This window comes from Ruegeria sp. CDSB022 (genome assembly GCF_059611145.1).
On sequence record NZ_JBXWOZ010000003.1, the window covers coordinates 1 to 224181 of the forward strand.

At 58.0% G+C, this 224181-nt stretch carries 230 protein-coding genes and 1 tRNA gene (1 of these 231 only partly in view); 103 read left to right on the plus strand and 128 right to left on the minus strand.

Annotated elements, in window-relative coordinates:
- Positions 1–147 precede the first annotated feature (147 nt).
- The 5 genes from AC2FIZ_RS07630 to AC2FIZ_RS07650 are packed head-to-tail and all read right to left on the minus strand — an operon-like array spanning position 148 to position 7093.
- On the minus strand, positions 148–2778 hold the full coding sequence (locus tag AC2FIZ_RS07630; RefSeq protein WP_496790847.1) for a phosphoenolpyruvate carboxylase: 2631 nt from the start codon (positions 2776–2778) through the stop codon (positions 148–150).
- Positions 2778–3749, minus strand: a complete 972-nt coding sequence (locus AC2FIZ_RS07635) for a 2-hydroxyacid dehydrogenase (protein WP_281972635.1) — start codon at positions 3747–3749, stop codon at positions 2778–2780. The genes AC2FIZ_RS07630 and AC2FIZ_RS07635 overlap by 1 nt, the downstream gene beginning before the upstream one ends.
- Positions 3749–4639, minus strand: a complete 891-nt coding sequence (gene sucD / locus AC2FIZ_RS07640; protein ID WP_281972634.1) for a succinate--CoA ligase subunit alpha — start codon at positions 4637–4639, stop codon at positions 3749–3751. The genes AC2FIZ_RS07635 and sucD (AC2FIZ_RS07640) overlap by 1 nt, the downstream gene beginning before the upstream one ends.
- The gene (locus tag AC2FIZ_RS07645) at positions 4639–5835 is read right to left on the minus strand and encodes a malate--CoA ligase subunit beta (RefSeq protein ID WP_281972633.1); all 1197 of its coding nucleotides are present in this window, start codon (positions 5833–5835) and stop codon (positions 4639–4641) included. Before AC2FIZ_RS07645 ends, sucD (AC2FIZ_RS07640) begins: the two co-directional genes overlap by 1 nt.
- 16 nt (positions 5836–5851) lie before the next feature.
- On the minus strand, positions 5852–7093 hold the full coding sequence (locus AC2FIZ_RS07650) for a pyridoxal-phosphate-dependent aminotransferase family protein (protein ID WP_281972632.1): 1242 nt from the start codon (positions 7091–7093) through the stop codon (positions 5852–5854).
- 219 nt (positions 7094–7312) lie between these two features.
- On the opposite strand from AC2FIZ_RS07650, the gene AC2FIZ_RS07655 reads away from it, so the two are divergent.
- A complete protein-coding gene (locus AC2FIZ_RS07655; RefSeq protein ID WP_246097171.1) occupies positions 7313–7942 on the plus strand; it encodes a response regulator transcription factor in 630 nt (209 codons plus the stop codon).
- A gap of 61 nt (positions 7943–8003) precedes the next feature.
- Here the strand turns inward: AC2FIZ_RS07655 and AC2FIZ_RS07660 are convergent, their stop codons facing one another.
- The 3 genes from AC2FIZ_RS07660 to AC2FIZ_RS07670 form a co-directional block, all read right to left on the minus strand.
- Complete coding sequence (locus tag AC2FIZ_RS07660; RefSeq protein WP_425595902.1) at positions 8004–8303, minus strand: glycosyltransferase; 300 nt, start codon at positions 8301–8303, stop codon at positions 8004–8006.
- Positions 8304–8764: 461 nt separating this feature from the next.
- Positions 8765–10885 (minus strand): CHASE2 domain-containing protein, encoded by a 2121-nt coding sequence (locus AC2FIZ_RS07665; RefSeq protein ID WP_142635208.1) that lies wholly within the window; start codon positions 10883–10885, stop codon positions 8765–8767.
- Between the two features lie 181 nt (positions 10886–11066).
- Positions 11067–11858 carry a FecR family protein gene (locus AC2FIZ_RS07670; protein ID WP_282027220.1) on the minus strand — a complete coding sequence of 264 codons (792 nt, stop codon included), beginning with the start codon at positions 11856–11858 and terminating at the stop codon, positions 11067–11069.
- Between the two features lie 495 nt (positions 11859–12353).
- Here AC2FIZ_RS07670 and AC2FIZ_RS07675 point away from each other — a divergent pair.
- Positions 12354–12443: transfer RNA gene (locus AC2FIZ_RS07675), tRNA-Ser, on the plus strand.
- A 389-nt stretch (positions 12444–12832) separates the two neighbouring features.
- Here the strand turns inward: AC2FIZ_RS07675 and AC2FIZ_RS07680 are convergent.
- From AC2FIZ_RS07680 to AC2FIZ_RS07770, 19 genes are all read right to left on the minus strand, one after another.
- Positions 12833–13735 carry an FAD:protein FMN transferase gene (locus tag AC2FIZ_RS07680; protein ID WP_281972629.1) on the minus strand — a complete coding sequence of 301 codons (903 nt, stop codon included), beginning with the start codon at positions 13733–13735 and terminating at the stop codon, positions 12833–12835.
- Positions 13732–14247, minus strand: coding sequence for a nitrous oxide reductase accessory protein NosL (locus AC2FIZ_RS07685; protein ID WP_142635212.1), 516 nt, complete (start codon positions 14245–14247; stop codon positions 13732–13734). The genes AC2FIZ_RS07680 and AC2FIZ_RS07685 overlap by 4 nt, the downstream gene beginning before the upstream one ends.
- Positions 14244–15065 (minus strand): ABC transporter permease, encoded by an 822-nt coding sequence (locus AC2FIZ_RS07690; protein ID WP_271948643.1) that lies wholly within the window; start codon positions 15063–15065, stop codon positions 14244–14246. Before AC2FIZ_RS07690 ends, AC2FIZ_RS07685 begins: the two co-directional genes overlap by 4 nt.
- Positions 15062–15955 carry an ABC transporter ATP-binding protein gene (locus AC2FIZ_RS07695; RefSeq protein WP_281972627.1) on the minus strand — a complete coding sequence of 298 codons (894 nt, stop codon included), beginning with the start codon at positions 15953–15955 and terminating at the stop codon, positions 15062–15064. Before AC2FIZ_RS07695 ends, AC2FIZ_RS07690 begins: the two co-directional genes overlap by 4 nt.
- A complete protein-coding gene (locus AC2FIZ_RS07700) occupies positions 15945–17201 on the minus strand; it encodes a nitrous oxide reductase family maturation protein NosD (protein ID WP_496790849.1) in 1257 nt (418 codons plus the stop codon). Before AC2FIZ_RS07700 ends, AC2FIZ_RS07695 begins: the two co-directional genes overlap by 11 nt.
- A 3-nt stretch (positions 17202–17204) precedes the next feature.
- Positions 17205–19112: a TAT-dependent nitrous-oxide reductase gene (gene nosZ, locus AC2FIZ_RS07705; RefSeq protein WP_281972625.1), complete on the minus strand. Its 1908-nt coding sequence runs from the start codon at positions 19110–19112 to the stop codon at positions 17205–17207.
- Positions 19113–19126: 14 nt separating this feature from the next.
- Positions 19127–21250: a NosR/NirI family protein gene (locus tag AC2FIZ_RS07710; RefSeq protein ID WP_281995293.1), complete on the minus strand. Its 2124-nt coding sequence runs from the start codon at positions 21248–21250 to the stop codon at positions 19127–19129.
- A 598-nt stretch (positions 21251–21848) separates the two neighbouring features.
- The gene (locus AC2FIZ_RS07715) at positions 21849–22112 is read right to left on the minus strand and encodes a hypothetical protein (protein WP_281972624.1); all 264 of its coding nucleotides are present in this window, start codon (positions 22110–22112) and stop codon (positions 21849–21851) included.
- Positions 22069–23622, minus strand: a complete 1554-nt coding sequence (locus AC2FIZ_RS07720) for a nitrite reductase (RefSeq protein ID WP_281995283.1) — start codon at positions 23620–23622, stop codon at positions 22069–22071. The genes AC2FIZ_RS07715 and AC2FIZ_RS07720 overlap by 44 nt, the downstream gene beginning before the upstream one ends.
- Positions 23597–24811 carry a heme d1 biosynthesis radical SAM protein NirJ gene (gene nirJ / locus AC2FIZ_RS07725; RefSeq protein WP_496790852.1) on the minus strand — a complete coding sequence of 405 codons (1215 nt, stop codon included), beginning with the start codon at positions 24809–24811 and terminating at the stop codon, positions 23597–23599. Before nirJ ends, AC2FIZ_RS07720 begins: the two co-directional genes overlap by 26 nt.
- Complete coding sequence (gene ahbB / locus AC2FIZ_RS07730) at positions 24799–25299, minus strand: siroheme decarboxylase subunit beta (protein ID WP_281995281.1); 501 nt, start codon at positions 25297–25299, stop codon at positions 24799–24801. Before ahbB (AC2FIZ_RS07730) ends, nirJ begins: the two co-directional genes overlap by 13 nt.
- The gene (locus AC2FIZ_RS07735; RefSeq protein ID WP_142635234.1) at positions 25296–25745 is read right to left on the minus strand and encodes an Lrp/AsnC family transcriptional regulator; all 450 of its coding nucleotides are present in this window, start codon (positions 25743–25745) and stop codon (positions 25296–25298) included. Before AC2FIZ_RS07735 ends, ahbB (AC2FIZ_RS07730) begins: the two co-directional genes overlap by 4 nt.
- Complete coding sequence (gene ahbB, locus AC2FIZ_RS07740; RefSeq protein ID WP_496790853.1) at positions 25742–26731, minus strand: siroheme decarboxylase subunit beta; 990 nt, start codon at positions 26729–26731, stop codon at positions 25742–25744. The genes AC2FIZ_RS07735 and ahbB (AC2FIZ_RS07740) overlap by 4 nt, the downstream gene beginning before the upstream one ends.
- Positions 26732–26734: 3 nt before the next feature.
- Positions 26735–27880: a cytochrome D1 domain-containing protein gene (locus tag AC2FIZ_RS07745; protein WP_142635237.1), complete on the minus strand. Its 1146-nt coding sequence runs from the start codon at positions 27878–27880 to the stop codon at positions 26735–26737.
- On the minus strand, positions 27877–28227 hold the full coding sequence (locus tag AC2FIZ_RS07750) for a c-type cytochrome (RefSeq protein ID WP_246097173.1): 351 nt from the start codon (positions 28225–28227) through the stop codon (positions 27877–27879). The genes AC2FIZ_RS07745 and AC2FIZ_RS07750 overlap by 4 nt, the downstream gene beginning before the upstream one ends.
- On the minus strand, positions 28220–28981 hold the full coding sequence (gene cobA, locus AC2FIZ_RS07755) for a uroporphyrinogen-III C-methyltransferase (RefSeq protein ID WP_281972619.1): 762 nt from the start codon (positions 28979–28981) through the stop codon (positions 28220–28222). The genes AC2FIZ_RS07750 and cobA overlap by 8 nt, the downstream gene beginning before the upstream one ends.
- A gap of 189 nt (positions 28982–29170) precedes the next feature.
- Positions 29171–29578, minus strand: a complete 408-nt coding sequence (locus AC2FIZ_RS07760) for a cupredoxin domain-containing protein (protein WP_281972618.1) — start codon at positions 29576–29578, stop codon at positions 29171–29173.
- A gap of 53 nt (positions 29579–29631) precedes the next feature.
- Entirely contained in the window at positions 29632–31416 is a 1785-nt protein-coding gene (locus AC2FIZ_RS07765; RefSeq protein WP_271948616.1) for a NapC/NirT family cytochrome c, read from the minus strand.
- A gap of 123 nt (positions 31417–31539) precedes the next feature.
- Positions 31540–33216 carry a cytochrome D1 domain-containing protein gene (locus tag AC2FIZ_RS07770; protein ID WP_271948614.1) on the minus strand — a complete coding sequence of 559 codons (1677 nt, stop codon included), beginning with the start codon at positions 33214–33216 and terminating at the stop codon, positions 31540–31542.
- 230 nt (positions 33217–33446) lie between these two features.
- Between AC2FIZ_RS07770 and AC2FIZ_RS07775 the strand changes: the two genes are divergently transcribed.
- The 7 genes from AC2FIZ_RS07775 (at position 33447) to AC2FIZ_RS07805 (ending at position 40144) form a co-directional block, all read left to right on the plus strand.
- The gene (locus AC2FIZ_RS07775; RefSeq protein ID WP_281972616.1) at positions 33447–34628 is read left to right on the plus strand and encodes an NnrS family protein; all 1182 of its coding nucleotides are present in this window, start codon (positions 33447–33449) and stop codon (positions 34626–34628) included.
- Between the two features lie 98 nt (positions 34629–34726).
- The gene (locus AC2FIZ_RS07780; RefSeq protein ID WP_142635251.1) at positions 34727–35176 is read left to right on the plus strand and encodes a c-type cytochrome; all 450 of its coding nucleotides are present in this window, start codon (positions 34727–34729) and stop codon (positions 35174–35176) included.
- A 15-nt stretch (positions 35177–35191) separates the two neighbouring features.
- A complete protein-coding gene (locus AC2FIZ_RS07785) occupies positions 35192–36559 on the plus strand; it encodes a cbb3-type cytochrome c oxidase subunit I (RefSeq protein ID WP_142635253.1) in 1368 nt (455 codons plus the stop codon).
- Positions 36559–37374 carry a CbbQ/NirQ/NorQ/GpvN family protein gene (locus tag AC2FIZ_RS07790; protein WP_142635255.1) on the plus strand — a complete coding sequence of 272 codons (816 nt, stop codon included), beginning with the start codon at positions 36559–36561 and terminating at the stop codon, positions 37372–37374. The genes AC2FIZ_RS07785 and AC2FIZ_RS07790 overlap by 1 nt, the downstream gene beginning before the upstream one ends.
- Positions 37375–37383: 9 nt before the next feature.
- Positions 37384–39306 carry a nitric oxide reductase activation protein NorD gene (locus tag AC2FIZ_RS07795; RefSeq protein ID WP_281995279.1) on the plus strand — a complete coding sequence of 641 codons (1923 nt, stop codon included), beginning with the start codon at positions 37384–37386 and terminating at the stop codon, positions 39304–39306.
- Positions 39303–39851, plus strand: coding sequence for a cytochrome c oxidase subunit 3 (locus tag AC2FIZ_RS07800; RefSeq protein ID WP_496790855.1), 549 nt, complete (start codon positions 39303–39305; stop codon positions 39849–39851). The genes AC2FIZ_RS07795 and AC2FIZ_RS07800 overlap by 4 nt, the downstream gene beginning before the upstream one ends.
- A 5-nt stretch (positions 39852–39856) precedes the next feature.
- On the plus strand, positions 39857–40144 hold the full coding sequence (locus tag AC2FIZ_RS07805; protein ID WP_281972613.1) for a cytochrome C oxidase subunit IV family protein: 288 nt from the start codon (positions 39857–39859) through the stop codon (positions 40142–40144).
- Between the two features lie 56 nt (positions 40145–40200).
- Here AC2FIZ_RS07805 and hemA read toward each other — a convergent pair whose 3' ends face one another.
- The gene (gene hemA / locus AC2FIZ_RS07810; RefSeq protein ID WP_281972612.1) at positions 40201–41424 is read right to left on the minus strand and encodes a 5-aminolevulinate synthase; all 1224 of its coding nucleotides are present in this window, start codon (positions 41422–41424) and stop codon (positions 40201–40203) included.
- 179 nt (positions 41425–41603) lie between these two features.
- Here hemA and AC2FIZ_RS07815 point away from each other — a divergent pair, with 179 nt between their 5' ends.
- The gene (locus AC2FIZ_RS07815; RefSeq protein WP_142635263.1) at positions 41604–42296 is read left to right on the plus strand and encodes a Crp/Fnr family transcriptional regulator; all 693 of its coding nucleotides are present in this window, start codon (positions 41604–41606) and stop codon (positions 42294–42296) included.
- A 591-nt stretch (positions 42297–42887) separates the two neighbouring features.
- Here AC2FIZ_RS07815 and AC2FIZ_RS07820 read toward each other — a convergent pair.
- Genes AC2FIZ_RS07820 through pgsA form a run of 3 tightly spaced genes read right to left on the minus strand, consistent with a single transcriptional unit; the run spans position 42888 to position 44253 of the window.
- A complete protein-coding gene (locus tag AC2FIZ_RS07820; RefSeq protein WP_142635265.1) occupies positions 42888–43331 on the minus strand; it encodes a molybdenum cofactor biosynthesis protein MoaE in 444 nt (147 codons plus the stop codon).
- 4 nt (positions 43332–43335) lie between these two features.
- Entirely contained in the window at positions 43336–43581 is a 246-nt protein-coding gene (gene moaD / locus AC2FIZ_RS07825) for a molybdopterin converting factor subunit 1 (protein WP_142635267.1), read from the minus strand.
- Between the two features lie 3 nt (positions 43582–43584).
- Positions 43585–44253: a CDP-diacylglycerol--glycerol-3-phosphate 3-phosphatidyltransferase gene (pgsA, locus tag AC2FIZ_RS07830; protein ID WP_142635269.1), complete on the minus strand. Its 669-nt coding sequence runs from the start codon at positions 44251–44253 to the stop codon at positions 43585–43587.
- 175 nt (positions 44254–44428) lie between these two features.
- Between pgsA and AC2FIZ_RS07835 the strand changes: the two genes are divergently transcribed.
- Positions 44429–45313: a DMT family transporter gene (locus tag AC2FIZ_RS07835; RefSeq protein ID WP_496790856.1), complete on the plus strand. Its 885-nt coding sequence runs from the start codon at positions 44429–44431 to the stop codon at positions 45311–45313.
- Here AC2FIZ_RS07835 and uvrC read toward each other — a convergent pair.
- From uvrC to AC2FIZ_RS07865, 6 genes are all read right to left on the minus strand, one after another.
- Positions 45310–47193 (minus strand): excinuclease ABC subunit UvrC, encoded by a 1884-nt coding sequence (uvrC, locus tag AC2FIZ_RS07840; protein WP_496790858.1) that lies wholly within the window; start codon positions 47191–47193, stop codon positions 45310–45312. The genes AC2FIZ_RS07835 and uvrC overlap by 4 nt on opposite strands.
- A gap of 290 nt (positions 47194–47483) precedes the next feature.
- Positions 47484–48263: an SDR family oxidoreductase gene (locus AC2FIZ_RS07845; RefSeq protein ID WP_496701012.1), complete on the minus strand. Its 780-nt coding sequence runs from the start codon at positions 48261–48263 to the stop codon at positions 47484–47486.
- 16 nt (positions 48264–48279) lie between these two features.
- Entirely contained in the window at positions 48280–49242 is a 963-nt protein-coding gene (locus AC2FIZ_RS07850) for a calcium/sodium antiporter (RefSeq protein ID WP_142635277.1), read from the minus strand.
- A gap of 168 nt (positions 49243–49410) precedes the next feature.
- Positions 49411–50208: a S49 family peptidase gene (locus tag AC2FIZ_RS07855; RefSeq protein WP_142635281.1), complete on the minus strand. Its 798-nt coding sequence runs from the start codon at positions 50206–50208 to the stop codon at positions 49411–49413.
- A 113-nt stretch (positions 50209–50321) separates the two neighbouring features.
- Entirely contained in the window at positions 50322–51083 is a 762-nt protein-coding gene (locus AC2FIZ_RS07860; protein ID WP_271948588.1) for an ABC transporter permease, read from the minus strand.
- Positions 51080–52009 carry an ABC transporter ATP-binding protein gene (locus tag AC2FIZ_RS07865; protein ID WP_496689100.1) on the minus strand — a complete coding sequence of 310 codons (930 nt, stop codon included), beginning with the start codon at positions 52007–52009 and terminating at the stop codon, positions 51080–51082. Before AC2FIZ_RS07865 ends, AC2FIZ_RS07860 begins: the two co-directional genes overlap by 4 nt.
- Positions 52010–52163: 154 nt before the next feature.
- Here AC2FIZ_RS07865 and AC2FIZ_RS07870 point away from each other — a divergent pair, with 154 nt between their 5' ends.
- Positions 52164–53258, plus strand: coding sequence for a CaiB/BaiF CoA transferase family protein (locus tag AC2FIZ_RS07870; RefSeq protein ID WP_496790860.1), 1095 nt, complete (start codon positions 52164–52166; stop codon positions 53256–53258).
- Here AC2FIZ_RS07870 and hemE read toward each other — a convergent pair.
- On the minus strand, positions 53255–54289 hold the full coding sequence (hemE, locus tag AC2FIZ_RS07875) for a uroporphyrinogen decarboxylase (protein WP_271948582.1): 1035 nt from the start codon (positions 54287–54289) through the stop codon (positions 53255–53257). The genes AC2FIZ_RS07870 and hemE overlap by 4 nt on opposite strands.
- A gap of 107 nt (positions 54290–54396) precedes the next feature.
- On the opposite strand from hemE, the gene hemC reads away from it, so the two are divergent.
- Both hemC and AC2FIZ_RS07885 read left to right on the plus strand, forming a co-directional pair.
- Positions 54397–55356 (plus strand): hydroxymethylbilane synthase, encoded by a 960-nt coding sequence (hemC, locus tag AC2FIZ_RS07880; RefSeq protein ID WP_271948580.1) that lies wholly within the window; start codon positions 54397–54399, stop codon positions 55354–55356.
- A 469-nt stretch (positions 55357–55825) separates the two neighbouring features.
- Positions 55826–56227 carry a carboxymuconolactone decarboxylase family protein gene (locus AC2FIZ_RS07885; RefSeq protein ID WP_142635290.1) on the plus strand — a complete coding sequence of 134 codons (402 nt, stop codon included), beginning with the start codon at positions 55826–55828 and terminating at the stop codon, positions 56225–56227.
- A gap of 130 nt (positions 56228–56357) precedes the next feature.
- On the opposite strand, the gene AC2FIZ_RS07890 is transcribed toward AC2FIZ_RS07885, so the two are convergent.
- From AC2FIZ_RS07890 to ubiA, 3 genes are all read right to left on the minus strand, one after another.
- Positions 56358–56678, minus strand: coding sequence for a hypothetical protein (locus AC2FIZ_RS07890; RefSeq protein WP_142635291.1), 321 nt, complete (start codon positions 56676–56678; stop codon positions 56358–56360).
- The gene (locus AC2FIZ_RS07895; RefSeq protein WP_142635292.1) at positions 56679–58577 is read right to left on the minus strand and encodes an OmpA family protein; all 1899 of its coding nucleotides are present in this window, start codon (positions 58575–58577) and stop codon (positions 56679–56681) included.
- 65 nt (positions 58578–58642) lie between these two features.
- Positions 58643–59605, minus strand: a complete 963-nt coding sequence (gene ubiA / locus AC2FIZ_RS07900; protein WP_142635293.1) for a 4-hydroxybenzoate octaprenyltransferase — start codon at positions 59603–59605, stop codon at positions 58643–58645.
- A 12-nt stretch (positions 59606–59617) separates the two neighbouring features.
- On the opposite strand from ubiA, the gene AC2FIZ_RS07905 reads away from it, so the two are divergent.
- The 11 genes from AC2FIZ_RS07905 to AC2FIZ_RS07955 all read left to right on the plus strand — a co-directional run bounded on the left by AC2FIZ_RS07905 (position 59618) and on the right by AC2FIZ_RS07955 (position 70352).
- Positions 59618–60343 carry a 16S rRNA (uracil(1498)-N(3))-methyltransferase gene (locus tag AC2FIZ_RS07905; protein ID WP_496790861.1) on the plus strand — a complete coding sequence of 242 codons (726 nt, stop codon included), beginning with the start codon at positions 59618–59620 and terminating at the stop codon, positions 60341–60343.
- Complete coding sequence (locus AC2FIZ_RS07910) at positions 60340–61188, plus strand: GNAT family N-acetyltransferase (RefSeq protein WP_281972604.1); 849 nt, start codon at positions 60340–60342, stop codon at positions 61186–61188. Before AC2FIZ_RS07905 ends, AC2FIZ_RS07910 begins: the two co-directional genes overlap by 4 nt.
- Complete coding sequence (locus AC2FIZ_RS07915) at positions 61185–61712, plus strand: hypothetical protein (protein WP_281972603.1); 528 nt, start codon at positions 61185–61187, stop codon at positions 61710–61712. The genes AC2FIZ_RS07910 and AC2FIZ_RS07915 overlap by 4 nt, the downstream gene beginning before the upstream one ends.
- Positions 61713–61777: 65 nt before the next feature.
- Positions 61778–63148: a glutamate--cysteine ligase gene (locus tag AC2FIZ_RS07920; RefSeq protein ID WP_281995270.1), complete on the plus strand. Its 1371-nt coding sequence runs from the start codon at positions 61778–61780 to the stop codon at positions 63146–63148.
- Positions 63149–63218: 70 nt separating this feature from the next.
- Complete coding sequence (gene pheS / locus AC2FIZ_RS07925) at positions 63219–64292, plus strand: phenylalanine--tRNA ligase subunit alpha (protein ID WP_281995269.1); 1074 nt, start codon at positions 63219–63221, stop codon at positions 64290–64292.
- 78 nt (positions 64293–64370) lie between these two features.
- Positions 64371–64613, plus strand: coding sequence for a hypothetical protein (locus AC2FIZ_RS07930; protein ID WP_271948563.1), 243 nt, complete (start codon positions 64371–64373; stop codon positions 64611–64613).
- A gap of 255 nt (positions 64614–64868) precedes the next feature.
- Entirely contained in the window at positions 64869–65660 is a 792-nt protein-coding gene (locus AC2FIZ_RS07935; protein WP_496790863.1) for a CE1 family esterase, read from the plus strand.
- A gap of 66 nt (positions 65661–65726) precedes the next feature.
- Entirely contained in the window at positions 65727–66134 is a 408-nt protein-coding gene (locus AC2FIZ_RS07940; protein ID WP_281995266.1) for a cupin domain-containing protein, read from the plus strand.
- An 85-nt stretch (positions 66135–66219) separates the two neighbouring features.
- Complete coding sequence (pheT, locus tag AC2FIZ_RS07945; protein ID WP_281995265.1) at positions 66220–68616, plus strand: phenylalanine--tRNA ligase subunit beta; 2397 nt, start codon at positions 66220–66222, stop codon at positions 68614–68616.
- 263 nt (positions 68617–68879) lie between these two features.
- Positions 68880–69839 carry a hypothetical protein gene (locus tag AC2FIZ_RS07950; protein WP_496790864.1) on the plus strand — a complete coding sequence of 320 codons (960 nt, stop codon included), beginning with the start codon at positions 68880–68882 and terminating at the stop codon, positions 69837–69839.
- A 63-nt stretch (positions 69840–69902) separates the two neighbouring features.
- A complete protein-coding gene (locus tag AC2FIZ_RS07955; RefSeq protein ID WP_271948554.1) occupies positions 69903–70352 on the plus strand; it encodes a YtoQ family protein in 450 nt (149 codons plus the stop codon).
- 36 nt (positions 70353–70388) lie between these two features.
- On the opposite strand, the gene AC2FIZ_RS07960 is transcribed toward AC2FIZ_RS07955, so the two are convergent.
- A complete protein-coding gene (locus AC2FIZ_RS07960; protein WP_281972595.1) occupies positions 70389–71087 on the minus strand; it encodes a glutathione S-transferase family protein in 699 nt (232 codons plus the stop codon).
- Positions 71088–71221: 134 nt separating this feature from the next.
- Here AC2FIZ_RS07960 and mscL point away from each other — a divergent pair, with 134 nt between their 5' ends.
- Positions 71222–71650: a large conductance mechanosensitive channel protein MscL gene (mscL, locus tag AC2FIZ_RS07965; protein WP_142635318.1), complete on the plus strand. Its 429-nt coding sequence runs from the start codon at positions 71222–71224 to the stop codon at positions 71648–71650.
- Positions 71651–71748: 98 nt separating this feature from the next.
- Positions 71749–72558, plus strand: coding sequence for a mechanosensitive ion channel family protein (locus tag AC2FIZ_RS07970; RefSeq protein WP_281995264.1), 810 nt, complete (start codon positions 71749–71751; stop codon positions 72556–72558).
- 194 nt (positions 72559–72752) lie between these two features.
- Here AC2FIZ_RS07970 and ald read toward each other — a convergent pair whose 3' ends face one another.
- Entirely contained in the window at positions 72753–73871 is a 1119-nt protein-coding gene (gene ald / locus AC2FIZ_RS07975) for an alanine dehydrogenase (RefSeq protein WP_271948547.1), read from the minus strand.
- 136 nt (positions 73872–74007) lie between these two features.
- Here ald and AC2FIZ_RS07980 point away from each other — a divergent pair, with 136 nt between their 5' ends.
- The gene (locus tag AC2FIZ_RS07980) at positions 74008–74466 is read left to right on the plus strand and encodes an Lrp/AsnC family transcriptional regulator (protein WP_142635322.1); all 459 of its coding nucleotides are present in this window, start codon (positions 74008–74010) and stop codon (positions 74464–74466) included.
- 1 nt (position 74467) lies between these two features.
- On the opposite strand, the gene AC2FIZ_RS07985 is transcribed toward AC2FIZ_RS07980, so the two are convergent.
- On the minus strand, positions 74468–75307 hold the full coding sequence (locus AC2FIZ_RS07985; RefSeq protein WP_496693538.1) for a CPBP family intramembrane glutamic endopeptidase: 840 nt from the start codon (positions 75305–75307) through the stop codon (positions 74468–74470).
- 276 nt (positions 75308–75583) lie between these two features.
- Here AC2FIZ_RS07985 and ppk2 point away from each other — a divergent pair, with 276 nt between their 5' ends.
- Positions 75584–76501, plus strand: coding sequence for a polyphosphate kinase 2 (ppk2, locus tag AC2FIZ_RS07990; RefSeq protein ID WP_496689073.1), 918 nt, complete (start codon positions 75584–75586; stop codon positions 76499–76501).
- A gap of 58 nt (positions 76502–76559) precedes the next feature.
- Here the strand turns inward: ppk2 and AC2FIZ_RS07995 are convergent, their stop codons facing one another.
- Both AC2FIZ_RS07995 and rpsU read right to left on the minus strand, forming a co-directional pair.
- Positions 76560–77687, minus strand: coding sequence for a CAP domain-containing protein (locus AC2FIZ_RS07995; protein ID WP_496790865.1), 1128 nt, complete (start codon positions 77685–77687; stop codon positions 76560–76562).
- A 267-nt stretch (positions 77688–77954) separates the two neighbouring features.
- Positions 77955–78161, minus strand: a complete 207-nt coding sequence (rpsU, locus tag AC2FIZ_RS08000; RefSeq protein ID WP_005614280.1) for a 30S ribosomal protein S21 — start codon at positions 78159–78161, stop codon at positions 77955–77957.
- 111 nt (positions 78162–78272) lie between these two features.
- Between rpsU and AC2FIZ_RS08005 the strand changes: the two genes are divergently transcribed.
- Together AC2FIZ_RS08005 and AC2FIZ_RS08010 are read left to right on the plus strand one after the other, a co-directional pair.
- Positions 78273–78965 carry a COQ9 family protein gene (locus AC2FIZ_RS08005; protein WP_271948538.1) on the plus strand — a complete coding sequence of 231 codons (693 nt, stop codon included), beginning with the start codon at positions 78273–78275 and terminating at the stop codon, positions 78963–78965.
- A gap of 62 nt (positions 78966–79027) precedes the next feature.
- Positions 79028–80014 (plus strand): NAD(P)H-quinone oxidoreductase, encoded by a 987-nt coding sequence (locus tag AC2FIZ_RS08010; protein ID WP_271948536.1) that lies wholly within the window; start codon positions 79028–79030, stop codon positions 80012–80014.
- 9 nt (positions 80015–80023) lie between these two features.
- Here the strand turns inward: AC2FIZ_RS08010 and AC2FIZ_RS08015 are convergent, their stop codons facing one another.
- A complete protein-coding gene (locus tag AC2FIZ_RS08015; protein ID WP_142635334.1) occupies positions 80024–80881 on the minus strand; it encodes a DUF2189 domain-containing protein in 858 nt (285 codons plus the stop codon).
- Positions 80882–81076: 195 nt separating this feature from the next.
- On the opposite strand from AC2FIZ_RS08015, the gene AC2FIZ_RS08020 reads away from it, so the two are divergent.
- On the plus strand, positions 81077–82060 hold the full coding sequence (locus tag AC2FIZ_RS08020; RefSeq protein ID WP_281972591.1) for a quinone oxidoreductase family protein: 984 nt from the start codon (positions 81077–81079) through the stop codon (positions 82058–82060).
- 44 nt (positions 82061–82104) lie between these two features.
- Here the strand turns inward: AC2FIZ_RS08020 and AC2FIZ_RS08025 are convergent, their stop codons facing one another.
- From AC2FIZ_RS08025 to AC2FIZ_RS08070, 10 genes are all read right to left on the minus strand, one after another.
- The gene (locus tag AC2FIZ_RS08025; RefSeq protein ID WP_271948532.1) at positions 82105–82638 is read right to left on the minus strand and encodes an outer membrane protein; all 534 of its coding nucleotides are present in this window, start codon (positions 82636–82638) and stop codon (positions 82105–82107) included.
- Positions 82639–82899: 261 nt separating this feature from the next.
- On the minus strand, positions 82900–83376 hold the full coding sequence (locus tag AC2FIZ_RS08030) for a YHS domain-containing (seleno)protein (protein WP_271948672.1): 477 nt from the start codon (positions 83374–83376) through the stop codon (positions 82900–82902).
- Positions 83377–83592: 216 nt separating this feature from the next.
- Positions 83593–84429, minus strand: coding sequence for a fatty acid desaturase (locus AC2FIZ_RS08035; RefSeq protein WP_496689064.1), 837 nt, complete (start codon positions 84427–84429; stop codon positions 83593–83595).
- Between the two features lie 65 nt (positions 84430–84494).
- Positions 84495–85037 carry a GbsR/MarR family transcriptional regulator gene (locus tag AC2FIZ_RS08040; RefSeq protein WP_281972589.1) on the minus strand — a complete coding sequence of 181 codons (543 nt, stop codon included), beginning with the start codon at positions 85035–85037 and terminating at the stop codon, positions 84495–84497.
- 81 nt (positions 85038–85118) lie between these two features.
- Positions 85119–85727, minus strand: a complete 609-nt coding sequence (plsY, locus tag AC2FIZ_RS08045; RefSeq protein ID WP_142635346.1) for a glycerol-3-phosphate 1-O-acyltransferase PlsY — start codon at positions 85725–85727, stop codon at positions 85119–85121.
- Positions 85727–87007, minus strand: a complete 1281-nt coding sequence (pyrC, locus tag AC2FIZ_RS08050) for a dihydroorotase (RefSeq protein ID WP_496790866.1) — start codon at positions 87005–87007, stop codon at positions 85727–85729. The genes plsY and pyrC overlap by 1 nt, the downstream gene beginning before the upstream one ends.
- Positions 87004–87390 carry a hypothetical protein gene (locus tag AC2FIZ_RS08055; protein WP_496790867.1) on the minus strand — a complete coding sequence of 129 codons (387 nt, stop codon included), beginning with the start codon at positions 87388–87390 and terminating at the stop codon, positions 87004–87006. Before AC2FIZ_RS08055 ends, pyrC begins: the two co-directional genes overlap by 4 nt.
- Positions 87375–87893, minus strand: a complete 519-nt coding sequence (locus tag AC2FIZ_RS08060; RefSeq protein WP_496790869.1) for a hypothetical protein — start codon at positions 87891–87893, stop codon at positions 87375–87377. The genes AC2FIZ_RS08055 and AC2FIZ_RS08060 overlap by 16 nt, the downstream gene beginning before the upstream one ends.
- On the minus strand, positions 87890–88825 hold the full coding sequence (locus tag AC2FIZ_RS08065; protein ID WP_281995255.1) for an aspartate carbamoyltransferase catalytic subunit: 936 nt from the start codon (positions 88823–88825) through the stop codon (positions 87890–87892). The genes AC2FIZ_RS08060 and AC2FIZ_RS08065 overlap by 4 nt, the downstream gene beginning before the upstream one ends.
- Before the next feature lie 74 nt (positions 88826–88899).
- Positions 88900–89559 carry a scavenger receptor class F, member 2 gene (locus AC2FIZ_RS08070; RefSeq protein WP_281995254.1) on the minus strand — a complete coding sequence of 220 codons (660 nt, stop codon included), beginning with the start codon at positions 89557–89559 and terminating at the stop codon, positions 88900–88902.
- A 40-nt stretch (positions 89560–89599) separates the two neighbouring features.
- Between AC2FIZ_RS08070 and AC2FIZ_RS08075 the strand changes: the two genes are divergently transcribed.
- The 6 genes from AC2FIZ_RS08075 (at position 89600) to AC2FIZ_RS08100 (ending at position 97092) form a co-directional block, all read left to right on the plus strand.
- Positions 89600–90364 carry a uracil-DNA glycosylase gene (locus AC2FIZ_RS08075; protein WP_496790948.1) on the plus strand — a complete coding sequence of 255 codons (765 nt, stop codon included), beginning with the start codon at positions 89600–89602 and terminating at the stop codon, positions 90362–90364.
- The gene (locus AC2FIZ_RS08080) at positions 90364–90960 is read left to right on the plus strand and encodes a metallophosphoesterase family protein (RefSeq protein ID WP_271948518.1); all 597 of its coding nucleotides are present in this window, start codon (positions 90364–90366) and stop codon (positions 90958–90960) included. The genes AC2FIZ_RS08075 and AC2FIZ_RS08080 overlap by 1 nt, the downstream gene beginning before the upstream one ends.
- Positions 90960–91580, plus strand: a complete 621-nt coding sequence (locus tag AC2FIZ_RS08085; RefSeq protein WP_281995253.1) for a LysE family translocator — start codon at positions 90960–90962, stop codon at positions 91578–91580. Before AC2FIZ_RS08080 ends, AC2FIZ_RS08085 begins: the two co-directional genes overlap by 1 nt.
- Positions 91581–91586: 6 nt before the next feature.
- Positions 91587–92129: a molybdenum cofactor biosynthesis protein B gene (moaB, locus tag AC2FIZ_RS08090; RefSeq protein ID WP_281995252.1), complete on the plus strand. Its 543-nt coding sequence runs from the start codon at positions 91587–91589 to the stop codon at positions 92127–92129.
- 104 nt (positions 92130–92233) lie between these two features.
- Positions 92234–93688, plus strand: coding sequence for an efflux RND transporter periplasmic adaptor subunit (locus AC2FIZ_RS08095; RefSeq protein WP_496709226.1), 1455 nt, complete (start codon positions 92234–92236; stop codon positions 93686–93688).
- Positions 93689–93693: 5 nt separating this feature from the next.
- Positions 93694–97092, plus strand: a complete 3399-nt coding sequence (locus AC2FIZ_RS08100) for an efflux RND transporter permease subunit (RefSeq protein ID WP_496790872.1) — start codon at positions 93694–93696, stop codon at positions 97090–97092.
- Here AC2FIZ_RS08100 and AC2FIZ_RS08105 read toward each other — a convergent pair.
- Both AC2FIZ_RS08105 and AC2FIZ_RS08110 read right to left on the minus strand, forming a co-directional pair.
- The gene (locus AC2FIZ_RS08105; protein WP_345742196.1) at positions 97089–97505 is read right to left on the minus strand and encodes an NUDIX hydrolase; all 417 of its coding nucleotides are present in this window, start codon (positions 97503–97505) and stop codon (positions 97089–97091) included. The two genes, AC2FIZ_RS08100 and AC2FIZ_RS08105, sit on opposite strands and share 4 nt — an antisense overlap.
- Positions 97506–97512: 7 nt before the next feature.
- Entirely contained in the window at positions 97513–98325 is an 813-nt protein-coding gene (locus AC2FIZ_RS08110; RefSeq protein WP_281972581.1) for a protein-disulfide reductase DsbD domain-containing protein, read from the minus strand.
- A gap of 145 nt (positions 98326–98470) precedes the next feature.
- Between AC2FIZ_RS08110 and AC2FIZ_RS08115 the strand changes: the two genes are divergently transcribed.
- A complete protein-coding gene (locus AC2FIZ_RS08115; RefSeq protein WP_142635367.1) occupies positions 98471–99025 on the plus strand; it encodes a YqgE/AlgH family protein in 555 nt (184 codons plus the stop codon).
- Here the strand turns inward: AC2FIZ_RS08115 and AC2FIZ_RS08120 are convergent, their stop codons facing one another.
- Positions 99026–99976 carry an L-threonylcarbamoyladenylate synthase gene (locus AC2FIZ_RS08120; RefSeq protein WP_142635369.1) on the minus strand — a complete coding sequence of 317 codons (951 nt, stop codon included), beginning with the start codon at positions 99974–99976 and terminating at the stop codon, positions 99026–99028. It abuts the gene before it with no gap.
- A 138-nt stretch (positions 99977–100114) separates the two neighbouring features.
- On the opposite strand from AC2FIZ_RS08120, the gene AC2FIZ_RS08125 reads away from it, so the two are divergent.
- The 7 genes from AC2FIZ_RS08125 to AC2FIZ_RS08155 all read left to right on the plus strand — a co-directional run bounded on the left by AC2FIZ_RS08125 (position 100115) and on the right by AC2FIZ_RS08155 (position 106628).
- Positions 100115–101821: an acyl-CoA dehydrogenase gene (locus AC2FIZ_RS08125; protein ID WP_282027238.1), complete on the plus strand. Its 1707-nt coding sequence runs from the start codon at positions 100115–100117 to the stop codon at positions 101819–101821.
- Positions 101821–102867 (plus strand): MBL fold metallo-hydrolase, encoded by a 1047-nt coding sequence (locus AC2FIZ_RS08130; protein ID WP_282027239.1) that lies wholly within the window; start codon positions 101821–101823, stop codon positions 102865–102867. Before AC2FIZ_RS08125 ends, AC2FIZ_RS08130 begins: the two co-directional genes overlap by 1 nt.
- Before the next feature lie 5 nt (positions 102868–102872).
- On the plus strand, positions 102873–103322 hold the full coding sequence (locus AC2FIZ_RS08135) for a DUF6173 family protein (protein WP_142635374.1): 450 nt from the start codon (positions 102873–102875) through the stop codon (positions 103320–103322).
- Positions 103323–103358: 36 nt separating this feature from the next.
- On the plus strand, positions 103359–105224 hold the full coding sequence (locus AC2FIZ_RS08140) for a glycerophosphodiester phosphodiesterase family protein (RefSeq protein ID WP_496790873.1): 1866 nt from the start codon (positions 103359–103361) through the stop codon (positions 105222–105224).
- Positions 105211–105771: a hypothetical protein gene (locus AC2FIZ_RS08145; RefSeq protein ID WP_281995245.1), complete on the plus strand. Its 561-nt coding sequence runs from the start codon at positions 105211–105213 to the stop codon at positions 105769–105771. Before AC2FIZ_RS08140 ends, AC2FIZ_RS08145 begins: the two co-directional genes overlap by 14 nt.
- Before the next feature lie 68 nt (positions 105772–105839).
- Positions 105840–105974: an aa3-type cytochrome c oxidase subunit IV gene (locus tag AC2FIZ_RS08150; RefSeq protein WP_142635378.1), complete on the plus strand. Its 135-nt coding sequence runs from the start codon at positions 105840–105842 to the stop codon at positions 105972–105974.
- Between the two features lie 21 nt (positions 105975–105995).
- On the plus strand, positions 105996–106628 hold the full coding sequence (locus AC2FIZ_RS08155) for a hypothetical protein (protein ID WP_271948503.1): 633 nt from the start codon (positions 105996–105998) through the stop codon (positions 106626–106628).
- Here AC2FIZ_RS08155 and AC2FIZ_RS08160 read toward each other — a convergent pair.
- Together AC2FIZ_RS08160 and AC2FIZ_RS08165 are read right to left on the minus strand one after the other, a co-directional pair.
- Positions 106617–106949, minus strand: a complete 333-nt coding sequence (locus AC2FIZ_RS08160; protein WP_496700955.1) for an AzlD domain-containing protein — start codon at positions 106947–106949, stop codon at positions 106617–106619. The two genes, AC2FIZ_RS08155 and AC2FIZ_RS08160, sit on opposite strands and share 12 nt — an antisense overlap.
- Complete coding sequence (locus AC2FIZ_RS08165; RefSeq protein WP_496790874.1) at positions 106946–107656, minus strand: AzlC family ABC transporter permease; 711 nt, start codon at positions 107654–107656, stop codon at positions 106946–106948. Before AC2FIZ_RS08165 ends, AC2FIZ_RS08160 begins: the two co-directional genes overlap by 4 nt.
- Before the next feature lie 49 nt (positions 107657–107705).
- Here AC2FIZ_RS08165 and AC2FIZ_RS08170 point away from each other — a divergent pair, with 49 nt between their 5' ends.
- From AC2FIZ_RS08170 to AC2FIZ_RS08190, 5 genes are read left to right on the plus strand one after another with little or no spacing between them, the layout of a single operon-like run.
- Entirely contained in the window at positions 107706–108593 is an 888-nt protein-coding gene (locus tag AC2FIZ_RS08170; protein ID WP_281995291.1) for a formate dehydrogenase accessory sulfurtransferase FdhD, read from the plus strand.
- A complete protein-coding gene (locus AC2FIZ_RS08175) occupies positions 108590–109126 on the plus strand; it encodes a hypothetical protein (protein WP_281995244.1) in 537 nt (178 codons plus the stop codon). Before AC2FIZ_RS08170 ends, AC2FIZ_RS08175 begins: the two co-directional genes overlap by 4 nt.
- Entirely contained in the window at positions 109123–109767 is a 645-nt protein-coding gene (gene mobA / locus AC2FIZ_RS08180; RefSeq protein WP_281972573.1) for a molybdenum cofactor guanylyltransferase MobA, read from the plus strand. Before AC2FIZ_RS08175 ends, mobA begins: the two co-directional genes overlap by 4 nt.
- Positions 109764–110255 carry a molybdopterin-guanine dinucleotide biosynthesis protein B gene (mobB, locus tag AC2FIZ_RS08185; RefSeq protein ID WP_271948498.1) on the plus strand — a complete coding sequence of 164 codons (492 nt, stop codon included), beginning with the start codon at positions 109764–109766 and terminating at the stop codon, positions 110253–110255. Before mobA ends, mobB begins: the two co-directional genes overlap by 4 nt.
- On the plus strand, positions 110252–111517 hold the full coding sequence (locus tag AC2FIZ_RS08190) for a molybdenum cofactor synthesis domain-containing protein (RefSeq protein ID WP_281972572.1): 1266 nt from the start codon (positions 110252–110254) through the stop codon (positions 111515–111517). The genes mobB and AC2FIZ_RS08190 overlap by 4 nt, the downstream gene beginning before the upstream one ends.
- On the opposite strand, the gene AC2FIZ_RS08195 is transcribed toward AC2FIZ_RS08190, so the two are convergent.
- The 3 genes from AC2FIZ_RS08195 to AC2FIZ_RS08205 all read right to left on the minus strand — a co-directional run bounded on the left by AC2FIZ_RS08195 (position 111514) and on the right by AC2FIZ_RS08205 (position 113613).
- Positions 111514–112506 carry a hypothetical protein gene (locus AC2FIZ_RS08195; protein WP_142635394.1) on the minus strand — a complete coding sequence of 331 codons (993 nt, stop codon included), beginning with the start codon at positions 112504–112506 and terminating at the stop codon, positions 111514–111516. The two genes, AC2FIZ_RS08190 and AC2FIZ_RS08195, sit on opposite strands and share 4 nt — an antisense overlap.
- Before the next feature lie 17 nt (positions 112507–112523).
- On the minus strand, positions 112524–112994 hold the full coding sequence (gene greA / locus AC2FIZ_RS08200) for a transcription elongation factor GreA (protein ID WP_142635396.1): 471 nt from the start codon (positions 112992–112994) through the stop codon (positions 112524–112526).
- A gap of 238 nt (positions 112995–113232) precedes the next feature.
- The gene (locus AC2FIZ_RS08205; RefSeq protein WP_271948494.1) at positions 113233–113613 is read right to left on the minus strand and encodes a VOC family protein; all 381 of its coding nucleotides are present in this window, start codon (positions 113611–113613) and stop codon (positions 113233–113235) included.
- An 86-nt stretch (positions 113614–113699) separates the two neighbouring features.
- Between AC2FIZ_RS08205 and soxR the strand changes: the two genes are divergently transcribed.
- From soxR to AC2FIZ_RS08225, 4 genes are all read left to right on the plus strand, one after another.
- Positions 113700–114155 carry a redox-sensitive transcriptional activator SoxR gene (gene soxR, locus AC2FIZ_RS08210; RefSeq protein ID WP_142635400.1) on the plus strand — a complete coding sequence of 152 codons (456 nt, stop codon included), beginning with the start codon at positions 113700–113702 and terminating at the stop codon, positions 114153–114155.
- Between the two features lie 136 nt (positions 114156–114291).
- Positions 114292–115938: an electron transfer flavoprotein-ubiquinone oxidoreductase gene (locus AC2FIZ_RS08215; protein WP_496790875.1), complete on the plus strand. Its 1647-nt coding sequence runs from the start codon at positions 114292–114294 to the stop codon at positions 115936–115938.
- 7 nt (positions 115939–115945) lie between these two features.
- Positions 115946–117754: a tetratricopeptide repeat protein gene (locus AC2FIZ_RS08220; protein WP_496790877.1), complete on the plus strand. Its 1809-nt coding sequence runs from the start codon at positions 115946–115948 to the stop codon at positions 117752–117754.
- Positions 117744–118565: a 4-(cytidine 5'-diphospho)-2-C-methyl-D-erythritol kinase gene (locus AC2FIZ_RS08225; RefSeq protein WP_496790878.1), complete on the plus strand. Its 822-nt coding sequence runs from the start codon at positions 117744–117746 to the stop codon at positions 118563–118565. The genes AC2FIZ_RS08220 and AC2FIZ_RS08225 overlap by 11 nt, the downstream gene beginning before the upstream one ends.
- On the opposite strand, the gene AC2FIZ_RS08230 is transcribed toward AC2FIZ_RS08225, so the two are convergent.
- A complete protein-coding gene (locus tag AC2FIZ_RS08230; protein WP_496790880.1) occupies positions 118558–119556 on the minus strand; it encodes a polyprenyl synthetase family protein in 999 nt (332 codons plus the stop codon). The two genes, AC2FIZ_RS08225 and AC2FIZ_RS08230, sit on opposite strands and share 8 nt — an antisense overlap.
- Before the next feature lie 56 nt (positions 119557–119612).
- Here AC2FIZ_RS08230 and AC2FIZ_RS08235 point away from each other — a divergent pair, with 56 nt between their 5' ends.
- The 3 genes from AC2FIZ_RS08235 to AC2FIZ_RS08245 all read left to right on the plus strand — a co-directional run bounded on the left by AC2FIZ_RS08235 (position 119613) and on the right by AC2FIZ_RS08245 (position 120884).
- A complete protein-coding gene (locus AC2FIZ_RS08235; protein WP_142635410.1) occupies positions 119613–119828 on the plus strand; it encodes a putative signal transducing protein in 216 nt (71 codons plus the stop codon).
- Positions 119825–120598: a tRNA1(Val) (adenine(37)-N6)-methyltransferase gene (locus tag AC2FIZ_RS08240; RefSeq protein ID WP_281995240.1), complete on the plus strand. Its 774-nt coding sequence runs from the start codon at positions 119825–119827 to the stop codon at positions 120596–120598. The genes AC2FIZ_RS08235 and AC2FIZ_RS08240 overlap by 4 nt, the downstream gene beginning before the upstream one ends.
- 121 nt (positions 120599–120719) lie before the next feature.
- Complete coding sequence (locus AC2FIZ_RS08245) at positions 120720–120884, plus strand: YdcH family protein (protein ID WP_142635414.1); 165 nt, start codon at positions 120720–120722, stop codon at positions 120882–120884.
- Here AC2FIZ_RS08245 and yddG read toward each other — a convergent pair.
- The 11 genes from yddG to AC2FIZ_RS08300 form a co-directional block, all read right to left on the minus strand.
- A complete protein-coding gene (yddG, locus tag AC2FIZ_RS08250; RefSeq protein ID WP_496790882.1) occupies positions 120881–121747 on the minus strand; it encodes an aromatic amino acid exporter YddG in 867 nt (288 codons plus the stop codon). The two genes, AC2FIZ_RS08245 and yddG, sit on opposite strands and share 4 nt — an antisense overlap.
- Positions 121744–122691, minus strand: a complete 948-nt coding sequence (locus tag AC2FIZ_RS08255) for a transcriptional regulator GcvA (protein WP_142635418.1) — start codon at positions 122689–122691, stop codon at positions 121744–121746. Before AC2FIZ_RS08255 ends, yddG begins: the two co-directional genes overlap by 4 nt.
- Before the next feature lie 301 nt (positions 122692–122992).
- Entirely contained in the window at positions 122993–123715 is a 723-nt protein-coding gene (gene phbB, locus AC2FIZ_RS08260) for an acetoacetyl-CoA reductase (protein WP_271948478.1), read from the minus strand.
- A 113-nt stretch (positions 123716–123828) separates the two neighbouring features.
- The gene (locus tag AC2FIZ_RS08265; protein ID WP_281972563.1) at positions 123829–124215 is read right to left on the minus strand and encodes a hypothetical protein; all 387 of its coding nucleotides are present in this window, start codon (positions 124213–124215) and stop codon (positions 123829–123831) included.
- Positions 124216–124222: 7 nt separating this feature from the next.
- On the minus strand, positions 124223–125398 hold the full coding sequence (locus AC2FIZ_RS08270) for an acetyl-CoA C-acetyltransferase (protein WP_142635424.1): 1176 nt from the start codon (positions 125396–125398) through the stop codon (positions 124223–124225).
- Between the two features lie 179 nt (positions 125399–125577).
- Positions 125578–126411, minus strand: coding sequence for an EAL domain-containing protein (locus tag AC2FIZ_RS08275; RefSeq protein ID WP_142635426.1), 834 nt, complete (start codon positions 126409–126411; stop codon positions 125578–125580).
- Between the two features lie 85 nt (positions 126412–126496).
- Positions 126497–126685, minus strand: a complete 189-nt coding sequence (locus tag AC2FIZ_RS08280; protein ID WP_142635428.1) for a hypothetical protein — start codon at positions 126683–126685, stop codon at positions 126497–126499.
- Positions 126686–126773: 88 nt separating this feature from the next.
- A complete protein-coding gene (locus AC2FIZ_RS08285) occupies positions 126774–127745 on the minus strand; it encodes a sterol desaturase family protein (RefSeq protein WP_142635430.1) in 972 nt (323 codons plus the stop codon).
- Positions 127742–128128: a hypothetical protein gene (locus tag AC2FIZ_RS08290; protein ID WP_281995234.1), complete on the minus strand. Its 387-nt coding sequence runs from the start codon at positions 128126–128128 to the stop codon at positions 127742–127744. The genes AC2FIZ_RS08285 and AC2FIZ_RS08290 overlap by 4 nt, the downstream gene beginning before the upstream one ends.
- Positions 128129–128245: 117 nt before the next feature.
- The gene (locus AC2FIZ_RS08295) at positions 128246–128611 is read right to left on the minus strand and encodes a hypothetical protein (RefSeq protein ID WP_281995233.1); all 366 of its coding nucleotides are present in this window, start codon (positions 128609–128611) and stop codon (positions 128246–128248) included.
- Between the two features lie 66 nt (positions 128612–128677).
- Positions 128678–129244, minus strand: a complete 567-nt coding sequence (locus AC2FIZ_RS08300) for a TlpA disulfide reductase family protein (protein ID WP_271948463.1) — start codon at positions 129242–129244, stop codon at positions 128678–128680.
- Between the two features lie 21 nt (positions 129245–129265).
- Between AC2FIZ_RS08300 and argH the strand changes: the two genes are divergently transcribed.
- The 5 genes from argH to AC2FIZ_RS08325 all read left to right on the plus strand — a co-directional run bounded on the left by argH (position 129266) and on the right by AC2FIZ_RS08325 (position 134980).
- Positions 129266–130654: an argininosuccinate lyase gene (gene argH / locus AC2FIZ_RS08305; protein WP_281995232.1), complete on the plus strand. Its 1389-nt coding sequence runs from the start codon at positions 129266–129268 to the stop codon at positions 130652–130654.
- A complete protein-coding gene (locus AC2FIZ_RS08310) occupies positions 130654–130836 on the plus strand; it encodes an argininosuccinate lyase (RefSeq protein WP_281995231.1) in 183 nt (60 codons plus the stop codon). The genes argH and AC2FIZ_RS08310 overlap by 1 nt, the downstream gene beginning before the upstream one ends.
- A gap of 82 nt (positions 130837–130918) precedes the next feature.
- The gene (locus AC2FIZ_RS08315; protein ID WP_185956656.1) at positions 130919–131074 is read left to right on the plus strand and encodes a hypothetical protein; all 156 of its coding nucleotides are present in this window, start codon (positions 130919–130921) and stop codon (positions 131072–131074) included.
- 65 nt (positions 131075–131139) lie between these two features.
- Complete coding sequence (lysA, locus tag AC2FIZ_RS08320) at positions 131140–132405, plus strand: diaminopimelate decarboxylase (RefSeq protein WP_496790884.1); 1266 nt, start codon at positions 131140–131142, stop codon at positions 132403–132405.
- 37 nt (positions 132406–132442) lie between these two features.
- Positions 132443–134980: a TIGR02302 family protein gene (locus AC2FIZ_RS08325; RefSeq protein ID WP_496790886.1), complete on the plus strand. Its 2538-nt coding sequence runs from the start codon at positions 132443–132445 to the stop codon at positions 134978–134980.
- Here the strand turns inward: AC2FIZ_RS08325 and AC2FIZ_RS08330 are convergent, their stop codons facing one another.
- Complete coding sequence (locus AC2FIZ_RS08330) at positions 134981–135715, minus strand: zinc-ribbon domain-containing protein (protein WP_496790888.1); 735 nt, start codon at positions 135713–135715, stop codon at positions 134981–134983.
- Positions 135716–135897: 182 nt separating this feature from the next.
- Here AC2FIZ_RS08330 and AC2FIZ_RS08335 point away from each other — a divergent pair, with 182 nt between their 5' ends.
- The 5 genes from AC2FIZ_RS08335 to AC2FIZ_RS08355 all read left to right on the plus strand — a co-directional run bounded on the left by AC2FIZ_RS08335 (position 135898) and on the right by AC2FIZ_RS08355 (position 139950).
- Positions 135898–136575, plus strand: coding sequence for a cell division ATP-binding protein FtsE (locus AC2FIZ_RS08335; RefSeq protein ID WP_496790889.1), 678 nt, complete (start codon positions 135898–135900; stop codon positions 136573–136575).
- A complete protein-coding gene (locus tag AC2FIZ_RS08340; RefSeq protein ID WP_281995228.1) occupies positions 136572–137474 on the plus strand; it encodes a cell division protein FtsX in 903 nt (300 codons plus the stop codon). The genes AC2FIZ_RS08335 and AC2FIZ_RS08340 overlap by 4 nt, the downstream gene beginning before the upstream one ends.
- The gene (locus AC2FIZ_RS08345; RefSeq protein ID WP_496790891.1) at positions 137474–138214 is read left to right on the plus strand and encodes a lysophospholipid acyltransferase family protein; all 741 of its coding nucleotides are present in this window, start codon (positions 137474–137476) and stop codon (positions 138212–138214) included. Before AC2FIZ_RS08340 ends, AC2FIZ_RS08345 begins: the two co-directional genes overlap by 1 nt.
- Positions 138201–138806 carry a pyridoxamine 5'-phosphate oxidase family protein gene (locus AC2FIZ_RS08350; protein WP_496700916.1) on the plus strand — a complete coding sequence of 202 codons (606 nt, stop codon included), beginning with the start codon at positions 138201–138203 and terminating at the stop codon, positions 138804–138806. Before AC2FIZ_RS08345 ends, AC2FIZ_RS08350 begins: the two co-directional genes overlap by 14 nt.
- A 91-nt stretch (positions 138807–138897) precedes the next feature.
- A complete protein-coding gene (locus AC2FIZ_RS08355) occupies positions 138898–139950 on the plus strand; it encodes a sterol desaturase family protein (RefSeq protein WP_496790892.1) in 1053 nt (350 codons plus the stop codon).
- 102 nt (positions 139951–140052) lie between these two features.
- Here AC2FIZ_RS08355 and AC2FIZ_RS08360 read toward each other — a convergent pair whose 3' ends face one another.
- Positions 140053–140646: an NAD(P)H-dependent oxidoreductase gene (locus tag AC2FIZ_RS08360; RefSeq protein ID WP_281995224.1), complete on the minus strand. Its 594-nt coding sequence runs from the start codon at positions 140644–140646 to the stop codon at positions 140053–140055.
- A gap of 99 nt (positions 140647–140745) precedes the next feature.
- On the opposite strand from AC2FIZ_RS08360, the gene AC2FIZ_RS08365 reads away from it, so the two are divergent.
- A complete protein-coding gene (locus AC2FIZ_RS08365; protein ID WP_142635458.1) occupies positions 140746–141324 on the plus strand; it encodes a TetR/AcrR family transcriptional regulator in 579 nt (192 codons plus the stop codon).
- Between the two features lie 17 nt (positions 141325–141341).
- Here the strand turns inward: AC2FIZ_RS08365 and lpdA are convergent, their stop codons facing one another.
- From lpdA to mdh, 13 genes are all read right to left on the minus strand, one after another.
- Positions 141342–142730: a dihydrolipoyl dehydrogenase gene (gene lpdA / locus AC2FIZ_RS08370; RefSeq protein ID WP_142635460.1), complete on the minus strand. Its 1389-nt coding sequence runs from the start codon at positions 142728–142730 to the stop codon at positions 141342–141344.
- An 84-nt stretch (positions 142731–142814) separates the two neighbouring features.
- Positions 142815–143204, minus strand: coding sequence for an MAPEG family protein (locus AC2FIZ_RS08375; RefSeq protein WP_142635462.1), 390 nt, complete (start codon positions 143202–143204; stop codon positions 142815–142817).
- Positions 143205–143247: 43 nt separating this feature from the next.
- Positions 143248–143517: a hypothetical protein gene (locus AC2FIZ_RS08380; protein ID WP_142635953.1), complete on the minus strand. Its 270-nt coding sequence runs from the start codon at positions 143515–143517 to the stop codon at positions 143248–143250.
- A 2-nt stretch (positions 143518–143519) separates the two neighbouring features.
- Positions 143520–145016 carry a 2-oxoglutarate dehydrogenase complex dihydrolipoyllysine-residue succinyltransferase gene (gene odhB / locus AC2FIZ_RS08385; RefSeq protein WP_281995223.1) on the minus strand — a complete coding sequence of 499 codons (1497 nt, stop codon included), beginning with the start codon at positions 145014–145016 and terminating at the stop codon, positions 143520–143522.
- Between the two features lie 2 nt (positions 145017–145018).
- Positions 145019–147976 carry a 2-oxoglutarate dehydrogenase E1 component gene (locus tag AC2FIZ_RS08390; protein ID WP_282027250.1) on the minus strand — a complete coding sequence of 986 codons (2958 nt, stop codon included), beginning with the start codon at positions 147974–147976 and terminating at the stop codon, positions 145019–145021.
- A gap of 37 nt (positions 147977–148013) precedes the next feature.
- Positions 148014–148712 (minus strand): sulfotransferase family 2 domain-containing protein, encoded by a 699-nt coding sequence (locus AC2FIZ_RS08395; protein WP_496790895.1) that lies wholly within the window; start codon positions 148710–148712, stop codon positions 148014–148016.
- A 57-nt stretch (positions 148713–148769) separates the two neighbouring features.
- Positions 148770–149312 carry a DUF805 domain-containing protein gene (locus tag AC2FIZ_RS08400; protein WP_425595585.1) on the minus strand — a complete coding sequence of 181 codons (543 nt, stop codon included), beginning with the start codon at positions 149310–149312 and terminating at the stop codon, positions 148770–148772.
- A 27-nt stretch (positions 149313–149339) separates the two neighbouring features.
- Entirely contained in the window at positions 149340–149588 is a 249-nt protein-coding gene (locus tag AC2FIZ_RS08405; RefSeq protein ID WP_281972550.1) for a hypothetical protein, read from the minus strand.
- Positions 149589–149792: 204 nt separating this feature from the next.
- Entirely contained in the window at positions 149793–150674 is an 882-nt protein-coding gene (gene sucD / locus AC2FIZ_RS08410) for a succinate--CoA ligase subunit alpha (protein WP_282027252.1), read from the minus strand.
- A gap of 2 nt (positions 150675–150676) precedes the next feature.
- Positions 150677–151177 carry an STM3941 family protein gene (locus tag AC2FIZ_RS08415; protein WP_281995219.1) on the minus strand — a complete coding sequence of 167 codons (501 nt, stop codon included), beginning with the start codon at positions 151175–151177 and terminating at the stop codon, positions 150677–150679.
- 36 nt (positions 151178–151213) lie between these two features.
- Positions 151214–152407 carry an ADP-forming succinate--CoA ligase subunit beta gene (gene sucC, locus AC2FIZ_RS08420; RefSeq protein ID WP_496790896.1) on the minus strand — a complete coding sequence of 398 codons (1194 nt, stop codon included), beginning with the start codon at positions 152405–152407 and terminating at the stop codon, positions 151214–151216.
- A 216-nt stretch (positions 152408–152623) separates the two neighbouring features.
- Positions 152624–153472, minus strand: a complete 849-nt coding sequence (locus AC2FIZ_RS08425; protein ID WP_496712148.1) for a putative nucleotide-diphospho-sugar transferase — start codon at positions 153470–153472, stop codon at positions 152624–152626.
- Positions 153473–153541: 69 nt separating this feature from the next.
- Positions 153542–154504 carry a malate dehydrogenase gene (gene mdh / locus AC2FIZ_RS08430; protein WP_142635480.1) on the minus strand — a complete coding sequence of 321 codons (963 nt, stop codon included), beginning with the start codon at positions 154502–154504 and terminating at the stop codon, positions 153542–153544.
- Between the two features lie 161 nt (positions 154505–154665).
- Here mdh and AC2FIZ_RS08435 point away from each other — a divergent pair, with 161 nt between their 5' ends.
- Entirely contained in the window at positions 154666–155421 is a 756-nt protein-coding gene (locus AC2FIZ_RS08435) for a sulfite exporter TauE/SafE family protein (protein ID WP_271948427.1), read from the plus strand.
- On the opposite strand, the gene AC2FIZ_RS08440 is transcribed toward AC2FIZ_RS08435, so the two are convergent.
- Positions 155418–155717 carry a hypothetical protein gene (locus AC2FIZ_RS08440; RefSeq protein WP_271948426.1) on the minus strand — a complete coding sequence of 100 codons (300 nt, stop codon included), beginning with the start codon at positions 155715–155717 and terminating at the stop codon, positions 155418–155420. The genes AC2FIZ_RS08435 and AC2FIZ_RS08440 overlap by 4 nt on opposite strands.
- Positions 155718–155888: 171 nt before the next feature.
- Here AC2FIZ_RS08440 and AC2FIZ_RS08445 point away from each other — a divergent pair, with 171 nt between their 5' ends.
- The 8 genes from AC2FIZ_RS08445 (at position 155889) to sdhA (ending at position 162067) form a co-directional block, all read left to right on the plus strand.
- The gene (locus tag AC2FIZ_RS08445; RefSeq protein ID WP_281972544.1) at positions 155889–156746 is read left to right on the plus strand and encodes an HpcH/HpaI aldolase/citrate lyase family protein; all 858 of its coding nucleotides are present in this window, start codon (positions 155889–155891) and stop codon (positions 156744–156746) included.
- Between the two features lie 6 nt (positions 156747–156752).
- Complete coding sequence (locus tag AC2FIZ_RS08450; RefSeq protein ID WP_142635488.1) at positions 156753–157307, plus strand: NnrU family protein; 555 nt, start codon at positions 156753–156755, stop codon at positions 157305–157307.
- A 12-nt stretch (positions 157308–157319) separates the two neighbouring features.
- Positions 157320–157526 (plus strand): DUF1737 domain-containing protein, encoded by a 207-nt coding sequence (locus AC2FIZ_RS08455; protein WP_281972543.1) that lies wholly within the window; start codon positions 157320–157322, stop codon positions 157524–157526.
- Positions 157526–158554 (plus strand): MaoC family dehydratase, encoded by a 1029-nt coding sequence (locus AC2FIZ_RS08460; RefSeq protein ID WP_142635492.1) that lies wholly within the window; start codon positions 157526–157528, stop codon positions 158552–158554. Before AC2FIZ_RS08455 ends, AC2FIZ_RS08460 begins: the two co-directional genes overlap by 1 nt.
- A gap of 50 nt (positions 158555–158604) precedes the next feature.
- A complete protein-coding gene (locus AC2FIZ_RS08465) occupies positions 158605–159267 on the plus strand; it encodes a DUF1194 domain-containing protein (RefSeq protein ID WP_142635494.1) in 663 nt (220 codons plus the stop codon).
- A 199-nt stretch (positions 159268–159466) separates the two neighbouring features.
- A complete protein-coding gene (gene sdhC, locus AC2FIZ_RS08470; protein ID WP_142635496.1) occupies positions 159467–159850 on the plus strand; it encodes a succinate dehydrogenase, cytochrome b556 subunit in 384 nt (127 codons plus the stop codon).
- A gap of 11 nt (positions 159851–159861) precedes the next feature.
- Positions 159862–160233 (plus strand): succinate dehydrogenase, hydrophobic membrane anchor protein, encoded by a 372-nt coding sequence (locus AC2FIZ_RS08475; RefSeq protein WP_142635498.1) that lies wholly within the window; start codon positions 159862–159864, stop codon positions 160231–160233.
- Between the two features lie 25 nt (positions 160234–160258).
- Positions 160259–162067: a succinate dehydrogenase flavoprotein subunit gene (gene sdhA / locus AC2FIZ_RS08480; RefSeq protein WP_281972542.1), complete on the plus strand. Its 1809-nt coding sequence runs from the start codon at positions 160259–160261 to the stop codon at positions 162065–162067.
- A gap of 78 nt (positions 162068–162145) precedes the next feature.
- Here sdhA and AC2FIZ_RS08485 read toward each other — a convergent pair whose 3' ends face one another.
- A complete protein-coding gene (locus tag AC2FIZ_RS08485; protein ID WP_281995216.1) occupies positions 162146–163012 on the minus strand; it encodes an FkbM family methyltransferase in 867 nt (288 codons plus the stop codon).
- Positions 163005–163976, minus strand: a complete 972-nt coding sequence (locus AC2FIZ_RS08490) for a glycosyltransferase family 4 protein (RefSeq protein WP_496790897.1) — start codon at positions 163974–163976, stop codon at positions 163005–163007. The genes AC2FIZ_RS08485 and AC2FIZ_RS08490 overlap by 8 nt, the downstream gene beginning before the upstream one ends.
- A 254-nt stretch (positions 163977–164230) precedes the next feature.
- On the opposite strand from AC2FIZ_RS08490, the gene AC2FIZ_RS08495 reads away from it, so the two are divergent.
- The 3 genes from AC2FIZ_RS08495 (at position 164231) to AC2FIZ_RS08505 (ending at position 165535) form a co-directional block, all read left to right on the plus strand.
- Positions 164231–165010 carry a succinate dehydrogenase iron-sulfur subunit gene (locus tag AC2FIZ_RS08495; RefSeq protein ID WP_281995214.1) on the plus strand — a complete coding sequence of 260 codons (780 nt, stop codon included), beginning with the start codon at positions 164231–164233 and terminating at the stop codon, positions 165008–165010.
- 136 nt (positions 165011–165146) lie between these two features.
- The gene (locus AC2FIZ_RS08500; protein ID WP_185956642.1) at positions 165147–165287 is read left to right on the plus strand and encodes a hypothetical protein; all 141 of its coding nucleotides are present in this window, start codon (positions 165147–165149) and stop codon (positions 165285–165287) included.
- 50 nt (positions 165288–165337) lie between these two features.
- A complete protein-coding gene (locus tag AC2FIZ_RS08505; RefSeq protein WP_142635508.1) occupies positions 165338–165535 on the plus strand; it encodes a hypothetical protein in 198 nt (65 codons plus the stop codon).
- A gap of 39 nt (positions 165536–165574) precedes the next feature.
- Here AC2FIZ_RS08505 and deoD read toward each other — a convergent pair whose 3' ends face one another.
- From deoD to AC2FIZ_RS08520, 3 genes are all read right to left on the minus strand, one after another.
- The gene (gene deoD / locus AC2FIZ_RS08510) at positions 165575–166285 is read right to left on the minus strand and encodes a purine-nucleoside phosphorylase (protein ID WP_281972538.1); all 711 of its coding nucleotides are present in this window, start codon (positions 166283–166285) and stop codon (positions 165575–165577) included.
- 17 nt (positions 166286–166302) lie between these two features.
- Entirely contained in the window at positions 166303–166620 is a 318-nt protein-coding gene (locus tag AC2FIZ_RS08515; RefSeq protein WP_281995213.1) for an H-NS histone family protein, read from the minus strand.
- Positions 166621–166745: 125 nt separating this feature from the next.
- Positions 166746–168728, minus strand: a complete 1983-nt coding sequence (locus AC2FIZ_RS08520) for a protein meaA (protein WP_496790950.1) — start codon at positions 168726–168728, stop codon at positions 166746–166748.
- A gap of 129 nt (positions 168729–168857) precedes the next feature.
- On the opposite strand from AC2FIZ_RS08520, the gene AC2FIZ_RS08525 reads away from it, so the two are divergent.
- The 6 genes from AC2FIZ_RS08525 to AC2FIZ_RS08550 all read left to right on the plus strand — a co-directional run bounded on the left by AC2FIZ_RS08525 (position 168858) and on the right by AC2FIZ_RS08550 (position 175772).
- Complete coding sequence (locus AC2FIZ_RS08525) at positions 168858–170243, plus strand: 1-acyl-sn-glycerol-3-phosphate acyltransferase (RefSeq protein WP_281995212.1); 1386 nt, start codon at positions 168858–168860, stop codon at positions 170241–170243.
- Between the two features lie 115 nt (positions 170244–170358).
- Positions 170359–171645, plus strand: a complete 1287-nt coding sequence (ccrA, locus tag AC2FIZ_RS08530) for a crotonyl-CoA carboxylase/reductase (protein ID WP_142635517.1) — start codon at positions 170359–170361, stop codon at positions 171643–171645.
- Positions 171646–172012: 367 nt separating this feature from the next.
- Positions 172013–172732 carry a helix-turn-helix transcriptional regulator gene (locus tag AC2FIZ_RS08535; protein ID WP_142635521.1) on the plus strand — a complete coding sequence of 240 codons (720 nt, stop codon included), beginning with the start codon at positions 172013–172015 and terminating at the stop codon, positions 172730–172732.
- Between the two features lie 82 nt (positions 172733–172814).
- Complete coding sequence (locus tag AC2FIZ_RS08540; protein ID WP_496688967.1) at positions 172815–173453, plus strand: acyl-homoserine-lactone synthase; 639 nt, start codon at positions 172815–172817, stop codon at positions 173451–173453.
- Positions 173454–173514: 61 nt separating this feature from the next.
- A complete protein-coding gene (locus AC2FIZ_RS08545; RefSeq protein ID WP_496688966.1) occupies positions 173515–175047 on the plus strand; it encodes an ATP-dependent DNA helicase in 1533 nt (510 codons plus the stop codon).
- On the plus strand, positions 175044–175772 hold the full coding sequence (locus AC2FIZ_RS08550; RefSeq protein WP_281995211.1) for an SDR family oxidoreductase: 729 nt from the start codon (positions 175044–175046) through the stop codon (positions 175770–175772). The genes AC2FIZ_RS08545 and AC2FIZ_RS08550 overlap by 4 nt, the downstream gene beginning before the upstream one ends.
- Before the next feature lie 4 nt (positions 175773–175776).
- Here the strand turns inward: AC2FIZ_RS08550 and AC2FIZ_RS08555 are convergent, their stop codons facing one another.
- From AC2FIZ_RS08555 to trpS, 13 genes are all read right to left on the minus strand, one after another.
- Positions 175777–176544, minus strand: a complete 768-nt coding sequence (locus AC2FIZ_RS08555; RefSeq protein ID WP_142635529.1) for a TIGR02186 family protein — start codon at positions 176542–176544, stop codon at positions 175777–175779.
- Positions 176545–176546: 2 nt separating this feature from the next.
- Entirely contained in the window at positions 176547–177467 is a 921-nt protein-coding gene (locus AC2FIZ_RS08560; protein ID WP_142635531.1) for a sulfite exporter TauE/SafE family protein, read from the minus strand.
- A gap of 356 nt (positions 177468–177823) precedes the next feature.
- The gene (locus AC2FIZ_RS08565) at positions 177824–178792 is read right to left on the minus strand and encodes an ABC transporter permease (RefSeq protein ID WP_281972533.1); all 969 of its coding nucleotides are present in this window, start codon (positions 178790–178792) and stop codon (positions 177824–177826) included.
- A gap of 3 nt (positions 178793–178795) precedes the next feature.
- A complete protein-coding gene (locus tag AC2FIZ_RS08570) occupies positions 178796–179887 on the minus strand; it encodes an ABC transporter permease (RefSeq protein ID WP_142635535.1) in 1092 nt (363 codons plus the stop codon).
- 1 nt (position 179888) lies between these two features.
- Positions 179889–181418 carry an ABC transporter ATP-binding protein gene (locus AC2FIZ_RS08575; RefSeq protein ID WP_496790899.1) on the minus strand — a complete coding sequence of 510 codons (1530 nt, stop codon included), beginning with the start codon at positions 181416–181418 and terminating at the stop codon, positions 179889–179891.
- 92 nt (positions 181419–181510) lie between these two features.
- Entirely contained in the window at positions 181511–182509 is a 999-nt protein-coding gene (locus AC2FIZ_RS08580; RefSeq protein ID WP_142635539.1) for a BMP family lipoprotein, read from the minus strand.
- A 159-nt stretch (positions 182510–182668) separates the two neighbouring features.
- Entirely contained in the window at positions 182669–183082 is a 414-nt protein-coding gene (locus AC2FIZ_RS08585; RefSeq protein WP_142635541.1) for a GNAT family N-acetyltransferase, read from the minus strand.
- Positions 183079–183666, minus strand: coding sequence for a tRNA (adenosine(37)-N6)-threonylcarbamoyltransferase complex dimerization subunit type 1 TsaB (tsaB, locus tag AC2FIZ_RS08590; RefSeq protein WP_142635543.1), 588 nt, complete (start codon positions 183664–183666; stop codon positions 183079–183081). Before tsaB ends, AC2FIZ_RS08585 begins: the two co-directional genes overlap by 4 nt.
- Positions 183656–184219 carry a NifU family protein gene (locus AC2FIZ_RS08595; protein ID WP_142635545.1) on the minus strand — a complete coding sequence of 188 codons (564 nt, stop codon included), beginning with the start codon at positions 184217–184219 and terminating at the stop codon, positions 183656–183658. Before AC2FIZ_RS08595 ends, tsaB begins: the two co-directional genes overlap by 11 nt.
- Before the next feature lie 69 nt (positions 184220–184288).
- Complete coding sequence (locus tag AC2FIZ_RS08600) at positions 184289–184882, minus strand: 2-hydroxychromene-2-carboxylate isomerase (protein WP_142635546.1); 594 nt, start codon at positions 184880–184882, stop codon at positions 184289–184291.
- Positions 184883–184892: 10 nt separating this feature from the next.
- Positions 184893–185348 carry a universal stress protein gene (locus AC2FIZ_RS08605; RefSeq protein WP_142635548.1) on the minus strand — a complete coding sequence of 152 codons (456 nt, stop codon included), beginning with the start codon at positions 185346–185348 and terminating at the stop codon, positions 184893–184895.
- Between the two features lie 60 nt (positions 185349–185408).
- Positions 185409–186272: a branched-chain amino acid aminotransferase gene (locus tag AC2FIZ_RS08610; RefSeq protein ID WP_281995208.1), complete on the minus strand. Its 864-nt coding sequence runs from the start codon at positions 186270–186272 to the stop codon at positions 185409–185411.
- A gap of 60 nt (positions 186273–186332) precedes the next feature.
- Positions 186333–187361, minus strand: coding sequence for a tryptophan--tRNA ligase (gene trpS / locus AC2FIZ_RS08615; protein ID WP_281995207.1), 1029 nt, complete (start codon positions 187359–187361; stop codon positions 186333–186335).
- A gap of 86 nt (positions 187362–187447) precedes the next feature.
- Between trpS and AC2FIZ_RS08620 the strand changes: the two genes are divergently transcribed.
- Positions 187448–188134, plus strand: a complete 687-nt coding sequence (locus tag AC2FIZ_RS08620) for a rhomboid family intramembrane serine protease (RefSeq protein WP_142635554.1) — start codon at positions 187448–187450, stop codon at positions 188132–188134.
- Here AC2FIZ_RS08620 and murJ read toward each other — a convergent pair whose 3' ends face one another.
- Genes murJ through AC2FIZ_RS08635 form a run of 3 tightly spaced genes read right to left on the minus strand, consistent with a single transcriptional unit; the run spans position 188135 to position 193624 of the window.
- The gene (murJ, locus tag AC2FIZ_RS08625) at positions 188135–189676 is read right to left on the minus strand and encodes a murein biosynthesis integral membrane protein MurJ (RefSeq protein WP_271948384.1); all 1542 of its coding nucleotides are present in this window, start codon (positions 189674–189676) and stop codon (positions 188135–188137) included.
- Entirely contained in the window at positions 189673–192492 is a 2820-nt protein-coding gene (locus AC2FIZ_RS08630; protein WP_496707887.1) for a [protein-PII] uridylyltransferase, read from the minus strand. Before AC2FIZ_RS08630 ends, murJ begins: the two co-directional genes overlap by 4 nt.
- On the minus strand, positions 192452–193624 hold the full coding sequence (locus AC2FIZ_RS08635) for a penicillin-binding protein activator (protein WP_142635560.1): 1173 nt from the start codon (positions 193622–193624) through the stop codon (positions 192452–192454). The genes AC2FIZ_RS08630 and AC2FIZ_RS08635 overlap by 41 nt, the downstream gene beginning before the upstream one ends.
- Before the next feature lie 87 nt (positions 193625–193711).
- On the opposite strand from AC2FIZ_RS08635, the gene rsmI reads away from it, so the two are divergent.
- From rsmI to gshB, 3 genes are read left to right on the plus strand one after another with little or no spacing between them, the layout of a single operon-like run.
- Positions 193712–194569, plus strand: a complete 858-nt coding sequence (rsmI, locus tag AC2FIZ_RS08640; protein ID WP_496790900.1) for a 16S rRNA (cytidine(1402)-2'-O)-methyltransferase — start codon at positions 193712–193714, stop codon at positions 194567–194569.
- Position 194570: 1 nt separating this feature from the next.
- On the plus strand, positions 194571–194945 hold the full coding sequence (locus AC2FIZ_RS08645; RefSeq protein ID WP_142635564.1) for a YraN family protein: 375 nt from the start codon (positions 194571–194573) through the stop codon (positions 194943–194945).
- Positions 194946–195005: 60 nt separating this feature from the next.
- Complete coding sequence (gene gshB / locus AC2FIZ_RS08650; RefSeq protein ID WP_496696384.1) at positions 195006–195938, plus strand: glutathione synthase; 933 nt, start codon at positions 195006–195008, stop codon at positions 195936–195938.
- Here gshB and AC2FIZ_RS08655 read toward each other — a convergent pair.
- From AC2FIZ_RS08655 to cobU, 4 genes are read right to left on the minus strand one after another with little or no spacing between them, the layout of a single operon-like run.
- On the minus strand, positions 195935–197446 hold the full coding sequence (locus AC2FIZ_RS08655; RefSeq protein WP_496790901.1) for a YifB family Mg chelatase-like AAA ATPase: 1512 nt from the start codon (positions 197444–197446) through the stop codon (positions 195935–195937). The genes gshB and AC2FIZ_RS08655 overlap by 4 nt on opposite strands.
- A 45-nt stretch (positions 197447–197491) precedes the next feature.
- Positions 197492–198376, minus strand: a complete 885-nt coding sequence (locus AC2FIZ_RS08660; RefSeq protein WP_496790902.1) for a glutathione S-transferase N-terminal domain-containing protein — start codon at positions 198374–198376, stop codon at positions 197492–197494.
- Between the two features lie 58 nt (positions 198377–198434).
- Positions 198435–199013 carry a histidine phosphatase family protein gene (locus AC2FIZ_RS08665; RefSeq protein ID WP_281995199.1) on the minus strand — a complete coding sequence of 193 codons (579 nt, stop codon included), beginning with the start codon at positions 199011–199013 and terminating at the stop codon, positions 198435–198437.
- Positions 199010–199531, minus strand: a complete 522-nt coding sequence (cobU, locus tag AC2FIZ_RS08670; protein ID WP_281995198.1) for a bifunctional adenosylcobinamide kinase/adenosylcobinamide-phosphate guanylyltransferase — start codon at positions 199529–199531, stop codon at positions 199010–199012. The genes AC2FIZ_RS08665 and cobU overlap by 4 nt, the downstream gene beginning before the upstream one ends.
- A 100-nt stretch (positions 199532–199631) precedes the next feature.
- Here cobU and AC2FIZ_RS08675 point away from each other — a divergent pair, with 100 nt between their 5' ends.
- From AC2FIZ_RS08675 to AC2FIZ_RS08700, 6 genes are all read left to right on the plus strand, one after another.
- Positions 199632–200510: an RNA polymerase factor sigma-32 gene (locus AC2FIZ_RS08675; RefSeq protein ID WP_271948369.1), complete on the plus strand. Its 879-nt coding sequence runs from the start codon at positions 199632–199634 to the stop codon at positions 200508–200510.
- Positions 200507–201322 carry a ChaN family lipoprotein gene (locus tag AC2FIZ_RS08680; protein WP_281995197.1) on the plus strand — a complete coding sequence of 272 codons (816 nt, stop codon included), beginning with the start codon at positions 200507–200509 and terminating at the stop codon, positions 201320–201322. The genes AC2FIZ_RS08675 and AC2FIZ_RS08680 overlap by 4 nt, the downstream gene beginning before the upstream one ends.
- 63 nt (positions 201323–201385) lie before the next feature.
- Positions 201386–202582, plus strand: a complete 1197-nt coding sequence (coaBC, locus tag AC2FIZ_RS08685) for a bifunctional phosphopantothenoylcysteine decarboxylase/phosphopantothenate--cysteine ligase CoaBC (protein ID WP_281995196.1) — start codon at positions 201386–201388, stop codon at positions 202580–202582.
- A 15-nt stretch (positions 202583–202597) separates the two neighbouring features.
- Positions 202598–203053, plus strand: a complete 456-nt coding sequence (gene dut / locus AC2FIZ_RS08690; RefSeq protein ID WP_271948363.1) for a dUTP diphosphatase — start codon at positions 202598–202600, stop codon at positions 203051–203053.
- Positions 203053–204096 (plus strand): HesA/MoeB/ThiF family protein, encoded by a 1044-nt coding sequence (locus AC2FIZ_RS08695; RefSeq protein WP_281972520.1) that lies wholly within the window; start codon positions 203053–203055, stop codon positions 204094–204096. The genes dut and AC2FIZ_RS08695 overlap by 1 nt, the downstream gene beginning before the upstream one ends.
- A gap of 59 nt (positions 204097–204155) precedes the next feature.
- The gene (locus tag AC2FIZ_RS08700) at positions 204156–206171 is read left to right on the plus strand and encodes a M3 family metallopeptidase (RefSeq protein ID WP_496790904.1); all 2016 of its coding nucleotides are present in this window, start codon (positions 204156–204158) and stop codon (positions 206169–206171) included.
- Here the strand turns inward: AC2FIZ_RS08700 and AC2FIZ_RS08705 are convergent.
- From AC2FIZ_RS08705 to AC2FIZ_RS08730, 6 genes are read right to left on the minus strand one after another with little or no spacing between them, the layout of a single operon-like run.
- Positions 206168–207100, minus strand: a complete 933-nt coding sequence (locus AC2FIZ_RS08705) for a 2-hydroxyacid dehydrogenase (RefSeq protein ID WP_496790906.1) — start codon at positions 207098–207100, stop codon at positions 206168–206170. The genes AC2FIZ_RS08700 and AC2FIZ_RS08705 overlap by 4 nt on opposite strands.
- 15 nt (positions 207101–207115) lie before the next feature.
- Positions 207116–208255: a rod shape-determining protein RodA gene (gene rodA / locus AC2FIZ_RS08710; RefSeq protein ID WP_142635590.1), complete on the minus strand. Its 1140-nt coding sequence runs from the start codon at positions 208253–208255 to the stop codon at positions 207116–207118.
- Complete coding sequence (gene mrdA / locus AC2FIZ_RS08715; RefSeq protein ID WP_271948353.1) at positions 208252–210201, minus strand: penicillin-binding protein 2; 1950 nt, start codon at positions 210199–210201, stop codon at positions 208252–208254. Before mrdA ends, rodA begins: the two co-directional genes overlap by 4 nt.
- Entirely contained in the window at positions 210201–210734 is a 534-nt protein-coding gene (locus tag AC2FIZ_RS08720) for a rod shape-determining protein MreD (RefSeq protein WP_281995377.1), read from the minus strand. The genes mrdA and AC2FIZ_RS08720 overlap by 1 nt, the downstream gene beginning before the upstream one ends.
- Positions 210727–211629 (minus strand): rod shape-determining protein MreC, encoded by a 903-nt coding sequence (gene mreC / locus AC2FIZ_RS08725; protein WP_281972515.1) that lies wholly within the window; start codon positions 211627–211629, stop codon positions 210727–210729. Before mreC ends, AC2FIZ_RS08720 begins: the two co-directional genes overlap by 8 nt.
- 55 nt (positions 211630–211684) lie before the next feature.
- Complete coding sequence (locus tag AC2FIZ_RS08730) at positions 211685–212731, minus strand: rod shape-determining protein (protein ID WP_142635599.1); 1047 nt, start codon at positions 212729–212731, stop codon at positions 211685–211687.
- Between the two features lie 154 nt (positions 212732–212885).
- On the opposite strand from AC2FIZ_RS08730, the gene rlmJ reads away from it, so the two are divergent.
- Complete coding sequence (gene rlmJ / locus AC2FIZ_RS08735) at positions 212886–213671, plus strand: 23S rRNA (adenine(2030)-N(6))-methyltransferase RlmJ (RefSeq protein ID WP_281972514.1); 786 nt, start codon at positions 212886–212888, stop codon at positions 213669–213671.
- A 182-nt stretch (positions 213672–213853) separates the two neighbouring features.
- Here the strand turns inward: rlmJ and AC2FIZ_RS08740 are convergent, their stop codons facing one another.
- Complete coding sequence (locus AC2FIZ_RS08740) at positions 213854–215425, minus strand: 2-isopropylmalate synthase (RefSeq protein ID WP_281972513.1); 1572 nt, start codon at positions 215423–215425, stop codon at positions 213854–213856.
- Positions 215426–215708: 283 nt separating this feature from the next.
- Here AC2FIZ_RS08740 and AC2FIZ_RS08745 point away from each other — a divergent pair, with 283 nt between their 5' ends.
- A complete protein-coding gene (locus tag AC2FIZ_RS08745; protein WP_496790907.1) occupies positions 215709–216374 on the plus strand; it encodes an SDR family NAD(P)-dependent oxidoreductase in 666 nt (221 codons plus the stop codon).
- Between the two features lie 6 nt (positions 216375–216380).
- Here AC2FIZ_RS08745 and AC2FIZ_RS08750 read toward each other — a convergent pair whose 3' ends face one another.
- Positions 216381–217850, minus strand: a complete 1470-nt coding sequence (locus AC2FIZ_RS08750) for an MORN repeat-containing protein (protein ID WP_496676499.1) — start codon at positions 217848–217850, stop codon at positions 216381–216383.
- Positions 217851–217996: 146 nt separating this feature from the next.
- Here AC2FIZ_RS08750 and AC2FIZ_RS08755 point away from each other — a divergent pair, with 146 nt between their 5' ends.
- The 3 genes from AC2FIZ_RS08755 to AC2FIZ_RS08765 all read left to right on the plus strand — a co-directional run bounded on the left by AC2FIZ_RS08755 (position 217997) and on the right by AC2FIZ_RS08765 (position 221678).
- Positions 217997–219655: an NAD+ synthase gene (locus AC2FIZ_RS08755; protein ID WP_496790908.1), complete on the plus strand. Its 1659-nt coding sequence runs from the start codon at positions 217997–217999 to the stop codon at positions 219653–219655.
- Positions 219656–219943: 288 nt separating this feature from the next.
- Positions 219944–220195: a hypothetical protein gene (locus tag AC2FIZ_RS08760; RefSeq protein WP_281972510.1), complete on the plus strand. Its 252-nt coding sequence runs from the start codon at positions 219944–219946 to the stop codon at positions 220193–220195.
- Between the two features lie 154 nt (positions 220196–220349).
- Entirely contained in the window at positions 220350–221678 is a 1329-nt protein-coding gene (locus AC2FIZ_RS08765; RefSeq protein WP_281972509.1) for an NAD(P)/FAD-dependent oxidoreductase, read from the plus strand.
- 3 nt (positions 221679–221681) lie between these two features.
- Here the strand turns inward: AC2FIZ_RS08765 and AC2FIZ_RS08770 are convergent, their stop codons facing one another.
- Positions 221682–222614, minus strand: a complete 933-nt coding sequence (locus AC2FIZ_RS08770) for an MBL fold metallo-hydrolase (protein ID WP_496790909.1) — start codon at positions 222612–222614, stop codon at positions 221682–221684.
- 140 nt (positions 222615–222754) lie between these two features.
- On the opposite strand from AC2FIZ_RS08770, the gene gltX reads away from it, so the two are divergent.
- Entirely contained in the window at positions 222755–224080 is a 1326-nt protein-coding gene (gene gltX, locus AC2FIZ_RS08775) for a glutamate--tRNA ligase (protein WP_496790911.1), read from the plus strand.
- Between the two features lie 51 nt (positions 224081–224131).
- Here gltX and AC2FIZ_RS08780 read toward each other — a convergent pair whose 3' ends face one another.
- A protein-coding gene (locus AC2FIZ_RS08780) for a gamma-glutamylcyclotransferase family protein (protein ID WP_281995369.1) crosses the window boundary here: on the minus strand, positions 224132–224181 show its 3' portion. It continues 520 nt past the right edge of the window; only the last 50 of its 570 coding nucleotides appear in the window; its start codon lies beyond the right edge, outside the window — the gene reads right to left on this strand; it ends in the stop codon at positions 224132–224134.

A 224181-nucleotide genomic window follows, 5' to 3' on the forward strand; every position in this document is an offset into this window, starting at 1 on the left:
CGGACGCGATCAATTCGATCTCGTCGCGCTGACGGCCCAGCTCGGACGTGATCGAGCCGAACAGCTCTGGGTCGCGCTCTGAGAGAGACTGGGTGAAAAAACCTTGAGTGCGTTGCGGGGCGTTCACTTTGAAACCTCCTAAAAGGGTTAGCCGGTCCAGCCAAGGCCAGCGGAAATAGCGTTCATCGATTGCAGCAGGGGAACAGGAACCGATCCTGCCTGAGGCTCGGTTCGAGCTTGTCGCAGCAATTCGACCTGCAGCGCGTGAATGCGGGCCAGTTCAGCCCGTTTGCGATCAAACCGCTCGCACAGGCGAGGGAAACGGTGTCCGATAGTTTGTCCTCCCGTCAGAAATTGCACTGCACTGCAGGCGCTATCGTATTCCGCTTTGATTGACTGAAAGACGATTTGTCGGGTGTTCTCATCGTGCACTAGTTCGCCGTATTGTGCGGCGATGCCCATATCCGCTTGATAGAGCGATTTCTCCATCTCATCGACGGCAAGGCGGAACAGCCGGGAGTGCTGAAACATATCCTGCAGCACTTCATCACCGCGCGCGCCACGAAATTTGCGGAAGCTGGCCATTGCGGCCCCGAAACCATACCAGCCCGTGATCAGGTGGCGGTTCTGCGACCAGGCAAAAACCCATGGAATGGCGCGCAGATCATCCAGACTGGCCGCGCCAAAGCGACGTGCCGGACGAGATCCTATTTTCAGGCGGGCTAATTCCTCGACCGGGCTGGCCTGCTGGAAATAGTCCAGAAAGCCTGGCATCTTCAAAAGCGAGACATAGGTTGTCTGTGACAGTTCCGACAGAGCATCCAGCGCGTCGTCGAACTCGGGCCGTGCCAGGGTTTCGCCGGGATTGGCGGTATGACGCAACGTGCTTGAGAGGAGCAGTTCCAGATGGGCCGCGGCTGTTCCGCGGTTGGCGTATCTGGTCGAAACAACTTCGCCCTGTTCAGTTACGCGCAAGTGCCCGGAAATTGTTCCGCTGGGCTGCGCAGCAATCGCCCGCCCAGTGGGAGCGCCGCCCCGACTGACTGAGCCCCCGCGTCCATGGAAAAAAGTGACCTTGAAACCTTGCGAAGCCAGTGCCGTCACGATGCGACGTTGGGCGCGCTCCAGCTCCCATGTTGAGCAGAAATACCCGCCATCCTTGCCGCTGTCCGAATACCCCAGCATCACTTCGATTTCATTTCCATCGGTTTTGAGGCTGCGGCGGGCAAGCGGTACTGCCAAAACGTCCAGCAGGATCGCAGGGGCATTGCGAAGATCTGCAATCGTTTCGAATAATGGCACCACCGAGATATCCAGTGTCTCGGACCCGAAACCGGAATAGCGGGCCAGCAGGTACACACCGAGAATATCATCGGCAGACCGGGTCATGGACAGGATAAATGGCCCAATTGCCTTGGGGTCCGGCCCCGAGCGAACACTATGAACAAGCGCTAAGAGCGCCAGCATTTCCTGCGCCTGATCGCTCAGCGCCTCGCGGTTTTGATAGGGCAGGTTTTGATCTGCCAGCTCTGATCGCAGACGGGTAGACCAGTCGGGCGTGCCATATTCCGGTGCATGTCCGGATTGCGACCAAATTTCCGTCAGAACGTCATTCGTGACGGTTGAATTCTGACGAATATCCAGGGTTGTGGTTCGGAACCCGAAAACCGCAGCGGCGCGGCACAGCGGACGGATATGCCTCTGTGCCAGGACGTCGGCGTTGACCGCGCACAAAGCCGCATCAAGTGCCCCAAGATCGCTTACGAATTGTGAGATGTGATCATAGCCGCCTTCGGTCAGCCGATAGCGAATGGCATTGAGAGCTTGCCGGAACGGTTCGTTTCGATTGCGATCGTCGTCCGGAGTCCGGTCGATAATTTCTTGTACACGTGCACGGTTTGACTCAGGAAGCGGCAATATGAGCGCGCTGATGCTCAACCGGCTTGCAGCTTGATCGATGGCCTGACGATAAAGATCCTGAACCGTTTCACGGCCGCGTTGCAGGGCCAGTGCGGTCATCTCGGTTGTGACATTCGGATTGCCATCCCGGTCGCCGCCAATCCAGCTGTGAAAGCGAATGTTGGGTGTTTTGGCTAGAGTCTGACCCAACACATGCAGGCAGGCCTGATCGAACCGATCCATGACCTGCGGGACGGCGTCAAAGATTGCATCCCGGAAGAATTGCAACCCCCACTCGATCTCATCGCGCAGACTTGGGCGCGACAGGCGAAGTTCGCCTGTCAGCCACAAAAGATCAATCTCGCCTTCCAGGCCATTCAGCAATTCGGTGCGTTCGGTCGGGGTCCATCGTTGCACTTCAAGACTGACAAGATTGCGGTAGATCCGCCGGTGAATTTCCAAAACGGTGACCCGTTTGGCCTCGGTCGGGTGCGCGGTTAGGGTGGGACCGGCGCATAGGTCAGCCGTCAGTTTTTTTGTCTGGCTGTCCGTTAATTGCAGTTCAGACAACACCTCGGCAAACCCGCCTTCGACCGCTTCCGCGCCGCTTAGGGTCTCGGTCAGGCGCCGGTCCCGAACATGGGCGTTTTCATCAATGATGCGTAACAGTTGGAACCAGATCGATAGGGCTTGCAGATACGGCGTTGCCTCGAGCCCTGTAGGGATGGGTTGCAACGGCATGGCCTCGGCCCATGTCGCCACATGCGGCGCCCGCTTCGACAGAATATTCCGCCACAACGCCCGCAGTTCCGAGCGCAATTCCTCGGCATAGCCCGAAGGGTCCGGGGTGGACGGAATATTGCGGGCCAGCGCTTGCATCAGATCACCTGGTCCCGCGGGGTGCGACCTGCGAAAAAGTCGGCCAGATTGTCGAGTACGCGAAAGCCCATGGCCTCGCGCGATTCTTTTGTGGCGCTACCCAGATGGGGTAGCATCACCAGGTTGTCGCATTGCAACAGATCCGGGCTAATGCGAGGTTCGCCATCGAACACGTCCAAAGCAGCCCCACCGATCGTGTCGAACATCAGCGACTGCACAAGCGCGTGCTCATCCACGACCTCACCGCGCGCAGTGTTGATGAGGAAGGCGTTGGGCTTCATCAGATCCATTCTGCGCCCGTTGATCAGGTGCCGGTTTGCGGCCCCACCCGGGCAGTGCAGTGAGACGAAGTCGCAGTGCGGCAGCAGATCGTCCACGGTATCGACCTGAGTTGCGTTGAACTGTTTCAATACCTCGGACGAGACAGTGCTCCGGTTCTGGACAAGAATATTCATGCCGAACCCATGGTGCGCGCGACGGGCCATTTCCTGACCGATGCGGCCAAAACCGATGATGCCCAGAGTCTTGCCGCTGACCTTGGTGCCGACCAGATGGGTCGGGCGCCAGCCGGTCCAGCCGCCCGCGCGCAGCTCACGTTCGCCTTGGCCGGCGCGGCGGGCTACCATCAGCAGCAATGTCATGGCCAGATCAGCCGTGCATTCGGACAGGACATCCGGCGTATTGGTTACGGTCATACCAAGGCTGCGCGCAGCGGGTTCACAGATATGGCTGTAACCAACTCCATAATTGGCGAGGATTTTGGTTTGCGCCGCAGATACGTCCAGCGCCTCGGCGCTGAGCGTGTCGGTGACCGTAGGCAGAACCGCGTCATAACGTTTCAACGCGTCGCGGATCTCGGCCGGGGACAATGGTTTGTCCCCGATGTTGAGTACGGTGTTGTAGTTTTCGGCCAGTTGCGCCTCGACGGCGGCGGGCCAGCGACGGGTGACAAGGACCGAAGGTTTGACCATCACGCAGCCTCTCCCATGACGCGGGCGATGGTCTCGCCAATTACCGCAGGGTTTTCAGCAACAGTCACACCCGCCGCCGATAGGATTTCGACCTTTTCCGAGGCGCTTTCGCCAAATGCCGAGATGATCGCCCCGGCATGACCCATGGTCCTGCCTTTGGGTGCGGTCAGACCGGCGACATAGGCCACGACGGGTTTGGTGACGTGGTCTCGGATATACTCGGCCGCCTCGGCTTCCTGAGGGCCGCCGATTTCGCCGATCATGGCGATGACCTCGGTGTCCTCATCCTGTTCGAACCGCTCAAGGATATCGCGGAATGACGAGCCGTTGATCGGGTCGCCACCGATACCGACGCTGGTTGAGACGCCAATACCACGCTCCTTCAGCTGCGCTGCGGCTTCATAGCCCAGCGTGCCCGAACGACCGATGATGCCGACATTGCCCGGCAGGTAGATATGGCCCGGCATAATCCCCAGCAGCGCCTTGCCAGGGCTGATAGTTCCAGCACAGTTCGGGCCGGTCAGCACCATGCGATTGTCCTTGGGATAGCGATACATATAGCGTTTGACGCGGATCATGTCCTGCGCCGGGATGCCGTCGGTTATGCAAACGCAATAACGGATACCGGCATCTGCGGCCTCCATGATCGAATCCGCCGCAAACGGGGGCGGCACGAAGACAAGGCTGGCCTCTGCGCCGGTGGCCGTGACCGCTTGTTTGACAGTGTCGAAGACAGGCACGCCTTCTACGATTTCGCCGCCCTTGCCAGGGACGACACCGCCAACAACATTGGTGCCGTATTCCAACATATCCTTGGTGTGAAAGCGCGCCATACGTCCAGTGATGCCCTGAACAATAACGCGGGTGTCGCGGTCCAGAAGAATGCTCATTACACAGCCCTCATCTTGGTGTTTTGGGTCAAATCGTTTTGCCATGCACCAACGGCGCGTTCGGCAGCTTCCATCAATGTTGTTGCACGAATAATCGGCAGGCCGGACTTGGCGAGTATTTTCTGACCTTCTTCAACATTCGTCCCGGCAAGGCGCACGATGACTGGGATGTCGATATCCAGTTCCTTCAGAGCCTGCACGACGCCTTCGGCTACCCAGTCGCAGCGGTTGATGCCGGCGAATATGTTGACCAGAACCGCTTGGACGTTCTTGTCGGACAGTACCAATCGGAAAGCTTTGGCAACACGTTCTGGTGACGCGCCGCCTCCGATATCGAGGAAGTTTGCAGGCTCTCCCCCGGCCAGCTTGATCGTGTCCATCGTCGCCATGGCCAGACCGGCACCATTCACGATGCAGCCGATATTGCCGTCCAGCCCGACATAAGACAGGCCACGATCCGCCGCGCGGCTTTCACGGGGGTCTTCCTGGCTTTTGTCGCGAAGCTCCGCGACCTGCGGGTGGCGGAACAAGGCGTTGTCATCAAAGCTCATCTTGGCGTCCAGCGCCAACACGCGATCGTCACCGGTGATGACGAGCGGATTGATTTCAACCATGGTCGCGTCCAGCTTGTTGAAAGCGGCGTAACACCCTTGGAGGGTGCGGACCATGTTTTGGATCAGACGGGGCTCCAGTCCCAGATTGAAGGCAATCTCGCGCGCCTGAAACTCCTGCAGACCTACCGCAGGTTCGACGATGGAGCGGACAATGCTTTCAGGGCGTTCTGCGGAAATATCCTCGATCTCCATTCCGCCCTCGGACGAGGCGACGATCATCACGCGTTGGCTTGAGCGGTCGAGCACAAAACCCAGATAGATTTCCCGATCGATCGGAACGGCAGATTCGACGTAGACGCGATAGATGCCTTTGCCATCGGGTCCGGTCTGATGCGTCACCAGCTTGCGGCCAAACATCTCCTCACAGGCTGCGTATATTTCGCTTTCCGAATTGCACAGCTTTACGCCCCCAGCTTTGCCGCGGCCACCTGCGTGAACCTGAGCCTTTACAATCCACTTGTCGCCGCCCAGCTCACGTGCACGATAGGCAGCTTGCTCGGGGCTGTAGGCCAAGGCCCCCGAAGGGACTTCGACGCCGAAATTCGAAAGAAGTTCTTTCGCCTGATATTCGTGGATATCCATCTGCATTTCCTCCCGTTTATGCAGCGATAGATGTGCCGTAGCGGCTTTCCAGAAGCGCTTCGATCGCTTCGAGATTCACCGAACCACCCATCTCGCGGATTGCTTCGGCAAACAAATGCACGATGCGGCCGATCGACTGATGATTCAGTTGGTTCAGGATGCCGATGCGGACCTGAACAGGTGCGCTGAGGGTTGGCCAGATGCCAAAGCCCCGGGCCCGGCAATTCTGCACCAGCTCCATTTCGCGGCCTGCAAGTTCAGCGGGCAGGTTCAGCACCACAAGGCTGGACATGTCCGAGGTGACCTCGCAGCCCATCGCAATGACGGCATCGCGCAGCACGGCCTCGTGCGTTTTGTAGGCATGCGCGCGCTTCGCTAGCCCCTCCTGCAGGGTCAGGCGTAACGATTCATGAAAGGCCGCGACGGCATAGCCCGAATGTGTTCGGTGATATGTGCCTTTTTCAACATCCTGGCCATCGACGATGCCCCAGTGGCGGGCCTCGAAAATGGGATTGTGAACATAGCTGTAGGCACCCGTTGCTTTCAGGCTGTCGATATATGCGTCGGTAAAACTGACGGGAGCATAGGTAAGCGGCAAGCAGCACAGGCCCTTTTGCGGACAAGAGGCCCAGCCCGCGATGCCCGGATAATCATCAACCCGGAAATCTTCGACACCCAAAGACGAAACGGCGTCGATCAGACCCATTGCACCATGGTGCTCGCAGGCATCCGAGAAACCGCGCAAATCATTGATGCGTCCTGATCCCGTTTCCCAATGTGCCATAAACGCCCATTTGGGCTTGTGTTCAGCCAGTGCGGCTTCGACCATGTCACCGGTCACCGACTGACCATGCGGCACGTCGATGATCGTGACACTGGCGGCCTGCGGATCCAAGGGGTTGGCAGCATGTTCGTCCGGTGTCGCTGCCTTGATCCGAAGGGTCAGTGTATCGATGCCCGAAAAGGTCCCGTTGTTGAACGCAACAACCTTGTCACCGGGCATGACAGCCGAGAACATGGTGTCCAAAGCGCTCCAACCAGTGCCTGCGACCGCAAAGGTGTATATGTTCGTGGTGCCCCAGATTTCGCGCAGCATGTGCTTGCATTCGATCATGCCGCGCAAAACGTCGCCCTGCATGTGATCCGCAACTCCGGCGCTGGAAAAGGCTTGTAGAACGCGCGCGTCTGTATTGCCCGGCCCGGGGCCTGCGGCCAGCGTCTCGGGGATTTCGAGCGTTGGATAAATCTGGAAAGTCATTGCGATCCTCCTTGATCGTTGGGGTGGTCAACCACGCCCAGACATCTCGTTGTGGATCAGGAAAGCCTTGCTTGCGTCATCGCGCAACGTAACTTACTACTGCTTTAGGACTTCTAATGGGATGGGGAAAAACCTACCCGTATTGGCAAGAATACCGAAGTATACCAAGTTTTGCCCTATACGAATGGGTAGTTTCTTGAGGATTTGGATGTAAAATCAATGACAGAGCCTTCACAACAACCGATTGACGTCATGCTTGCCGACAACAATCCGCTGGTCTTATCGGCCATGTCGGAGATTTTTGAACGTGATCCGCGATTCTCTTTGGTTGCCACATCGGCGACAGCTGAAGGGTTCCTGGGCGCGGTCATGAGAGTTCCGGTCCAGGTGTGTGTGATTTCCTGGAGCTTGCCTGTTCTTGGCGCGGCCAAATTGATCGAGGTTTTGCGAGAACAGGAAGGCGCGCCCCGTTTTGTCATTTACGGCGATGATGTCGGAGATGTTCCGCGCCTTGCAATGCAGGCAGGAGCTGCGGGGTTCTCATCCCGGTCTGGTGAAGTTGAAGCGTTGCTGGAAACCTGCGCGGACGTGGCTGCTGGCAAGATGGTGTTTCCGTTCATCGATGTCCGCCAGATGCAACAGAATCCGATCCACAGCCTGTCGCGGAAAGAGCGCGCGATTCTGGAAGCTCTAGCCAAGGGCATGTCCAACCGCGAGTTGTCCAAAGAGCTTCAGATATCGACCAATACCGTGAAATTTCACCTGTCAAACATTTACGAAAAACTATCGGTTAAGAATAGGACGCAGGCCATCGCGTATTACTATTCGTCTAATGCGGCCTCACATTAGATAGATTTGCCCAAATGCTCCAATGGTGTGGTCATTCTGTTGGTCGCGTGATCGGCCTTTCTTAGGAACCCGTGGGGAATTGGGTGGCGGTTTCGTGAAAGCTCTGATCGACGGCGACGGTCGCAATGCAAACCTGAACCTGTTCTTCGATAGCTCTGCGCGCGAAAGAGGTCACGGCTGTGTCCGACGCGAAGGCATCGTAGATTACAGTTGGTTGAGCTTCGAAACTATATCGAGTTGGAAACAGAAACACGTCAATCTCATCATATAATTGCTGCTTTTTTTCGCCATATAGCGGGCCGTCCCATCTGATCTCGTCTTTGGCGACGGCGGCTTTGATCGAGGTCAGGTCTTGCTCCAGTGGGCCGGTCCGGCCAGGATCATTTCGACTTCAACCCCGAGAGAGTGCAGAGATCCGGCTGTTTCAAGAAAATCGTACAGCCCTTTCTCGCGGGACAGGTTGCTTAGAAGCCCGACCCCGCAAATGCCCAGGAGACCGCAGGCTGGTCTGTGTTTGGGGGCGAAAAACGCGTTTTCGGCGACGTGCCATTTTTGATTGCTTCGGTAAGCGTTCGGGCGCCAAACAAGGTCAGAATAGTCGGAACATAGGCCATAATGGCGTCTGTTTCACGATGAGCACCCAACATGGTCAGCTCGGTGCAGTAAGGTGCTGATCCAGTTTCTTCAGGCCAGAAGTAAGGAGCCAAGTTCAGGATGGATGATTTGGCTTTAGCAATATGGTTCCCCAACTTCCGTGCCTGCTTCTGGGCGGTTCTATGGGGTTCACATGCTCGCTTGAAAGTTGCAATGGCTCTGGGTCCGCTAGGCCAGATTTTGTCCTTCACGGGCGTGATGACTGAACAACAGCTTGTTTGATTGGACATCGGACAGAAAATCCGCAGTGCGCCCAGACAGCGCGCGATAAAAGGTTAGAAGACCGGGTTCGATTTCTTTGGCAATGTCGATGCAGTTTTGGCGCAGCTCATCGGTGCGCTCCAGCGGTTCGCGCGCACGTATGGCCGACAAAAGTTGAGCATGCGCATCGCGTAAGTTCTGGAATGCCTCGCTGTCGAGCATGTCCTGATCGCCAATCAATATGTAAACGGGCTCCAGGTTCTTTTTTCCTTTCAGGTCCACAAACCCAGCTTCCAACATCGCCAACTCTTGTTTGCCTAGAATGTAAACTGAATTCGAAACCAAGATGTCATAGTCGACATGTCGGCAGCTTTGTTCGATCCTGGCGGCGACGTTCACCACATCTCCGATCACAGTATAATTGAAACGCCGCCGCGACCCGATATTGCCCACACAGGCCTGTCCTGTCGCGCAGCCAGTGGCCAGCGCAATGGGTGGCCGTTCGCGCATGATTTCGGACCTATTGAACTGTGCCAATGCACCGCGCATCATCAAGGCTGCCCGTGCAGCGCGACAGGGATGATTTTCGACCGGAAGCGGAGCGTTCCAGAACGCCATGACTGCGTCGCCGATGAATTTGTCGATTGTGCCTCGCTCGTGCAAAATCTGATCTCCGACCTGTGAAAACAGCTCATTCAGAATGGCGACGAGCTCCGTGGCCGAAACCGACTCGGATAACGGGGTAAATCCACGGATGTCGGCGAACATGACGGTGATCTCTTGTGTTTCTCCACCAAGGACCAACTGATGGTCCGAGCCTTCCATTTCATCCAAAATTTCAGGAGCGACATAGTGAGAAAAAATCTTTCGGATCGCTCTTTTCTCTCGCTCGGTCGAAATGAATAGATATCCGGCCAACAGCCCGAAATTCGCCATCCCACCAGCAAGTGGGAAGGTTGCGTCAAATAATACGAGTTGATTTTGAAAGGCCATCCAGCTGATCAGCACAACAACGGCTGCAGATACGCCACCCGCAATGAAGGATGCGACCGCACCAAAGCTGGACATGACGGCGACGACCACTAACCCCAGTAAGACGAATGAGACCAACTCAAGCGCAGCGGTCACATCGGATCGGCTGAGCATTTCGCCCGTTAGGACTTGTTCAAGTAACTGCGCGTGGATCGAGACGCCGGGCACGGATTCTCCGAGCGAGGTCTGGTGCATATCAAACAGACCCGCCGCAGAGGTGCCAACAAGAATAATCTGGTTTTCGATCCGGGACCGCAGCGCAGGATCATCCGGATTCGTCATAACGTCATTGGCAGAAACATACAGTTCAGGCCGGTCTCGCCTGTACCGGATCCAGACTTCGCCGTTCTGAGTTGTTGGCAATCGAAAATCGCCCAGTTCAAGCGCCAGCATGACACCGGATTCATCGGACGCGCCCTCGGCGAAAAGGACTGTTTCCCCCAAGGCCACCCTAAGGGCCTCAATTCCCAGGCTTGGCAGGGCGCCATCCGGCCCCCCCCAAAGTACCGGGACCCGGCGGACCACACCGGTCCCACCAAGTGGTGAGACATTCACGCCCCCAATGCCTGTTGCATCTGAATAAAGTGGCGGAGCAGGAGGAGTCCAATGCGGAACCTGGACGAGCCCTGAGGTCGGAGACTCACCGATCTCGATGATCCCCGCCTTGGATATGACGGGCTGACCATCATCGGCCACACGGGCCGCTACACCCAGAACAACCGGCCATTTGGCGATTTCGGCTCCGAAAAAAACATCGTTGTCCAGGTTTTGGGCGTCTTCATCGACCGAGAGCACCTCGGCCAACGCAGGGTCTTCCAATAATCGAGCAGGCGAATAGCGGTCGGGTTCGACAAACAGCATGTCAAAAGCGATGACCGCAGCTCCATTTTGGCCGAGGTTTTCAACCATCTGAGCCATAAGATTGCGCGGCCACGGCCATTGCCCCCAGTTGGCTAGTGACTGTTCGTCTATGTCGACAACACGGATTGGCAGGTCGGGGGTGTAATCGCGTGGGGCCATGCGCTGAAGGATGTCGAAATATATCAGCCGAGTCATGCGCACGGGAAACGGATCTATGACCCTGACAAAGCATCCAAACAGGATCAGGCACAAACCCACAAGGCGAAAACCCCTGCGGCGAGTGCTCCGTTCTTTCGACTTAACCGTCACGGTTGCCTCCGAAGACAGTGGTCGCTTTCACTGCCCGACATTACCGATTACCCATATCAGCCGATGCTCAGTTAACAGGTCTATTCGATTTCGTATCCGGCGCTGCACCGCCTTCTATACTGGGCGCCTCGACGGGTGCAGATGCTACCGAAGCCTTCACCGCTTGCCGCTGCGGGGGCGCTGGGCGGGGCTCGGGAGCGTCGGATTTTTCGATGGGCTGCACTGGTGCAGATTCTCCGGCGCAGCCTTCGATATTCACGCGCAGCGGACTCAGAAGCCGTTCCTGAGACTGAATGAACGGAAATCCATTTTTCACTGCTTCGTCGTACTGTGCCTGATCGGCCGGGCGGCCCACCTTGCCTTTTTGACTGGTGGCAAACAGGCTGCATTGACGTCCAGTTGATCTGCAGCCGCCTTTCAGGCCGCACATCTGCACGGTGCCTTCCAGCACCAGCATCGAGCTTTGGGTGCCAGGCACAACCCACATGTCGAATATGGTCCCACGCACAGCCATTGTCGCTGTGGGGGTCTGGATGGAATAGGCACGTTTTCTGCTGTTGCCCGAGATGAAACGAAAGCTTCCACCCAAGGCCTGAACGGCAAAATTCTTGGCCTTCTTCTTGTTTCGCAACATGGTCACATCCAGCGCCATCTTTGCATTAGGCCCTATCGCGATCTTCGTTTCGTCAACAAAGATCAGCTGAACTACCCCTCTGCTGTCTGTGGATATGGAATCACCCGAGGCAACTTCCATGCCTTCAAGCAGTGGCCGGGAATTCCCGGCTCGGGTAATTTCTGCGCCTTGTTTGACGCTTACGACAGTACCAATGTTGGCCAGGATCTGCGACGGCAGTATCAAAACACAACAGGAAACACACAACACTCTTAACCAGACCAAACTAATTATCCCTTCCCCAAGGTTATTCCAGAGCGCAATGCGCCCGCTGCCCGGTCTGTGCCTCGTGGAATTTATTTCTTTGTATTATTTGTAAAAAATCTAAGCAAATATGCCTTAATGCCTATGTGTTTGGCAAGTTTTCTATGAAGCTGGAGAAAATTCCCACCTAATTGGGCTGACCCAGAGCTTCGGAAACTCTCTGTTTGTACATTGCCGGTGTCTCGGACAGGGCCCTTTTCAAATCAGTGTTTTGTTGGGCCGTCGCTCGCTTTCCCAGCCGATGTCTCTTGGGTCTGATCGCCTTATGGAAGGCCCGGCAGACACGCATTGCGGGTGACGTTTCGCGGCTGCCTTTGATCAAGCCCGAAAGCCATAGACATCATGGATTTGACTTTTTGAAGATTTTTTCACGAGGTCCCTTGTATTTCTTGGCGCTTATCGAATACACCGGCCAGCGGAGACGTGGCCGAGTGGTCGAAGGCGCTCCCCTGCTAAGGGAGTAGGCCCGGAAGGGTCTCGAGGGTTCGAATCCCTTCGTCTCCGCCACCAAATCTTCATATGATGTTTTTTTGTGATGGCTTACACGTTTTGAAGGCTTTACCCGCCACATCCACCAAGAAATATCGTGATCGGAAGGTCGGGTGTTCCGTTTCCAGCACCCAATGACCCGGCCCTTCGAAATCCTCGCGGGACGCGGTGGGTGCGAAGCTTGCTCTCGTGATCGACCATTGGTGCCTGGATTGTCGGCAAATCCGCTTATACCACCGAAACCGGTACCGTTGGTGTTGCAAGAGCCGGCACTACCGGGGTTGCTTCTGAATTCGGATGACTGTTCGGTATGAGGCTGCTGGCGCTCGAAAGGGTGACCGCCGGTAAAGTTGATTCAGCGGACAGGTCCTATTTGCCGATTTGACTGCCTTGGAACAGACTGCGGATTATCCGCTCAACTCCAAACTGGCCAATGGAAAACTCTGCAGAATTCTACCGGTCCATTCCTTTGGGACGGCGCAAAGAGCTGTGGACAGACCGTCAGCTAAGGCTGCATTGGGTGCGGAAATGGAAACAGTGTGGTTGCTTGGGCTTGGGCCGAATGGGTTCAGAATATGGCCGTGGTCGCCAGGCAAGAGCGTGCCTGCAACCGATGATGTGGCTACTGAGCGTTCTCGTAAAGTGATCTTCTTGTGGACTGTATTATTGTGACCCGCAAGGCCGACCCGCCAGTCTTGCCCGTCACCTCGCTGACCCATTGCCGCGATTTCTCCCATGTTAACCAGAACATCGCGTAAGCCAAAGGACCGTAACAGCGCCGCAATGCGATCGGTGATTGCGCCTTGTGCGATACCGTTCAATGTCAAGGCTGAGACACCGGGCACCGGCAGCTGGATCGCATCAGCGTCATATCGGACGCGGTGCCAGCCGACAGTTTCTTGGGCGGCAGTCAATTCAGATGCGCTGGCGCGCGCGGCCATCGCCCTCCAGACGGGTTGTATTGTGGGGTCAAAAGCCCCGTCTGATGCACTGTGAAGGGTCGAACACAGGCTCAGTACATTCAACAGCTCGGGGGCCGGTTGCTGCAGCAACCCGCTTCGGTTCAGCTCTGAAATCTGTGATCGCGATCGGTACAGACTAAAGATATCTTCCAGCCGGTTCAGCTCAGCTTCGATTGATGACAGCAGGGGCGCCGCCTCTGCCTCAGAAAGGCCAACAAGGTCAAGGCTGGCTCTGGCCCCCAGCGCGATGCCACGCCAATGCGCAACTGGTGCGCCAGAAGCGGCCGCCGGTAGCGCGGCGCATGCCGCAGACATGATCAGAAAACGACGTCGGGACAAACGGCTCATGCTGGTGTCTCCAGTTTCAGGTCCAGATCGACGGGGCCAAGCACTTCGGCGTCGGGTATGTCAGTCAGGGGCAAAGCGGACCCTCCGTACAGGATGATGAAGCTGTCCGCATCGGTCGGGTCTGCAAAGGGCACGACCTCGCGCGCGCCCATGCCGCCGGCGACATTGGCCCCGACGACGAAAGTCGCACCTTCGGCATTGATCCAGTTGGATTGACCTGGTTGATGCCAGCTTGGGGCGGTTCCCATATCGCTGACATAGATTGCAACAATGGCTGCCTCGCGTTCGGGGCTTTTGAGATAGGCAACCATGTCGCGAACCTGCGCAAAAAACAGTGGTGTGGGATAGCCGTCGAGGTGAATCTGTCCTTTGGGACCACCATGTTCAGCAATATTCATCTGGCAAAAAAAGCTGAGTGCGTCTGGCGTCAGATCGACCGGGTCAGGCGCGGCAATCTGTTCTTCCTTACAGGCAGTCAGGGCGAGTAGAGCAATCAGGAAAAGACGCTTCATGGCTCGACCCTTCGGAACGCGAGCCGGGCAAGTGCAAGGCCTAGCAGGGGCCAGATCAGCAAAGACAACGGGGCGGCCCAGACGGGCAGAGCCTGCGCTGCGCCGGTCATGCCGGATGCCATCGCGACGCCCTCGGTTGCGGCGATATTCCACAGACGGAAAGCGTCGGCCGGGTTGGCCACCATCACCCATGGAAAGACGGATTGAGTGAAGGTGCCGCCCTTGTCCATGACGACGGCCCCCAACAGGCCCAGATCATAGAGGACGACAAAAACCAGCCAGAGCCCGGCCGACAGACCTGCCGCCGCCGTGGCCCCCTTTGCCAGGGCGGACAGCAAGTATCCCAATGCCAGAAACACGGCGCCCAGCACGATCGAAGTGAGGATAAGACGGACCAGAGCCAACAGGCTTTCTGGGCCGGCGCCACCGAACCATGCTGCCACCGCGCCAGCCGTGCCAAAACCGATGGTCATCGCAAAGGCAAGCGCCGACAAATGGGCGGTGAATTTTCCCAACAGGATTTCTCCGCGCCCGGCGGGATAGGACAAGAGCAGCGATAAGCTGCCCCGGTCCACATCGCCTGCGATGGCGTCAAAGGCAATCATCAGTGCGAGTAGGGGGGCAAGATAGACCGACAGCGTCGTCATCGAGGCAACCGAGACAGTCAGCATATCTACGCCAAGCGTGCCTGTGGGTGCACTGCCTGCAAAGGTAAGTGCCAGCGCGAATAACACCATGATCAGTGTCGCCATCAACAGCCAGCGGTTGCGGCGCAGGATCAACATTTCAGTGCGGGTGATGGCGAGGAAGCGGGTCATGGCCTCTTCTCCTGTGCATAGTAGCGATAGAGATCTTCCAGCTTGGGCGGTGTCATTTCCACATCTGCCACCGCATCGCCCAATCCGGCAATCCGGCGCAGGGCCTCCATCTTGTCGTCGACGGTGCAGAGCAACTCAACGGACGCGCCGTTGATCCGGCTGCCGCCCAGTTTGGCGGCCAAGGCGTCAGGGTTAGAGCTGGCGCGCACCTTCAGGCGGATTGGCAGACCCGCCAGCGCCGAAAGGTTGTTTAATGTGTCATCGGCCACCATCCGGCCCCCGCGCATGATTGCGATCCGGTCTGTGCGGGCCTCGACCTCAGTCAGGGCATGCGATGCGATCAGGACGGCGGTGCCTTTTGCGGCCAGTTCGTCGATGATGGCGTACAGATCCTGCCGAGAAATCGGGTCCAGTCCGCTCGTCGGCTCGTCCAGCAATGCCACTTTCGGCTGGCCCAGCAGCACTTGCGCCAATCCCAGACGTTGCCGCATCCCCTTGGAGTAGGTCCCGATCCGTCGGTCCAGTGCGTCGCTGAGGCCGACGCGATCCAGCAAACCGGGCACATCGGCCTTGGACCCCGAGAGCTGCGCGAAAAGAGTCAGCTGTTCCCGGCCCGTAAGCGCCGGGTGGAAGGACACCGCCTCGGGCAAGTACGCCGTATCCCGCCGCGCCTGCGCGCTGCCGGGTGTGGCGTCTCCGATCCGAATGGCTCCGCCCTCAATCGGGATCAGGCCAAGGATGGATTTGATCAGGGTCGATTTGCCAGCGCCGTTATGGCCCAGTAGCGCCACGCGCTGACCAGGGGCAAGAGACAGGGTGATGTCGTCAAGAACGCGGGTTTTGCCTCGGTCCTTACAGACGTTGTTTATCGTCAGGGCCTTATCCGTCATGAGGCACCTTTTTCATAGCTGAGGGTTCAGGGGCTCGCATCAATGGATTGCTGTCCATCACACCCCCCGGCAATAGTGCCGGGAAGGCTGATTGCGACCAGCGCACCAGCTGCACGGCAGGGGAGCCGAGCAGCAGCTTGGCTGCGGGTTGGGTCCACAGCACATGGTCCATCGAGTCATTGGGGCGATAAGGGGCATCAGCGACGCCGTTGCCATCCACATCATAGGCGGCGAAATCGGACCAGTAATTGCCGCGCCCGTCTTCAGACCACTCGACCCACTTGGTCGAAACGTATTTCACCTGAGTCCGGTTTCCGACAAAGGCGTTGCCGACGATACGGTTACGTTCTGACCCAGCAGTGAATTGAATGCCGATGCCGCAACCCTCGAACCAGTTGTCGGTGAATTCGTTCTTGTTCGAGTTATACAGGAAGGTGCATTTCTCCTTTGCACCCTTAACGACGTTCCCGGAAATCACGCTCTTGTTGGCGTAGTTCAGCATCACACCATGTTCGCGATCATCAATCGACACATTGCCGGTGACTTTGACATTGGTCGTGAACATCACCGCATAGCCCAGATCATTGCCGATCGAGACGTTATCGCTGACCACCGAGTCGTCGGCATACATGTAGTGCACCGCGAACCGCAGGTCGCGGAACAGGTTTCCAGTAAAGGTGTTCTTCTTGGACGAGTTCACAAAGATCCCATCGCGCCCGTACCGGATATCATTGCCTTCGACCCGCGCACCCGGTGCGTTCCAGACATAGACGCCGTTGCCGCGGTCATTCATCCGCTTGTCCTGACGCCCTTCGATCCGGTTGCCGCGCACGACGCTGTCCTTGGCGCCGTGGATGTCGATGCCATAGAGATTGCCCAGCAACACATTGCCTTCGATCACCGGCGCATGGGCCGTTTTGACCAGCTGAATGCCACTGTCGATCCCATCATGGCTCGAGCCCGAACCAATCACTGTCAGACCGCGTACGGTCACGCCCGGTCCGGTCACGGTGATGACGCTGCCGACGCCTTGTCCGTCAATGGTGGCCTGCCCCTGCCCGTCAATAATGACGGGCCGGTCCAGAACCAATGTCTCAGAGTAGACACCGGGGCTCAGGCGAAGGGTGTCTCCATCCGCCGCCTGCGCCAGTGTTTCATTGATGGCCCCCGCCCGGTTGGGCACATCCCAATCCGCCGCCCAAAGGGGCGAGCCGAGCAGGAGCGGTATGAGCAGGGGCCAACGCATGGGTTATGCTCCCTGCGGCTCGACCAGCATCCGGCCGCGCATTTCCATGTGCAGCGCGTGGCAGAACCACTGGCAATAGAACCAGTGCACGCCCGGACGGTCGGCGGTGAAGGTGACCGAAGCGGTCGCCATCGGTGCCACTTCCATCGCGATGCCGTAGTTGCCCAGGCAGAAGCCGTGGGTCACATCGTCCACGTCATCCAGGTTGGTGATGTAAACCGTAACCTCATCACCCTGTTTGACGGTGAACTTCTCAAGGCTGAAGGTCGGGGCCTGCGAAGTCATGTAGACCCGCACCTTGTTGCCGTCCCGGATTGGTTCTTCGGCGCCGTCTTCCAGATCGATGCCATCGGCCTCAGCCTGTTTGCGGGCGTCCTCCCAGGTGATGTCGTTACGGTCCCAGACGTTGACCGGGTTGACGATGTCAGCGCGCACCATGATCGAGTCATGCGGCTCGGCAAAGGTCGGCCCGTCGTGAACCACCTTCATCTCGTTGGTTGAGATATCGATCAGCTGCTCGTTCTCAGGCTTAAGTGGACCCGTGTTCAAGAACCTGTCTTTCGAGAACTTGTTCATCGAAATCAGCCACTTGCCATCAGCCTCCTTGGTTTCACCCATGGTGGTCGAGTTATGGCCCGGCTGATAATGCACATCGACTTTCGAGATGATCGGGTCAACATCGGCGCCGCCGTAAGCCTCGATTGCCTTGTCGAGGTTCCACTTCACGATCTGACTGTCCAGGAATAGCGTGGTGAACGCGTTGCCCTGGCCGTCATAAGCAGTGTGAAGCGGGCCAAGACCCAGCTGCGGCTCACCCACGATGCACGACCGCGGATCGGCATCGCTTTCGAACAGGGCGTCCAGTTTGGTGACGTCCATGATCGATACGGTCGGAGACAGCTTACCGTTGATGCAGACATGCTTGCCGTCAGGCGCAGTGTTGATGCCGTGTGGTGAGTTCGGGATCGGGATGTAACGGGTGTATTTCTTGTTCTGACCCTTACGGCCGTCCAGAACTTTGACGCCTTTCAGTTCCTGATAGTCGCCCGCCTCAATACCCGCTTCGATTTCCGCGAGGTTGAAGACAACAACATGGTCCATCTCGTTCTCGGTCATCTCGGCCAGGTTCATACCCATTTCCGAGTTGTACGAGGTCGAATAGGCGTACTTACCCTGATAGTCGCAGTCGGTGTTGTCGAGGTTACCCGACACGATCACCTGCCATGCCACTTCCATGGTGTCGCCGTCCAGCGCGGTGAAGATGTTCACGTATTGCGACGGATCGTCCAGCACAGTGCCGTCATTGACCAATGGAGTTTCATCTTCGCCATTGGCAAAGACATAACCAGTGCGCGGGAATTTCTGCGGACGCAGACCGTGGATCGCCTTGGCGTTCGGGATTTCGGTGATCTTGTCGCATTTCATCACGTCGCAACGTACGCGGGCGACGCGGGTGTTGGCCTTGTCGTTCATGAACAGGTAACGGCCATCATATGTGCCGTCGGTGAACGACATATGCGGGTGGTGCAGGTCACCGTTATCGTAGGTTTTCATGCCGCGCTTGGCGAGGAATTCCTTGGTTTCCGGCAGCAGGCCATCGGTCATGATCTTCAGCGATTCATTGGTCTGACCCCAACCGGTGGCCGAACAGCGGTTGAACACCGGCACCCGCATCAGCTCGCGCATGGACGGGAAGCCCAGAATGCGCAGCTCACCGGTCTGACCCGAGGACCAGAAACCGTAGTATTCGTCCAACTCACCAGGTTCGAGATTGGCGTTGGCCGCGGCGCTGGCCTGTTTTGCGGTCATCAGGGTTGATCCCAGACCGGTTCCGGCTAGCACGGCGCCAGTGGCGGTCGCCCCCAGCATACCGCGGCGTGTGACGGTTAGTTTGTTGTCATGTTCCGACATGATCGTTCCTCCTTTTAGGAAACGGTTTTCGGTTTGGCGTTTGGATGGTTCGCCGGTGGTTGTCCGAGTGGGGTCTTGAGATCGACCGACCCTGTCTTGGCCCGCCGTTTCAGTTGGCGGATAACGACGGGACATTTGTCCTCGGACTGGTAGAGCACCTGACAATGCAAGCAGGTGACACACTCGTTCGGATTGATCTCACCGGTGGGGTGGATTGCCTGAACGGGGCATTCGTTGGCGCAGGTCTGACAGGGGGTGCCGCATTCCTTGTAGCGGCGTAGCCAGTCGAACATGCGCATTCGGGCCGGGATCGCCAGCGCCCCACCCAGCGGGCAGAGATAGCGGCAATAGAACCGTTCGATGAACAGCCCGATCCCCAGCAGCAGCAGCGCAAAGACCACGAAAGGCCAGTCGCGCATGAATTTCAGAATGATCGCGGTCTTGAACGGCTCGATCTCGGCATATTTCTCGGCCAGCGGGATCGACACAAAGCTAAGACCGAAGAGCCCAAGGAAGATCATGTATTTCGCAGGCCACAGCCGTTCATTCAGACCCCAGGGCAGGGTCCATTGCGGCACTTTCAGTGCCCGTGCGATCTTGTTGGTCAGTTCCTGCAGGGCACCAAACGGGCACAACCAACCGCAATAGGCGCCGCGCCCCCAGAACAGCAAGGCGGCAGCTACGGCGAACCATTGGATGAAGACCAGCGGGTCCAGAAGGAAAGCATCCCAGCTGAAACCGGTGCGCACACTGCCCGCTAGTGCCATCAGGTTCACCACACTCAGCTGCGCATTGGCGTACCAACCGATGAAGAACAGTGTCAGCGTCAGGTACCCGATGCGGAACCAGTAAAAGACCCGGGCGTTCATCGTGGCGTGGAACTGGAAGAAGAACGTCGCGGTCAGTATCAGCAGCATGACGCCCAGACCGGCAATCTCGACTGTGCGATCCTTCCAGATACGTTTCCAAAGAGCGGCTTTGGCGGCGGCTTCACCTGTGGCGTCATCCACAACGGTGGGGGCTACGACTGGCAACAGGTACTGCTCAGGCAGTTTGTAGCCCAAATCGAAGGTCAGGAACGTCTTTTCAACCGCACCGACGGCGCGTTGCACCAACAGTTGCAGGCGGAACGGTTCGGCCGGATCAAACTCTGCCTCAGCGGGGATTTTGAAGATATCCAGCTCGGTGAAACTGGGCGCATCGGCGGCCGCAACTCTGCCCAGACGCTCTTGCTGTTTATCAAAGAAGCGTACCGAATTATCACCTTGAATCAGCTGAATACGGTCGAAAATCCCGCCACGTACATAGCCTGACCCCTTGAAGCTATAGGCGCCACGACCCAGCACCAGGATGGCTTGCTCGCCCTCGCCCAGCCACTCGGTCAGGTTTTGATACTCGGCCTCGCCCAGCAGTGACTTGCCGATCGACGGGACCGAAACCAACGCCAGATGCATGTCGATGAAGGTGTCGTCGGGCGCGCCCCGTTCACGGCGCCTGATGGCGCGCTGGTCGCCGGTGGCCTCGAACGCAGCGTTGACCTGACCGACATCCAGTGTCAGGCGTCGGACCGAGCCGTCACCCGAAAGCGTTGTCCAGTCATAAGTGGCGTCTTGTGCCATATCGACTTCGCGCTTTGGCCCGTCGGCCTGCAGCGGTGACAAGCCACCCAACCCCAACGCCCGCGCTACCTTGATGCCGCCACGCACGAGACTGTCGTCGATCACCATGATTGTGACAGTCGCGCCCGAGATAATGTCGAGGTCATGGCCCTCACCGCCTGTTTCAGCCTCAACCCTAAGGTCCAGGCCGGCGTAGCCTTCGGTCAGTTCGACCATGCGTGCGTTCGGAATCCCGATCAGTACGATGGGTTCCGAATGCTTGACCAGCTTAACGCCAGTAAGCACCGCATCATTGTCGATCGCTGCAACGACGTGAATGGGTTTGCCGGAATAGCCTGTGGTGCCCACGAAATCCGAGGTCAGAAAGGCCCAGGCAATCGTTTTGCCCCCTTTCAGGATAGGCGCAACCGGAATGTCTTTTCTGATCGGGCCAAATGCCTCGGCGCCGGGGATCAGGTCCGCGGGCTCAAGTTCTGGCAGAAAACTGGCTAGGCTGTCGGCATGTGCGCTAATCGCCATCAGGCAGGACAGAAAAAAGGCCAGCAGGAAATGGATTGCGCGACTTACGACCACGGCGCACCTCCGATGATTGGGGTGGACGCCATGGACGTGCGCGGGGCGCGTTCGGTTTTAAATTCTGGTGCAGGGGGGGGACCCCGGGTTTCTGGCCACAGCCGGTCAGAGCCAATTAGCTCGAAGGACCTGTTGTTTTGGCAAGATAAGAATTGAACCCTTCCTAGTTGCGTCACTTCCAGCGGCATGGGCAGAGGTGCGGCACCGGTCACGGCGCACAGCGCGCAATCGGCGCATTTGGGGCAAGGTGCGGTCGGGTCTGCATTGCCTTTTTCAAGATCAACCTCGACCCAGACCGCGCCGCCCTCCGAGCAGATCTCAACCCACATGCTTTGCCCGGGACTCGCCAGCGCCGGGCTAAGCAGCTGCAAAAGCAGAAGGATTATACCTGCCACCGCACAAGCTGCGCGGGACGCGCAAACAGCTGAAATGTGCAAAGGATTTTGGGCGGGCATGGAGAATCCAACTCGGTGATCTTTCCCAAGTCCTAAGAGATTCCCGAAAGCAGATACTTGACTTCGGTTAGGCCTTTGGAGAATCCGACCTAGCCGTCTGCTTCGTCCATCAAACTGCGTACCCAGCGCCCTGCAAACCAGCAGGCAGGTACACCCAATGGGATTGACCACAGGATGGCTGTGACAGGCTCAATCACTCCGAATCCGGCTCTGTTGGCGATCAGGCCAGCCAGAAAAAGGTTTATGGCCACGGTCAGCGCAGACGCTGGATACAGCAATATGGCCAGTTTCCACACCGGCCATTTGCCCTCAGTGGCTGGTTCCTTCCGAGAATGTGATTTTGTTCCAGACATTGTACTTTCCCGAAGGTTTGCGCATCGGCAGACGGCGGACCTCTTCCAGTGTTTTTGCATCATAGATGATCACCGCGCCGTCATCTTCCCAGATCGAAACCAACGCATGGCTTCCGTCCTTGGTGAATTCCACATGGGCCACGGTTTTGCCCGGCGCTGGGCGCAGGGTCCGTACGATCTCAAGGGTTTGCTTGTCGATCACATGCATCACATCCTTGTTGGACCCAAAGAAAACATCGGCCCAGACATATGGCGAGTTTTCATGGCTGCGCATGAAAAACCCCGGCCCTTCGGTCTTGATCCGCTTGACCGTTTCCCATGTCTCCATGTCGATCACCGAGACGGTGCCATCAGTCAGGTGCGGCGTTGCCATCACAGTTGTATCGCCGCGCCGCCAGGTAATCCCGGAACCCAGATGCGGCATGCCGGGCAGATCCAGGTCAGCCACTTTTTGGCCAATGACCAGATCAATCACCTGACCGCCGTTCCCGTCGCGAGATGCGCCCATGACGTATTCATAAGTCTGGTCGAAAAAGAAATCGTCCAGATAGTCGGGCGTAGTGATCTTGCGTACTGGGAAAGGGTTCGGGTTCTTGAACTGCCCTTCGATACGAAAATCGTGTCCCAGCCCGGATTGGGGTGGATTGGCGCCATAGAAGACCTCCCAAATCTCTGGCACATCCTTCAAGGCCAGCACAAAGCTTTCCCGTGGCGGAGCTTGATAAACGGCCGAAACGCGGCTGGGATTACCTTTCCTGCTTTTAATCTCGATCACTTTTGCCACCGAAAGATCCCGGGTGGACAAAAGGGTCAGGCTGTTGGGTAGGTAATTCGCCACCGCCAGCCATTTGCCATCGCCTGACATGGCAATGTTGCGGCTGTTTAGTCCCGCCCGTACGCGACCCACCTGTTGCAACGCCCAGATGTCATATTTCTGGACCCAACCATCGCGGGACATGATGAACACATAACGTCCATCGGGGCTGAACTTTGGGCCGCCATGAACGGCAAAAGGAGTTTCAAATCTGTCCAAAACCTCAAATGTGTCACCGTCCAGAACGCTGACATTGTGGTCTCCGGTTTCCACCACCAACGTGATGTTCATCGGATCACTGGACCAGACGGGCGCATCGATCTCGACATAGTCTGCGTCCAGCGTACGGCTGGCCATAATGTCCGCCTCGGCCCAGTCCGGGGCGGTCTCGAGCGGGGATTTCAGCCAACCTGCCAACTCCTCGATCTGCAGGGCGTTCAGATTATGCGCAAAGGCTGGCATCTGGGTGGCGGTGCGCCCTTCGGCGATCACGGCGGCAACTCGCGGCCCGCGCATGCGTTTTAGCGTTTCGGGTATCAAGGCCGGACCAACTCCGCCCAGCCGGGTGTCACCATGGCAGGACGCACAATGTTCGGCATAGTCGGACTGGGCGTCGGCCCATGCGGCGCTGGTCAGCAGAAGCGCGCACAGTGTTCCAAGCGTGCGAGCCCTAAAAGAACTGATGCGCCGGATCATGGCTTTTCCCCCGGAAAGGTGTGACCTGCAGGCGTTTGCCCGCTTTATCCACGCCAATTTCATCGTTTGACAGGTAACAGGCCGGGTCCTCGGCCCAGGGATCGCCCGTCAGTTGCAGGGCCCGGATGCGCGTGTTGCCACCGCAAACATCCCTGAGCTGACAAACTCCACAGCGCCCTTTCAGCGGACGCGGGCGAGTGCGCAGCATGGCCAGCATCTTGTCGTCCCCGGTCCACAACTCGGAAAACGGCGTCGTTTTCACATTCCCGACCGTGTAATCTGACCAGTAGGTGTCGGGATGGACCCGACCAAGATTGTCGATATTGGCCACCCCCAACCCGCTGGAGTTCCCGCCCCAGGCCGCCAAATGCGCACGTATATGCGAGGTCTTTTCGGCATCAAAATGCGTCCTGACCCAGTTCAGAAAATATCCGGCGTCGGCATCGTTATTGCCGGTGACGATATCCAGCGGGCGCCCGCCCGAGGCAGCCTCCCACGCACGGTCCAATAACAGATCCAGACCTTTGCGCGTGCGCAGATGCTCGGCATCCTCGCCCCTGTTCTTATCGCCGCGACCGGCGTAAACCAGATGAGACAGGTAGAATTTGTCGACCCCCTCATCATCACACAACTGCAGAAGATCGGGCAGATGGTGCTGTGTGCCCTCGGTCAAACAGAATCGCAAACCGACCTTGATGCCGCGTTTCTTGCACTCGCGCACGCCGCGCAGGGCATCTGAAAAGGCGCCTTCGACACCTCGGAACCAGTCGTTTGTGGCCCCGATCCCGTCAAGTGATATGCCGACATAGTTAAAGCCGACATCAGCGATCATATCGGCGGTTTCATCGTAAATCCGCGTGCCATTCGTCGACAGCGCCAGCATCGGCACCAACTTGCGCGCCCGGTTGGCGATATCAAAGAAATCGAACCGATCCAGCGGTTCCCCCCCCGAGAGGATCAGGGCCGGGACGCGAAATTGGCCGAGATCCTCAAGGGTTACCATGGCTTGCTCGTGGTTGAGCTCACCCGGGAACGCGACATCCGCCGAAACAGTATAGCAATGGCGGCATTTCAGGTTGCAGCGCCGTGTCAGATTCCAGATGACCACCGGCTTAACCGGGCCGGGGCGGCGCTTGCGCACGGGGGTCGGGGTGACCAGTTGCTGTATGTATTCAGTCAGGCGGAACATGGCGTTTGGCCTTTCGGTTTCAGGCGCAGCCCGGTCTTTTTCAGGATGCGCGTTGAATACAGGATGTCCTTGGCCCGGCAGGCACTGCCCAGAATACCGGCAATCTCGGCCCGTTTTTCTTCGACTTCACCCCTGTCTTTGCCATGGACCATGGCGAACAGGTTGTAAGGCCAGTCGGGCAGGGCACGTGGACGTTCATAGCAATGGGTGACAAAAGGCAGACCGCCAATATGTGCCCCCAAATCAGCGATTTGACTGTCATCGACGTCCCAGACTGTCATGCCGTTCGAAGTCATGCCCAGTTTGTAGTGGTTCGGGGCTGCGGCGATACGACGTATAACGCCGCGCGCCTTAAGTTCTGCGAGGCGACACAGCAGCGCTTGTTCGTCCATCCCAAGGCTTTCAGCAACCCGAGCGTAGGGCGAAGGCACCAGGGGCAATCCGCCCTGCAGAACCTCGATAATCAGTCTGTCTTTTGCGTCGATCATGCCGCCACCCGGAAGCCAATGAAGAATTCCTGCAACTTGGGAAATCTGAGAACTTCGATCCCCGTCTCTTGTTCGATCGCATCGGCGCAGGCCTCAATCCCTTGGGGCGTTTCGGTGGCCAACACGAACCACATGTTCAGCCGGTGCGTACGTTCATAATTATGGGCAACTTCGGGATGCGCATTGACTTTGGTCAGGACGGATTCAAATGCCTCTGTCGGTATGGCCATGGCACATAGGCAAAAAGCCCCGCCCATCGCGGCTGCGTCAAAGAACGGGCCAAAGCGCGTGATGACCCGATCATCCTTCATCCGTGATAGGCGAACCAACAGATCCTGTTCCGAAATCCCCAGTTCTTGGGCCACCATCGCATAGGGTTGTGAGGTCAGAGGTAAGTCGTCCTGCATTCGGTTCAGGATTGCCCGATCAGTTTCGTCCAGGGTCATGCCGCCGTCTCCTTGGGTTGGATCAGCGCGCCGGTCTGTTTGAAACAGCGCGTCGAAAACAACACCTTGTGCTGCGCGCCAAACAGCTCAGGCAATGCCGCAGCCCCGGCCAGGACGTTTCGCGCTTCGCTGCGCGAGCGGGCGTGGATCATGGAATACAGGCGGTAGGGCCAGATGTTTTCAACGGGTCGACGCTCATAACACAGTGTCACGCCAGGGTATTTTGCCAGCGCAGGCCCGGCACGATCGACCTGATCAGTTGGCATATCCCAGACCACCATCGCATTGGCCGACCAGCCCAGTGCCCGGTGTCTTACGATCACGCCAAGACGCGAGACAATTCCAGCCTCGTGTAAGATCCGGATCCGCGTCTTGGCGTCCTCTGGTTTACGGTCCAAAGAGGCGGCCAGTGCTGCGTAAGGTTCGCAAACCAGCGGTAAGCCGGAACTAAGCGCCTGCATCAATGAGCGATCACCCTTATGCAGAACGGAACAGTCCACCTTGCGCGGTGCCGGTACGTTGCGTTGCTTGCCTGTCATTCGAAAGCCCAAATCAACATTGAACGGCCGAACCAGACGCAAGTCCAAAACCTGCAAACCGGTTTGCAGGCCAATCCGGGCCAGAGTGGCGTCCACATGCGCGCGATCAGGGCCGGTCGCTACAAACCAGAGGTTCCATTTGTCCTCACGTTGATAATTGTGGTTCACACCGGGCTCTGCGTCGATCAGGGCGGCAATGTCCTCCAGATGCTCCTCGGGTGCGGCCACCGCGGCCAGAGTGCTGGCCGTCACCGCGCCCGGAGTGATCGTGGCCCCGACCCGGGTGATCCGGCCGGTCGAACGCATTCGCGCCAGACGGTTCAGCACTTCAGCTTCGTTCAGCCCCAGCGCCTTGGCCACTGGCTGAAACGGGCGGTCGATAATCGGAAATTCGCGCTGAAAATCGTCCAGCAGGCGACGGTCGATCGGGTCAGTGATATGTTGCATGGGTTACAACCCTGTTCTGTGCGCGCGGGCGGTGAAAAAGATACCCGAGGGGCTGTCCGCCGCGATCTCGCGCAGCTTTTCAAAGCTATGCGTGTCGTAGACCACGACCTTGTTGGCGTCGCGGACACTGATCCAGACCTCATGCCCGCGTGCCGTGAACTCCATATGCAGGACGGCAGGGCCCGGAGAGAATTCGTGGATGACCTGTTTGCTGACGCTGTCGATGACCTGAATTGTATCGTTCAATGGATGGGCAAAATTCACCCAGACCTGTCGCCCATCCGGGCGCGCCATGGCAAAGACCGGCTGACCATGGGTTTGGGTGCGGCCTGTTTCTGTCAAGGTTTCGGCGTCAATCCAAAGAACCTCATGGTGGCCGACCGCAGGCAGGACAAATTCGCGATCCGTCAGTGCCCAGCCCTCAAGATGAGGCATCTTGTATACCGGCATCTCTTCCTGTCCGCGCCCATAGCCCGGAAGCACGCGGATCGGTTTTGGATTGTCTGCCCATAGGTCCAGCGCGGTCAGCCCGTCCTCACCAAACAGACCGGTGATATAAGTGCGACCATTGGCGGTGATCAGCGCGTCATAGGGGTTCTTACCCATATCGGTGATCTTGGTGATCTCGGGCGCGCCATTTGCGAAATCAGCAATCCAGGTCTCGCCCGTGTCCCACATGGAAAACACGAACCGACGGCCCGGCGCATCGACAAGACCTATGGTTTTGCTGTCGGTGGGAATGTCGGCAACCAGTTCCAGCGTATCCGCGTCGAACACGCGTACGCCACCCGGCTCATAGTTCGACACCGCAACCAGTTGGCCGTCATCCGAAATCGCGCCGCCAATGGCATTGCCAGCCTGCACGACCCGATTTGCAATCTGACGGGTCACTATATCAACCTTGGTCAGCCCGCCATCGCGGCCAAAAACATAGGCAAAGCGTTCGTCGGGTGAATAGACCAGGGAGGCGTGGGACAGATCGCCCAACCCTTCGATCCGTGCCAATGCGGCCCGGTCCGACTGGTCCACCAATAAGACCGACCCTTTTGCCCGTTCGATCACAAGGCCCAGATCTCCGGTGGCGGTGGGGTCTGCATTGGCAGGTGTCATCATCATTAGGGCAACGATGCCAAGGGCAAGTTGTTTCATTTTGCCTCCTGTTCCAGCAGGTATCGGGCGATCCATTCGGCCTCTTCTTCGCTGATCAGGGGGCGCCAGGGGGGCATAGCCGTGTCGGGGATGCCGTCCAGTATGACCCCCGTCAGGACGTCCGCCTCGTAATGTTCCAGAGTTCCCGGTCGCAGATCAGGACCAAGCCCGCCTTTCAGGGACAATCCGTGGCACGAGCCGCAATCCTGGTGGACCAACCGTTTCAGGGCGGTTGGGTCGATGGCGTCAGCGGCCAGAGCGGAAGTGGCAACCAGAACGACGGCAGTCAGAACAGTATGCGCGGCCCAGCCCGGCTGCTTGCGGTCCATATGCGCCAGGCTACCCATGCGCCCGCTCCAAAATCTCGGTCAGGGCCTGATTGGCATAAAGCGAAACGACCTTTCCGATAATGAATAAGGTAGGGGCCTTCAGATCCGCCTTGCGCACATCCGCGGCAATCTGGTCCAGTCGGGATACAAGGCGGCGTTCAGAGGCACTGGTGGCCTGCCCAACAGCCAGGACCGGGGTGGATCCGGGTAGGTTCTCGGTCATCAAGCCGATGGCGATCTGGCCGATATTGGCCACGCCCATATAGACGACCAGCGTCGTATCCGGGTCCGCCAGTCGTTTCCAATCCAGATCAAGAACTTTGTCGGACTGCCTGTGCCCGGTGACATATTGAACCGAGGTCGCCAGTCCGCGATGGGTCAGGGGCACGCCGGTCGAACAGGATGCGCCTTGTGCCGCCGTGATGCCCGGTGCGTATTCGACCGTAACACCGTGTGCCATCAGAAAAGCGGCCTCTTCCGAGCCGCGACCAAAGATCATCGGATCCCCGCCTTTCAGCCGGGCCACAACGTGACCTGCGCGTGCGTGTTCTAGCAGGATTTCGTTGATGCGATCCTGAGGAACAGTATGGCACTTGGGGGCCTTGCCGACGGCGATCAGCCGCGCGCCTTCGGTGTGCATGGCCAGAATTTCATCCGAAACAAGGCGGTCATAGACCACCACGTCCGCCTCCTGCAGCATACGCAGGGCGCGCATGGTGATCAGTTCGGGATCACCAGGGCCGGCACCAATCAGAAAAACCTTACCGCTCATGTGCAAACTCGCTTGTTCTGAATGTCTTCGGAACCCGGTGTTTTGGTCGTTTCCATGCGCGAATATGGGACGTTGCTGGGGGAACCGGGCGTGTCATGGAAACAAGTTGGCGCACAGGTAAACCGACCTCCTTGACTTAAGTTAAGGAGCACGGGAATTGCGCCCGCGCATCTTTCAGCCTGCCGCTTATCAGGGCTCTACGGTGACCATTCCGAACATGTTCTGTGTCTCCCAATGTGGTCCGCACAGGTAATCCTGGGCGCCGGGAACAAGAAATGTCAGATCAACAAATTCCTCGGGGAACAGGCGGTCACTCTCGGCTTTGCTGCCATCTTTCAGCAGGACGCTATGGCTGGTGCGTTTGTCTACGTTCACCCAACGCACTGTGGTCCCCGCTTTGACCGTCAGTTGGGCTGGGCAGAAATTGTATTTGTACATCAGCACAACCTCTGCATCTTCCACATCTGAAGACGGCTGACCGAACAGGTCCACGTAGCGGGTTTCTGCCTCGGCGCAGATCTCAGCTGTGTCTTCGTCAGCGGCCACTGCAGGTGACGCCAAAGCCAGAAATGCAGGAAGAAGTAGGCGGATCTTCATCGTCCAAATCTCCATACCTAATACTTTGGGGCCGGTTTACCCGGCCCCATCAGTCATTGCCCGACCACGTTGATATTGGCACTGTCGTCGTCCAGCGCGAAGCTTGTGTTCAGCGTTACGTGGTGGAATCGTGCCGCAGAAAAGTCATCGTGGATCGCAAAGCCGACCGTATAGGTCTTGCCCGGTTCCAATGGCACATCACCCGGTGCGCCCGAGTTTAAGGGCCGCGAGAACGTGACGGTCCAAATACCACCCGACAAGTTGGCCGAAGCGGCGATTTCGCCATCATTGACTATGCGCTGTTCCAGAAGATAGCCGTTGCTGGCGCTGCCATCGGCATAGACGCGCATCAGATCCAGATAGGTGCCGTCATCCAGATATTGCGCGATCTGCGCTTCGGCCTGCAATTTGTCCCAGCCACCCAGAGCTTTCCCGCGCCGGCCTTTGACTTCGACCTCGGTGCGGCTTTCGCTGATATATTTGGTCACAGTGTCCTGAGCGGCCAGGCGGCCTGCAACATCGCCATTGGCGACAATCGCATCTGCACCCGGATCAAACGGCATATAGGTGTTGTCCGCGTGGCACGAGGCCCAGCAGCCCACCTGTTCCCCCATTTCGATCCCGGTTCCGGTGATCATCATGGCGACCTTGATCTGGTTGTCCGGATCCATCTTCCCGCCATCCACAAATGGTGCAGGATTGTGACCTGCATCCGGCCATTGCAGGCGGATATAGAGGTTTTCGGCATCATGGGCCGCCTGAACAGTTGCGTCGATCACACCACGTTTTCCAGGGATCGGGGTTGGTTCCAGCTCGCCGCCTGCGACGATCTTGTTTCCAATCATGTCCAATTCCTTGGCATGACAAGTCGAACATTGGTCGCCACCTTTTGTCAGTGGCCGGGCGCCGCCGTGGAACTTGCCATTCTGAACCCATTCAAACGAAGCCTGACCGGGATAAAACAGCTTCAGATCCGCGCTTGCGATGCTGGTCCAGTCGATATCGCCTCCGATATCGCTGCCACCGCCTGCCGGGGCTGTAGATTCTTCACCACTTGATTTGGCGCGTTCTTCGGCGACTGCAGCGTCCACAGCGGCTGCGATCTGGGCTTGCACCGCCTCTTGTTGTGCTGTCTTGGCCGATTTTTCGGCTTCGGCCTCAGCCGCCTCCTTGGCTTCTACACGGTCGAGACTGGCCAGGTATTCTGGCGGAATTGCACGGATGAAATCAGGATTCGGGGCTTCAATCTGTTCCAGATATTCATCTGTGGCCCTGTCGCGGATGTTCGAATGCGCAATCCCTTTGTGGCAGTCGATACAGGTCTGGCCTGTCTCCATTGCGTTCAAATGTTGCTGGCGCGCGCGGGGGCGCTGGAACTCGGGCATCATCGATTCAAAGTCGTGGCAGTTGCGGCACTCGCGCGAATCTGTGGCCTTCATCCTTTCCCATTCATTCATCGCCAGATGGATACGCTTAGCTTCGAACTTCTCGGGTGTACTGATCGAGCCAACCACCTTGCCATACAGTTCTTTGGACGCCTTGATCTTGCGGATCATCTTGTGGGTCCAGTCCTTGGGTACGTGACAGTCGGAACAGACCGCCCCGACCCCCGATCGGTTCACATCGTGGATGGTCCCGGTGTATTCTTCATAGACGAAATCGCGCATCTCATGGCACGAGATACAGAACTCTTTGGTGTTGGTTGCTTCCATGGCGGTGTTGAACCCACCCCAAAAGACGATCCCAGCGGCAAAGGCAGCGGCAATACCGGCCACAGGCATTCCCCACAGGAAATACCGACGCCAGATCGGTGGTTTCTTATCTGGATCGGAGGTCATGTCCGGGCTCCGTTTTGGCTGTGTTGACTGGCGCGGCGTGTCAGGCCTGCGCATTCGGCTGATGGATGAAACAAGGACAGGGCGGGCGAGGGGCCCGCCCTGCTCCGAGTTGATCGAAACCCGTCAGGTGACGTGGTTCGACCGGTTGTAGACGTTGAACTTGCCGGTCGGGGCGTACAGTCCTTCGATGCGACCGATCTCTTCCAAAGTCTTGGCGTCAAAGATCACGATCTGACCGTTGGGTTCTTTTGAATCCGACAGATTCCACTTGGACACCCAGACCTCGGTTCCATCCGCGTTGAATTCAAAGTGAACAGCGGCGCTGCCTTCGTCTTCGGTGATCTGGATGGTTTTCACGATCTCGCCGGTCTCTTTCGAGATGACCTGCACAGATTGCTGCACTTCCGGTTCCGGGTGTTTGGTCTGGTCAGCCCAGATATAGTCCGATTCCGGATGCGTACGGACGAACAGGCCCGGGCCGTCTGTTTCCACTTCGTAGCAGATCTTCCAGGCATCATCGGGGCGGTTCTCGGGGTCGTTGCCCCAGACCGTCACTGTGCCAACCCCGAGGTGGGTTGTGCCAGCTACCGGTCCGCAATTCGGGTCAATCCAGTTAGCGCCCGGACCGGGATGCGGCAACGCGGCCGTGTCGATCATCGCCTCAAGCTTGTGGGTCTCGGTATCTACAACCACCATCTTGTTCGATGCGTTTGCAGCGATCTGGAAATACCGGCCCGTCGGATCGAAGAACCCGTCATGCAGGAACTTGGCGCTGTCGATTTTGTCGATCCGCAGATTGTCTAGATCAGTATAATCTACTTGCCACAGTTGCCCCAGCTCTTTGACGGCAACGATCCAGGTCGGCTCATTCGGAGTTGTGTAGATAGCGGCCACGCGAGCCTCTTCCACATAGTCCCCGTCCACGTTCACGCCGCGGGTCGATACAACCTTGACCGGCTCCATCGTCTGGGCGTCAACGATTGCAAAGTGCGGCGGCCAGTAGCCCCCGCCGATGACATATTTACCGTCACCGGAAACGGCTACGTCGCGCGCGTCATACGCGATCTTGACTTCGGAAACCAACATCTTGTCCGGCGTCTGCCAGAGGTCGATCTTGGTCATCTTGCCGTCGCGGCCCATGGTGTACCAGAAGCGACCGGGCTGTTCCGGCTCTTCCAGCGAATGGTGTTCGGATGCTTTCAGAACGTGCACCGCATAGCCGGTCGGAATATGTGTCAGCACCTCTTTGGTGTCGCCATCGATAACAGCGACTTTGCCGACGTCGCGCTCGATAACAACAAAGAAGTTTTCCCAGTTGCGACCATGCATCGGCTCGGTTGGGTAGTCCTCTTCTTCAACATATACCTTGCGGGTCGCCATCATCTGGTCCAGCGACATTTCAGGTGGTTTGGGCGGCTCCATCATGATGTAAGTCGCCATGTCTTTGATTTCCTGCTCGGACATGATGTCCGAGAAGTTGTTCATCCCGCCTTCGGTGCCCCAGGCGATGATCTTCTCAAGCCGCTCTTGCCCAAGCGCAAGTGTGCCGCCTTCGGTCACGGCGCCGTCAGCTGCGGTTTTCTTCCAATGCGGTTCAAGATTCTTGCCAGTGGCGCCTTTACGCAAGACACCGTGGCACCCCGCGCATTGTTCAAAGTAAAGTTGTTTGGACGCTTCAAACGCTTCTTCGTTCAAAGTTGGCTCTTCGGCGAAAGCTGGTGCAGCGACACTGCCCAGCAACATCGCCAAACCGACCCCGAAGACGCGGCCCGTTTTGGTATAGCTGATTCCAAGTGACATGATCACTCTCCATTTGCTGGTGAGGCGGTCCAAGCGTGGGGCATCGCGCAAGGGTGCTCCTTGACGAAAGTCAACACCAGCCACGCAATTCAGGTGGCGGGCAGGGAAAAACGTCAATTCCGGCTGGGAAAATCTGTATCTTTGGCACACTTTTTCGGCCGGTTTGATTTTTGTTAAGTCGCGCAGCCGGGCGGCTTGCTAGGGCTTGGAAAACACCAAGGAGAGCAGCCATGCCCGCAATCATCACCCGCGTGTTTGGTGAAGGGTTTCGTGTATTCTTTCTGTCCGCCGGCCTCTATGGCCTCTTTGTCGGAGTGGTTTGGGGGCTGTGGCTGACGGTGCCATATGCAGTGCCGGATTATGGCATGGCCCCGCCCATGTGGCACGCGCATGAGATGATCTTCGGCTATGCAACAGCCGCGCTGGGCGGGTTCTTTCTGACCGCAGTGCCAAATTGGACCGGCGCACCAGATGCGCGTGCGCAGTTCATAACGTTGGCCGCCGGATTGTGGTTGGCTGGTCGGATGGCGATGTGGTTTTCGGGGATGCTGCCTGCGGCGCTTGTGGCGGTGGTCGACCTGGCCTTTGTACCGATTCTGGCGGCCAAGATTGCAACCCAGCTCATCCGGAGGCCGAAACCTCAGAACATGCTCTTTCTGCTGTTGCTCAGCTTTATCTGGATTGCTGATCTGTTCACGCATCTTGAATGGACGGGGATAACAGATGACACACTGCATACCGGGCTGCGCGCGGGGTTGCTGGCGCTCTGCGCGATGATTGCCATTCTTGGCGGACGGATCACCCCGGCCTTTACCCGAAACGCCATGAGACGCGCGGGCGTTCCCGAGGCGAACTGGCCAAAATCTGTGCCAATTCTGGATAAATCAGCGATGGCGGTTGCCCTGACCCTGCCGCCAATCGTTCTGGTGCTGGGGTCAGATGCTGTGGCTGGATCGATGGCGCTGGTTCTAGGGGTGGCGCAGGTTTCGCGCATGGCCCGCTGGCGCGCGGGCTGGGCTGCGCGGGAGCCGATCCTATTGGCACTGTATCTTGGGCTTGCAATGCTGGCGCTGGGACTGATCCTCTGGGGGCTGTCAGTGCTGGGTTTCGGAAACGAGATCGCTGCCCTTCACATCCTGGGCATCGGATGCGTCGGGGGCATGACCCTGGCGGTCATGAGCCGCGCCGCGCTTGGCCACAGTGGTCGCGCGCTGGTGGCACCCGGCCCAATGGCGGTGGCCTATGGTCTGATGGCGGTGGCGGCCCTGTCGCGGTGGATTGGTGCAGATCTGAATGCAGGTTACATGGTTGCGATGCTGCTGTCGGACGGGTTGTGGGTCAGCGCCTTTGCGCTTTTCCTGATCGCGATGTGGCCGGCGCTGACGGGTCCGAAGGTGCAACGGTCAGCGTGATTTCATTTCCTTTTGCAAGTCTTGACTTTCGTTAAGGATATACCGTGCCCATCCCGTCATTTTAGCCAGACTAGCTAATCTGCGCAAAGGAGAGCGCAATGCGAGAAGTCATGACCAAGAGCATGGCACGCAATATATTCTATGGCGGGTCACTGTTCTTTATCCTCATCTTTCTGGCTCTGTCGGCCCATTCTCACTGGTATATCGTGAACTCTGAGAACGCAGCGAAGCTCGATGAAAGTGTGATCAGGGGCAAGCACGTCTGGGAAAAACACGCCTGCATCAACTGTCATACCATCCTTGGCGAAGGTGCATACTTTGCACCCGAGGTTGGCAATGTGATGACACGTTGGGGCGTGCTGGACGACCCGGAATCGGCCTTTGAAGCCCTCAAAGGCTGGATGGAGGCGCAGCCGACAGACATTCCCGGTCGTCGTCAGATGCCCAATTTCAACCTCAGCGACGAAGACATCCGTGATCTGACCAACTTTTTGATCTGGACGGACAATATCGACGCTCAGGACTGGCCGCCCAACGAGGCGGGCTGAGAAGGGAACGGAGCAATGAAATACGAATCCCAAAAAATCGCCTATGCCTACTTTGCGGTGGCAATGGCCCTATTCGCGATACAGGTTCTGGGCGGCCTTCTGGCCGGCTTTATCTATGTATCACCCAATTTCCTGAGCGAGCTTTTGCCGTTCAACATCGTGCGGATGCTGCACACCAACTCTCTGATCGTGTGGCTGATCCTCGGGTTCTTTGGTGCGGCCTATTTTCTGATCCCGGAAGAGGCCGAGCGTGAGATCCATTCGCCCATGCTGGCCTATCTGCAGCTGATCATTCTGGTGGTCGGTACACTGGGCGTGGTCTTGACCTATACGTTCAACCTGTTTGAAGGCAACTGGCTGCTGGGCAAAGAAGGGCGCGAGTTCCTTGAGCAACCCAAATGGGTCAAGGCCGGCATCGTCGTGGCCGCACTGATCTTCCTGTACAACGTGTCGATGACCGTTCTGAAGGGCAAGAAGACCGCGATCACCAACATCTTGTTGCTGGGTCTTTGGGGTCTGGCGCTGCTGTTCCTGTTTGCCTTCTACAACCCGGGCAACCTGTCCTTGGACAAGCAATACTGGTGGTATGTTGTCCACCTGTGGGTCGAAGGTGTCTGGGAACTGATCATGGCCTCGATCCTGGCCTATCTGATGCTGAAGCTGACTGGGGTAGACCGTGAGGTTGTCGAGAAATGGCTCTATGTCATTGTCGCCGCCGCGTTGTTTTCGGGTATCCTTGGTACAGGTCACCATTACTATTGGATAGGCACACCAGGGTACTGGCAGTGGATCGGCTCGATCTTCTCAAGCCTCGAAGTGATCCCCTTCTTTGCGATGATGGCCTTTGCCTTTGTGATGGTCTGGAAGGGCCGTCGGGACCACCCGAACAAAGCGGCGCTGCTGTGGTCGCTGGGCTGTGCCACATTGGCCTTCTTCGGTGCCGGTGTCTGGGGCTTCCTGCACACGCTGCACGGGGTGAACTACTATACCCACGGTACGCAGATCACTGCGGCTCACGGTCACTTGGCGTTCTATGGTGCGTATGTCTGCCTCAACCTGGCAATCTTCAGCTATGCAATGCCGATCCTGAAGAACCGCGATCCTTATAATCAGGTTCTGAACATGGGCAGCTTCTGGCTGATGTCCAGCGGTATGGTTTTCATGACCTTTGTGCTGACCTTTGCTGGAACAGTGCAGACGCACATGCAGCGGGTGGTCGGAGACTACTTCATGGATGTGCAGGATCAGGTCGCGATCTTCTATTGGATGCGCCTTGGTTCTGGCATCGTCGTGGTCTTGGGTGCGCTGCTGTTCATCTACTCGATCTGGGTTCCCCGGAAAGAGATCATTGAATCCGGCGCGGCCGAAACCCCAGCGGAGTGATGGATATGGATGGCTCCATGAAACTGAGAACGGGGGCGGCTGACGCCCCCTTCTACCTGCCACAGGGTGATGAATGTGACGTGTTCGCTGCTGCCTATACCAACAACCTGCCGGTCCTGCTGAAAGGCCCGACAGGTTGCGGCAAGACCCGGTTTGTGGCGCATATGGCCGCCAGCCTTGGCCGCCCGCTTTACACAGTGGCCTGTCACGATGACCTTGCCGCTGCGGACCTGATCGGGCGCTACCTGCTGAAAGGCGGGGAAACGATCTGGGTCGATGGGCCACTGACTCGCGCGGTGCGCGAAGGCGCGATCTGCTATCTGGATGAAGTGGTCGAGGCGCGCAAGGACGTGACCGTCGTGCTGCACCCGCTGACTGACGACAGGCGCATCCTGCCGATCGACCGCACCGGTGAGGAGCTTGTGGCCGCGTCTGGTTTCATGCTGGTCGCCTCATATAACCCGGGATATCAGAATATCCTGAAAACCCTGAAACCCTCAACCCGGCAGCGGTTCATCTCACTGGAGTTCGACTTTCCGTCGCCCGAGATGGAGGCAAAGGTCGTCGCTAAGGAAAGCGGGCTGGCGCTGGAACGCTGCAAGCCGCTGATCCGCTTGGCAGGTAAACTGCGCGGGCTCAGGGGGCAGGATCTTGAAGAGGGCGTTTCCACCCGTCTGGTCGTCTATGCCGCCACGCTGATTGCGCAGGGCATGTCCACCGACCGCGCGATCCTTGCCGCCATGATCGAACCTCTGACAGATGACGAGGACATCAAACGCGGGCTCCTCGATCTTGTCACGGCTGTCTTTGGGTGAGGCCGGCCGATGGTCAGGATCGATTTTGAGCCATGGGAACCCGAAGAAACGATCGGGAAACTGTGGCACTCCCTTGCCAGCCGTCTCGATGCACCCCAGGTGCATGTTGGAGCCGCGGTCGACCTTTCTGAGGTCGCGGGGCGGCTGGCAGTCCTTTTTCGCGGGCTTGGGGGCAGCCCGGGCGTTGAATTGCGCCCGGTCTCGCCCGAGGTTTCACACCATCGCCTAAGCTGGCGCCGTCGGTTGGGTACCGAAGTTGAACTGATGCCGCGCGCTTCGTTCGATGGCGAAGTGCTGCGCCTCCCGGACCGTCTGGCGGTGTTTCCCGCGCGCGAGGCGAACGGAGCGCTGTATGTTTGGCTGGCCGCCGCAGCGGCCCATGCGGGAACCCGGATCGTCGAAGGTGATCCGTTGCGCGCCGATCTGCACGCGCTGAGCGCTGCACAAACGATGGTTAATGCAACCTTGGACAACGCCCCCGGCTTGCGACCGCTTTACACTGAGCTTTGCAAAGGTGTTCTGCATGACCGCAACAAATTCGGCCTCCCGCCTGTGGAAACAGCGGTTGAAGAACTGATCCGCCATCGGCTGGGCGACCCCGCGCCTTTATCCCCGAAGGCCAGGCAATTCATGTCATTTGACGATGACCTGACTGCCCCACGCGGATATCAACATTTCCGCCCTGTCCCTCTGTGGCCGGAATTACGCGCTGTTGGTTTTTCAGAGCATAACGATGTCGAAAACCCCGATACCGAAGGCCCGCCCGAGGAATCGGGTGAGAAAACCCACCGTGCCCGGCGGCGCAAATCCGACCAGGCTGAACGCAGTGACAGTTTTATCCTTCATAAATTCGAGGCGATCCTCAGCTGGGCCGAGTTTCTGAACATCAACCGTCGCATTGATGACGATGATCCCGACAATGCCAAAAAGGCCGCCGATGATCAGGATGAGATCGGTTTGGGCCAGATTTCCAAGGCGCCACCGACCAAGCTGAAATTGCATCTGGACCTGGCACCCGAGGATGTGAATCGCGAACGTCTGTCGGGCCGTATTCTCTATCCGGAATGGGACGTGCGCACCGGGCAATATCTGCCTGATCACGTCAACGTTCTAACCTCGGACGCCGATATTCGTGAGGATGCCGCCGAGTTTGGAAAAGACCCCGCCACCGCCCGCCGTATCCGCGCCGTCAAACGCCAGTTCGAAGCGCTGCGCCCGGGCCGCGTGATGACCCGAGGCCATCTGGACGGCGATCAGCTGGATATCGAGGCCGCCGTTCGGGCGCAGGTTGACCGCTGTGCAAACGGTGAAGGTACCGAACGCATCTGGCAACAATCCCGCCCCGAGGCACGCGATCTGGCGGTATCTATCCTGCTGGATGTCAGCCGCTCGACCGAAAGTGCCGTGACTGGCCGCGCCGTGATCGACATCGAACGCGAGGCGCTGGCAGCGCTGGCCTGGGGACTGAACGCCTGTGGTGACGATTTCGCCATTCACGCCTTCAGTTCACTGAAACGACAGCGGGTCTATGTGCAACGCTGCAAACGGTTTGATGAGGTGATGGGCAGCCAGGTTGAACAGCGCATCGCATCGTTACGCCCGGGGCACTATACAAGGCTGGGTGCCGCGATCCGCCATTGCTCGGCCGATCTGGCCACCCAAACGCGTAAGCGCCGATTGTTACTGGTGATCACCGATGGCAAACCCAATGATCTTGACCACTACGAAGGCCGCCACGGAATCGAAGACACCCACATGGCCGTGCGCGAGGCGCGCCGAGCCGGGCAATCGGTCTTTGGCGTCACCATCGACAAGACAGGTAAAAGCTGGTTCCCGCGGATGTTCGGGCAGGGCGGCTTTGCCGTCATCCCGGACCCGCATCGCCTGACCATGGCGCTGCCGCAAATCTACCGCCAACTGGTCGGCGCATGAGCGACGCGTCCCTTATCGACGAGTTGCCCGGCGAATTACTGATGTGGGTTCTGATCATTTCGGAACTGCTGGTCTTTGCTGCGGGCCTGATCGCTTTCATGGGCGTGCGCCTGACCGATCCGGCGGGCTTTGCCGAGGCGCAATCGCATCTGCACCGCACCGGAGCCGCGCTGAACACTGCGGTTCTGGTCACCTCCGGCTATCTGGCCGCGCAAGCCTTGCATTGGCGGCAGATTGCGCGTCGGACTGCTGCCCGCCTGGCGTTAATCGCAGCTGCCGCGCTGGGCGTTGTATTCCTGATTATCAAAGGCGTGGAATACGCGGACAAGGCTGCACAAGGAATTACCTACGAGACCCATCCGTTCTTCCTGTTCTACTATCTGCTCACCGGCTTCCACGCGGCACATGTGTTGGCTGGGGTTGTTATCCTGCTGTTGGTCGCCTGGCGGGACAATCCCCGCAACATCGAGGCCGGCGCCCAGTTTTGGCACATGGTCGATCTCGTCTGGATCATGCTGTTCCCCGTGATCTACCTGTTGGGATGACGGACATGACCCAAACCTCATCGGATCCAAAAAGCTCCCGCTGGATGCTCCCAAACCCACTCACCCGCGCATGGCTCAGCCTGTTGGTTCTGAGCACCGCTTCGGCCCTGCTGACGATACTCCCCCTGTCCTCACCGGTGTTGAGCGCAGGCATTTTGATACTGGCCTTGTCCAAAGCCCGCATTATCCTTGCACGATATCTGGACCTGACGCACAGCCCGGCCTGGCTGAGCGGTTTCACCAATGTACTGACCGGATTTGCGATGGTGATCTTCGGCCTCTCACTGTTTTGACATGAAAAAAGCCGCCCCCGTGGGGCGGCAGTTCTCCAAGTGCGGGGACGCCTCAGTTATTGTGCGGCCATCGGCATTCGCGCGATCTGACACCGTTGCCACAGGGCCGATAAGGCACCGACCAGATGGTCGATATCTTCGTTCGTATGAACCGGAGAGGGGGTAATTCTCAGGCGTTCGGTGCCTTTGGGAACGGTCGGATAGTTGATCGGCTGAATATAGATCCCGAATTCTTCCAGCAGCGTATCCGAGATGAATTTGCATTTCACCGGGTCACCTACCATCACCGGGATGATGTGGCTGGGATTGGGCAAATGCGGGATGCCTTCGGCGTCCAGTTTGGCGCGCACCTGCGCAACGCGGGTTTTCTGCAGATCGCGCTCGGTATTGGATTGCTTGAGGTGGCGGATCGAGGCGGCAGCGCCAGCTGCTATTGCGGGTGGGAGGGCGGTGGTAAATATGAACCCGCTGGCAAAGCTGCGGACAAAGTCACACAAGGCAGCGGATGCCGCGATGTAACCACCAACCACGCCGAAGGCCTTGCCCAGCGTCCCTTCTATGACGGTCAGGCGATCCATCAACCCTTCGCGTTCGGCGATGCCACCACCGCGCGAGCCATAAAGGCCAACGGCGTGGACCTCGTCCAGATAGGTCATCGCACCATATCTATCCGCCAGGTCGCAAATCTCTTTGATCGGAGCGATATCCCCATCCATCGAATAGACAGATTCGAAGGCGATCATCTTGGGCGCATCTGAATCGGCTGCGGCCAGCTTTGCCTCGAGGTCCGCCAGATCATTGTGCTTCCAGATCACTTTTTGTGCCCGCGAATGGCGGATGCCTTCAATCATGGAGGCATGGTTCAAAGCGTCCGAGAATACGATCAGACCTGGGATCTTCGCAGCCAGCGTCCCAAGTGCCGCCCAGTTCGACACATAGCCAGAGGTGAACAGAAGGGCGGCTTCTTTCCCGTGGAGGTCGGCCAGTTCCTGTTCCAGCAAAACGTGGTCATGTGTCGTGCCCGAGATATTGCGTGTGCCCCCTGCGCCCGCGCCGCAACGGTCGAGTGCATCGTGCATTGCCCCGACTACGTCAGGATGCTGGCCCATTCCCAGATAGTCGTTGGAACACCAAATTCGTACGTCGCGCTGTAAAGCGCCGTCCGTCTGGCGTGCATTCGGGAACGCGCCACAGCGGCGCTGTAGATCAATGAAGATGCGGTAGTTGCCTTCGTCGCGCAGATGCTCAAGGCTTTCGCCAAAAAAACGCTCGTAGTCCATCTCGAACACTCCTGGGAATACTGGCTTTCCAGCAAGACTATGTGCCGGACCCGCTACGCAACATGACAAATGTCAAGCCGCAGAAAGGAAAGGCTGGCTTGGAAGCCGAAGGTTTGGCATAGCCTTGAGAGGACGGACGTACTGATCGGGTACGCAACTAGAAAAGAGGGGAAAGCTTCGTGGCGCATGAGGCACTAAAAGCGATCGCCAAGCAGTCACTATTGCTCAAAAGCTTTCCCGAGCATCATATCGACACGCTGTTAAGCCACGCGATTTGGCGGAAATATGATCGCGGAGAGACGATTTTTCTACAGGAAGAAAAAGCCCAGGCCATTCATGTGGTTCTGTCGGGCTGGGTAAAGCTGTTTCGCATGTCCCCTACCGGTGCCGAAGCAGTTGTCAGCGTTTTCACCCGCGGCGAAAGCTTTGGCGAGGCGGTCGCCTTGCGTAACGTTCCCTATCCGGTTTCGGCCGAGGCAGTTTCGGCCTGTGAGATCATGCACATTCCAAGTCCGGTCCTTTTGTCCCTTATGCGAGAGGACCCGGAAATTGGGGTGTCAATTCTGGCAGCTACCTTTACCCATCTGCATTCTCTGGTCGCCCAGCTTGAGCAGCTTAAGGCCCAGACCGGCGCACAGCGGGTGGCAGAATTTCTTCTGACTCTCTGCGAAGCCGAGATGGGGGACTGTGTTGTCGAGCTGCCCTATGACAAGATGTTGATTGCCGGGCGCCTGGGCATGAAGCCCGAAAGCCTGAGCCGCGCCTTTTCCCGGCTAAAGCCGTTTGGCGTTAAAATTGACCGGACACATGCCCTGCTCTCGGACATTCAAGTACTGCGAGACTATGCAGAAAGTGACCCCTCCGAAAAGTGACCGAATTTATTGGCCGGTGTTTGCCGGGTGCGCCAAAGAGCCCCGAGAACGTGCTTCTTTATTCAGGCTAGGACATGCGCATCGATCCCGTGAACACGATTCCCTGTTTCCGGATAAGGGCCTTGTGCAACGTCAGGTAATCCAGAACTTCAAAACAAGCTGGTTTTGGTGCTTGCTGGGTCCATGCGGCTGAGGTGATATGCCGTCAAGTTCCAGTCGGCATCTTCCGTCTGTTCTTAGGGTCGAAATCGAATGGGAAACTCTAACCTTTAGGGGCTTCTACGATGTCAAAAATCCGTTCAACGACTATCTAATTGGAACCGGCATTCTGACAGAGTTGATTACCGCTTTCCTGTCGATAGTCATTTTTTTTTGCGGCTTCGGCGGAGGAAGATTGTCTCAACATCTTTGCCCACATGCGGGATGTTTTGCTTACGGTTCTAGAGTTGACCGAAGCTGAGCGGCTGCCTGAAACCAACACCTTTATCCAGCATAGTTTTGGCGGATCCAAATTTGCAGCACGCGATGATAAGCATGTGAGCACCGGATACGAACAGCATGTTGCAAAGGCTTATATGCAGGGACCCGTGTTTACCACCGGGTCAGTGCATCTTCGTCTTCGTCCTTGGCCGAAACCCACTCCGCACCAGCGGTGGTGATTTCTTTCTTCCAGAAGGGGGCGCGGGATTTTAGGTAGTCCATCAGATATTCGGCCGCCTCGAACGCATCCTTGCGATGCGGTGCGGCAGTGGCCACCATCATGATCCGATCCCCCGGAGCGAGCCTGCCATGCCGATGGATCACCAGCACATTGCCCAGCGACCAGCGGTCTATTGCTTCTTGCGCAATCTGGGTCAAGGCCCGTTCAGTCATGCCCGGATAATGCTCAATCTCCATCACGTCCAAATCGCCCGTGGCCAGATCACGCACAACACCGGTAAAGGTCACGATTGCGCCATTTGCAGCATCGCCCGCCGCAAAGTCATTTGCCTCGGTACCTAGGTCAAACGGGTCTTCCTGCACCACGATGCGCATGACCTCAGCCACCTGTCATTGGTGGGAAAAAGGCAACCTCACGAACGCCCGCCAACGGGGCGTCAAAATCCGACAATTCCTGATCCAGCGCAACACGTAAGGCCGACAGATCCGCAAAGGCCGCTGCATAGCGATCCTCGCGCGCGCTAAGTTCTGCGACCAGATCGGATACGGTGGCCGCCTCGGTTTCAACCCGTTCTTTCGGCAGTCCGATCCGTTCGCGGACCCATGCGAAATACAGCACATCCATCCCTTAGTTCTCCTTCAGGTGTGGCATGGCTTTACGTAGGTAGTCATAGCCGGTGATCAATGTCAGCGCTGCTGCGATCCACAGCAGCCACAGGCCGATCCGACTGGACCAGAACATCCCTTCAAGATGCCAGCGCAGGCCGTTCAGGTCGTCTTCCTGCCCGGTCAGAATCTGGTCGATCAGCGTTGGGTCCATGCCGAAGCTGGCCATCACAAAGTAATGCTCGAAGATGCCCTGTGAAAACAAGACGGCTATCGCCACCATCTGGGCCGTGGTTTTCCATTTGGCAAGTTTGGTAACTTTCAGCGTTCCAGCCGTATCACCCAGATATTCGCGCAGGCCTGACACAAAGACCTCTCGAAACAGGATCACAGTGGCAGGCAGGACCAGCCACGGCGTCCAGTGTTCGGCCGAATACCCGACCAAGATCATCAGCGCGATCACCACCATCGCCTTATCGGCAATCGGGTCCAGCATGGCGCCAATTTTTGTTTCCTGCTTCCACGCTCGTGCCAGATAGCCATCGAACCAGTCGGTTAAGGCGGCTGTCAGAAACAGGATCAACGCGAACCAGTCGGCATAGGGCCGGGTGAAATACAAAAACATCACGGCCAGCCCCGGGGCTGCCAGCAGACGCAGGACGGTCAGAATATTGGGCAGGTTCCACTTCATGCAGCGGACCCTACATCGCTAAAATCCAACAGAAAAGATAGACAGTCAAAAAACCGTACTTGTCCCCTGAACTTGGTCAAAGCGCCGCAGGCAGCGCGTGGTGCGTCCATGCCCCTTGGAGTTTGTTCTATTTGCAGTCAGTTTCACCGCACGTATCCGGGACAGAAGGCACATCATGACAGCTCATATACAAACTGATGCCCGGTCAAATCTGACCGGCAGCCTGTGGATGATCGCCGCAATGGCGGGGTTTGCGCTGGAAGACGCGCTGTTGAAAGCGGCTTCGGGTGCCGTACCGATCTGGCAGGTGATGGTTATGTTCGGGGTGGGTGGGGCGCTGGTCTTTGCGGCGGTTGCACTGGCGCGCGGCACGCAACTGTTTCAGCCGGATGTCCTGTCGCGCCCGATGAAAGTGCGCGTGCTCTTCGAGGTATTCGGACGGTTATTCTATGTCTTGGCCATTGTGTTGACGCCTTTGTCCTCAGCTACCGTGATTTTGCAGGCCACTCCGTTGGTCGTGGTCGCTGGCGCTGCGCTGATCTTTGGCGAAACAGTTGGCTGGCGACGGTGGAGCGCGATTCTGATCGGTCTGATTGGCGTTGTAGTCATCCTGCAACCGACCGGAGACAGCTTTTCGGCGCTGTCCATTCTGGCGGTGCTGGGCATGTTGGGCTTTGCCGGTCGCGATCTGGCCAGCCGCGCAGCCCCGGCGACACTGGGGACCGAGGTTTTGGGCTTTTACGGCTTCCTCAGCATCATCGTTGCCGGTTTGGCCTATCGCCTGTGGGAGGACGTGCCAATCGTCCCGCTCGATCTGTACAACGGTCTGTTTCTGACCGGTGCGGTGCTTATGGGTGTGATGGCCTATGCCTCGCTTATGAAGGCGATGCGGATCGGAGAGGTCTCGGCCGTGACGCCGTTCCGCTATACGCGTCTGCTGTTCGGAATCGGTCTGGGCGTGTTCCTGTTCGGCGAGCAACTAGACCAGACCATGTGGATCGGCAGCGCGCTGATTGTGGCCTCGGGGCTGTACATCCTGTGGCGCGGGCGGCGGGCCTAGCCCTTGTCGTGGAAGAAATCATAGACCTTTTGCGCCAAGCCGGCCGAAATCCCCTCGACCGCTTTCAGATCGGCCAGGTTGGCCCGGCCAACTGCTTTGGCGCTGCCGAAATGAGCCAACAGGGCACGTTTGCGCGCGGCCCCCACGCCGGGGATTTCATCCAGCGGTGTGGCTCCCACGGCCTTGGCACGCTTGGCTCGATGGGTGCCGATGGCAAACCGGTGGGCCTCGTCTCTTAGGCGCTGAATGAAATAGAGCACCGGGTCGTTGCGTTTCAGCGCAAAGGGCCTTTGGCCAGTGCGGTGAAATTCTTCCTTACCATGGTCGCGGTCAACGCCTTTGGCGACACCGATCATGGGGATCTCCTCGACCCCGTGCTGCGCCATAATCTCATGGACGGCGCTCACTTGCCCGGCGCCACCGTCAATAAGCAGCAGATCAGGCCACATTCCCTTGTCACGGTCGGGATCTTCTTTTTGCAGGCGGGTAAAGCGGCGGGTCAGCACCTCTTTCATCATGCCAAAGTCGTCACCGGGGGTCAGGTCATCTCCACGAATGTTGAACTTGCGATAGGCATTTTTCATGAAACCGTCGGGGCCGGCCACGATCATGCCGCCCACGGCATTGGTGCCTTGAATATGGGAGTTGTCGTAGACTTCGATCCGGTTTGGCGGGGCATCCAGATCAAATGCCTCGGCGATCCCGCGCAATAGTTTGGCCTGGGTGGCACTTTCCGACATCCGCCGGGCCAGGGATTCACGCGCGTTGCGTATGGCCCCTGCGACAAGTTCTTGTTTCTCACCACGCTGGGGCACAAGGATTTCCACCTTGCGACCGGCTTTTTCTGTCAGCGCCTCTTGCATCAGGTCGGCGTTTTCAACGGCATCTGACAGGATCAACTGACGGGGTGGTTCCTTGTTGTCGTAGAACTGACCCAGAAACGCCTCCATCACCTCGGCGGCTGACACATCTGCCCCGACGCGGGGATAGAAGTCCTTGTTGCCCCAGTTCTGGTTGGCGCGGATGAAGAACACCTGAACGCAAGCCTGCCCACTGTCCATATACAGGCCGATCACATCCGCCTCGGCCACACCGCGCGGGTTAATGCCTTGCGAGGTCTGCACCTGCGTCAGCGCCCGGATGCGATCGCGCAGGCCAGCGGCGCGTTCAAACTCCATCGCCTCAGACGCGGCCATCATCTGTTCGGCCAGTTCCTCTTGCACTTTGGTCGACCGGCCTGACAGGAATCGTTCCGCATCCTTGACGCTTTCACGGTAGTCCTGATCCGAGATCAACCCGACACAAGGCCCAGAACACCGCTTGATCTGATAGAGCAGGCAGGGACGGGTGCGGCTTTCGAACATCGAGTCAGAACAGTTGCGCAGCAGGAAGGCCTTTTGCAGCTGGTTCAGGGTTCGGTTCACGGCACCCGCGCTGGCGAAGGGGCCGAAATACGCGCCCTTTTCCTTTTTTGCTCCCCGATGCTTTTTGATCTGTGGAAAGACATGGTCCTTTGCCACCAGAATATTGGGAAAGCTTTTGTCGTCGCGCAGCAGCACGTTGTATTTCGGTTTGAGCTGCTTGATCAGGTTCTGTTCAAGCAGCAGCGCCTCGGTCTCGGTCCGGGTCGTCAGGAACATCATCGAGGCCGTGGCCGCAATCATCCGCTCGATCCGGCCAGAGTGTCCCGGTCTTGTATAGTTCGACACCCGTGCCTTCAGATTGCGCGCCTTGCCGACGTAAAGAACTCGGCTGTCCGCATCCAGCATCCTGTACACGCCAGGTGAACTGTCGAGCGTTTTCGCATATCGCTGGATGCAGGCGTATCCTGTCGACTGGGCGTCATTCTGAGAGCTGTTGGTGTCGTCTTGAGAGGTCATGGCCAAAATATGTGATTCTTTGACCATGGCTGCAATCTTGAGCGCTTCAGATCAAGGGAAAACAAATCCACGTATTCTGTGGATAACTGTGCAGATAACTTTTGTGGGGCTTGAATTTTCCCTTGTTTCATTAAGGATTCCTTGATTTGCTTAAAAAATAGGCACATATGTAATCTATTGAATTTAAACAGTAAAAATTTCTACACATGGCAAGTGTATGAAAAAAAAGACATTTTTGTAACGGATTGATAACAGAAATGAGAGCGGTGCAAAACTTCCAGCACCAAACGTTATTCCACGCCCAGAACATCCGGTGTCTGCCACCCCAAATGCTGTCCGCCATCCACGCAGAGAATCTGGCCGGTGACCGCATGAGCATCCAGGAAATACCCAAGTGCAGCGGTGATGTCAGAGGGGTTTGACCCACGTTCCAGAATGGTGTTGGCGCGCTGTGCTTTGAAGTGATCTTCGGATTGCCTGTGACCCTGCATCGTCGGTCCCGGTCCGATGGCATTGACGCGGATCGCCGGGGTTAGCGCCTGAGCTGCGGTACGGGTCAACGCCCATAGCCCCATTTTGGCGACGGTGTAGGACATGAATTCGGGCGTCAGTTTGCGGACCCGCATGTCGACCATATTTACAATCAGGCCCGTTGCCAGCGGCTCGCCCGTATCATCGGTTTCAGGTTCCAGACCCTGTTCAGCCATCGCCTGAGTCAAAACGAATGGCGCCCGCAGGTTGCTGTTCATGTGGCGGTCCCAGCTTTGCCGGGTGGCCGTGTGGATGTTGTCGTATTCAAATATCGAAGCGTTGTTGACCAGGCAGGTAATGGGTCCGCCCAGCGCCTCGGATGCGCGTGGCAGCAGGGCAGCCACGCTTGCTTCTTCTAACAGGTCGGCCTGCAGAGCTACAGCATTGCGGCCTAGGGCCCTGATTTCAGCGACAACCTTAGATGCCTCTTGTTCAGAGGAGGCGTAATGGACCGCCACGTCGTACCCACGCCCGGCCAGATAAAGGGCCATTGCCCTACCAAGGCGAATTCCGGCACCGGTAACTAGGGCTCGGGTCATGCGGCCTCTCTTTGTGTCACACCAACAAGGAAATAACGTAAACCGCGTAAAGGCTTGTCAACAGAATTCCCCATCCGCGGGTGATATCCCGTTTGAAAAATACAAAGGGGACCAAAAGGAGTGATGCGCCCAGCATGACCCAAAGATCAAATCGCAGGAATTCTGGATCAACAGGAATGCGCCCAAACAGGGTTGCAATGCCGACGATGGCCAACAGATTGAACATGTTGGACCCGATAACATTGCCCAATGCGACATCGGCTTGTCGGCGCAGTGCTGCCATAACTGTGGTCGCCAGTTCCGGCAGAGAAGTTCCCACCGCTATAAGTGTCAGTCCGATTACAGTCTCGCTGACGCCGTAAGTGCGGGCAATGATTGTAGCGTTGTCGACCAGAAGATGTGCGCCCATCGGCAGGCCTATCAGTCCGAGCACCAGGTAGACTGAAATCTTCCAATAGGGCATGTCTGGATCGGCTTCTTCCAAGCCATCAAAATCGTCATCCTCGGCGCAGGCTTTGCCACAGGCCTTGCGATGGGCATGGGCTTCTCGGAAGGCGGTCCATAGAACAAAGCTGAGAGCAGCCAGCAAAATCGCGCCGCTGAACAGGTTGAACACGCCGCAGAAGGCAAGGCCGATGAACAGAACGGTTGCCAGCAACATGAACACATAGTTCTTGCGGCTGTCACATTCGCTGGTGTGCAGCGTGGCAAGCAGCGCAGGCAGGCCCAGCACCAGCAGGATATTGGCCGTGTTCGACCCCACAACGTTACCCAGGGCGATGCCCGGTGCGTTTTCCTTAATTGCGCTGATTGCAATCAGAAGTTCTGGCGCCGAGGTGCCGAATGCCACGATCGTCAAACTAACGATCAACGCCGGTACTCCAATCCGCAGGCTGAGGTTCACGGCACCGCGTACCAGCGCATCACCCGCCAGCAACAGGATCAACAAACCGAGACCGGATAACAGCCATGCCGTCATGCGCGGCCTCCTTTTTCGCAGGCACAGGGACCTTTACCGATCCTGAACCGATGACAGCGCGGGCATCTTGCGGATTGCAGTTTTTTCTGCCCCGGGAACCGCAGTTTGCCGAACATTGCCAGGACGCCCATGGCAATCAAAAAGAGGGTCACGATCTTGATAATCACGCTACAAACCGAAACGTGCGTATGCGGCACGCTCCTCAAGTCCGGCAACCGCGTCCTGTGCCAAGGAGGCGCCGAACCGTGACCAGAATGGCTTGCGCAGCCCGTAACGGCGGAATTTAACTTTATCGCCAAACCGGTCCTGCATTTTGGGTTTGAGATGAGCGATGCCGTCGATCAGGCCAAGTTCATGCGCGCGGCGTGCCAGCCAGACTTCGCCAGTGAACAGATCAGCACCCGTTTCAAGCTTTGCCCCGCGTCGTGCTTTGACATGAGCAGTGAAGTTCTCGTGGATATCGCGTAGCAGGCCTTCAAGCCTTGCGACATCTTCAGGTTTTTCCGGGGCAAAGGGATCCAACATGGATTTCGAATGGCCCGCCGTGTGCACTCGCCGTTCGAAACCCTGCCTCTCAAGGAAGAGATGTGCGCCGAACCCCGAAGAGATCACGCCAATCGAACCCAGTACCGAACTGTCATCGGCGTAAATCTCATCAGCTGCCGCTGCCAACCAATAGCCACCCGAAGCTGCCACATCCTCGACAAATGCGAAGACGGGAACATCCAGTTCTTTCGACAGACGCTGAATGCGCGCACCGATCAATGAACTTTGGACCGGGGATCCGCCGGGCGAGTTGACCTCAAGCGCGACGGCGGCAGGTTTGCCTTTGCGAAATGCTTTTTCGAGAACCGGCGCCAGAGTTGTGTCAGACATCGACCCGCGCCCGGACATGCCGATTGCACCCGATAAGCGCACGACCGAAACGGTTGGCTGTTTTTTGAGAAACGGCAGGCTGACCTTCATGGGTGCCGATGTAGAGTGCGCCCACGCGGTAAACAAGGGAGCGGCTGACCGTTATCGGTCGCGTGGACGTATTTACTGAAGGTGATGGGCAAAAATGCAACGCCGTCCATGGCCTAACTCCGGATGCGCCAGCCAGTTTTGAAGATCCATCCGATGATGCCCAGACACACGCCGGTAAACGCCAGTATGGCCAAAAGGCTGAACATGATCGGCACATCGGCCAGGCCGTAAAACGACCAGCGAAAGCCCGAGATCAGATAGACGACCGGGTTGAACAGGGTGATGGTCTGCCACAGCGGGGGCAGCATCGAAATCGAATAAAAGGTACCGCCCAGAAAGATCAGCGGTGTCACCACGAGTTGCGGAACCAAAGACATCTGCTCGAAATTGCTGGCCCAGATGCCGATGATGAAGCCCAGCAAGGAAAAGCTGAGGCAGGTCAGGACTAGAAATGTCACCATGGCAAGCGGGTGTTCAATACGCAAATCCACAAAGAATGCAGAGGTCACAAGGATCACGACACCCACAAACAGCGATTTTGTCGCCGCCGCTCCGACGTAGCCGATGACGATCTCGATGAAATTCACCGGCGCCGAAAGAAGCTCATATATCGTTCCCAGAAACTTTGGGAAATAGATCCCGAAAGAGGCGTTCGAGATCGACAGCGTCACAACAGATAACATGACCAGCCCCGGAACGATGAATGCGCCATAGGAGACGCCTTCGACCTCTTGGATGCGGCTGCCGATCGCCGTGCCAAAGACAACGAAATACAGCGATGTCGACAGGACCGGAGATATGAAGCTTTGCGCAAGGGTGCGGAAGAACCGGGCCATTTCGAACCGGTAGATGGCAGTAATGGCGGACCAGTTCATGTGGCTTCTCCCGACACCATATTGACAAAGATCTCTTCAAGGCTGGACTGACGCGTTTGTACATCGCGTAAAATCAGTCCGGCCTCGGCCACATCGTTCAACAGGGTGGTGATGCCAGTGCGGTCGGCATTTGTGTCGTAGGTATAAACCAACGTGTCACCCTTGCCGTTGAGTTTGAGGTTATGCGCTGACAGGCTGTCGGGGACGGTTTCAATGGGCTCGGTCAGCATGACTTCGATCTGCTTCTTCCCCATCTGAGACATCAACGTGTCTTTGTCCTGGACCAGCAGCAGCTCACCCTTGTCGATGACGCCGACACGGTCGGCAATGGCCTCGGCCTCTTCGATATAGTGGGTGGTTAGAATGATGGTGACACCGGCCTGCTTCAACTCGGCCACGATTTCCCACATGTCTTTGCGCAGTTCGACATCAACACCTGCGGTCGGCTCGTCCAGAAACAGAACACGCGGCTCGTGTGCCAGCGCTTTTGCGATCAGAACCCGACGTTTCATACCGCCCGATAGTTCTTTGATCGCGTTTTTGCGTTTTTCCCACAAAGACAATTTGCGCAGAATTTCTTCGATACGTGCGTTGTTCTGCCCAAGCCCGAACAGCCCGCGCGACAATCGCACAGTGTTCCAGACCTTTTCAAAGGGTTCGAGCGCGATCTCCTGCGGAACCAAACCGATCATCCGGCGGGCTGCGCGAAAATCAGTCTGGATATCGTGGCCGCCGACGGTCACGCTTCCTGAGGTTGGCGTCGTTATTCCACACACCGTCGAAATCAGCGTGGTCTTGCCTGCACCGTTGGGACCAAGAAGAGCCAGGATTTCTCCCTGCTCGATGTCCAGAGACACGCCCTTTAGCGCCTCAAAACCTCCGGCATAGGACTTTCGCAAATCCCTGATGGACAGAATTGTTGTCATGCGCCTCCCCCGTTCTGGCGGCGACACTACCCTGCGAGTCAGCCACAGAACAGGCCCAATTCACACATTTTGCTCAGCTTTCCAATTGGCCTTTCCAGTCCGGGCTTGCATTTCCTGGCTGGCCCCGAAACCCTGCGCGGGCAGGAGGACTGGTATGTTAAGTGGAATTCGGATCATCGAAATCGAGGGCCTGGGCCCCGGTCCCTTTGCCGCCATGCTGTTGGCCGATCTCGGTGCAGATGTGATCACCATCCACCGCAAGGGGCAGGCCGCGACTCCGGGCATGCCCGAACAGTCAGTTCTGGATCGGGGTAAGCGCTCGATCAGCCTGAACCTCAAAGACCCGGCCGATCTGGATGTGGCCCGGCGCCTGATCGCCACGGCTGATGCACTGATCGAAGGGTTTCGACCCGGTGTGATGGAAAAGCTGGGCCTTGGCCCTGATATCTGTCGCGATCTGAACCCAAAGCTGATTTATGGCCGTATGACGGGTTGGGGACAGGACGGCCCCTTGTCCAAGAATGCCGGGCACGATCTGAACTATATCGCACTGTCCGGGGCGCTTTGGTATGCGTCGCAACCGGACCAACCGCCGCAAACCCCGGCCACTTTGGTGGGTGATATCGGTGGCGGTGCCATGTATCTGGTCGCGGGCATTCTGGCCGGATTGCTGAATGCGGCACGCACAGGAAAGGGCACGGTCGTGGACGCCGCTATTTATGACGGCTCGGCCCATATGATGAACCTGCTGATGAGCCTGCGCCAAACCGGAAACCTGTCAGATACTCGCGGACACAGCCTTCTGGACGGTCCCCATTGGAGCCGAACCTATGCCTGCTCTGATGGTGGATTTGTGGCGGTGCAGTGCCTGGAGCCGAAATTCTATGCCGAGTTCCTGCAGATATTGGACCTGTCTGGCGATCCCGAATTTCGGCAGCAATATGATGCTTCCACCTGGCCCGCGCTGACCCGGCGGCTGGCTGAAATCTTTGCTGGCAAACCACGTGATCATTGGGCGGCGCTGTTTGCAGCAAGTGACGCCTGTGTTGCACCGGTGCTCAACCCGTCCGAAGCGCAGAACCATGCCATGAACACAGCACGCCAGATCTGGCGTGCCCCCGACGGTATGCTACAGGCCGCCGCCGCGCCGCGGTTTTCCGAGCGGGAGTGGAAGCCCAGACCCAGCCCGCGCCGCGGAGATCATACACAAGACATACTGGCCGAGCTGGACGCCCGACCCAAAGCCTAGCGGTTGCGCACTGCGTCGATCATACGCTGAACGTTGTCGGGATCGGCATCGGGCGTGATGCCATGACCCAGATTGAAGATATGCGGCCCTTTGGAGAATGCATCGACAATCCGCCGGGTCTCGTCCACCAGCGCTTGACCGCCGGTCACCATATGCGACGACGCCAGATTGCCCTGTACGCAACCATCCACCTGGACATGCTCAGCGCCCCATTCCGGCGAGACCGAATTGTCCAGCGCGACGCAATCAACCCCCGTGGTTTTGGCGAACCCGATATAGCCATCTCCGGCCTCTCGCGGGAATCCGATCACCGGGATGCCGGGGTGACGTTCCTTGATGGCCTGGGTGATTACGCGGCACGGCTCGACCGCATATTTGCGGAACGCCTCACCCTTCAGCGATCCGGCCCAGCTGTCGAATATCTTGACTACCTCGGCGCCTGCCTCGATCTGGGCTGAAAGATATTCGATCGTGGCCAGCGTGATCCGGTCCAGCAGCGCTTCGAACAGCGCAGTATTCCCCTCGCGCAGCGCATGGGCGGGGCCTTGATCCGGGGTGCCGCGTCCGGCGATCATGTAGGTCGCCACTGTCCACGGCGCGCCAGCAAAACCGATCAAGGTTGTCTCGGACGGCAACTCCTGTGACAGGATGCGCACTGTCTCATAGACTGGCGAGAGTGTTTCGTGGATATCCTCGACCGATTTCAGCGCATCAAACTCGGATTGCTGCGTGATGGTCGACAAACGCGGGCCTTCACCGGTGACAAACCAAAGATCCGCACCCAGCGCCTGTGGTACCAGCAGGATATCCGCAAACAGGATAGCTGCATCGAACCCATAGCGACGGATCGGCTGCAATGTGACTTCGGCCGCAAGCTCGGGATTGTAGCACAGCGACAGGAAATCCCCGGCCTGCGCGCGCGTTGCACGATATTCTGGCAGATACCGCCCGGCCTGGCGCATCATCCAGATCGGAGGCACATCCTGCACCTGTCCTGCCAATGCCCGCAGCAGTTTCTTTGTTTCGGCCATCTCTGCCCCCAATCGTCTGGTTTGTGGCAACGGGTCTTCCTTCGGCGGCAATTTGTCAAGCTCTGCCCCCATTGTCAGGGCAATGTGACGCGACTAAAGCTGTGTCCATGACATTGACCCTGCCTTCACCCGCCTCACCGCTGAAAATCGGCACCCGTGGTTCGCCCCTGGCGCTGGCGCAAGCCTATGAAACCCGGCAGCGGTTAGGCACAGCCTTTGATCTGCCCGAAGATGCATTCGAAATCGTGGTGATCAAGACCACCGGCGACAATCGCGCGATGATCGACGCGGACCGCCCGCTGAAAGAGATCGGCAACAAAGGCCTGTTCACCAAGGAAATCGAAGAAGCGATGCTGCGAGGTGATATCGACATCGCTGTGCATTCGACCAAGGACATGCCGGTCGAACAGCCCGCGGGTCTTGTGTTGGACACGTTCCTGCCGCGCGAAGATGTGCGCGACGCTTTTATTTCGCCCAGCCTGAACTCTATTCATGACCTGCCCAATGGCGCGGTGGTTGGCACCTCGTCTTTGCGCCGCCGGGCTCAGCTGTTGAACCGGCGCCCTGACCTGAATGTGGTTGAGTTCCGTGGCAACGTGCAAACGCGCCTGAAGAAACTGACCGATGGTGTAGCGGATTGCACGTTTCTGGCGATGGCAGGTATCCGGCGCCTGAATATGGACGACGTTCCCGCAACTGCTATCTCGCCCGAGGATATGCTGCCCGCTATTGCACAAGGTACAATCGGTATCGAACGCCGCAGTGACGATCCCCGTGCTGCAGGGATGTTGGAGGCAATTCATCATAGCGAAACCGGGTATCGACTTTTGGCCGAGCGCGCCTTGCTGGCCGCGCTTGACGGGTCCTGCGAGACTCCGATTGCCGGGCTTGCTGATATCAGCGGTGGCATTCTGCGCCTGCGCGGAGAAGTCCTGCGCCCGGACGGGTCTGATTCTATCGCCGAAGACGCCACTGGCGTGATTGGTGATGGTGCAGAAATGGCGCGCGCAATGGCCGAAAAACTACTGACAAAGGCCGGCCCCGGGTTCTTTGATTGGAAGAATTGAAGATAAATTTATTTAATGTGAACTAGTTCACTGTCGCGCTCTCAAAGATCAGGCATTAAGGATGCACACCGATTGAGAAATCGGGTTGGTCTCGAAGAAGTCGAAAGTTTTTGTTAGTCTGTCCATTTTTAAGTGGTATTCGAGGGGGCGAGACCAAACCCCGACATTCAGTCAGTAAGGGCCGCTGTCTCATTAAGACGGCGGCCCGTTTACTTTTGGGTGTCTCAAATAGCCGCGACGTCTTGAACCGCTTGCACAATCGCAGCCCGCTGGTGAAGCGATGTCAGTACATATAATTGCCTGTCTTCAAGACTGGATGCGCGGGGCAGTGGAATGATCCTCGTGCCAAGGGGCTAGAAAATCCGTCGCATTTTCTTATCCGGTGTAAAGTGCAAGCGTTGATAGTACCTGTAAGAGGCGTAGAGTGCTTCAGCACACCGCTTCATTGTGACGATTACCGGAGACCAAGATGGCCGAGACTTTCGACGAAGATCTGTTCCTCAGAGGGCTGGAGCAACGCAAAAGCACCCTGGGCGCGGAATATGTTGAGAAAAACCTGGCCGCCGCCGACGATTTTACCCGGCCGTTTCAAGAGGCAATGACCGCTTGGTGCTGGGGTTTCGGCTGGGGCGACGATGTGATCGACGCCAAGACCCGGTCAATGATGAACCTGTCCATGATCGGCGCCCTGGGCAAGATGCACGAATGGGAACTCCACTGTCGCGGCGCCATCAGCAACGGCGTCAGCAAAGAAGAAATCCGGGCCATTATTCACGTGATCGGCATCTATTGTGGCGTGCCGCAGGCGCTGGAATGCTTTCGTGTCGCGCGCAAGGTTCTGGACGAGGCAGAGACAACCTCTGAGACATGATCATGAATTGAGCTGTGCCCAAGCTTCATCAAGCTGAGTGGATTTTCGGGCTCGGTTTGGCAGGTGGCTGAAACACACAACGGCGCCCTATATTTGCGGGTGTCGCAAGTTGCCGATTCCTCTGGTTCTCTTAGTCCGCGTTGTTTATCCGGCCGCGTAATTCTTCGGCCTCCTGCCGCGCGGCGCGCAACCCGTCCATGGCAGCGCCCAGTTCCGCCTCGGTCTGGGTGAGCTGATTGGTTAGCTCGGCCTCGCGCTGTTGCAGATAGGTGATGGCCTGATCGCGGGTTTCTTCGGCCTCATGCAATTCCTGGCTCATGCGATCCAGATCGGCGACGTCGCTTTGGCGAACACGAGACAGACGATGGGCCAGCCAGTTGGCGAACCACCCCATGCAGAAGGCTGCGAACAGGATGATGGCGGTGGCAATGATGAATTCGATTCTGTTCACTTACTGATCCCCTGCGCCGGTATCTGCGGCGTCTTCTGACGTCTCTGTCTCGGCCTCCAGCGCCTCAAGCCCAGTCTCGGAATTGGCAATGGGTTCAGGCCGGATCAGGCGAAATTCAATGCGACGGTTTTCTTCTCGGCCTGCCTCGGTATCGTTGTCTGCGATCGGTTGCGTTTCACCATATCCCACGGCCGAGTAGCTTGACGTTGGGATGCGGCGTCCGCGCAACTCATTCAGGATCGACTGAGCCCGCGCCTGGCTGAGTTGCTGGTTCATCTCTTCGCGGCCCTGACTATCTGTATGGCCCTGAATTTCAATCCGGATGGGGCCGCATTCGCGCAGAATCTCGGCGATCTGATTGACGGTATCGCGTGAATCCGCGGCAACCGTGGCCGATCCCGGTTCGAATGCGATTTTGCTGCTGGCCTGAACTTCGGCAAGCTGGTCTTCGCACAGCTCTGGGTCGGGCAGGCTGTCTGCGGGTTTCGGCGGCTCTTGATAGGTGATCGAAAGGGTGAAACCTTTTGCATCCCCAAGCTTTTCCGACAGCAATCCGGCGATACGGGCTTTGGCGTCCGGGTCGTAGCTGACCCCGCTGAGAGAAACGTCGTCAGGGGTAACAGTCAGAGCGCCGTTATGCAGCAGAGACAACGCTTCCAGCCCCGCCAGAACACGAACCGGCCAGTCTGCGGGTAAGTCGGAGGCGATGCGGGTGGCGGTATAAACCTGTTCCGATCCAAATGCCGCGCGGGCAAAACTGTCGGCCATGTCGCGCGATGTCTCATTGCTCAGACGACCGCGCATTTGGACCAGCCCTTCGGGGCTGCGCGTGGTCGAGAACTCGGGGGGGCCGGTGGATTCGGCGGTTTCGGGTTCGGGCAGGACGGCGTGCAGGGCGAAAACCTCGGGCAGCGCATTTTCCAGCTCGCCCACCACACGGTCAAAGACCCCAGCCTCTGTTCCTTGCGCCGCCACCAGCGTGATATCCGCATCCGAAATCGTGACCGAACCCTGACCAATCTTGGACAGGGCGCGAATGCTGAGCGTTGCCGCTTCGGGCCAACGGGGTGAGGGCACGCCCAAACCGATTGTACAGTTAAACGGACCAGCAAGGCCTGCTTCTTTGGCAGCAGCGACGATGGCATCCCGCGCTTTTTCATTCTGGGCCGAGCAGGCATCGAACTGGCCGCCGTTGGCATCAATCAGGTAGCGCAGTGTAAAGGGGGTGATTACGGGGCGCGGAGCCGAGATCGACAACCCGATTCGCAAACTGGGAGGTGCTGCGCGGGTCAGGCTCTGTTCCAGTCGTTCTTTTTCCCGCAGGCTGTCTGCAATGGCGGTGATTTTCACCAAACCGGGGCTGGCCGATATTTTGGCACGCGGCAGGCGGGTCAACGCTTCGAGCGCATAGTTCAACGCGTCGTCCCAGCCTTCGGGTATAGGGTAATCCGCCGTTTCCATCAGGTCCGAAACGGTGTCGCCGTCCATCCGGCGCAACCTTTCGATCAGCTCGCTGCGGTCTTGGCTTGCGGGTATCAGACCAATAATCGAAATACCGCTGTCGTTTCGCAAAATTTCAGCGGAAAAGCGCGGTGCTGCCAGTTGCCGGGTGGGGGCGACCTGCATGTCGTCAATAACGCGTGAGGTATCAACCTCGGTCCCGGCTGCGGTCAGCGCATTGAACCGCGTTGCTTCGTCAATGGCTATGCCGGTCAGGACAACGCGCAGGCCATCGGATTCGACTTCGGCCCAGTCATGCCCTTTTAGGTCAAGCGCACGCCGCACGGCGAGTTCCGACGCTTCTTCAACTTTGGTTACCGCATATCCTGCGGCCACAAGCGATAGGCTGGCCGAAACGAGGAATATCAGGGAGGCAGCTAGGAAATAGGGCAGGCGCATGTGCGGGCAGACGACTCCTGAAGTTATTGAGCAGGACTCTTACAGAGGCCCGCGCCGAGGTGCAATCAGAGCAACCCAGCAATGCAAAGGAAGATCAGCGGAATAAGGCCGGTATCCCGGTTGGCCCGGAAAAGCTGCAGCAATTTGGCGTTGTCTTCAGTGTCCAGCCCACGCAGTTGCCACGTCATATGCCATCCCATCGCCCAAGGTCCGGCAAGTGCAACGAACATGGCTGTAATTGGGGCCTGCCGCGTCATGGCGTCTATAATGGCCAGCGCCATTAGGGATACAGTGGCGACCAGGAAATACTTTAACCAATGCGCAGTATTTGTCCCGAACAGGCGGGCGGTGGATTTGATACCGATCAACTCGTCATCCTCGGCGTCCTGATGCGCATAGATCGTGTCGTAGAACAGCGTCCAGGCGATGCCGGCCAGGTACAGAGTGATAGCCGGGCCGCCCACCGTTCCGGTATGCGCGGCCCAGGTCAGCAGGATGCCCCAGTTGAAAGCCAGTCCCAGAAATACCTGTGGCCACCAGGTGAACCTTTTGGCGAAGGGGTAGACAGCGACGGGCAACAGGGACAGCACGCCCATGGCGATGGCGGCTTGGTTGAAGCTCAGCAGAACTAACAATGCCAGCAGGCATTGCAGCACCATCCAGATCGCGGCCTGCCGAACACTGACCTGCCCAGAAGGGATCGGGCGCGACCGGGTCCGTTCCACTTTTGCATCAAAGTCGCGGTCCGAAATGTCATTCCAAGTGCAGCCCGCGCCGCGCATCAAAAAGGCACCGATGGCACAACCGATGGCGATCCAGAGGTCCTCCCACCGCGGGGTGCCGTCGCTGAGGATGGCCAGCGTCAGTCCCCACCAGCAGGGGATCAGCAGCAGCCATGTGCCGATAGGCCGATCAGCCCGGCTCAGCCGCAGGTAAGGGCGCGAGAATTCCGGCGCATAGGTGTCGACCCAGTTGCCGCTGACCGCATCAGCGACCTGACCGTCTGGTGTTGGCGCATTGCCTTGCATATGTAAGGTCTCATGAGTGCAAAGATCAGACTGTATGTAGAGCACCCTTTGGGTCCGGGGCAATCGGTAGAATTGACGCGCGAGCAGGCACATTACCTGTTCGGTGTCATGCGCCTGGCTGTGGGGGGGCAGGTTGCCTTGTTTAACGGACAGGACGGAGAATGGCAGGCCGAAGTGGCCGAAGCGGGAAAGCGTTGCGGTGTACTGACCTGTGTCGAACAGACCAAACCGCTGCAACGGCCACCTGACCTGTGGTTCCTGTTCGCCCCGATCAAAAAGGCACGCACCGATTTCATCGTTGAAAAGGCGGCGGAAATGGGTGCGGCGCGGATCATGCCGGTGCAGACAGAATTCACCAATTCCGAACGTATCCGCCAGGACCGCTTGCAAGCCCATGCGGTCGAGGCCGCCGAGCAATGCGGCGGTACATTCGTGCCCGAGGTCGCCGATCTGCAGCGGCTGGACCGAGTTCTGGATGGCTGGCCCGAGGGGCGTCAACTGATGTTTTGTAACGAGGCCGAGGTCGGCTCGGCCCTGCGCCTGGCGGCGCATGAAAAGGGGTTGCCATGGGCGATCCTTATCGGACCCGAGGGCGGCTTTTCCCAACGTGAACGTGCCCGGCTGACCGCCTTACCCTATGCCCATGTCGTCAGTCTTGGCCCGCGTATCCTGCGCGCGGATACTGCAGCCGTTGCGGCTCTGACCATGTGGCAGCAGGCGTTGGGGGACTGGTCATGATTTGGCGTCTCGCGCAGGAGGCGGATGTACCGAAGATCGACCAGTTTCTAATGCGCCACATTCAGACGTCGATGTTCCCCTTGGCCAATCTGCGTGATTTTGGATTGCGGGGCACGGACCGACGTGCCGTTAATATCTGGGTGTTGGGCGACGATCCCCGTGCGGCGTTCTCCATCACGAATGAGGGCATGGTTTTACCGCAATGTCCCGATTGCACAGATGAAGAACTGGCCGCTGCGATTGATCTGATCCGGGGGCGTGCCTTGTTTGGAATGGCGGCTGAGGCAACACAGGCCCGCCGGATCATGCGTCTTGCGGGGTGGGAGGATCGGCCGGCAACGCTGAACAGCGATGAACCGGGTTTCACGCTGGATTTGGAACAGCTTACTATTCCGGATGCTACAAGCGCAGAATTGGTGCCTTTGGGTGCGTTTGATCGTGAAATCGTCGAAAGGTGGCGGTCTGACTACCTGATCGAAGCAATGGAATTCAATTCGTCACGAGCGCAAAAACAGGCTGGCTTGGATTGCGACGCCTATACCGCACGTGATTCTCATCGTGTGTTGCTGGTCGACGATCAGCCTGTCGCCATGACTGGTTTTAACGCGCGCTTGCAAGAAGTCGTGCAGATTGGTGGGGTCTTTACACCTCGTGAAATGCGCGGCCGTGGATATGCGCGTCTGGCCGTCGCGCTGCATCTGGAGGAGGCGCGCCGTACAGGTGCGAAACGCGCGGTTTTGTTTGCGGCTTCCGATTCCGCTGCGCGTGCTTATATCGGTATCGGTTTTCAATCCGCGGGGCAGTACTCGCTCATCCTGTTCATAAACCCAGAGGATACCGCATGAGTTTCATCCGACCCGAAGCGAAACTGGCCCTGTGGCGCTGGCGCGAAGTGCTGGTTGCCGGTGTCATTCTGTTGGTTGGCCTCAGCTGGATCAGCGGCCCGGGTGGGTTGCTGGGCTGGTTGGGCTGGGTTTTGGTGGCGGTGTCGCTTGCACTGGCCGTGATCGGGGTTCAGCGCGCCAGGTTTCGCACCGGCGTCGGTGGCCCCGGAGTTGTGACCATCGACGAAGGCCAGATATCCTATTTTGGCCCGCTGGACGGTGGCATGGTAGCGACGCGGGAAATCGAACGGTTGGCGTTGGATCCATCCTCGAATCCGGCGCATTGGGTGTTGGAACAGCCTGGCCAGCCGACGCTTCACATTCCTGTGAATGCCGAAGGGGCCGAAGCGCTGTTTGACGTGTTCTCGGCGCTGCCGGGGTTGAAAACAGAACATATGTTGTCGGAATTGAACGGTGGGGCCGTACATCCCGTAGTAATTTGGGAGCGTCAGTCGATGCGCCCTGCGCATATGCGGTTGCATTGACACCGCCCTCGTTTGCGACCACGACTGACCAACAAGACAGACACATCAGGATCGGAGCACGGTTCATGTCCATCCCCCAGTCCGGCGGCGGACCGATCGAACGCCACGAGCAACTTGCCGAATATCTGGAAGCGGGCTGCAAGCCCAAAGCCGATTGGCGTATCGGAACCGAACATGAAAAGTTCGGCTATTGTAAAGACTCACTGAAACCGCTGCCATTCGAAGGCACGCGGTCGATTGTGGCGGTGCTTGAAGGGCTGCGCGACCGGCACGGCTGGGCCGAGGTGCGCGAAGCGGGCCACCTGATCGGTCTGGAAAAAGACGGCGCCAATGTCAGCCTTGAACCGGGCGGTGCACTAGAGCTGTCTGGTGCGCCGTTGGAGACGATCCACGAGACCTGCGACGAGGTGAACACCCACCTGCGCGAGGTTAAGGATATCGCTGATGAAATCGGCGTGGGCTTTATCGGTCTGGGCGCGGCCCCGATCTGGACCCATGAGCAGATGCCTCTGATGCCCAAAGGCCGTTATCGGCTGATGAACGATTACATGGAAAAAGTAGGCTCCATGGGCCGCGCCATGATGCGGCGCACTTGCACGGTTCAGGTCAATATCGACTTTGGGTCCGAGGCAGACATGGTGCAGAAACTGCGCGTGGCGCTGGCTTTGCAGCCTGTGGCGACTGCGCTGTTTGCCAACTCGCCATTTTTTGAGGGTAAGCCCAACGGCCAGAAAAGCTGGCGCAGCCATATCTGGCGGCATCTGGACGATGCACGCACCGGTATGTTGCCCTTTGTGTTCGAAGAAGGCTTTGGGTTCGAGCGCTACGTGCAATACGCGTTGGATGTGCCGATGTACTTTGTCTATCGCGATGGCCAGTATATCAACGCGCTGGGCATGTCCTTCCGCGATTTCCTGCAGGGCAAACTGCCCGCGCTGCCTGGTGAAACACCTACCCTGTCTGATTGGGCCGATCACCTGACCACCGCCTTCCCCGAGGCGCGGATCAAGAAATTCATGGAGATGCGCGGCGCGGATGGTGGCCCTTGGCGGCGTCTGTGTGCGCTGCCTGCCTTCTGGGTTGGCCTGACCTATGATCAGGGCGCGCTGGATGCGGCCTGGGATCTGGTCAAGGGCTGGGATGCCGAAACGCGCGAGGAACTGCGCGTTCAGGCGGCCGTCAATGGCCTGCAGGCGCAGGTTGGCGACATCAACATGCATGATCTTGCCCGCGAAGTGGTTGCGATCTCGGAAAGTGGTCTCAAGGCCCGGGCCTATCCCGGCGCAGGTGGTCTGGTTCCCGATGAGACGCATTTCCTGAATGCGCTGAAGGAAAGTCTCGATACCGGCAAGGTTCCAGCGGATGAGTTGCTGGAACACTACAATGGCGACTGGAACGGCGATCTGACTCGAATTTATCCCGAATACAGCTATTGACCCACCGCGTCCCGCTTGCATTCGCGGGGCGGGGCCGATAGCAGGTTGGCGACCAAATTCAGAGGGCGTCATGGACGATCTTAAGGCAAAATATCTGGGGCAGATCGCCGAGGCGGGCGATGAGAACGCGCTTGAGGCGATCCGCGTCGCCGCCGTGGGCAAAAAGGGCGAGGTCGCGCTGAAGATGCGCGAGCTGGGCAAGATGACCCCCGAGGAACGTCAGGTCGCAGGCCCCGCGCTGAACGCCCTGAAGGATGAGATCAACTCGGCGCTGGCCGCCAAGAAAGCCGGTCTTGCCGATGCCGCGCTGGATGAACGTCTGCGCACCGAATGGCTGGACGTTACCCTGCCGACGCGCGCGCGCCGCCAAGGCTCGATCCACCCGGTCAGCCAGGCGACCGAGGAGCTGACCGCGATCTTTGCCGAACTGGGATTCTCGGTGGCCGAAGGGCCGCGGATTGAGACCGATTGGCACAATTTCGACGCGCTAAACATCCCCGGCCACCACCCCGCGCGGGCCGAGATGGACACGTTCTATATGCACCGTGCCGAGGGCGACGAGCGCCCGCCGCATGTGCTGCGCACCCATACTTCGCCGGTCCAGATCCGCTCGATGGAGCTGCAGGGCGCGCCGATCCGCATCATTTGTCCGGGCGGCGTTTATCGCGCTGATTATGATCAGACCCACACGCCGATGTTCCATCAGGTCGAAGGGCTGGCCATCGACAAAGACATCTCGATGGCGAACCTGAAATGGGTTCTGGAAGAGTTCGTGAAAGCGTTCTTCGAAGTCGACGATGTCGAACTTCGTTTCCGCGCCTCGCACTTCCCCTTTACCGAACCGTCGGCAGAGGTCGATATCCGCTGTTCCTGGGATAACGGCCAGCTGAAGATCGGCGAGGGCGACGACTGGATGGAGATTCTGGGCTCGGGCATGGTTCACCCCAAGGTGATCGCCGCCGGTGGGATTGATCCGGACGTCTATCAGGGCTTTGCCTTTGGTATCGGCATCGACCGTCTGGCGATGCTGAAATACGGCATTCCGGATTTGCGGGCGTTCTTTGATAGCGATCTTCGGTGGCTGCGCCACTACGGCTTTGCGGCGCTGGATATGCCGAACCTGCATGGTGGTTTGAGCCGGTAGGTGTATCCACTAGGCGTATATCTGGCTCGATACATCGAATGGTGGCGCCGCCGTGTAGCCAATGCTCCCTTTTTGTGGATGGTTGGAATAATTGTTGCGGGAAACTTTCTTCAATATTTGGCTATCCGTTTCTTCGGATCGGTTTTTGCGTGGGCATTACCAATTGTAGGGCTTGTTCTACTGCCCGGCCTTTGGGCGTCTTTTTCGATTTTTTCAAATAAAATGAACCAAATGAAAGAGGCGCAAAGGCAAAAAGATATGAGTAAAAAACTCATTGATGAATACGCAAAACAAAAAATCGAAGTAGTCTCCTCTGTCTAGTTCAGGCTTTGAATTGCAAAAAACTGGTGCGGAGCAAAGGCCGATAGGCCGCCGCGCCATCGCCAGACCGCCCGCACGGGCTGGCGATTTGTCTCAGCTAGCGCAACGCTCGAACAGCGCACGGATTTGGCTAAGATAAACTGCCCTCCACAGCCCAAGGATCGCCACCCCACGGTCTGGCGATAGCGCGGCTTGTTTCAGCCTCCCACGGGGTTGTGACGTGACTTCGTGCGCTGGCCGGGTAGGCTCCGAGTTATGTTCCGGATTCTGACCTGCCTGTTTTTCCTTCTCCCGCTCAAAGTTGCAGCAAATGGCTGCCATGGTGACACGGCCTGCCCACTGGGCGACCGCTCATACCATGTGCTGGAGCCTGACGGCTGGGACGGCAAAAGCCCTCTGCCGGTATTGCTGCACTTCCACGGATGGGCGCGGCAGGGGGATGTGGTGGTCAACCACGAAAGGATCGCAGGGGCCACCAAACTGCGCGGCGTGCTGCTGGTGGCCCCGAACGGGCGCGGCAAAAGCTGGGATTTCTGGACGTCTGACACTGATGACGTCCCCTTTGCCGATCGCGTGCTAGAGGATGTGGCGGCGCGCTATCCCATCGACCCGGATCGCATCTATGTCTCGGGCTATTCCTATGGCGGCGCGATGGCGTGGCGCTATGTCTGCCAATCCGGCAATGACATTGCGGCCCTGCTGGCTGTGGCTGGCAGCATTCGCCAGACCGAAGATTGCCCGCAGGCCCCGCGTCAGGTGCGCCATGTGCATGGGCTGGACGACACGGTGATGGATTTCCCCGTGGGTCCGGGCGGGGACACGACCTATCCGGTGGCGCTGTGGCGGCTGAAACTCGACTGCAATGGCGCGACGCCGCTTGGTGATTGGAGCGTGAAACCCTTCCTGACCCTGAGCCGCGTGGAGTGGACCGATTGCGCGCAGGGGCAGGTTACGTTGGACACGCATCCGGGCGGGCATTTCATCCCGCATGGCTGGATCGGCTGGCAGTTGGATGAGCTGGCCGGACGAACACCAGTCTATCCCTGACCGGTTTGACAGCCCTTTGCATCCGAGGTCATTTGCGCAGGCCATCTGACCAAGGAGCCTTGCCCGATGAAACCCCTGCTGGTGACCGCCGCGATCCTGACCGCAACCTCTGCCCTGGCGCGCGACGCCTATCCGCCTGTTGATGTGTTGGTGCAAACGGACAAGTCCGTGATCGGAGAGCCACTGGAATACCCGGACGGCATGCCGCAGATCACCATGGCCATCATCACCATGCAGCCGGGTCAGGTGACCGGTAGTCACCGGCATAATGCTCCGCTGATGGCCTATGTGCTGGAAGGGGAAATCACTGTCGATTACGGCGCGGCGGGGACAAAGACCTACAAAACCGGTGATGCCTTTGTCGAAGCGTTCCGATCCCCGCATGTGGGGGCGAATACGGGCGAAAGCATCGCGCGGATTTTGGCGGTGTTTGCCGGATCGGATAGCGTCGCCAACACAGTTGCCGAACAGTAGGTGATCATGTGGCACACGGCCTCTTTCCCCTTGTCTGAATATCCGTTACACGCGGGCTGACCCAAGATTATGCGGAATACGACCGATGAAATTCACCCTTTCCTGGCTCAAGGATCACCTGGACACTGACGCGTCGGTCGATGAGATCGCCGAAACGCTGACCGATCTGGGGCTCGAAGTCGAAGAGATCGTCAATCCGGCGGACCGATTGGCGGGCTTTACGCTGGGAAAAGTGACCCATGCCGAACAGCACCCTGATGCCGACAAGCTGCGGGTCTGTACGGTTGCGACGGATGAGGGAGATCTGCAGATCATCTGCGGCGCGCCCAATGCGCGCGAAGGTATCACTGTCGTGGTATGCAAACCGGGCATGTATATTCCGGGCCTGGACATCACCATCAGCGTCGGCAAGATCCGCGGTGTCGAGAGCTTTGGCATGATGGCCTCGGAGCGCGAGCTGGAGCTGTCGGAAGAGCATGACGGCATCATCGAGCTGCCCTCGGGTGAGGTCGGCGATCAGTTCGTTGACTGGCTGGCCGAGAATGATCCCGCAAAGGTCGATCCGATGATCGAGATTGCGATCACCCCGAACCGCCCCGATGCGTTGGGCGTCGCCGGGATCGCGCGCGATCTGGCGGCACGCGGGGTCGGCACGCTGAAAGAGCGCGACTATGTGCCGGTGCCGGGCGATTTCGTCAGCCCGATCAAGGTGACGATTGATGATGACACGCTGGACGGAGCACCGCATTTCACCGGACGTCTGATCAAAGATGTCAAGAACGGCCCCAGCCCGCAGTGGCTGCAGGATCAGTTGAAGGCGATCGGCCTGCGTCCGATCTCGGCCTTGGTGGATATCACCAACTATATGACCTTCGACCAAAACCGTCCGCTGCATGTCTTTGATGCGGACAAGGTTCAGGGCAACCTGCGCGTACATAGGGCCAAGGGCGGCGAAAAGCTGGTGGCGTTGGACGAAAAGGAATACACGCTGCAACCGGGCATGATGGTGATTTCGGACGACAACGGCCCGGAATCCATTGCAGGGATCATGGGCGGCGAAGAAACCGGCTGTACCGAGGATACCGTGAACGTCTTCCTCGAAAGCGCGTTCTGGGATCATGTGCAAATTGCACTGACAGGCCGGGCGTTGAAAATCAACTCGGATGCGCGGTACCGATTCGAGCGCGGCGTCGACCCGGAATACACGCTGGAAGGATTGGAACATGCAACGCAGATGATCCTGGATATCTGCGGTGGCGAGGTCTCTAAAGTAGTTGAGGCAGGCAAAGCACCAAACCATGCGCGATCCTACAAGTTGGACTCGGCCCGGGTGCAATCGCTGGTCGGGATGGTCATTCCCGAAAGCGAGCAGCGCCAGACCCTGACCCGTCTGGGTTTCCGCCTTGAAGGCGAGATGGCCCATGTCCCCAGCTGGCGCCCCGATGTCATGGGCGAGGCTGATCTGGTGGAAGAGGTCGCACGAATTGCCTCCCTGACCAAGCTTCAGGGCAAGCCGCTGCCGAGGGTCACTGATGGCATTCCGAAACCGGTTATGACTCCCACTCAGCGCCGCCAGTCGATGGCGCGCCGCACCTGTGCCGCATTGGGTTATAACGAATGCGTCAGCTATACATTCATTGATCAGACTTCCGCGGCGCTGTTTGGCGGTGGCGATGAAGCGACGCAACTGGAAAACCCGATTTCGTCCGAGATGAGCCATATGCGCCCCGATCTGCTGCCGGGGCTGTTGCAAGCGGCGGCCCGCAATCAGGCGCGCGGCTATACGGATGTGGCGCTGTTTGAAGTTGGCCCAGTTTTTCACGACGGCGAGCCAGGCGATCAGAAAATCCAGATTACCGGCCTGCTAGTCGGTCGCGACGGCCCCAAGGATGTGCATAGCGCCACACGCCCGGCGGATGTGTTCGACGCCAAGGCAGATGCCGAGGCCGTTTTGGCCGCCATCGGCGCACCCGCCAAGGTTCAGATCCTACGCGAGGGCGATGCCTGGTGGCATCCGGGCCGGCACGGCAAAATTTGTCTGGGTCCGAAAAAGGTACTGGGCGTTTTCGGCGAGTTGCATCCGCGTGTGTTGCAGGCGATGGACATCAAGGGCCCGGCGGTGGCTTTCACTATCTGGCCGGATGAGGTGCCTCTTCCGCGTAAATCCGGGGCGACCCGCGCGGCGCTGGAGCTGCGCGATCTGCAGGCGGTCGAGCGTGACTTTGCTTTTGTCGTCGATGAAGGCGTCGAGGCACTGACGCTGGTGAATGCCGCTGCCGGGGCCGACAAGGCGCTGATCGAGGATGTGCGCGTCTTTGATGAATTCATTGGCGGCAGCCTGGGTGAGGGCAAGAAATCTCTGGCCATCACTGTTCGGCTGCAGCCAACAGATGTGACCCTGAAAGAAAAAGACATCGAAGCGGTGGCCGAGAAGATCATCGCCAAGGTTTCCAAGGCAACAGGCGGCGTTCTGCGCGGCTAACGCGACCGTAATCCAAATGCAAAGCGCGCCAATTGGCGCGCTTTTCTCGTTTCTCAGACGCCAGTGTTGCCGTGCTGCAACGTCCCTGCGTCCTGAAAATCCAGGGGTTGAGTGGAATCACCCCCTGGCCGTAAGTCCAGCCCCCTGATGCAATCACAATCCGGAGTCGGCCCAATGCCAGATCCCAGCCTCGCAAAAGCAATGCCCAAACCCTGATTGCCCGCCAACTGACCGGCGGGCCTGTTTCCCGTTGGAGAGTTGTCATGAAACGCCAAGACATCTCGATGATCCGGCAGATTCTGCCGGAAGAGATGCCATTCTACTATTATACCGACCGGCAAAGCCCCTGGTTGCTGTGCCAGTCGATGGAGGCCGAAATGTCGGTTTCGGATCTAAAGCAATCGGGGCTGTCCCGTCTGCTGGCGCGTCCTTTGCTGAAACCCATGATCGCGCGGTGCGGCGGGGTTTTGCGGCGGCACGATGTGCTGGCTGTGGCCCATGCGGATCGCGCCGTGCGTCTGAAGGGGCTAAGCCCTGCGGCGTTCCATGGTTTAGAAGCGGTCTATCAGTCCGAATGGCTGGATTTCTGCCTGAGCTTTGAGCGCTGGTCTGATGAACAAACCACGCGCAAAGCGCATAACCTTGTGGTGCAGTTGGGCTTCCCGACCGAGCATGCCGAGCTGTTGTGGAAATTCGAACAGCGCGCGGCGGTGGGTGCGTTCCAAAGCTGTTGGCACCCGGTACGCACGCATGGCCGTCCGACTCTGGCCTGGTGCCGCTTGGATATAGATTTAACAAGTGGCTATTGTCTGATTGAAGAAATTCAGTCCGACTGGTTGCGCTTTGTCGGCCATGCCCGGCGTCGACTGCAATGCCGGGCGCCCCGGTCGCGTGAGTTGCGTTTGACGCGTGAATACGAGCAGGCGCTGCAGCAGAAATACGCGACAATATGGGCCGAGGTCATGATGTTGGCAGTGTTGGTGCTGCTGCGCGACGAATTCGCCATTCGCGAAGTCTGGATGCACCAGCCAGAACCGGGCGCGCAGCTGAAAGGGATCACCTGGGGACGGTTGCCGCCTCGGTCGATCTATACCCGTTTGCCCCGCAGTTTCGGGTTCGAGCCAACATCCGAGATGCCGGGGTTTCTGGGAAGCAAGCAGCGCAGCGCGGCCCGTAAGGCAGTTCCCAACGGGCAGCCGGTGTTTTGGCGGCTGGCTTTCTGAGCCCCCCCTTGGGTCAGGTCCATTTTGTCTTTAGGGTCGCCAATAAAATCAAAGGAGAAATCAATGGGCCTGAACGTCTACCTGTCCGGAGAGATACACACCGACTGGCGCGAGCAGATCATTGACGGGGCGAAAGGGTTGGACATTTCGTTCAACAGCCCTGTCACGGTTCACGAAGCCAGCGACGATTGTGGCGTTGCAATTTTGGGGTCCGAGCCAAACAAGTATTGGCATGACCACAAGGGTGCGATGGTCAATGCGATCCGAACCCGCAAGGGCATTTCAGACGCGGATGTCGTGGTCGTCCGCTTTGGCGATCAATACAAGCAATGGAACGCAGCCTTTGACGCGGGATATGCGGCGGCTTTGGGCAAGTCGATCATCGTAGTTCACGGGCCAGATCATCAGCACGCGTTGAAAGAGGTTGATGCAGCTGCCCTGGCTGTTGCTGAACATCCCTCGCAGGTGGTGGATGTGCTGCGGTATGTTTTGACGGGTAAGCTTCCAAGCTAAATGGATGGGGTGAGGTATTGCCTCACCCCACACGTGTTAACCTGGGGAAGGAATCTGCAGCCCGCGCTGAACGGCGGGACGCGCAAGAAACCGATCAAGATAAGATTGGAGATTTGAGTACTCATCCCAGCCAACAATGTCTCGGGCACCATAAAAATCCAACCCGCGCAGCCAGGGGACGATTGCAATGTCGGCGATCGAGTAATCCCCGGCGATCCATTCCTGGCCATCAAGTTGATTGTTCACGACATTCAACAGCCGCTTTGCCTCGTTGAGATAGCGCTCACGGGGGCGCGGATCTTCGATCTCTTTCCCGGCGAATTTGTGGAAAAAGCCAAGTTGCCCAAGCATGGGACCAATTCCACCCATCTGGAACATGAGCCATTGGGTAATGCGATGTCCGTCGCTTTGTGTCTGGCCCATGAATTTCCCTGACTTCTCGGCCAGGTACAACAGGATCGCACCGCTTTCGAACAGGCCCAGGGGATGTCCATCAGGACCATTCGGGTCAATGATTGCAGGGATTTTGTTGTTGGGGTTCAGCGACAGGAACTCGGAGCTTTTGACATCCGCATCCGCAAGCGTGACCAGATGCGCCTCGTAGGGCAGGCCGGTTTCCTCAAGCATGATCGAGGCTTTGACGCCATTAGGCGTCGGATAAGAATAGAGCTGAATGACCGAAGGGTCTTTGGCAGGCCATTTGTCTGTAATGGAATAAGACGCAAAATGTGTCATGGGGTCTCCTGAATAAGCCGATTGGGGAAAAATAGTCACGATTTCCCATAAAAACATACATTTTATAGTGCAATTAGCGCACAGTTGCCGTGCGTTTAGGCGCATGAAAATGACAACAGGGAAAGAGGGAAGTTATGTTCCAGGAGTTCAAGACATTCATTGCCAAGGGCAATGTCATGGATATGGCGGTGGGTATCATCATTGGAGCCGCATTTACCGCAATTGTTACGTCGCTTGTTGGCGATCTGATCAATCCATTGATTGGCCTGTTTACGGGTGGGGTTGATTTCACCAACAACTACTCCGTTCTGGCCGGTGATGTCGCCGAAGGGGCGAGCCTGGAAGCGGCGCGGGAAACCGGTGCTTCTGTTTTTGCATATGGTGCGTTCATCATGGCGATCATCAACTTTCTGATCATCGCCTGGGTGGTTTTCATGCTGGTCAAAATGGTGAACCGGGTCAAAGAGGCGGCAGAAGAGGAAGCACCGGCGGAAGAAGAAGCGCCAGCCGGACCAAGCGAGCTGGACATCCTGATGGAAATCCGCGACGCACTGAAAAAGTGACTCCTGCAGTTACGGCAGAAGAGGAGCCCACCAGATAGGTGGGATTCAATTAACGATCTGAAAGCAGAAGGAAACCCGAATTGGAGCAGACGATGGAAATGGCAAATCAAGCCATGGATATGGCAAACGGCTATGTGCCAATCTTGATGAGTGCGGGCAAGGCTCTGATTGTTCTGATATTGGGCTGGATTGCGGCAGGTATGATCGCTGGGGTTGTTCGCCGCCGTATCAACAAAACGCCCCATATTGATCCGACGCTGGGCAATTTTGCCGCCAGCATGATCAAATGGGCCATTCTGGCCATGGTAATTGTGGCTGTTCTGGGCATCTTCGGGATCGAAGCAACCAGTATCGTTGCCATTTTGGGCGCTGCTTCGCTGGCCATAGGCCTGGCGCTGCAGGGTACACTTAGTGATCTGGCGGCAGGCGTGATGTTGGTTGTCTTCCGGCCGTATAAGCTTGGCCAATATGTCGACATCGGCGGAACAGCCGGAACTGTCAAAGATCTGAATCTGTTCACGACCGAACTCGTGACCCCCGACAATGTGCAGATCATTGTACCCAATGGCCAGGCTTGGGGGTCAGTTATCACCAACTACTCGGCACACGAGACGCGTCGTGTAGATTTGGTGTTTGGTATCGACTATGGCGATAGCGCGGATGAGGCGATGAAAATCATTCTGGACCTCGCAATGGCTGATGGGCGCATCCACGGCGATCCCGAGCCCTGGGTGCGGGTCACAAATCTGGGGGACAGCTCGGTCGATCTGACGGCGCGCTTGTGGTGTGCCGCTGTCGATTATTGGGATGTCAAATTTGAAATGACCAAAGCAGTCAAAGAAGCGTTTGATGCAAAAGGCGTTTCGATTCCATACCCGCATTCGGTCGAGATCCAGAAACAGGGATGATGCTCCCGCCCGTCGCTCGGGCATTGAAATACCCTCCTCCGGTTGGGCCCGGCGCCGCGCTAATCGCGCGGCGTCGTTGTTTTTGGTGCCCCGTTCAACGCTGTGAACAGGTCACGCCGCTTCGAAAAGGCGGCGCTATGCCCAACGCTGCAAACGCCCTCGGGAGAGGGCGCTTCAGGGGCTGGAGGCTTTCGTCAGGATTTGATGACGACGTTGGGGGATACCACGTCAATCCCAAGCGCTTTGCCAACCGCATAATAGGTGAGTTGGCCGGCGTGAACGTTCAAGCCAGCCAGCAGGTGCGGATCATCCTGACAGGCCTGTTTCCATCCTTTATCCGCCAGCGCCAGCATGAACGGCATTGTGGCGTTGCCCAGTGCTATTGTTGATGTTCTTGCAACCGCTCCGGGCATGTTGGCCACGCAGTAATGCATGACGCCGTCAACTTCATAGATCGGGTCCGCATGGGTTGTGGCCTTTGAGGTTTCAAAACAGCCGCCCTGATCGATGGCAACATCTACCAGAACCGCGCCGGGTTTCATCGTGGACAGCTGCGCGCGCGTCACCAGTTTCGGCGCTGCCGCACCCGGGATCAGCACAGCGCCAATCACCATGTCGGCTGTCTGGATCAGCTCCGCGGTCGCACCTGCAGTTGAATACTGGTTCTTGAACTGACCGCCGAACACGTCGTCCAGATAACGCAGCCGGGGCAGAGACCGGTCCAGTACCGTCACATCCGCGCCCATACCTGCAGCGATCTTGGCGGCATGGGTACCGACGACGCCCCCACCGATAACCACAACTTTTGCTGGACCAACGCCGGGGACGCCACCCATCAGCACTCCGCGGCCGCCATTCGCCTTTTGCAGCGTCCAGGATCCGACCTGTGGTGCCAGACGGCCCGCAACCTCGGACATGGGTGCAAGCAGGGGCAGACCTCCATTTGCATCGGTCACTGTCTCATAGGCGATAGCCGTACAGCCCGATTCCAGCAGGTCATGGGTCTGATCCGGATCCGGGGCCAGATGCAGGTAGGTGAACAAAAGCTGCCCTTCACGCAGCATCTTGCGTTCGCCCGCCTGGGGTTCTTTGACTTTGACAATCATCTCTGCGGTGGCAAAAACTTCTTCTGCACTGTCCACGATGCGGGCACCTGCGGCGACGTAATCATCGTTGTCAAACCCGGCGCCAATGCCAGCTCCGTTTTCGATTATCACGTCATGGCCACGAGACACCGCCTCTTGTGCGGCGTTGGGCGTCATGCCGACACGGAATTCCTGCGGCTTGATTTCTTTGGGGCAACCGATTTTCATTAGGTCTCTCCGTTCCTAAACTGCCTAAATAATGGGCGGTTTCGGGTGCAATTTCTGTGAAACTCTGCCCGCATTCCGGCTTTTCTTCGGGAAAATCTTCGCTACAATGGGTAAAACCCGCAAAGGAATTGCGTGGATGAGCCTTGATACGACAGATAGAAAGATTTTGGCTGCCTTGCAGCGGAATGGTCGTATGTCGAATGCTGAATTGTCCGAGCAGGTGAATTTGTCGCCTTCGGCCTGCCACAGGCGGGTACAGAGGCTTGAGGCCGATGGCTATATCCGCAACTACGTTGCCTTGTTGGACGCGCGCAAGATGAATGTGCCAACAACGGTGTTTGTCGAGATCACCTTGCAGGGCCAGGCCGAGGAAGTACTGGAGGCCTTCGAAAAAGCTGTTGCGCGGATCCCGGATGTTTTGGAATGCCACCTGATGGCAGGAACTGCGGATTACATCCTGAAGGTCGTTGCCGAAAACACCGAGGATTTCGCCCGCATCCATCGCCAATATCTGTCTCGACTTCCAGGCGTGGCGCAGATGCAAAGTTCATTCGCGCTTCGGACTGTGTTCAAGACGACGGCGTTGCCGGTTTAACCTAGGCTGGGCCGGGATAGGTGAAAATCACCAGATGCGCCGCGTTAAAGGCGAAATGCATCAGAACCGGAACCCAAAGCCGTCCTGTCGCGTAATATCCCAGGCCACATGCCGCGCCAAGAAGGGCTGCAAAGACAACCAATGCAGGTCCACCTGCAAAATGTGCAAGCCCGAAAAGCAGGCTGGTCGCAGCAATCCCCGCAGCAGCCCCCAGGCGTTCGGAAAGTGCTGATTGCAGATAGCCACGGAAAAAGGCCTCTTCCGTGAGGCAGGTCAGAAACAGGTTGGAAAGTGCAAAGATCATCCACCAATGGGGAAGGGTGAACTCTGGCCGGATGGCACCAACTGAGAGGCCCAGTAGAAACAGGGCCGGCAATGCGACCAGCCCGACCGCCAGCGGCGATTTGCGTATATACGCTACTCCATCATTCATGCGTGGCCAGGCCAGAAGGACGGCGAACAGGATCAGAGGCTTGTCCAGGTTCAGGTACATCGTGAAATCGGTGCTGCCCGGACCGGCATGAACCCGGTCCAGTACCAGTAGGTTATGAAAGCCCGGAACCAGATGTGCGCCCATGGCCAGGCACCACAGGATCAAGGCGATATGTCCAACAAAGGAAAACGCACCGTTCAAACCGCGTAGCATCAACGCTCCGGTAAGACCTGCTGACGCAATAGCTGCGGCAAAGGGCGTGACCAGACCCAAGGTCAGAGCAATCAGGCCAAAACAGGTCAGCAGAACGAACCCCAAAGACCATTTCCCTGAAACAGCGCATATCTGCGCGGCGATCAGGATAAACCAGGGCCAAACAACCGGCAGAACAGATATGAAATGCGCCACGGCCCCTCTCTGAAATGACCTGTGCTTTGATGCCCTCAGAACACTCGGGCTGGCAAGTCATGTTAACAGGCTTCATACAAGCTGAAGTAGGGGTGGCTCTGGCGATTGAATGATCCAGCCGAGCGGAAATGCCAAGTTTCCGAATTCCTGGGGCAGTGATCTTGCTGACCCCGGCAGATAAGCTTAGAAAAAGGCTTTCATCTACCTCTGTGATGACATCAGGCGGTTACACGCGCCTGATAGGGTCCTGACCCGTTAATTGATAAGGAGCAGACCTTGACCGACGAATTTAACCATGCACCAAAAGACTGGCTCGAAGCCGAGTTGGAAGACGCGCTGGACGAAGATTTTGAGATCGAATTCAGCGAGCCCATGCTGTCGGTGGAAGTGCGGAAGATCTACAAGGATCAGCATCCCGACATGCTGGATCGCAAGGTCTATTTCCGTAACTTGCTGCGACTTCAGGCTGAACTGATCAAGGTGCAGGACTGGGTGCAACATACCGGTGCCAAGGTCTGTATCCTGTTTGAAGGCCGGGACAGTGCTGGCAAGGGTGGGGTGATTAAGCGGATTACGCAGCGCCTGAATCCGCGTGTTGCCCGGGTGGTTGCTCTGCCGGCGCCCAGTCGTCGTGAGCAGAGCCAGTGGTATTTCCAGCGTTACGTCCCGCATCTGCCCGCCGCCGGTGAGATCGTTCTGTTCGATCGGTCCTGGTATAACCGTGCCGGGGTCGAAAGGGTGATGGGGTTTGCCAGCAAAGATCAGGTTGATCAGTTCTTTCAGGACGTTCCCGAATTCGAACGGATGTTGGTTCGATCCGGGATCATCTTGCTGAAATACTGGTTCTCGATCACGGATGAGGAACAGCAGCTGCGATTCCTTATGCGGATTCACGATCCTATGAAACAGTGGAAACTGTCCCCAATGGATCTGGAATCCCGTATCCGCTGGGAGGCCTATACCAAAGCCAAAGAGGACATGCTGTTCCGTACCAACATCCGAGAGGCGCCCTGGTACATCGTCGAAGGCAACGACAAAAAGCGTGAGCGCCTGAACTGTATTGAGCATCTTCTGACCAAGATCCCCTATACGGATGTACCGCAGGAAAAAGTTGATCTCCCGGATCGCAAATATAATCCGGAATACGAACGGCGTGTTTTGCCGGACGAGCTGTACGTGCCCAAGATTTACTGATCACGAAAAACGCCCCCGGATTCCGGGGGCGTGGCTTTAGTTTTCGCTTGTCCGGCCTTCAGAACACAAAGTCGTCTCTGGCCAGGTCCGATAACAAGGTATCTTCTAGTGTCAGGGTGTGGCCGTTACCGGCATCGATGATGACGTCATTTCCGGATTGCGAAATGTGGTTCTTCATCAGATCGTTATACCCAACGATAGACTTGGCCTGCCGGAGGTTGACGATATCCTCGTCGGTGAAATCCGTCACAGTATCCGCGCCCTTGGTGAAGTAGAATTGATCCACTCCGGTGCCACCGGTCATGACATCTGCTCCATTGCCACCAAGCAATTTATCGTTGCCAGCGCCACCGATAAGAATGTCGTTGTCCTGCCCGCCTTTAAGCACATCGTTTCCGGCGCCGCCGTCCAGCTGGTCAATGCCATAGCCGCCTTTCAGAAGGTCTTTGCCATCACCCCCATTCAGGTCGTCATTATCAGCTCCGCCAACCAGAGTGTCATTTCCGCCTTCGCCGTTCAGGGTGTCGTCGCCGGAGCGGCCAAGCAGCTTATCTCGGCCGCCGCCACCAACCAGGATATCATCACCGCCGCGCCCATCCAAAAGGCCAGACTGTCCGGATTTCAAAACGAACCAGTCATCCGCAGCAGTGCCGATCTTGCCAGCCCTGACGTCCAACTGCCCCGAGGGCGGTGGAGGTGTGGAACCACCGGAACCACCCGAACTGCTGGTATCAAGCTGCAAAGGCGCAGAGGTCCGTGCAAAGTTCTGGGTCACCATGATGGCGTTCCAGCCGTCATAGTTTCCGACCTCAATCCCAATTCCGATAACGGTCACGTTGGCGTCCAGAATATTCGCGCGATGGCCGGAACTGTTCATCAGGCTGTTGTGCAGATCCTGAACGTCATCCGACAGCCCCGGCGCACCGCGGACACTCTGCCATGCGATGTTTTCAGTCGCACGCCAGCTTCCGGAGAATTCGAAGCCCGCATCTTCCATTCTGTCCGATGGTCGCGAACCTCCGGCGCCGGTATGGCTGAACTTATCGACGTTCAGCATCCACTCGCTGTGATCTTCCGCCGCTGCGTTCAGCCGAAGCTCAAGCTTGACCGGTTGTAAGCCCGCCTTTGCCCGCTCTGCATTGATCAATGCGAGCATCTGCCGCTCTAGATCGCTGGCCGTTGACATGATTCTGCCTCCAATAGATTGCGTTATTTTGGCGGGACATTAGTGGCGAGAACTTGGCGACGAGAAGACACAATCGTGCCGCTCGGGGTTGGTGGGCAGATCGCCACCGGAAGTTGAATCTGAGTTCGCGATTTATCGCGCATTGACGCGGGGTTGCGTCAGCCAGTCGCGAAAAAGCGCGCAACGTCACCCTGAAAACGACAAACCCCCGGGCGATGCCTCGGGGGTCGTCAAATAGTGTCATCCAAAACTGGACGAGGAAGGTGCTTAGAGCAAACCTTCGCGCTGTGCTTTCTTACGTGCCAGTTTACGGGCACGGCGGATCGCTTCAGCTTTCTCGCGCGCTTTTTTCTCGGACGGTTTCTCGAAATGTTGCTTAAGCTTCATTTCGCGGAACACGCCTTCGCGCTGCAGCTTTTTCTTCAGGGCACGAAGCGCCTGATCGACGTTATTGTCGCGAACACTAACCTGCATGTGGTTGTCACCACCTTTCTAGATAGAGTTGCAAGGAAATTGCAGGAATTGGCCGTATAGCAAAGCACCTCTATCTTGTCTAGTACTGGTCCTGATAACCGGAGAACCGCCATGACCACCACCTATGAAGACGCCAAGCAGCAGCTTTTGGATGCGATGCTGACACATGTTCCCTTCGATGGCTGGTCGGAAACCAGCTTTCGCGCGGCGATTGAAGAATGTGGAATGGATGACGTTCTGGTGCGTGCGATTTGTCCGCGTGGTGCCGTTGACCTGGCGTTGACATTTCATGCGCGCGGGGACGCAGTGATGGCAGATCGCCTTAAAACTGAGGATTTGGGCGATATCAAATTCCGTGACCGGATCGCTGCTGCCGTCCGCTTCCGGCTGCAGGCCGTGCCGGATAAGGAACTCGTGCGCCGGGGTATGACCATGTTTTCGCTGCCAAGCCACGCGGCTGATGGCGCAAGGGCAGTATGGCAAACCTGTGATCTGATCTGGGACACGTTGGGAGACACGTCGGACGACGTGAACTGGTACACCAAGCGGGCGACATTGTCGGGGGTCTATTCCTCGACCCTGTTGTTCTGGTTGGGGGACGATTCGCCCGGGAATCAGAAAACGTGGGAGTTTCTGGACCGTCGTATCGACAATGTCATGCAGTTCGAAAAGCTTAAGGGGCAGGTGAGGGACAATCCTCTGTTCAGACCGTTTCTTGCTGTTCCGAATTGGTTGGCCGGGCAGGTTAAGGCTCCGGCTAAAACCCACGGCACGCTTCCCGGATTCCTGACACCGCGCAAGTAGTCCTCTTGCTACTGGGCCTTGACGTTTCAGCCTGCTAGGCATTGGCCAAAGGAGATCTACCCATGACTCAGATGATGCGCGCCGTTGAAATCACCGAACCCGGCGGTCCGGATGTTCTGCAACTGACAGAACGCCCGATGCCCCAAGCTTTGGCCGGTCAAGTGATCCTCAAAGTCGCCTATGCGGGGGTGAACCGCCCGGACGCTCTGCAGCGCGCCGGTGCCTATAATCCACCTCCGGGTGCCAGTGATCTGCCGGGTCTTGAGGCCGCGGGTGAGGTCGTGGCCATCGGGGCGGGGGTCGAAGACCTATCCGTTGGCGATCAGGTCTGTGCCTTGCTGCCGGGCGGCGGCTATGCCGAATATGTGGCCACACCTGCGGCGCATTGTTTGCCGGTGCCAGCGGGGATGGGCCTAAAAGAAGCCGCCTGCCTGCCCGAGACCTTCTTTACCGTCTGGTCCAACGTCTTTATGCGCGGCAGCCTAAAGGCCGGTGAGCGGTTTCTGGTGCATGGTGGTTCCAGTGGTATCGGCACAACGGCGATTCAGCTGGCGAACGCCTTTGGAGCGCGGGTTTTTGCCACTGCAGGCTCGGCTGAAAAATGTGAGGCCTGTGAAAAGCTGGGTGCCGAACAGGCGATCAACTACCGTGACGCGGATTTCGTAGCCGCGATGCGGGCCGAGGGCGGGGCGAACCTGATACTGGACATGGTGGGCGGCGACTATATCCCACGCAACGTCAAGGCGCTGGCCGAGGATGGGCGGCTGGTGCAGATAGCCTTCCTTCAGGGGCCCGTGGTCGAGCTGAATTTTGCGCTTATGATGGTCAAACGCCTGACCTTGACTGGCAGTACCCTGCGCCCGCAAAGCGATCTGGCCAAGGCAAAAATCGCTTCGGATCTGCACGAAGCGGTCTGGCCTTTGCTCGAGGCGGGAAAAGTTGCCCCTGTCATGGATAGTGAGTTTGATCTGGCTGATGCGGCGGCGGCCCATGCCCGGATGGAAAGCTCTGGCCATATTGGCAAGATTGTTCTGAAAGTTGCGGGATAAAGCTATGTTTCAGGCCACAGCACGCCGATAGAGATGCCAGGTGGCGTGGCCCAGTACCGGCATCACGACGATCAGGCCCAGCAACATCGGGATCGCTCCGATGACCAGCAGCGCGGCAACGATGAATCCCCAGCTCAGGATGACGCCCGGATTGCGACGCAACACCCGTACGGATGTCACCACGGCGACCGGAACGCCCACTTTGCGGTCCAGCAGCAGCGGAAAGCTGACGACGCTGATTGCCAGGGCGACGAGGGCAAACAGAAACCCAACAGCATGCCCGAACAAGATCATGGTCCATCCAGCGGCGGTGGTGAACACTTGGGTTAGAAAGGCACCCAGCGACGCGGGCAGGTCAGGGCCGAGTGTCTGAACATAGATGCTCTGCGCGACCATCAGCCAGACCAGAAACAGCATGACCATGTAAAACGCCAAAGCCAGAATTGCACCCAGGGAAGGGGACCGGAACACGCCAAACGCATCCAGCCATCCAGCCTCGCCACCTTGTTCTCGTTTGCGGCTGATTTCGTACAGGCCAAGGGCGGCTACCGGACCCACAAGCGCAAAACCACCAACCAGCGGTGCCAGCAGTGGAACCATGTTTGTGTTCAGCCCAATTCCGAACATCAGAAAACCTGCGATCGGATAGATGAGCACCACGAATATCGCATCGGCCCTTGTATCCAGAAAATCGCTGTATCCTGCCCTCAGGCAGGCCCAAAGATCATCCATCGTCAGCGTACGAACCACTGGCAGGTGCCGTGTATCCGCGCTGCCGATATGGCTGATGTTTTCAGCTAGGTGATCCCCGGTTGCACCTATGTTCCGTGCCGCCCAGGTGATCGGATTGCCAATCGTTTTGTCCATTGCCGTCCCCTCCTGCATTGCGATGTTGCGCAGCGGGGTCAATCCGGCGACTTGTTGCTTTTGGCCGGACCAGCCAGCAACGCCTTGGGCATAGTATAGCACAAATTTTCGCGTTTGGGTTGCGCCTCGCGTAATCGTGTCGATTGCCCTGCGTCACAGGCATGTTAGCTTGGCCTGAGGCTAGAGGAGGACAACATGCAGAAAACGGCACGAACCGTCGTCATCCATGAACACGGCGGCCCCGAGGTTCTGAAGATCGAAGATCGCCCACTTGGTGAACCCGGCCCCGGTGAGGTTCGTATTCGTCATCATGCTTGCGGGCTGAATTTCATTGATGTATATCAGCGCACTGGGCTGTATCCGCTGGATCTGCCTCAGGCTTTGGGCATGGAGGCCGCTGGCGTGATCGAAGCCGTCGGGGAAGGTGTAACGCATCTGGAACCCGGGCAGCGCGCGGCCTATGCTGCCTCTCCACCCGGAGCCTATTGCGAGGCACGGGTCATGCCCGCCGCACAGGTGTGCCCGCTTCCGGATGGAATTTCTTTTGATGCGGCGGCCGCGATGATGCTCAAGGGGATGACAGTCGAATATCTGTTTCATCGCACCACACCGCTAAAACGCGGGGATACCGTGTTGTTTCATGCAGCTGCCGGGGGTGTTGGCTTGATTGCCTGCCAATGGGCCAAATCCGAGGGGATCACGTTGATCGGTACTGCCGGAACCGATGAAAAATGCAGTTTGGCGCAGTTCAACGGTGCCGCGCATTGCATCAATTACCGGACCGAGAACTTTGCCGAGCGTGTCGCGCAGATCACCAAGGGCAAAGGCGTAGACGCGGTGATGGATTCCATCGGGTCGGACACGTTTGACGGGTCGCTCGACAGCCTGAAACCGCTGGGCATGATGATCTCGTTCGGCAATGCTTCTGGCCCGGTGCCTTTGATCGACATTGGCATTCTGGCCAAGAAAGGATCGCTCAAGATAACGCGGCCAACGCTCTTCACACATATTTCGGACCACGCGGTCTGTCAGGCCATGGCGCGGCGCCTGTTCAACAAGGTCGAAGGCGGCGAGGTCAAAATCCACATTGATCAGAGGTTCCCGCTGGATCAGGTGGCCGAGGCCCATCGCGCACTTGAGGCGCGCCATACCACAGGCAGCACTGTTCTTGAGCTGTAAATGAAAGGAACCCGGCGTTTGTGCCGGGTTCCGTCACTGTTTTCTTAGAACCGGTAGGTGGCGCGGGCCTGGATTGTGGTCGCGTCCACATCAATTCCGGTCGAATCGAAATCGTTGAATTCGTGATACAGGATTTCGCCTCCAACGCTGACATTGGGGGCGACAATTTGTTCATACCCAGCGCCGATGAACCAACCATCGTCACTGCCAAGATTGTCAGTACTCGCCTCGGCATAGCCCCCGATACCATATAGCAGCCCCACCGGAGTCACTTTGTATCCGGCGCGTGCTTTCAGGCGCCAAACGTCTTCGACCTCGACGCCGGGGGTCAGTTCAATGCTGGTCCAGTCATAGTCAAAGCCGCCACCGACAACCCAATCCCCCAGATCATAATCATATCCCAACACGATACCACCAATCGCGCCATCACCGTCGACGCCCGAAACATTGGTGTCGATATCGGCATAGCCGACCTGAAGGCCGCCGTAAAAGCCCGTCCAGTTGCCCGAGGATTGCGCCGAGGCGCCTCCGGCCGCAATAGAGGCGATAAAGGCCGCAATAAAAAATCTTCCTGTCATTCTGTTAACCTTTCTTTCGAATTGGTCTTCAGCAAACCTGTGCTGCTCATTTGTACGTGGTATTGCCAGGGCCCGGTCTGACGACCGGATCGCTGTTTTTTGGCTGTTTCCGTACCTGATTTCTGTGCCACTGCCTTGGGGCACTGGCCCGCGTTAATGGGGCTCGTTCCTGTTTGAACAATTAGGGCGAAAAATGGCGGTTTCAAATGACAATCGGCGGCAGGGTGAACTGCCGCCGATCCGGTGTTTTTCTTGGGCGGATTATTGCGCCTGCAATTCCGAAGGGCTCTTGTCGGCGATATCTTTCCAGTTGGTGTCGGCGCGCTCGTTAAAGCCGGGGATGTCGCCTTCCCAGCGTTCCTGAATATCTGCGGACAGATTCAGGTACAGCTTGTTGTCGACGATTCTCCAGTAGTTCGGGTCGCCGTCAAACTTGAAGCCCATCGCGGTGCCGAATGCGCAATAGCCACCATAGGCGGGCAGGTAGGCTTCGGGGTTTTCTTCAAACGCGACTTTGTTTTCTTCCGAGGCAAAGCGGTACAAGGCTTCGTTGTGCAGCGCAGTGATGCGGTAATCGCCCTTGGTGGCTTCGCCAGCGGTGAAGTAAGCGACCGGGTCATAGCCCTGTAGCGCCAGACCGGTCGAACTTGCGTTCAGTTCGACGCCTGCAGCCAGGGTTGAGCTAGCGATGGCAACAGACAGCGCGACGCCGCCGATAAGGGATTTGATCTTGTTCATTGTTTTCACCTTTCGTGAATCGAGCTGCCGGGGGATTCCGTAATTGAGTCTGGGCAACTCTGATTGTTTTGTTCCGTGCGGTCGGTAATTGGCCGCCACGACCCCGAAGTGGGCAGCGTATTGATCACGTTCAAAACAACTAAAGGTGATTGTGTGCTGGCAAACGGATCCTGTGCGTTTCCGCTCAGGATCCTTGGGTGCGCGTATCAGCAAGGATTAGGGTTCAACCCGGAACCGGCGGGGTTCCAGCCAGCCGATGACCGGCTTGCGACTTGCGGCATATCCTGCAACCGAACGTTCCAGCCGATCCGCAAGAACGGGCAACCGGCTGACAGGAACCTTCGGGAACAGATGGTGTTCGCGGTGGTAGAACATCAGATAGGCCAGCCGCGCCAGCACCCCGCGCTGACTGCGCGCGGCAACGCCACTGTCATGCGTGCCCTGATGGGTTATCCAGACCGCAAACAGGGCGGCAAGGCATTGGGCTGTGCTCATCGCAGCCACGTGCAGCAGCAGGGTTTGCGATCCGCTCAGCACAGCAGCGGCGATCACGGCAAGCACCAGCCCCCAGTCGATCAGGATGCGGCGACGGGCCTTGGCGTTGGCGATCCGCCAGGCCGCACGGTTGATGTCGAAGGGAAACCGGGGTCCGTATACCAAGACCTGCGCAAGGGTCATGTGCCCGCAATTCCCCTCGCAATCGCCCGAACCCATGGCGTGTTTGTGATGCAGCAGGTGGCATTGGCAGAAAGCGTGATTAGAACCCAACATAAGCGCGCTGAGCACATGCATCACCAAGGAATCCTGCCGCCGCGACAGCCCGAGATTGCCATGGATCGCTTCGTGGTTCAGGCGCAGGGCGCACAGAAAGAACAGAAAGCTGGCCATAGCACCAAGTGGCCAGAGGGCAGTACTGTAGAGCGTCAGAGAAAGCAGCAGCCAAGGCAGCGGTAGCATCAGTTCCTTGATCTTGTCCCAGCGGTTCAGGGGAACCAGGTCGGCCCATTGGATGCCTTTCGGGGCGCGTTCGGGCGGGCGTTTGGGCTGGATCATGTCATGCTCCTTATTACATCATATTCTGAGATTTCTGTATTGAGAGAAATTTGAGGGTAAAATTTTTAGGGCGACTTGTCCCCTTGTCCCTTGGGCAGCAGCCGGGCGATGCGTCCGCCAAGTTTGACGATTGCCAGTTGAACGCGGCGAGGTAGACGGTTCACATCGACATACCAGTCGTCGAACATTTGCATGGTTTCTAGCGTCTCATCAATCCGCTGGCGCACTTTGGGCGAGGTGCCGTCGCTCTGGGCCTCTTGGGCCACGATACGCAGCGCGTCCAGGGTGGGGGCGTATTCCCGCTCGCGGCGGCCTTCGACCACGGCTTTGGTCAGGTCAAACATGTCCCGGATCGAATGAAAGTGATCGCGCCGGTCACCCAGGTTTCGGCTGGCTTTGATCAGCTTCCAGCCTTGCAGTTCCTTCAGCCCGGTCGAGACGTTCGAGCGGGCCAGCCCGAGCGTTTCACAGATCTCATCTGCAGTCATCGGTTCGGGCGAGATGTGCAATAGCGCGTGGATTTGCGCGACCGAGCGGTTCACACCCCACTTGGTACCCATTTCCCCCCAATGGAGGATAAAGTCGCGCATGGATTCAGTAAGGTGCATGATTGCATCCAGTAATTTCTGTAATGACAGAAATTACAGATAGAAATGATTCGATCAAGAACCAATTAACTCAGGCGGATATCAGGTCTTGGACCCGATCCTGGGTTCGGTGCCAGCTTTGATGCGCGAGATATTGGCGGCATGGCGCCAGTACACAAGCAATGTCAGGACGATTCCCAGAATAAACGTCGACCCGTCACTCAAAACCATGACCCAGGTTGTAGACAGGGACGCTGCTGCAAGGGCCCCAAGCGACGAAATCCGCCAGATGGCAGCGGCCACCAGCCAAGTTATGCAGCAGGCAATGCCCACGCCCCAGTCAAGCGCTAGCCAGAGGCCCAGAAAGGTCGCGACACCCTTGCCACCTTTGAAGCCCAACCAGACTGGAAAACAGTGGCCCAGAAACGCGGCCAATGCGGCGACCTGTACGGCGTCTTCCCCGGCCATGGCACGGGCGAGCAAGACGGCAGCGGCCCCTTTCCCGGCGTCAAAGATCAGAGTCAGCGCGGCGGCGGCCTTGTTGCCGGTGCGAAGTACATTGGTCGCCCCAATATTGCCCGACCCGATATCGCGCAGATTTCCCAGTCCCATCACCTTGGCGATGATCATGCCAAAGGGGATCGACCCCATCAGATATCCAATCGCGGCCCAGAGGATCAGCTGGGTCATCGTACTGTCGATCAGGGGCATCAGGGTCTCCGGTAAACTTCTTGGCCTGCTACATAGGTTGCGGTGACCTTACCTTGCATCCTCTGGCCGTCAAATGGCGTATTCTGCGATTTGGATCTAAGCGTGAACCGGTCCAGCACAAATGGCACATCCGGGTCGAACAGAACCAGGTCGGCCGGCGCGCCCTCAGACAGGCGACCGCTGTCCAGACCCAGTCGTTTAGCGGGGTTCAGAGCCATCGCGCGGAACAGAGTCGGCAAGTCCAGTTGATCCGCATGGTAGAGACGCAGCGCGGCAGGCAGCAGTGTTTCCAGCGCCACCGCGCCCGAGGCTGCCTCTTCAAACGGCAGGCGTTTGCTTTCTTCGTCCTGTGGTGTGTGCATGGAACTGATGGTGTCGATCAGACCGGAGCGCACGGCCCCGATCACCGCCTGCCGATCATCTTCCGACCGCAGCGGAGGCTTGACCTTGAAGAAGGTGCGATAGTCGGCCACATCCAACTCGTTCAGCGTCAGATGGTGGATCGAGGTGCCGGCGGTGATGTTCAGCCCGTTGCGCTTGGCCCGTTCCAGCGCGGGCAGGGCGCGGGCGGTGGTGATCTGATCGGCGTGATAGGCCGCACCCGTCATTTCCAGCAGAGCGATGTCGCGGTCCAGCCCCATACGCTCGGCCATTGGGGAAACGGCGGGCAATCCGCGCAAGGCGGCGAACTTGCCGCTGGTGGCGGCGGCGCCAGCGCTCAGCCCCGGTTCCTGAGGGTGGGCGATCACCAGCGCACCGCAGGATTTCGCATAGGTCAGCGCGCGGGTGAACACTTTGGTATCTGCAATGACATGATCACAGTCGGTAAAGGCGACGGCACCGGCATCCAGCAGAAATCCGATCTCGGTCATCTCGCGCCCTTCGCGCCCTTTGGTCAGGGCCGCCATGGGCAGCACGTTGACTGGGGCATCCGCCTGCGCGCGCCGGGTCGCAAATTCCAGCGTTTCCGGCGTGTCCACGGCGGGTAAGGTATCGGGGCGCGTCACGATCGTGGTCACACCCCCTGCCGCCGCTGCCAGTCCTGCGGATTTATAGCTTTCCTTGTGCCGCTCGCCCGGCTCGCAAACCTTGACGCCGAGATCGACTATGCCCGGTGCCAGGCAATGCCCGCCGCAGTCGATGACCTGCGCGTCACTCGACGGGGCCGCACCTTCGCCCTTGGCCACGATACGGCCATCAGCCACATGCACCCATCCCGGTGCGTCCGCGCCAGTTTCGGGGTCGATCAGGCGGGCGTTGGTGAAGATCAGATTGCTCATGCCATGGCCCTTTCAATAGCGGTTTTGGTAGCAGCGGGATCTGCCTGATACTTGATCAGGTGCTTGTCCTCGCCTTTTGTGACGATTTGAACAAAGCTACCCATGGTTTTGACAGCCTCGATCTGGTTCAGCGCCACTTTGCGCGGGCCAGGGCCGGTCAGAGTAGTGTCTGTCATTTCCCACGCGGCCGTCAGCTCTTCTGAGGCCAGATACCACGCACGAATGCCGATTGCAGCTAGGCCCGCTGGCGCGCCGGTCCACACATAGGGATTACCGATCAGCCAAAGAATGATCATGGCCCCTGCCATAGCCGCGGCTGCCATCCACGTGTTGGTGCGGATATAGGCCCCTTTGTCGGGTGGGAAAGTCACAGGATCAGCCATAGGGCACCTCCGATAACCAGAAGGATCAGCAGCACCAGAACCGCAGAGCCCATGCGACGCGGTCTGTCATTTTGCGGTGCGGATTGCGGCGCCGAATACGGTTTCGCGCTTTCCGTCTCAATCCGGCCACCTGCCCAGCTTGTTGCTTCTTCGGTGTAGAGGCCGATCAGGCGCAGCCTGCGGTCGGGGCGCAAAGCGGCTGCACGACCGCGAAATGCGGCGCTGCGGACCACCAGAACCCAGCCGTCAATCGCATCCAGCGCTGTGTGGTCCAGCTGATCTGCGGACACGTCGCAGCCCTCGGTCAGATAGCCATAGAGGCCAAGGTCTTCGAGGTCCGAGACGGGAAAGACGTCAACCTGTTCGGGATCCAGCCCCGCTACCCCTAGAATCTGATCGGCGGCTCCGGGTTCGCGCAGAAACTTGGCCTCTTCCGGGCGCATGTCGAGTGCGAACAGGCGGATAACGCCGTGTTCATGGGATGCGACGACCAGATCGCTCATGCGGCCTCGCGCAGATTGCGGGCCAGCAGTTCCATCGCAGCCATGCGGACGGCGACACCCATCTCAACCTGCTCCTGAATGACCGAGCGGTTGATATCATCGGCTAGCGTTCCGTCAATCTCGACCCCGCGGTTCATTGGGCCGGGATGCATTACAATGGCATCGGGTTTGGCCTGCGCCAGTTTGGCGGCATCCAGCCCGTAGCGATGATAGTATTCACGTTCCGAGGGGATGAACCCGCCATCCATCCGCTCTCTCTGAAGGCGCAGCATCATCACGACATCGACGTCTTGAAGGCCTACGTTCATATCGTCATAGATCTCGGCTCCAAACTCGGCAAATTGGCTGGGGACCAGCGTTGGTGGGCCGATCAGGCGAATGCGGTTTTCCATCTTGCCGAGCAGGATCAAGTTCGACCGCGCCACGCGGGAATGGGCGACGTCGCCGCAGATCGCGATGTTCAACCGGTGCAGGCGACCCTTGGCGCGGCGAATGGTCAACGCATCCAGCAGCGCCTGTGTCGGGTGCTCATGCCGCCCGTCGCCTGCGTTCAGTACGGCGCAATTCACCTTCTGCGCCAACAGATCAACCGCGCCGGAATGCGGGTGCCGCACCACCAGAAGGTCGGGATGCATTGCGTTCAGCGTCATCGCCGTGTCGATCAGCGTCTCACCCTTTTTGATCGAGCTGGCCTGCATTGCCATATTCATCACATCCGCACCCAGCCGCTTGCCTGCCAGTTCGAAACTGGCCTGAGTACGGGTCGAGTTCTCAAAGAACATGTTGATTTGTGTCAGCCCCGCCAGCACATCCGAGTGCTTGTTCGGTTGCCGGTTCATCTCGACATAGGTCTCGGCCAGATCAAGAATGGCAGTAATATCGGATTGGGACAGGTGCTCGATGCCAAGAAGGTGACGATGGGCGAAACGCATGGGCGGACTCCTGTCTGACAATCGGCCCGCTTATAGAAAGCCGCGCCGCGCAAGGCAACCTTGGGATCAAGGCGTTAGGGCAGTTTCTCACACCCACCCTCGGGCAAGCACTGTTCGCCGGGTTTGCACCATTTGCCATAGCCGCAGTCGATCGCCTTAACCGGCACACATCCTTGGTGGTCCGAACATTTGAATCCAGGGCGGCATTGTGATCCGGTTTTCTCGCACAAGAACCAACCGGGCTGTGCGCATCCTCCGCCTGGCAGGCAGGATGATCCGGCCGCACAGGTCAAGCCGTCGTCACAGGTGATGGGGCTGCCGCTGGTGGCTGAATCCGGGTCGAATTCGGGGGTGTTTCGCTGGCATTCCCCGCGCGCGTTGCAAAAGCTGTCGCCGGGGCAGTCCAGACGCGTGGTGCATGCGTTGGCTCCTTTGGGTGCGCAGCGTAGACCGCCTGCCACGCAGCGCTCGAACGGGCCGCAGCTGCGGCCGCCGCCGCAATAGGTGCCGCCCAGCGGGATGCAATGATTGTCGAAACTGCATCTTTGCCCACCGGAACAGCACCGACTGCCACAGGCGAACTGCCCCGCGCGGCACTGATCGTTTCGGTCAAACAGCTGCGCCGAAATAGGCCCGCTGACCAAGGCCAGAAGCGCCCAAATTGAGAGGAATCGAAACAGGATCAGCATGATTGCCCCAATGGTCGGTGCGACCGAGCGCGCAATCAAGGCCAATTCGCTTTCCCTCGGTCAAAAGGAGGTTAGATTGAGTGTTATGGAATCGGCTTTGGACTTTCACACAGCGCGGGCTCTGCTGGACTGGCAGATTGAACTGGGCGCGACGGATGCGATCGGGGATATCCCGGTGAACCGCTATACGTTGCCCGACACAGCGCCCAAATCCAAAAAGCCCACAGCGGTACAAACGGCGCCGGAAAAGCCCAAGCCGGTCGATGCGTTGGCGATTGCCGATTCAGTCGCCAAGACTGCTGGATCGCTGGACCAGTTGCGCGCTGCGATGGATGCGTTTGATCATTGCGATTTGAAACGTGGTGCGCGCCATTTGGTGTTTGCCGACGGGACGCCGGGTGCTCGGGTGATGATTATAGGCGAGGCTCCGGGCCGGGATGAAGATCGCGAGGGCAAGCCCTTTGTTGGCCGGGCCGGGCAGTTGCTGGACAGGATGTTGTCCGCGATTGAGCTGAACCGTGCCGAAAACGTCTATATCACCAATGTTCTGCCCTGGCGGCCCCCGCAGAACCGGGATCCCAAGCCCGAAGAGATCGGCATGATGAAGCCGTTTCTGGAGCGCCACGTCGCATTGGCCAAGCCCGAGGTTCTGGTCGTGATGGGCAATATCTGCTGTCAGGCGGTGCTGGGCAAACGCGGTATAACTCGGTTGCGCGGCCAGTGGGATCAGGCTTGGGGGCTGCCGGTCATCCCGATGTTTCACCCTGCTTACTTGCTGCGGCAACCGCCAATGAAACGGCAGGCTTGGGCAGATCTGTTGGAGTTGAAGGCCCGGTTGGAGGGCAAGTGATGCGCATCCTGGCCTTTTCCGACCTGCATATGGCGCGCAGCCGGGCGGTCGAATTGGTTGCCGCCAGCGCCGAGGCGGATCTGGTGATCGGTGCTGGTGATTTCTGCAATATGCGGCAAGGGCTGGATCAGGCGATGGAGATGCTTGCAGGCATTTCGGCCCCTCTGGTCCTAACCCCCGGCAATGCCGAAAGCGTCCAAGAGCTGACAGCGGCTGTGCCCGAAGGTGTCCACGTGCTGCACGGCACCGGGATGACTGTGGACGGGGTGCGCCTGTTTGGTCTGGGATATGGTGTGCCCGTGACGCCTTTTGGCGGTTGGTCCTGCGATCTGACCGAGGCCGAGGCCGCCGAGTTGCTGGATCGGTGCGACGCTGCCGATATTCTGATTACGCATTCTCCGCCCAAAGGGCATGGCGATGTCACGTCGATGGGCGGCGCCGTCGGTTCGGTCGCGGTGCGCGACGCGATCGAGCGGGTGCAGCCGCAGCTTTCTCTGCATGGCCATATCCATGACAGCTGGGGGTATCGCGGGGCAATCGGGCGCACCCAGGTGGCCAATCTGGGGCCCAGACCAAATTGGTTTGAGCTGCATTGATGATCGAAACTGTAACCCTTCTGGCGTTTATCCCGGCCGCGCTCGCTCTGAACCTCACACCCGGAGCTGATATGATGTTCTGCTTTGGGCAGGGCCTGCGCAAAGGCGCACGGCCCGCGCTTGCGGCCAGCGCCGGTATTTCTGCAGGGTCGATGGTGCATGTCCTGCTGGCTGGGCTTGGGTTTGGCGCGGCGGTATCCACGCTGCCCTGGCTGTTTGATGTGATCCGTTGGTTGGGGGTGGCCTATCTGCTGTATCTGGCCTGGCGTTCGATCCAAAACGGTGCCGTGCCGGCCGAGGCACCGGCACATAGCGGGAAACTTGCGTTTCGTGATGGGCTGCTGGTCAATCTCACCAATCCAAAGGTCATCCTGTTCGTGCTGGCCTTCATCCCGCAATTTGTGGACCCGACCTTGGGGCCAATCTTGCCGCAGTTCCTGACCCTTGGCCTTATCATCGCGGTGGGCGGCTTTGTGGTGAACGGGATGGTCGGCATGTTTGCCGGTGGCGCGGGCCGAGTCTTGGTCTCGAACCCGCGTGCCTCGCGTTTCATGGGCTGGGTGACCGGAGGGATTTTTACGGCGCTCGCCATTCGGCTTGCTATTATGGAAAGGGCCTGACGTCATATGTCACGCATCGACGAAAGCAAAAAATTCATTCCAGTTCGGATCGCCGTCCTCACTGTCTCGGATACGCGGACGCTGCCCGAGGACCGATCGGGACAGACTTTGGTGGATCGGATTCAGGCGGCGGGCCATTTGGTCGCGGACCGCAAGATCCTTCCGGATGAGCGCGCCCAGATTGCAGAACAGCTGCGCGTGTGGATCGCAGATCCTGAAATAGATGCCGTCATCTCGACCGGGGGTACCGGCCTGACAGGGCGCGACGTTACAGTCGAGGCGCATCGGGATGTCTACGAGAAGGAAATCGACGCGTTCGGCACGGTTTTTACAATCCTGTCGATGCAAAAGATCGGCACCTCTGCCGTCCAGTCGCGCGCCACAGGTGGCGTCGCCGGGGGCACCTATCTGTTTGCATTGCCCGGCAGCCCCGGTGCCTGCAAGGATGCCTGGGATGGAATATTGCTAAAACAGTTCGATTATCGTCACCGGCCCTGCAATTTCGTGGAAATTATGCCCAGATTGGACGAACATCTGCGACGGAAGTAAGCTGGTTACACGTTCAAATGTGTATTACCGCTTTGTGGCTTGGCATTTTTCGGGGCAAAGCTACCTTCTGAAATGCTAGCCTGATGCGAACGGGGTGATAGTAAATGCGCTTTCTGAGGCAGAGCCTTGCCGGAGTTTTCCTGACGTCCTTGACGTTGGCACTCTTGTTTGTGGCGGTTCAGATGATCGCGGGTGCAGTGCAGGATGTTCTGACGCGCGAGGATGCCGCTCCGCAGGCGCGGGAGCGGATTTTTGCGGTTACTGTCCGGCATGCCGAAGTGGAAACCGTAACGCCTTATCTTGAAGCATTTGGTGAGGTGCAAAGCCGACGCCGCCTGGAACTGCGTGCAGCGCTTGGTGGCCGTGTGATAACCTTGTCCGAAGATTTCGAAGATGGCGGTGCTGTCACTGCAGGAGAGGTTCTGGTCGAGCTTGATCCGGCGGATGCACAATCGGCGCTGGACCGCGCCAAGTCGGACCTGCTGGATGCTCAGTTTGAGGAACGCGATGCCGAACGGTCGCTGCTGCTGGCGCAGGATGAGCTGAACTCGGCCGAGGCGCAGGCCGAATTGCGGGGCCGTGCCCTACAGCGTCAAAAAGACTTGAAAAGCCGGGGAGTAGGCGCGGCGGCATCCGTGGAAGAGGCGGAACTGGCCGAGGCATCGGCACAGCAATCTGTTTTGGCCCGGAGGATCGCGCTGGCACAGGCGGAATCGCGCGTCGATCAGGCGACGACGTTGCTGTCGCGTGCCCGTATCGCACTGGCCGCCGCCGAACGTGATTTGGAAGACATGACCATCCATGCCCGGTTCGGGGGCACATTGACCGACGTAACTTTGGTCGAGGGTCGCCTGGTGTCAGCCAACGAAAAACTGGCCGAATTGGTTGATCCTAAAGCACTTGAGGTGGCCTTTCGCGTCTCGACCGCGCAATTCGTGCGCCTGCTGGATGCTGAAGGGGATCTGATCAATTCCCCGGTCACTGTATCGCTAGAGGTCACAGGAGCAGATCTTGCGGCACAGGGCCGCATAAGCCGCGATAGCGGCTCGGCCGGAGAAGGGCAAACCGGTCGCCTGCTTTATGCCTTGCTCGAGGATACTTCGGGATTCAAGCCCGGTGATTTCGTGACAGTCTCGGTTCAGGAACAGCCGCTTGAGAACGTGGTGCGCCTGCCGTCCTCGGTTCTGGATTCAGCAGGGACGGTTCTGATTCTGGGCAAGGATGACCGGCTTGAGGTTCTACCAGTGCAGTTAATCCGCCGTCAGGGTGATGAGGTGCTGCTGCGCGGGCGGGGGTTGGAAAGTCGCGAGGTTGTCATTGGTCGAACGCCTCTGCTTGGGGCCGGTGTCCGGGTCAGGCCGCTGCGGGATGAGGCCAACGCAGGGGGCCAGACGGATATGGTCGAGCTGTCCGAGGAACAGCGTGCCCAGCTGGTGGCGCAGGTCGAAGCCAGTGATGCATTGCCTCAAGATGTCAAAGCCCGCGTGCTGGGCCAACTGGGCGAAGCCAAGGTTCCCGCGTCGTTGGTGCGCAGCATCGAAAACCGAGCCGGAGGTTAGGCGCGATGATGCGCGAAATTCCCGGCGCGGCTGGGGGGATACTCAGCTATTTCACGCGCCACAGGACGGTCGCCAACCTGCTGCTGCTAGTTATGCTGGTGCTGGGCGCGGCGGCCATCCCGAATATGCGGGCGCAGTTCTTTCCCGATGTGATCCTTGAACGGGTGGATGTCAGCGTTAGCTGGGATGGAGCTGGCCCTGAAGATGTTGATAATGGCATCGTTCAGTTGTTGGAGCCGGCCCTTCTGGCCGTTGAAGGCGTGTCCAGCACCTCTTCGACTTCGCGCGAGGGCACAGCCCAGATCCGGATGGAGTTCGAGCCGAACTGGGATATGTCTCGCGCGGTCGAAGAGGTCAGAACAGCGGTCGACAGTGTCACCAACCTGCCAGACGACGCTGATGAGCCGACCATCCGACGCGGCGCCTGGCGCGATCGCGTCACGGATGTTGTCGTCACTGGCCCTGTCGATCCTGAACAGCTGGCCAAGTTCACCGATGAGCTGATCAACCGTTTGTTCGCTGTTGGCGTGACCCGCACCACGATCCGGGGCCTCGCCGCGCCGCGCATTGTAGTCGAGGTGCCCACAGCACAGCTGATCGCCAACGACATCACCCTATCCGAGATCGCCTTAGCCATCGCTGCCGAGGTCAACGCCAATCCGGCAGGGGATGTGACAGGGGCCAATGCGCGCATTCGCACCGGCACCGAAAAGCGCAGCCCGGAAGAGATTGAGGGGATCACGCTGCGCAATTTCGCCGATGGCTCAAAGCTGTTGATCGGTGACGTGGCGCAGATCCAGATTGAAGGTGTCACCAGAAATCGTAGCTATTTTGTTGGCAAGAATCCGGCAATGTCCGTTCGTGTGGACCGGTCAAATCTGGGCGACGCGATAGAAATTCAACACACGGTCGAAGATGTCGTCTCGCAGATGCAAGCCAGCCTGCCCGAGGGTGTAAAGGCCGAGCTGATCCGGACACGGGCGCAAGCGATCACCGACCGGCTGGATATTCTGGTCGATAACGGGTTGGTTGGGCTGGGTCTTGTGGTCTGCCTGCTGTTTCTGTTTCTGAATGCGCGGATTGCCTTTTGGGTTGCCGCGGGTATCCCGGTGGCAATGTCGGCGGCGATTGCGTTCATGTATATTGGCGGCCTGTCGATCAACATGGTGTCGTTGTTCGGCTTGATTATCACTCTGGGTATTGTCGTGGATGACGCCATCGTTGTGGGTGAACATGCCGATTTTCGCGCGCGACGGCTGGGTGAGCCACCAATGGTGGCCGCCGAACGCGCCGCACGTCGCATGGCGATGCCGGTCTTTGCTGCGACGCTGACCACGGTTATTGCCTTTTTTGGCCTGACTGCGATTGGTGGACGTTTCGGAGAGTTAATCCGCGATATCCCCTTCACGGTGATAGCGGTATTGATCGCCTCGCTGATCGAATGCTTTCTGATCCTGCCCAACCATATGGCCCACGCGATTGCGCACTCTGCCAAGGAACATTGGTATGATCTGCCGAACCGTGTGGTGAACAAGGGGTTTCGCTGGGTGCGCGATACGCTGTTCCGACCGCTGATCGCCTGGGTAATCTGGGCACGCTATGTGGTGGTGTCGGCGATGATCGTCATTCTGGCCAGCCAGATTTCCCTGTTCATCCGCGGGGACGTGAACTGGCGGTTTTTCAATGCGCCCGAGCGTGGATCGGTTACAGGCAATTTTATCATGGCCGAGGGCGCAGGCCGCGCGGATACGTTGGCCATGATGCACCAACTACAGGCCTCGGTAGAGGCGCTTGGCCAACGCTATGAAGAGCGGCACGGGCGCAACCCCATTGATTACGTGCTGGCCGAGATCGGGGGATCCGCGGGCCGTGCACTTTCGGCAGCGGATGGCAAGGACACGGATTTGCTGGGCGGGATTTCGATCGAGTTGATAGATGCCGACCTGCGCCCCTATTCGAGCTTCGAGTTTGTCGGAGAGTTGCAGGAAATGGCGCCAAGCCATCCCAAACTTGAGCTGCTCAGCTTCAGGGGCTGGCGGTCTGGTCCGGGAGGAGATGCGATTGATGTGCAGCTCTACGGCGCCGATGTGAACACGCTTAAAACGGCTTCCGAGGACTTGCAGGTCGCGCTTTCGAAATACCCCGAGGTTTCAGCGCTGGAAGATAATCTGGCCTATGACAAGGAAGAGTACATTTTGGATCTGACCGCGCAAGGGCAGGCGCTGGGCTTTCGGATCGAAACATTGGGCCGGGTGCTGCGGGACCGTCTAAACGGGATCGAGGCCGCGACCTTCCCGGATGGCCCGCGCAGCGCCGAGATCCGGGTTGAATTGCCTGAAGGGGAATTGACCGCCGATTTCCTGGAGCGCACACTGATGCGCACACCCGATGGGGTCTATGTCCCGTTGGCCGATATCGTCTCGGTTCAGCGTAAATCCGGATTCTCGACCGTGCGGCGGGAAAACGGGCTGCGGGTGATTTCGGTCTATGGCGATATCTCCGAGGATGATCCAACACGCGCGGCCGAGATCGCCCGTGCGATGAGCGAGGAAATTCTGCCCAATATCGCAGCCACACGTCAGGTCGAGTGGACCATGGCAGGTCTGAGCGAGCAGGAAGAAGAGTTTCTGTCCGAAGCCCGTACCGGTCTGATCCTGTGCCTGACGGGCATCTATCTGGTGCTGGCCTGGGTCTTTGCCAGTTGGACCCGACCATTGGTGGTGATGGCGATCATTCCGTTTGGTTTGGTCGGAACCATTTGGGGCCATTATATCTGGGAGGTCCCGCTCAGCATGTTCACGGTTGTTGGCCTGCTTGGGATGACCGGAATCATCATCAACGACTCGATTGTTCTGGTGACGACGATTGACGAGTATCAGCAGACTCGTGGGCTGATGCCCTCCATCGTCGAGGGGACATCGGACAGATTGCGGCCAGTAATGCTGACGACGCTGACCACGGTTCTGGGCCTGACCCCACTGTTGTACGAAGGATCGCAGCAGGCACAGTTCCTCAAACCGACCGTGATCACGCTGGTCTATGGGTTGGCGTTTGGGATGGTGCTGGTATTGCTGCTCGTTCCTGCCCTGCTGGGGATCCTGAACGATCTGTCGCGGCCAATGACGGCCATGCGTCGCGCAATTCGGGCGCCGGATCGTGTGGTGCAGGGGGCGCTTGTTGTCACCGGGTTTGCCTTGATGCTCTGGTTTGCGTTGACGATGATCTGGCCTGCGGTGACCGGGTCTCCACCGGGCCTTGTTTCGGGGCTTTATGCCGGGCCAGAGGGCCCCTCAATCCTGCGGATGGGGTTTGGAGCTTTTACTGCCGGCGCCACGGTGATTCTGGTGGTGAGCATTGTTTTGTCGGGCCTGTTGTACGCCCGTCTCAAAGGACGCACTGCCTAGCCCTGACGCAGGGCGGTTTCCAACAGGTTTGAGACTCGGTCGCTCATGGGCAGTGCGCCTTGTCGGATCAAGTCCAGTGGGAACCAGCGTGCATCCATTGCGTCATCCCCCGCAACCGGTTGCCCGGTCTGATACTGGCAGGCCACGCCAACCAACAGGTAATGAGACAGAACAGCGCCCTGGGCGTCACGGCGTAAAAGGTCCAGATTGTCCAGATACCGCAACGGCTCGGCAATCACCGAGGTTTCTTCGCGCAGTTCCCGCTGTGCTGCCTGCAGGACGGTTTCGCCCCATTCCACATGGCCGCCGGGAAAGCCCCATAGCCCCTTATCCGGTTGCTTGCTGCGCTGAACCAGAAGGACGTGCCCGTCATGAATGACGACCGCAAGCGCACCGATTTTCGGAGTTTGCATCATGGGGTCAGCCAGCGCTGCACCCCAGAATGTCCACCGCGTGATTGGCACCCAGAACAGTGATCCGGATCTTTGAGCGATCCAGCGCAAACGGACCGCCCGAGGCGTTGATCACCTCGGATGTGGCGACCAGAGTACCGCCCTGCCGTTTGGCGTCGGTTTGCGAGGCCCACAGCTCGGGGTTGCCGGGTTCGATCACGGCGATCTCGCGGCCACCTGCGGATGGCATGGTGACGCGCGCCTCGATCTGCATTCCGTCAGACGTCGGGGTCAGGTGGCACCGCGCGTTGGCGACCCGGGCTTCTTTGGCGGAATAGGGACGCTTGGCCAGTGCCGCCGCGATCGTCGGGTTGCGCTCTGCTTCGGCGTTCAGGGTATGATCGAAGCCCAAACGTTCCGGGATGCAGACGTCTTTGCAGACCCCCAGATCCACCGTGCCTTTCAGCCGCACGGGTTTGGCCGGGTTCTTCGGCGAAATCTCGACCGGCAGGACCATTTGATTTTCGTATCCAATCGACTGCAGGCCATTCTGGTCAAAAACATCCGGCGCGGGCCATGTGATCGACACGCTGCCGACATTGGTTGATCTTTTCCAGTCGAACTGTGGCGGAATACCCGCATCGCCCGGCGCCCGCCAATAGGTCTTCCAGCCGTCCTGCAGGGTCACCCGCAGCGCCCCAAGATAGGCTCCATTTGCTGTGCGCCCGCCGTCCAGGATATCCAATTCGGCCACCGAGCCGACCACTTGTGCAGATGCCGGTCCAATCGCGCCAACGGTCACGGCAAGGGCGGCTGCCAGAAATGTCTTGTGAATGTTCATACCCTATAAATGCGTGGTCTCGAGGCGAATTCCAAGTCACGTTCGGGTCACTCGAATGAAATCTAGCGAAATCGCCGCTCGTCCCTTGCCAATACCGGGACTGCGGGGGCATTGTTGATGGGAGCTCAGCAAGAGATGTCGTCTTATGGATCTGACCGGTAAACTGTTGATTGCGATGCCTGGGATGGGCGATCCGCGTTTCGATCATTCGGTTGTCTATATTTGCAGCCATGGCGACGATGGCGCGATGGGTCTGATCATCAACAAACCTTCGGATTTACGCATAAAGACGCTGCTGGGTCAGTTGAACATCGCTTGCCGTATCCCGATCGTGGGTGAGCGTCTGGTGCATTTCGGCGGCCCGGTCGAGATGTCGCGCGGATTCGTCCTGCACAGCGCCGATTATGACGCGAACCTCCATTCCCTGCAGATTTCGGACGATTTCAGCATGACTGCAACGTTGGACGTGCTTGAAGACCTGGCCTCGGGGCAAGGGCCGCTGAATTCTATGCTGACGCTAGGGTATTCAGGCTGGGGACCCGGGCAGCTTGAGGATGAGATCGCGATGAACGGATGGCTCACAACCGAGGCGGATTCGAAGCTGGTGTTCGATGTCCCCGATGATCAGAAATGGGAGGCGGCGCTGGCAACGCTGGGCGTCGATCCTCTGACTCTGTCTGCCAGTGCAGGGCGCGCCTGATCAACTGTCACGCGGTGCTGCAGCCCGGCGCAACCGGTCGTTGATAGCGGCGCCCAATCCGTGGTCCGGAATAGGGGACACGGCAATCGGGCGTCCGGTGCTGTTGAGCTTGTGCAAAGCGGCAAAAAGATTGGCCGCTGCCTCGGTCAGGTTACCATCAGCGGACAGGTTCAGGTCGCATTCGACCGGTCCAAATCCCAAGAGAATCTCGTCACCATGTGTAGTCTGCGCGTTCAACCGGACCGCCACGTCCGGGGCGTAATGCGACAGCATCTGTCCGGGTGCTGTTAGCGTGTCGCCCGATTGGTGTAGATGCAATGCCGTGCCGAGAGCTGCCTCGATCTGGTCCAAAGCCACCCCTCCGGGGCGTAGCAAAGCGGATTCTCCAGCGAGGCCGACAATGGTGGATTCCAGCCCGACACCGCAGGGACCGTCATCCAGAATGGCAGCGATGCGCCCGTCCAGACCGGCGCGGACATGCGCGGCTGTTGTCGGGCTGATCTGTCCCGAAGGGTTGGCCGAGGGCGCAGCGACCGGCCCGTCGAACATCTCGAGAATAGCCCGGGCAGAAGGATGCGCAGGCACCCGAACCGCCAATGTATCCAGCCCGGCAGTGACAAGCGACGATACACCGTGCCCTTCCCGCAGCGGGAGAACCAGAGTCAGCGGGCCGGGCCAGAACGCCTGTGCCAACGCCTCGGCCTGATCTGACCATTCAACAAACCTGCGCGCGGACTCTACCGATGCGACATGCGCAATCAGAGGGTTGAAACTGGGTCGGCCCTTGGCGGCATAGATGCTGGCGACAGCCTCTCCGTTGCGGGCATCCCCACCCAGCCCATAGACCGTTTCAGTCGGGAAAGCGACCAGCTGTCCCTGCCTCAGAAGATCCGCAGCCTGAGCAATTCCCGCCGGGTCGGCTGACAGTTCGAGTGTACCGTTAGAGATCATTGTGAGTGACGCCGCGTTTTGATTGCTTGTAGCATAAGGATGGGTACGTAATCGTTCAAACCCAGATGAATAACGGCGAGTCAGCGGATTTCCAACCCCGGCGTCGCGGACCGTTCAAGACAGCCCCGAGGTAATATTATGCCCTATCGCGCACCAGTTGCAGATTACGAATTTCTGTTCCGCCATGCGGTTGATTTTGATCGTATTGCAGCGACCGACAAGTTCGCGGAAGCAAGCGAAGACGTCGTCAGCGCCATCCTGACCGAGGCTGGAAAACTCTGCGAAGAGGTCATGGCGCCGCTTCAGCGGAACGGAGACCTAGAGCCCGCGCGTCTGGAAAACGGCGTGTTGCGTACCTCGCCAGGATTTAGCGACGGTTGGAACGCTATAGCTGAGGGGGGCTGGATCGGCATGAGCGCTGATCCCGAATATGGCGGTATGGGGCTGCCGATGACCTTGACCACTGCCGTCAACGAGATGATGTCTGCGGCCTGCCTGTCACTGCAACTGGCGCCGCTGATGACGCAGGGCCAGATCGAAGCACTGGAGCACCACGCAAGTGATGAGCTGAAGAACCTGTACCTGCCCAAAATGATCGCTGGTGAATGGTCGGGCACGATGAACCTGACCGAGCCGCAGGCGGGATCGGATGTGGGTGCGCTGACGTCGAAGGCAGAACCGAATGGAGATGGCACTTATTCGGTGTCTGGTCAGAAGATCTTCATTTCCTGGGGTGACAACGATTTTGCTGAAAACGTGTGCCATCTGGTGTTGGCACGCCTGCCCGATGCCGTTCCCGGAACCAAGGGAATATCGCTGTTTCTGGTCCCCAAGCACCTGCCGGACGAGAATGGCAATCCAGGTGTGGCAAATGACCTGAAAGTGGTTTCGCTCGAGCACAAGATGGGCCTGCATGGTTCGCCAACTTGCGTGATGCAGTATGATGGCGCCAAAGGTTGGCTTGTGGGTAAGGAACATGGCGGAATGGCTGCGATGTTCACCATGATGAACAACGCGCGACTGGGCGTCGGCGGACAGGGTATCGGTGCCGCCGAAGGCGCCTATCAGCAGGCCCTGGAATATGCGCTTGAGCGGAAGCAAGGCAAGACACCTTCGGGCACAATCCTCGATCACGCCGATGTACGCCGGATGCTGATGAGTATGCGTGCGGATACTTTTGCTGCGCGCGCGATCATGCTTGCAAACGCAGCCGCGATTGATATGGCCAATGCAACAGGCGACGCGGACTGGGTTTCGCGCGCGGCCTTGTTGACGCCGATAAACAAGGCCTTCGGTACCGAAACCGGTATGCGGGTTTCGGAAGAAGGCGTGCAGGTCCATGGCGGTATGGGCTTTATCGAGGAGACCGGCGCGGCACAGTTCTATCGCGACGTCCGTGTGACCGCGATTTACGAGGGCACCAACGGCATTCAGGCCATGGACCTTGTCGCACGCAAGATGATGGATGGCGGCGAAGCGGCGTCCCGTTTGCTGGACGAAATCGAGGATCACGCCGAACGCGCGCGTGGGTCAATGCCGGAACTGGCGGGTCCTGTCTGGGAGGCCACGGAAAGCCTGCGTGAAACGACCGAGTGGCTGATATCGCAGCCCGACATGAACACGCGATTTGCCGGCGCCGTGCCCTATCTGAAGGCATTCGCCCGCGTTCTGGGCGGTCACTATCACCTCAAGGCGGCCCTGGCCGAGCCAAACGGCACCCGTTTCAAGCTGGCACGCTTTTATATCAATGCGCTGTTGCCTGAGTTTTCGGGGCTTTTGGTTCAGGCGCAGAACGGTGCGGATGACGTCTTTGCTCTCAGCGCCGAGGAAATGGTAGCTGCCTGATGGACGGTGATACACATTTGACGATCCGCTATCCTTGGCCCGAGGCTCCGACCCTGGGTGAAGCCGTTGAAATTGCCGAAGGCGTGCTTTGGATGCGGTTGCCGCTGCCTATGGCGCTGGATCACGTCAATATCTATGCGCTGGATGATGGCGACGGATGGACGGTGATCGACACTGGCATGTCCTCGAACAAGACGCGCAGTATTTGGGCGGACCTGATGGCGGGACCGCTGGGGGGCAAACCCGTGACGCGCGTGGTGGTGACCCATCACCATCCCGATCACGTTGGCAATGCTGGTTGGTTTCAATCTGAACACGGGGCCGAGCTGGTCACGTCGCGTACTGCATGGCTGTTTGCACGGATGCTGACGCTGGATGTGCAGGAAAACTGGCCGCAGGAAACGCTGGATTACTACCGAAGCGCCGGGATGGATGCCGATTTCCTTGCCAAAAGGATGACAGAACGGCCCTTCAATTTCTGCGACACGGTCTATCCGATGCCGCTGGGCTTTACCCGGATCAAGCAGGGCAGCGTCATTCGTATGGGCGGGCGCGACTGGGATGTTCATATGGGCAATGGCCACGCTCCCGAACATGCAACTTTTTGGAGCCGTGACGATAATCTGGTGATCACGGGCGACCAGGTTCTCAGCTCGATCAGCCCCAATCTAGGCGTCTATGTTACCGAGCCCATGGCGGATCCAGTGGCGGAGTGGATGGAAGCCTGCGAGCGCCTGCAGGACCTGGCGCGCCCGGATCATATGGCGCTGGGCGGGCACAAACTGCCCTTTACCGGCCTGCCGGTCAGGATGAGGCAGTTGATCGACAACCACCACAGCGCGCTGGACCGTCTGCAGAATTATCTGGACCAGCCCAAAACCGCTGCTGAGTGCTTTGTGCCCTTGTTCAAACGCCAGATCGGTGAAGGAGAGTATGGGCTTGCTCTGGTCGAAGCAGTTGCACATCTGAACCATCTCTACCACATTGGTGCTGTTACCCGAACGCGGCGCGCGGACGGGGCGTGGGAGTTTCAGCGCAAAGGGTAGAAGGCATGGACAAGATCGAAACCTCAGCCGAGGCAGCGGAATCAGCAGCATTGCCCCGATGTTACGAGGTGCATGCCAACCCGGATGCGAAATCCGGCGCCAAGGACCTGCCCGGCCAGTTGCAAAAGCCCGTAGCCACCAAAAGCTCGGCGCAATGGGCCTATGAACGGTTGATCCTGTATATCCAGAATTTCGAGAATACGCTGGATGCGGATCATGAGGTCGCCATGGGATTTACTGGCGGTGATGCCGGGGTAATGCGGATCGAAGGAATGGGCTATTTCGACCCTGATATCATCACTTTTTACGGCGCAGATGGGTCCGGGGCGCGAACCCAACTCGTGCAGCATGTCAGCCAGTTGAATGTAATGCTGCGAGCGCTGCCCAAATCGGTCGAGGATAAGCCCGCCAATCGCATCGGATTCCGACTGGCGGCTGATCTGGAAGAAAACTGATAGCCTGACTTGCAATTCTCGTCTGCGCAGCCTTGAATGAATCAATCATTTGGGGGGCGCAACGTGGCCACTTTCTCTGCCGTTACAAAAGCATACAAGGGCGCGTGGGCACGCCGCCGAGTCTTTGTGCCGATCTATGTCGTCGTGCGCCTGTTGCTGATTGCGCTGATTGCGCCGGGCGTGGCGATTGCGGTGAACCTAGCGGTTTCGCTCTCCAGCCAGACCGCCCTGACGGATCAGGATATTGCCGCGTTCATCCTGTCTCCGCTGGGGTTTGCGGTCGCAATCGCAATGCTCAGCCTGTTCCTGCTGGCCGAGATCTTTGTCTTCTCGGTCATGGCCGGGTCGCTGAGGATGGGCGAAAGCGATCCGTGGCGCGCGGGGAGCGCGGCGATCAAATTGATCCTGTCGCGCCTGCCTGCGCTGTTTGGATTTGCTGCACGCCTGGTTCTGCGGATCATCCTGTTGATCCTGCCTTTCGCCGCTGTCGCTGCTCTGATCGCCTGGTGGACGCTGACCGAGTATGACATTAACTATTACCTGACCTTCCATCCGCCGTCTTTCTGGATCGCCGTTGCGCTGATCGGAGTTGTGGTGCTGGTCATGGCGTGGGTGCTGATCCGCAAGCTGTCCGCATGGGCGCTGGGACTGCATCTGGTTCTGTTCGAAAACCTGCCACCGGCTGATGCTTTCAAGGTCAGCGCGGATCGGATGGAGGGCAAGCGCGGGCGGCTCAAGATCGCACTGGTGTTCTGGCTGGGGCTGAGGGCAGTTCTTGCCGCGCTGATCGCTTGGGGCGCGGGATCATTATTCGCGTTGGTGCCCCTGCAGGGGGCAGAGCATCTGCGGCTGGCGCTAGTTTACAGCCTTCTGGTCGCCGGGCTCTGGTCGTTGGCTGGGCTGGTTTTGGCAGCCACCGCGCTGGGAGCACTTGCGGTTTTGCTGGACGGTTTTTTCAAGATCCGGACCTCTGAACCACCACATCCCGCGCCAGGCAATCTGCGCATTGGTCTGCTGAGTGCTGTTGGCATTGCGGCGGTGGCGGTATTGGTCGGGCTCTGGTTCGGTCAATCCCTGCTGGAACGCGTTCAGGCCCCTGACAGGGCCGAGGTGATCGGCCACCGTGGTGCCGCTGCGTTACGGCCGGAAAACACCATGGCCTCGGTTCTGAAGGCGATTGAGGACGGGGCGGACTGGGTTGAAATCGACGTGCAGGAAACGGCGGATGATGAGATAATCGTCGCCCATGATAGCGATTTCATGAAGCTGGCCGGGGTGAACCTGAAGGTCTGGGATGCCACGATGGAAGACGTGGCCGAGATCGATATCGGCAGTTGGTATGACCCGGAATATGCCGATGAACGCACGCCAACGCTGCGCGACGTGCTGGCTGCGGCCAAAGACAGGGCCAAGGTGATCATCGAGTTGAAATATTACGGTCATGACGTCGATCTGGAAAACCGCGTTGCGGCCTTGGTCGAGGAATTCGGCATGCAGGATGACATCGCTACCATGTCGCTGAAATACCCTGCCGTGCAAAAGATGAAGGCTCTTCGTCCCGATTGGCGCGCGGGGGTTTTGGCGGCAACCGCTGTTGGCGATCTGTCGGGTCTCGAAGGGGATTTTGTGGCTGTCAACGCCGCCATGGCCACGCCGGGGCTGGTACGTTCGGTGCAGGCCGCGGGCAAGGATATCTATGTCTGGACGGTGAATGACCCGTTGCAAATGTCGGCCATGGCCTCGATGGGGGTGGATGGGCTGATCACGGACCGACCGGCAATGGCCAAAGAAGTCTTGCGTATCCGCGCTGAAATGGGGCCGGCAGAACGTCTGATGCTGTGGCTGGCAACGGTGCTCGGCATGGCCGTTGATACCGATGCGATGCGCGATGAAAGCCCGTAATCTGGCCGTTTCTCTGGCGCTGATCGCGGCGCCAGTCGGGGCGCAGGACTTTATGCGCAGTCTTGAGATGCCCGCCCATCGCGCGCTGATCGCACAGCGGGGCGCTGCGGAATTGACGCCATTTGAAACGGATGGCTGCTCGGGCGGGTTGTCAGCCAGTTGGCGCTTTGTGGCCGACACGTTTCCCAGCTTTCAGGCCCTGTTCGAGGCGCATCCCCCATGGGAGAGTTGCTGTGTCAGCCATGACCGGGCCTATCACCACGCGGGCGGAGGCCTGCGCCCCGAAGACAGTTATGACGCGCGCCTGTCAGCCGATGACAGCCTGAGAGCCTGCGTGCGGCAACACGGGGATGAGAACGCCGAAATTTACGCCGAACGCTATGACATGACTTCGGATCAGATACGATCCGCCCATGCCATAACCGCCGAGGCCATGTATGGCGCGGTGCGATTGGGCGGGGCGCCCTGTTCGGGCCTGCCCTGGCGGTGGGGGTTCGGATATCGCGGGTGTTCGGTCTTTAATTCCGTGTCACCTGCGCCCGAATGACGTGGTGACAGGCCCGGGATTTTCGATTATCCAACGTATCAAACACGCGAATTAGGATTCTGAAAATCATGGCTGAACATAAGCACGGCGAAATGGACATCACCGTTCAAACCAAAACCTTCAACGGTTTCGTAAAAGCGACCACATGGTGCGTGGTGGCGATTGCTTTCCTTTGCCTGTTTCTGGCGGTTTTCGCCGCTTAATCCCGGGCGAGGCTGACCGCCGTGATCAGATTTGTGATTGCCTGCCTGCTGGCAGCAACAGTGGCTGGCTGTGCCGGTTCGCAACGTCCGCAGGCCGATCAGACCGAAGTTGTGGCCCGTTCCTATCGTGATCCGGGACCATCAACACTGACGCTCTATACCATGATCAGCACCCGGACCGGTTCGGGGGCGCATACCTCGCTGATGATAAGCGGCAGCGAGAGGGTGATCTTTGACCCCGCAGGCTCGTTTCGCGCCGATGTAGTGCCGATCCGAAACGATGTTCTGTATGGCATCACGCCGAATGTCGAACGCGCTTATCGCAGCAGCCACGCGCGCGAAACGCATTATGCGCGTATCCAGACGATTCAGGTGACACCACAGCAGGCCGAAATTGCCCTGCAACTGGCCAAGCAGATGGGCCCTGTATCCGAAGCGTTTTGCGCCAACTCAACCTCGCAGCTATTGCAGCAGGTGCCGGGTTTCGAGCAGATCAATACGACCTTCTACCCGGTCAAGCTGTCCGATCAGTTCGGTGAACTCCCCGGCGTCGTGACCACCGAATACCGCGAGAATGACGATGCTGACCTGCAGGCCGGTTTGGCCTCGAACAATGCGCGCCTGAACCAGTTGGAAGCGGCCTCAACCCAATAGGTACAGCAAGCCATAGAGCGTGCCCGCCCCGGCAAAGATGGCAATGACCACGTTTTTTGTGATGACACCAACCGCCAAAGCAACCGCTGCGGCGGCCATGCGCGGCACGTCGGGCTGACCACCCGTCGCCGTTGGCCAGACCACCAGCGGCGCAATCAGGGCCGGGACGATGGCAACGGCGGTATAGCGCAGGTGGCGTAACAACCAGGGTGGCATCGGGCGGTCTCCGACGATGCCGATAAAGGTAAAGCGTAGGGCAAAGCTGCCAATCGCCAAGCCAACGATAATGCTCCACATGGTCACCGGATCAATCTGTGTCATGGCCTTTTCCGCTCTAACATCAATTCGGCCTGCGCCCCAGTGATCATCCCGGCGGTCCCGGCGATCAACAGGCCCAGGTTGAACGGCACGCCTACGGTCAACAGAGCAACGGTTATGGCGACTAAGGCGGCGATGACATGGGCAAGCGTCCTCATCATCGGCCCGATCATTGCCAGGAATGTGATCGGAAGTGCAAAATCCAGCGCCCAGCTTTCTGGAATCTGTGCGCCCAAAACTGCGCCCAGATAAGTTGCCAAAATCCAAAGCGGCGTAATCGGTGTGACCGAGCCAAAGAAATAGGCCATGCGCTGCGGTACGGTCATATCGGGCTCTTTTTCGAACTGTACAATGGAGCAGGCATAGGACTGATCGACCGTCAGATAGGCGGCACAGGCCCGTTGCCACAGGGGGGCCGCCCCAAGATAAGGTGTCAGTGAGGCCGAATACATTGCCACGCGTAGGTTAACCGCCAGGGCCGATGCCAGAACGATCAGGCTGGGTGTGTTGTCCTGCAACAGCTGCAGGGCGGTGAACTGGGCTGCCCCGGCAAAGACAGCCGCCGAAAAGGCGATTGTCTGGATAATATCCAGCCCAGCCTCGGTCGCAAATACGCCGAAAAGGGTGCCGAACGGAATTGCCACAAAGATAAACGGCGCTCCATCGCGAAAACCCTTCCAGAAGTATGACTTGGATGTGGTGTAAGCCATGGCAAATTCCTATGGTATCGCCAACAGCAGTAGCGATCTTGGGAAAGGGTTGCAATTGGCCACGAAACCGGATGCCACCGACTACATCATCGCCCCTGATCCCGGCGCGGTTCGCCTGACCCGTGCGGTTGACGGCATCGACCAGAATGGCGCGGTCAGCCGGATCTCGGTCGTTGAGGAACGCCCCCTGACGATATTCCTTAACGCTCAGGAAATCGTGACTGCAATGACAATCGGCGATTACCCTGAATATCTGGCGCTGGGGTTCCTGCGCAATCAGGGGATGCTGTTGGCCGATGATGACATTACCGGCGTGGATTACGATGACGATCTGGAAACCGTGGTGGTGCGCACCGCGCGCGAAACCTCATATGAGGATAAGCTGAAGAAAAAGACCCGGACCAGCGGTTGTGCGGTAGGCACTGTGTTTGGTGACATGATGGAGGGGCTGGAGAACGTGCGCCTGCCGCAGGTTCAGGTCCGCACCTCATGGCTTTATGATCTGGCAGCCAAGATCAACCGAACCCCTTCATTGTATCTTGAGGCTGGTGCAATTCACGGCACGGTCCTGTGTCAGGAAAACCGACCGTTGGTCTACATGGAGGATGTGGGACGCCACAACGCGGTCGACAAGATCGCCGGCTGGATGCTGTCCGAAAACGTGGGTGCCGAGGACAAGATCCTCTACACCACAGGCCGTCTGACCTCGGAAATGGTCATCAAGACTGCAATGATGGGCATCCCGGTTCTGGCGTCACGATCAGGGTTCACCGCTTGGGGTGTCGAAATCGCGCGTGAGGTTGGCCTGACGCTGATCGGTCGTATGCGGGGGCAGCGGTTCATGTGCCTTGCGGGCGAGGATCGACTGGTGCGGGATGTGGACCCGTCGACAGTGGCGGTCGAAGATAAAAAGCATAGACGGAAGAGTGCGGAATGATTTTGGAAGTCTTTGGTTTATTTATTTTATTCGTCGCGACATTGGGCTTGCTGCCATTGATGGTCTATGTGTTCTGGCTCCTTGAGCGGTCGAAACGCGCGATCATTGAGGGCATGGCGCAATTGGACGTCAACCTGCGTAACCGTCTGGGGTGGGCGCCAGGGGAATACATCAGCATTTGGAACATCGCTGCCCCCTTTCGGCTTGGTTGGCAGGCATGGGGGGAGTTGTCTCAAAAACAAGCACTCGTGCTTCAGCGGGTTTTGATGCACGGTCTGCCTGAGTTTGCCGGGATACCAGATGAGGTCAGAAAGGCGGTGCGCACGTATCGGTGTTGTTTTGGTCTTATCTTTGCTGTTGGAGCCGTCTTAGTGTTTCTGCCAGCCCACTATAGCCTGAGTCACAAGGCGGCCGAATTGACGGGGTGGCCTGCAATTATTTGGTTTACAGCATTCGGATTGGCCGTCTGTCCATTGTTCTTCCTGCCCTCCCAGAAATTCAGGAAATGGCCCGCGCCTGAGGAGATCAAATGACCCGCCCCCTCGGCATCATCCTCGCAGGAGGCCTTGCCACTCGGATGGGTGGTGGCGACAAAGGCTTGCTGACAGTCGGTGGGCAGAGCCTGCTGTCTCATGTCATTGACCGGTTTGGCCCGCAGGTGGTCGGTCTGGCGCTGAATGCCAATGGTGATCCCGAACGGTTCGCCGACCTGAACCTGCCGGTTCTTCCCGACACGATTGAAGGTTTCGCCGGGCCTCTGGCGGGTGTGCTGGCGGGGCTCGATTGGGCAGCAGAACAGGGGGCCGACAGCATCGTCACCGCCGCTGCCGACACGCCGTTTTTTCCGCGCGATCTTGTGGCGCGCCTAACGGATGCTGCTCAAGGGCAAACCCATCCGTTGGTGCTGGCGACTACGCCTCGAACCGGGGATGAAGCACTGAAATCCGGCGGCGGCAAACGGGTCGACCGGCATCCGACATTTGGCCTCTGGCCTGTCGCGTTGCGAGATGATTTGCGAGATGCCTTGAATGACGGGCTGCGCAAGGTTGTGCTGTGGACAGATAAACATGATGGGCGTGAGGCGTTGTTTCCGGCGGAGCCGTTTGACCCCTTCTTCAATGTCAATACACCCGACGATCTGGCGCGGGCGCAAAAGCTGCTGGAGCAGGCATGAAGGTCTATGGCGTCACCGGCTGGAAAAACGCGGGCAAGACCGGCCTGATGGAGCGTTTGGTGGCCGAGATCACTGCGCGTGGCTTTTCGGTTTCGACCGTCAAACATGCCCATCACGCCGTCGATGTCGACCAGCCCGGCACGGACAGTTTCCGCCATCGAGAAGCCGGTGCGTCCGAGGTGCTGTTGGCGTCCGGCAAGCGCATTGCGATGATGCAGGAACTGCGCGGCGCACCCGAGCCGCCTCTCTCTGATCTACTGGCACGCTTGGCTCCCGTTGATCTTGTGCTGATCGAGGGGTTCAAACGCGAAGCCCACCCCAAGGTCGAGGCGTATCGGGTGGCCGCTGGAAATCCGTTGATCGCGGCCGAGAACGAAACTGTGCGCGCGGTTGCCAGTGACACAGAGCTGAACTTCGACCGTCCGGTTTTTGATCTGGACGACACCGCAGCCATCGCAGGGTTCATTCTGCAAGAGGTAGGATTATGAGCAAACCGGACATTGCCCCACCGCCCCTGCGCAACGATTGTTTTGCCTTGCCTGCGGGCGTGAGCTGGACGCCGGTTGACGAGGCGTTGGACCTGCTGCGCGACCGCCTTTCGGTCGTGATGGGGGCTGAAACCGTTCCGTTGGCACAAGCCGCAGGTCGGATTTTGGCCGCCGATGTATATGCCCAACGTTCGAACCCGCCGCAGGCAAATACGGCGGTAGATGGCTATGGCTTTGCCGGTCCGGTTCCGGATGGACCGCAGGTGATGCCGCTGCAAGACGGGCGTGCGGCGGCTGGTGTCCCCTTTGATGGTCAGCTTGCGCCCGGCCACGCCATACGGATTCTGACTGGTGCGGCCCTGCCCGATGGGGTGGACACCGTTATTCTGGAAGAGGACGTGACAGTTCAGGATGGGTATATCGCCTTTCGCGGCCCCCTGAAACAGGGTGCCAATACCCGCAATGCGGGCGAAGATGTGGTTGGAGGTGATCTGGCTTTGCCCGCTGGACGCCGGTTGACACCTGCCGATCTAGCCCTTCTCTCCGCGACGGGTGCTGGTGATCTGCTGGTTCGCAAAGCTCTGCGGGTGGCCGTCCTGTCAACGGGGGATGAGCTAGTCGAGGCCGGTGAGGTTGCTGAGCCAGGGCAAATCTACGATGCCAATCGCCCAATGTTGCTGGCTCTGATCCAGCGGATGGGATTCCAGCCACTGGATATGGGCCGCGTTGCCGATGATCGTGAAACCCTGCGCGAGCGGCTGAACGAAGCTGCGAAAGAGGCGGATGTTGTTCTGACTAGTGGCGGCGCGTCGGCAGGGGACGAAGACCATGTCTCCGCGCTGTTGCGGCAGGCCGGAGCGATGCAGGAATGGCGTATTGCCCTGAAACCGGGGCGACCTCTGGCTTTGGGGATTTGGGACGGAGTGCCGGTTTTCGGACTGCCCGGCAATCCAGTAGCGGCATTGGTCTGCACCCTAATCTTTGCCCGCCCGGCGCTGGGCCTGATGGCTGGCGAGGGCTGGCGGGACCCGCAGGGGTTCGATCTGCCAGCCGCCTTTGATAAGCGCAAGAAGCCCGGGCGGCGGGAATATCTGCGGGCCCGTATCCGAGACGGAAAAGCCGAAGTTTTCAACTCGGAAGGGTCCGGGCGGATCAGCGGGCTAAGCTGGGCCGAAGGGCTGGTCGAGATCGAAGACGGAGCGCGCCACATCCAACCGGGTGATCTTGTCCGGTTCATCCCCTATGGAAGTTTCGGAATCTAGTCGAAGGTTCCGGCCACACGCCCCAGCAACATGAAGGCCCGCGCGGTTCTTGTATCACCCAAAGCGGTCAGCTCTGCATCACTGGCACGGGGTTCAAACTCGATGATCATGTGATCGAACCGGCGCAGAAAGTGATGGGCGGCGTCCCGGAAAATGGGATCCTGCTTCATCCGGGCCGAAGTCAGCGCCAGCGAGGAGCGGTCGCGAATGCCGCCCAAGGCCGCGACAGCCCGTCCGCGCCCACCCTGCGCAAATTGCCGCCAGATCTCGGGGCGGGCCATGTCAGGGCGCAGGTCATCCATATAGATGCCCTCTTGGCTGAGCAGGGTCAGCACGTCCTGAGAGGCCTGTACAAGCTTGGCTGTCTTGCGGTCCTTGAGCGCCAGCCGTAGGGCATCAAATCCTTCGGTATCTTCCTGTGTTTCCGGAAAATTCAGCGCACGGATAAAGATGTCGGTGCCAAGCGGGGGCACGATATCCCCAGCTTGTGTACCCAGTTCCAGCGAAGTCTGATCGCCGTTCCCCACGGCTGTCGGTTGCTGTGCGGGTTCCCTGCGCTTGGTTGAAAACGTGGCCAGCGCGCTTTCGGCTTTCTTGGCCGTTTCCGCGATCTGATCCAGCTTTTTGGATACGGCTGGCTCATAGGTGCTGGAAGATCGCTGTTGCTGAGCGATATATGCGTTTCGGATGGCGTCAATCGAGGTTTGTAGTCGTGCGCTTTCCTCGCGCATGATCCGGCTGGCGCGCATGGCCATTGCCGCGACCCAGATCATCGCTACCGGCATGAAGACCGCCAGCAAGGTCACGACAAAGCCTCCGCCGTCGACCTCGTCGGGCAGCACCAGAAAAACAACCGAGACGATCAGCCAGATCACGCTGAGGGCGACGGCTGCAATTTCGATCTCGGTTATCGAAGGCTTGGTTGGCCTATCATATATGCCCAGTGAGGTTGGCCGATTGGCTTCCTGCTCTGGCGTGGGCTCGGACATTGTGAACGCTCCGGGGCTCAGGCGTAGGTGATACTCAGGACCTCATAAGAACGTACGCCGCCAGGTGTGCGTACCTCGACACTGTCGCCTTCGTCCTTTCCAATCAGGGCGCGGGCAATAGGGGATTTGATGTTCAGCAGGCCGGCTTCGATATTGGCCTCATATTCCCCTACAATCTGCCAGGTCTTTTCCTCGTCAGTGTCTTCGTCAACAAGCGTGACCTTGGCGCCAAATTTGATAGCACCAGACAGTTTGGCAGGGTCGATCACATCGGTCAGTGAAAGGATGCCTTCCAACTCTTTGATGCGGCCTTCGATAAAACCCTGCTTTTCCCGGGCCGAATGATATTCGGCGTTTTCTTTCAGGTCACCCAGTTCCCTGGCCGAGGCGATGGCTTCGATAATAGCTGGCCGCTCGACGGATTTTAGGTTCTTGAGTTCGGCCTGAAGCGCAGCATTGCCCGCAGGCGTCATGGGAATTTTTTCCATATTCTTGTCGTCCACGCTGAAATTGTAACGCCCCGCCGCATGGAACCAGCGCCGGGGCGATTTGATGGGTTGGCAAATACCTGACCCAAATGATGCGTGAAATGCAAGAGGTCAAAGAAGACAGCAAGCTGGATTTGCGACTTAACGCCGTTGGATCGGGCGCCGTGGGCACCTGTTACGCTGTCCAAACAGCTGACCGCGCTGCCATTTCCAGGTGGTTGAGGCCATCCAGAGTGCTTCAAGCATATTGCACCACCTCAAACTCGATGCCGTTCTCATCATCGAAATAGAACCGCCTGCCGGGCTCGTAATCTGCATGCGACTTGGGGGTGAAACCTGCTTTGACCACTTTGTCTTCGGTTGCGTCGATGTCTTCGACCAGAACGCCGACATGATTCAGCCCCCCGATGATGTCATAGCTGCTTTCACCCGAGGGTTTGGGATCGCTGGGTGCATAAAGCGCCAGGTAGGTATGTGCGCTACCGACATGCACGGTATAGCCACCCGCGATTGCAGGGCCTTCCCAGCGGGTTTTCCAACCGAAGACATCCTGCATCCATTTTGCCGAAGCCTGCGGGTCGCGGACGGTGAAATTGGTGTGTTCAAGTGTCGCCTTCATGGGATCTCCTATTCAATTTGAGGCTTGTCCCGACTCACCGTAATTTCTAAACCTAACTTTAGGTCAAGGAAATTTTTGAGGGCGAGATGGCGATTTCAGAGGGGCTGGCAATAGGCGCTTTGGCCCAGCGCACCGGGCTGGCGGTTTCAGCGATCCGATATTACGAGGCGCAGGGTCTGATTGCCCCCTGGCGCAATGCGGGTGGGCAGCGGCGATATCAGCGCGCCGACATAAGACGGTTGAGTTTTGTGATGATAGCGCAGCAATTCGGACTAACCCTGCCCGAAATCCGAGAAGTCCTGTCCGGCTTGCCCGGAAATCGTACACCAACGCCGCAGGATTGGAAAAACATCAGCAAGGATCTGCGGTCGCATCTGGATCAGCGAATCGATACGTTGATGCGCCTGCGTGACAATCTGGACGGATGCATTGGCTGTGGGTGCCTTAGTTTGCCCAAATGTGCTCTTTACAATCCTGATGACCGTGCCAAATCCAAGGGAAGTGGCCCCAGATACCTGATGGGTGACACTCCGGACACGTGATCTGCCGCATAGCGGCATAGTTACGCCGTGTTTCGATTGACCTGTGGCTTTCCCAGCATGTAATCAGCCGTGAAACAAAATTGCGCCGACCGTGCGTTAGATGCGCCAATTCGGAAAGTTAGCGAAGGAGCCCGCAATGGCCGAGATTGAACGCGAAGCGATGGAATATGACGTGGTGATCGTGGGCGCCGGCCCCGCGGGACTGTCGGCGGCCATCCGTCTGAAACAGCTGGATGCCGATTTGAACGTCGTCGTTCTGGAAAAGGGCTCGGAGGTGGGTGCGCATATCTTGTCAGGTGCGGTGCTGGACCCGTGCGGCCTGGATGCGCTGATACCGGACTGGAAGGAAAAAGGTGCGCCGCTGAACACGCCGGTTACCGAAGATAACTTCTATATGCTGGGTGAGGCCGGAAAAATCCGCATTCCGAACTTCCCGATGCCGCCGCTGATGAACAACCACGGCAACTATATCGTGTCGATGGGCAATGTCTGCCGCTGGATGGCTGAACAGGCCGAAGAGCTGGGCGTGGAAATCTTCCCTGGCATGGCCTGTTCCGAGCTGGTCTATGGCGACAATGGTGAAGTCAAAGGCGTTGTTGCCGGTGTCTTCGGCCTTGAGGCCGATGGCTCCTACGGCCCGAACACCGAGCCGGGCATGGAGCTGCACGGCAAATATGTCTTCTTGTCCGAAGGTGTGCGCGGGTCGCTGTCCAAGGAAGTGATCGCGAAATACGATCTGCAAGCCGGAAAAGAAGTCCAGAAATACGGCGTCGGCATGAAAGAGATCTGGGAGATCGACCCGGCCAAGCACAAGGAAGGCACCGTCACCCATACGATGGGCTGGCCCCTGGGCAGCAACGCGGGCGGCGGGTCGTTCATCTATCACCTGGAAAACAATCAGGTCTATGTCGGGTTTGTGGTTCACCTGAATTACAAGAACCCGCACCTGTACCCCTATATGGAGTTCCAGCGCTTTAAGCATCATCCGATGGTGGCCGAGCTGCTGAAAGGCGGCAAGCGCGTGGCTTATGGCGCTCGTGCGATTACTGAGGGTGGATATCAATCGATGCCCAAGCTGGTCGCGCCAGGCGTGGCGCTGCTGGGCTGTTCGGCGGGCATGGTCAATGTGCCGCGCATCAAGGGCAACCACAACGCGATGCTGTCTGGCAAAGCTGCGGCCGAGGCGGCATTTGATGCCATCAAAGCCGAGCGTTCGGGCGATGAATTGAATGTCTATGAAGCAGATGTTCGCGAAGGTGCCATCGGCAAAGACCTCAAGAAAGTGCGCAACGTCAAACCGATGTGGTCAAAGTGGGGTCTGATGCCCTCGCTGGCGCTGGGCGGTTTGGACATGTGGACAAACACTCTGGGCTTTTCGCTGTTTGGCACTCTGGGCCACGGTAAGAACGACGCGGAATCGACTGAAGAAGCAAGTAAACATAAACCGATCGACTATCCAAAGCCGGATGGCACGCTGTCCTTCGACCGCCTGACCAACGTCTCGTTCGCGATGACGAACCACGAGGAAAGTCAGCCTTGCCATCTAAAACTCTCGGACCCGGCGATTCCGGTCAGTGTCAATCTGCCCGAATTCGACGAACCTGCGCAGCGCTATTGCCCGGCGGGGGTGTATGAGATCGTTGAGGATGAAAATGGTCCGCGATTCGTGATCAACTTTCAGAACTGCGTTCACTGCAAGACCTGCGACATCAAAGATCCCAGCCAGAATATCACCTGGACCACGCCGCAGGGAGGGGATGGTCCGAACTATCCCAATATGTAAGCGAAAAATGGGCAATGGCGGCGTCGTGAAGGCTCTGCCATTGCCTCTTTCTGGTCAAAGCCCTAGCTTATTGCGCAACCGACAATCGCAAGGCAGGAATTTGGTGACTTTTCTCATTCGTCGCACAGCGCTGGCTGTGCTGTTTACCACGTCATTCGCCATTCCGGCTTATGCCGACACTGGGTTCGGTGCGTATCTTGCCGGGCGTCAGGCGATTTTTCAGGACGACTATACGGCGGCTGAGAAATACTTTGCGCAAGCATTGCGCGCAGATCCTCAAAACGACCGGTTGCTGGAGAATGTCGTCGTTGCGCGCTTGTCGCTGGGCGAGGTTAAGCGCGCTTTGCCGATTGCCCAAACCATCGAAGAGTTAGGCCTGCCCAACCAGCCCGCGAAAATGGCGATTGCCGCTAATTTGGTGGCTGAAGGCAAGCTGGATGAACTGCTGGCCCGCGACCCCGAAACGCAAGGCGTCGGGCCGCTGGTTGACGGGTTAATATTGGGCTGGGCCCATATGGGCCAGGGTGCGATGACCAGCGCGCTGGAGCAGTTTGACCAAGTTGCAGCGCAGGAAGGTCTGCGCGAGTTCGCGCTTTACCACAAAGCTTTGGCACTGGCCTCGGTCGGAGACTTTGAAGGCGCCGAGGCAGTCTTTGCGGCCGATAATGGTGTTGTGGCGCGATTTACCCGCCGCGCGGCGCTGGCACGGACCGAGGTTCTGTCGCAGCTGGACCGCAATGAGGATGCGCTGCAGTTTCTGGATGACGTGTTCGAGTCGGGCTCTGATCCCTCGATTGAAGGGTACGAAGCGCGTCTGAGCGCTGGCGAAACGCTGCCCTTTACTCATGTCCGCACATCGCAGGACGGTATCGCAGAAGTGTTCTTTTCCGTGGGAGCCGCGCTCAGCAGTGAGGCGGCTGAGAATTACGTCCTGCTTTATGCGCAGGTCGCAGCCTTTCTGCGCCCGGATCACGTGGACGCAATCTTGTTGAGTGCCGAACTTTTGGACGAGTTGGAGCAATACGATCTTGCCGTCGAGGCCTATCGCAAAGTGCCCGCGAGCAGCAGTGACTATCACGCTGCTGAACTGGGCCGGGCCGAGGTGCTTGTCACGGCAGGCAAAACCGATGCGGCGGAAGAAGTCTTGCAGACCCTTGCGACGCAGAGACCGGATCTGCCAAGTGTTCACGTGGCGCTGGCTGATTTGCAAAGACGTGAAGAAAACTATGCTGCGGCTGTCGAAACCTATAGCACAGCGATTGAATTGATTGATGCTGATGGTGGCGGCAACTGGTTCCTGCACTACGCCCGTGGTATCTCGTCCGAGCGACTAAAGCAGTGGGACAATGCTGAGGCCGATTTCCGCCGTGCGCTAGAACTTAACCCCGACCAACCGCAGGTCCTGAATTATCTGGGTTATTCGCTTGTAGAACGGCGCGAAAATCTGGACGAAGCGCTTGGCATGATCGAACGCGCCGTCGCCGCACGCCCTGGTAGCGGCTATATCGTCGACAGCTTGGGATGGGTTCTGTTTCGACTGGGCCGCTATGAAGAGGCGGTCGAGCATATGGAGCGTGCCGTCGAGTTGATGCCGGTAGACCCAGTGGTGAATGATCACCTGGGTGACGTTTACTGGGCCGTGGGCCGCGCACGCGAAGCCGAGTTCCAGTGGAAGCGGGCATTGTCTTTCATTGACCTCGAAGACGCCGATGGTGAGGCCGACCCCGAGCGTATTCGCCGCAAGATCGAGGTCGGGCTGGACGAGGTTCTGATCGAGGAAGGTGCCGCGCCGCTGAAGGTCGCCAATGAAGGCTAAGGCTTTCGCGCCCGCCAAGATCAACCTTACCTTGCACGTCACCGGCCAGCGCGTGGACGGCTATCACCTGTTGGATTCGCTCGTGGTGTTTGCCGATCTGGGCGATACGCTGCATTTCACCGCAGGTGAGGCGCTGTCGATCTCTATCACCGGCGAACATGCGGCAGGTGTGCCAAGCGATAGTCGCAATCTGGTGTGGAAAGCCGCCGAGGCTGCAGGCTGGACTGGGCATATTGACCTGAACAAAGTGCTGCCGCATGGAGGCGGGATCGGTGGCGGTTCTTCCGATGCCGCCGCAACTTTGCGGATGATCGAGGGCCAGGGTGGGCACGTCCCGCCAGAAACAGCACTGCGCCTGGGTGCGGATGTCCCTGTCTGCATGGCAGCCAGATCAAGCCGTATGCGTGGGATCGGAGAGTGTCTGAACCCGGTCATCCTCCCACATCTACCAGCCTTGCTGGTCAACCCGGGTGTAGAGGTTCCAACGCCTGCGATATTCGCGGCTTTGGAATGCAGGGAAAACCCGCCCATGGCAGAGGATATCCCGGTATTTGAGGGGCCTCAGGATTGCGCCGAATGGCTGGGGAAACAGCGAAACGACCTGGAAGGTCCAACCACATTGCTGGCCCCCGAAGTCGCGCAGGTGCTGGACGCGCTGAGCGATACAAAAGCGGCGTTGTTGGCGCGCATGTCAGGGTCAGGATCGACCTGCTTCGCACTGTACCCCACGATGAAGGCCGCCCATTTCGCCGCCTATGAGATCGGCGCAGCCCACCCCGACTGGTGGTGCCGTGCGGTTCAGCTTAACTAAGGCGCGCGACGACGAAATCTGCGAGGTCACTCAGCAGGGTACGGATCTCATGATCGGGTAGGATGGTCAGCGACGCCTTGGCCTTATTGGCCCAGCCAAGCGCATCTTTGCGCGTCGCCGCAAGCGTGCCGTATTTACCCATGAGACCAAGAGCGGTTTCGAGGTCACCGCTCTCTTGACGGCCCCGGCCTATGGTGCGCTGCCAGAAGGCGCGTTCATCGGGGGTGGCCTGCGCCACCGCCTTGATCACAGGCAGCGTCAGCTTGCGCTCGCGGAAGTCGTCGCCGACATTCTTGCCGGTCGCTTTGCTGTCACCCTGATAATCCAGCAGGTCATCAGCGATCTGGAAGGCAATCCCCAGCGCATCGCCATAATCGAAGAGCGCCTTGACCTGGGCCTCTGACGCTTGGGCGATGACCCCGCCCACCTCGGTTGCGGCTGAGAACAAGGCTGCGGTCTTGCCGCGCACAACCTGAAGATAGATGGCCTCATCCGTGCCCAGATCGGTTGCAGCAGTCATCTGTAGCACTTCGCCCTCGGCGATTGTGGCAGACGCATTGGCAAGGATGTCCAGAACCCTAAGAGACCCGGTCTCGACCATAAGCTGGAAGCTGCGTGAGAACAGGTAATCCCCAACCAGAACGCTGGATTTGTTGTCCCAAAGCAGATTCGCTGTTGGCCGTCCACGCCTTTGTGCGCTTTCGTCGACAACATCGTCATGCAACAGGGTCGCGGTGTGGATGAACTCAACCGTTGCCGCCAGACGCAAATGATGGTCCCCGGCATAGTCGAACAGCCGCGCCGCGGCCAGTGTCAGCATCGGACGCAGGCGCTTGCCACCAGCTTCGACCAAATGTGCGGTGACTTCGGGAATGCGGGGCGCGTGTTCTGAGGCCATGCGCGTGCGTATCAGGTCATTGACCGCGTCCATTTCACCCGAAAGAATCTCGGCCAGCCGCTCATGCGGTTTTGAGACTGTGCTGATGTTCATCACACTCCTGATACAAGGCTCGACTTCCGCCTCACCTTGCCCTTACATCCATCCCCATGAAAGAACTTTTGCGCAGCACCGATCCGACGATCCTGGCCTTTGCATCCGCCCTTCTTCAGGGCGAGGATATAGACTGCTTTCAGATGGACGTAAATATGAGCATCCTAGAAGGCGGCATTGGTATTTTCCCCCGGCGCCTTATGGTGCGGACCGATGATTTGACCCGCGCTGAACGGGTGATGCGCGACAACGAGATCCCGCTGGGCCGATGACGCAATTCACTGACCCAGAGCTAAGTTTGAACGACTTTCTGAATGGGCGCGTTCGGCTTTGGCAGCCCCTGTCCGGCTATCGCGCCGGGGTCGATCCTGTCTTGCTGGCGGCAGCGGTACCGGCCAAGGCTGGGCAATCCGTGCTGGAGCTGGGATGTGGCGCTGGTGCCGCCATCTTGTGCCTGATGGCGCGCGTGCCGGGATTGAACGCCACGGGTGTTGAGCTGCAATCGCCCTATGCCGATCTGGCCACCCGCAACGCGGATCAGAATGCGCAGGCGCTGACAGTGGTGCAGGCCGATCTGAGCAAACTGCCCGCTGAACTGAAACAACAGCAGTTCGATCATGTGATTGCGAATCCGCCCTATTACTTGGCCGGTGCCCACAGCCCTGCGGCGGACTCGGGTCGCGGAATTGCCTTGGGCGAGGATACACCGTTGCGCGATTGGTTCGATTGTGCGGCAAAGCGCCTTGCACCGCGGGGCTATCTGCACATGATCCAAAAGGCCGATCGGTTGCCAGACATGCTGTCAGCCTGTGCGGGGCGGCTTGGCTCAGTCGAGGTTCTGCCCCTGGCCGCGCGGGCAGGTCGGAAGGCTGAATTGGTGGTCCTTAGGGCCAGAAAAGGCGGTCGGGCTGCGTTTCAACTGCATGCCCCGCTGATTTTGCACAAGGGTGTGCGCCACGAAAAAGACGGCGAAAGCTATACCTCTCAGATATCGTACGTTTTGCGCGACGGTGCTGCGCTGAACGGGTTTTCGGATCAATAGGCGCCAACCAGCCGAATTTGTCAGATTTATTATAGAATCTGTGCGTCTGCAGCGTGACAGGCTGGAAACGATGTGCTCAACTTCCTACGTTATTCAGAGACACCAATGAAGGAGTATCGCCATGAGCGTGAGCGCACATCTGACGGAACTGAAGAAGAAGCACGAAACTCTCGGTCTCGAAGTAGAACAAGCCCAGCGCGCGCCAGGCATCGACGATCTCCATATCGCTCAACTCAAGAAACAGAAGCTAAGGCTTAAGGAAGAGATAGAGCGACTTTCCAGTTAACTTTTAAGGCTGGCGCGCGCGGCGATGGCCGCGCCGCCGGTGACCAGGACGGCTGCGATTGCCAGGCCCCAGGATGGGGCTGCGATGCCGGCAACCACCAAAACGACGGTAGACAACAGGGGCGCTGCATAAGACGCGGTGCCGAGGATTTGAATGTCACCCTGTTTGACCCCAATATCCCAGACATAGAACGCCAATCCGACCGGCCCCAGCCCCAACGCCATGACCGAGGTCCAGCCAAAGGCTGTGTCCGGCCAAACGGTCTCTTCGATGGCCAGATGCAAGCCGCCCGATGCGATGGCTGTAAAGACGCAGAACACCGCGACCGAGCTTGTGGGGGTGTCCCCCAGACGGCGGGACAAAACGGAATAGCCCGACCATGTCAGAGCGCACAGCAGCGCCAGCCCGTAACCGGGCAGGTGGCCGGCCTGAAATCCTGCGCCACCACCCCCGGTGATGATCACAGCGGCCCCGGCAAAACCCAGACAGGCCCCGATCAGATGCCCAGCGCGCAGATTCTCGCCCGGCAGGAGGCCGGAGAACAGCACAATCAGCAGCGGCCAGAGATAGGCGATCAGCCCGGCCTCGGCCGCAGGGGCCATGCGCAGAGCCGAGAAATAGAGCGCGTGATAGCCAAACAACCCGATGGTGCCGAACAGATAGGTGGTCCAACGCACGTTCCGCAGCTGCCCCAGCCCGCCATTGGCCCAGGTCCAGATCAGCCCCAGCGTCCCCCCGATCGAGAAACAGATCGTATTCAGCAAAAGCGCAGGAACGGGGGCTGAGCCGACGGTGAACAGGGCCAGAAGGGACCAGAGTAAAACGGCGACAAAACCGATAGTAGTGGCGCGGTTTCGGGTCATGCGGCTGACAGGTCCTCGACTGGAATGATGTCGAACTCATCGGATATATGTGCGGTCTTTTCAATCTCGGCCAGAAACCAATCCCGAAACGCCGCAATCTGAGGGCGGTTCTCGGCCCCCGAGAGGCACAGGAAGCGAAAGCGCCCCTTTGTTTCGATGGCGGTCTTGAAAGGTGCGACCAGCGTGCCTTCGGTCAGATCTTTCAGGATCATGGCCCGGCGGCCAAGCGCGACGCCAACGCCCGCAACAGCCGCGTCAATTGCGTGATCGGCGTTCGAAAACTCGGCACCATGGGTCGGGGTATGTGCGATGCCCACGGCCCTGAACCAGGCGGGCCAATCACTGGGTGGGGTCAGAAAGCGGATCGAGGCGTCATGGATCAACGGTGCATCCCGCAGGCTTTCCGGCGTGGTGAACTGGCGGGCGAGCTCGGGCGTCATGACCGGCGTCAGCCATTCCCGGCGCACTGGCACGGAATACAGCCCCTTATCCGCACCTTCGCCAAATCGGATGGCCACATCCACATCATCCCGTTCAAGGTCGATGATGCGTAACGTGGCCGAGAATTTCAGATCTATTTCGGGATGTGCGCGGGCAAATTCGTACAGGCGGGGCGCCAGCCATTTGGCCGTCAGGGCAGGGCCCGCTGTGACGGTCAGGCTAGTGTCGTCACCCTGTCTGCTCACGGCGCGCCATGCGGCTTGTAACGTGGCAAATCCATCCGCGGCGCCCGGGGCCAGGGTGCGCCCAGCCTCTGTCAGCTCCACCGCGCGGTTCAGGCGGTGAAACAGAGGGCGGCCCAAATGCTCCTCAAGGGATTTGATCTGAAAGGACAGGGCCGCAGGCGTTACATGCAGCTCTGCCGCGGCTTTGGCAAAAGACATGTGCCGGGCGGCGGCATCAAAGGCACGCAAAGCGGTCAAGGGCGGCAGGTAGTCGCTCATAGTATAGAAATTCTTAACTGAATGTTCAAAAAAGCTCGTTTGCGGCTTTGTCAACTAGAGTTCATATTGCTCATAAGTCAAGGAAAACTGTTTTGAACTGAGAGGCTGCCATGATTGAGATGACAACAAATCCAGCTGCACAATCGGCGATTCTGCGCGCGCATGAGGCGCGGGGCAAAGCGGTTCTGAATGTGTTGAAGTGGATTTTCGGTTCCCGCTGATCGCAGCGCGCGCAGTCTTACGGGATAAAAGAAGGGCCGGTTCTGCTTAGAACCGGCCCGCTTGCATTTTGGCAGCCAACTTAGGCGAAGAACTGAGCACCATTGGCCGAGATGGTCGATCCGTTGATGAATTGCGAGTCTTCAGAGGCCAGGAAAGCAACGCAGCGTGCGATCTCTTCCGGTTCGCCCAGTCGGCCCGCCGGAATCTGGCTGATAATGGAATCACGAACCTTCTCGGGGACAGCCATGACCATTTCGGTTGCGATATAGCCAGGGCAGATAGCGTTGGCGGTGATGCCCGCGCGCGCGCCTTCCTGCGCCAGCGACTTCACGATTCCCAGATCGCCCGCCTTCGTTGCGGCATAGTTCACCTGAGCGAACTGACCCTTTTGACCGTTGATCGAGCTGATGACGATGACACGGCCAAACTTGCGCTCACGCATGCCAGGCCAAACCGGGTGAACGGTGTTGAATACGCCGGTCAGGTTGGTGTCGATCACCTGATGCCACTGCTCGGGTGTCATTTTGTGGAATGGGGCGTCCTTGGTGATGCCGGCATTGGCAACAACGATGTCGATCGGGCCAATCTCGGCTTCGACCTTTTCGATGCCCGCTTTGGATTCGTCATAATCCGCAACGTTCCATTTGTAGGTGGCGATTCCGGTCTCGTCGGTGAAATTCGCGGCGGCTTCGTCGTTCCCCGCGTAGGTGGCTGCAACATTGTACCCTTCGGCCTTAAGCGCCTTGGAAATTGCTGCGCCAATGCCGCGGGAACCGCCGGTGACGAGTGCTGTTCGTGCCATTTAGGAATCCTCCAATTTAAGTCGTCTTGGTAATGCTGTTACTATTCCGAACCAACCAGCGCAACAATATTGCGCAGGCAAGTTGCCGCAGCGCTGGGTTTTTTGGTTTCGCCTCAGGGTAGTGTGAGGCCACGATCTTTACCCAATGCACGGCAATAGTCGATCCAGTCCTTATTTTCGTTCAGCAGAGCCAAATTGCCAAAGCGAACGTGCCATGTCTCGGACAATCGAACCTGCGCGGACTGGATGTGTTTGTAGGGGTTCTTAATGCCTTCCATTGCGGCCTGATCACGAGCTTCCACAACGAATAACGCCGCGCTGGCAAGCACGGCGTCTGTGGTTGTTTGGTCCTTGTTCCGGCGTGCTCTCAGCTCGGCCTGCTCTGTAAAGATGACGCTGCACTCCGTCAGGCTGGTCGAAAGCGGTTGACGGTTCTGTGCGTCTGCGGCCCCTGCAAAGCAAATCACAAGGGCCGAAATAAGAGTGGGCCGAGAAGGCATTGTTAGATCAGTCGCGCTCGACACATAGGGCGACGCCCATGCCGCCACCGATGCACAGAGTCGCCAGACCTTTTTTCGCGTCCCGCCGCTTCATTTCGAACAACAGAGTGTTCAGAACGCGGCAGCCCGAGGCGCCGATCGGGTGACCGATGGCAATGGCGCCGCCATTGACGTTCACGATGGACGGGTCCCAGCCCATGTCTTTGTTCACTGCACAAGCTTGTGCGGCAAAGGCTTCGTTGGCTTCGATCAGATCCAGATCGTCAACCGACCAGCCCGCCTTTTCCAGCGCCTTGCGCGAGGCATAGATCGGGCCGACGCCCATAATCGACGGGTCCAGACCAGCGGTAGCATAAGATGCAATCCGCGCCAGAGGCTCAATCCCGCGCTTTTCGGCATTTGCCGCCGACATCAGCAGGGTCGCAGCCGCGCCGTCGTTCAGGCCCGAGGCATTGGCGGCGGTGACCGATCCGTCCTTAGCAAAAGCCGGGCGCAGTTTGGCCATGGCTTCCATGGTTGCGCCGTGGCGGATGTATTCGTCCTTGTCCATCACGATGTCACCCTTGCGGGTCTTGATGGTAAAGGGGGTGATCTCATCGGCGAATTTGCCTGCCTTCTGCGCAGCTTCGGCCTTGTTCTGGCTTGCGACGGCGAATTCATCCTGCATATCGCGGCTGATCTGCCACTTTTCAGCAACGTTTTCGGCGGTTTGACCCATGTGATACCCGTTGAACGCATCCCACAGTCCATCGCGGATCATTGTGTCGATATACTTCATGTCGCCCATCTTTTGTCCGGCGCGCAGAGCGGCGGCATGGGGCGACAGGGTCATGTTCTCTTGTCCGCCAGCAGCGACGATATCAGCATCGCCCAGTTGGATATGCTGTGCGCCCAGTGCCACGGCGCGCAGGCCGGATCCGCAGACCTGGTTGATGCCCCAGGCCGCGCTTTCTTGCGGCAGACCGGCGTTGATATGTGCCTGACGCGCCGGGTTCTGACCCTGGGCTGCGGTCAGAACCTGACCCAAAATTGTCTCGCTGACTTCGCCTTTTTCGATTCCGGCGCGTTCGACAACGGCTTCAAGAACGGCTGTGCCCAAATCATGGGCTGCGGTGTTCGCAAACGAACCACCAAAGCTGCCGACGCCTGTACGTGCGGCGGATGCGATAACTACATTGGTCATTATGATCAGTCCTTTACCGTCATGGTCCGGCGGAATGTCTGACGGCGCAGGTCGAGAGGTTCCCCCCGCAACAAGAGCGCCCCGTAATCCCCCGCTCAAGTATCACTGCAATAGCGCAATGCTGCATTTGCAGCAACGGGCAGCTTGTCTCAGGACCCAAGGTCCCTAGTTTTTTGGGGTTAACCCGCCGATTTCTGTTCGTTTTCCGTTTTCCAGGGCGCAGAAACCGTAGGTGCGCCGAACAGAAATCCTTGCAGACAATCGACGCCATTGGCCACCAAAAACTCAGCATCCGCCTTGGTTTCGACCGATTCGGCCGTGACCAGAATCTCAAATTCCCTTGCTACTGCGATCAGGGCACGAACCAGCGCCTGATTATCCGGGTTTTCACTGATGCCGCGGATGAACTGGCCATCAATCTTGGCGGCATCAAAAAGAAACTCGCGGAAATGGCGGAAGTAGAAATTGCTAGCACCAAAATCATCCAGCGCAAATGCAACGCCACGTGGTTGCAACCGGTCCATGAAATCAACCACGAGTTCCGGCACGGTCATGGCCGAACTTTCGGATATTTCAAGGATCAGCCTTTCACCGATACTGGCGTCTTTTTTCATGAACCGGTCAAGAACACGCGACCAACGTCCATATCCGATCGACCGTGCGGACATATTGATCGACATGCGGATGTCCGGGGTGCGCGCCAATGTGCGCAGGCCCATCTCAAGCGCGATGCAGTCCAATTCGCGGCCAATCGGGGTGTTTTCAAGCTGAGGCATAAATTCGCGTGCCGGGATGACACGACCGGTTTCATCCAGCACCCGGATGAAGCCCTCGTAGAAGGCGATACCATGTGGCGCGTTAGCCTGCATGACCGGTTGAAAGGCCAGTTTGCACTGTTTGTGTTTGACAGCATCCGTAGCCATCTGGATCGTTGAGTTGTCGCGCGACAGCACAGCCGCGTTTAACGGGCTGTCTGATCCTTCGGGTAAATCTGCCAGTTTCCTGTCCCGCATGATCGAAATCGCTTCCCTACCGTCGTCGGTCAGGATCCAATTTCAGGGCAAAGATGTGAATCTGCGGTTAATGGAAATGAAAATGTCAGCGGGCTGCGTCCAGAACACGTCCCAGAGATCTCGCGGCACCAATAACTGAACCCGTAAAACCCAGCACCATCATGGCCAGTCCAAACGCGATCAGCGTTGCGGTCCCGGCGGCCAGCGCTGTCAGCATTGCGAGAAGCAGGCCTATCAGACCTAAAACTGTGGAAAATGTTGTCCAACGGGTCATGATAATCTCCGGTCACTCGTAATGCACATCGTTTGGATATGTGCAGGCTGAGCCAATTTTCAAGAAAATCAGCACGTGACCGGCGGATTCAAGCTTGTTTTGCTTCGGATTTGTGCGTTTCGGTCTCAAAATGCTCAAATCCGGGCGTCCCTCGATCCCTGGGGTTGCGCGAGATATGCTTGGCTTTGATCTGCTCCGAGCTATCCCGGCTGCCGTCATGGCTGTAACCGGGTGGGGCAAAGCAATAGGCCAACCGCTGGCGCAAAGTTAGCCCCGATTGCGTGGCATCCTGCCAGATTCCGACCCATTCGTGAAAAGCGACGCGCAACGGGTTGAAGGTTCCGATATTGTGAACCAACCCATAGTCGACCTTGTCATCGACCTGCTCTGGCACAAAGGTGCCGAACATCTTGTCCCAGATGATGAACACGCCAGCATAGTTGCAATCCAGATAGCGCGCGTTGCGGCCATGATGGGCGCGGTGGTGGCTGGGGGTGTTCATAACCGCCTCGAACCAGCGGGGCATCTTGCCGATGGCCTCGGTGTGAATCCAGAACTGATAGATCAGGTTCAGACCGCCGACAAACAGAACCATTGCCGGATGAAACCCCAGCAGGATCAGCGGCGCGCGCACGACCATCATGAAGGTGAATGTATAAGTCCAGGTCTGACGCAACGCTGTGGTCAGGTTGTAATGCTGAGAGCTATGATGGTTCACATGGCTGGCCCAGACCCAACGGATGCGATGCCCGAACCGATGCACCCAATAGTAACGCAAATCGTCCAGCAAAAAGCACAGGACAATCACCGGGATCGAGGTGCCCAGGTTCAGCGGAGTAATCTGCCACAACCACATAAAGAACCCGTAGGCGATGAAACCGAGCAGAAACCCCGAGGCAATATTGCCCGCGCCCATGATCAGCGAGGTGACCGCATCCCGCGTTTCATAGCGCCCGCCCCGGCCTTTGAAAGCGATCCAGACGAACTCGGCCAGAATTGCGGCAATAAAGAACGGGACTGCCCATTGCACGGCATCGGGAAAGGAAATCTGGTCGGTCATGCGGGCTCCATCAGGTGTCGCCAGTGGGCGCGTTCGATGTCATCGAGGTGGATGCGGGTTGAGGGGGTTCCGAAATCATGAAACTGAACTTCGAATCCGTCCGGATGCTCGATCCAGTCATAATCCTGCAGGTGGCGGGCCACGGTATCCGCGCCGAACGACCACAAAAGGCCCGAACCGGTTGTGGTTCGGATCAGCGCGGAACGTTGGTCATGCGCTACGGTTACATCTGCGATCACGTCATCTGGGAAATGGCGCGACCATTGCGCGCGCGCCAGATCAAGTGTCAGGGCAAACTGCCGCGAACGGCCAGTCAGATGCAGCAGAATAGTAATTCCGCCTATCCCCCCGATGACCAGAACTAACAATATCTCCAGCGGCATGACTTCCTCCTGACCCACAAACTGCAAAGCGGAGGCTTGGCTGTCAAAGGTGGCGTCGCGTAAGCTGAAATTCGACCTGAAGCACCGGTTGGGGATCACGGTACCCGTGCAAAGAGGTCAGTTGGAAATCGTATAGGTCCCCCCGGAATCACCCTTGCCCTTGTTGCGGGTAAAGGTCACCTGGTTCCCTTCAATCGTTACTTTCTGGCAATCCTGCGGGATCTGATTTCCGCCAACAACAAGCGTTCGGCACCAAAAACGTTTGTTCCAGATCCACGCGCCCGAGAATTTGACCTTGTCGCTGGTTTGTCCGGAAATCTTCCCGTCGGGTGAAATAAGCACCCAGGTGCCTCCATCTACCAGTTTTTTACCAGCGACAGCATTCTGAAAATCTTGCTTTTTCTTGATGTCTTTGGCCTCGGCAATCAATGCCGAGCCCAAAACCAGACAGGCAGCAATGGCCAGAGTGAATACGTTCTTCATAAAGAAAGCCTCCTCGTTACAACGACGGGGAGGCTATCATAAATTCAGGACTTCAGGAAAACGACCTTAGCTTTCTTCCGCGACCAGTGCCGCAATAATCGCCTTGGCACTGTCTGAATTCCACTCGGCATCCCCGATCAGGCGGGCGACTTCATTGCCATCGGGGTCAAGAATGACCGTGATTGGCAGGGCAATGACACCGAACTCACGTGCCACAGCCGAGCCTGGATCTTGATGGCGCGGCAGGTTCTCGATGTTGTTTTCCTCGAAAAACTTCTTGATCCCCGCGGGTGAGTTGCGCCCGGTGGCCAATGTCAGGACTTCGAATTTGTCACCCCCGAATTCCGCCTGCAACTCGGCGATCTGAGGCATTTCCTTGCGGCACGGTGCGCACCATGTGGCCCAAAAGTTCAGCAGGACGTATTTGCCCTGATAGTCGGCAAGCGTTGCGGTGCCACCGTCATCTTCCAACTGAAATTCGACCAAGGTGTGCGGTTTGGGCTCTTTGTGCAGGATCAACCGCTTCAGGGTGCCTTCGCGCAGCGGACCCAGTGTTTCCGCATCTGTGGCCAAAGCCGCGTTTGCACCTAGCGCAAGGGCCATATAAAGGGGGATCAGACGAAATAGGCGCATATCAACTCCGGGTTTTCTTACATGACCGATCAATCTTCGAACCAGATGTGGGGCGGCCGCTTTGCCGCCGGTCCAGACGCGATCATGGAGGCAATCAATGCCTCGATCGGGTTCGATCAGCGGATGGCAGCCCAGGACATTGCAGGCTCGCGCGCCCATGCCGCCATGTTGGCTGCCACAGGCGTAATAACTGATAGTGATGCTGAAGCTATTCGGGAAGGGCTGCTCACCGTATTGTCAGAAATCCAGAACGGCGCGTTTCAGTTCTCGACAGCTCTGGAAGACATCCACATGAACGTCGAGGCGCGCCTGAAAGAGATCATTGGCGAACCTGCGGGCCGTTTGCACACAGGCCGGTCGCGCAATGACCAGGTGGCGACCGATTTCAAATTGTGGGTGCGTGATCAGTTCGATGCCGCCGATACCGGTCTGCTGGCCCTAATCCGCGCGCTTTTGGCGCAGGCAGAGGCCGGGGCGGACTGGGTCATGCCGGGCTTTACGCATCTGCAAACCGCCCAGCCTGTGACCTGGGGGCATCACATGATGGCTTATGTCGAAATGTTCGGGCGTGATCTGTCCCGCGTCCGCGATGCCCGCGCGCGGATGAACGAATCCCCACTGGGGGCTGCCGCGCTGGCTGGAACCTCGTTCCCTATTGATCGGGTCATGACCGCCGAGGCGCTGGGCTTTGACCGTCCCGCTGCCAATTCGCTGGACGCCGTCAGTGACCGCGATTTTGCGCTGGAATTTCTGTCAACTGCTTCGATCTGTGCAATGCACCTGTCGCGCTTTGCCGAAGAACTGGTGATCTGGTCTTCTGCCCAGTTCCGCTTTGTCACCCTGTCTGACCGTTTTTCGACTGGCTCGTCTATCATGCCGCAAAAGAAGAACCCGGATGCGGCAGAACTGATCCGTGCCAAGGTCGGGCGCATTTATGGCGCCAACACCGCGCTGATGATGGTGATGAAGGGCTTGCCGCTGGCCTATTCCAAGGACATGCAGGAAGACAAGGAACAGGTTTTTGACGCTGCCGATAACTGGATGCTGGCGCTGGCAGCGATGGAAGGCATGGTCAAGGATATGACCGCCAACCGCGAAAGCCTGGCTGCGGCTGCAGGGTCGGGTTTTTCGACCGCGACTGATCTGGCCGACTGGCTGGTGCGCGTTCTGGGCCTGCCGTTCCGCGATGCCCATCACGTCACCGGATCGCTGGTTGCGATGGCCGAGAGCAAGGGCTGCGATCTGCCGGACCTGACGCTTGCGGATATGCAAACAGTGCATGCGGAGATCACCGATGACGTCTTTTCTGTCCTTACGGTGCAAAATTCGGTAAACTCGCGCCAGTCTTACGGCGGCACGGCACCGGATCAGGTGCGGGCTCAGGTCAAGCGATGGAAGGCGTTGGTGTAATGCGAATTCTGACTGCGGCTCTGTTGGTGCTGGCAGGGGTAACCCTGGCCGGATGCGGTGCGGATGGCGAACCGATCCCACCAACGATGAGCGCCAATATCGGCGTCGGCACCAGCGGCGCCTATGTCGGGGGCGGCGTTGGCCTGCAACGCGGCCCCCTGAGCGTTTTTCTCGGGCGGTAGTGTTTCCCGAGTTGCAGTTTCAGCACTCAGTTCCCATTTCAGGCCGATCAATGGCGCTCGGCCGTAAACCTTGGAAAAAGAAATGAATATGAAGATTTTAGGCCTGTTCTTTGGCCTCGCCATTCTTGCGGCTTGCGACCCATCCTATAAACCGCGACCCGATCCCGAACCCCAATCCGGCGGATCTGGAATTTCGATATCCGGTTATGGGCGGGTCGGCGTTTCGCATATTGAATGACGCGACACCCCTGTTTGCGTAGAATCCATTGATCCGCCGGGGCATTTTGGTCTAAGCGCGTCTTTATGGATCACTTTCTTTACCGCGACGGCGCGCTTTACGCCGAGGATGTCCCGATCTCCGAAATCGCAGCTGCGGTTGGGACACCCTTTTACGTCTATTCGACGGCGACGCTGCTGCGTCATTTCCAGCTGTTCGATGAGGCGTTGGACGGGACCGACCACCTCGTATGTTATGCGATGAAGGCCGCCAGCAATCAGGCGATCCTGAAGACGCTTGCCGAGGCAGGCGCGGGGATGGACGTTGTTTCGGGTGGGGAATACCTGCGGGCCAAAGCTGCCGGAGTGCCCGGCGATAAGATCGTGTTTTCGGGCGTTGGCAAAACAGCCGAAGAAATTCGCACTGCTCTGACCGGTGGCATTCGTCAGTTCAACGTGGAATCCGAACCCGAGATGGAGGTGATCAACGCCGTTGCGCTTGATTTGGGCGTCGTTGCTCCGATCACCGTTAGGGTAAATCCGGATGTGGACGCCAAGACCCATGCCAAAATCGCCACCGGAAAATCCGAGAATAAATTCGGCATTCCGATCGCCCGTGCGTCAGAAGTCTATGCCCACGCTGCCAGCCTGCCCGGGCTGGAGGTCATTGGCATCGACGTCCATATCGGCTCGCAACTGACCGAGCTGGAGCCTTTTGCATTGGCCTATCAGAAGGTTGCTGAGCTGACCGAGACGCTGCGCAGTGAGGGCCACAATATTCGCCGCCTTGATCTGGGTGGGGGGTTGGGCATTCCTTATGCGCGCTCGAACGACGCGCCGCCGCTGCCTTTGGAATACGGTGCGCTGATCAAAGACACTCTGGGTCATCTGGGATGCGAAATCGAAATAGAGCCGGGCCGCCTGATTGCCGGTAATGCTGGTTTGATGGTCAGCAAAGTGATCTATGTGAAATCCGGCGAGGGCCGGGATTTCCTGATCCTCGACGGTGCCATGAACGACCTGATCCGCCCGGCCATGTACGAAGCCTATCACGATATCGTACCGGTGATCGAACCCGTGCCGGGCACGGAACAGCAACCTTATGATATCGTCGGTCCGGTTTGCGAAAGCGGCGATACATTTGCCAAGCAACGGCAGATGCCGCCACTGGGTGCTGGTGATCTGGTCGCCTTTCGCAGCGCAGGGGCCTATGGCGCGGTCATGTCCAGCGAATACAACACGCGGCCCCTGATACCCGAAGTTCTGGTGCACGGAGATCAATTTGCCGTAATTCGTGAACGTCCGAGCTTTGACGAAATCATAAACCGCGATACCATACCCGAGTGGCTCTGACGCAATAGACGCGCGGGCCGGTGAACGGAGGCCCGACTTGACCGCAAGAGAAACCTTGCCGATCCCCAGATTGTCTTTGCTGCTAACGCAGGTGGGGATGCTAAGCGAGCAGGTTTGGCGGTCTTTCTGGCCGTTTTTCTCAATTTCCATGGCGCTGTTGGCCGCGCTGATGCTCGGACTGCAGGACCATGTCGGGGTGGAAACCGTTTGGGTCGCGGGGTCGGCGGCGTTGATTGGGCTGTTGGTTGCACTGATCCACGGCGTGCGGCGGTTCCGTATCCCAACACGAAACGAAGCGTTGATCCGGATGGATGAGACCCTGCCAGGGCGTCCTATCCAGGCTCTGATGGATGAACAGGCCATCGGCGCGATGGATGCTGATTCTGTGGCCCTGTGGCGGGCTCATCAGGCGCGTATGGCGGAACGTGCCGCACAGGCTGCGCCGGTAAAGCCCGATCTCCGACTGGCCGACCGCGACCCCTATGCTCTGCGGTTCATAGCTTTGCTGGCGCTGGTGATTGCGGTGCTTTTCGGCTCATTTTGGCGCATAGGATCCGTGACAGAGATGACACCGGGTGCAGCCGTTGCCGGTCAGGGACCAAGTTGGGAAGGCTGGGTCGAGCCGCCACGCTATACCGGCTTGCCAACGCTTTATCTGGCAGATCAATCCGACCCGACACTTTCGGTCCCGCAAGGCAGCCGCATCACATTGCGATTCTACGGCGAGGTCGGTGCGCACAGCTTGACCGAAACCTCGACACCGCTGGGCACGGAAGCGGTCACCGACCCTGAACAGGAATTTGTCGTCGAACGTTCGGGCCGAATGACGATAGACGGGCCTTCCGGGCGCGATTGGGCGTTGGAAGTGATCGCAGATACGTCTCCACAGATCACCGTGTCGGACGTTGCCAGATCCGAAGCGGGCGGCCAGATGAAATTGCCCTTTGCGGCCAAAGATGATTACGGTGTGATAGCAGGCTCTGCCCTGATCGAACTGGATCTGGATGCAGTTGATCGGCGCTATGGTCTGATGGCGATTCCAGAACCGCGTGAGGTGATCGAGGTTGAGTTACCGATGCCCATTACAGGCGACCGGGCCGATTTCACCGAGAATCTGATCGAGGATTTCTCACAACATCCCTGGGCGCATCTGCCAGTAAAGATCACTTTGATGGCGCGTGATGCTGCCGATCAACAAGGGCAGTCTGAACCCTATACAACAGCGCTTCCGGCGCGTCGGTTCTTTGATCCGCTGGCGGCTGCAATCGTTGAACAGCGGCGCGATCTGCTGTGGTCACGGGACAACGCGAAACGGGTATCTCAGATTCTGCGGGCGGTATCGTATCTGCCCGAGGACCTGTTCCGCTCGGATACGGCCTATTTACGCCTGCGGGTGACACTTCGGCGGCTTGAGACATTTACCGAATACGGGTTGAAGCCGACGCAGCAGGAAGAAATCGCGGCCTCACTATGGAAGCTGGCCGTATTGATCGAGGACGGTACGCTTGCCGACGCTCTTGAGCGGATGCGCCGGGCGCAGGAGCGCCTGACGGAGGCGATGCAGAACGGGGCAAGCGACGAAGAGATCGCTGAGCTGATGCAAGAGCTGCGCGAGGCCACCCAGGACTACCTGCAACAGTTACAGCGGTTGGCAGAGCAGAACGGTGAAGAAGGTCAGCAGGGGCAAGACGGAGAATCCTTGCAGATGACGCAGGATGATCTGCAACGGATGATGGATCGAATTCAGGATCTGATGGAGCAGGGCCGTATGGCCGAGGCGCAGCAGGCGCTGGAGGAATTCCAGCAGATGATGGAGAACATGCGCGTCACGCAAGGTCAGGGTCAAGGTCAGCAATCCGAAGGCCAACAGGCGATGGAGGGTTTGGCAGAGACATTGCGCGATCAACAGGGGCTGAGCGATCAGGCTTTCCGCGATCTGCAAGAGCAGTTCAATCCCGGTGCGCAGACTGGTGAAAACCAGGGCAATCAGGGCCGCAATGGCGGTCAGGGCCGTGGTCAGAGCCACGAAGGCCAGGGCGGACAGGGGCAGGGTGCGGACCAGGCTGATGAAGGTCAGCAGGGTCAGGGTTCGCTGGCCGATCGTCAACAGGCCCTGCGCGATGAGCTGGGCCGCCAGCAACAAAACCTGCCCGGTGCCGGTACCCCGGAAGGCGAAGCCGCCCGTGATGCGCTTGGGCGCGCTGGCCGCGCCATGAATGAGGCTGAGCAGGCTCTGCGGAATGACGAGCTGGCTGATGCTATCGACAACCAGTCCGAAGCGATGGATGCGCTGCGGGAAGGGATGCGCTCGTTAGGTGAGGCCTTGGCCCAGAACCAGCAGAATCAACCAGGTCAAGGCAGCCAGGAAGGCGATATGCAGGCCAACAACCGCGATCCACTGGGCCGCAACCCTGGGGCAAACGGGTCGATGTCAACCGATGAGAGCCTGCTGCAGGGTGAGGACGTCTATCGCCGTGCGCGCGAGTTGCTGGACGAAATTCGCCGCCGGACCGGTGAATCCGAACGCCCCGAGATTGAATTGGAATATCTCAAGCGCCTGCTTGAACGGTTCTGATCAGTTCTGAGAGGCGCCAGCCTGGGTATCCAGCCAAAGCCGGGCTTGATCCACCAAAGACACATACGGTTTGAGAACTGCATCCGCCTGAGGAACAGCCTCACTGATTTGCGGAGCATTGCCGTAGATCAGGAACAGGATCACACCAAGTATCAAGATCAGAGCGAACCCACGCAGAAAGCCGCCGGATTTGCGGGGCGCAGGCGCTGATACCTCGGGCGCATCTGCAGAGGCGTCGCCGCGGAATCCGGAATTGATCGTCTCGACATCGGGCAGGGCGTCACCTTGCCCGGAATCTTTAGCGGTTTCTGTAGCTGTCAGTTCCTTGACCGCCTGTTCGGGGTCTGGTTCCGGCTCGGAAGGTGGATCAAGAGCAAGATCAGGCTGGCTTTCAAGACTGCTACCTTCCTGGGCCCGCAATTCGGCTTCACGTGCGGCTTCTTCCTTCAGAATATCGGCGACCGAAGGATCCACATTGCTGACCGGCGCACCATCCTTTGGTGCGGTTTCGGGCTCGGGCTCGGTCTGGTCGGCGGTTTCTGACTCCGCCGGCGGAACTGCCTTATCCTCGGCAGTCGTTTCATCTGTAGGTTGCTCAACGGCTGGATCCGCCGGATGTTTGGCCTGGAACCACGTTTTCTCGCAATTCGAACACTGAACATCGCGGCCTTCCTCTGGAATGACCTCGTCTGGCACCTCGTATTGGGCACTGCAGTTGGGACAAGTAAGACGCATGCTGCCTCCGGGCCGGGGGTTGGCCTGATAATAGTTTTTTTAAGAATGATATTCCGTTAGAACCAAACAGCAAAGCGCGTTTTCGGTTTCGCGGGCCAAGTGTCACCATTTGGACCCGGTACGGGCATTGAAACCTGAACCGCGCTGGGGCAAGAAGAGCGGCACAAAAATTGGGGGCCCCCGTGATCGAGCTGGACCATGTCAGCTACACCTATGGTGGAGGTGAATTGCTGAGCGACGTATCGCTTAAGCTTCAACCGGGGTCGTTTCATTTCCTGACCGGGCCGTCCGGTGCTGGCAAAACAACCCTGTTAAAGCTCTGCTATGGCGCATTGCTGCCCACATCGGGAAGGCTGAGCGTGTTCGATCAGGATATCGCCCTCCTTAACCGCGATCAGATGGCCCTGATGCGCCGCCGGATTGGTGTGGTGCATCAGGATTGCCGGTTTCTGGATCACATGACTTTGGCCGAGAATGTCGCTTTGCCGTTGATGGTATCCGGTAAGGCGGAAATTGCCGAGCAAACAGATCTGTCAGATCTGTTAAACTGGGTCGGGCTGGGTGCGCGTCTTGACGCGCTGCCACCAGAGCTGTCAGGCGGTGAACGCCAGCGTGCGGCGCTGGCCCGTGCGGTGATGCTGTCGCCGGATGTCGTGCTGGCCGATGAGCCGACGGGCAATGTGGATTGGGAAATGTCTCAGCGCCTTTTGCGCCTGCTGGTCGAGTTGAACAAGATGGGCAAGACAGTCTTGATTGCGACCCATGATCTTAGCCTGATCCGTGCGGCGAAAAGCCAGGTGCAGGCGCGTGTTTTGCGCATCTCGCAGCGCCAAATTCAACTGGCGGGGGCGGATCTATGAACGTGGAAACTTTCCGCAACCTGTTGAAACGTGATGGTCGTGCCGACCGAGTTGTTCCGCCCACTGGCTATACTGCACATCTCACACTGTTCGTGTCCGGTGCGATGGGCTTTCTTGCGGTGTTCGCGCTGGCTCTGTCATTGGCGTCGGGGCGAGTGGCAGACCGCTGGGCAAGCGAACTTGCCGGCGCTGCCACGGTGCGGATCAATGCCCCGGCCGACCAGATGGCCGCCCAGACTGAAACCGCGCTGACGGTGTTGTCGCAAACACCCGGTGTCGCCTCTGCCCGGGCGTTGACCATCGAGGAGCAGATTGCGCTGTTGTCGCCCTGGTTTGGCCCGGATTTGCCACTGGACACGCTGCCCGTGCCGCAGCTGATCGAAATTGTCGAAGGTGAGCCAGGTCTGGATGCAGCAGGATTGCGCCTGCGTCTTGGGGCCGAGGTGCCCGGAGCCGTTCTGGACGACCACTCGCGCTGGCGCGAACCTTTGGTTGATGCGGCCCGCTCGCTCCGGAGGCTTGGCTGGGTCTCAATCCTTCTGATTGGCGGAGCGACCGCCGCCATGATCACATTGGCGGCCAATGCGTCGCTGGCAGCCAACGCGCAGATTATCGAGGTGCTGCGTCTTGTCGGGGCCCGGGATCGATTTATTGCCAATGCGTTTGTTCGCCGCTTCACCTACCGCGCATTTTTTGGCGCGATGGTTGGTGTGCTGTTCGGAATGACAGGTGTGTTGTTGCTGCCCGAGGCATCGTCGGACGAGGGCGGCTTTCTGACGGGCCTGGGCTTTCAGGGGGCAGGGTGGCTGTTGCCAGCCCTCATCCCGGTACTGGGTGCTGCGGTGGCCTTTCTAGCCACATGGACTGCGGCAAACCGCAAATTGAAGGAGCTTTCGTAATGGCCACTCCAATTCAATGGATCCGCTCACTGGTCTTCATGATCGTGATCTACATGTGGATGCTGGTCCTTGGCCTCGTGTTTGCTCCTTACGCCATGTTTGCAAAGCGCGGAGCGTTACATGCATGCAAGACCTATGCGCGCACAACCATGTGGCTGGCGCATTGGATGGTTGGTATTCGATGCGAAGTTCGCGGGACTGTGCCAGTGGACGAGGTGGTCATCGGGGCCAAACACCAGTCTTTCCTCGATATCATCATGATCTTTAGCGCGATTCCTCATGGCAAGTTCATTATGAAGCGCGAATTACTGTGGACGCCAGTCATTGGGCTTTACGCCAGCCGCCTGGGGTGCATCCCGGTCAATCGCGGCAAGAAGGGCGCTGCTGTGGCCAAGATGGTCCAGGATGTGGCAAAGGAATTTACAGAACCTGGCCAGTTGGTGATCTATCCGCAGGGCACCCGTGTCGCGCCAGGCGTTCACAAACCGTATAAGGTTGGAACTGCCGTCCTGTACGAAGGCTTGGGAATCCCTTGCGTACCTGTTGCAACAAATGCCGGAGTGTTCTGGCCCCGAAGCGGCGTGATGCGCAAACCCGGCCTTGCGATCGTCGACTTCCTTGATCCGATAGAACCCGGCGTCGAACGTGCGCGCTTTCTGGACCGATTGGAAGATGTGATCGAGACGCGCTCGAACGCTTTGATGACAGAAGTGGGGTTTGATCCTGATGCAGTTCATTGACGATATCGAAACGCTCGAGGGACATTACGGCGCACCGGGCGCCCCATCATTGCGTAAAGTAGCGCACCGGTTGACGCCTCTGTACCGGCAATGGGTCATGGCTTCGCGGCTATGCGTACTCAGTACGGTTGGGCCCGAAGGGGTCGATGGCAGCCCACGTGGCGATGATGGTTCGGTGGTTCTGGAACTGGATCCAAAGACATTGGCGATGCCCGACTGGCGCGGAAACAACCGGCTGGATAGCTTGCGCAATATCGTGCGCGATCCGCGTGTGTCCTTGATGTTCATGGTCCCAGGGTCGAACAATGTTGTGCGCGTCAACGGGTCGGCCCGACTGACAGCGGACCAAGACCTTCGAACCCGGTTCGAAAAACAAGGCAGGCTTCCGGCCACCGTGATCGTCATCGACATTACCGAGGTCTACACTCAGTGTGCCCGTGCGCTGATGCGTGCGCGGACTTGGAGCAGCGGGGACGAAGCCGCCATATTGCCGACAATGGGTGAAATCCTGGCCGAAGCGTCAGACGGCGAGGAAGGTGGCACGCAATATGATGAGGCCTGGGGGCAACGCGCCGCAAAAACGATGTGGTAGCCTGTTTACTTATCAAGGTTTGGTCAAAGAATCGTCACACGGGTAGGTAAGTAGAGAACCGTGAGGCAAATACAGGTTACAGGAGCCGTCAATGGAGCAGCTTAGTTCAGTTTGGGATTCTTTCCTGAACCACGCCCGCTATGTGTTTACGTCTCCTTTGGATCCCACGAACCGGATTTTCTATGTCTATGTTGGCAGTTCTCTGCTGATTGCCTTCGCCATCTATGCCGTGAAGCGCAGAAACGCGTCACATGTCGACGGAGAGAGTAGCTTTCTCGGGTTTCTGTTTCCCCGCAAGGTCTGGGATCACCCTTCGGCATGGCTCGATATCCGCTATTTCTTTTTCCACAAACTGATCGGGCATTTCCTGATATTGGGTCTGCTGGCCGGATCAGCCGCCTTGTCCTATCAATGGGCAAGCGGTGGGCTTGACCCCAATAACTCACCCCGGGCAGAGCCCTTGGTTGGCTGGTTGGGGGCTTTGGCTACCTTCACCTACATGCTCATTCTATTCCTGATTATGGATTTCATCGGCTACGCAGCCCATTACCTGCAGCATAAGGTCCCGCTGTTGTGGCAATTTCACAAAGTTCATCACAGCGCCGAGGTGATGCACCCGTTGTCGAATTTTCGCGAACATCCGATAGACAATATCCTCTACAATGTTGCGATTGGGTTTGGTGCCGGCGCAGTAACCGGGTTTGCGTTTCGACTGTTAGGGTACCAGCCGAACATGCCGGCATTGCTGGGCGTGCCGGTGCTGATGTTCTTGTTCAATGTCGGAGGCTATAATCTGCGACATTCCCATATCTGGTTGCGTTGGCCGGGTGTGTGGTCGAAAGTTTTTCCCTCGCCTGCGCATCACCACGTGCATCACAGTTGCCACCCGGACCATCTGGACAAAAACTTCGCCTTCATGTTTCCGTTCTGGGATGTGTTGTTCGGCACCTACATCATGCCCGAGGATAACAGGGACGTAAAATTCGGCGTGACCGAGAAGGACAAGGGTCACGAGATGGACACCTGCATGAAGCTCTATTTCCTGCCGTTCAGAGATGCGTGGCGTATTCTGAACAAGAAACGGCGGCCAACGTCTTACCAAGCGCCCGATGCAGATGCCGCCAGTCGCCATTCGGTCAAATAGCGAGCATCTGAGGTGGTTGCCGGCCTGACGTGATCCGCTGATCGCCTGTGTCCGCCAACGCCTTGGCGGTGGTTTCGGCTGGGCATAGTGACGCAAACGCCCTCAAGCCGCGGCGGCTCCGATCTTGGCGATCTTGCTGACCCAGCGTTCCACGTGACCCGGTTTGGGATAACTTGCCCCGGCAAAATAGGTGAACCGGGTCGGCTTGAAGCCAACAAATCCCAATATCTGATCGCGTACCTGGCGGATCAGGGCCTGGCGATAGATCAGGCGCATGAACCAACCCGGCGTATCTGATGTCAGAATGACGCGCGCGGTGCGTCCGCTCAGCATCGGGGCGGGCAATCCAATCTTAGTGGTGTTTCGCGTGTCAAAGGTGCGTCCGGGGATGAACATCCGGTCGATCAGACCTTTGAGTTTTGCGGGCAATCCGCCCCACCACATTGGTGTGGTCAAGACCAGATGCTCGCTCCATTCGAAATCTTGCAATACCTGCTCAAGAACCGGTTCTAGCGGTTTGAAATCGTGATAATTGCCCTGGCCAAAATCAAAGTCGAACTGCATCTCACTCAGATGGACTAGACGTACGTCATGTCCCTTGCCTCGGGCGGCGTCGGCATAAGTTTCAGCAAAGGTCCGCGACAGGCTGCTATCGGCGGGGTGTCCGTCGAGGACGAGTATTTTCTTCGGTTGCATGGGGCTCTCCTGAAAATGACCATGGTCACTTATAGAATCAGAAAATGACCGCGGTCAATAAAAATTTGACCATGGTCAGAAAACATGCGAGCAAACCATATGCAAAAACCACCCCAGAAACGAACTCTCAAAACTCGGGCCCGGCTTTTGGCGGCTGCCGAGGCGCTCATTGAAAACAGCGGATACGAGGCGCTGAGGGTAGAAGAGGTCGTCCAGAGCGCTGGCGTCGCCAAAGGGACGTTCTTCGCGCATTTTCGCGACAAGGATGCCTTGATGGAGCTTCTGATCGCAGATCGGCTGAATGCCTGCCTCGATCAGGCCGAGGCTGGGACAGCGCCCAAATCGGTGAATGATATCATGACCGCCCTGCAGCCGGTTCACAGCTTCATGACATCCGAACGGTATGTCTTTGACTTGTTGATAAGATATTCGGGGGCGACGGCTATCGCCGATATCGGACCAATCGCATATTGCTTTGAGCGCTACTTTCGTGTGGTGATGATGTGGCTTGACGCTGCGGATGTCCGACAGGACATTCCGACCGAGCTGTTGGCCGAAGGTGTTCAGGCCTTTGCCATTCAGGCCATGTCCCTTAAGTTCTGCGCCTTGCACGCCTCGACCGGTTTTACCGACCGGTTGAGGGTCTATCTCGATGCATGGTTGACCCCGGCGACCTAGTCACCGGGGTCCTTTTTTTAGCTGTGAATTGGCCCGTCACCGCAGGCCAGGGCCGCCTCACGCACCGCTTCGGAATATGTCGGATGCGCGTGACAGGTCAGCGCCAGATCTTCGGCCGAGGCGCCGAATTCCATCGCCACGCAGACCTCGTGAATCAAATCACCCGCAGCCGGGCCAATGATATGCGCGCCCAGAATGCGGTCGGTTTCCTTGTCTGCCAGAATCTTGACGAAACCATCCGAGGCAAAGTTCGCCTTGGCGCGGCCATTGCCCATGAACATGAACTTTCCGACCTTATAGGCACGGCCCTGTTCCTTGAGCGTCGCCTCGGTCTCGCCGACATTGGCGACCTCGGGCCAGGTGTAGATCACGCCCGGAATGACGCCATAGTTCACATGCCCATGCTTGCCCGCAATCTGTTCGGCAGCGGCCATGCCTTCGTCTTCGGCCTTATGCGCCAGCATCGGGCCTTCGGTCACGTCGCCGATGGCGTAGATGCCGGGGACGTTGGTCTGCCAATCGGCGCCTACCTTGATCTGACCGCGGGGTGTCATTTCAACACCCAAAGCGTCCAGCCCCAAACCATCCGAGAACGGTTTGCGCCCAGTAGCGACAAGGACGGTATCGGCGTCAATCACATGCTCGCTGTCATCCTTCAGCAGCTTATAAGTTACCTTGGCCTTGGTCTTGGTGGCTTCGGTCTTTTGCACCGCAGCACCCATGACAAAGTTCAGGCCCTGTTTCTTGAGGATGCGCTGGAAGGTTTTCTGAACCTCAGGGTCCATGCCCGGGGTGATTTCCTTGAGGAATTCGATAACTGTCACTTCGGCGCCCAGACGGCTGTAGACCGAGCCCAGTTCAAGCCCGATCACACCTGCGCCGATGACGACCATTTTTTTCGGGATTTTTCCCAGCGCCAACGCACCGGTCGAGGTCACGACAACCTTTTCGTCCACTTCGACACCGGGCAGCGCGGATGGCTCGGACCCGGACGCGATGATGATGTTCTTGGCTTCATGCACCTCGTCACCCACCTTGACCTGCCCAGCGGCCGGGATCGAACCCCAGCCTTTCAGCCAGTCGATCTTGTTCTTCTTGAACAGGAATTCGATGCCCTTGGTGTTGCCGTCAATGACTTCGTCCTTATAGGCCTGCATCTGCTTCCAATCGACCGAAGGGCTTTTGCCCTTGAGGCCCATCTTGGCAAAGTTATGTTCGGCCTCGTGCAGCTGATGGCTGGCATGCAACAGCGCCTTGGACGGAATGCAGCCCACGTTGAGGCAAGTGCCGCCCAGCGTCTCACGCCCTTCGACCACGGCGGTTTTCAACCCCAGCTGCGCGCAGCGGATGGCGCAGACATAGCCGCCGGGGCCTGCTCCGATTACGATGACGTCATAGTTTGCCATTTGTCCGGTCCTTGTATTTGGTGGGGTCGGATGCGCTTGTCCGCGCAATGCACCCCCATTGAATAATCTATGCGGCAGCTCGAATCAAAACACAGCTGCCAACAGCATTGCAGTGGTCGCCAGCAGCCCGATCATCCAGATCACCGTACGCCATGGTGTCCAGCCAAATGCATAGGCCGGAACATAGGAAGCGCGTGCGATCAGGTAGACCCAACTACAGGCGGCAGTAAAAGCGCTGGATTGCCCCGAGGTCGTAATGACCAAAGATGCGATAGAGAACAAAACCAACCCTTCGGAATGGTTGCTAAGTGCACGGTGCAGACGTCCCATTGCAGCAGGTTTGTCAAACGGGGTATCACGAGGTCCCAACGCGTGCAGCACATCGACCTTACCGTGGCCAGAGATCAAATAGGCGACAAATTGAGCGACCCAAAGAAGGGCTGCCAGCGACAAGACGGTCAATTCCGTGGTCATTCAGTTTGTTTCCTCGCACTAGGAACGGATGCGATAAATCGGTTTAAACTGGCGTCAGAAGCTTCACCTGAATATGCGCGATCCCGCCACGTTCGTGATGCATGGCCAATTCCTCGGAATCAAAGAAACTCAGGGCCTTTTCAAGATCAACCACCTCAAACATTGCAACGGCATGATCACGCTGATCGGGGTCTTTCCAGATGTGGAGGTCGCGGATACCCGCGGCCTCCCGCATTGGCTTGTCTTCGCGAAACACTTTCAGCCAGACATCAAAATCAGCAACGTCAGCCTGCCAGAGAACATGAGTTGCCATGGTCATAGATCCATCAGCAAGCGGCGTGGATCTTCCAGTGCCTCTTTCACGCGCACTAGGAAGGTCACAGCACCTTTGCCGTCCACGATCCGGTGGTCATAGGACAGAGCCAGATACATCATCGGGCGGATCTTGACCTCACCGTTGATGGCCATCGGACGGTCCTGAATCTTGTGCATACCAAGAATACCCGACTGCGGCGGGTTCAGAATCGGCGAGGACATCAGCGAGCCATAGACGCCGCCGTTCGAGATGGTGAAGGTGCCGCCCTGCATCTCTTCCATGCTCAGCTTGCCGTCACGGGCGCGCCTGCCCTTTTCGGCGATTGCCTTTTCGATCGCGGCAAATGACATCGAATCCGCATCACGGATGACCGGAACAACAAGACCGGTCGGCGTGCCCGCGGCGACACCCATATGCACAAAGTTCTTATAGACAATATCGGTGCCATCAATCTCGGCATTCACTTCGGGCACTTCTTTCAGTGCATGACAGCAGGCCTTGGTGAAGAAGGACATAAAGCCCAGACGGACGCCGTGCTTCTTCTCGAACTGGTCCTTGTACTGGTTACGCAGGGCCATCACCTCGGTCATGTCCACCTCGTTATAGGTGGTCAGCATGGCGGCGGTGTTCTGGCTGTCTTTCAGGCGCTTGGCGATGGTCTGGCGCAGACGGGTCATGCGCACGCGTTCCTCGCGGCTGGCATCCTGTGCGGCAACGGGTGCGCGTGGTGCTTGGGCCGCTGGTGCAGGTGCCGCCGCTGCGGCCGCCGGGGCGGCGACTGCCTTGGCCACATCTTCCTTCATGATACGTCCGTCGCGTCCGGTTCCCGTGACCTGATCGGCGGACAGGCCAGCCTGGGCCATGGCTTTTTCGGCCGAAGGCGCGTTGGCTATGTCTTTGCCACCACCATCGCTGCTGCCCGCCGCAGGTGCTGCCGGAGCGGCTACTGCCCCTGCTGCTGAACCCGAGATCACCGCCAGCTTGGCTGCGGCGTCTACAGTTGCGCCTTCAGGGGCAACGATTTCTGCCAGAACACCCGCCGCAGGGGCGGGAACCTCGACCGAGACCTTGTCGGTTTCCAGCTCACACAGCATCTCGTCCTGTGCGACGCTGTCACCGACCTGTTTGAACCAGGTCGAGACCGTCGCTTCGGTCACGGATTCGCCCAGCGTGGGCACCATCACATCAACGCTGCCGCCCGAGGCTGCCGGTGCTGCGGCAGGCGCAGGTGCGGCGGCTGGGGCCGGGGCGGCACCTTCTCCGGCGACGATTGTTGCCAACAGGGCATTGACGCCTACGGTTTCGCCTTCGGCGGCGACAACCTCACCCATCACGCCAGCGGCGGGCGAGGGGACCTCGACCGTGACCTTGTCGGTTTCAAGCTCGCACAGCATTTCATCGACCGCGACTGCATCACCGGGTTTCTTGAACCAGGTGGCAACGGTGGCTTCGGTAACGGATTCGCCCAGCGTGGGAACACGAACTTCAATGGACATCATTACTTTCCTTCAATGCTCAGCGCTTCGTTCACCAGCGCTTCTTGTTGGGCTTTATGTTGGCTGGCCAGACCCGTTGCAGGCGAGGCCGAGGTGGCGCGGCCGACATAGACCGGGCGGGTATTCTTGGCGCCGATCCGGGTCAGGACCCATTCGATATTGGGTTCGATAAAGGACCACGCCCCCTGGTTCTTGGGCTCTTCCTGACACCAGATGATTTCGGCTCCCTTGAACCGTTCCAGTTCATTGATCAGCGAATGCGCGGGGAACGGATAGTACTGTTCGATCCGCATCAGATAGACATCGTCGATGCCGCGCGCGTCACGCTCTTCCAGCAGGTCGAAATAGACCTTGCCGGAACACATCACGACCCGTTTGATTTTGTCATCCTTGACCAGGGTTGTGTCCGAGTTACCCTTTTGCGCGTCGTCCCACAGCACCCGGTGGAAGCTGGAGCCGGTGGTGAAATCCTCGGCCGTGCTGATCGCCAGCTTGTGGCGCAACAGCGATTTCGGTGTCACCAGGATCAGCGGCTTGCGGAAGGTTCTGTGCAGCTGACGGCGCAGGATGTGGAAGTAGTTCGCAGGCGTCGTGCAGTTGGCTACGATCCAGTTGTCCTGACCACACATCTGCAGAAAACGTTCCAGACGCGAGGACGAGTGTTCAGGCCCTTGCCCTTCGAACCCGTGCGGCAGCAGGGTCACCAGACCGGACATGCGCAGCCATTTGCTTTCGCCCGAGCTGATGAACTGATCGAACATGATCTGCGCACCGTTGGCGAAATCGCCGAACTGCGCCTCCCACAGGGTCAGAGCGTTGGGTTCAGCCAGGGAAAAGCCGTATTCAAAGCCCAGAACCGCGTATTCCGACAGCATCGAGTCGATCACCTCATATTGTGATTGACCAGCCCGGATGTTGTTCAGTGGATAGTACCGCTCTTCAGTTTCCTGATTGATAAAGCCGGAATGGCGCTGGCTGAACGTACCGCGCGTTGCGTCCTGTCCCGACAGGCGAACTGGATAGCCTTCGGTCAGCAATGATCCAAAGGCCAGTGCCTCACCCGTGGCCCAGTCAAAGCCTTTGCCGGTTTCGAACATTTGCTTTTTGTGGTCCAGCAGGCGGCCGACAGTTTTATGGAGTGCAAATCCCTCGGGGGCCCGGGTTAGCGATGCGCCAACCTCGGCCAGGGTTTCTGGTGCAATCGCAGTATCGCCGCGAACATATTCGTCTTTGTTCTTATCCAGATGCGCCCAACGCCCGTCCAGCCAGTCGGCCTTGTTGGGCTTATAGTCTTTGCCGGCTTCGAACTCATCATTCAGATGGGCCTGGAAGGCGGCTTTCATATCTTCGATCTCGCCTTCGGGGATCAACCCGTCCTTGACCAGCCGTTCCGTGTATAGTGACAGCGTGGTCTTATGGGTCTTGATCTTCTTGTACATGATCGGGTTGGTGAACATGGGCTCGTCGCCCTCGTTATGCCCGAACCGGCGATAGCAGAATATATCCAGAACCACGTCCTTGTGGAACTTCTGGCGAAACTCGGTCGCAACCTTGGCTGCGTGTACCACCGCCTCGGGGTCGTCGCCATTCACGTGGAAGATCGGGGCTTCAACCATCAGTGCGATATCTGTGGGATAAGGGCTGGAGCGCGAGAAATGCGGTGCAGTGGTAAAGCCGATCTGGTTGTTCACCACGATATGCATGGTGCCGCCGGTCCTGTGACCGCGCAGGCCGGACAGGCCGAATCCTTCGGCAACGACACCCTGACCGGCAAAGGCCGCATCGCCATGTAGCAGAATGGCCATGACTCTGGTCCGGTCGGTGTCGTTCAATTGATCCTGCTTGGCGCGGACCTTGCCCAGAACAACCGGGTTCACCGCCTCAAGGTGACTCGGGTTGGCGGTCAGCGACAGGTGGACGCTGTTGCCGTCAAATTCACGGTCGCTTGAGGCACCAAGGTGGTATTTCACATCGCCCGAGCCATCCACGTCCTCAGGCTTGAAGCTGCCCCCCTGGAATTCGTTAAAGATGGCGCGGTATGGCTTGGCCATTACATTCGCTAGAATGTTCAGACGTCCGCGGTGTGGCATGCCGATGACAATATCGCTTAGGCCTAGGGCCCCGCCGCGTTTGATGATCTGTTCCATCGCGGGGATCAATGCTTCGCCGCCGTCCAGACCAAAGCGCTTGGTGCCCATGTATTTCACGTGCAGGAACTTTTCGAACCCTTCGGCCTCGACCATCTTGTTCAGGATGGCCTTGCGGCCCTCTTTGGTGAACGCGATTTCCTTGCCATAGCCTTCGATCCGTTCCTTCAGCCAGGCAGCCTCTTCCGGGTTCGAAATATGCATGTATTGCAGCGCGAAGGTGCCGCAATAGGTGCGTTTCACGATCTCGACGATCTGGCGCATGCTGGCCATCTGCAGGCCCAGCACGTTGTCGATAAAGATCGGGCGATCCATATCGGCATCGGTAAACCCATAAGTCTTGGGGTCCAATTCCGGATGCGTGCTGGCAGCCCGCATGCCCAACGGGTCCAGATCGGCGGCCAGATGACCCCGAATACGATAGGCCCGGATCAGCATCAGCGCCCGCAGACTGTCCAAAACTGCGCGTTTAATCTGGTCTTCGCTGACGGCAACACCTTTGCCGGCGGCTTTTTCCTTGATCTTCTTGCCCGCCGCCTTGGCGTCGATCTCGGCCCATTCGCCAGTCAACGCACCGGTCAGATCATCCGTCGGCATCGGCGGCCAGTCGGACCGCGCCCACGAAGGCCCCTCGGCCTCGCGCTGGACATCAGGCGAGGCGTCGCCCATGGCCTTGAAGAACTCGGCCCAGGCGGCATCCACCGCGCCGGGGTTCTTGGTATACTGGGCGTAGAGCTGCTCCAGATATTCGGCATTATGCCCCTGCATAAAGCTTGAGGCGTGGAAGGCAGAGTTGGGCGAATGTTCGGTCATTGTAGGACCTCAAATGCGATTTCGGATTTGGTAGGATTTAGTCTTGCGGATCTTCGGGGTAGTTTCCGGCCTCGAATACCCAGGTCATTCTTCGTCGAACGATGTCTATCGTATCTGCGTCGAAATAATCGGGCACTGGAATGCCTTTTCGTCGTTCGGCCATCGACTTTTCGTGCGGCAATTCAAAGCTGTCTTCCGGCAACCCAAAGGAGCGATAAATCTCTTTCAGATCTGACTGCAGGTTTTCCTTGCGGACGAACTTGTCCACGATCAGCTTGTTGTTGATCGAGACTGTCTCCCAGTTATTGCCCCAGGCCTTTGACCGGATGAACTCTTTGAACTGAGCAATTTCGGTCTGCGGGTCTTCCGAGGGAAATCCTTGCTGATGTTTCCGAAAGTGGTAGTCGGATACAGCACGATCGAAAGGATTTCGTACGTTGGCGATCTTTGTATAGGAATCAAAGGTCTTTGACCCAAGATTGGCTCGAACCTGTTTCGCAGGCATATGGTTGCGCCATGCGTATTTGCGCCAAAACTGCCATTTTGGCCGGACCAAACCTGCAGTTTTCCCACGAGCACCGACAATACCGTATTTCGATACGCGGATTTGCCCATTTTCAAGCCGCGGAAGACCGGGTTCTTCGCATAAAGGCTGTAGCGCTATCTCGGTAGAGGTTCCCGCAGTCTTCGTCGTCTTGAGATAGATGAATTTGTGCTCATGGCAAACCAAAACCATGTCAGATGGCCTTTCTGGCCACAGGGGCCGCTTGTAGAGAGTTTACGCTCAGCAGGTTCATTGAGGGACCTCTGAAGGATTGGGACCGTATTGGTTGGTGCCTGGCTGGCTGGGGCGGGTCAGCCACCATAGGACCAGGAGGGGCGACACAAACAGGATCAGAAGCGTCGGAATGACGATCAACAGAGTGGCGCGGGTGAACAGGATGTCCAGATTGCCGCCATGCTGGAAATGCGAGGCGAGGCCGATGCCAAAGACCATCACGGCCCCGGCGCCAAAGAACAGCAGGATTGGCAGCAGCGCATACAGCCCGCTGCGCCCGGTATCATGCATCCGCCGCCAGGCGACGGCCAGATGCGGGAAGAACACGATTAGACCAACAATACCCTGCACAGGCTGCGAAGACGTGACGGACACGGATCTGGACGTCTCGGTTTCAGTCACAGCGACTTGCGTGAAGAACTGCGCGTCGATGATCCCGGCGATGATGCTCCAGATCAGGATGAACAGGAAAAAGAACCAGTATTCGGGCCGCGAGGCTCTCCCTGAGAAGGTGAAGAACTTGGCGAAACAGGTGCGGATGGCGTCAGAGAAGGTCATGGTTGTTGTTTGGCTCATGCCTTGCCCCTAATTTTGGACCGGGCAGTCGAAAACTGACTGGCGGCGTTCAAATAGCAGAAGTGAGCTGCCGACCGAAGTATCGGAAACAAGTCTAGCGGATCCTTCAAATTGCGAGCACCAAAAATCGGCAGCTGCTTGCAACTCTTCATCGTCGACACGAATGCTCAAATAAGTAAATGAGATGTGGTCATCGCCCAATGTTTTTGTCGAGCCACCTGTGACGCCAGGAATGGCGCGAACGATGAATTGATCCATCGGTGCTTCACTAGATGCGTCGGCGCTGGCTAGGTTACCTAAGCAGGCGACCGCTACAACGAGTCCTGCCCAGCGGCATCGCCGGGCAGCGTCCGTCCACCCCGTTTTGCCGAAGGCAAACCAAAGAATTGACGGGCAGGTGCTTCGCACCCACCCGCAGTTGGGCGCCGCCCTCAGCTCATATGGGCAACAGGGAGTCACAGCTCACCCGATCGCTTCCAACACAGCCTCGCCCAGCTGTGCCGGGCTTTCGGCCACGACGATACCGGCTGCGCGCATGGCTTCGATCTTGTCCTCGGCGCCGCCCTTGCCACCGGCGACAATCGCTCCCGCGTGGCCCATGCGGCGGCCCGGAGGGGCTGTGCGGCCAGCGATGAAACCCGCCGTCGGTTTTGAGCGCCCCTTCTTGGCCTCGTCCGCCAGAAACTGCGCGGCTTCTTCTTCGGCCGAGCCACCGATCTCGCCGATCATGATGATCGATTGGGTCTCGTCATCGGCCAGGAACCATTCCAGCACGTCGATATGCTCGGTACCCTTGATCGGGTCGCCGCCGATGCCCACACAAGTGGACTGACCCAGACCCACATCGGTGGTCTGTTTGACGGCCTCATAAGTCAGGGTCCCCGAACGTGACACAACGCCGACCGAGCCGCGCTTGTGGATGTGGCCGGGCATGATGCCGATCTTGCAGGCGTCGGGCGTGATCACACCGGGGCAGTTCGGGCCGATCAGGCGTGACTTGCTGCCCTCTAGAGCGCGCTTCACCTTCATCATGTCCAGAACCGGGATGCCTTCGGTGATGCAGACGATCACTTCCATCTCGGCATCAATCGCTTCGAGGATCGAGTCTGCCGCAAAGGGCGGGGGCACATAGATCACGCTGGCGTTGGCTTCGGTCACATGCTTGGCCTCGTGGACCGAGTTGAATACGGGCAGGTCAAGATGGGTCATCCCGCCTTTGCCGGGGGTCACGCCGCCAACCATCTTGGTGCCATAAGCAATGGCCTGTTCGCTGTGGAATGTGCCCTGCGAGCCGGTAAAGCCCTGACAGATCACTTTGGTATTTTCGTCGATGAGGACTGCCATTTTTAGGAGTCTCCTTGATTATGTACATTCGTGGTCTTGGCCGTCGATTGGTAGGCCGAGTGCGCGTTGAAGACTGCGCGATACACCTGATCGAAGTTGGGCTTCAAAAGGGTTGCTCTGAACTTCAACTGGTTTCGCCCAGCCCAGAACTTCCGCCGCGCGGAAGCCTCTGGTGAAAAGTTAAGGACAACGTAGCTATTCAAACCAACAGTCTTCGTAGAAATGGAAGCAATGTCTGCCCAAGGTATCTCGGTTAAAGATTTTGGAAAGACGGTGATCCCCGTGTCTGAGATGCAGCAGAGCTTTTTGGGAAATCTAATCAAATTGATGATCTCCTTGATGCCAAACCAGCCAAAGACCAATGCAGCAAACCAACCAGAAAGGTACGCCTTTGTCGGTTTGTGAAAAGTATCAGAGGTCTCAACCATCCAGATACCGCCAACAAAGAAAAGTACGCAAATTCCGAGCAAGAGCGCGGTTTCATCTTTTGAACGCTCAAACACGATAGGTTGCTGATTGGTTTGGCTTTTGGACAATTTTCAGCCCTTAACCGCCTTCACGATCTTCTCGGCACCGTCTTTCAGGTTGTCCGCCGCGATCACGTCCAGGCCAGAGGTGTTGATGATCTCTTTGCCCTTCTCGACATTCGTGCCTTCAAGACGCACAACCAGCGGAACTTTGAGGCCGACTTCTTTCACCGCGGCGACAACGCCCTCGGCAATAACGTCACAGCGCATGATGCCGCCGAAGATGTTGACCAGAATGCCTTTGACCTGCGGGTCCGAGGTGATGATCTTGAACGCTTCGGTCACTTTCTCTTTGGTGGCACCGCCACCCACGTCGAGGAAGTTGGCAGGCTCGGCGCCATACAACTTAATAATGTCCATTGTCGCCATCGCCAGACCGGCACCATTCACCATACAGCCGATCTCACCATCCAGCGCGATGTAGTTCAGGTCGTACTTAGAGGCTTCCAATTCCTTGGGGTCTTCCTCGGTCGTGTCGCGCAGCTCGGCAATATCCGGATGGCGGTAGACCGCGTTACCGTCAAAGCCGACCTTGGCGTCCAGCACTTTGAGGTCGCCCTTGTCGGACACGATCAGCGGGTTGATTTCCAGCATCTCCATGTCCTTCTCGACGAAGGCAGCGTACAGCTGGCTCATCAGTTTGACGCACTGTTTGACCTGCGCGCCCTCCAGGCCCAGCGAGAAGGCGATGCGGCGGCCATGATAGGGCTGATAGCCTGTGGCTGGGTCAACCGAGAAGGACAAGATTTTCTCAGGCGTGGCTGCGGCCACCTCTTCGATATCCATGCCGCCTTCGGTCGAGCAGACGAATGAGATGCGGCTGGTCTGGCGGTCTACCAGCAGGGCCAGGTACAGTTCGCGTTCGATGCCGGAACCGGCCTCGATATAGATGCGGTTGACCTGTTTGCCCGCAGGACCGGTCTGATGCGTGACCAGTGTGCGGCCTAGCATCTTTTTTGCTTCTTCAGAGGCTTCTTCCACCGACTTGGTCAGACGGACACCGCCCTTTTCACCGGCATCGGCCTCTTTGAAAGAGCCCTTGCCACGGCCACCCGCGTGGATCTGTGCTTTGACAACCCACAATGGGCCATCCAGTTCACCGGCTGCGGTTTTGGCTTCCTCGGCGCGCAGGACCGCGCGACCGTCGGAAACCGGGGCGCCATAGCTGCGAAGAAGCGCTTTGGCCTGATATTCGTGAATGTTCATCGAAACTGTCCCGTCTGACTACGATTGACCGATATAGGCGTGTCTAAGGGGTAAGTTTAAAGGCTTTTTTGATGTTGAGTAGGTTTTTCACGAAGATTTTCATTATTTGTGATCACAGCTTTTCAGGGTGTGATCACAAAACTTGAGCTGGTATTGAGCGTTGATTCGGCAGGAAATTCACCCAATAGAATATGACGTTTTCAAGCTAGCGCTAACCTATCCGCGTCTGAGGCGGACGATACCCTTTTTCACAGACATCACCAGTTTGCGCAGTTTGCCCAACAAGCCTTTGTCGGCCAGTGGTCGGACCTTTTTCGACGCGCCGGGCGTGAGCTGTGCGTCGGCTTCGATAAGGCTGTTGATATGACGTTCGAGATCGGGCCCTACCAAACCGGCGACAGTTCTAGCGCTGTCCAGCCGCTTGTCATGACGGCTGTGAAATTTGTAGTGATGCAGCAGGCGCGGGGCGCTGTGCAGAAAACCAAACATCTCGGCCTGACGATAATCGAGGAAGTTGTACTCGGGTGGCAGAACTGCCAGTCGCAACGCGCTGGCAAACAGCTTTTCGCGGATCAGCGCCTGATCTGAGGTCAGGTTTTCCGAGATGATAGTCTCTTGTACATCTCGCAGGAAATCCAGCACTGCGTCCGAAGTGCGAATTCCAACCAGCCCGCCATTGAGATGGGGAAATGCGTTGGGCAGCGGAGTTTTCCAAACACGTTGCGCATGGGCCGAGTTGCGCAAAGGGTCATGGACCATCGCGATATCAAACTGCTCTAGGACGGTGAAGATATCCGACATATCTGCCAGACAGCGCACATCGGCATCCAAATAGACCGTCTTTTCGAACCGGGACCGCACAAGGCTTTCGAACTTGGGTCGGAACCAGCTTTTGTCCAGCATGTGGATTTGGTCAAACACTTCTGTTCCCGGGATGTTTTCGAGGTCGGTGAACAGGTCGACCGGTACATCCGGCATGGCGACCTTTAACGACCGAGCCGCTGCCACCGCTGTTTCGATGTAATCCTTACCGCTTGCGGCAATGACAAATCCCTGAGACGACATGGCAATCTTCCAAAAAATGACCCGGCCCACCATGGGTGAGCCGGGTCCTGTTTAACCGTATAAGACGGATCAGGCCAGAGAGCTGTCGATGCCTTTGCATGCTTCGATCAGGCCCTTCACGGCGTTGACCGAATTGTCGAAACCGGCCTGCTCTTCTTCGTTGAGCTTGATGTTGACGATACGCTCGATACCGCCTGCGCCGATCACGGTGGGGACGCCGACATACATGCCTTCGACACCCAGCTCTCCGTCGCAATAAGCGGCGCAGGGCAGGACACGTTTCTGGTCTTTCAGATAGGCTTCGGCCATTTCGATTGCCGATGTGGCAGGCGCATAGAAAGCCGAACCTGTTTTCAGCAGGCCAACGATTTCAGCCCCGCCGTCTCGGGTGCGCTGCACGATTGCGTCCAGTTTCTCTTGTGTGGTCCAGCCCATCTCGACCAGATCGGGAAGCGGGATGCCCGCAACGGTAGAATAACGAACCGAAGGAACCATGGTGTCGCCGTGGCCACCCAGAACAAAGGCAGTGACGTCGCGCATGGACACGTTGAATTCTTCCGACAAGAAGTGGGCAAAACGGCCTGAGTCCAGAACGCCCGCCATGCCGCAGACCTTGTTGTGCGGCATGCCCGAGAATTCACGCAGAGCCCAGACCATCGCGTCCAGCGGGTTGGTGATGCAGATGACAAAAGCATCGGGCGCGTTGGCGGCGATGCCTTCACCGACCGACTTCATGACTTTCAGGTTGATGCCCAGCAGGTCATCACGGCTCATGCCTGGCTTGCGTGGGACACCTGCGGTGACGATGCAAACGTCGGCGCCTGCGATGTCCTCGTAGGACTGGGTGCCTTTCAGCTTGGCGTCGAACCCTTCGGAAGGGCCGGATTCTGCGATATCCAGCGCCTTGCCTTCCGGAGTGCCCTCGGCGATGTCGAACAGCACGACGTCACCGAGTTCCTTCATTGCTGCGAGGTGGGCGAGCGTGCCGCCGATCTGACCTGCGCCGATCAGCGCGATCTTGGGTCTGGCCATTTGGAAAATCTCCGGTCGGTATTGAAATCGCGGTTTTGCTAGTCCTAAAACCGGCGCTGCGCAAGCCTTCTGCGGCGCGGCATGCCACCGCATACCGTTTGCATGTCTCCTACCGATTGCGCTAAACCGCCTGTGACTCATGCATATTTACGGGACGCCGCATGTTCGAGATGGACCTGATGTTTTTTGCCGTGGCGATCCCTGCTGTGATCTTCGCCGGCATCTCGAAGGGTGGGTTCGGCTCGGGGGTGGCGTTTGCCGCGTCATCGATTCTGGCACTGATCCTGACACCGGGACAGGCGCTTGCACTGATGTTGCCAATTCTGATGGTAATCGACGTCGCTACGCTGGGCCCCTATTGGAAACGCTGGAGCTGGCCGGATTCACGCCTGCTGATCGTGGGGGCAGTGCCGGGTGTGGCTGTGGGCGCCTGGCTGTATCGCGCCACGAATGACGACCTTCTGCGCCTGCTGATCGGAGGGATTTCAGTGGGGTTCGTGATCTGGCATGTGGCCCAGAGAAAGGGCTGGATCCGCGGCTTTGCCAATCGCCTGCCGCCATTTGCGGGAATTCTTGCGGGGTTGGTCGCCGGATTCACCAGCTTTGTCAGTCATGCGGGCGGCCCACCCGCCGCCGTCTATCTGATCTCGCAGCGTCTGTCTAAAACCGAGTTTCAGGCGAGCACAGTGCTGGTCTTCTGGGTCATCAATGTCGCTAAATTCATTCCGTATGCCTATCTGGGTCTGTTCACATGGCACACTGCGCTGGCCGACTTGTTGCTGGCTCCATTTGCCGTGCTTGGTGCATGGCTAGGTGTGCGCGCGCATTTCATGATATCCGAACGCCTGTTCTTCGGTATTGCCTACGTTTTGCTGATGCTGACCGGAACAAAACTGATCTGGGAGGCCCTGAGCTAGACATTGGGCGGCAGTGCTTCGGCCATATCTTCGTAGGACTGGCCCGAAGCCACAAGGCAGGTCATTCCATCCGGTAATGTCACCGTAATAGTCCAGCTTCCGCTTTGATCAGAGGCAAAGACTTCCATCACCGCACCTTGTCGGGCGATGCCAATGCTCTTACGCGTTTCGCCATAAGTCTCGGCCAGTCGAGTTATGACCTCGTCGCGGGGGGCGCAGCTTTGAGCCTGCACCTGCTGGGCGGCCAGAACCATGATACCCAGCCCCATTGTCATATTGAACAGCGTCTTGCTCATCGGTGAACCCTTTTGATTGCGATCTGCCAAGACGGTGACCGGTGCAGACCGAAATACGGTTAAAGGAACGCACGTTGCGTCGTTAATGCTGCGGTGCGGCAAGTTTGCGCTTGAACTTTCCTGCAGAAAATGCCCCATTCTGCGCAACATTATTTCAAGAGGCCGAAGCCAATGGACTCCCGTCAGCGACCCTACCGTTCCGTATTGTACATTCCCGGTTCCAAAGACCGGGCGTTGGACAAGGCCCGCAACCTGCCTGTTGATGCGGTTATTTTTGACCTCGAAGATGCGGTCGCGGCGGACGAAAAAAACAACGCGCGTGAAACGCTGGGGGCTGCCTTGGCTGCTGGCGGTTATGGGGCGCGGGTCAAGATCGTACGAATCAATGGCCTGGATACCGAATGGGGCCGGGCCGATGCCCTAGCCGTGCGGGACATGGACGTGGATGTGGTTCTGCTGCCCAAAGTGAATTCTGCCGCAGATGTGGATGCGTTGGCCGCAATAACCGGTGATCTGCCGATATGGGCCATGATGGAGACGCCGCGCGGGATGCTGAACGCCGCCGAAATTGCCGCGCATCCGCAGATGGCGGGCTTCGTCATGGGCACCAACGATCTGGCCAAGGAATTGCAGACACGGTTCCACCCAGACCGCCTGCCGTTGCAGACGTCGCTGGGCCTGTGCCTGTTAGCCGCCAAGGCTGAGGGGCTGATCATCGTCGATGGCGTCTATAACGCCTTCAAGGACAGCGAAGGCCTGGCGGCCGAATGCGCGCAGGGCCGCGATATGGGCTTTGACGGCAAGACCCTTATCCATCCCGCACAGGTCGATGTCACCAACGACGCCTTCGCCCCATCGGATGAGGAAATCGATCTGGCCCGCCGCCAGATCACCGCGTTTGAAGAGACCGAAGCACAAGGGCAGGGCGTCGCGGTCGTCGATGGCAAGATCGTGGAAAACCTGCACGTTGCAACCGCCCGTGAAATTCTGGCAAAAGCAGAGGCGATTTCAGCTTTGCAAGCGGGGTAAGCCAGCATGGGCTTTGTTCTTCTGATTCTTGGTGTGGCGCTCTGGTGGGCCGCACATCTGTTCAAACGCGTGATGCCGGACCAGCGCGCGGCGATGGGCAAAGGCGGTGCGGGCGCGGTGGCGCTGGCGCTGCTGGCGTCAATCCTGTTGATGATCTTCGGTTATCGCATGACCGATTTCATCCCAATCTGGTCGCCGCCGACCTTTCTGATCCACGTCAACAACCTGCTGGTGCTGATCGCCATCTATATGATGAGCCCCGCAGGCCAAAAGGGTCGTTTGCTGAACAAGCTGCGTCACCCGATGCTGGGCGGCATGAAGCTCTGGGCCTTTGCGCATTTGCTGGTCAATGGTGATCTGGCCTCAATCGTCCTGTTTGGCGGCTTGCTGGCCTGGGCGGTGGTCGAAGTGATCGTGATCAACAAATCCGAGCCGGACTGGACACCGGGCGAGCCGGGCACTTACGGCAAGGATGCGATGTTCTTTATCGCGTCGATCGTTCTGCTGGGCATTATCGGCTATATTCACGGGTTGGTCGGCCCGTCGCCGTTTGGTTCATAAAGGTTTGACAACATGGCAACACTCTATCGTCTGCTGACCGAGGAAGACACCGCAGCCTTCTGTCACAAAGTGTCGGACGCGCTGGCAAAAGGGTGGGAGCTGTATGGCGACCCGTCCTATGCCTTTGACACTGCAAACAACGTGATGCGTTGTGCGCAGGCCGTGACCAAAGAGGTTGCGGCCGACTATTCCCCTGAAATGAAACTGGGACAGCAATAATGGCAAAGACCAATCCGGGCCGTTTCTTCGAGGATTATTCTGTAGGGCAAGTGCTGCACCACGCGGTGCCTCGCACCGTGACCGATGGCGAACGGGCGTTGTATCATGCGCTCTATCCGGCGCGTCATGCTCTGTATTCCTCGGATGAGTTCGCCCGGAATTGTGGCCTGCCGCAAAGCCCGATTGATGATCTGGCGGCGTTTCACGTGGTGTTTGGCAAGACTGTCCCTGATGTATCGCTGAATGCAGTGGCCAATCTGGGCTATGCTGAGGGGCGTTGGCTGAAGCCGGTTTATCCCGGCGATACGCTGCGGTCGGAATCCGAAGTGATTGGGGTCAAGCAGAACTCGAACGGAAAAACCGGTGTGGTGTGGGTGCGAACCCGTGGCCTGAACCAGCGCGATGAGGTGGTTATTGAGTATGTCCGCTGGGTGATGGTGCGCAAATCGAACCCTGACGCGCCCGCCCCGGACACGGTGGTGCCCGAGTTGAAACAGGCGCTGGAGCCTCAGGATCTGGTAGTGCCACAAGGGCTGAACTTTTCCTCCTATGAATTTGTTCAGGCCGGTGAAGCGCATCGGTGGGGCGATTACGCGATTGGTGAAAAGATTGATCATGTGGACGGCGTCACGGTGGAAGAAGCCGAGCATATGCTGGCCACGCGGCTTTGGCAGAACACTGCCAAGGTTCATTTCGATCTGACCTTCCGCCCCGAAGGCCGTCTGATCTATGGCGGGCACGTGATCTCGATGGCGCGGACCCTGTCGTTCAATGGATTGGCAAATGCGCAGATGATCGTCGGGTTGAACGGTGGCGCCCATGCCAACCCTTGCTTCTCAGGCTATACCATTAAGGCCTGGTCTGAGGTGCTGGACAAAGCCGAAACTGGCATCCCCGGCGTTGGGGCGGTCCGGTTGCGGCTGGTCGCCACGAAGGGTGGAGAGCCATTCGAGTTGAAAAATGACGATGGCCGATATCTGCCCAACGTTCTGTTGGACCTCGACTACTGGGCTTTGATGCCAGTCTGACCCCACATTCATTTGAACGCAGCCTGCAATATTCGTGCTAGGCTGCAACCATGTCTCTGCTTCGCTCTTTCGTCGCCTGTTTCTTTCTGGCCCCGACCGCCGAGGCGTGTGATCTTGCTTTGGCTCTGGCCGTTGATGTCTCGGGATCGGTGGATTCGAACGAATACCGCATACAAATGGACGGCCTGGCCGCTGGATTGCGTGACCCCATCGTCTCCGAGGCGCTGGTGCGCGGGAATGCGCGGTTGATGCTGGTCCAATGGACCGGAGCCTCTCGTCAGAAGGTGACGATCCCCTGGACACATATGGATAGCTTTGAAGCCATAGATAGCTTCGCCAGACAGGTGGCTGCGGATGCCAGAGTCTGGCGCAATTTTTCGACTGCAATCGGTGAGGCGCTTGAGACCACAATGTCCAGTTTCAGCGAGGTAACCGAATGCAAACGGCACCTGATTGATATTTCGGGTGATGGGGTTTCCAACGAAGGGGTTGAACCGTCCGAGATTCACGATGTGTTGCGTGGGAAAGGTGTCACGGTAAATGCCATCGCCATCGAGGAAAGCGAACCCGACTTGACGGCCTATTTCTTTGAGAACGTCATTGTAGGTGAGGGAGCGTTTGTCGTTTCGGCGGCCGGGTTCGAGGATTATCCGGCCCGCATCCGAAAGAAACTGTTGCGGGAAGTGACCCAGCAAACGGCCGGTCTGAAATAAGTGTGGCAGGGATTCGGAGCTGCAGGCGCTAACATCTGTTTCGTCTTATTTGATTTGTGATCACAAGAATATTTTGTGTGATCACTTTATCGCTTAATCTGTCATTTTGCGCGAATTCTGAGCTTTTTTGCAGCTGCAGCACGTGACAGTGTCGCAAAAACCAGTAAAACCTTCGGAAGCCAACCGAAAAGGAGCCGCCATGAGCGATGTAAATCGGGGCAACCGCCCGCTCTCACCGCATATCCGCATCTACCGCCCACAGATGACGTCTCTGTCATCGATCATGGTTCGGATGACTGGATTGGCCGTGTTCGCAATCGCAGCACTTGTGGTGTGGTGGTTGTTGGCGGCGGCAACCTCTGAGGCGGCCTTTGCAGGCATAGACGGATTTCTGCGCAGCTGGTTCGGTGATCTTGTCATGACCGGAGCGGCCTGGGGTTTGTGGTACCACACATTGGGCCGCTTGCGTCATGTCTTTTGGGATTTCGGCTACTGCCTGGATGTTGATCTCTCTGAAAAGCTGGGATGGGGCATGTTCGTTGGTGCCACGATCCTGACCATCATCACCGTTCTTGTGGTTTAAGGAGACGTTCGATGCGATACCTGACTGACCGTAAACGCGCCGAGGGTCTGGGAGCGGGCAAATCCGGAACCCAAACACATTGGAACACAATGGTCCGGGCCATGATCCTGACCGTTCTGATTCCTCTCTTCATCTTCACATTTGGTGCCGGTCTGGGCGGAACCTACGAAGAGGTTCTGGCTTATTTCAGTCGTCCCTTCCCGGCGATCGTATGCGCGCTGACACTGATCGTTGCCCTGTTGCAGCTGATGTACGAAGCGCAGGAGGCCATCGAAGACTATATCCATGGTGTCGCCGAAAAAGTGACGCTGGTTGCGATGTGGGCGTTTGGCTACACGCTGATGGTTGCGGGGCTGTTCGCCCTGGTGAAACTCGCCCTGTGATGATGCGCGGTAAGGAATAAGAACAATGACAGCAGCATATGAATACGAAACCCACGAATACGACGTCGTTGTCGTAGGCGCAGGTGGTGCAGGTCTTCGCGCAACGCTGGGTATGGCGGAACAGGGTCTGCGTACGGCATGCGTGACCAAGGTGTTCCCGACCCGCTCGCACACGGTTGCCGCGCAGGGCGGCATCGCGGCGTCGCTGTCGAATATGGGTCCTGACCACTGGCAGTGGCATATGTACGACACGGTCAAGGGCTCGGACTGGCTGGGCGACACCGACGCGATGGAATACCTCGCACGTGAGGCACCCAAGGCGGTCTATGAGCTAGAGCATTACGGTGTGCCCTTCAGCCGGACCGAGGAAGGCAAGATTTATCAGCGTCCCTTTGGCGGCCACACCACCGAATTTGGTGAAGGCCCCGCGGTTCAGCGGACCTGTGCCGCTGCTGACCGGACCGGCCACGCAATCCTGCACACGCTCTATGGTCAGTCGTTGAAAAACAATGCTGAGTTCTACATCGAATATTTCGCCATCGACCTGATCATGTCCGACGACGGACAGTGTCAGGGTGTCGTCTGCTGGAAGCTGGACGATGGCACCATGCATGTCTTCAACGCCAAGATGGTGGTGCTGGCGACCGGCGGCTATGGCCGGGCGTATTTCAGCGCCACTTCGGCCCATACCTGCACCGGTGACGGTGGCGGTATGGTGGCCCGCGCGGGTCTGGCGCTGCAGGATATGGAGTTCGTTCAATTTCACCCGACCGGCATCTACGGCTCGGGCTGTCTGATCACCGAAGGTGCGCGGGGTGAGGGCGGGTACCTGACCAATTCCGAAGGCGAACGGTTCATGGAGCGCTATGCGCCTCAGTACAAAGACCTGGCACCGCGCGACTATGTCTCGCGCTCAATGACTATGGAAATCCGCGAAGGGCGCGGTGTGGGTGCAGAGGGCGACCACATCCACCTGAACCTTAGCCACTTGCCTGCCGAGGCTTTGGCCGAGCGTCTGCCGGGTATTTCCGAAAGCGCCAAGATCTTTGCCGGTGTGGACGTGACCAAAGAACCGATCCCGGTTCTGCCGACCGTGCATTACAACATGGGCGGTATCCCGACCAACTATTGGGGTGAAGTTCTGAACCCCACCGCCAAGGACCCCACCGCCGTGGTCCCCGGTCTGATGGCCGTGGGTGAGGCGGGCTGCGCCTCGGTCCATGGGGCGAACCGTTTGGGCTCAAACTCGCTGATCGATCTGGTGGTCTTTGGCCGCGCGGCGGCGATCCGGGCCGGCAAGGTTGTGGATTCCGATAGCGCCAACCCGGTTCTGAACCAGGGGTCGGTCGACAAAGCCTTTGATCGCTTTGACACCGTCCGTAACGCAAGCGGAGCGATCCCGACCGCCGATCTGCGGCTTGAGATGCAAAAGACCATGCAGGCTGACGCGGCCGTATTCCGCACCGCCAAAACCATGGCCGAAGGCGTTGAAAAGATGACGGCGATTGCCGCCAAAATGGACGACCTGAAAGTCACCGACCGCTCGTTGGTCTGGAACAGCGATCTGATGGAAACGCTGGAACTGACCAACCTGATGCCAAGTGCGCTGGCCACCATCGTCGGTGCCGAAGCGCGTAAGGAAAGCCGTGGTGCCCATGCGCATGAGGATTTCAGCGAACGCGACGACAAAAACTGGCGCGTTCACACGGTGTCCCGCGTGGACGGTAATAAAGTGAACCTCAGCTATCGCCCGGTGATCGTCGATCCGCTGAGCACCGAAGCAGAAGGCGGAATCAGTCTGAAGAAAATCGCGCCCAAGGCGCGGACTTTCTGATGTGATTGGGCAGTCCGCGACCAACCACCGGACTGCTCAAATTCTATGGGTCAGTAATATCTGTACTTAGCCAATCGGCTATGGCGAGATGAATGTTTCAATGTACTGATTCACATCGGCTTCAGAGATTTCCTGACGCTGTGCCAATATGTCGAGAATTTTCAGGCTGACATCTGTGAACCCAAAAACACCTTCGGTTAGAATTGCCAGTCGCTTTAGTATCTGGCTGTTCAGCTCTGCAGGATCAGACAAGTCCCTGAGATAGATAATGTCCCCGTCCAGCATTTGTGTCGATTCAAAGTCCGAAAGAACTCCCGACCATTTCGATACGACCAGCCTGTTCTCGATATGCGCAAAACTATGGGGCAAAAACCCCAATTTTCTGAGAAATGTGTCAACCTCGCCAAAACCTGGCTGATTCTCGTACAATGGAAAAAACGATACTTCGGTCTGTATAGCGGCGACATTTTTCAGCGTGTTTTCCGCCGAGGTAAACACCGAAAGTTCGGCACCCTGAATGTCAATTTTCAGAAAATCCACTGGACCCAAACCTGCGATATCATCCAGCCGCTGGGTTTGCATCTCCATACTGCCAATTTGCCTTGCAGCATTGCGTAGGCCACGTAGGTAAAAAAGTGTTTTTTCCCTTATTTTCAGCAAGGATGTCAAACCCGAGCCCTTGTAGATATTCAACAAGGCCGGTTTGCCGTCTCCGACTGCAAAGTTGAAATACTCTTCATTTGCACCTTTATTGCGGACGACCTCTTTCATCGTGTCTTCCTGAGGTTCAAAACCGACGACATTGCAGAGGTCGTTCTTTAGCAAATCACGGTAAGGGGCGTCATGGCGCATTGGATTGGCGCCAATATCGGCAATGCGTACAAAACTGGTCAAATCCAGAAGATTGTACAAAGCAGAAATGCGGGCGCTGAAAAGATTATCCATTTCTTAGAACCGTAAGCGCTTCGGCCAACTTGCGGCTGATCCGCTCTGGCGCGCGTTCCTGAGCGAATTCGAAGCACGCCCTACGTTTTTCAGCGAGTTCTGAATCGGACATTTCCATCACCTTCATCATCATGCGGATCAGGCCTCGTGGGTTTTGTGCCGGATACAGTAGATCATGACAGGATTCCGGGGTCGTCTGCCGGTGGGGTTCAATGTCCGGAGCGACAACTGGCAAGCCGAAGGTCATGGCAAGCATTGCGGTTCCAGAGGTGAAGGTTTGTGTAGATGGCAAAACATAGGCGTGAGCTTGGGAAAAAACACTCGGAATAGCCTCATCTTCTACGCGTTCGCCTATCACGGTTACGTTTGAAATGGCGTCCAGCCGTCGTACCAATCGCCGACTGGGCCGAAAGACTCGGCCTACCACTGACATATGAAAGTCGAAACCCCTGTTGGTTAGCTTCCGGATGGCGAAATGAAGCCGGTCCAACTCGCGGTTTCCGCGCATCGCGCCAAATGTCAAAAAATGGGTCTGATTGCGTGGTTGCATCAGGCGTGCAAGCGTGATTTCGGCGCTTTCATAAACGCCTAGATAGCTTGGGTGAGGGATCAGGCAAATCTTATTCGGTTCCGCGTCATATTGGGCGATCATATGTTGCCGCGCATATGGGGTATGGACATGGATCATATCGACCAGCTCTGCCAACTTGCGTCGCGCTGCGTGAAATCCATCGTTGCCCTCACGCGCTGAATGCGCGGCGCGATTGTGAATGGTCCAGATGACGCGACCACCGTTTGATTTATACAGCTCAAGTCCCGACACGGCATCTTGAAACAGGGCGTTGTTCGCGGGATCTTCACCATCCTTGATCGGAAACAGCCTGTCATCCCATTGGATATGCAGGATTCCGTGTTCGGTCTGAAATTCTGGTTTCGCAATCTCTGCAAAGTTCAGCTGTTTCATTGCAGCTAGAGAAAACTCTGGCTCGCATGCGCTGTACATCATGTTTTGATAGGGGTTTTTGGTGCCGTAGGGAATATTCAATACTCGTGTCTGCATACGGCACTCAGCTTTTGCTTTCTCGGGTGCAGACTCCATGCACATAAGCTCAATGTAAAGGTGAAATCACCCATCTTTATTGACTGTTTTCAAGGCTAAATGGTTGGCTTTCGCACTTGCAGCGTGTATCTATACACGGGAATTTAGCGAGGTCGGAAATGGTACAACTCACCCTGCCAAAAAATTCTCGGATTACCACCGGAAAGACATGGCCCAAGCCAGAGGGCGCGACGAATGTGCGCAAGTTCCAGATCTATCGCTGGAATCCTGACGACGGTCAAAATCCCCGGGTGGATACCTATTTCGTCGATATGGACAGCTGCGGTCCGATGATTTTGGATGCGCTGATCAAGATCAAGAATGAGATCGACCCAACCTTGACCTTCCGCCGGTCTTGTCGCGAGGGCATTTGTGGGTCCTGTGCGATGAATATCGACGGGATCAACACGCTGGCCTGCATCTATGGCATGGATGAGATCAAGGGCGATGTGAAAATCTATCCTTTGCCCCATATGCCTGTGGTCAAGGACCTGATTCCGGACCTGACCCATTTCTATGCCCAGCACGCCAGCATCATGCCCTGGCTAGAAACCAAGACCAACCGGCCGGCGAAAGAGTGGAAGCAATCCATTGAAGACCGCAAAAAGCTGGATGGTCTTTATGAATGCGTGATGTGCGCCAGCTGCTCGACCTCGTGCCCAAGTTATTGGTGGAATGGCGATCGCTATCTTGGCCCGGCGGCTCTGCTGCATGCATATCGTTGGATCATTGACAGCCGAGATGAGGCAACTGGTGAGCGCCTGGATGAGTTGGAAGATCCGTTCAAGCTGTATCGTTGCCACACGATCATGAACTGCGCCAAAACCTGCCCGAAGGGTCTGAACCCTGCAAAGGCAATCGCCGAGATCAAAATGATGATGGTCGAACGCACGGTGTGAGGCGGGCTTGATCCATGTGCCTGCTGTGTTGCGGCAGGTGCAATTCCCATTTGCAAGAATATATGGTGTGAACGCCTGCAGCCTGTCCTATGTTTGGCTCAGGGAGGAGTGATTATGTCACAATGGGATCACTCCGATGAGAACCAAAACCAACTCCGCTGATGCCGCCGAAGCCCTGGAATTGCTGGAACAGGCATGGGCCTATTATACGCCAGAAACGGTAATCCCCACTTCAGAGCGGATGCCAGAGCTGTTCGAATACGCAAATGCTGCCTGATCTGCGATTGCAGGGCTTGAAAACAACCGACTGATCAGCAAAGCAGGAGAATGCCTGTTTTTCTTCTGCTTCTTGCCGCCGCCGTATTCGCCTATTTTCTGTGGCGCGCCCGTACTTCGTCACTGACGCGTGAATGCCGTTGGCGCCAGCACCGAAAAGAAGGGCAATGGGTCTGTTCGTTTTGCGGTGCTCAGACCGATGGGGCGGAAAGCCCCAAGCAGTGTTTAAAGGGATCGACCGGTGGATAGCCGATGCGGGACAGGGTCGACCCTGCCCCAACCCGTTTTCTAAGCCTTTGGAAACGCCGCCTGAAGTGCGATCTCAACCATGTCGCCAAAGCTGCTTTCACGTTCGGACGATGGCAGAGCTTCTCCTGTCAGCAAGTGGTCGGAAACGGTCAGCACGGCAAGGGCCCGGCACTTGTGGCGCGCGGCCAGGATGTAAAGTTCGGCGGCTTCCATTTCGACGCCCAGAATGCCGTGACGCACCATCTGTTCGTTCAGATCGGGACGTTCATCGTAGAACACATCCGAGGAATAAATCCCGCCAACATGAGTTGGTGTTCCTTTGTTTGCCGCAGCCTCAAAGGCGGCCTGCAACAGGCTCCAATCCGCGCAAGGTGCAAAGTTGAGCTCTTTCATGATCCCCCGAGACGGCGTGCTGAGCGTGGTCGAAGTCATCGCCAAAATGACATCACGAATGTTCACACTGTCCTGCATCCCGCCACATGACCCAATACGGATCAAAGTTCTGGCGCCAAAATCGCGGATCAATTCATTCACGTAAATTGACAGCGAGGGCATTCCCATACCGCTGCCTTGAATCGTGACCGGATTACCTTTCCAGGTTCCGGTGAAGCCCAACATGCCACGCACGTCATTCACCAGTTTGGCGTTATCCAGAAAAGTTTCTGCCGCCCATTTTGCCCGGTAAGGATCACCGGGTAAAAGAACTGTTTCAGCGATTTCGCCTTTTTCAGCGCCTATATGAATCGTCATTTCGTTATCAATTCCATTCAGATTTCCATATCCGAAATATCCGCTCCGGCTTTCAAAGCTTCGTGTACCCAATGCGGCTTGCGACCGCGCCCCGACCAGGTTTGATCGTGGTTGGATGGATTTCGGTATTTTGCTTTTGTTTTCGAAATCTTAAGAGATTTCGAGGACCCATCAGAAAGTTCGGAAAGGGAAAACCCAAATTCCGCTGCGGCTTTCTGAGCAGCTTTCAAAGCCTCTTTCCTATCACGTCTTTCGGCTGCTTTCAGCGCCACATCTACATTGGCACGCAATTCCAACAGTTCATTGCGCGTCATCTTTTCGAGATTCATTCCCATTTACATTCCCCTGATGTTACCGAATTACAATGTCCCCGAAGAGTCACCGTAGTTCTAAAAGCATCCATTATCTATCCCTTTTGAGAAGGCGATAGATACGGGGAAAATGGGTGGCAAATCGGCGGTTATTCAGCGGCCAGGTTTTGCGGATCAACCAAGGAAACTATGTCGCCCATGATTGCATTCAACTCGAAGTTTTTTGGCGTGTAGATTTTGGCCACACCCATCGCTTTGAGTTTTTCAGCATCGTCATCAGGGATAATGCCACCGACAACAACAGGAACATCGTTCAGGCCCGCCTCGCGCAGACGGTTCAGAACGTCCTGAACCAACGGTATGTGACTGCCGGACAGAATCGACAGGCCGATCACATGGGCTTTGTCCTCGATTGCGGCGGCCACAATTTCCTCGGGTGTCAGACGGATGCCGTCATAGCTGATGTCCATACCGCAATCGCGGGCGCGGAAGGCGATCTGTTCAGCGCCATTTGAATGGCCGTCCAGACCGGGTTTCCCGACCAGGAATTTCAGGCGACGTCCCAGCTTGTCACTGACCGCGTCAACGGCCGAGCGCAAGTCCTCCAGCCCTTCGGTTTTGTTTGAGACCGAGCCGGAAACGCCGGTCGGGCCGCGATATGTGCCATAGACTTTGCGCATCTCTTCGGCCCATTCGCCGGTGGTGACGCCAGCCTTGGCGGCGACGATAGACGGCTCCATTACATTCGCACCGGATTGTGCGGCCTCACGCAAAGCGGCCAGCGCTGCTGCAACTGCCGCGCCATCCCGTTCGGTGCGCCATTCGTTCAGGCGGTTGATCTGTTCCTGCTCTACTGCCGGATCAACGACCATGATGCCGCCGTCTTCGGTTTCCAGGGGTGAGGGCTCGCCCTCGACCCATTTGTTCACGCCGACCACAATGGTCTCGTTGCGCTCGATCCGGTTGAGGCGCTCTGCATTGGAATCGACCAAACGGGACTTCATGTATTCGATCGAAGCGACGGCACCCCCCATCGAATCCAGGTTCGCCAGTTCGGCCCGCGCGCCCTGTTTCAATTCTTCGACTTTGGCGTCTACGGCCGGGTTGCCGTCGAACAGATCGCCATATTCCAGCAGGTCGGTTTCATAGGCCAGAATCTGTTGCATCCGCATCGACCATTGCTGATCCCAGGGCCGCGGCAATCCCAGCGCCTCGTTCCAGGCGGGCAATTGCACCGCACGGGCGCGGGCCCTTTTCGACAGTGTTACGGCCAGCATCTCAATCAGGATGCGGTAGACATTGTTTTCAGGCTGCTGCTCGGTCAGACCCAGCGAGTTTACCTGAACGCCATAGCGAAAGCGGCGGAATTTGGGATCCTCAACGCCATAGCGTTGTTGCAAAATCTCATCCCAAAGGTCGACAAAAGCCCGCATTTTGCACATTTCGGTAACAAACCGTATGCCGGCGTTCACAAAGAACGAAATCCGGCCACACAGCGCCGGAAAATCCTCGGCCGGTACCCGTGGGCGCAACTCATCCAGAACTGCAATCGCTGTTGCCAAGGCGTAGGACAGTTCCTGCTCGGGCGTCGCGCCAGCCTCTTGCAGGTGATAGGAACAGACGTTCATCGGGTTCCATTTTGGCACGTTGGTATAGCAATACTCGGCCACGTCGGCGATCATCTTCAGCGACGGTTTCGGCGGGCAGACATACGTTCCGCGGCTCAGGTATTCCTTAATCAGATCGTTCTGAACCGTGCCCTGCAGTTTAGAGACATCAGCGCCCTGTTCCTCGGCAACCGCTATATAGAGCGCCAGCAACCAAGGAGCCGTGGCGTTTATCGTCATCGACGTGTTCATCTGTTCCAACGGGATCTGGTCGAACAAAACCCGCATGTCGCCCAGATGGCTGATCGGCACACCCACTTTACCAACCTCGCCGCGTGCCAGCGTGTGATCGCTGTCATAGCCGGTTTGCGTCGGCAGATCGAAGGCCACTGACAGACCCGTCTGACCCTTGGCCAGATTCCCGCGATACAGCGCGTTGGACGCTTTGGCGGTGGAATGACCGGCATAGGTTCGGATGAGCCAGGGGCGATCTTTCTGCGTCTGCGTCATAACTGGGCCTCGTATTGCGGGTGGGCAAGAAAATTACGTTCATGGGTTCTAAAGCGCAATTTTCGGGACATGTCAATTCGCTGCGCCGCGGCATTTCCGGTTGTGCCGATTGTGGGATGCAGCGATTGGTGGCAGGGTGCATTTATGACACAGACCGTGGAACTTCCGCTTTGGCTGTTTTTGTTGATCCTGGTATTCGCCGCGGTCACACTGGCCTCGCATTTTCTGTTTCCGTCAGTGCGGTGGTTTTTTCGCCGTAGGTTGGAGCGCGCGGTCAAACGCCTGAACACGCGCCTGCAGCGCCCGATACAGCCGTTCAAGCTGGCCCGACGCCACGATATGATTCAACGTCTGATCTATGATCCTCAGGTAGGGCAGGCCGTGCAGCAGCACGCACGTGAAGAAGGCATTCCCGAAGCGGTCGCCTTTGAGCAGGCCCAGCGGTATGCGCGCGAGATCGTGCCTTCTTTTTCCGCCGTTGCCTATTTCAGTATCGCCATCCGGTTGGCGCGGATTCTGAGCAACGCCTTTTATGATGTACGGCTTAGTTATCAGGATGAAGATGCCCTGAAAGATATTGATCCAAATGCGACAGTTGTTTTTGTGATGAACCACCGCAGCAACATGGATTATGTGCTGGTCACCTATCTGGCGGCCCAGCAATCGGCTTTGTCTTATGCTGTTGGCGAATGGGCGCGTGTTTGGCCGCTCAGTCGGTTGATTCGTGCGATGGGGGCCTATTTTATTCGCCGCAAGTCCGGCAGCGAACTCTATCGTCAGGTATTGGCCTGCTATGTCCGGCATGCCACCGATGCCGGTGTTACACAGGCCATGTTCCCTGAAGGCGGGCTGAGCCTGACGGGGGCCATGGCACGCCCCAAGCTGGGGCTTTTGAAATACATAATCGATGGTGCCAGGGTGGATGGGGCGGATGTGGTGTTTGTTCCCGTTGCGCTAAACTATGACCGGGTTCTTGAAGATACGATCCTGACCAAGGCCGCACTTGGCAATCAAAGGCAATTTCGTGCCCGAATCGGGGTTATAACTGGGTGGATTTTGAAACAGATAGGCAGGCGTCTGACCGGTCGCTACCAGCGGTTTGGATTTGCTGGAGTGCGATATGGTCACCCTATCTCATTGAAGGAATTCCGCACCGCCCATGACGATGTGATGACTGATCTCGCGCGCGAACTCATGCAACGGATCAAAGAAGCGATTCCGCAGGCGCCTGTTCCTGCAGCGTGCTGGCTGGTTCGCACCAAAGGAGAAATGCCCGAAGACGAGCTTAAAAGCTTGATCACCGGGTTTTTGCAACGTGACGGAACTTTGGGTGATCAGGATGAGTCCGCGGTTTCAGCTGCCTTGGATCAGCTCGTCGAACGCAGAATTCTGAAACGAGAAGGTGGGAAAATATCTCAATCCGGGCAAAGGGTTGATCTGCTCGACTACTATGCAGCCTCAGCCCCGATTGGCGACGGCTGGCCTGATGCTGCGGCAGCGAAAGAAGTTTCTGCAGGCGCTGGGTCATAAAATTACAAAAATGATGCAAAATCTATTGCATTATTTCCTTCAGGCCAATATCTCATCATCCAACGCAAGCGCTTCTGCATCGCGGCAAACAGGAATGAGAAATAAGGAGGCCAACATGGCTCTGGACACCGACAGCGGTATCGCAACTTACGACGCGCCGGAAAAAGACCTCTATGAAATGGGTGAAATCCCTCCGATGGGGTTTGTGCCTAAGAAAATGTATGCATGGGCAATCCGTAAGGAACGCCACGGGGAACCGGATACTGCGATGGTCCAGGAAGTCGTGGACGTACCAGAACTGGACAGCCACGAGGTGTTGGTTCTGGTGATGGCGGCGGGCGTTAACTATAACGGCGTCTGGGCATCCCTGGGCAAGCCGATCTCGCCCTTTGACGGCCACAAAGCCCCGTATCATATCGCCGGTTCTGACGCTTCGGGGATCGTATGGGCCGTGGGTTCGAAAGTAACGCGCTGGAAAGTGGGCGACGAGGTTGTCATTCACTGCAACCAGGACGATGGCGACGACGAACATTGTAATGGTGGCGATCCGATGTATTCGGACAGCCAGCGGATCTGGGGTTATGAAACGCCGGATGGGTCTTTTGCACAGTTCACCAATGTTCAAGCCCAGCAGTTGATGCCGCGCCCCAAGCACCTGACCTGGGAAGAAAGCGCTTGCTATACTCTGACGCTGGCGACCGCGTATCGGATGCTGTTCGGGCACGAGCCGCATGACCTGAAGCCGGGCCAGAACGTTCTGGTCTGGGGTGCCTCGGGCGGCCTTGGCTCTTATGCGATCCAGCTGATCAATACCGCAGGCGCCAACGCAATCGGCGTGATCTCGGACGAAAGCAAGCGTGACTTTGTCATGGGTCTGGGCGCCAAGGGCGTGCTGAATCGCAAAGACTTTAACTGCTGGGGTCAGTTGCCCACAGTAAACACACCGGAATATGCGGACTGGTTTAAAGAGGCGCGCAAATTCGGCAAGGCGATCTGGGAAATCACCGGCAAAGGCAAGAATGTCGACATGGTGTTTGAACATCCCGGCGAAAGCACATTTCCGGTGTCGACCTTTGTCGTGAAAAAAGGTGGTATGGTTGTGATCTGCGCCGGTACCACCGGCTATAACCTGACTTTCGACGTTCGCTATATGTGGATGCATCAGAAACGTCTGCAAGGTTCGCATTTTGCGCATCTCAAGCAGGCTGCTGCCGCGAACCAACTGATGGTCGAACGCCGTCTGGATCCCTGCATGTCCGAAGTGTTTGCCTGGGGTGAATTGCCCGACGCGCATATGAAGATGATGCGGAATGAGCATAAACCAGGCAACATGTCGGTTCTGGTTCAGGCGCCGCAGACGGGCTTGCGCACGCTTGAAGAGGTTCTAGACGCAAAAGGCTGAGCCCCCCAAAAAAAATAGAATATTAGCACCCGCGAATCGCATCGAGCGAGCGCGGGTGTATCTATTTAGAGGCATAAGGAAATAATTACAGTGGGTTACAGAATCGTGACCCGCTAGTTTTGGGGAGTAGAAACCAGTGAATAGGCTTAAAATCATCTCACATGTTACGGTTGTGTTAACCCTTCGTTAACCGTTTCGGAGTGACTTTAGATGGCGCATAATGAGTGGATACTGGACGTTTTGTCGGACCTCAACGCCTTCGCTGTTGAAAACGGTTTGACCGCACTTGCCGAGCAGCTTGATGATACCAAGTTGATCGCAGCGGCCGAGATTGCGTCCATGCAAGATAAGGCACAGGCGCCCGCGAATGGGAACACAACTCGACATGAGTCAGGTCCTAGAGGACTTGGAAAGCACCAACACGCTTGACGAGTTGGGCGATGTAGCCGTTCGATTGCGCGACCGGCTGCAAGTTGAACATCTTATCTATCATTGGGTTGATGGTGCCGGGGATCAATACGGCTATACAACTTACCCGGACGCTTGGGCCGAGCGATACCGGGAGCGGAATTATCACCGCATAGATCCAGTGATCCTTGGGTGTTTCCAACGGTTCCACCCGGTTGACTGGAAATTTCTGGACTGGTCTGGAAAAGTGGCGAAAGCCTTTTTGCAGGATGCGCTTGAACATGGGGTTGGCAATCAGGGTTATTCGATCCCCATCCGGGGGCCGAACGGCCAGTTTGCCTTATTCACAGTGAATCACTCATGTGATGATGAGAAATGGAAGTCCTTCATCGAGGCCCATGGCCGCGAGCTGATTTTGATCGCGCATTACTTTAACCGAAAGGCTCTGGAGTTCGAAACCGACAGGCAGCCGGATACGACCCGAGGCCTGTCGCCTCGTGAGACGGATGCCATGACCTTGCTGGCGCTTGGATACAGCCGGGCACAAGTCGCGCACTCACTGTCAATCTCGGAACATACGCTGCGTGTCTATATTGAAAGTGCGCGTGCCAAGCTTGGGGCGCAGAACACAACCCATGCCATCGCAACAGCACTCAGCCGTGGATTAATAGTGGTTTAACAAGCGCGCGCGCCAAAAACGGGAAATTAACCACGACTTTGTACCCCCTTCGTTCCTGCACAGGACGACAAGGGGAAAAGTCATGTTGCGCTATTTGTTTGCCGACGAACTACATAAGTTTCCGAATTTGGCCCAAGGGATGTTCCGGGATCGAGCGGATCAGTTCAAAACGCGGCTGGGCTGGGATGTTCACGTGGACGAAAAAGGAGAAGAGCAGGATCAGTATGATGACCTGAATCCGCTCTATGTCATCTGGGAAGAAGAGGATGGCAGTCATGGGGGGTCGATGCGGGTTTTGCCGACGACAGGACCTGTCATGGTGAATGAGGTGTTTGGGCATCTGACAGGAGGTAAGCCTGTCCACAGCCCGCTGATCTGGGAGGTGACGCGGTTCTGCCTGTCACGAACGGCCAGTGCCCATACTGCCGGTGCCATCATGCTGAGTGGCGGCGAAATCATGGAAGGGTTCGGGCTGACCCATATTGCTGGCGTCTTTGATGCGCGCATGATTCGGATCTACCGTCTGATCGGATCGTCTCCAGTCGTTCTGGGGTCACAAGGAAAAGGGCGTGATCAGATTTCGGTTGGGCTCTGGCCCTATTCGCCCGAGGATTGCAATCGGGTGGCTGAACGGGCGGGCATCCCACGTGAGCTGTCCAGGATGTGGTTCAAAGCCGCGTTTGGCACTGTCCGGCAACACCGGTTTGCCCTGTCCGCCTGACGGGGTCTGAAAGCCAATTCCATATCTGGCGATAGCTGGCGTGGCCCTGTAGGGTCGCGCCATGTCTATACCCACAGTAACCTTTTCTGACGATCAAGCCGCCGCCTATGACAGCATTTCCGAGATGCTGAAATCTGCTGGTGTGGACCTGGATGATGATGCCCTGCTGAAAATGCCCGGCAATGGCGAATCCGGGGTGATGGCCGTGATCGGCAAGGCGGGTTCAGGGAAAACGCTACTGCTGGCAGAGCTTTACAAAGCATTAGCTGACGCGGGTCTTCAGATTGTTTCCGGTGATTTCGAAAGCCGCAAAGCGCGCGAGAAACGCAGTTTGGCCATTCTTGCGCCAACGAACAAGGCCGCCAGTGTTTTGCGCCTGCGGGGTGTGCCTGCGACCACGATCCACCGCATCCTCTATACGCCGGTTTATGACCCGGAATATGAACGCATTGCCGAATGGCTGGCGGGCAACGATGAACGCCCCGAGGTTGAAGGGTTGACTGACGAAGCCCTGGACCGGGCCGCTGCTTTTTATCAGAACAACAAGTCGATCCCCGGCGCGCTGGCCGCTGCGGGCCTTCGTGGGTCCGACTTTATCACCGGCTGGAAGCGTCGGGAGGAGCCGCTGGACTTAGGCTTTGTAGATGAGGCCTCAATGCTGGATGACCGGCAGTTCGAAGACCTGAAAGAGATCTTTCCGACCCTGTTGCTTTTTGGCGATCCGGCGCAGCTCGCCCCGGTCAATCAGTCCGGCAGCATGGTATTCGAGACGCTGCCCGAGCCGCGAAAGCAGGTATTGCACAGGGTCCACCGGCAGACGGCAGACAACCCGATCCTGGACCTCGCGCATGCGCTGGCCGACCCTCAGATGGGGTTTGAGGATTTTGAACGGCTCGTCGAACAGACCGCCCGACAGGATGACCGAGTTGTTTGGGGGCAGCGTGTTGAAGTTGACCTGATGGCCCGCAGCCCGGTTCTGGTCTGGCGAAATGCCACCCGAATTCGCTTGATTCAGGCCTTCCGCAATGTTCACGCTGCACCCGACACCGAGCTTCTGGCGGGAGAGCCGCTGATTTGCGATGGAATCGAACTGCCGCTGAAGCACCGCAAGAAAAGGCTGGATCTTGAGGCGCGCGGGCTAATCAAGGGTGCTCAGGTCATCTATCTGGGGCCAGGACGAAAACCGGGGTTTTCGCGCCTGCATGTGATGGGGGCCGAGGATCCTCAGGTCAGCGCAGCGTCGATTGTCAAAATAGAAATGCCTGATGAGGAAGAACCGTTTATTCCATTTGCAGCGCGTATGGGGGCAACCTTTTTGCATGGCGCAGCAGTGACCATTCACAAGGCGCAGGGGTCGCAGTGGGACACGGTACAGGTGTTTGCGCCGGATATATATGCGGCTGCCCGGATGGGGCGAACCGAGGCTGGGCAACCTTTGTGGAAACGTCTGGCTTATGTTGCGATCACACGCGCGCAAGAAAGGTTGATTTGGGTGGTGCGCAACAGGCTGGCCAAGCCCACTTATCCGCTGCGCGTGGATGATTTGCGCGCGGCTCCGGCGGCGACGCTGACCCTTGAGGCGGAAGAGATATGAAATCCATCATCATCACAGGCGCCAGTTCAGGCATCGGACGGGCAACTGCCGAGCTGTTTTTGGCTGAGGGCTGGGCGGTTGGGCTGCTGGCGCGCAGCGCGGATGTGCTGAACGAATTGGCTGAAAGGCACAAGAATGCGATCCCCTTGGTGACCGATGTTACCGACCCCACCGCTGTTTCGGGTGCTTTCGAGACATTCCAGAATGAGACGGGACGTCTTGACGTATTATTCAATAATGCCGGAATCTTTGCCCCCGGCGGCACGATAGACGAAATCCAGTTGGAGGATTGGTACCAGAGCGTCAGCGTGAACCTGAACGGGATGTTCCTGAGCGCGCGCGAAGCCTTTCGCATCATGCGGCATCAGGCCCCGCAAGGGGGAAGGATCATCAATAACGGTTCGATCGCCGCGCATGTACCGCGTCCGAATTCGGTCCATTACACCGCTACGAAACACGCGATAACAGGCCTGACACGCAGCCTATCACTGGACGGGCGCGCCTTTGGTATCGCATGTGGTCAAATCGATATTGGCAACGCGCGAACACAGATGGTGCAAAACCTGGTTGAAAACGCCATCGCGGGAGGGCAGCAGCCCGACCCGACGATGGCTGTTGACGATGCCGCACGTTCTGTACTGCACATGGCGTCTTTGCCTGCAGAGGCAAACGTCCAGTTCATGACCGTCATGGCCACTACGATGCCCTATATCGGGCGTGGATAGGGCTTTAGTTCTCGCGCAATAGTCGGAAGGCTGTGGACGCTCCCCAACCCGCCGCGATGGCGATGACCAAAGACATCAGGCCGTACCAGACCGGCTGCTGACGGGACATGTTGTAGAGGAACCGTTCCAGCCCGACCTTCCGCACGTCGATTGTGGTCTCGAACTGGGAAACAACTTCTCGGCCGCGAGTCAGGTATATGCGCGCGAAATAGGCGCCTTCGGTCAAATCGGCTGGCATGTCGATTGATGTTCGGAACAATGTCTGCTCGTCCACCGCAACCGTATTTTCGCGGATAGAATACAGGCCCTCATCCTCACGGATGCGAACGACGGCCTCGGCAAAATTCTGCGCGCCCCGGATATTCATCGCGGCACCCACTGATCGAATGGCCCGTTCAATCGAGATCCTGTACCGCAGGTCTTCTGTATCTGACAGGATTTCTGTAAGCGGAGCGCTGGTGGCAACCGCATAAAAACTGGGCGCAAGGTCGACCAAGACGCTGTCGGTGTTGACCCAGATACCCAGCCTGCGTTCTTTTCGCCGGACCGTCACTGGGCTCGAGGGGCCTGCAACGGCTACGATTACTTGAAGCGGTGGGCCGGAAGGGATCGGCGTTTCACGTTTCACGGCACCGAAAATAAGAATTTCCGAGCCATCGAAATTCGCCGTGATGGCAACCCGGTCTTGGCTTAGGCCAAGCACGACCTGTTCCTCCTCGGCGATGGCCGGGGTGACACAGAGGGCGAGTAGCAGGATCAACCGTCTCAGCATGATCAGTGCCCCCCTGCAACGCCGAGCGAATAGAGCTCGGAGGGTTCCAGAAGCAGATCCAGCGCCAGTTTGCCACAAACCACCAAGACCAGTGCAGCCAGCAATACGCGCAGCTGCTCGGCAGGCATTCGTGCGCCGATCACCGTTCCGATCTGCGCCCCGATCACGCCGCCGACCAGCAACAACACAGCCAGAACAATGTCGACTGTGTAGTTGGTTGTCGCGTGCAGCATCGTGGTGAACGCTGTTACGAAAATAATCTGGAATAGGGAGGTGCCGACAACGACTTTGGTGGGCATTCCCAGCAGGTAAATCATGGCAGGAACCATGATAAAGCCGCCTCCGACACCCATGATCGCAGAAAGGATACCTACGCTAAGCCCGACCAGGACGGGGGGGATGACCGAGATATAGAGGCCCGATGTACGGAACCGCATTTTGAACGGCATCGCGTGAATCCAGCCGCGCTGACGACGTGCAACAGGGGCGGCGGTGCCCTTTTTGGATTTACGCAGCGCGTTCAGGCTTTCGATGAACATCAAGCTGCCGACGACGCCCAGAAAGACCACGTAACACAGGGTTACGAGCAAATCGACTTGTCCGAGGCTTTTGAGATAGTTGAAGATCACCACCCCGAACGCAGCTCCGATCAGTCCCCCGACCAGCAATACCGTGCCCATCTTCAGGTCGACCGTCTTTCGGCGGAAATGGGCCAGAACACCAGAAAATGACGAGGCGACAATCTGGTTCGCTTCGGTGGCTACGGCAACTGCTGGTGGGATGCCAATGAAAAACAACAGCGGGGTCATCAGAAACCCGCCGCCGACCCCGAACATCCCTGACAGGATGCCAACCATGCCGCCCAACCCCAGCAGCAGAAAGGCGTTTACGGAAACTTCAGCGATAGGAAGGTAAATTTGCATGAGGTACTAGTAATTAGGGCCAGCTGCGTCGCGCAATGTGACACATTCGACTTCTGGAATTTGTGAAAGGGTTCGTATCTGACGCGCAGAATCACGCCCTTGGCGAGGCAGGGTAAAGCAGGGCTGGCGGCTTGGACCAGTCTGAAACTGTGCATCCGCAAAAGGCGTTTTGACAGGGAGTATCCCCTTAGACCAAGCGCAAGACCTAGCATCCGGCACCCCGGCGAGAAACTCTCTCAAATCAGCTGTCACTGGAAACACATCCATGCCCCTTTAGAGCCGTTGCGGCATGTAAAATCAACTCTACATGCCGCCATGCAGCGAACAGGACTGACGTGTGTTTCAAACTGGACCTATTACCGCTCTTTTACATAGGGTTCGCCACCGGCTTTCGGTGGAACGGCCTTGCCGACAAAGCCGGCCAAAATGACGACGGTCAGGATATATGGCAGCGCATCCATGACCTGCACAGGAATCACCACGCCACCCAGGTCAATATTTTGGAACCGCAACGCAACCGCTTGCAACAGTCCGAACAGCAGGCAAGCCCACATCGCGTGCCATGGCCGCCATTTTGCAAAGATCAGTGCCGCCAGCGCGATGAACCCGCGACCGGCAGTCATTTCCTTGACGAATCCAGCTTGCAGGGCCGTGGCCAGATAGGCACCGGCAATGCCGCAAAGCACGCCACAGATCGCGACGGCCGCAAAACGCAGCCCAACGACAGAAACCCCGGCCGTATCCACCGCGGCTGGGTTTTCACCCACCGCGCGCAGGCGCAGGCCAAAGCGGGTGCGGTACAAAACCCACCAGGTTGTCGGGACCAGAAGGAAAGACACATAGACAAGGATCGAATGGCCGGACAGCAGCTCGGAATAGATTGGCCCAAGAAATGGGATATCACTCACCGCATCCGCAAAAGGGAAGGTGATCGGTTCAAAGCGCCCTCCGCCGAACAGCGAGGGGGTACGCCCGCCCTGTTTGAACCAGCTTTGCGCGATCAGGACCGTCAGCCCCGAGGCCAGAAAGTTGATGGCGACGCCTGAAATCAGCTGGTTGCCCCGAAAGGTGATCGAGGCCACCCCATGCAGGGCGGACAGAACAAGAGAGGCCGCGATCCCGGCCAGCAATCCCAGCCAGACCGATCCGGTCACGGCGGCGACGGCGGCAGAAAAGAACGCCGCGATCAGCATCTTGCCCTCAAGCCCGATGTCGAAAATACCGGCGCGTTCGGAGTACAGACCGGCCAGACAGGCCAGCAACAGCGGCGTAGCCAGGCGGACGGTCGAATCGAGGACCTGGATGAGGGTAACGAAAGTATCCATCGCTTAGCCCTCCTTCCGCATGGCCAAGAACAGTTTCTCAAGCGGCATGCGGACCATGTTGTCAAGCGCGCCGGTGAACAGGATCACTAGGGCCTGTATGACTACGATCAGCTCTCGGGGGATAGACGTCCACAACGCCAGCTCGGCCCCGCCCTGATAGAGGAAACCAAACAGCAGCGCCGCCAGAAACACCCCAAACGGATGGGATCGACCCATCAGCGCCACGGCGATACCGATAAAGCCAGCGCCCTCGGTCGAGTTCAGAACCAGCCGCTCTGCCTCACCCATCACGTTGTTCGTGGCCATCAGACCAGCCAGCGCGCCCGAGATCAGCATGGCGATGATGGTGATCCGAACCGGAGAAATACCGGCATAGACGGCACCGGTTTCCGAATGCCCATAGGCGCGGATCTCATAGCCCAGCCGGGTGCGCCAGATCAGCGCCCAAACGATCACACAGGCCAGGACAGCAACAAAGAATGAGATATTGGCAGGTGCGCCACGGAATACGACGTTTTCAGCGGTCGAGAACATCGACTGGAACGTCGGCAGATGCACCGCCTCGGGGAAGCGTGCAGTTGCCGGGTCTTGCGAGCCCTGCGGGCGCATGACGTTGACCAGCATATAGTTCAGCAAGGCAGCAGCGATGAAGTTGAACATGATCGTGGTGATCACGATATGGCTGCCGCGTTTGGCCTGCAGATAGGCCGGAATGGCCGCCCAAGCGGCCCCAAACACCATCGATGCGGCACAGGCGGCCAGCAAGGCGATGCTCCAATGCGGCCAGTCGATGTAAAGGCACACCACGGCCACGCCAAGCCCGCCCAGCATCGCCTGACCTTCGCCACCGATATTGAACAGCCGTGCGTGAAAGGCGACCGCCACAGCGAGTCCGGTGAACATGAAATTCGTGGCGTAATACAGCGTATAGCCCCAGCCATAGGTCGATCCCAGCGCGCCGGTGACCATCAGGTTCACCGCTTCGATCGGGTTTTCGCCAATGGCGAGGATCACCAGCGCCGACAGGATTGCAGCCAGAAGCAGACTGATCACCGGGATCAGAACGACATCGGCCCATTTGGGCATTTTTTCCATGTTACGCTGCCTCTCCCGCAACACCGGCCATCAACAGGCCAAGTTCTTTTTCATCAGTTTTATGGGGCAGGCGTTCGCCCATGATATGTCCGTCAAACATGACAGCGATTCGATCCGACAGCGAGAATATCTCTTCCAGCTCGACCGAGACCAGCAGGATCGCCTTGCCCTGGTCGCGCAGATCGACGATCTGTTTGTGAATGAATTCGATCGCCCCGATATCCACGCCTCGGGTCGGCTGACCGACCAACAGCAGGTCCGGGTTACGTTCGATTTCACGCGCGACGACGATCTTCTGCTGATTGCCGCCCGAAAAGCTTTTGGCCGACAGCCAGGGGTTCGGCGGGCGCACATCGAATTTTTCGATCTTGGCTTCGGTATCGGCGCGCAGGGCGGCGTTATCCATGAAGAGGCCACGTTTATAGGCCGGGTCACGGTGATAGCCGAAGGCCACGTTCTCCCAGGCGTGGAAATCCATGATCAGGCCTTCGCGCTGGCGGTCTTCGGGCACATGCGCAATGTGCTGCGCGCGCCGCGCCTGGCCATCTGACCCCGCCCCGCTGAGCGCAAGCGGCGTGCCGTTCAGTTTGATCTGGCCCTGGCCCGGGCGCATCCCGCCCAGAACCTCTAGCAGTTCGGATTGGCCATTGCCGGCGACGCCTGCGATACCCACGATCTCACCAGCGCGCACGTTCAAGTCGATGCCTTTGACACGCTCGACGCCCGCGCTGTCGAAAACACGCAGGTTTTCAATCTCGAGGATGGGCTTGCCGGGCTGCGCCGGAACCTTGTCGACCTGCAGCAGAACCTTGCGGCCCACCATCAGCTCGGCCAGTTCTTCGGGGCTGGTCTCGGCGGTTTTCACGGTGGCCGTCATTTGCCCGCGGCGCATGACCGACACGGTGTCGGTGTTTTCCATGATCTCGCGCAGTTTGTGGGTGATCACGATGATCGTCTTCCCCTCGGCCCGCAGCCGGTCGAGGATGCGGAACAGCTGATCCGCCTCGGATGGGGTCAGCACGCCGGTTGGTTCGTCCAGAATCAGGATCTCGGCCTTGCGATACAGCGCCTTGAGAATCTCAACCCTTTGCTGCATCCCCACACCGATTTCGTCGATACGCTTGTCGGGGTCAACGAACAGTTCGTATTCTTCTTCCAGCTCTTTCAACTCTTTGCGGGCCTTGGTCAGGGACGGGGCCAATAGCCCGCCATCCTCGGCGCCCAGCACGATGTTTTCCAGAACGGTAAAATTCTCGACCAGTTTGAAATGCTGAAACACCATCCCGATGCCCGAGGCGATCGCGGCCTGGCTGTCAGGGATTTCGGTCTTTTGACCATTGATCCAGATTTCACCTTTGTCGGCTTTGTAAAAGCCGTAGAGAATGCTCATCAGCGTGGATTTGCCCGCACCGTTTTCACCGATGATCCCATGGATCGTACCGGGGGCGACGCTGATGGAAATGTCTTTGTTGGCCTGAACCGGCCCAAAGGATTTGGATATCCCTTTGAGCTCAATGGCGGGGACGGTCATGTCTTGTCCTCAGTTGCCGAAAGGACTGCGCGGTCTTTCCGGCGCAGCAGAGTGGAACTGGGCCGGGGGCAAAACCCCCGACCCGAGTGATATCAGAACTGCAGTGCGGGGCAGCTGTCGTTCTCGTAATAGCTGACAACCGAAACATTGCCGTCGATGATGTCCTGACGGGCTTTGTCGACTGCTGCTTTCATATCATCCGAAACCAGCGGAGCGTTGTTGTCGTCGATCGCATAGCCAACGCCGTCTTCGGCCAGACCCATGATATATACGCCGGTCTCAACGTTCTCACCTGCGCTCATCGCCTCATAAACAGCGACGTCCACGCGCTTCAGCATCGAGGTCAGAACTTTGCCTGGGTGCAGGTGGTTCTGGTTGCTGTCGACACCGATTGACAGGATGCCTTCGTCAGCAGCGGTTTGCAGAACACCAACACCGGTGCCGCCAGCTGCGGCATAGACCACGTCGGCACCCTGACTGATTTGTGCCTTTGTCAGTTCCGAGCCCTTAACCGGGTCGTTCCATGCCGCAGGCGTTGTGCCGGTCATGTTGGCAACCACGTTGATATCTGGGTTCACCGCCTTGGCACCCTGAGCATAGCCGCAGCCAAAGTGACGGATCAGCGGAACATCCATGCCGCCGATGAAGCCAACAGTTCCGGATTCGGATGCCATCGCCGCCATCATACCAACGAGGTAAGACCCTTCGTGTTCAGCGAATCCAACTTGACGCAGGTTAGGCGCGTCCAGCCAGGTTACATCGACAACGACAAATTTCGTGTCCGGATAGTCGGCAACAACCGCGCTGAGCGGATCAGCCATACCGAAACCCATGGTGATGATCGGGTTTGAGCCTGCTTCGGCAAAGCGGCGCAGGGCCTGTTCGCGTTGCGCTTCGGACTGCATTTCGATCTCGCGGTAGGTGCCGCCCGTTTCTTCCGCCCAGCGTGAGGCGCCGTTATGCGCGGCTTCGTTGAACGATTTGTCGAACTTGCCGCCCAGATCAAAGATCAGTGCCGGTTCGGCCAGTGCGGCACCCGCTGTCAGTGCAACCGCCGCTGCGGCGCCCATCAAGGATTTCATCAGGGTCATTTGTTACTCCCGTTTGTTTTTTTCGGTCGGAGCCAAGATAGCCCCGTTTACCCACTGTTAGCGAGCATAACCGTTGTGATGGCGGGAATTAAGGCCGTTTGCAACCGCCGCGGTCAACAGATTTTTGACCATTTGGTCCAAGAAAATTCGCGGCCTGTCTCAGGTTAAATTGCATTCCATGACGATGGCATCAATTTTCTGATTATTTTCAACCGTATAGTAATTCTTGCGCGTACCGCACACACGATACCCGCAATGCTTGTAAAGTGTAATCGCGGGCTGGTTGGCGATGGAAACATCCAGAATCGCCCGGATAGCGCCCAGTTTTTTGGCAGCTGCGTGCCATTCGACCATACGTTTCCTAGCCAGTCCCTGACGCTGAACTGTGGGATGGGTGGCAATCGTCAGCAATTCGGCTTCGTTTGCGATTGCCTGGAAAAGGGCAAAAGACTGGGCATCACCTACGATATGGGTAAAGCGATTCTGCAGCAGCTCTGCAAACTCTGTGGCGGTCCAGGGGCGCGATTGTGTGAATGCTGCGGCGTGAGTATTTGCCAGTTCTTCGGGAGTCATCCGTCCAGCAACATCGGCGGTTGATCCTTGGAGGGCGCCGCGTCTGCTGGGCGTATGTAAAGAGGGGCGGGAGCCTCGGTCTTGGTCAGCCTTCTTTGTGCAGCCACTCGGGCAATAGCGCAGACCTGAGCCTTGGGGTTGTCGTTGAACATCAGTGTGCCCAGCGATTTTGCCTGATCAAGCTGGATCAGTGCCGGTTCCATATCAGGCTGCGAAACATAGACCTGATCTCTGGGCGCGCGAATTGCGGGCAACGCATCGCTGTCCAGGACAGCAAGCGCGTCAAAGCCCGATACACCAATGGCCGGTATACCCAGACCTAAGGCCAGACCCCGCGCGGCCGAGACCGAGATGCGTATTCCGGTGAAATTACCGGGGCCTATTCCAACGCCGATCGCTGACAGGTCGCGCCATGAGCATTGTTCTGATGACAGCACCTCTTCGAGCAGCGGCATCAGACGTTCGGCTTGTCCCCGCGACATGGGCTCGACACAAGACGCCACAATCCGGTCACCGCGCAACAAAGCGGCCGCGCAATGCGCGGCCGATGTGTCAAACGCCAGAATGAGTGGTTCAGACGGCAACAGGGCGAACCTCGGTCACTTCGGGAATGTAGTGACGCAGCAGGTTTTCGATTCCCATCTTCAACGTCAGCGTCGAGGATGGGCAGCCTGCGCAGGCGCCTTGCATATGCAGGTAGACAACGCCGCGGTCAAAACCGTGAAACGTGATGTCGCCCCCGTCCTGCGCGACTGCCGGGCGCACACGGCTGTCCAGCAGGTCTTTGATCTGGTTGACCACCTCGGCGTCTTCGCCGCTGTGTTCAGCATGGCCCGAGGCTGTATTGGCATCCGCTCCCATGATCGGCTGGCCGGATTGATAATGCTCCATCACCGCGCCCAGAATGGCCGGTTTGATATGGTCCCACTGGACGTCGTCCGCTTTGGTCACGGTTACGAAGTCATTGCCGAAAAATACCCCTGTCACGCCACTCACAGCGAAAATGCGGTTGGCCAGCGGCGACTTTTCCGCAGCCTCAGCCGATGGGAAATCTGCAGTGCCCGCTTCCAGCACGGTCTGGCCGGGCAGGAATTTCAGGGTTGCAGGGTTCGGTGTGGATTCGGTCTGGATGAACATGGCGCGGCTCCGTATCTGTTGTCTCTGATATGCGGGTCCACGAGCTGGAAGTCAAGAATTGGAACGATTCTAAATTTCTGCAGCTGAGCTTATCGCATCGTCCAGCCGATCATCGCCCCAAAACAGCTCGTCACCGACCAGAAAGCTGGGCGCGCCAAAAAGCCCTTTGGCCTGAGCGGTTTTTGTCTGCGCGATAAGCGCTGCTTTGATCGCCGGATTCTGGGTCTGGGAAAGTAAATCAGCGGCAAGCCCGGCTGAGCTGAGGCATCCGGCCAAAACAGCCTCATCCGCGATGTTCTGCCCTTGGGCAAATTCGGCAGAATAGACGGCGCGCACAAAGGCAGCTTTTTGCCCCTGATCTTCAATCGCCAATGTTAACCTGGCCGCTTTCAAGCCGTTCTGCGGAAAAGGATCGGGCCGGACAAATGGCAAGCCGCGCTGGGCGGTCAGGCGTTCCATATCCCGCCACATGTACAGGCCTTTTGCCGGGTACAGATTGAACGGAGAATTGTCCCACCCTTGGGCGGCAAAGATTGGCCCCAGCAGAAAAGGCTGCCATTCGACCGAGACGCCCTGGCGGGTGGCAGCCTCTTCGATACGCATCGCGCTGAGATAAGAATAGGTCGAGGCGAATTCGAACCAGAATTGAATGCTGCGTTGCATCGGCGTGGCCTCAGGTAATCGCTTCGAGTTTTTCTTTGCTCAGATCACCAGGAACAATAGTGATTGGGATCGGCAGGCTGCCTGAGTTTTTGGTCAGTTGAGTCACCAATGGGCCAGGTCCCTTTTTGTCAGTGCCTGCACCCAGAACCAGAACGCCGATATCAGGATCGGATTGCACATGCTCGATGATCTGGGCAACGGGCTCGCCTTCGCGGATGGCCAGTTCAGGATCAACGTCTTGCTTGTCGCGCATCCATTTTGCGAAAACTTCAAAATGCGCATGGATACGCTCGCGCGCTTCTTCACGCATGACGGTGGCAACGCCGATCCAATGGTTGAATTCGTCCGGTGGGATTACCGACAGGATTGTTACGCCGCCGCCGGTATGGGCCGCGCGCATAGCCGCGAATCGCATCGCATTCAGGCATTCGCGACTGTCATCCAGAACCACTAGGAACTTGCGCATGGGTGTCCTCATTCATTTCCGGGGATCATGCCCGACTAGGTGCGTGCTGGCAACCAGAGCCTAACGCCCACTGGCGGCCCAGTCCCAATACAGGTCGCGTGCACGCCGGGCGACGGGCCCGACCTGAAACCGGGTGTCCTCCAGCGCGGTCACCGGGGTGATCTTGCTCATGTTGCCAGTCATGAATACCTCGTCGGCCCGGTAGAAATCCTCGAAACTCAGAACCGCCTCATGCACAGCCACGCCGTCGGCCCGCAGGTTTTTGATATGTCGTGCACGGGTGATGCCGGCAAGGAAGGTGCCGTTGGGGACGGGGGTAAAGACCTCGCCGTCGCGGACCATAAAGATATTGGCGGTTGCGGTTTCGGCTACGTTGCCCAATGCGTCAGCCACCAAAGCATTCGAAAACCCGTTCGCACGTACCTCGTTCAGCATCCGTGCATTGTTGGGATACAGACACCCGGCCTTGGCATTCACCACTGCTGATTCCAGTACCGGACGGCGGAATCGGGTCAGTCCCAGCGTGTCCGAGGCGGTCTCAGGCGCCATCGGAATCTCTTCCAGGCAGACAGCAAACCCGGTGCTGTTTTCCTGCGGTACGATCGCTGTCGCATCTCCGTCGATGCCCCAATACATCGGGCGGATATACACGGCCGCGTCGGGCGCATAGGCTTCAAGCCCTTCCAGCACGATCTCGACCATCTGGTCTTTGGTGACGGTCGGGGTCAGCATCAGCGCCTCGGCAGAGCGGTTCACGCGGGCGCAATGGGCCTCCAGATCCGGGGTCAGCCCGTTGAAGAACCGCGCGCCGTCAAAGACGGATGATCCCAGCCACGCACCATGATCCGCAGCGCGCATGATCGGTGCATCCCCATCATGCCATTGCCCGTTGAAATAGGTGCGGATGTTCTTGCCGACTGCCATGACGCCCTCCCAAGCTTTGAGGCAAACCTAGGAAGGCGTTAAGGCAACGTCCAGAGCCAATCAGCCCCGTTTCGCACCAACCATGCCGACGATGTCATAGGTCTGCTGCAGGATCGGGGCTGCAATCGCCCGCGCCTTTTCTGCGCCATTGGCCAGAATGCGATCAATCTCGGCCTCTTCACCCATCAGGCGGGCCATTTCGGTCGAGATCGGAGACAGTTTGGCAACCGCCAGATCGGCCAGCATCGGTTTGAACTCGCCAAATTGCTTGCCGCCAACGTCGGCCAGAACCTGATCCGCCGTCTGATCGCTGAGGGCGGCGTAGATATTCACCAGATTGCGGGCCTCGGGGCGGTTGTCCAAGCCATCGACTTCCGAAGGCAGAGCGTCCGGGTCGGTCTTGGCCTTTCGGATTTTCTTGGCGATCGTCTCGGCATCATCGGTCATGTTGATCCGGGTCATGTCAGAGGGGTCGGATTTGGACATCTTTTTTGACCCATCGCGCAAGCTCATGACCCGAGTTGCCGCACCTTTGATGACGGGTTCGGTCAACGGAAAAAAATCGACGCCATAGTCATGATTGAACTTAGTTGCGATATCTCGGGTTAGTTCCAGGTGTTGCTTTTGATCATCTCCGACGGGTACATGTGTCGCGTGATATACAAGGATATCTGCGGCCATAAGCGCCGGATAGGCGAATAGGCCCAACGATGCATTCTGTGCGTTCTTGCCAGCCTTATCTTTGAACTGTGTCATGCGCTGCATCCAGCCAAGCCGGGCAACGCAGTTAAAAATCCATGCTAGTTGCGCGTGCTCAGGAACCTGGCTTTGGTTAAACAGGATCGATTTTTCGGGATCTAATCCTGATGCGATATACCCCGCGCACAGCTCACGCGTTGCGTGCTGCAACTCTTTGGGGTCCTGCCAAACGGTGATCGCGTGCAAATCGACCATACAGTAGATTGTCTGATAGTCGGACCCTTGCATCCGAACCCAGTTCCGCAATGCGCCCAAATAGTTGCCAAGGTGCAGGTTACCGGATGGCTGTGCACCGGAAAACACGCGCGGCGTGAACTTGGAATCGGTCATCGAAGGGAACTCCCGTCTGGAAAAATCAGCCCCCGTCGCTTACCCATGAGGCAAAGGGACGTCAACAGCCGCGAAAGGCCCGCCCAATGAGCAGTGAGCATTATACACCCGCCGTGAACCCTCTGCCGCCCGTGGTGGTGGCTTTGTGTGTGTTCATCATGGGGGTTGAACTGGCATTTACTCTAGGTACGCGCGGGATCATTGGGGGGCCAACTGCTGTAGGCTGGCGCCTGGACGCTTTGCAGCACTATTCGTTTTCGCCGGATATCTTCGACTGGATGGTGGAAAACGGGCGCTGGCCGTTCGAGCATCTGATCCGCTTTGTCACCTATCCGTTTGTATCCGGTACGTTCACACAGGCCATCTTTGTCTGCGTCTTTGTGCTGGCCATGGGTAAAATGGTGGCCGAGGTTTTTGGCAGCGTTCAGATGCTGGTGATCTTTGTGCTGTCGGGCGTGGGTGGTGCGCTGGCTTATGCACTGTTGCTGGATCCGCGCTTTCCGCTGGTGGGTGGGTTCCCTCCGGTCTATGGGCTGATCGGAGCGTTTACGTGGATATTATGGCGCAAGCTGTCGCTGGTGGGCGCAAACCAATCCCGCGCCTTCAGCCTGATCGCCGTTTTGATGGGCATTCAGTTGTTGTTCGGCCTGCTGTTTGGCGGAACGCTGGACTGGGTGGCTGATCTGGGCGGTTTTGCCACTGGTTTTGCCCTGTCGTTCCTGGTTGCTCCGGGGGGGTGGGCGCGGATTGTCGGGCGCATCCGACGCGACTGATCAGGATCGACGCAGAGCCTTTCTGAACTCGGAAAGTTTGAATGCACCAATCAGGTGGCCGAGCAGGAAATACGTGACTGCAGCAACGATGATCAAACCGAGCAGTGCCAGGTAACGCCAGCCTTCCAGGGCAAAGGCCCAGCCAAACAGCTCAATAGCGGCATACAGGACAGCTCCCATCCCCAGGGACGCCGCAATGATCCGCCATGCCCTGTTCTTGAACCGGTCGTCAAACTGCGCTTCTTCCCCCATTTTTCGCGCGCCCAAGGCCAGCAGTCCAACCATGGCCCATCCGGCCACCGAGGCGGCAATCGCAGGTGCGAACCATCCCACCAACGGATACAGCCCGAAAGCCAGTGCAGCGTTCACGACCATCGCAAACACTGCATAGTGAAAGGGCGAGCGTGTATCTTCACGCGCGAAATACAAAGGCTGCAACAATTTCTGCAGCATGAACGCGGGCAGGCCGATGCCATAGATCGCCACGGCAAGTGCGGTGGCGGCGGTGTCTTCGGGGGTGAACTGTCCGCGCTCGAACAGAACCGAGACCAGCTGGGTGGGGATGAGCACAAAGGCAACGGTCGACGGGATGGTCAACAGCAACGTAAACTCACCTGCGCGAGAAAACGCATCGCGGGCGCCCGATTTGTCCCCAGCGCGCAGGCGGCGAGATAGATCGGGTAACAGGACGATGCCGACGGCGATGCCCACGACGCCCAATGGCAACTGGTACAAGCGATCCGCTGCAAACAACCAGCTGACGGCCTTTTCGGTTTTCGAAGCAACCAGCTGGCCCACCACCAGATTGACCTGTGTAACCCCCATGGCCAAGGCGGCCGGAACCGCAATGCGGACCATGTTGCGCATTTCAGGGCTGAGTTTCGGCAGGCCCGGGCGGATACGGATGCCCGCACGTTCGGTTGCAACCCAGACCAGCGCTAGCTGCGCAACACCAGCGATGGGGATGACGGCGATCAGCCAACGGATGACCTCTCCGCCTGATATAGCGCCGGCGATCAGTGCTATGCAGGCAAAGATGTTCAGTAAAATCGGCGCGGCGGCGGCAGCCGCGAAACGGCCGGTTGCGTTCAGCACGCCCGAGAACAGCGCCGCTAGCGACATGAAAAAGATGTAGGGAAAGACCACATATCCATAATCCACGGCAAGGTCGAAGCGGTCGTCACCGTAAAAGCCCTCGGCCGTCAGCCAGACCAGACCAGGCATGAAAACCATCGCCAGCCCGACCAGCGCCAGCACCGCCACGGCCAGCAGGTTGAACGCGTCCTGTGCAAAGCCTTGCGCGTTTTCCCCGCCTTCGAGCCGTTTGGAAAACATCGGCACAAAGGCTGCGTTAAACGCACCTTCGGCAAAGAAGCGGCGGAACATGTTGGGCAGGCGAAAGGCGGCGACGAATGCATCCATTACTGGCCCGGGCCCGATGTAGGCGGTCAGCAGGATTTCCCGCAGAAAGCCCAGAATACGGCTGGCCAGGGTCCAGAACCCGACAGTGAACAGGCCTGAAAACAGCCGGATCTGCTTCATGAGACCGCGCGCTCGGCGCCTTCGGAGATGGCCTTGCGCAGCTTGGTCTCAAGCCCGCGCTGCTTGCTTTCCGAGTGATATTTCAACCCAAACATATCCTTGACGTAAAAGGTGTCCACCACTTGTTCGCCATAAGTCGCGATCACCGCATTGGCGATATAGACATTGGCGGCAGCAAGCGTTCGTGTCAGATCATAGAGCAGGCCGGGCCTGTCCCGGGTATCGACCTCGATGATCGTGTAGATCTCGGACCCGTCATTGTCGAAGATGATATGGGTCGGCACGTTAAAGGCCCGTTCGCGTTTCTTGATCTTGTCGCGTGATTTAAGGGCATCCCGCGCCACGACCTCGCCTTTCAGGGTCTTGTGGATCATCTGTGTCAGGCGCGGCAAGCGGCTGGCCTCGAACGGGTGTCCATCGGCGTCCTGAATCCAGAACGCATCGGTGACATAGCCGTCTTTGGTGGTGTAACTGCGCGCATCAACCACATTAGCCCCGACCAGCGCCAAAGCGCCTGCGATACGGGCAAAAATGCCGGGGTGATCACCCATGGCAAAGCAGGCCCGCGTCGCATCGCGGTCTTCATCCGGGTGCAGACGGATTTCCATCGCGCCAGCATCACCGCTGCGGTCCAGCTCTTTCAGCATCTCGGCAAATTCTACATGGGTCGAAAGGTTCAGGCCCTGCCAATAGGGGTCATAGTGCCGACCCGTCTCGGTTTTGAGGGCGGCTTTGGTCCATTCCGCCAGCTCGGCCCGCAACGCCTTTTTGGCACCGGCACCGCGATTGGCACGGTTGAGGTCTTCCATCCCGGTCTCAAGCGCGCGCTTGGTTTCTGCATGCAGCGCGCGTAGCAGGGTGGCTTTCCAGTTGTTCCAGGTGTTGGGTCCAACGCCGCGAATGTCGCAGACGGTCAACACGGTCAGTAGGTCCAACCTTTTGACCGTTTTCACGGCCTTGGCAAAGTCGCGCACCGTGCGCGGGTCGGAAATATCGCGTTTCTGCGCCATGTCCGACATCAACAAGTGATACCGCACCAACCATTCCACGGTTTCTGAATCCGATTTGTTCAGACCCAGCCGAGGTGCAATCTTTCGGGCCATCTGTGCGCCCAAAATCGAATGATCCTCGGGTCGCCCCTTAGCAATGTCATGGATCAGCAGGGCAACATACAGAACCTTGCGATTGACCCCGCCCTCCAGGATTGAAGACGCCAGCGGCAGGGATTCCCCCAACTCTCCGCGTTCAATCTGGGCCAGATTGACGATGCACTGAATGGTGTGCTCATCCACCGTATAGCTGTGGTACATGTTGAACTGCATCATCGCCACGATGTGTTCGAACTCGGGCAGAAAGGCCGACAGCACCCCCAGTTCGTTCATGCGGCGCAGGGCGCGTTCCGGGTTGCCGTGTTTCAGCATCAGGTCGAGAAAGATGCGCCGCGCCTCTTTGTCTTCGCGCATGTCGTCATCAATCAGGTTCAGGTTGGCGCTGACCAGCCGCATCGCGTCCGGGTGGATCAGCATGCCGGTGCGCAGACCTTCCTCGAACAGGCGCAGAAGGTTCAGCTTGTCCGCCAGAAACTTGTTCGGGTCGGCTACATCCAGACGTCCATGGACGACTTTATATCCGGCTTTGATCCTGGGGCGGCGGCGGAAAATACGCTCTAGCAGAGGCGCGCTTTTCATATGCGTCGCCTCGAGTTTGGTCAGGAAGATGCGCGTCAGCTCGCCAACCTTCGTGGCCTCGCGGAAATAGCGCTGCATAAACACTTCGACCGCCCGTCGACCCGCCCGGTCTTCGTATCCCATACGGGAAGCGACCTCGACCTGCATGTCAAAGGACAGTTGTTCGGTTGCGCGCCCGGTCACCAGATGCAAATGCGAGCGAACGGCCCACAGGAAATCCTCGGCTTCCACAAAAGTGCTGAATTCCTCGGGGGTGAACAGACCCAGCGGTACCAACTCGGCCACGTCCTGAACGCCGTAGATATATTTGGCAATCCAGTAGAGCGATTGCAGGTCGCGCAATCCGCCTTTGCCCTCTTTTACGTTGGGCTCGACCATATACCGCTCGCCCTGTTTCAGATGGCGCGCGTCGCGTTCCTGCAGCTTGGACTCGATGAACTGGCGCTCAGTGCCTTTGAACAGATCGTCTTTCAGGCGCGTTTCCAACTCATTTGCCAGATCGGCGTCGCCAGCCAAATAGCGCTGTTCCAACATCGCGGTGCGAATGGTGAAATCCTCGGATCCCAGGCGCAGGCAATCCTTGATGGTGCGCGAAGAATGTCCGACCTTCAGCCGCAGATCCCACAGGATATACAACATGGATTCGATCACACTCTCGGCCCAGGCAGTGATCTTGTAGGGGGTCAGAAACAGCAGATCGACATCCGAGGACGGGGCCATTTCCCCACGCCCATAGCCGCCCACTGCCAGCACGGCCATTTTTTCACCCTGTGTCGGCGTGGCCAGCGGGTGAAGCTCGCGACTGGCCACTTGCATCGCGGTGCAGACCAGCCCGTCGGTCAGGTAGGTATAGGAATGGGTCAGCCTCCGCGCGTCAAATGGATCGCGGACAAAGGCATCGGCGATTGACTGACGACCGGATTTCTGGACGTTCCGCAAAATCCGCACGGTTTCGCCGCGCCTTTCGGCGTTATCAGATGTCTTGTCGAAGGCCTCTGACAGCTGTGCCATAACGGCTGCGCTGTCAAAGATTTCTTCGGGCTGGCAAATCAGGTCACCCCTTGGGATGAGTGTCAGAGCCAGCCGATCAGAATCCGGCGCCAGAGAAGCTTTGGGGGGCAGGGTCAATCACAACCACCTGTTTGTTCTGGATCGTGGCAATGGCCAGACCACGTTCATTCGTACCGTTGGGTCGCAGACGGAAGATACCGCCAACGCCCTGAAAACCGGCGTTCTGAGTTAGGGCAGATGCGGTAAGAGCGTCGGACTTGCCCTGGCTGACCAAGGCAGCAATCGCGGCTATGCCATCATAGGCTAGGCCACTGATCGGATGTGGTGCCTCGCCATATGTGTTGTTGTACCGCTGACGATAAGCCTGTGCCTTGGATGGGTCCGGCAATGCGAACCAGCCACCCTGAACGCCTGGCAGTTCCAGTGTCTGGGCCGGGATGTCCCAGCGGGTCAGACCCATATATTGCGTGGTTGCCGGGGAGACGCCCGCTTCTGGTAGAAGCTGGGAATACAGCGGCAACGCCCCTGCAGTGGTCGAAGTCAGAAAGATCGAATCCGCCCCCGAGGACGCCACAGTAGCCTTGATTGTCGGCACCGAGTTGATGACCCCCTGCTGAGAGCGGTCATAGCCGACCGTGCCTGCATTACCCACTCGGCTGTTGCTCAGCGCGGTTGCAATAGCCGATTGTCCAAGCCGCCCGGCGGCATCGTTGCTATGCACGATGACCGTTCCGGTCTTGCCGCGCGAACCGGCATAGTTGACCAACCGGTTGGCGGTGTTTTCAAAAGTGGGGCCGAGCACGAAGACATTGCCGCCTGCGATGCTGGTATTGTTCGAAAACGACAGCAGGTTGACCTTGTTGTTCAGTACCGCAAGACCAGCTGAGTTTGCCGCCTGGGCGTAGACCGGACCGATGATTATCTTCGCACCGTCTGCCACGGCTTGCTGCGCGACTGTTGCGGCGGTACCCGAATTGCCCCGGGTGTCGTAGACCCGCAAATCAATCTGTACATTCTGCAGATCGGACATCGCCAGGCGGGCTGCGTTTTCAAGGCTGCGCGCCAGTTCAGCGTCCCCGGAATTTCCAGATCCAGCCGGAACCAGCAAAGCAACCGGTACAGGTTTTGAAGTGTTGATCGACGGGCCTCCGCCGATACTGCTGACGTCACACGCCGTCAGAATGGTCGCGGTGGCCAAGACGGCGGCTGCACGCGCCAACTTGCGAACGGGCTTGCAAACGGTAAACATCTAAATGAAAACTCCCTGATCCGGCGGCTTGGGATGCTGCCATTATTTGCGCCGCGATAATAGACGTCACGCTGTGAGGGTCCAGCTTTGAATTTTCAAAAAGTCAAATTGGGCACGGGCCTGTATTTTGTTGCCACTCCGATCGGGGCGGCGCGCGACATTACGCTCAGGGCGCTAGACGTGTTGGCGTCGGCGGACATGATCGCCGCCGAAGACACGCGCAGCCTGCGCCGGTTGATGGAGATTCACGGCGTTCCGCTCGAGGGGCGCCGCATTCTTGCCTATCACGATCACAGCGGTGCAGGCGCCCGCGGCAAAATCCTGGACGCGCTGGCTGAGGGGAAATCGGTGGCCTATGCGTCTGAGGCCGGGATGCCGTTGATCGCGGACCCGGGATACGATCTGGGACGACAGGCGGCCGAGGCGGGGCACACTGTCACCTGCGCGCCGGGGCCGTCCGCCGCGCTGATGGCGCTGACGCTGGCCGGTTTGCCGACGGATGCCTTTTTCTTTGCGGGGTTTTTGCCCAATGCCTCAGGCGCGCGCCGGACGCGGATCGAGGCGCTGCGAGATGTGCCTGGGACGTTGGTATTTTATGAATCTCCGAAACGTGTGGCGTCCTGTCTGTCGGATCTGGCCGAGGTTCTAGGGGAAAACAGGCAGGCCGCGATGTGCCGCGAGTTAACCAAGAAATTCGAAGAAGTTCGGCGCGGGTCGCTGGCAGAGCTGGCAGAAGAATTGGCGAGTCAGACGGTCAAAGGCGAAATTGTTCTGCTGGTAGACCGTGGCGCTTCGGAAACTGTTAACGATTCAGACATAGAAGAGGCTTTGATACGCGCCCTGGAAACTCATTCAGTACGCGATGCGGCGGATTTGGTGTCGCAGATGTATAAACTGCCGCGTCGACCGATCTATCAGAAGGCGCTGAAACTCGGGAAAGGGTAAGATGACCTCACGCAGCACTGTCCGAAGTTCGGTTTCTTATCATGCGGGTCAGGCGGCGGAACAGCAGGTTGCGGCAGATTACGAGCGGCGGGGATATTCCATAGCACATCGCCGTTGGCGCGGGGCAGGGGGCGAGATTGATCTGATCGTCCGCAACGGCGACGGATTGGTTTTCGTCGAGGTCAAGAAAAGCACAAGCTTTGAGATGGCTGCTGCCCGGATCAAACGGCGCCAGATGGACCGTATCTGTGCCTCGGCTGCCCAATTTCTGGAAGGGGAACCCAACGGCCAGCTGACAAATGTTCGGTTTGATGCGGCTTTGGTGGATGCGTTCGGCGCGGTGCAAATCATCGAAAACGCCTTTGATCAGGTCTGACCCCATTGAACCCCCGGCCTGGCTGGGCCATGTATCTGGCGTGAAACTGAGGGACACGCCATGAAAATTGCCTTTCAGATGGACCCGATCGGGGCCGTGGATATCAATGCCGACAGCTCATTCCGTCTGGCCGAAGAGGCACAGGCGCGCGGGCATATGCTGTTCTTCTACAGCCCTGACAAACTGGCTTATCAGGAGGGCCGGATCACGGCCCGCGGCCATGATATGACGGTGCAGCGCGTGGCCGGAAACCCGGCAGAATTGGGGCCCGAGCGCGAGGTTGATCTGGCCGAGTTCGACGTGGTCTGGCTGCGTCAGGATCCCCCGTTTGACATGCACTATATCACTTCTACCCACCTGCTGGACCGGCTTAAGGGACAGGCGCTGGTGGTAAATGATCCATTCTGGGTTCGGAACTATCCCGAAAAACTCCTGGTGCTGGATTTCCCTGATCTGACGCCACCGACAACCATCGCCCGCGATCTGCAGACGATTAAGGCGTTCAAAGAAAAGCACGGCGATATTATCCTGAAACCGCTTTATGGAAATGGCGGTGCGGGGGTGTTCCGGTTGGATGGCAACGACCGGAACCTGACATCTTTGCACGAGTTGTTCACCGGGTTTTCGCGCGAACCTCTGATCGTTCAGAAATTCCTGCCCGATGTCAGCAATGGCGACAAACGGGTCATTCTGGTGGACGGTCAGGCTGTGGGTGCAATCAACCGTGTTCCCGCCAAAGGTGAAACACGATCCAACATGCATGTGGGGGGACGGCCCGAAAAGGTTGGTCTGACGGATCGCGATCTTGAGATTTGCGCAGCCATTGGACCTTTGTTGAAGGAAAAAGGGCAGGTTTTTGTTGGTATCGATGTAATCGGCGATTACCTGACCGAGATTAACGTGACTTCGCCAACCGGAATTCAGGAATTGGAACGGTTTGATGGCGTGAACATCGCAGAAAAGATTTGGCAGGCCATCGAAGCCAGGCTTTAAGATGCAATATTGGCGCTGATGCGAAAGCTCAGCGCCTCGGCCACATGGGGTCTTCGGACATCTGATGCGCCGTCCAGATCGGCGATGGTGCGCGCGACCCGCAAGATGCGGTGAAAGGCGCGCGCTGACAAACCAAATTTCTCAGCCGCTTTCAACAGCAGCTCTTTTCCTTCGGCATCCGGCGCGGCGATTTCTTCCAGCACATTGCCCTCAACATCCGCATTCTGGCGCGCGGACGTTCCAGTGTATCTTTGCGCTTGAACCGCACGCGCCTGCTCGACACGCGCGGCAACCGTGGCCGAACTGTCCCCGGATGGAGGCAGGTCAAGGTCGGTGAACCCGACCGGAGGCACCTCGATCCTCAGGTCGAACCGATCTATCAGCGGGCCTGATATGCGCCCCAGATAATCCTCGCCGCAGACCGGAGCGCGCGAGCAGGCCCGCGCCGGGTCGGTCAGGTAGCCGCATTTGCAGGGGTTGGCGGCGGCAACCAGCATAAAGCGGCAGGGGTATTTCACATGCGCATTGGCGCGCGCAATCATCACCTCTCCGGTTTCGATGGGTTGGCGCAGGGTTTCCAGAACGGTCCGTGGGAATTCGGGAAATTCGTCCATGAACAAAACCCCGTTGTGGGCCAGTGAGATTTCCCCCGGTTTGGCGCCTTTCCCTCCACCGACAATGGCCGGCATCGAGGCCGTATGATGCGGTTCGCGAAATGGTCTGGTGCGGCTGATGCCACCTTCGTCAAGCAGGCCGCACAGGGATTGGATCATCGAGGTTTCAAGTGCCTCGGTCGGTGTCAGCGGCGGCAATATCCCCGGCAGGCGCGCGGCCAGCATGGATTTCCCGGACCCCGGCGTGCCGATCATCATCAGGTGGTGCCGCCCTGCGGCGGCAATCTCCAACGCGCGTTTCGCCCGCTCCTGCCCTTTGACATCGCGCAGGTCGCGGGTGCTGGGGGAAAGGTTGACCTCGCCGGGCAGCGCAGCGGGCAAAGGGGCTTGGCCCGAGAAGTGGCGGACAACATCGCCCAAAGATTCAGCGCCGATCACCTGAGTAGCGTCAACCCAAGCCGCCTCGGCGCTGGAGGCCCGAGGGCACAGCAGGGTTCGGTCCTCGGCCGCGGCGGTCATCGCGGCAGGAAGCGCCCCGACAACAGGCACAAGAGACCCGTCCAGTGACAATTCCCCCAGTGAAACGGCCCCTTCAGCCGCGTCCTTGGGAATGATTTCCAGGGCTGACAGCAGAGCCACCGCAATGGGCAGGTCGAAATGGCTGCCTTCTTTGGGCAGGTCAGCGGGGGATAGGTTGATGGTGATACGCTTTGACGGCAGGGCAATGGCCATCGAGCTTAGCGCGCTTCGGACGCGATCGCGGGCCTCTGAAACTGCTTTGTCGGGCAGGCCGACGATGGAAAAGGCAGGCAACCCCGGTGAAACCGCGCATTGCACCTCGACCGGGCGTGCGTCGACACCTTGAAAGGCGACTGTATGAGAACGAGCGACCATGAACGACCTGCTTGGTTAACAGGTCGTTACTGGCACGCCGCCGGTTTAGGAATCGTTAACGGCGCTGACCATCTGAGTGAATTTCGGCCATGCCTCCGGATCGGCGAGGGTTTTGTCGCGGCAGAACCGATTGCAGAATCCCCAGCGCTGACCGTCCAGGTCCAGAAAATCTGTGACGGGCTCTCCGGAATAGGGGCAGGTCTGGTTGACCGAGGGACCGCTCTGGGCGGCCACAGCAGACGATGCCCCGCCGATTGGCCAGGGATCCGATTGAAGGTCCAGCGAATACGGGAAAGGGTCGTACTGGACTGTCAGACCCATCGCACGCCACTGCCTGACAACCGGATCCGACAGGAGGGTCAGGCAATAGTCCCGGTTGGCGTCCGAAACAGGTAGCCCATAACCGATGATCCGCGCGGCAACGGGCGTGTAAAACACATCCACCAAAGAATATGTACCGAACAACGGGCCGGTGTTCGCCCCAGACACTTGGCGCGCATGATCCCAAAGGGTTTCGATCCGGCGCAGGTCAGCAAGCGTTTCGGCCGCCGGTTCGAACCCCTTCCAACTATGAAGCAGCTGCATCGCGCATTCCCCGCGCAGGGCTGAAAACCCGGCCACCATCTCGGTGCAAAGCCACCGTGCAGTGGCGCGGGCAGCCGCGTCAGAGGGCCACAATCCGACCTGTGGGTGGCGCTCAGCCAAGGTCTCGGCCATGGCAAGGCTTTCACCAACCACAGTTTCGTCTGGCAGGCGCAGAGCAGGCACCAGACGCGCCGGGAACAGGGGTTTCATATCCTCGGCCATAGTGCCTGAATAAAGGCCGATCATGTGGTTTCGATAGGGCAGGTCGAACTTTTCCAGCATCAACCAACCACGCAAGGACCAACTGGAAAACAGGCGGTCTCCGATAAACAAATCATAGGTCATGGGCCTAGGATGGCTCAGGCTATTCAATCCGTAAAACAGAGATTTGTGCGCGGCCTGATCACGGGCAGTGATTGATCCGACCGACCGACCAACCGTCGCCGTGATGAGTAATCTCAGTCACAGAAAGATTGTCGATCCGGTGGCCGAAAGCCTCTTGCGCGTCCACATCCATGGCACGCTGGACCTGTGTCAGGATGACGCCGAAATGGGCAACAATGATCAGGTCCTGGCCGGTGTGATCGCCAATCAACCTGTCAATAACCGCGTTGACGCGGGCTCGGACTTCATTCCAGCTTTCGCCGTTTGGCGGGCGAACTTCACCGGGATTGTCCCAGTAGGCGAAGGTTAGTTCGGGGTCTTCGGCCTCGATTTCCTCGAAGCCGCGCAATTCCCAACTGCCAAAATTGATCTCTCGCAGGTCGGGGTGGTGGGGCAGGCGGTGCCGGGTGCCCTGTACCGCCGAAGCCGTGTCAGCGGCACGGCACAGGTCGGATGAGATCAACAACCCGTTGGCCGGCAAGTAGCTTTGTAGCCGACCAATGGCGGCGTGGTCGCTTAGGTCAGCAGGCAGATCGGACCAGCCGACCATGGTTTTGGCATGGGTCGGACCGTGCCTGACTAGATGCAGACGCGTCATGGCAGTTGCCCTTTCAATACCACAGGAAGCCCGGCGGTGACCTGAACCACCAGATCAGCCTGCGCGGCGAGCGCGATGTTCAGGCGGCCTTGCGCCTCGCGGAACTGACGAGACAGGGCGTTGCCCGGGACGATCCCGTGGCCAACCTCGTTCGAGACGATCACGACCGGGGCAGGACAGTCTCGTAACGCTTCAAGCAGTGCTGTCTGGGCCTGCTGCAGGTCGTGTTCCGCCAGCAGGTGATTGGTTAGCCACATGGTAGCACAATCTATCAGACAGATCTGATCCGGGGTCAGCTCGGCCAGCGTTGCGCCAAGGTCCAGGGGGGTCTCGATCGTGTCCCAACCGCTGCCGCGCTGTGAAACATGGCGCTTAACCTTATCGCGCATCTCATCATCAAACACTTGTGATGTGGCAAGATAAACGCGGATTTTTCCTGATAAAACAACAAGTTGCTCGGCGAATGCCGACTTGCCTGAGGCTGCTCCGCCCAGCACAAAGGTTAAATCCGAACCCACGATCATTACCTTTTAAGTGATCCACCTGGTGTTGTTCTGCGTATCGACCATGGGTCGGCAAGGCAAGCCCGGGCCGCGCCAGCGAAAAAGGGAGATTTCCATGGCACTGGACAGCGCAAACGATTTCTCGATGTCGCGCAGGGCGATGAAGGCCGAGTTACTGGATGCAGAAACCGAGTTGAAGCTGGCCTATGCCTGGCGCGACCAGCGCGATGAAAAGGCGCTGCACCGGTTAATCACCGCCTATATGCGACTGGCAATTTCGATGGCGGCCAAGTTCAAACGTTATGGCGCGCCGATGAACGATCTGATCCAAGAGGCCGGATTGGGTCTGATGAAGGCCGCTGACAAATTTGACCCGGATCGCGGGGTTCGGTTCTCGACCTATGCCGTCTGGTGGATCAAGGCGAGTATCCAGGACTATGTAATGCGAAACTGGTCAATGGTTCGGACCGGGTCCACCTCTGCCCAGAAATCCCTGTTTTTCAACATGCGTCGCGTCCAGGCCCGGCTTGAACGCGAAGCGGCCACTGATGGGATGGCGCTGGACCGTCACCAGTTGCACCAGATGATAGCAGCCGAGATCGGTGTTCCGTTGCGCGACGTTGAGATGATGCAAGGCCGGCTGGCAGGGTCGGATTTCTCGTTGAACGCTGTGCAATCCACGGATGAAGACGGGCGCGAATGGATCGACGCGTTAGAGGATGAACGGGAACAGGCCGCTGAAACCGTTGAAAACAAGCACGACACCGAACAGTTGCGCGAATGGTTGGTGATGGCGATGCAGGCCCTCAACGACCGAGAGCGCTTCATCGTGCGCGAACGCAAGCTGCGTGAACCGGTGCGCACACTGGAAAGCCTGGGTCAGGAACTGGGCCTGTCGAAAGAGAGGGTGCGTCAGCTTGAAGCCGCGGCTTTTGTAAAAATGCGTAAGAACCTTGAAGCTCAATCGCGCGAGGTGCAACACTTCATCGCATGAAACAGATTGCGATTCTGATGTGTACGCTGATGGTTATGGCTGGGTCCGGTCATGCCGATGACCTGATCCCTGACGATGTTACGGCCGCGATGCGAATGGCAGACGTTGTTTTGTTGGGCGAAACCCATGACAATCCTCGCCATCATCTGGTTCAGGAACAGGCGATTACATTGATCGACCCCTCCGCCGTGGTCTGGGAAATGGTCACCGAGGAAGGCGCACAGCGCCTGGCGCAAAAAGCGGCGTCCGATCCCGAAGAACTGTCACGCATCCTGCGTTGGGCGGAATCCGGCTGGCCCCCTCTCAGCCTGTATTACCCGATCTTTCAGGCCACGGATGCGCCGGTCTATGGCGCAATGGTCCCGCGTAAGGCAGCGCGTACAGCGATGGAACGTGGCGCTGCAACTGCGCTGGGCGCTGACGCAGCGCGGTTTGGGTTGACCGTTCCTCTGTCAAAGGCGGAACAGGCGGCGCGCGAGGCTGACCAGATGGCGGCGCATTGCGATGCGCTGCCGGAAAGCGCTCTGCCGCAGCTGGTTGCGATCCAAAGGTTGCGCGATGCGGTGCTGGCACGGGCCATATTGCGTGCCGTTGACGAAACTGGTGGCCCGGTTGCAGTTATCACCGGAAATGGCCATGCGCGAAAGGACCGCGGTATTCCGACATTCCTGTCGCGTCTGCGTCCGGGTCTTAAAGTGTATGTCCTGGGTCAGTCTGAAGACGGTACGATCCAAGGGGACTATGATGCAGTCATCGACAGCCCGACCGCGGACCGAGAAGACCCCTGCCTGGCCTTTCAACCGCAGAATTAACCGCTGGAACTGTCGGGCGCGCTTGCCTAATGTCGGGGCCGACCGAGACGGGAAGGGCACAACATGCTGGCATCGAAACGGATTCTGCTGATCATTGGTGGCGGTATTGCTGCCTATAAGTCACTGGATCTGATCCGGCGACTGAAGGAACGCGGCGCCGCCGTTACGCCGGTCCTGACCCGCGCAGCAGAAGAATTCGTGACACCTCTGTCTGTTGCCGCGCTGGCCGGCGAGAAGGCCTATCGCGATCTGTTCGATCTGACCGATGAGGCCGAGATGGGGCATATCCAGTTGTCCCGCTCTGCGGATCTTGTCGTGGTCGCTCCGGCGACTTCGGATTTAATGGGCAAAATGGCAGGTGGGTTGGCGAATGATCTGGCCTCGACCCTATTGATGGCGACTGACACACCGGTTCTGTGTGCGCCTGCGATGAATGTCCGTATGTGGGATCACCCGGCGACGCGTCGTAATTTTGAACAGTTGCAGGCGGACGGCATTCGTTTTGTCGGGCCGAACGAAGGCGACATGGCCTGTGGCGAATATGGTCCGGGCCGCATGTCGGAACCGCTTGAGATCGTCGCCGCGATTGAGGCATCGCTGGGCAGCGGACCGCTCAGCGGTAAACGCATTCTTGTGACCTCGGGTCCCACGCACGAGCCGATTGACCCGGTGCGCTATATCGCGAACCGCTCATCCGGGGCGCAGGGCACAGCGATTGCACGTGCTCTGTCTGCGTTGGGTGCAGAGGTTGTGTTTGTAACCGGACCTGCCGAGGTTCCTGCACCCGATGGGGTCGAGGTTGTGCGGGTTGAAACAGCCCAGCAGATGTCAGACGCGGTGGATTCAGTCTTGCCTGTCGATGCCGGGGTATTTGCCGCCGCCGTGGCGGATTGGCGGGTGGCCAGCGCGTCGGACCGCAAGCTGAAAAAGACACGCGACGGTCTTCCGGCGCTGGATTTTGCTGAAAACCCGGACATTCTGAAGCGGGTCGCCAAGCTGGACGATGGACGCCCCGCGCTAGTTGTTGGCTTTGCCGCGGAAACGGACAATGTGATCGAACATGCGACTGCCAAACGCGACCGCAAAGGGTGCGACTGGATCATTGCGAATGATGTCAGCCCGGGGACCGGGATCATGGGGGGCGCAGAAAACGCGGTGATCCTGATCTCCGATGATGGGGCTGAGGAATGGCCACGTATGGGCAAAGACGCAGTGGCAGAAAGACTGGCACACAAGATTTCCGACGCGCTGGCCGGTTAGACAAGAGGATATCCGATGGTAGCAATTCGTGTGATCCGTGAGGACGGGGCCGACCCTTCGGTGCCCTTGCCATCTTATGAAACCACCGGAGCGGCAGGCGCGGATGTGCGTGCAAACTTCCCGGACAAGACGCCGATCACGCTGCTGCCCGGTCAGCGGGCTCTGGTTCCCACCGGACTGCGGATTGAAATCCCAAAAGGGTATGAGGTGCAGGTCCGGCCCCGCTCGGGCCTTGCGCTGAAATACGGGATCACGCTGCCCAATACGCCGGGTACGATCGACAGCGACTATCGCGGCCCTCTGGGGGTGATCCTGTTGAACGCTGGGCAGGAGAGCTTTGAAATCACCCATGGGGAACGTATCGCCCAACTGGTCGTCGCCCCGGTGGTGCAGGCGTCATTCGAGGCCACGGATACACTCAGCGATACTGACCGCGGTGCAGGCGGGTTCGGTTCGACCGGGCGCGGCTGATGTTACTTGTCCTGATCATCGCCGCAGCGCTTTGGGGGCTCGGCTATCTGGCTGGCGTGTCACGCAATGCACGGATGATTTCGGTTGGGGTGTTGTTGCTGGGGGTAATCTCGGCACAGCTGGTTTTGCCCCTTGGTAACCCCCTGCGTCAGGCCACGGGTGGTTCTGCTGCGACCTGGTTGATTTTGGTTGGTACGGCGGTTCTGGTTCTGATCTATGGAAAGGGACTGAAAGCGCTGCGAAAACGCGCGGCGCCGGCCTCGAACAAGGAGCCAGCCATGCCCTCAGACAAATTCTCCGAGACCGAGCTTGACCGCTATGCCCGCCATATCGTGTTGCGCGAAATTGGTGGGCCAGGGCAGAAAAAGATGAAGCAGGCCCGCGTGCTTGTGATCGGCGCCGGGGGGCTTGGGGCGCCCGCTTTGCAGTATCTGGCTGCGGCCGGGGTCGGCACGATAGGGGTTATTGATGATGATGAGGTTGAGAACGCCAATCTTCAGCGTCAGGTGATCCACCAGGATGCGGATATCGGCATGCCCAAGGTTTTTTCGGCCCAGCAGGCCATGCTGGCGCAAAACCCGAATGTGGTTGTTCTGCCCTATCACCGCCGACTGACCGAAGAGGTCGCCACCGAGTTATTTTCCGATTTTGACGTCATCCTGGACGGAACTGATAATTTCGACACGCGCTATTTGGCAAATCGCACGGCGGTCGCGTTGGGCAAGCCGCTGATTTCGGGTGCGCTGTCGCAGTGGGAAGGCCAGCTCAGCGTTTTCGACCCGGCCAACGATGCGCCTTGTTATCAGTGCATTTTCCCCGAGGCTCCGGCTCCAGGTCTGGCCCCGTCGTGCGCCGAGGCTGGGGTGATCGGCCCCTTGCCTGGCGTCGTCGGTTCGATGATGGCTGTTGAGGCGATCAAGGTGATCACCGGGGCGGGTCTGGCACTGAGGGGTGAGATGCTGATTTACGACGCTCTCTATGGCGAAAGCCGCAAGATTACACTGCCTCGCCGTGCAGATTGCCCCGTTTGTGGCAAAGGATAACCCCCCTGCTCTGGATCGAACGCGCCGTCGTTCTTAGGTAGGGGACAAAGGAGACTTCAATGACCAACCCGATTCTGTCCGCCTGGACCAGCGCGTTCGAAATTGCACCGTTCGACACGATATCCGACACGGATTTCGCCCCGGCCCTGGACGCGGCCATGCAGGCCCATAACGCTGAGATTGGCGCGATTGCCTCTAACCCGGAGGCCCCGACTTTTGCCAACACGGTCGAAGCGCTGGAAGCTGCAGGAGAGATGATGGACAAGGTTCTGTCTGTATTCTTCACGGTCGCGGGCGCAGACAGCAATCCCTTGCGTGAGGAGTTGCAGCGCGAATTTTCACCCAAGCTGGCCGCGCATTTCTCGGGGATTTCGTCCAACAAGGCGTTGTTTCAGCGGGTCGCCGACCTGTGGGCGCGCAAGGATGAACTGGGCCTGACGGATGAGCAGGCACGCGTTCTGATGCTGGCGCATCGCGGGTTTGTGCGCGCTGGTGCGGCGCTTGAGGGAAACGAAGACACGCGGATGCAAGAGATCAAAGCGCGGCTTGCCTCGCTGGGGACGTCCTTCACCCAGAACCTTCTTGCCGATGAGCGCGATTGGTTCATGGAATTGTCCGAAGATGACCTACAGGGGCTTCCTGATTTTGTGGTCAATTCTGCCCGGGCAGCGGGTGAGGAAAAGGGTGCAAAAGGACCGGTTGTCACCCTGTCCCGGTCACTGATCGTACCGTTTCTGCAGTTTTCACCGCGCCGGGATTTGCGCCAGAAAGCCTATCGCGCATGGACTGCCCGGGGGGCAAATGGCGGCGAGACTGACAACCGGGAAATTGCCGCCGAAATCCTGCAGTTGCGTCAGGAACGTGCAAAGCTGCTGGGCTATGAAAGCTTTGCCGATTTCAAACTGGAAACCGAAATGGCCCGCACGCCCGACCGCGTCCGTGATCTGCTGATGCAGGTTTGGGAGCCTGCCAAAACGCGCGCCAATGCTGATGCCGAAATCCTGACGCAGATGATGCAGAATGATGGGGTCAATGGGCCCTTGGAAGCGTGGGACTGGCGTTACTACGCCGAGAAACGCCGCAAGGCTGAACACGATCTCGATGAGGCGGCGCTGAAACCGTACCTGCAGTTGGATCGCATGATCGAGGCCTCTTTTGCCTGCGCGAACCGTTTGTTCGGGCTGGAATTCAAGCGGTTGGACATACCGCTGTACCATCCGGACTGCCGGGCCTGGGAGGTGACACGGAACGGGCAACATATCGCGGTGTTCATTGGGGATTACTTTGCACGCGGCTCCAAACGGTCAGGCGCTTGGTGCAGCGCGATGCGCGGGCAGGCAAAGTTTCCCAAGGTGCAGGCTCCGGTCGTGATCAACGTCTGTAATTTCGCCAAGGGTGATCCGGCGCTGCTGTCTTATGACGACGCTCGGACTTTGTTCCATGAATTCGGCCATGCGTTGCACCAGATGCTGTCGAACGTGACCTATGAAAGCATCTCGGGCACCTCCGTTGCGCGCGACTTTGTCGAGCTGCCCAGCCAGCTATACGAACACTGGCTTGAAGTCCCAGAGGTTCTGGCCGAATTCGCCACTCATGCCGAAACCGGCGCGCCGATGCCGCAGGAGATGCTAAAGAAAGTGCTCAAGGCCGCCAATTTCGATCAGGGGTTCCAGACTGTAGAATATGTGGCCTCGGCGCTGGTTGATCTGGCCTTTCATGAGGGCGCAGCGCCCGACGAGCCGATGGCGAGACAGGCAGAAGTTCTGGCGGATCTGGGAATGCCCGCGGCAATCGGGATGCGCCATGCCACGCCGCATTTTGCGCATGTGTTTGCTGGTGACGGCTATAGCGCTGGCTATTACAGCTATATGTGGTCCGAGGTCATGGATGCTGACGCCTTCGCCGCGTTCGAAGAGGCGGGGGGCGCCTTTGATTCCGAACGCGCAAAAGCGCTTGAGGAAAATATCCTGTCCACCGGCGGTTCCCGCGAAGCCGAAGAACTATATCTGGCCTTCCGCGGTCGTTTGCCGGGGGTTGAGGCCCTGCTGAAGGGGCGCGGCCTTATCGCAGCCTAATATCCCAATTCGCGGTCAACGAGGTGCAGGAAAGGCTCGCCCGCCTCACCTCTGCGAATATTTTCACAGATCACCTGCGCCGATGTAACGGGGCGGGTTTCAGAGGCAATGTGAGGCGTCACCGTGACGTTTGGATGCGTCCAATACGGGTGGCTCGCAGGCAGCGGCTCGACCCGGAAAACATCCAGCGTTGCGTGACCGATCTGGCCCGTATCCAGAGCTGCCAGCAAGGCGTGATCGTCGATCAGCGGTCCTCGGCCCGGGTTGATGATATGCGCACCCTTAGGCATCAGCGACAGGGTTTCGGCGTTCAGTGTGTTTTCCGTGGCAGGCGTATCGGGCAGCAATAAAACCGCGATCTCGGCCTGTGTCAGTGCCGCACGCAACCCATCCTCACCGTGAAAGCAGGTGACCCCGGGGATGGCCTTGGCCGAGCGGCTCCAGCCGGTAACGTTGAAATTCAGTGTCGACAGCGCGCGGGCTGCGGCCTCTCCCAATGCGCCAACGCCCAGGATGCAGACGGTTCTGTCCGAGGCCAGCGGTGGTGGATCTGGGGCCCAAACCCCATCCTGAACCGTGATGTGCCGGTCCATACCCAGATGATAGCGCAGCACGTGACCGACGACCCATTCGGTCATTCCCTGCGTCAACCCGTGGTCCACCATTCGCGCCAGCGGCACAGTCAGAGTGTCATTCTCGACGATGCTTTCGATCCCAGCCCATAGGCTGAGCACGGCTTTGAGGCGGGTGTAAGGTGCAAAATCCCGTAAGCCGCTATTGGGCGCATAGACGACGTAATCCACCTGATCTGGTTCAAACGTGGTGCCTAGCTGAAACACGACCCCGGCATTAGTCAGGTACTGTGTCATCAAGGGTTGATACACGGGCCATAGTTCGGGGCGTGCCGAGAACAGGATGTTTGCAGTCATAACGGGCCTTTCGGATCAGCGGGGGCGGTGAATATGGGCACTTTGGACGATGCCGAAAGCTGCCATCAAAACCAGCATGGCCGAACCGCCATAGCTGACCATCGGCAGGGGAACTCCTACGACTGGGGCCAAGCCCATGACCATCGACATGTTCACGGCAAAGAATAGGAAGAAGTTCAGTGCGATACCCAGCGTGACCAAAGAGGAAAACCTGTCCTTGGTTGTCAGGGCCGTAACCAGGCAGAAGATCAGGATCAGCCCATAGAGAACCAGCAGGGTGATGCCGCCGACAAATCCGAATTCTTCGGCCAGCGTCGTAAAGATGAAATCTGTGTGTTTCTCGGGCAGGAAGTTCAGGCGCGATTGTGTGCCCTGCATGAACCCGCGCCCGTTCCAGCCTCCGGACCCCAGCGCGATCTTGGATTGGGTGATGTGATACCCCGCGCCCAGCGGATCGGTGGAGGGATCAAGGAAGGTGTCGATGCGGCGGAACTGGTAATCCTTGAGCAACTGCCACTCGGTTCCGCGGCTGTTGAAGACCGTGGCGATCAGACCGACACCTGCGGCAATAACCGCAGCGAAATAGGCCCAGTGAACGCCGGCCAGAAACATCAGGCCTCCCCCCGCCGCCAGCAGCAGGATCGAGGTGCCGAGATCCGGCTGGCGCAACACCATGAAGGTTGGGATCAGGATCAGGATGACAGGGATCAGAACCCAAAGGGGGTGTGACGTTTTATGCGATGGGAGCCAGTCGTAATAGGCCGCAAGCACCATCACCAGTGCTACTTTCATCACCTCTGATGGCTGCAGGCGCATGAACCCCAGGTCGATCCAGCGTTGCGCGCCCATGCCAACTGTTCCGAACAACTCGACCACCACAAGTAGAGCGATCGAGGCCAGATAAGCCAGAACCGACATATTTCGCCAGAACCAGATCGGGACCAGTGCCACAATGAACATCGCGGTTAAGCCCAACCCAAAGCGTTCCATCTGAGGTTCGGCCCAAGGGGTCCATGATCCACCCGCCACCGAGTACAGCATCAGGAACCCTGCGCTGGCCACGCTGATCAGCAGCAGGGTCAGGGGCCAGTTCATATACAGGAACTTGCGGAACCCCGATGGCGTGGATTTGACGGCATATTCAAGATAGCTCATGCGCGGTCCTTCTGGGGCGGACGCGCTTTGGGGCGGCGGTCGCCCTCCAGCCGTTTTTGCTGTTCCTTGATACGCTCACGATCGGCGGCCGGATAGGCTTCGAGTGGTGGCGTACCGTTGTACAGCGCCTGCAGCATGATATCCCGTGCAACCGGTGCCGCGGCCTTCGACCCCCCGCCGCCATGTTCCACCACGACGGCTACGGCGTATTTCGGGTTGTCATAGGGGGCAAAGCTGACGAACAGCGCGTGGTCACGGCGTTCCCACGGCAGGTCTTCGTTGCGGATAACGCCAGCCGCACGTTCTGCCTTGGTGATATTGCGGACTTGGCTGGTGCCGGTCTTGCCCGCCATACGGAACTCATCCGAGATGATACGGCTGCGATAAGCCGTGCCGCGCCGGTCGTTCGAGACCGAAAACATTGCCTTGCGGACATATTCCAGATTAGTCCGATTGACCGCGAGCGGTTCCCCCGCGCCCGAGGGTTGTTCAACCCCATTGACCGAACGCACAAGGCGTGGCGAGACCGCACGCCCAGTTGCAATCCGGGCTGTCATGACGGCTAGTTGCAGCGGTGAGGCCAGCATAAAGCCCTGACCGATTGAGGCATTGGCAGTGTCACCTACCAGCCATTCTTCGCCGTGGACACGCTCTTTCCAAGCCTGATTGGGGGCAAGCCCTGCAGCCACTGCGGACATCGGGATATCGTGTTTCACGCCCAGCCCAAAGATACGAGCCATGTCGGAGATATTGTCGATGCCTGTGCGCAGGGCAACGTCGTAATAATACACATCGCAGCTGCGTTTCAGAGACAGACCAAGATCAACTGTACCATGCCCGCCGCGTTTCCAACAATGGAACCGGCGACTGCCGACTTTCAAGTGGCCGGGGCAGTAAACAGTGTTTCCAGGACCGATGACCCCAGCCTCAAGCGCGGCCATGGCAGTGATCATCTTAAAGGTCGAGCCGGGTGGATAGGTGCCCTGTACTGTCTTGTTGGCCAACGGGCGATAGTTGTCTTGTGTCAGAGCCCGGTAATCGGCAACCGAGATTCCGCGCACAAAAAGGTTGGGATCAAAGCTGGGTGCGGAACTGATGGCGCGGATATCACCGGTCTCACAGTCGATCACCACTGCTGCGGCGCTTTCACCAGCCAAACGGGCCTGAGCGTATTGTTGAAGATCGGCATCGACCGACAGTTGCAAATCGGCCCCGGCCAAACCTTCTTGACGGTCAAGTTCACGCATCACGCGGCCGGTGGCGTTCACTTCGACGCGTTTGGCGCCTGCTTTGCCGCGCAGGCTGATTTCCTGTTTGGCCTCAAGCCCGACCTTGCCGATCTGAAAACGGGGAATGCGCAGAACGGGTTCCGGATCTTCTATCTGACTGAGGTCGTAATCGCTGACCGGTCCGACATAGCCGACGATATGCGCGAAATCCTCATATCTGGGATATTGCCGGGTCATCCCGACCTCGGGTGTGACACCGGGCAGGGCGGGGGCGTTGACGGCAACTTTCGAGATATCTTCCCACGTGACTTGATCGGCCAGAGTGACCGGCAGGAACGGGGCCGATCTTCGCATTTCGGTCATGGCGCGTTCGATCTCATCCTCGGTCAGTGGGATCAGTTCAGAAAGCTTGGAGATGACGGCTTCAACATCGCCCGCATCTTCGCGCACCATGACGATACGGTAGGACGGAGAGTTTTGCCCGATGATCTGCCCGTTGCGATCGTATATTCGACCACGTGTGGGCGGGATCAGGCGGATGTTAATCCGGTTTTCCTCGGCCAACAGGCGGTATTCGTCAGCCTGATCTACCTGCATAAACCGCATCCGGGCGGCCAGACCTCCGATAAAAGCGGCTTGCAGGCCTCCAAGGATCAGCGCACGGCGTGGCAAACGTTTATAGGCGAGGCCCTGTGACTTGGGTTTGCGCTGTTTCATTACCGCCCTCCCGACAGGCCAGGGTCAGAAGGTGCGACACGACGCACACCAAAACCGTTCTGACTGAGCAGAACGATCAATGGGTAGATCCCGATTGTCAGAACCACTTGCACCACGACCATCCCCAATGCCGCTTGTTGCACGGACAGAATAGCAAGAATGACGCGATTCAGGAAAAAAACAGCTGTGATCACGACGGCAACGGTGGTCCATTCGCCCAAAAAGCCCGCGTCGCGCAACCCGGGAGTTGCGGACCGAAGATAGGCAGTACCCAACACAACAAGCGCGGCCAGCAAGCCGGGGGGACGTTGAAACAGAAGGTCGGCTGCCAGCATGATCAGGGCGACCAGCAGGGTTGGCACATATTCGGGGCGCCGCAGAACCCAGGCATAGGTCAACGCGATCAGGAAATCCGGAAACGGCCAGCGATCCGGCTGCGTGTCCAGTGGCAGCAGGTGCAGGAACAAGACCAGCAGCGCCAACAGCAGATACAGGCCACGTTTGAGCCACAGATTGGACGCGGCACTATCCATCGCCAGTCTCCGTCGGTGTCAGTGCCGCCTCGGGTTGGCGTGGGCCGACAATTCCTCCAGGGTCCTGAATAAGTGGCGCAGACTGATAGCGTAGCACTCTTAGAAATTTGAGCCGTTCAAAATCTGCAGACAGCCGCACCCGCAGGCGGCCACCCGGATCAGCGGTAATCTGACCGATCAGCAGGCCGCCAGGGAAAACGCCGCCATCCCCCGAGGTCACAACCCTGTCGCCCGGGCGCACCAGTTCGCGGTTCTCCAGAAACTCAACCACAGGCGCGGCGGTGTTGTCCCCGGCAATCAGAGCGGTCTGCCCCGACGGTTGAATCGTGGCAGGTATCGCGCTGGACGCGTCGGTCATCAGGATCACCCGTGCGGTATCTGGACCAACTCCCGAGATACGGCCGACAACGCCAATCCCGTCCATGGTGGCCCATCCATCCATAATTCCGTCACGCTCGCCCACGTTCAACAGAACCGACTGCCGGAACGGAGAACCGCTATCGGCCATGACAACCCCGGTAATATAGGTCAGGCGCGGATCGAGACGCACATTGTTTAGATCCAGAAGCCGGGCATTTTCCTGCTCAAGTTGTAGTGCGGCCTCTTTCCAGGCGCGCATCAGACGCAACTCGCTGCGCAATTCCTGGTTCTGCTCGCTCAGGCGTTGATAGCTCTGAAAATCCCGTGCCAGATTGACCGCAGCGGTAACCGGAACCATCGCCCAATCCATCGAGGGCACCACGTTGTCGACAACTTGCGCCCGAAACCGTTCGACGCGAGGGCTGTCAATGCGCCAGACCAGAAAGATGCCCAGAAGGCACAGAACCACGATCCCCAGCAACAAACGACGGAGCGGGGTGGTGTATTCATCGCGCTGTGATCGGTCCTTTGCCACAGGACTCCTTCCCGTGCTGCTCGCGCCCGAATGTACCCTTTAGAGGGTGCGCGCCTTAGCTTTCGTAGTCAATCGCGTGGCGCAGCTGTTTTTCGTATTCCAGTGCCTTGCCGGTGCCCAAAGCCACACAGTTTAGGCTTTCATCAGCAATTGACACGGCCAGACCTGTCTGTTCCCGCAGTGCCAAATCCAAATCGCCCAACAAAGCACCGCCACCGGTCAGCATGACGCCGCGGTCCACGATATCTGCGGCCAGATCAGGCGGCGTGGTTTCAAGTGCGGTCATAACGGCTTCGCAGATTGCCTGAACCGGTTCCGACAGGGCCTCGGCGACCTGCGCCTGGCTGATTTCGATTTCTTTGGGCACGCCATTCAACAGATCGCGGCCACGGATATGCATCGACTGGCCGCGCCCATCATCAGGCATACGGGCGGTTCCGATCGTGGTCTTGATCCGCTCGGCGGTGGATTCACCCACCAACAGGTTCTGCTGGCGGCGCAAGTATGAGATAATCGCCTCATCCATTCGGTCTCCGCCAACGCGGACCGAACGGGCATAGACAATGTCGCCCAGCGACAGAACGGCAACCTCGGTGGTACCGCCGCCGATATCCACGACCATGTTGCCGGTCGGGTCAGTGATGGGCATTCCTGCACCAATAGCCGCAGCGATGGGTTCGGCGATCAGGCCCGCCCGGCGAGCGCCTGCGGACATAACCGATTGGCGAATGGCCCGTTTTTCAACAGGCGTAGCACCATGGGGGACGCAGACAATGATTTTGGGCTTTGAGAATGTGGAGCGTTTATGCACCTTACGAATAAAGTGCTTGATCATTTCTTCAGCGGTGTCGAAATCCGCAATCACGCCTTCGCGCATGGGGCGGATCGCTTCGATCGAACCAGGGGTTCGGCCCAGCATCAGCTTGGCATCCTCACCGACGGCGAGAACTTTCTTAACCCCATCCTTGACGTGGTAAGCCACAACTGAAGGTTCCGACAGGATCACACCGCGCCCTTTGACATAAACAAGCGTATTTGCTGTTCCAAGGTCGATCGCCATGTCCGCTGAGAACAAGCCGCCCAGATTGCCAAAGATGCCCATGTTGTACTGATCCCGTTCGTCAGAATTTCTACTGCCCGCGACTCGACGGTTCCGGGACGGATGTCTTATAGGGTGCCATCTCGCCCGGTAAAAGGGCTGATTCCGCGTAACTCAGCACCTTTCCGCCTTATTGAGAGGGACTTTAGAAGGCAACATGCTCTCTTATCAACACATTTACCACGCCGGGAATCTGGCTGATGTTCAAAAGCACGCTCTTTTGGCATGGGTACTGGACTATCTGACGCGAAAAGATAAGCCGATAACCTATCTGGAAACCCATTCCGGGCGTGGCCTGTACCAGTTAGACGCAGCAGAAGCTGTGCGCACAGGCGAGGCCGCCGTAGGTATCAAGCGAGCGCAGCGCGAAGGGTGGTTTCCATCTGATCATCCTTTGTCGCAGGCGCTGGCCAAGGTTCATGAACGGCACGGAGAAAACAGCTATGCCGGTTCGCCGCTGATCGCGGCCAACCTGCTGAGGGATCAGGACAGCCTGCATTTCGCAGAGCTGCACCCGCAGGAATACGCGGCATTGTCGATGACCATGTCCTCCTTTGGGGCAAAGGAGTACAAACAGGACGGGTTTGAGCTGGCGCAGTCGTTGCTTCCGCCAACGCCGCGGCGCGGGATGCTGATGATTGATCCCAGCTATGAGGTGAAGGCGGATTATGACCGGCTGCCGGGCGTGATCTCAAAACTGCACCGTAAATGGAATGTGGGCGTCATCGCGCTGTGGTATCCGATCCTGACCGATCAACGCCAGGCCCCGATGATTGCCGCGTTGAAGGCGCAGGGCTTTCCCAAGGCGATCTGTCATGAAGTCCAGTTTGCACCTGCGCGGGAAGGTCACCGAATGGTCGGATCAGGGATGTTCCTGCTGAACGCGCCCTTTGGCATCCAAGATGAAATGGACCGTCTGTCAGAGCTGTTCAAAGGGCTGTGACGCCAGTCTGATTTCGGACCATAGGGTTCTCCCGCCCAATTTGCCAGCATCTTAAAGATGCCGTCAAACGTGTTGGGCCCGGCAGCGCGCCGCAGGCGCGCTGCCGGGCCCAAAGCCGCAAGGGCGTCCGGCATAGCCGGGCACCCGCGGGTGCGGGAGCCCTTGGGAGTTTCATCTGGCGGTCAGGTCAGGTCCTTATAGCTGATTTCACGCGTGTCTGCACCTGGCCCGGCCTTTTCACGGCGCATGATCAGGCGGTTCAGTGCGTGGATATAGGCCTTGGCGGATGCCACGACCGTATCGGTATTCGCTGACTGACCGGTGGCGATCATGCCGTCCTCTTCCAGCCGAACCGATACGGTTGCCTGCGCATCAGTACCCTCGGTCACAGCATGGACCTGATACAGTTGCAGGCGGGCGGTGTTGGGATAGATTCGGCGAACGGCTTTGAAGGTGGCATCGACCGGACCGTCGCCATGTTCGGTGGCGACAATGTCCTTGCCATCCACTTCCAGCTCGACCGTCGATTCCGCCTGACCGCCGGTGCCGCAGGTGACTTTCATCGAAACCAACTGCAGGTGATCGTCGGCCTCATCATCCTGGCTCATCAACGCGATCAGGTCGTCGTCAAAAACCTCTTTCTTGCGGTCGGCCAGATCCTTGAACCGCACGAAGATGTCCTTGAGCTGATTGTCACCGACCTCATAACCGAGCGTTTCCAGCTTGTCGCGCAACGCAGCCCGGCCCGAGTGTTTGCCAAGCGGCAGAGAGGTGCCCGACAGGCCGATATCTTCAGGGCGCATGATCTCGAAATTCTCTCGGTTCTTCAGCATGCCGTCCTGATGGATTCCGCTTTCATGCGCAAAGGCATTCTTGCCGACAATGGCTTTGTTGAACTGAACCGGGAAGCCCGCAACCGTCGCAACCCGTCGCGAGATATGCATGATCTTGGTGGTGTCGATGCCAGTATGCCACGGCATGATGTCATTGCGGGTGCGCAGCGCCATCACAACTTCTTCCAGTGCAGTATTGCCCGCACGCTCGCCAAGGCCATTGATGGTGCATTCGATTTGACGCGCACCACCAGCGACAGCCGCCAGTGAGTTCGCCGTCGCCATGCCAAGATCGTTGTGGCAATGGGTGGCAAACACCACCTCATCCGCGCCCGGAACCGTTTCGATCAGGCGCTTGATCAGGTCAGCGGATTCGACAGGTGCCGTGTAACCGACAGTGTCGGGGATGTTGATCGTCGTGGCACCGGCCTTGATCGCGATCTCGATCACACGGCACAGATAATCCCACTCGGTCCGGGTCGCATCCATCGGCGACCACTGTACATTTTCGCACAGGTTGCGGGCGTGGCTGACGGTTTCGTGGATCTTGTCAGCCATCTCGTCCATGGTCAGGTTCGGAATGGCACGGTGCAGTGGAGAGGTGCCGATGAAAGTGTGGATGCGGTTCTTGCCAGCGTGTTTGATCGCCTCCCAGCAGCGGTCGATATCAGCGAAATTCGCACGGGCCAACCCACAGATGCGGCTGTTTTGTGATCGCTCGGCAATCTCGCTGACGGCTTTGAAGTCGCCTTCTGATGCGATCGGGAAACCGGCCTCGATGATGTCGACACCCATCTCGTCCAGCAGTTCCGCGATTTCCAGTTTTTCGGCATGGGTCATGGTCGCGCCGGGGCTCTGCTCGCCGTCGCGCAAAGTGGTGTCAAAGATCAAGACGCGGTCTTGGTCGGTCACATTGGTCATGGGATTCTCTTTCTTCTTCTGTCCTAAAGCCTATGGCGCGCGGGCGTCCTCCTCTGAGCGGGCGCGCCGGGTGGCACGCTCAGAGGCGGATTAGGATCAGTAGGCCACGCAGAGACGCACCGCAGGGGGCGGTGTCGGCAACAAGGATATCTGCGCGGTTGATCATGGGGTTGAGCTTATACAGCGCATGCGGGGAATGAAAAGTAGGAATTTCATGCAGACGTCAAAACCTGCACGAACCGTGACGGTTGATTGCCGAATGAAGACCGCTAGTTGATCCGGAATGGAGAAAGCTCTCATCATAGGTGCCTCGGGTGGTATCGGTGCCGCGCTGCAAAGGCTGTTGACCATGCAATCCGTAGACGTAACCACCTTGTCGCGTTCTGCTGATGGTTTCGACCTCACGAATGTCGAAGCTGTCGGCCCGGCTCTGGAAGCATTGCAATGCCCGTTTGACTTGATCTTCATTGCGACGGGTGCTTTGGAAATCAATGGTGCACAGCCAGAGAAGTCCATCAGATCAATTTCAGCGCAGGCAATGATGGACCAGTTTGCCCTGAATGCGGTTGGTCCGGCCCTTGTGCTGTCACACGCTGCGCGGCTGCTACCACGGGGTAGGCGATCTGTCGTGGCGGTGTTGTCCGCCCGCGTCGGATCAATCGGAGATAATCAGCTGGGGGGATGGATCAGCTATCGGGCCTCAAAAGCTGCGGCCAATCAGATTGTGCGCACATCCGCGATTGAGCTGGCCCGCACCCACAAAAAGGCGATCTGTGTGGCTCTGCATCCGGGTACAGTGCGTACAGAATTCACGCGCAAATATGTTGGGCGACACCCGACCGTTGAATCGGATGAAGCCGCGCGAAACCTGCTGAGCGTCGCCAGGGCGCTTGTGCCCGCAGACACTGGCGGGTTCTTCGACTGGGCTGGAAAACCTGTGCCGTGGTGAGACCCGCTAACCGTCAGAGGCAGGGCTGGTTGCCGTTGTCGCGCTGTCGTCTGCCGGAGCACTCTCCTGCGGCTCGCTGGTGTTTTCACCCGGCAGAACACCGTTTTCCCAGACGCCGGTTTCTTCTTTGCCGTCAGCATAGCGCATCGTGCCGTCACCGTGGCGTTTGTTGTCCAAAAACCCACCTTCGTACACGTCGCCAGTCGCATAGGTAGCGGTTCCGGTGCCACTGATCTTCCCCTCGACCCAACCGCCTGTATAGGTGAAGCCGCGCGGTGTGGTTATCGATCCTTGCCCGTGGCGCTGCCCATCTTTGAAATCGCCCTTGTAGGTCGTTCCGTCCGGGAAGCTGGCTTTGCCCTCGCCCTGGCGCGCGCCGTCGACCCAATCGCCTTCATATTTGTACCCGTTTGCAAATGTCAGAACACCGGTGCCGTGGTTCAGACCGTTCTTGAACTGCCCATCGTAGATGGCGCCGTTCGGGTAAGTGGCCTTGCCCTGACCCTCGAAGACTCCGGCGATCCAGTCGCCGTCGTAAATCAGGCCATCAGGATAGGTGTGCATTCCTTTGCCATGGGGCAGGTCTGCACTGAAATCACCGACATAGGTCGAACCGTCAGGATAGGTCAACTCTCCGAGGCCCTCAATCTGGCCGTCTTTCCATTCACCAGTATAGTCGAACCCGTCCGTGCCCAGAAAACGGCCTTTGCCGTGGCGGCGATCATCGTGATAGTCACCTTCGTAGATGGCGCCACTGGCATAGGTTGCCTTGCCCTTGCCTTGTCGGCGCCCATCAAAAAAATCGCCTTCATACAAATCGCCATTGGCTTGCAGTAGACGGCCTTTTCCGGTCATTCGATTTTCGGACCAGTCACCCGTATAACTCATACCTTCCGGCCGCGTCAGGCTGCCTGTGCCATGACGCTTGCCGTCTTTGATGTCGCCCTCATACACGTTGCCTTTGGCTGAGGTTATCTTGCCTTTGCCCTGCTTGACCCCGTCGACCCAGCCGCCCTCGTACACCTCTCCGGTCGGGTCGGTCAGAGTGCCTTTACCGTGGTGCCGGGCATTCTTGAACCCACCTTCGTATTTCGCTCCGTTGGCGTAGACGGCGACTCCTTGGCCGTTGAACGAGCCATCGGCCCATTCCCCTTCATAGCTGCCACCATCAGCATAGATGATCGTTCCGAACCCTTCGGGTTGACCGTTGGCAAAGGCGCCCTGATAGATCGACCCGTTAGCATAGCGCGCGATACCCTGACCCTGAATTTCGCCTTCGATCCATTCGCCTTCGTATTCGAAACCATCCGGCAACTGGTAGGTGCCGGTTCCGTGCCGCAGGCCATTTAGGAACGTGCCTTCGTATACGCCGCCCACTTCGTCATCGGCCACGACTACCTGATCGTTCTGCGCGAAGGCGGTCAGCGCTGACAGGGTCAATGCAACTGCGGCGATTGAAGTGCGAAAAACGTTCATGTTTGGTCCTGTCTGCGCGAGCATCGTGCTTTTGCGCAAAACTAGGATACCGACGCAGGCAGGGCAACGGCTTTTGCCTTATTGGTCTTTCACTCGCGGTGCGATCTGGTAAATGGCAATAGGACAGTCGAGGGCAAGAGGGCAGTATGGCCGACCGTTTCCGTATCACTCTGGCGCAACTCAATCCCATTGTCGGGGATTTGGAAGGCAATGCGGCCAAGGCTTTTTCTGCGTGGGAGCAGGCGCGCGAGGCCGGTGCCCAACTTGTTGCTTTCCCCGAGATGTTCATCACCGGCTATAATACGCAGGACCTTGTGATCAAGCCCGCGTTCCACAAAGCCGCAATGAAAGCTGTTGAGGCGCTTGCGGAACGTTGCGCCGATGGGCCTGCGATTGCGATCGGTGGGCCGTGGTTCGAAGATGACCGGCTGTATAACGCCTATCTCATCCTCAAGAACGGCAGGATCAGCAGTAAAGTGCTGAAACATCACCTGCCGAATGAGACAGTCTTTGACGAAGTGCGCCTATATGATTCCGGCCCGCTGGGCGGTCCCTATTCGGTTGGCAACTCTCGGATCGGCAGCCCGATCTGCGAAGACAGCTGGCATCCGGATGTTGCCGAGACGCTGGAGGAGACAGGAGCCGAGTTTCTGCTGATCCCCAACGGCTCGCCTTATTTCCGAAACAAATATGATGTGCGCCTGAACCATATGGTGGCGCGCGTGGTTGAGACCGGATTGCCGCTGATTTACCTGAACATGGTCGGAGGGCAGGACGATCAGGTCTTTGACGGGGCGACCTTCGGGTTGAATCCAGGCGGAGAACTGGCATTCCGAATGCCTGTGTTCGACGAAGCGATAGCGCATGTGGATCTTGAACGCGGCGATGCAGGTTGGCGTATAATTCCGGACGAGATTGTGCCGCAGCCAGATGCGTGGGAGCAGGACTATCGCTCGATGGTCCAGTCTCTGCGTGATTACATGGCCAAAACCGGGTTCAAAAAGGGTGTTCTGGGTCTCTCTGGCGGCGTTGATTCAGCCCTTGTCGCGGCAATAGCGGTGGATGCGATTGGCGCTGAAAATGTTCGCTGCGTGATGTTGCCGTCGGAATATACCAGCCAGGATTCTTTGGATGATGCCGAAGCGGTGGCTAAGTCGTTGGGTGTTCACTATGATTTCGTCCCTATTGCACAGGGGCGCGCGGCGATCACGGATACGCTTGCCCCATTGTTTGCCGGGCGAGACGAAGATCTGACCGAAGAAAACATCCAGTCCCGCCTGCGGGGGCTGTTGCTGATGGCCCTGTCGAACAAGTTCGGCGAGATGCTGCTGACCACAGGTAACAAATCCGAAGTCGCCGTTGGATATGCCACGATCTATGGGGATATGAACGGTGGTTATAATCCAATCAAAGACCTGTACAAAACCCGCGTGTTCGAGACCTGCCGCTGGCGCAATGCCAATCATCGCGGCTGGATGAAAGGCCCCGAGGGTGAGGTCATCCGACCCTCGGTCATCGACAAACCTCCTAGTGCCGAGTTGCGCGAAGACCAGAAGGACAGTGACAGCCTGCCGGATTATCCGGTTCTGGACGCCATTCTGGATATATTGGTTGATCAGGATGGGTCGATCGCGGATTGCGTGGCCGCCGGGTTCGAAGAAGCCGTTGCGCGCCGGATCGAACATTTGGTCTATATCAGCGAATACAAACGGTTTCAGTCCGCCCCGGGGACACGTTTGACCAAGCGGGCATTCTGGCTGGATCGTAGGTATCCTATCGTGAATCGTTGGCGCGACAGGACCTGACGCCTTACAGGAATCACCATTCTGACGCGAAAACTGTTTCCAATTTTTAGGCAATAGTCGCTTTCTACTGGAACTGTTTTTGTTTTTGAGTGCAGCGGCTTAGATTTTCTTGGGCGTATCCGAGCCCCACTTGATGCTCGGTCTTTTTTTTGCCACATTTTAGCTTGATTGTTGCCCCATGTGGGGCGGATGCGACGCATTGTGGGAAATAGGTGTTTATGAGCTTTCCCTTCGGTCTTTAGCGACGCGTCCGAAATTGGATGTCTGAGTTAACGATTTGGTGCCATTATGTACGATGAATACGATAAACCGCTTCATTCACCGCCAAAATGGCGGTCTATGCAATCCGAAGGTCGGTCTCTGGATGAGGCAAAGGTAGATGCTGCCATTGCCAATTTGTTGAATGAAGAGGTGCCCAAAGAGGAATCCACGACGGTGGGCCCCGGCGCGCAGTTTCTGGAAACAGAAGCCAAGGTGCCGGAAGGCAGTATCGCTACCTCTTTGCGTCAGAAACTGGCTGAATTGTGCGGCGCGGCCTGAAGTTTTCAAAATCCTGAATTAGATGCGCTGGCTTGCCACGTTGGCCGAATGGTCACAGGCCTGAGCAATAGTCATTGAAGCGAAGTTTCTTCTGTTGCGTCTGTCCTGATCCCGCGCCTTCATTGCGGTCCGTGCAATGAATTATGAGCGGTTGATGCCTGGCCCCAAGCCTAATGCTGTTGAACCCGATCTAAAGCTGCCAAAAGCCGTTGATGTTGTTGTCATTGGTGGAGGAATTATTGGGGCATCAACCGCCCTCGAACTGTCAGAGCGGGGAATGTCTGTCCTTCTGTGCGAAAAGGGACAAATTGCCTCTGAGCAGAGTTCACGGAACTGGGGATGGGTGCGTTTGGGTATGCGCGATCCTCGGGAAATCCCGCTGATGCAGGAATCACAGCGTATCTGGGCGCAGCTCGATCAACGCACCGGGCGCAAGACAGGTTTCACACAGGCCGGTATCCTGTTCGGCGCCTCAGGCAAGCGGGAACAGAGCAATCTTGAACGCTGGCTTCGCCATGTGGAGGGGTTGAATACTGGGGCAAGGATGGTGTCCGGGGCTCTGTTGGCGGAACTTATGCCAGACCATCAGACGGGGTTGGATTGCGCATTGTTTATGCCGCAAGACGGTAGGGCGGAACCGCAATGGGCTGCACCCGCAATCGCCGAAGCTGCGCGTGACCGGGGGGCCCTGTTGATGACCAACTGTGCAGTGCGCTGTCTGGATACAGAGGCGGACCGTGTCGTCGGTGTCTTCACAGAACGCGGTCGCGTGGCCTGCGGCAATGTCGTACTGGCGGGCGGTGCGTGGTCGCGCTTGTTTGCAGGGAATGCTGGAGTTGATTTTCCACAACTGAAGGTGCTGAACACCGTATTCCGAACCTCTCCGGTTTCCGGTCCTGAGGCTGCTTTGTGGTCGGACGATTTTGCAATACGCAAGCGGGACGACGGAGGGTATACGATTGCCTCCGGGCACGAAAACACCGTTGATATCGTGCCGGATAGCCTTCGTCTGGCGTGGCAATTTCTTCCTGCGTTTCGCCAGGAGTGGCGGTCGCTGCGGTTTCGGGTGTCGAAGCGGTGGGCCGAAGAGGCGCGACAAGATCGGAGGTGGTTGCCCACGGATGTGACACCGTTCGAACTTTGCCGCACTTTGGATCCCGAACCATCGCGCCGGGTGTTGCGGCGGGCTTGGAAAAGCGCAATCAGTGGTATTCCCGCGCTAAAGCAGGCTGAAATCGTTCAGAGTTGGGCAGGGATGATTGATGTAACGCCGGATGCGATCCCGATCATCTCGCACGTGGACCACAGGCCCGGCCTGTTCATTGCTACGGGTTTCTCGGGTCATGGGTTCGGAATCGGACCCGGTGCCGGGCGGCTGATGGCTGATCTGGTCTCGGGCAATGTCCCCTGTGTTAATCCGGCCGTTTTCCGCCTGTCCCGCTTTGCGGACGGGTCGAAAATCCGGCCGGACCCGGGGTACTAGACGTTAACCCATCATCTGATAGCTGACCGGGACAAATCGGAACCCATCGCCGCGCGCCTCGACGTAACCGGCTGCAGGGAAGGGCATGTGATATCCGATCATCGGAACTTTGTCTGCCGCCAGCATCCCCAGCACATTGCGGCGTGAAGCGGTGGCTGCGGCTTTGTCCATGTCGAACTTTACCTCCCACTCGGGACGAGCAAAAGACCACACATAGTGATTGGCCAGATCGGCCGTCAGCACCAGACGTTGACCGTTGCTTTCCAGATGAAAGACCGTGTGTCCGGGGGTATGCCCATGCGCTGAAACGGCGGTTATTCCGGACAGAACCTTGCCGCCATCGCCGACAAAGGTCATCTTTTCGGCCATTGGGGTCACTTTGGCGGCGACCAGATCGCCGACCCGATTGCCGGAATCCTGCGCGGCCCAAAAGTCATACTCGGATGATGCGGTGACATAGCGCGCATTCGGGAAGGTTGGCGCGTCATTTGTGGTCATGCCGCCAATATGGTCAGGGTGCATATGGGTGATGACGACGACGTCGATTTGATCCGGGTTCACGCCTGCATCTGCCAATGCCGCCTGAATGCCGCCTTGCCCAAGGCCAGTATCAAACAGCACAAGTTCAGATCCGGTATTGACAAGCGTTGGTGTGAAAAAGAACTGGGCTTTATCGGCAGGAATAAAATTCTGGGCCGATACGTTTGCAAATTCCTCATCCGTGGCGCCGCCGCCGAAAATCTCTTTGGCGCCATCGCGCGGCAGGCTGCCATCCAGCAGAGTTGTTACGGTGAAATCGCCCAGCTGGAACGATTTCGCGATGGTTGAATTCGCTTTGGTATCGCTTGCTGCAGCCAGGATGGGGGTAGCAGCTGATGCAAAAGGCAATGCTGCCGCCGCGCCCAGTGCGGCCCTACGAGTTAGTGTAACGGTCATTTTGAGATCTCCCTGTGTGTGCCAGCACTTTGAAGATAGGGTATCGCCCGAGGATTGCCACCTGACGTTGGCGTGAACCGGTGCGGTGGCTGGACAATTTGCCCATCCTGTGAGAAGAGCCGCGCCAACAGGAGACTCCTATGACAACCACCCGTTTCGCCCCGTCACCCACCGGTTACATCCATGTGGGCAACCTGCGCACAGCGCTGATGAACTACCTGATTGCCCGCAAGGCTGGCGGCACGTTCATCCTGCGTATCGACGACACAGACCCCGAGCGGTCGAAGGAAGAATATGTCGATGCCATCAAGCAGGACCTCGAGTGGTTGGGCCTGCATTGGGACCGGGTCGAACGACAGTCCGAGCGTCTGGACCGCTATGCCGAGGCAGCCGACAAGCTGCGCGAGATGGGTCGTTTCTATGAGGCTTTCGAAACCCCGACCGAGCTGGACCTCAAGCGCAAGAAGCAGCTGAATATGGGCAAACCGCCGGTCTATGACCGCGCAGCATTGAACCTTAACGACGCCAAGAAAAACGCGCTGCGGGCAGAACGTGGCAACGGTGTCTGGCGCTTTAGGCTGGATCATGAACGGATCGAGTGGACCGACGGCATTCTGGGCGATATTTCGATTGATGCGGCCTCGGTCTCTGACCCGGTTCTGATCCGGGGCGACGGTCAGGTTCTGTACACGATTGCGTCGGTGGTCGATGATACCGAAATGGGTGTGACCGACGTGGTGCGTGGCTCGGACCATGTGACCAATACCGCGACGCAGATTCAGATCATCCAAGCGCTGGGCGGTACTTGCCCGCGTTTTGCACATCATTCTCTGCTGACCGGCCCCCAGGGCGAGGCGCTGTCTAAGCGACTGGGCACGCTGGCTCTGCGTGATCTGCGCGAGCAGGGCGTACAGCCGTTAGCATTGCTCAGCTTGATGGCGCGTCTGGGCTCATCCGACCCGGTTGAGTTGCGGACAGAGATGGCCGAGCTGATCGATGGATTTGACATTGGTCGTTTTGGTGCCGCACCGACCAAGTTTGACGTTCAGGACTTGTTTCCGTTGACGGCAAAACACCTGCAATCTTTGTCATTGGCCGACGTTGCGGATGCTGTGGCAGATGCGGGCGTACCGGCCGAACTGGCCGAACCATTCTGGGCCATGGCCCGCGAGAACATCACCACTCTGGTAGACCTGAAAGGGTGGTGGGAGCTGTGCCGTAACGGTGCCGAACCACTGATTGCCGATGAAGACCGAGAGTTCATCACCGAGGCCGTGGCGTTGTTGCCAGAAGGCCCGTTCGACGGCGCGACCTGGGGGCAGTGGACCAGCGCGGTGAAAGACGCGACAGGCCGCAAGGGCAAGAGTCTGTTCATGCCTTTGCGCAAGGCACTGACAGGAATGGAGCGCGGCCCCGAGATGGCCACCCTGTTGCCCCTTCTGCAGGTGATCCGCGCGCGCGGCTGATCTTAGTGCGTTAGATTGTGATAAGGCGTGGTCTGCTGGCCGCGCCTTTTTCTATAAGGTCTTTACGATCTGGGCTGCTATTCGCTTCAGCCGATCATCCA

Coding starts and splice junctions, on each gene's coding strand:
- AC2FIZ_RS07630 (WP_496790847.1), bottom strand. CDS start 2,778: ATGCAAGCGCTGGCCCGCAATATTCCGTCCACCCCGGACCCTTCGGGC.
- AC2FIZ_RS07635 (WP_281972635.1), bottom strand. CDS start 3,749: ATGGTCAAACCTTCGGTCCTTGTCACCCGTCGCTGGCCCGCCGCCGTC.
- sucD (WP_281972634.1), bottom strand. CDS start 4,639: ATGAGCATTCTTCTGGACCGCGACACCCGCGTTATTGTTCAGGGCATC.
- AC2FIZ_RS07645 (WP_281972633.1), bottom strand. CDS start 5,835: ATGGATATCCACGAATATCAGGCGAAAGAACTTCTTTCGAATTTCGGC.
- AC2FIZ_RS07650 (WP_281972632.1), bottom strand. CDS start 7,093: ATGACTTTCCAGATTTATCCAACGCTCGAAATCCCCGAGACGCTGGCC.
- AC2FIZ_RS07655 (WP_246097171.1), top strand. CDS start 7,313: ATGACAGAGCCTTCACAACAACCGATTGACGTCATGCTTGCCGACAAC.
- AC2FIZ_RS07665 (WP_142635208.1), bottom strand. CDS start 10,885: ATGACTCGGCTGATATATTTCGACATCCTTCAGCGCATGGCCCCACGC.
- AC2FIZ_RS07680 (WP_281972629.1), bottom strand. CDS start 13,735: ATGAGCCGTTTGTCCCGACGTCGTTTTCTGATCATGTCTGCGGCATGC.
- AC2FIZ_RS07685 (WP_142635212.1), bottom strand. CDS start 14,247: ATGAAGCGTCTTTTCCTGATTGCTCTACTCGCCCTGACTGCCTGTAAG.
- AC2FIZ_RS07690 (WP_271948643.1), bottom strand. CDS start 15,065: ATGACCCGCTTCCTCGCCATCACCCGCACTGAAATGTTGATCCTGCGC.
- AC2FIZ_RS07695 (WP_281972627.1), bottom strand. CDS start 15,955: ATGACGGATAAGGCCCTGACGATAAACAACGTCTGTAAGGACCGAGGC.
- AC2FIZ_RS07700 (WP_496790849.1), bottom strand. CDS start 17,201: ATGCGTTGGCCCCTGCTCATACCGCTCCTGCTCGGCTCGCCCCTTTGG.
- nosZ (WP_281972625.1), bottom strand. CDS start 19,112: ATGTCGGAACATGACAACAAACTAACCGTCACACGCCGCGGTATGCTG.
- AC2FIZ_RS07710 (WP_281995293.1), bottom strand. CDS start 21,250: ATGGCGATTAGCGCACATGCCGACAGCCTAGCCAGTTTTCTGCCAGAA.
- AC2FIZ_RS07715 (WP_281972624.1), bottom strand. CDS start 22,112: ATGTCTGGAACAAAATCACATTCTCGGAAGGAACCAGCCACTGAGGGC.
- AC2FIZ_RS07720 (WP_281995283.1), bottom strand. CDS start 23,622: ATGATCCGGCGCATCAGTTCTTTTAGGGCTCGCACGCTTGGAACACTG.
- nirJ (WP_496790852.1), bottom strand. CDS start 24,811: ATGTTCCGCCTGACTGAATACATACAGCAACTGGTCACCCCGACCCCC.
- ahbB (WP_281995281.1), bottom strand. CDS start 25,299: ATGATCGACGCAAAAGACAGACTGATTATCGAGGTTCTGCAGGGCGGA.
- AC2FIZ_RS07735 (WP_142635234.1), bottom strand. CDS start 25,745: ATGACCCTGGACGAAACTGATCGGGCAATCCTGAACCGAATGCAGGAC.
- ahbB (WP_496790853.1), bottom strand. CDS start 26,731: ATGCAACATATCACTGACCCGATCGACCGTCGCCTGCTGGACGATTTT.
- AC2FIZ_RS07745 (WP_142635237.1), bottom strand. CDS start 27,880: ATGAAACAACTTGCCCTTGGCATCGTTGCCCTAATGATGATGACACCT.
- AC2FIZ_RS07750 (WP_246097173.1), bottom strand. CDS start 28,227: ATGGGTAGCCTGGCGCATATGGACCGCAAGCAGCCGGGCTGGGCCGCG.
- cobA (WP_281972619.1), bottom strand. CDS start 28,981: ATGAGCGGTAAGGTTTTTCTGATTGGTGCCGGCCCTGGTGATCCCGAA.
- AC2FIZ_RS07760 (WP_281972618.1), bottom strand. CDS start 29,578: ATGAAGATCCGCCTACTTCTTCCTGCATTTCTGGCTTTGGCGTCACCT.
- AC2FIZ_RS07765 (WP_271948616.1), bottom strand. CDS start 31,416: ATGACCTCCGATCCAGATAAGAAACCACCGATCTGGCGTCGGTATTTC.
- AC2FIZ_RS07770 (WP_271948614.1), bottom strand. CDS start 33,216: ATGTCACTTGGAATCAGCTATACCAAAACGGGCCGCGTCTTCGGGGTC.
- AC2FIZ_RS07775 (WP_281972616.1), top strand. CDS start 33,447: ATGCCCGCAATCATCACCCGCGTGTTTGGTGAAGGGTTTCGTGTATTC.
- AC2FIZ_RS07780 (WP_142635251.1), top strand. CDS start 34,727: ATGCGAGAAGTCATGACCAAGAGCATGGCACGCAATATATTCTATGGC.
- AC2FIZ_RS07785 (WP_142635253.1), top strand. CDS start 35,192: ATGAAATACGAATCCCAAAAAATCGCCTATGCCTACTTTGCGGTGGCA.
- AC2FIZ_RS07790 (WP_142635255.1), top strand. CDS start 36,559: ATGGATATGGATGGCTCCATGAAACTGAGAACGGGGGCGGCTGACGCC.
- AC2FIZ_RS07795 (WP_281995279.1), top strand. CDS start 37,384: ATGGTCAGGATCGATTTTGAGCCATGGGAACCCGAAGAAACGATCGGG.
- AC2FIZ_RS07800 (WP_496790855.1), top strand. CDS start 39,303: ATGAGCGACGCGTCCCTTATCGACGAGTTGCCCGGCGAATTACTGATG.
- AC2FIZ_RS07805 (WP_281972613.1), top strand. CDS start 39,857: ATGACCCAAACCTCATCGGATCCAAAAAGCTCCCGCTGGATGCTCCCA.
- hemA (WP_281972612.1), bottom strand. CDS start 41,424: ATGGACTACGAGCGTTTTTTTGGCGAAAGCCTTGAGCATCTGCGCGAC.
- AC2FIZ_RS07820 (WP_142635265.1), bottom strand. CDS start 43,331: ATGCGCATCGTGGTGCAGGAAGACCCGTTTGACCTAGGTACCGAGGCA.
- moaD (WP_142635267.1), bottom strand. CDS start 43,581: ATGGATGTGCTGTATTTCGCATGGGTCCGCGAACGGATCGGACTGCCG.
- pgsA (WP_142635269.1), bottom strand. CDS start 44,253: ATGAAGTGGAACCTGCCCAATATTCTGACCGTCCTGCGTCTGCTGGCA.
- AC2FIZ_RS07835 (WP_496790856.1), top strand. CDS start 44,429: ATGACAGCTCATATACAAACTGATGCCCGGTCAAATCTGACCGGCAGC.
- uvrC (WP_496790858.1), bottom strand. CDS start 47,193: ATGACCTCTCAAGACGACACCAACAGCTCTCAGAATGACGCCCAGTCG.
- AC2FIZ_RS07845 (WP_496701012.1), bottom strand. CDS start 48,263: ATGACCCGAGCCCTAGTTACCGGTGCCGGAATTCGCCTTGGTAGGGCA.
- AC2FIZ_RS07850 (WP_142635277.1), bottom strand. CDS start 49,242: ATGACGGCATGGCTGTTATCCGGTCTCGGTTTGTTGATCCTGTTGCTG.
- AC2FIZ_RS07855 (WP_142635281.1), bottom strand. CDS start 50,208: ATGAAGGTCAGCCTGCCGTTTCTCAAAAAACAGCCAACCGTTTCGGTC.
- AC2FIZ_RS07860 (WP_271948588.1), bottom strand. CDS start 51,083: ATGAACTGGTCCGCCATTACTGCCATCTACCGGTTCGAAATGGCCCGG.
- AC2FIZ_RS07865 (WP_496689100.1), bottom strand. CDS start 52,009: ATGACAACAATTCTGTCCATCAGGGATTTGCGAAAGTCCTATGCCGGA.
- AC2FIZ_RS07870 (WP_496790860.1), top strand. CDS start 52,164: ATGTTAAGTGGAATTCGGATCATCGAAATCGAGGGCCTGGGCCCCGGT.
- hemE (WP_271948582.1), bottom strand. CDS start 54,289: ATGGCCGAAACAAAGAAACTGCTGCGGGCATTGGCAGGACAGGTGCAG.
- hemC (WP_271948580.1), top strand. CDS start 54,397: ATGACATTGACCCTGCCTTCACCCGCCTCACCGCTGAAAATCGGCACC.
- AC2FIZ_RS07885 (WP_142635290.1), top strand. CDS start 55,826: ATGGCCGAGACTTTCGACGAAGATCTGTTCCTCAGAGGGCTGGAGCAA.
- AC2FIZ_RS07895 (WP_142635292.1), bottom strand. CDS start 58,577: ATGCGCCTGCCCTATTTCCTAGCTGCCTCCCTGATATTCCTCGTTTCG.
- ubiA (WP_142635293.1), bottom strand. CDS start 59,605: ATGCAAGGCAATGCGCCAACACCAGACGGTCAGGTCGCTGATGCGGTC.
- AC2FIZ_RS07905 (WP_496790861.1), top strand. CDS start 59,618: ATGAGTGCAAAGATCAGACTGTATGTAGAGCACCCTTTGGGTCCGGGG.
- AC2FIZ_RS07910 (WP_281972604.1), top strand. CDS start 60,340: ATGATTTGGCGTCTCGCGCAGGAGGCGGATGTACCGAAGATCGACCAG.
- AC2FIZ_RS07915 (WP_281972603.1), top strand. CDS start 61,185: ATGAGTTTCATCCGACCCGAAGCGAAACTGGCCCTGTGGCGCTGGCGC.
- AC2FIZ_RS07920 (WP_281995270.1), top strand. CDS start 61,778: ATGTCCATCCCCCAGTCCGGCGGCGGACCGATCGAACGCCACGAGCAA.
- pheS (WP_281995269.1), top strand. CDS start 63,219: ATGGACGATCTTAAGGCAAAATATCTGGGGCAGATCGCCGAGGCGGGC.
- AC2FIZ_RS07930 (WP_271948563.1), top strand. CDS start 64,371: ATGGTTGGAATAATTGTTGCGGGAAACTTTCTTCAATATTTGGCTATC.
- AC2FIZ_RS07935 (WP_496790863.1), top strand. CDS start 64,869: ATGTTCCGGATTCTGACCTGCCTGTTTTTCCTTCTCCCGCTCAAAGTT.
- AC2FIZ_RS07940 (WP_281995266.1), top strand. CDS start 65,727: ATGAAACCCCTGCTGGTGACCGCCGCGATCCTGACCGCAACCTCTGCC.
- pheT (WP_281995265.1), top strand. CDS start 66,220: ATGAAATTCACCCTTTCCTGGCTCAAGGATCACCTGGACACTGACGCG.
- AC2FIZ_RS07950 (WP_496790864.1), top strand. CDS start 68,880: ATGAAACGCCAAGACATCTCGATGATCCGGCAGATTCTGCCGGAAGAG.
- AC2FIZ_RS07955 (WP_271948554.1), top strand. CDS start 69,903: ATGGGCCTGAACGTCTACCTGTCCGGAGAGATACACACCGACTGGCGC.
- AC2FIZ_RS07960 (WP_281972595.1), bottom strand. CDS start 71,087: ATGACACATTTTGCGTCTTATTCCATTACAGACAAATGGCCTGCCAAA.
- mscL (WP_142635318.1), top strand. CDS start 71,222: ATGTTCCAGGAGTTCAAGACATTCATTGCCAAGGGCAATGTCATGGAT.
- AC2FIZ_RS07970 (WP_281995264.1), top strand. CDS start 71,749: ATGGCAAATCAAGCCATGGATATGGCAAACGGCTATGTGCCAATCTTG.
- ald (WP_271948547.1), bottom strand. CDS start 73,871: ATGAAAATCGGTTGCCCCAAAGAAATCAAGCCGCAGGAATTCCGTGTC.
- AC2FIZ_RS07980 (WP_142635322.1), top strand. CDS start 74,008: ATGAGCCTTGATACGACAGATAGAAAGATTTTGGCTGCCTTGCAGCGG.
- AC2FIZ_RS07995 (WP_496790865.1), bottom strand. CDS start 77,687: ATGTCAACGGCCAGCGATCTAGAGCGGCAGATGCTCGCATTGATCAAT.
- rpsU (WP_005614280.1), bottom strand. CDS start 78,161: ATGCAGGTTAGTGTTCGCGACAATAACGTCGATCAGGCGCTTCGTGCC.
- AC2FIZ_RS08005 (WP_271948538.1), top strand. CDS start 78,273: ATGACCACCACCTATGAAGACGCCAAGCAGCAGCTTTTGGATGCGATG.
- AC2FIZ_RS08010 (WP_271948536.1), top strand. CDS start 79,028: ATGACTCAGATGATGCGCGCCGTTGAAATCACCGAACCCGGCGGTCCG.
- AC2FIZ_RS08015 (WP_142635334.1), bottom strand. CDS start 80,881: ATGGACAAAACGATTGGCAATCCGATCACCTGGGCGGCACGGAACATA.
- AC2FIZ_RS08020 (WP_281972591.1), top strand. CDS start 81,077: ATGCAGAAAACGGCACGAACCGTCGTCATCCATGAACACGGCGGCCCC.
- AC2FIZ_RS08025 (WP_271948532.1), bottom strand. CDS start 82,638: ATGACAGGAAGATTTTTTATTGCGGCCTTTATCGCCTCTATTGCGGCC.
- AC2FIZ_RS08030 (WP_271948672.1), bottom strand. CDS start 83,376: ATGAACAAGATCAAATCCCTTATCGGCGGCGTCGCGCTGTCTGTTGCC.
- AC2FIZ_RS08035 (WP_496689064.1), bottom strand. CDS start 84,429: ATGATCCAGCCCAAACGCCCGCCCGAACGCGCCCCGAAAGGCATCCAA.
- AC2FIZ_RS08040 (WP_281972589.1), bottom strand. CDS start 85,037: ATGCACCTTACTGAATCCATGCGCGACTTTATCCTCCATTGGGGGGAA.
- plsY (WP_142635346.1), bottom strand. CDS start 85,727: ATGCCCCTGATCGACAGTACGATGACCCAGCTGATCCTCTGGGCCGCG.
- pyrC (WP_496790866.1), bottom strand. CDS start 87,007: ATGAGCAATCTGATCTTCACCAACGCCCGCCTGATCGACCCCGAAACT.
- AC2FIZ_RS08055 (WP_496790867.1), bottom strand. CDS start 87,390: ATGGCTGATCCTGTGACTTTCCCACCCGACAAAGGGGCCTATATCCGC.
- AC2FIZ_RS08060 (WP_496790869.1), bottom strand. CDS start 87,893: ATGAGCGATCTGGTCGTCGCATCCCATGAACACGGCGTTATCCGCCTG.
- AC2FIZ_RS08065 (WP_281995255.1), bottom strand. CDS start 88,825: ATGCGTTTCGCCCATCGTCACCTTCTTGGCATCGAGCACCTGTCCCAA.
- AC2FIZ_RS08075 (WP_496790948.1), top strand. CDS start 89,600: ATGGAATCGGCTTTGGACTTTCACACAGCGCGGGCTCTGCTGGACTGG.
- AC2FIZ_RS08080 (WP_271948518.1), top strand. CDS start 90,364: ATGCGCATCCTGGCCTTTTCCGACCTGCATATGGCGCGCAGCCGGGCG.
- AC2FIZ_RS08085 (WP_281995253.1), top strand. CDS start 90,960: ATGATCGAAACTGTAACCCTTCTGGCGTTTATCCCGGCCGCGCTCGCT.
- moaB (WP_281995252.1), top strand. CDS start 91,587: ATGTCACGCATCGACGAAAGCAAAAAATTCATTCCAGTTCGGATCGCC.
- AC2FIZ_RS08095 (WP_496709226.1), top strand. CDS start 92,234: ATGCGCTTTCTGAGGCAGAGCCTTGCCGGAGTTTTCCTGACGTCCTTG.
- AC2FIZ_RS08100 (WP_496790872.1), top strand. CDS start 93,694: ATGATGCGCGAAATTCCCGGCGCGGCTGGGGGGATACTCAGCTATTTC.
- AC2FIZ_RS08105 (WP_345742196.1), bottom strand. CDS start 97,505: ATGCAAACTCCGAAAATCGGTGCGCTTGCGGTCGTCATTCATGACGGG.
- AC2FIZ_RS08110 (WP_281972581.1), bottom strand. CDS start 98,325: ATGAACATTCACAAGACATTTCTGGCAGCCGCCCTTGCCGTGACCGTT.
- AC2FIZ_RS08115 (WP_142635367.1), top strand. CDS start 98,471: ATGGATCTGACCGGTAAACTGTTGATTGCGATGCCTGGGATGGGCGAT.
- AC2FIZ_RS08120 (WP_142635369.1), bottom strand. CDS start 99,976: ATGATCTCTAACGGTACACTCGAACTGTCAGCCGACCCGGCGGGAATT.
- AC2FIZ_RS08125 (WP_282027238.1), top strand. CDS start 100,115: ATGCCCTATCGCGCACCAGTTGCAGATTACGAATTTCTGTTCCGCCAT.
- AC2FIZ_RS08130 (WP_282027239.1), top strand. CDS start 101,821: ATGGACGGTGATACACATTTGACGATCCGCTATCCTTGGCCCGAGGCT.
- AC2FIZ_RS08135 (WP_142635374.1), top strand. CDS start 102,873: ATGGACAAGATCGAAACCTCAGCCGAGGCAGCGGAATCAGCAGCATTG.
- AC2FIZ_RS08140 (WP_496790873.1), top strand. CDS start 103,359: ATGAATCAATCATTTGGGGGGCGCAACGTGGCCACTTTCTCTGCCGTT.
- AC2FIZ_RS08145 (WP_281995245.1), top strand. CDS start 105,211: ATGAAAGCCCGTAATCTGGCCGTTTCTCTGGCGCTGATCGCGGCGCCA.
- AC2FIZ_RS08150 (WP_142635378.1), top strand. CDS start 105,840: ATGGCTGAACATAAGCACGGCGAAATGGACATCACCGTTCAAACCAAA.
- AC2FIZ_RS08160 (WP_496700955.1), bottom strand. CDS start 106,949: ATGACACAGATTGATCCGGTGACCATGTGGAGCATTATCGTTGGCTTG.
- AC2FIZ_RS08165 (WP_496790874.1), bottom strand. CDS start 107,656: ATGGCTTACACCACATCCAAGTCATACTTCTGGAAGGGTTTTCGCGAT.
- AC2FIZ_RS08175 (WP_281995244.1), top strand. CDS start 108,590: ATGATTTTGGAAGTCTTTGGTTTATTTATTTTATTCGTCGCGACATTG.
- mobA (WP_281972573.1), top strand. CDS start 109,123: ATGACCCGCCCCCTCGGCATCATCCTCGCAGGAGGCCTTGCCACTCGG.
- mobB (WP_271948498.1), top strand. CDS start 109,764: ATGAAGGTCTATGGCGTCACCGGCTGGAAAAACGCGGGCAAGACCGGC.
- AC2FIZ_RS08190 (WP_281972572.1), top strand. CDS start 110,252: ATGAGCAAACCGGACATTGCCCCACCGCCCCTGCGCAACGATTGTTTT.
- AC2FIZ_RS08195 (WP_142635394.1), bottom strand. CDS start 112,506: ATGTCCGAGCCCACGCCAGAGCAGGAAGCCAATCGGCCAACCTCACTG.
- greA (WP_142635396.1), bottom strand. CDS start 112,994: ATGGAAAAAATTCCCATGACGCCTGCGGGCAATGCTGCGCTTCAGGCC.
- AC2FIZ_RS08205 (WP_271948494.1), bottom strand. CDS start 113,613: ATGAAGGCGACACTTGAACACACCAATTTCACCGTCCGCGACCCGCAG.
- soxR (WP_142635400.1), top strand. CDS start 113,700: ATGGCGATTTCAGAGGGGCTGGCAATAGGCGCTTTGGCCCAGCGCACC.
- AC2FIZ_RS08215 (WP_496790875.1), top strand. CDS start 114,292: ATGGCCGAGATTGAACGCGAAGCGATGGAATATGACGTGGTGATCGTG.
- AC2FIZ_RS08220 (WP_496790877.1), top strand. CDS start 115,946: ATGGGCAATGGCGGCGTCGTGAAGGCTCTGCCATTGCCTCTTTCTGGT.
- AC2FIZ_RS08225 (WP_496790878.1), top strand. CDS start 117,744: ATGAAGGCTAAGGCTTTCGCGCCCGCCAAGATCAACCTTACCTTGCAC.
- AC2FIZ_RS08230 (WP_496790880.1), bottom strand. CDS start 119,556: ATGAACATCAGCACAGTCTCAAAACCGCATGAGCGGCTGGCCGAGATT.
- AC2FIZ_RS08235 (WP_142635410.1), top strand. CDS start 119,613: ATGAAAGAACTTTTGCGCAGCACCGATCCGACGATCCTGGCCTTTGCA.
- AC2FIZ_RS08240 (WP_281995240.1), top strand. CDS start 119,825: ATGACGCAATTCACTGACCCAGAGCTAAGTTTGAACGACTTTCTGAAT.
- AC2FIZ_RS08245 (WP_142635414.1), top strand. CDS start 120,720: ATGAGCGTGAGCGCACATCTGACGGAACTGAAGAAGAAGCACGAAACT.
- yddG (WP_496790882.1), bottom strand. CDS start 121,747: ATGACCCGAAACCGCGCCACTACTATCGGTTTTGTCGCCGTTTTACTC.
- AC2FIZ_RS08255 (WP_142635418.1), bottom strand. CDS start 122,691: ATGAGCGACTACCTGCCGCCCTTGACCGCTTTGCGTGCCTTTGATGCC.
- phbB (WP_271948478.1), bottom strand. CDS start 123,715: ATGGCACGAACAGCACTCGTCACCGGCGGTTCCCGCGGCATTGGCGCA.
- AC2FIZ_RS08265 (WP_281972563.1), bottom strand. CDS start 124,215: ATGCCTTCTCGGCCCACTCTTATTTCGGCCCTTGTGATTTGCTTTGCA.
- AC2FIZ_RS08270 (WP_142635424.1), bottom strand. CDS start 125,398: ATGACCAATGTAGTTATCGCATCCGCCGCACGTACAGGCGTCGGCAGC.
- AC2FIZ_RS08275 (WP_142635426.1), bottom strand. CDS start 126,411: ATGCGGGACAGGAAACTGGCAGATTTACCCGAAGGATCAGACAGCCCG.
- AC2FIZ_RS08280 (WP_142635428.1), bottom strand. CDS start 126,685: ATGACCCGTTGGACAACATTTTCCACAGTTTTAGGTCTGATAGGCCTG.
- AC2FIZ_RS08285 (WP_142635430.1), bottom strand. CDS start 127,745: ATGACCGACCAGATTTCCTTTCCCGATGCCGTGCAATGGGCAGTCCCG.
- AC2FIZ_RS08290 (WP_281995234.1), bottom strand. CDS start 128,128: ATGCCGCTGGAGATATTGTTAGTTCTGGTCATCGGGGGGATAGGCGGA.
- AC2FIZ_RS08295 (WP_281995233.1), bottom strand. CDS start 128,611: ATGAAGAACGTATTCACTCTGGCCATTGCTGCCTGTCTGGTTTTGGGC.
- AC2FIZ_RS08300 (WP_271948463.1), bottom strand. CDS start 129,244: ATGCGCCTATTTCGTCTGATCCCCCTTTATATGGCCCTTGCGCTAGGT.
- argH (WP_281995232.1), top strand. CDS start 129,266: ATGACCGATCAATCTTCGAACCAGATGTGGGGCGGCCGCTTTGCCGCC.
- AC2FIZ_RS08310 (WP_281995231.1), top strand. CDS start 130,654: ATGCGAATTCTGACTGCGGCTCTGTTGGTGCTGGCAGGGGTAACCCTG.
- AC2FIZ_RS08315 (WP_185956656.1), top strand. CDS start 130,919: ATGAATATGAAGATTTTAGGCCTGTTCTTTGGCCTCGCCATTCTTGCG.
- lysA (WP_496790884.1), top strand. CDS start 131,140: ATGGATCACTTTCTTTACCGCGACGGCGCGCTTTACGCCGAGGATGTC.
- AC2FIZ_RS08330 (WP_496790888.1), bottom strand. CDS start 135,715: ATGCGTCTTACTTGTCCCAACTGCAGTGCCCAATACGAGGTGCCAGAC.
- AC2FIZ_RS08340 (WP_281995228.1), top strand. CDS start 136,572: ATGAACGTGGAAACTTTCCGCAACCTGTTGAAACGTGATGGTCGTGCC.
- AC2FIZ_RS08345 (WP_496790891.1), top strand. CDS start 137,474: ATGGCCACTCCAATTCAATGGATCCGCTCACTGGTCTTCATGATCGTG.
- AC2FIZ_RS08350 (WP_496700916.1), top strand. CDS start 138,201: ATGCAGTTCATTGACGATATCGAAACGCTCGAGGGACATTACGGCGCA.
- AC2FIZ_RS08355 (WP_496790892.1), top strand. CDS start 138,898: ATGGAGCAGCTTAGTTCAGTTTGGGATTCTTTCCTGAACCACGCCCGC.
- AC2FIZ_RS08360 (WP_281995224.1), bottom strand. CDS start 140,646: ATGCAACCGAAGAAAATACTCGTCCTCGACGGACACCCCGCCGATAGC.
- AC2FIZ_RS08365 (WP_142635458.1), top strand. CDS start 140,746: ATGCAAAAACCACCCCAGAAACGAACTCTCAAAACTCGGGCCCGGCTT.
- lpdA (WP_142635460.1), bottom strand. CDS start 142,730: ATGGCAAACTATGACGTCATCGTAATCGGAGCAGGCCCCGGCGGCTAT.
- AC2FIZ_RS08375 (WP_142635462.1), bottom strand. CDS start 143,204: ATGACCACGGAATTGACCGTCTTGTCGCTGGCAGCCCTTCTTTGGGTC.
- AC2FIZ_RS08380 (WP_142635953.1), bottom strand. CDS start 143,517: ATGGCAACTCATGTTCTCTGGCAGGCTGACGTTGCTGATTTTGATGTC.
- odhB (WP_281995223.1), bottom strand. CDS start 145,016: ATGTCCATTGAAGTTCGTGTTCCCACGCTGGGCGAATCCGTTACCGAA.
- AC2FIZ_RS08390 (WP_282027250.1), bottom strand. CDS start 147,976: ATGACCGAACATTCGCCCAACTCTGCCTTCCACGCCTCAAGCTTTATG.
- AC2FIZ_RS08395 (WP_496790895.1), bottom strand. CDS start 148,712: ATGGTTTTGGTTTGCCATGAGCACAAATTCATCTATCTCAAGACGACG.
- AC2FIZ_RS08400 (WP_425595585.1), bottom strand. CDS start 149,312: ATGACCTTCTCTGACGCCATCCGCACCTGTTTCGCCAAGTTCTTCACC.
- AC2FIZ_RS08405 (WP_281972550.1), bottom strand. CDS start 149,588: ATGGATCAATTCATCGTTCGCGCCATTCCTGGCGTCACAGGTGGCTCG.
- sucD (WP_282027252.1), bottom strand. CDS start 150,674: ATGGCAGTCCTCATCGACGAAAATACCAAAGTGATCTGTCAGGGCTTT.
- sucC (WP_496790896.1), bottom strand. CDS start 152,407: ATGAACATTCACGAATATCAGGCCAAAGCGCTTCTTCGCAGCTATGGC.
- AC2FIZ_RS08425 (WP_496712148.1), bottom strand. CDS start 153,472: ATGTCGTCTCAGGGATTTGTCATTGCCGCAAGCGGTAAGGATTACATC.
- mdh (WP_142635480.1), bottom strand. CDS start 154,504: ATGGCCAGACCCAAGATCGCGCTGATCGGCGCAGGTCAGATCGGCGGC.
- AC2FIZ_RS08435 (WP_271948427.1), top strand. CDS start 154,666: ATGTTCGAGATGGACCTGATGTTTTTTGCCGTGGCGATCCCTGCTGTG.
- AC2FIZ_RS08440 (WP_271948426.1), bottom strand. CDS start 155,717: ATGAGCAAGACGCTGTTCAATATGACAATGGGGCTGGGTATCATGGTT.
- AC2FIZ_RS08445 (WP_281972544.1), top strand. CDS start 155,889: ATGGACTCCCGTCAGCGACCCTACCGTTCCGTATTGTACATTCCCGGT.
- AC2FIZ_RS08450 (WP_142635488.1), top strand. CDS start 156,753: ATGGGCTTTGTTCTTCTGATTCTTGGTGTGGCGCTCTGGTGGGCCGCA.
- AC2FIZ_RS08455 (WP_281972543.1), top strand. CDS start 157,320: ATGGCAACACTCTATCGTCTGCTGACCGAGGAAGACACCGCAGCCTTC.
- AC2FIZ_RS08460 (WP_142635492.1), top strand. CDS start 157,526: ATGGCAAAGACCAATCCGGGCCGTTTCTTCGAGGATTATTCTGTAGGG.
- AC2FIZ_RS08465 (WP_142635494.1), top strand. CDS start 158,605: ATGTCTCTGCTTCGCTCTTTCGTCGCCTGTTTCTTTCTGGCCCCGACC.
- sdhC (WP_142635496.1), top strand. CDS start 159,467: ATGAGCGATGTAAATCGGGGCAACCGCCCGCTCTCACCGCATATCCGC.
- AC2FIZ_RS08475 (WP_142635498.1), top strand. CDS start 159,862: ATGCGATACCTGACTGACCGTAAACGCGCCGAGGGTCTGGGAGCGGGC.
- sdhA (WP_281972542.1), top strand. CDS start 160,259: ATGACAGCAGCATATGAATACGAAACCCACGAATACGACGTCGTTGTC.
- AC2FIZ_RS08485 (WP_281995216.1), bottom strand. CDS start 163,012: ATGGATAATCTTTTCAGCGCCCGCATTTCTGCTTTGTACAATCTTCTG.
- AC2FIZ_RS08490 (WP_496790897.1), bottom strand. CDS start 163,976: ATGAAACAGCTGAACTTTGCAGAGATTGCGAAACCAGAATTTCAGACC.
- AC2FIZ_RS08495 (WP_281995214.1), top strand. CDS start 164,231: ATGGTACAACTCACCCTGCCAAAAAATTCTCGGATTACCACCGGAAAG.
- AC2FIZ_RS08500 (WP_185956642.1), top strand. CDS start 165,147: ATGAGAACCAAAACCAACTCCGCTGATGCCGCCGAAGCCCTGGAATTG.
- AC2FIZ_RS08505 (WP_142635508.1), top strand. CDS start 165,338: ATGCCTGTTTTTCTTCTGCTTCTTGCCGCCGCCGTATTCGCCTATTTT.
- deoD (WP_281972538.1), bottom strand. CDS start 166,285: ATGACGATTCATATAGGCGCTGAAAAAGGCGAAATCGCTGAAACAGTT.
- AC2FIZ_RS08515 (WP_281995213.1), bottom strand. CDS start 166,620: ATGGGAATGAATCTCGAAAAGATGACGCGCAATGAACTGTTGGAATTG.
- AC2FIZ_RS08525 (WP_281995212.1), top strand. CDS start 168,858: ATGACACAGACCGTGGAACTTCCGCTTTGGCTGTTTTTGTTGATCCTG.
- ccrA (WP_142635517.1), top strand. CDS start 170,359: ATGGCTCTGGACACCGACAGCGGTATCGCAACTTACGACGCGCCGGAA.
- AC2FIZ_RS08535 (WP_142635521.1), top strand. CDS start 172,013: ATGGGAACACAACTCGACATGAGTCAGGTCCTAGAGGACTTGGAAAGC.
- AC2FIZ_RS08540 (WP_496688967.1), top strand. CDS start 172,815: ATGTTGCGCTATTTGTTTGCCGACGAACTACATAAGTTTCCGAATTTG.
- AC2FIZ_RS08545 (WP_496688966.1), top strand. CDS start 173,515: ATGTCTATACCCACAGTAACCTTTTCTGACGATCAAGCCGCCGCCTAT.
- AC2FIZ_RS08550 (WP_281995211.1), top strand. CDS start 175,044: ATGAAATCCATCATCATCACAGGCGCCAGTTCAGGCATCGGACGGGCA.
- AC2FIZ_RS08555 (WP_142635529.1), bottom strand. CDS start 176,544: ATGCTGAGACGGTTGATCCTGCTACTCGCCCTCTGTGTCACCCCGGCC.
- AC2FIZ_RS08560 (WP_142635531.1), bottom strand. CDS start 177,467: ATGCAAATTTACCTTCCTATCGCTGAAGTTTCCGTAAACGCCTTTCTG.
- AC2FIZ_RS08565 (WP_281972533.1), bottom strand. CDS start 178,792: ATGGATACTTTCGTTACCCTCATCCAGGTCCTCGATTCGACCGTCCGC.
- AC2FIZ_RS08570 (WP_142635535.1), bottom strand. CDS start 179,887: ATGGAAAAAATGCCCAAATGGGCCGATGTCGTTCTGATCCCGGTGATC.
- AC2FIZ_RS08575 (WP_496790899.1), bottom strand. CDS start 181,418: ATGACCGTCCCCGCCATTGAGCTCAAAGGGATATCCAAATCCTTTGGG.
- AC2FIZ_RS08580 (WP_142635539.1), bottom strand. CDS start 182,509: ATGACCCTGATGAAATCCTTGATGGGCGCCGCAGCGGCGGTTGCACTG.
- AC2FIZ_RS08585 (WP_142635541.1), bottom strand. CDS start 183,082: ATGACTCCCGAAGAACTGGCAAATACTCACGCCGCAGCATTCACACAA.
- AC2FIZ_RS08595 (WP_142635545.1), bottom strand. CDS start 184,219: ATGTTCATCCAGACCGAATCCACACCGAACCCTGCAACCCTGAAATTC.
- AC2FIZ_RS08600 (WP_142635546.1), bottom strand. CDS start 184,882: ATGCAACGCAGCATTCAATTCTGGTTCGAATTCGCCTCGACCTATTCT.
- AC2FIZ_RS08605 (WP_142635548.1), bottom strand. CDS start 185,348: ATGCGCAAGTTCCTAGTGGTTCTGGATGACAGTCGCGAATGCCTGAAT.
- AC2FIZ_RS08610 (WP_281995208.1), bottom strand. CDS start 186,272: ATGGCAGTCGGCAAGAACATCCGCACCTATTTCAACGGGCAATGGCAT.
- trpS (WP_281995207.1), bottom strand. CDS start 187,361: ATGACCGATTCCAAGTTCACGCCGCGCGTGTTTTCCGGTGCACAGCCA.
- AC2FIZ_RS08620 (WP_142635554.1), top strand. CDS start 187,448: ATGAGCAGTGAGCATTATACACCCGCCGTGAACCCTCTGCCGCCCGTG.
- murJ (WP_271948384.1), bottom strand. CDS start 189,676: ATGAAGCAGATCCGGCTGTTTTCAGGCCTGTTCACTGTCGGGTTCTGG.
- AC2FIZ_RS08635 (WP_142635560.1), bottom strand. CDS start 193,624: ATGTTTACCGTTTGCAAGCCCGTTCGCAAGTTGGCGCGTGCAGCCGCC.
- AC2FIZ_RS08645 (WP_142635564.1), top strand. CDS start 194,571: ATGACCTCACGCAGCACTGTCCGAAGTTCGGTTTCTTATCATGCGGGT.
- gshB (WP_496696384.1), top strand. CDS start 195,006: ATGAAAATTGCCTTTCAGATGGACCCGATCGGGGCCGTGGATATCAAT.
- AC2FIZ_RS08655 (WP_496790901.1), bottom strand. CDS start 197,446: ATGGTCGCTCGTTCTCATACAGTCGCCTTTCAAGGTGTCGACGCACGC.
- AC2FIZ_RS08660 (WP_496790902.1), bottom strand. CDS start 198,376: ATGACCTATGATTTGTTTATCGGAGACCGCCTGTTTTCCAGTTGGTCC.
- AC2FIZ_RS08665 (WP_281995199.1), bottom strand. CDS start 199,013: ATGACGCGTCTGCATCTAGTCAGGCACGGTCCGACCCATGCCAAAACC.
- AC2FIZ_RS08675 (WP_271948369.1), top strand. CDS start 199,632: ATGGCACTGGACAGCGCAAACGATTTCTCGATGTCGCGCAGGGCGATG.
- AC2FIZ_RS08680 (WP_281995197.1), top strand. CDS start 200,507: ATGAAACAGATTGCGATTCTGATGTGTACGCTGATGGTTATGGCTGGG.
- coaBC (WP_281995196.1), top strand. CDS start 201,386: ATGCTGGCATCGAAACGGATTCTGCTGATCATTGGTGGCGGTATTGCT.
- dut (WP_271948363.1), top strand. CDS start 202,598: ATGGTAGCAATTCGTGTGATCCGTGAGGACGGGGCCGACCCTTCGGTG.
- AC2FIZ_RS08695 (WP_281972520.1), top strand. CDS start 203,053: ATGTTACTTGTCCTGATCATCGCCGCAGCGCTTTGGGGGCTCGGCTAT.
- AC2FIZ_RS08700 (WP_496790904.1), top strand. CDS start 204,156: ATGACCAACCCGATTCTGTCCGCCTGGACCAGCGCGTTCGAAATTGCA.
- AC2FIZ_RS08705 (WP_496790906.1), bottom strand. CDS start 207,100: ATGACTGCAAACATCCTGTTCTCGGCACGCCCCGAACTATGGCCCGTG.
- rodA (WP_142635590.1), bottom strand. CDS start 208,255: ATGAGCTATCTTGAATATGCCGTCAAATCCACGCCATCGGGGTTCCGC.
- mrdA (WP_271948353.1), bottom strand. CDS start 210,201: ATGAAACAGCGCAAACCCAAGTCACAGGGCCTCGCCTATAAACGTTTG.
- AC2FIZ_RS08720 (WP_281995377.1), bottom strand. CDS start 210,734: ATGGATAGTGCCGCGTCCAATCTGTGGCTCAAACGTGGCCTGTATCTG.
- AC2FIZ_RS08730 (WP_142635599.1), bottom strand. CDS start 212,731: ATGGGCATCTTTGGCAATCTGGGCGGCTTGTTCTCAGCGGACATGGCG.
- rlmJ (WP_281972514.1), top strand. CDS start 212,886: ATGCTCTCTTATCAACACATTTACCACGCCGGGAATCTGGCTGATGTT.
- AC2FIZ_RS08740 (WP_281972513.1), bottom strand. CDS start 215,425: ATGACCAATGTGACCGACCAAGACCGCGTCTTGATCTTTGACACCACT.
- AC2FIZ_RS08745 (WP_496790907.1), top strand. CDS start 215,709: ATGGAGAAAGCTCTCATCATAGGTGCCTCGGGTGGTATCGGTGCCGCG.
- AC2FIZ_RS08750 (WP_496676499.1), bottom strand. CDS start 217,850: ATGAACGTTTTTCGCACTTCAATCGCCGCAGTTGCATTGACCCTGTCA.
- AC2FIZ_RS08755 (WP_496790908.1), top strand. CDS start 217,997: ATGGCCGACCGTTTCCGTATCACTCTGGCGCAACTCAATCCCATTGTC.
- AC2FIZ_RS08760 (WP_281972510.1), top strand. CDS start 219,944: ATGTACGATGAATACGATAAACCGCTTCATTCACCGCCAAAATGGCGG.
- AC2FIZ_RS08765 (WP_281972509.1), top strand. CDS start 220,350: ATGCCTGGCCCCAAGCCTAATGCTGTTGAACCCGATCTAAAGCTGCCA.
- AC2FIZ_RS08770 (WP_496790909.1), bottom strand. CDS start 222,614: ATGACCGTTACACTAACTCGTAGGGCCGCACTGGGCGCGGCGGCAGCA.
- gltX (WP_496790911.1), top strand. CDS start 222,755: ATGACAACCACCCGTTTCGCCCCGTCACCCACCGGTTACATCCATGTG.